The sequence below is a fragment of the Mycobacterium shunyiense genome, from assembly GCF_058270035.1.
On the sequence record NZ_JBZDPT010000047.1, the window covers coordinates 56,425 to 284,839 of the forward strand.

A 228,415-nucleotide genomic window follows, 5' to 3' on the forward strand; every position below is an offset into this window, starting at 1 on the left:
AGGCGATGATGCCGCGATGCGTGTGGAACTCACCGCCGGGGTTGAGCACCATCGTGTAGCGCCGGCCCTTGGCGTCGGTGAGTTGTACCCGGTCGCCAACGGCAAATGGTCCGGTCGGTCTCTTCCCTGCCACGGACGTCCAGCCTGCCAGTACACCCGCCGGGACGGTTGCCCGGGGTTGCGCAACTTTGTCGGAGCACCGTCCTAGGCTTACGGATGTGAGTGAAGAACCGGCCCCGACGCCGCGCCGCCCGGCGCTGTCGCCGTCGCGGGCCGGCGATTTCAAGCAGTGCCCGCTGCTCTACCGGTTCCGCGCCATCGATCGGCTCCCCGAGCCCCGGTCCACGGCGCAGTTGCGCGGTTCGCTGGTGCACGCCGCGTTGGAGCAGCTCTACGGGCTGCCCGCGGCCGAGCGGGTGCATGACACCGCGCTGACGCTGGTCGAGCCTGCGTGGAAGCAGGTCGTCGCCGCCGAGCCCGAGCTGGCCGACACCGAGTATCCGGCCACGTTGCTCGCCGAGGCCAGGGCTCTGTTGTCGGGGTACTACCGCCTGGAAGATCCGACCCGGTTCGATCCGCAGTGCTGCGAGCACCGCCTAGAGGTCGAACTGGCCGACGGCACGCTGCTGCGCGGTTTCGTCGACCGGATCGATGTCGCCCCGTCGGGCGAATTGCGCGTCGTCGACTACAAGACCGGCAAGGCCCCACCGGAGGCGCGGGCCCAGGCCGAGTTCAAGGCGATGTTCCAGATGAAGTTCTACGCCGTGGCGTTGCTGCGTTCGCGTGGAGTGATGCCGTCGCGGCTGCGGCTGCTGTATCTGGCCGACGGCCAGGTGCTCGACTACTCCCCCACGCACGACGAGCTGCTGCGGTTCGAGCGCACGTTGATGGCGATCTGGAAGGCAATCCAGGTTGCCGGGGCCACCGGAGACTTCCGGCCCAACCCGTCGCGGTTGTGCTCGTGGTGTGCGCATCAGAGTTTGTGTCCGGCGTTCGGCGGCACCCCGCCGCCGTATCCCGGGTGGCCAGAATCAGGAGCTGCATGATCGGGTGTCACTACCATCGGCTCGGCGTCGATGGTGAGTACCAGTTGTTCGAATCCACCGCCGACACCCGAAGTAACTGGGATCCGGCCATTCAGCACGGCTCCCCGCCGCTGGCGCTGTTGACCAAGGTGATCGAGGAACTGACCGCCGGGTCCGGACTGCGGGTGGGACGGTTGACTCTCGACATCCTCGGCGCCATTCCCGTTGCGCCGGTGCGGGTCCGGGCCTGGGTGGAGCGGCCCGGCTCACGCATCTCGATGGTCGCCTCGGAGATGGAGGCGGCCCGGCCCGACGGCACGTGGCGCGCGGTGGCGCGGGTTACGGCGTGGCTGCTGGCTCCCAGCGACACCAGTGACGTGGCCACCGACCGCTTTGAACCGTTGGTGGAAGGTGAGGCCGCCGACGTCGCACACAACTGGGAAGGCGCACCGGGCTATCTGGAAAGTGTGTCCTGGCGCAGGCAGCGCACCGTCGAGGGCGAGGCCGCCGTGGCCTGGATGAGCCCGTTGACACCGGTGGTCGACGACGAGGAGACGACGGCCCTGCAGCGCCTGGCGCTCGTGGTGGATTCCGCCAACGGTATTGGCGCAGCGTTGGATCCGGAGAAGTTCATCTTCATGAATACCGACACCGCGGTGCATCTCCACCGGCTTCCCGAAGGCTCGGACTTCGCGCTGCGAGCCCGCGGTTCCATCGGACCGGACGGTGTCGGTGCGACGACCGCGGAAATCTTTGACCGCAAAGGGTTTATCGGAACCTCGGCGCAGACACTGCTGGTGATGCGGGCGCCGTGATCACCGAGCTGCGCCGTCAGTTCGACCTGGCCTGGGCGCTGGCCGACCTGCACCTCTCCGCCCTGTCCGACGAGGATCACCTATGGGAGCCCGGTCCCCTGGTGTGGACGGTGCACGAGGATTCCTCGGGTCGGTGGTGGCCGGACTTCGCCGACGTCGAGCCCGACCCGATTCCGGTTCCGACCATCGGCTGGCTCACCTGGCACATGATCTTCTGGTGGTCGACCGCCCTGGACCACGTCGACGGCCGACCCCCAACGCCGCGTGCCGAGATCGACTGGCCCGGCCCTGAGGCCGCCGTGCAGCGGATCCGGGTGCTCAGTGCCCGCTGGAGCGGCCTGCTGGAATCGCTGACCGACACGGATCTTGCTGTCCCAGCGGCATTTCCGTGGGGGCCGGACGCCGGCCGGTCACTCGCCGACATGGCGTTGTGGCTGAACGTCGAGCTGGCGAAGAACGCCGCCGAGATCGGCCAGCTGCGGACGCTGCGCGCCGCGACCCGATCCCGCGGCTGAGCGGGGCCGCTCGACAACCGCGCCGGACGTCGAAAGGCGTCAGCTATTTCGCTGAGCGGAAATACGGTTCGACGGTGCCACTGAGCTTGACGACCATAGGATTTCCGCGACGATCCTTCGCAGTAGGGACTTCAACACGTACCCAACCCTCGGCCACGTCGTATTCGTGAACATTGGTTTTCTCGACGCCGTTGAACCGGATACCCACGTCGCGGAGGAGCACCTCTTCGTTGTAGAAGGCGCTCCGCGGGTCGATGGAGAGGTGATTCGGTGGAACGTCTGCGTTCTGATCCTCGGACATGATGGCCTTCGTTGAATGCTGCGTTAGGTGCTCGGATTGATCCTCAGAGAATCTACGCGACCCTGCAGTACCGGGTTGCGCTCAGGTCGTGGCGGGCCGAACTGGGGCGGACGGCGCTGAGATTTCTTGGTTGTATTCGCTTGTATCTATATAGATGTAATGCAATACTCGATGCATGGACGTGTTCGAGGCAGTCGCCGAACCAAGTCGCCGCGCATTGCTCGACGCCCTCGTCGAGGGTGAGCGCACCGCGGGTGAGCTCGTGGCAACCCTGCCGGAGCTGACTCAACCCACCGTGTCGCGGCATCTGCGGGTGCTGCGCGAGGTCGGTCTGGTCGAGGTACGGCCCGATGCTCAACGCCGCATCTACGCGCTGCGTCCCGACGGACTGATGCAGATCGACGAGTGGATCGAGCGGTACCGCCGCTACTGGTCCGATCATCTCGATGCCCTGGAGCGTCATCTCAAAGCGACCCACAAGGAGACGAAATGACCAGCCGTGAAGGAAAGCTCACCGTCGACGGCGATCAGGCCGCACTGAGTTTCGAGCGGCGCCTCCCCTATCCCGTCGACGCGGTGTGGGCCGCCATCACCGATCCCGAACAGCGCAATCAATGGATGGGCGAAACGACGATCGACGCCCGTGAAGGCGGCACGATCGAGATGATCCCCCATTCGCCTCCGATCCCGCCGCAGCAGAAGAAGATGACCGGACGGATCCGGGTGTGGGACCCGCCAAGGATTTTCGAGCACGAATGGAGCCAGTCCGTGTTGTCTGCTCCCGAGCCCGGTGTCGTGCGCTACGAACTGACCCCCGACGGCGACGGCACCCTGCTGCGGTTCAGCCACCGCGGCCTGACGGTCTCGGACGGCCAGGGCTTCCACCCGGGCACTCACGCCTATCTGGACCGGCTCGAGGCGCATCTCGGCGGACAGCCATTGCCCGACTGGGCCCGGCGCTATCAGGACGTCGCCAAGAAGCTCGGCACCTAGTGGACCCGATAGAAGGAAACAACATGCCACACAATGGAACTGACATTGCCGCACCCACGATCGCCGTGGTCTACCACTCCGGATTCGGCCACACGTCAACCCTGGCCGATGCTGTCGCGGCGGGCGCTCGTGACGGCGGCGCCGACGTCACCGTCATCCACGTCGACACCATGTCCGACGAGCATTGGGACCTGCTGGACAACATCGACGCCATGATCTTCGGCTGCCCCACCTACATGGGCAACGTCTCGGCAGGATTTCAGACATTCGCCGAGAAAACCGGCCGGCGGTGCATGGACGGCACTTGGCGAGACAAGGTGGCCGCCGGCTTCACGAACTCCGGAGGCAAGAGCGGCGACAAGCTCAACACACTCAGTTCATTGGTGGTCTTCGCCGCCCAACACCACATGCATTGGGTCAACCTGGGTTTGAGCACCGGCTGGAACCACTCGTTCAGCAGCGAGGACGATCTCAACCGGCTCGGCTTCTTCCTGGGCGCCGGCGCTCAGACCAACGTGGACGCCAACCCCGACCAGGTGCATCCCTCCGATGTGCGCACCTGCCACCACCTCGGGCAGCGGGTCGCGCTGGTGACGCGCCAGCTCAACATCGGCCGCACGTTCAGTCCAGCGGCTTCAGCTCCTGCAGCATCGTAGGAACCAATTCGCTGACGGTGGGATGGATGTGCATGGTCCGCGATATCGCGGTGTAGGGCAGTTTCGCGGTCATGACGTCGAGAATGGAATGCACCACCTCGTCACCGCCGACCCCGAAGATGGCTGCCCCCAGAATCTCTTCGGTGTCGGCATCCACCACCACCTTCATGAAGCCCTGGGTTTCACCCTTCTCCACTGCGCGGCCGACCCGGGTCATCGGGCGCTTGCCCACCAACGCTTTTCGGCCCGATTGCCGCACCTGGTCGACGGTCATGCCGGCCCGGCCCAGCGGTGGATCGATGTAGAGCGCGTAGGTGGTGATGCGATCGCTCACCCGCCGCGGGTCGTCATCGAGCAGATTGGCGGCGACGATCTCGAAGTCGTTGTAGGACGTGTGGGTGAACGCGCCCTTGCCGTTGCAGTCCCCCATTGCCCAGATGTGCCCGGCCGTAGTGCGCAGCTGATCATCGACCACGACGTAGCCGCGACCGTCGAGCTCCACGCCGGCGTGCTCCAACCCGAGGTCGTCGGTGTTGGGTGTGCGCCCCACCGCGAGCAGCAGGTGTGTCCCGACGATCGGATCGGCGCCGTCGCGCGGGATCACCGCAAAACCACCGTCCTGCTTGCTGAACCGGATGTCGGTGGCGTTCAGCACCACACCGATGCCCTCGGCCCGCAGGACCTCGGCGATCGTGGCCGACACGTCCTCGTCCTCACGGGAGGTGAGCCGCGGCCCCTTCTCGATCACCGTCACCCGCGCACCGAACCGCCGGTACATCTGCGCGAATTCCAGAGCGATGTAACTGCCGCCCACGATCACGAGGTGCTCGGGCAGAACGTCCAGGTCCAGGATGCCGACATTGGTCAGGTAGTCGATGCCGTCCAAGCCGGGAAAATCCGGGACCACCGCGCGGCCACCGACATTGAGGAAGATCCGCTCGGCCCGCAGCAGTTCACCGTCGACGTCGACGGTGTGCGGGTCCACGAAACGGGCATGTCCGCGGATCAGCTCCGCACCGTCCATGCCCTGCAGCCAGTCCTCGACCCCGTGCCGGTCGGACAGCATGATCGCATCCTTGCGGGCCTTGACCTTGCCCATGTCGACGGCGACTTCGCCTGTGCCGATGCCGAAATCAGCTCCGCGACGTGCCAGGTGGGCGGCGTGCGCGCTGGCCACGAGGGTCTTGGTGGGGATGCAGCCGTAGTTGACACACGTACCGCCGACCAGCTTGCGTTCGATCACCGCGACGGTCTGGCCCGCGGCGGTCAGCCGGCCCGCCAGCGGCGGCCCGGCCTGACCCGCGCCGATGACGATCGCGTCGAAACTCCGCGCGGGCGCCACGCGCTAGACGATCGCGGTCAGGGCGGCGATCGCGAAACCGCCGAGCACGGCGACCGCATCCTCGACGAGAGCGACCGGCAGATCATGCCCATCGTTGCGGGCGACCAGGCGGCTGCGTGCCTCGTATCCGCCCAAGGTTCCCAGCACCGCGCCGACGAGACCCGCGCCCAGACCACCGAAGGTGTACCCCCACGCCGTACCGATCACCGCACCGGCGAAGGCGCCGGTGAGCAGGCGAGCGACGAACTGCACGGGCGTCTTACGACTCGGTGTGCGCGGAAGCTGGTCGGTAACCAGCTCCACCACAGCGAGAACGGTCAACACGGTGACCGTGACGGGGTGCGCCAACCACTCGGCCCAGGTGCCGTCGAGGTTGATCCAGCTCAGTGCAGCGGCCCAGGCCACCGCGGCCGGGGCAGTGAACGCCCGCAATCCGGCCACCACGCCGATGAGCAGAGCCAACAACAGAACCAGAAAATGCGTCACGGCAACCTCCGAGGCCTGGATTTGTCACCCGGACGCTAACACGCAAGACGTCGCGGCACGCGCCGATCAGAGACGGCGGTGTGTGCCGATCAGAAGCGGCAGAACCGAATATCCGATGCGAGTATCGCTTTGGCACCGATCGCGGCGATCTCATCCATGATCGCGTTGACGTCGCGGCGAGGCACCAGCGCCCGTACGGCCACCCAGTCCGGATCCGCCAGCGGCGCGATCGTCGGTGACTCCAGGCCCGGCGTCACCGCGGTGGCCTGCTCCAAAACCGCACGCGGGCAGTCGTAATCCAACATCAGGTACTGCTGGCCGAACACCACGCCCTGCACGCGTGCCGTCAGCTGATCGCGCGCCGAAGCATTGTCGTCACCGTCGGCACCGTCGCGTTCGATCAGGACGGCCTCCGACTCGCACAGCGGCGCACCGAATGCCACCAGATCGTGCAGGCCCAGGGTGCGGCCCGAGCCCACCACGTCGGCGATCACGTCGGCGACCCCGAGCTGGATCGAGATCTCCACGGCACCGTCCAACCGGATGACCGAGGCCTCGATGCCCTGCGCCGCAAGGTCCTTGCGAACCAGATTCGGAAATGAAGTGGCGATCCGCTTGCCCGCCAGGTCCTTCGGGCTCCACTCCCGGCCCGCGGGTCCGGCGTAGCGGAAGGTGGAGTTGCCGAAGCCGAGCGACAGGCGCTCACGCACCGGGGCGTCGGAGTCGGCGGCCAGGTCTCGTCCGGTGATGCCCAGATCGAGCTGACCCGAACCCACGTAGATCGCGATGTCCTTGGGACGCAGAAAGAAGAACTCGACGTTGTTGACCGGGTCGACGACGGTCAGGTCCTTGGGGTCGCGCCGGCGACGGTATCCGGCCTCGGCGAGGATCTCACCGGCTGCCTCGCTGAGCGAGCCCTTGTTGGGCACCGCGACGCGCAACATCTGATCGGCCACGGTTCACAACTTCCGGTAGATGTCGTCGAGGGTCAGGCCCCGGGCGAGCATCAGCACCTGGGTCCAGTACAGCAACTGGCTGACCTCTTCGGCGAGCGACTCGTCGCTCTCGTGCTCGGCGGCCAGCCACACCTCGCCTGCCTCTTCCAGGATCTTCTTGCCGAGCCCATGGATGCCGGCGTCAAGGGCGGCGACCGTGCCGCTACCGGCAGGTCTGGTGCGCGCTTTGTCGCTGAGTTCGGCAAACAGGGCCTCGAAGGTCTTCACAGGCATGAATTGTTTCATGCTCGGAGGGGGTCCATTTGTGGGGTTCCATAGAAGGGTGAGCGAATCTGTCGGCGACCCGCTGCCGACCTACACCGCCCGGGTCTCGGCAATCGGCACGATCCTGGCCAAACACCTGCCGGTCACGGACCTGGTCCAGAACAATCGCCGCGCCAACCCGATCCTGCCGCTCGACTGTCTGTCGGCGTCCTGGGGCCCTGACCCGACCTCGTCCGCAACCCTGACACTGTCGATTCATCCCGTGCCGGACTTCGCCGCCGAGGTCGAGGAGCTGCGCTACGGCGCCGACCCAGCCCAGGGGGCCTACGAGGCACACCGCGCCGATCCCGGCGAGTTCGCCCTGGTGCAGCCACACTTGTCCAGCGTCTGGGTGGTCGCCGGGCACTGCGAGGTCCATCTGGCCCACCAGGGTTGCTCGCCCGAGAAGCTGGTCGAGGCGGCTGTCGAGATCGCCCGCAGCATCGGTTGGTCGCCGTATACCGACGATTTCGAGCCACCACTGCTGCCGCCGGGCTGGGACCCGCCGGTTGACCGCTAGGCACTCAAGGCATTGGCGTGCATGTCTTCGAGGTTCTTGCCCTTGGTCTCCTCGACCCAGCGCCACACGAACAGGAACGACAGCACCGCGCACAGCGCATAGAAGCCGTACGCCGCGCCCAGGACGTTGCGAAGTTCCGGGAACGACACGGTGATCAGCCAGTTCGCTGCCCACTGCCCGGCTGCGGCCAAGCCGAGCGCGGCCGCCCGGATGCGGTTGGGGAACATCTCGCCGAGCAGCACCCACACCACCGGCCCCCAGGACATGCCGAAGGCCACCACGAACAGGTTGGCCGCGACCAGGGCGATCGGCCCGGTGATGCCGCCGAGGTACGGTTGCAGCTCCATCAGACCGGTCGACTTGTTGAGCACCTCATGTGTCTGGGCAGTCCCGAAGATGACTGCCATCGTGCCCAGTGTCACCGCCATCCCCACCGAACCGATCAACAGCAGCGGCTTACGACCGATCTTGTCGATCAATGCGATCGCGATCAGCGTGGTGACGATGTTGGTCACCGAGGTGATCACCGTGATGATGAACGACGAGCTCTCGTCGAAACCGACGGCCTGCCACAACACATTCGAGTAGTAGAAGATCACGTTGATGCCGACGAACTGCTGAAACACCGACAGCCCGAGGCCCACCCACACGATGCCGTAGACACCGCCTGTCGGCTTTCGCAGATCGCGCCAGGCCGCCGGTTTCTCCTGCTGAAGGGTGTCCTGGATCCGGCCGAGGGTGATCTCCAGGTTCTTCTCCCCCAGCAGCCGCGACAGCACCTTGCGTGCCTCGGGAATCCGGTGTGTGGCAACGAGATACCGCGGTGATTCGGGAATGGTGAAGGTCAGCAGGCCGTACACGACGGCGGGCACCGTCATCAACAGGAACATCCACCGCCAGGCCTCCATGTTGAGCCAGAGTTCCTTGCCGGCTTCCCCCGCGATGTGGGCCAACAGCGCGTCGATACTCAAGGCCAGGAAGATGCCGCAGACGATCGCCAGCTGCTGCAGCGACCCCAACCGGCCGCGAATCCGCGGTGGCGAGGTCTCGGCGATGTAGGCCGGGGCGATCACCGAGGCGATACCGACGCCGATACCGCCGACGACACGGAACAACACCACGACCCACACGCTGGGAGCCAGCCCGGTGCCGATCGCGCTGATGAAGAAGAGCACCGCGGCGATCTTCATCACCGCGATCCGGCCGATCCGGTCGGCTATCCGGCCCGCCGTGAGCGCACCGACGGCCGCACCGAGCAGCGCAGAGGCGACTGCGAATCCCAGGATCTTGTTGTCGATGTCGAAGTGCTTCTGGATGGCGTCCACCGCACCGTTGATGACCGCACTGTCGTAGCCGAACAGCAACCCGCCCAATGCAGCGACCGAGGCGATACGCACAGCGCTGCGTCCGGACGAGTAATAGTCATCGTCGTGGACTGCGGGAGCGCCGCCATCTACCGGGCCGTGTGACATACCGTGTCCCCTCCGCACCATTGCGTGACTGGTCACAATCACCTTGGCACAGCGGACCGGCAGCTAGGGCCATATCCGGCAGCTGGATTCGACGCGGGTCAGGCGCTGCGCACGTCCGTGACCGACGCCAGCTCGGCATGGATCATCCGCAGGTCCGAGACATCGAGGGCACCGAGCGTTTCGGCATGCCTGCGCCGCGCCCCCACGGGAACCTCGACGTCGTTGGGTATCACCAACACCGGGCAACCGGCGGCTTCGGCCGACGCCGTCCCGGTGACCGAATCCTCCACGGCCAGACAGTGCTCCACGGGCACCCCGAGCAGGTGCGCGGCCCGCAGGTAGGGATCCGGCGCCGGCTTGGCCTCGTCCACTTCGTCACCGCAGACGCTCACCGTGAAGTAATGGCTGCCAATGCTTTTCAGGGCCCGCTCGGTGAGCCCGCGGCGGGTGTTGGTCACCAGCGCCATCGGGACCCCGGCGGCGGTCAGACCGTCGAGCATCTCCTTGGCCCCGGGCCGCCATGGCAATCCCTGTTCGAACAGCTCACCGGTGTAGTCATGCAGCCAGTCCGCCGATTCGGCCATGGCGGCAGGATCGGGGTCAAGGCCGAGATCGTCGTAGACGATACGCATGACGGTCTCGGCCGAGCCGCCGACGGTCGATTCCCGGACCTCGGGCGTCAGCACTGCGCCCGACCGCGCATACAGCGCGTGCATGGCGATGTCCCACAGCTTTTCGGAGTCGACGAGCGTGCCGTCCATATCCCAGAGCACCGCACGCATGCCATCCATTCTCGCATTGTCGGACGGTGTCGATAGCGTGGGAGGATGACGATATTGGTGACGGGAGCCACAGGCAACATCGGCAGGCGCGTCGTGGACGAACTAATTCGTTTGGGCGGCAGCGATATCGGGGACATCCGCGCATTGACCGCAAACCCGGCGAAGGCGGCGCTGCCGGAATCTGTGACAACAATCACCGGATACCTGGGAAAGCCAGAGACGCTGCGGGCCGCATTTGAGGGCGTCGAGCGCGTGTATCTGGCGCCATTCCCCGCCACCGTCGGACCCACGCTCGAGATGCTGGTGCAAGCGGGTGTGCAGTACGTGGTGGCGCTGTCCGGCGGTGCACATTGGACGGAGCACGCCGAGGCCATCACCGGCTCAGGGTTGGCACACACCCAGCTGGGGCCCGGCGAGTTCTGCGAGAACTTCGCGATGTGGGCCCCGCAGATCAAGACCGGCACCATCCACGACGTCGCCCCCGATCACGTCGAAGCCCCGGTGTCGATGGACGACATCGCCCGGGTGGCCGCGCACCTGTTGGCCGGCCCGCAGGACGCGCATCTGAGCGCGATGTACGAACTCACCGGCCCCGTCGCGTTGTCACGCGCCGACATTGCCCGCCAGATAGGTGCGGGCATCGGCCTGCCCGTCGACGCGCAGCAGTGCACCCGCGCCGAGGCCGAAGAACTGCTGCGCCCCGTCATGGGCGACGGCGCGCACTGGTATCTCGACCTCTTCGACGGCGATCTGGAGCCCCAGGCCGCCAACGACAACGTCGAGCGGCTGACGGGCACCCCGGCCGAATCGATCGCGCAGTGGGCGGCGCGCAACCGGAGCCTGTTCACCTAGCGGGCGCAAAGGGTTTCGGTCAGTCCTCCGGGTTGTAGGCCAGGTTGGAGCTGAGCCAACGCTCGGCCTCCTGGAGGGTCCAACCTTTGCGCTTCGCGTAGTCCGCGACCTGGTCCTGCGCCATCCGGCCGACCACGAAGTACTGCGACTGCGGGTGTGAGTAGTACCAGCCGCTGACGGCAGCACCGGGCCACATCGCCATCGACTCGGTCAGCTCGATACCGGTCCGTTCCTTGACCTGCATCAACTTCCAGAGCGTGACCTTCTCGGTGTGCTCTGGGCAGGCCGGGTAGCCCGGAGCAGGCCGGATGCCCACGTACTTCTCGCCGATGAGCGCCTCGTTGTCGAGGTGCTCATCGGGCTGGTACCCCCAGAACTCCTCGCGGACCCGTTGGTGCATCCGCTCGGCGAACGCCTCCGCCAACCGGTCGGCCAGCGACTCCAGCAGGATCGCGCTGTAGTCGTCGATGGCAGCCTTGAACTCCATGATCTTTTCCTGGCTGCCCAGGCCCGCGGTGACTGCGAAGGCGCCGACGTAGTCGGCCAGACCCGTGGACTTCGGTGCGATGAAGTCACCCAGCGACCGGTTCGGGATGCCGTCGCGGTGCTCGCCCTGCTGGCGCAGGTTGTGCAACGTGGTCAGCACCTCGGTACGGGTCTCGTCGGTGTAGACCTCGATGTCGTCTCCGACCGCGTTCGCCGGGAAGAACCCGATCACCCCGTTGGCGCGCAGCCACTTCTCCTTGATCAGGGTGTCGAGCATCTCCTGGGCGTCGTCGTACAGCTTGCGGGCAGCCTCGCCCGACGCCGGGTTGTTCAGGATGTCGGGGAAGCGGCCCTTCATCTCCCAGGCGTTGAAGAACGGCTGCCAGTCGATGTACTCACGCAGCTCGGCCAGGTCGTAATCGTGAAAATCCCGGACTCCCACACCCTGAGCCGGCACCGGCGGGGTGTAGCCCTCCCACTCGATCGGCGTCCGGTTCGCGCGGGCCTTCTCCAGCGTCAGCATCGGCCGCTCGTTCTTCTGGGCGTGCCGTTCGCGCAGAGACGCATAGTCGGCCTCGGTGGACTCCAGCAAGGCCGGCCGCTGCTTGTCGTCCAGGAGCGCGGCGGCGACCGGCACCGAGCGGGAAGCGTCCTTGACCCAGACCACCGGACCCTTGCGACGCGGCGATATCTTCACGGCCGTGTGGGCGCGCGAGGTGGTCGCCCCACCGATCAGCAGCGGGATCTCCAACCCCTGGCGTTCCATCTCGACGGCGAAGTTGACCATCTCGTCCAGGGACGGGGTGATCAGGCCGGACAGCCCGATGATGTCGGCGTTGTGTTCGTTCGCCGCGTCCAGGATCTTCTGGGCAGGCACCATCACGCCGAGGTCGATCACCTCGAAGTTGTTGCACTGCAACACGACCCCGACGATGTTCTTGCCGATGTCGTGGACGTCGCCCTTCACGGTCGCCATCACGATCGTGCCGTTGGTGTCCTTCGAATCGGCGGTGCCGTTCTCAGCCTTCTCCGCCTCGATGTACGGCAACAGGTAGGCGACAGCCTTCTTCATCACCCTGGCCGACTTCACCACCTGGGGCAGGAACATCTTGCCCGCGCCGAAGAGGTCGCCGACGACGTTCATGCCGTCCATCAGCGGGCCCTCGATCACCTCGATCGGACGGCCGCCGGCGGCGGCGATCTCGGCACGCAATTCCTCGGTATCGGCGTCGACGTGAGCGTCGATGCCCTTGACGAGGGCGTGGGTGATCCGCTCCCGCACCGGGAGGCCGCGCCACTCGGCCGCGGCCGGATCCTCGGATTTCTCCGACTTGTTGAACCGTTCGGCGATCTCCAGTAGCCGCTCGGCCGCATCCTCGCGACGGTTCAGGACGACGTCCTCGATCCGCTCCCGCAGCTCAGGATCGATCGAGTCGTACGGCACCAGCGCACCGGCGTTGACGATGCCCATGTCCAGGCCTGCCTTGATGGCGTGGAACAGGAACACCGCGTGGATCGCCTCGCGCACGGGGTTGTTGCCCCGGAACGAGAACGACACGTTCGAGATACCGCCGGAGATGTGCACCCCGGGGAGGTTCTCCTTGATCCAGGCGCAGGCCTGGATGAAGTCGATCCCGTAGGTCGCGTGCTCCTCGATACCGGTCGCCAGCGCGAAGCAGTTCGGGTCGAAGATGATGTCCTCTGCCGGGAAGCCGACCTCTTCGGTCAGGATCCGGTAGGCGCGCCCGCAGATCTCTTTGCGGCGCTCCAGGTTGTCGGCCTGCCCCTGCTCGTCGAAGGCCATCACCACGACGGCGGCGCCGTACTTGCGGCACAACCGCGCCTCGCGGACGAACTTCTCCTCGCCCTCCTTCATGGAGATCGAGTTGACGATCGGCTTGCCCTGCACGTTCTTCAGGCCGGTTTCGATGACCTCCCACTTGGAGGAGTCGATCATCACCGGGACGCGGCTGATGTCGGGCTCGGCCGCGATCAGCTTGGTGAACCGGTCCATCGCGGCGACGCCGTCGATCATGCCCTCGTCCATGTTGATGTCGATGACCTGCGCACCGACCTCGACCTGCTGCAGGGCGACCGACAGCGCGGTGTCGTAGTCCTCGGCCTTGATCAGGTTGCGGAACCGGGCCGAGCCGGTGATGTTGGTGCGCTCACCGATGTTGACGAACAGGGAGTCCTCGGTGATGTTGAGCGGCTCCAGGCCCGACAGGCGGGTGGCCACCGGGATCTGCGGCACCTCACGCGGCGCCTTACCCTCGACGACCTTGGCGATCTTCGCGATGTGCGCCGGAGTCGTTCCGCAGCAACCACCGGCCAGGTTGATCAGACCGGCTTCGGCGAACTCGGCGATGTAGGACGCCTGGCTGTCCGGGGATTCGTCGTACTCGGCGAAGGCGTTGGGTAGGCCCGCGTTGGGGTAGCAGGAGACGAAGGTGTCCGCGATCCGCGACATCTCGGCGATGTAGGGCCTCATCTCCGGCGCGCCGAGGGCGCAGTTGAGCCCCACCGCGATCGGGTTGGCGTGCCTGATCGAGTTCCAGAACGCCTCGGTGACCTGGCCGGACAGGGTGCGTCCGGACGCATCGGTGATGGTGCCCGAGATGATCACGGGCCAGCGGCGTCCGCGGTCCTCGAACAGCGTCTCGAGGGCGAACACCGCGGCCTTCGCGTTCAGCGTGTCGAAGATCGTCTCGATGATGATGAGGTCGGCGCCGCCGTCGATCAGCCCGTTGGCGGCTTCGAGGTAGGCGGCAGCCAGCTGGTCGTAGGAGACGTTGCGGGCTCCGGGGTCGTTGACGTCCGGCGAGATCGAGGCGGTCCGTGTGGTCGGGCCAAGCGCTCCGGCAACGTAGCGGGGCTTGTCCTCCGTGCTGAACTCGTCGCAGGCCTTACGGGCAAGAGCAGCGCCGGCGTAGTTCAGCTCATAACTCAGGTCCGCCATGTCGTAGTCGGACAGCGAGACCGCGTTCGCGTTGAACGTGTTGGTCTCCAGGATGTCGGCGTCCGCCTCGAGGTATTCGCGGTGGATCGCCTCGATGATGTGCGGCTGCGTGAGGTTGAGCAGGTCGTTGTTGCCCTGGAGGTCGCTCGGCCAGTCCTTGAACCGCTCGCCCCGGTAGCCGGCCTCATCCGGCCGGTCGCGCTGGATCGCCGTGCCCATCGCGCCGTCGATCACCATGATCCGCCGGCGCAGGGTGTCCGTCAGTGCCTCGGTGCAGTCGGGGCGGATGTTGGGCTCAAGCTTGTTCGGCTCGGGGGCGTTCACAGTGCACTCCTTCCGTAACGGAAGGCGTCCTTGACTCTGCCGAGCGTGGCGGATACCGAAGGAGACCCAGTCCCCCCAGATAGCCGTTGCAACGCCTCTCGACCAGAAGAGTCTACGTCGTCACCTGATCGACGTCTGGACGCCCAACTCGTCGCTGCGATCGACCCGACCCGCGTGGCGACGCGTGCCTTGACCAGATTGCAGCCGAACGTATTTGGTCTCGACTGCGCCGACACCCACCACCACGCGCTGCGACAAGGTGTCGAGCAGATCAGCGTCGTGGGCAGACTTGTCAGCGGCAGCCACCCAAACAGGATAGTCGGTCTATCGAATACGGCTGTTCGGCGCCGCCGCGACCCGCGCGGACAACGGGCTCATCGGCACCGTCCAAGGCTTAGGCTGAAGGTGTGACACCGTCGTATCCGAACGCCGGCCGGCGTATGAACCTGCCCGAATTGAAGGACGCCACCGTCGTGGCGGCTTTCGAGGGCTGGAATGACGCCGGCGACGCGGCCAGTGACGCGCTGGACCACCTGGATGCGATCTGGGAAGCCCAACCGATCGTCGAGATCGACGACGAGTCGTACTACGACTATCAGGTGAACCGTCCGGTGATCCGCCAGGTCGACGGCGTCACCCGGGAACTGGTGTGGCCGTCCATGCGGATCTCGCACTGCCGTCCGCCCGGCAGCAACCGTGACGTGGTGTTGATGCACGGCGTCGAGCCCAACATGCGCTGGCGCACCTTCTGTGCCGAGTTGCTGGCCATCGCCGACAAACTCAACGTGCAGACCGTGGTGATCCTGGGCGCGCTGCTCGCCGACACCCCGCACACCAGGCCGGTGCCGGTGTCGGGTTCGGCGTATTCGGCCGAGTCGGCGAAATTCTTCGGCCTGGAAGAGACCCGTTACGAAGGCCCGACCGGGATCGCCGGAGTGTTCCAGGACGCCTGCGTGCAGGCCGGAATCCCGGCCGTGACCTTCTGGGCCGCGGTTCCGCACTACGTGTCGCAGCCGCCCAGTCCCAAGGCCACGGTGGCGCTGCTGCACCGGGTCGAGGACGTGCTGGACGTCGAGGTGCCGTTGGCCGATCTGCCCGCCGCCGCCGAGGAGTGGGAGCAGGCCGTCACCGAGATGACCGCCGAGGACGAGGAGATCGCCGAATATGTCGCCTCCCTGGAGCAGCGCGGCGACGCCGAGGTCGACATGAACGAGGCGCTCGGCAAGATCGACGGCGACGCGCTGGCGGCCGAGTTCGAGCGCTACCTGCGACGCCGGGGGCGCTGACCAGGCAGCGTGTCACAACCGGCCACTGAGCCGTGAGCGTTACTTGTCTTCCAGGGCCTCGATACGGGCGCTGGTCGAGCGGCCGAGTGCGGCGGCCTCGGCGTCGAGTTTCGGCAGCAGCGTCGGGGTGAACTTGCGGATGTCGCGCTCGGCCAGTGGCGTGGTGACGAACGGCCGGATCCACCGGAACGCCCCGACCCATTCCGGGCTGTAGATCCGCTTCTTGCGGCCCTCGATGCCCTTGACGAAGGCGGCGCCGCAGGCGTCGACGGTGGTCGTCCGGTTCAGGGGCGGCGGCAGCTTGGAGAGCATCTCCCGGAAGGCCGACAGGTCCGACTTGGCGTCCTGCACCAGCGGGGTGTCGATCCAGCTCATGTGTGCCGAGCCGACGTCGACGCCGAGGTGGGCCACCTCGAGACGCAACGTGTTGGCGAAGTACTCGGCACCGGCCTTGGAAGCGTGATACGCGGCCAGGCCGGGGGCCGAGGTGAAGGCCGCGAGGGAGGACACCACCAGCACATACCCGCGGCGCTTGACGACCGACGGCAGCGTGGCCCGCACGGTGTTGAACACACCCGTCACGTTGATGTCGATGACCCGTTTGAACGCCTCGGGATCGACCTGCATGACCGAACCGAAGCTGGCGATGCCGGCGTTGGCCATCACGATGTCGATGCCGCCGAACCGCTCGACGGCGGCATCGGCGGCCTTCTGCATGGCGGCCAGGTCACGCACGTCGGCCAACGCGGTCAGCACATGCTCCTCGCCGAGCTCGGCGGCCAGTGCGCTCAACGGCGCCTCATCGAGGTCGGTGAGCACCAACTTGGCGCCCCGGCGCCGCAGCCGGCGGGCCACCTCGGCGCCGATGCCGCGCGCACCGCCGGTGATGAAGACGACTTTCCCGTTCACAGAACCCATTGCCGCAACGTACCCCACCGGGGCGCGCGCGACGAGGCCTAGAGCTCGACGCCCAGCAGCGCATCCACGGTGGCGGCGACCTGTCGTGGCGCAGCGGTGTCATGTCCGCCGTAGGCCAGCGCATCGGTACACCAACCATCCAGTGCGGCAAGCGCTTTCGGGGTGTCCAGATCGTCGGCGAGATACTGGCGCACCCGGGCCACCACGTCGGTGGCATCCGGACCGGCGGGCAGGGCCGTGGCCGTGCGCCACTGCTTCAGTCGGGCGTTGGCCTCGTCGAGCACGGCGTCGCTCCAGAACCGGTCACTGCGGTAATGGCCGGCGAACAGCCCGAGCCGGATCGCCGAAGGGTCCACTCCCTGCGCACGCAGCCGGGACACCAGCACCAGGTTGCCGCGACTCTTGCTCATCTTGTGCCCGTCCCAGCCGATCATGCCGGCGTGCACGTAGTGGCGGGCGAACCTCCGCTCCCCCGTGACGGATTCGGCGTGTGCGGCGGAGAACTCGTGGTGCGGGAAGATCAGGTCGCTGCCGCCACCCTGGATGTCCAGCCCGGAGCCGATGCGGGTGAGCGCGATCGCCGAGCACTCCACGTGCCAGCCCGGCCGGCCCGCCCCGAACGGTGACGGCCAGCTGGGCTCACCGGGCCGTTCGGCACGCCACAGCAGGGCGTCGAGCTCATCGCTCTTGCCCGGGCGGCCGGGATCGCCGCCCCGCTCGCCGAACAGCCGCAACATGGTCTCGCGGTCGTAGCCCGACTCGTAGCCGAACTGCGTGGTGGCATCGGCGCGGTAGTACACGTCGGGGTACTGGGCGTCGTCGACGACGTAGGCCGCGCCGGAGGCCAGCATCTTCTCCACCAGCTCCACCACCTCGGAGATGGTCTCGGTGGCGGCCACGTAGTCGTGCGGGGGCAGCACGCGCAGTGCCGTCATGTCCTCGCGGAAGAGCTGGGTTTCGCGGTCACCGAGGTCACGCCAGTCGATACCGTCGCGATCGGCCCGCTCGAACAGCGGATCGTCCACATCGGTGACGTTCTGCACGTAGTGCACGGTGTGCCCGGCGTCCAACCACAGCCGGTGCACCAGGTCGAAGGTCAGGTAGGTCGCCGCGTGGCCCAGATGGGTGGCGTCATAGGGGGTGATGCCGCACACGTACATGGTGGCCGTCGGTCCCGGCGTGACGGGCCGTACCTGCCGATCGGCGCTGTCGTACAGCCGCAGTTGCGGACCACGCCCTTCCAGCACCGGAATTGACGGTGCCGACCACGATTGCATGGCTTCGACTCTAAGGTGCTCGCTCAGGACGGCCTCCTACCGGTCGGTCCCGCACAGTTCAGCAAGTCAGACAACGCCGCGGGAAGTTTCATTCCCGCATCTCCCGCATCGTTGTGCGCATTTCTCATCGGGCCATCCCGATCGCTTCCAACAGGATCGGTGCCAGCTCTTTGCGGCACATCACGAAATCCGGCAGGTACGGGTCGGCGCGGTTGTAGCGCAGCTCCGAGCCGTCGAGGCGCGAGGCATGCAGGCCCGCGGCCAGCACCACGCCCGCAGGCGCGGCCGAATCCCACTCCCACTGCCCGCCGGCGTGGATGTAGGCGTCGACGTCACCACGCACCACCGCCATGGCCTTCGCCCCCGCCGAGCCGATGCGCACCATCCGGAAGTCGAGCTGTTCGCGCATCCGCCACAGCACCGCCGGGGGCCGGTTCGAGCTCGCGGTGATCAACAGCGGACCGTCACGGCGCGGGCGGGGCGGACTGACCGTGTCACTGCGGTACACCTCACCGCGGGCGGGCAGGGCCACCACAGCGTCCGACAGACCTCCGTCGACGCCGACGGAGCGCTGCCACAGGGCGATGTGCACCGCCCAGTCCTCGCGGCCGGGCAGGGAGAACTCATGCGTGCCGTCGACGGGGTCGACGATCCAGACCCGGTCGGCGTCGACGCGGGACAGGTCGTCGACCGCCTCCTCGCTGAGCACGGAATCGCCGGGACGGGCCTGGGCCAGCCGGTCCAGGATCAAGGCGTTGGAGCGCCGGTCCCCCTCGTCACCGAGGTAGTACGGGTCGTAGAAACCGATCTCTTCACGCACGGCCAGCAACAACTCACCGGCCTCCTTGGCCACTGCGGCAGCCAGGTCGGCATCGGTCGAGTGCATCGGACCAGTATCGGTGGCACGCCCGGTTGATGTGCTGGCGGGGCCGGTTGTGCCGTTAAGGTCGGGCGATGACCGAGCAGACCCCCGTCGATAACCTGTCCGACTCGTGGCGTTGGAAGTTCGACTTCTTCCACACCTACGGCCTGCCGAGCTCCAGCCCCGAGGCGAAGGCCGCGTACCGCAACCTCAGCTTCATGGCCAAGCTGCGGCTCACGTCGAACATCCTGGCGTTTCTGTTCGGGCCGATCTACTTCTTCGTCAAAGGCATGTGGCGCAAGGGATTGGCGCTGCTGGCTTTGACCATCGCAGTGGCGGCGGTGCTGATTGTGCTCGACGTCAGCGACTCGATCGGCCGGGCCATCAGCATCGGCGTCGGGGCATTGGCGATGTCCACCGCGAACTACGCCTACTACCTGCACGTCGTGCGCGGCAGTCAGTCCTGGAATCCGTTCGAAGGGTTCGGGCGCGCCCGCTAGCGGCGCGCTAGAACGCCGGCCACGGGATCGGGCGATGCCGATCCGGTGTCGGCATGACCGGATTGCGCAGTAGCCCAACGATTCTGGACCGCAGTGCGGCAGTCTCGGCGTCGGTGATGTGTGCGCACAACTGCGCTGCCAGGTCGCCGAACCCGTCACGCAGCGCGGTGACGTCGGCCAGAATCTCGTCGTCGACGGGCTTGCCGGCCCAGCCCCACAGCACGGTCCGCAGCTTGTCCTCGACGTGCAGGCTCACCCCGTGGTCGACGCCGTAGACCGCGCCGTCGAGACCGGCCAGGATGTGCCCGCCCTTACGGTCGGCGTTGTTGATCAGCACGTCGAACACGGCCATCCGGAACAGTCGCGGATCGTCCGCGTGCACCAGCGTCACCTCGTCGCCGGCGTAGTCGTAGGCCTGCAGGATCGGCAGGAAGCCCGGCGGCAGGTGTCCGGCCGGGAGCAGGTCCACCAGGTCCGGGCCAGAATCCGGCTCGTCCCCCACCTGATCACCTGGCTGGTCCACCCACAGCTGCAGCATGCCCGGACCGGCCGGCCCGTCACGAATAATGGTGCGGGGAACGACATTCCAACCCAATGCGGCCGATACCAGGTAGGCGCCCAGCTCACGGCCGGCCAAGGTGCCATCGGGGAAATCCCAGAGCGGCGCCTCACCCCGGATCGGCTTGTACACGCAGTGCACCTGCCGCGTACCCAGGTTGGCCTCACACAGGAAGGTGGCGTTGCTGGCCGACCGGATGCGGCCGATCACCGTCAACTCACCGTCGGCCAGGACCGCGTCGTCGTTGGGGTCGGGATCGGGGCTAGGAATCTGCGTCATCGTCGGACCCGGCCACCTCACCGCGCCGATAGCCGTTGGTACGCACACAGATGTGGCCGTCGGGATCCAGTGGCTCATCGCACAGCGGGCAGGGCGGGCGTCCGGCCGAGATCACCCGATTGGATCGGGTGGCGAACTCCCGGGCCGACTCCGGGCTGAGGAACACCCGCACCGCGTCGGGACCGTCCTCCGCGTCGTCGAGGACCACCGAGGCATCGAACTCGCCTTCAGAGACCGCCAGCAGCTCGACCACCACGGTCTGTGCTTCCGAATCCCAGCCCAGCCCCATCGTGCCGACCCGGAACTCGGCGTCGACCGGCGTGACCAAGGGCAGCAGATCGCTGACTTCACCGGTGTCGGGCGGGATCGGTGTGCCGAAGCGGCGGTTGATCTCGGTCAACAGGGCGGCGATGCGTTCGGCCAGCACCGCGACCTGCTGCTTCTCCAAGATCACCGAGATCACCCGTTTGTCGTGGACAGCTTGCAGGTAGAAAGTTCGGTTACCGGGTTGGCCGACGGTCCCGGCCACGAAACGGTCGGGAGTGCGGAAGACGTGAATTGCGCGGGCCATGGCACCTTCCAAAATACCGGTATCGGTACCGCGGGTCAGTTGGTGGACCCACCCACCACGGCGTCGGTGGCGGGTTTGGCGGCAAGGCCGGCGCTCAATTGCGTCCCGGTGTGGTTGATGTGCATCACGAATGGGCGCAGTTCGGTGTAGCGGATCACGCTCATCGATGCCGGATCGGCGGTGATGCGCTGGAACCCGTCCAGGTGCACACCCAACGCGTCGGCAAGCACCGCCTTGATCACGTCGCCGTGCGTGCAGGCCAGCCACAGCACGTCGGCACCGTGTTCCTCGGCCAAGGCGCGGTCACGTTCGCGTACCGCGGCGACCGCCCGGGCCTGAACCTGGGCCAGCCCCTCACCCTCGGGGAACACCGCCGCGCTGGGCTGCTGCTGGACCACTGACCACAGGGGTTCCTTCACCAGTTCGCCGATGGCGCGCCCGGTCCAGCTGCCGTAGTCCACCTCGGTCAGCCGTTCGTCGACGACCGGCTCCAGGGACAGCGCCTCAGCCAGCGGCGCAACGGTGCGCACGCAACGCAGCAGCGGAGAGTGCACGATCGCGGTCACCGGCAGCTCCCCGATGCGCGCGACGAGGCCGGCGGCCTGTTCGGTACCGCGCTCGTCGAGGTCGACGCCCTCGCTCCGGCCCGCCAGGGTGTGCGCGGTGTTCGAGGTCGAGCGGCCGTGCCTCAGCAGGATCACGGTCATATCGGCTCCTTGCGCCAGCGCTCGTCGGTCACAGTTCAGCTTGCACGGTCGGGATCACTGCGCTGCGACCACCCCGGTGCCCAGCAGGGCCAGCACCACCACACCCAGCACCACCCGGTAGCCGACGAACCAGTACATGCTGTGCGACACCAGGAATTTCAGGAACCAGGCGATCGCCGCGAAGCCGACGACGAACGCGATCACGGTGGCCACCAGTAGCTGGGCGCCGCTGGCGCTCATTCCGTCTCCGGCCGGGTGGAAGGCATCGGGCAGCGAGAAGATGCCGGAGGCGAACACCGCGGGGATCGCGAGCAGGAAGCCGAACCGGGCAGCCAGCTCGCGCTCCATGCCGAGGAAGAGCCCGGCGCTGATGGTCGCGCCCGAGCGGGAGACCCCCGGCACCAGGGCCAGGCACTGGGCCAGGCCGACAATGATGCTGTCGCGCCAGGTCAGCTGCTCGACGCGGCGAACCTGCCTGCCGTAGTACTCGGCCGCGGCGATCACCGCCGAGAACACGATCAGCGCCGACGCCACCAGCCACAGATTCCGTGCGCCGGTACGGATTTCATCCTTGAACAGCAGGCCGAACACTCCGATCGGAATGCTGCCGATGATCACCCACCAGCCCAGCCAGTAGTCGGAGGACCGGTATGCCGCATCGAGCAGCCCCGCGAACCAGGCCTTGATGATCCGGCCGATATCCCGGGCGAAGTACACCAGCACCGCGAGCTCGGTGCCCAGCTGGGTGACCGCCGTGAACGACGCGCCCGCGTCGTCGTCGAAGAACACCCGCGAGGTGATCGCGAGGTGCCCCGAGGACGAGACCGGCAGAAACTCGGTGAGCCCCTGGACAATCGACAACACAACCACTTGCAGCCAGGACATGGCACCGACGTCAGTCACGCCGACGACCGTACCGTGACGCGGGCAGTGCGATGCGTCAGCGAGTGGCGCGCGAAACCCGTTGCGCGTCGGCTACCGCGTCTCGGACGGTTGCCGAGAGGCTGCGTTCGTCAGACAGGTCGATATCGGTCAGTTTGCGGGTGGCCATGGCCACCACATCGTCCTCGACCGGAACGGGGCCGGACAGCCGCGGACGGTAGACCTCGATCACGAGTTGCTGACGTTCGATGTGGAAAGAAAAACTCCGGCCATCGCCAACTTGGCCAAACCCACTGGCGTGTACACCAGTGGAAATATCCTCCATAGCAAACTCTCGGTTACCCAGTTCCCGGTCTGCGGCGAGGGTCATGATCGAACCATACCTCTACTTATGCCGCGATGGTTGCAGACGCGACCATTTCAGATCCAGCGCCATGCCTAGACTGGATTCCTGCACGTCACCGACCATCCGATTCCGACCGAGAGCCCTCCGTTGCGCCCAATTCTTGCAGGTCAGCCAGTTCGCGCCGGCCTCGTTGCGCTGGCCCTGCTGCTCACCGCGGGCTGCACGTCCAACCCCGCCGACACCCCGCCGCCCACCATCGAGCCCGCTCAGGCTGCGGTTTCGCCTCCTGTCACCGCCGCGCCGGACGGCCAGATCCGACAATTACGCGGACATGCTGTGAGTGCGGTATTCGACCCAGCAACCGGCACACTGGCCGTTCTGTCCCCCGCCTCCGAAGGTCAGTCGACGCTGAGTCTGTTGGCCACCGGCCGGGCATCGCGCGAGGTGACGCTGATGCCCGCGGCCACCGCGCTCAGCGTCGACGGCAAGGGTGATGTCCTGGCGTCCACCCGTGGCGGGTACTTCCGGGTCGACCTGGCCGATGCCAAGGCCAGCAAAATCGACGTGGACGGCGCACAGGGCGTCGACTTCACGGCGATCGCACTGCGCGCCGACGGCAATCCGGTGCTGGGCAGCGCAGACGGAGCGGTCTACACATTGGGCAGCGACCACGCAGTGGCTGCCCAGCTCAAGATCTTCGCACGGGTCGATTCGCTTGTCACACAAGGAAACACCGCGGTGGTTCTGGACCGCGGCCAGACCTCGGTGACGGCCGTCAACCCCAGCGGGACCAAGGCCGCGCAGGCACTGCGGGCCGGCGAAGGCGCCACCACGCTGGCCGCCGACGCGCGCGGCCGGGTCCTCGTCGCCGACACCCGCGGCGACGAGCTACTGGTGTTCGGCGCCGACCCGTTGATCATGCGGCAGCGTTACCCGGTGCCCGCCGCCCCCTACGGCCTGGCCGGATCCGACAAGCTGGCCTGGGTGTCGCAAACGGCGACCAATAACGTGATTGGTTACGATCTCTCCACCGGCATACCGGTGGAAAAGGTGCGTTATCGAACCGTGCAGCAACCGAACTCCCTGGCCTACGACGACAGGACCGACACCCTCTACGTGGTGTCGGGGTCCGGAGCCGGGGTTCAGGTGATCGGTAGCGCGTCGGGTCACCCATGACCACCATCCAGCAGGGTCGCATGCCCCCGGGATGGGACAAGGTCGTCGCCGAGGACCATTCCGAGGAATACGACTGGATTCCGCTGCGGCTACCGCCGGACGTCACGAGGATCAGCGCCTCGATCCGCTTGTCGATCGAGGCTGAGTACCGCGGCTGGGAACTGACCCGGGTGCGGGCCTACACAGATGGGAGCCGACGGGTGCTGTTGCGCCGCAAGAAATCCGCGTCATCCATGCCGGGCACACCCCAGGCGCCTTCGCTGTGATCTACGCGGCCCTGCGGCGGGCGCTGTTCCTGGTGCCGCCGGAACGGATCCACCTGTGGGTGTTCACCCTGCTGCGCACCGTCACCGGTCCCGCCTTCCTGCGTCGGGCGCTGGAGCGACGGTTGGCGCCCACCGATCCCGTACTGGCCAGCACGGTGTTCGGAGTGCGGTTCCCCGGCCCGATGGGGCTGGCCGCCGGGTTCGACAAGGACGGCCGTGGCCTGCAGACGTGGGGCGCGCTGGGCTTCGGGTACGCCGAGGTCGGCACCGTCACGGCGCAACCACAACCGGGCAACCCCGAGCCGCGGCTGTTCCGGCTGCCCGACGACCACGCGCTGCTCAACCGGATGGGCTTCAACAACGAGGGCGCCGGGGCGTTGGCCATCCGACTGGCCCGGCACACCCCCGAGGTGCCGATCGGGGTGAACATCGGCAAGACCAAGGTGACGCCACCCGAGGACGCGGTGGCCGACTACGCCGAGAGCACCCGACTGGTGAGCGCACTGGCCGCCTATGTCGTCGTCAACGTCAGCTCCCCCAACACCCCCGGATTGCGGGATCTGCAGGCGGTGGAATCGCTGCGCCCGATCCTGGCAGCGGTCAAGGCCGAGACGCACAAGCCCGTGTTGGTCAAGATCGCCCCCGACCTCTCCGATGCCGATATCGACGAAATCGCGGATCTGGCAGTCGAATTGGACCTCGCCGGGATTGTCGCCACCAACACCACCATCTCGCGGGACGGGCTGGCCACGCCTGGTGTCGCCGACCTCGGCACCGGCGGAATCTCGGGACGCCCCGTGGCGCACCGATCGCTGCAGGTGCTGCGCCAGTTGTACCGGCGGGTGGGCGACAAGCTCGTGCTGATCAGCGTCGGCGGCATCGAAACCGCCGACGACGCGTGGGAGCGGATCACGTCCGGGGCGACGCTTCTCCAGGGCTACACGGGATTCATCTACGGCGGCGGATTGTGGGCCAAGCAGATCCACGACGGCGTCGCCGAGCGGTTGCACGCCGGTGGGTTCACGTCGCTGAGCGACGCCGTGGGTTCTGCTGCACGCTGAGTCCCGCCGCCCTACTCCAGACCGGCAGTACCGTCAGGCTTGACGGTGACCTTGGCGCCCGCGATGTCCTCACGGATGCTGGCCTCGACCTGGGACAGATCGGAGACAACCGCGAGCGCGCGGCTACCGCTGGGGGTTCGGACGGCGACGAACACCTTCTCGGGCTCGCCGTCCCGGTTGAACGGCGTGGTCCAGGTCTCCACCGTCCCGGTGCCCGACCAGCCGTCCTCGGCCACCACCGTCGGCTCCGCATCGACCTCGGATTGCACATCTTCCCAACGGAATTGTTCTTGGGGAGGTTCGGTGCTGTAGATGCCGAAACTGTGCTTGCTCAGGTAGCCGCCGTTGGCGGTGATCAGGCCCAACTGACCGGGGTCGGCCGTCAGCCGTTCGGCCATCGTGGCGATGGAATGCGACACGTAGTTGTTCCACGGTCCGCCGGCGAAGGTCAGGCCGCCGGTCACCGTCAGCGGACGCTGCGGATCGTCCAGCGGCAGCCCCAGTTCCTTGGCAGCCACCTGGACCGCCGACGGGAAGCACGAGTACACGTCCACCGCCGCCAGATCGTCGACACCCACACCGGCGAGCTCCAATACCCGACGACCGGCGACCCGGATCGCCGGCGACCCGGCGAAACTCGCCCGCTGCCCGATCAGGTCGGTGTCGTGCGCGTCCGTGCCCGCATATGGGAAAACCCAACGCTCCCTGGGGATCTGCAACTCCGTCGCCTTCTCCACCGACGTGAGGATCAGCACGGCACCCTGGTCGACCATGTTGTTGGAGTTCATCAGCTTGGTGTAGGGCCAGCTGATCATCCGGTTCGACGGACCCGGCTGCCAGATCTCGTCGGCCGGGACCGCCTCCCGGCTCCAGGCATGCGGATTGCCCTCGGCGACGTGGCTGAAGCGCGACCACAGCTCACCGATCCGGCGGCGGTGGTCGTCAGGCTGCTCCCCCGCCGCGATCCGCAGGGCCTGCTCGAACATCGGGTAGACGTGCGACGGCGCCACCAGGCCGATCCGGATCTCGGCCGGCCCGGCCATCTCGAACTCCGGATCGCTGGGCGCCATCGGCACCGACTCGTCCTGTTCGGTTCCGGCCAGCCGCTCACCGCGGGACTTCAATCTGCTTCGGGTACGCCAGGTTTCGCCACCGGCGATCAGAACCACATCGTTGCGGCCCTGCTGGATGTCCAGGCAGGCCTGGTTGACCAGTGACTGCGGCACATTGCCGCCGACCGGGGTGTACCGGGTCGCGGCATCGGGTGCGCCGATCCGCTGGGCCAGCAGCAGGCCCGGATCCCGGTAGCGCAACGACAGCAGGTTGACCACCCGTACGGAGTCGACCGCTCCGAGCACCGCGGTATCGGCGGCAGCCCGGGCGGCGGCCTCCATCAGGTCGATCGGCTCGCTGTCGGGGTTCTCGTCGTGCTGGTTGACCTGGCCGTAGCCGACCAATACCGGGGTTCTGGGATCAAGTGCCACTTTCGAATTCCTATTCTGCCGCCGGGCCGACCCGGTAGATCGACTTCAGACTCTGGTACGCGGCCAATCCCTCCGGGCCGAGCTCTCGGCCCAGCCCGCTGGCCTTGACGCCGCCGAACGGTGCGGCGATGTCCAGTTGGTAGTCGTTGATGCCCACGGTGCCGGTATGGATCGCACGGGCGATGTCGGTGGCGCGTTCGGGATCGGCGGACCAGACCGTTCCGCCCAACCCGTACTCGCTGTCGTTGGCCAGTTCGACGGCCTGCTGTTCGGTCTCGTACGGGATGACCGCGAGCACCGGGCCGAAGATCTCCTCCTGGGCGATCCGCGCCGAATTGTCGACGTCGGCGAACACCGTCGGTGACACGAACCAGCCGTCCGGCTGGTCGGCCGGAATCCCACCGCCGGCGACGAGCCTCGCGCCGTCGGCTTTGCCGGCTTCGATGTAACCCAGTACCCGGTCACGCTGACGGGAGCTGACCAGCGGCCCCACCTCGGTCGACTTGTCCAGTGGGTCACCCACTTTCAACCCGGTCGTCAGGGCGGCCAGGGCGTCGACCACCTCGGCGTAGCGCGACCTCGGTGCGAGAATCCGCGAATTCAGGTGGCAGGTCTGTCCGTTGTTGACGAACGACGCGTTCTTCAGACCCTTGATGGTGGCATCCAGGTCGGCGTCCTCGAGGATGACCGCCGCCGACTTCCCGCCCAATTCCAGGGTGACCGGCCGCAGCAGCCGGCCGCACTCCTGCGCGATGAGGCGCCCCACAGCGGTCGACCCGGTGAACGACACCTTGTCGACACCGGGATGCGACACCAGGTGGGCGCCCGCGTCAGGGCCGCCGGCGATGACGTTGAGTACTCCCGCGGGCAGTCCGACGGCCAGCGCGGCCTCGGCGAAAATCAATGCGTCCAAAGCGGTTTCCGGGGAAGCCTTGAGCACAACGGTGCAGCCGGCCGCCAGCGCGGGGGCCAGCTTGAACGCGGCCAGGGCCTGCGGGTAGTTCCACGGCACGATCGCCCCGACCACGCCGACGGGTTCACGGCGCACGATGGTGTGCCCGATCGCGGCGGGCCGAATCTCCTCGGCGGCGGTCTTCTCGATCAACCCGGCGTAATACCGCAGTAGTCCCGCCGGGAACAGGCCGTTGGCGCCACGCGACAAGCGGATCGGCATGCCGTTCTCCCGCGTGCACAGCTGATCCGTCGACGATGCCCGGGCCAGCAATTCATCAGCCAGCCGGCCCATGGCGGCCGCCCGGTCAGCGGGCGACGTCGAAGCCCAGCCTGGCAGCGCGGCCCGCGCTGCTGCGACTGCCGCGTCGACCTCGGCCTCGCCGGCGGCGGCGCCGTCGCCGAGCCGCGCACCGGTGGCGGCTTCCAGCACCGGCGTGGATACCGCGGCGGCCTGGAACCGGCCTCCGATGAAGACCCGCGCACCATCATCGACAACGGTCATGCCGGGCTCCTTCGACGCTCCAGTAAGGCGGCCCATCGCCATGTCATGGCGACGCCGTGATGGGTCCACCTTCGCGCGAGCGGGCCCGCGCTGTAAACGACCAGCAAGGAAACACCGGCGTGAGCGATCGGGACATCTGTTGGTGGGCTCGGTGCGCCGAGCGTGAGCTCCTACCGCTACTTCTGCTCGTAGGTCCCGTGGATGACGGCACGGGCGATCGCCTGACCGAAGAGGTTGAAGCCCAGGTAGGCCGGGGTGGCGCCCTCGGGCAGCTCCAACGATTCCACCGGCAGCGCATGGACCGCGATGTAGTAGCGGTGCGGGCCGTGACCGGCGGGAGGTGCCGCACCGAGGTAGCGCCGCAGGCTCGCGTCATTGGTGAGCGTGACGGCGCCACCGGGCAGGTCGCCGCCGTCACCGGCGCCGGCCGGCAGTTCGGTGACCGTGGCGGGCAGATCGGCCACCGCCCAGTGCCAGAAGCCCGAGGCGGTCGGCGCGTCGGGGTCGTACACCGTGACGGCGAAGCTCTTGGTCTCCGCCGGGAAGCCCGACCAGCTCAGCTGCGGCGACACGTCTGCACCGCCGGCTCCCATGATCCCGCTGACCTGGTCGTTGGCCAGCGGCTGACCGTCGGTGACCGATTCGGAGGTCAGGGTGAACGTCTTCAGCTTCGGCAGGTTGTCGTACGGAGATGCGGTCATGGTTCCCTCTCGTAGTCAGTTCGTGTAGCCAGCTCATGTCGCAGTGCGGTCAGCAGTTCTGCAGAAAGTGTTCCAGAACGCCGGCCCCGAACTGCAGTGCGTCCACGGGTACCCGCTCGTCGACGCCGTGGAACAGCGCAGCGAAGTCCAGCTCGGGCGGCAGGCGCAGCGGTGCGAACCCGAAGCAGCGAATCCCCAACCGCTGGAACGACTTCGCATCGGTTCCGCCCGACAGCATGTAGGGCACGGTGCGCGCTTCGGGGTCCAACGCCAGGATCGCCGCGTTCATCGCGTCGACCAGGTCACCGTCGAACGTGGTCTCGTACGACGGCAGGTCCCGCTCCCAGCTGCGGGTGACATCGGGCCCGATCAACTCGTCGACCTCGCGCTCGAACGCCTCCTTGCGGCCCGGCAGCACCCGGCAGTCGATCACGGCCTCCGCCGACGCGGGGATGACGTTGGCCTTGTAGCCGGCCTTCAGCATGGTCGGGTTGGCGGTGTCGCGCAGGGTGGCCGAGACGATCCGGGCCACGCCACCGAGTTTGGCGATGGTGCCGTCCAAGTCCGGCGAATTGACGTCGAAGTCGTAGCCGGTCTCCTCGGCGACCGCGGCGAGGAACTGCTCCACGGCCGGATTGAGCACCAGCGGGAACTGGTGTCGGCCCAGCCGGTCCACCGCACCGGCAATGGCAGTGACAGCGTTGTCGTCGTGCACCATCGAGCCGTGCCCGGCTCGCCCCCGCGCCGTCAGCCGCATCCAGGACAGGCCCTTTTCGGCGGTCTCGATCAGGTAGAGCCGACGCTCCCCGCCGTCCTTGCGGGGCACGGTCAAGGAGAAGCCACCCACCTCGCCGATCGCCTCGGTCACGCCGTCGAACAGGTCGGGCCGGTTGTCGACCAGCCAGTTGGCGCCGTAGGTGCCGCCGTGTTCCTCGTCGGAGACGAACGCGAACACCAGGTCGCGGGGCGGGACGATGCCCGATCGCTTGAAGTGCCGGGCCACCGCGATGGCCATCCCGACCATGTCCTTCATGTCGACCGCACCGCGGCCCCAGACATAGCCGTCCTTCACCGCACCCGAGAACGGGTGCACGCTCCAGTCGGCGGGCTCGGCCGGCACGACGTCGAGGTGTCCATGGATCATCAGGGCGCCGCGGGACCGGTCGGCACCGGGCAACCGGGCAAAGACGTTGCCGCGGCCGGGCGCCCCGGCCTCGACGTATTCGGTCGTGTAGCCGACCTCGCGGAGCCGGTCGGCGACCCATTCCGCACAGTCGGCTTCGGGCTTGGTGGTGGCCGGATCACCGGTGTTGGAGGTGTCGAATCGGATGAGCTTGCTGACGAGGTCGACCACCTCGTCTGCGCTGGAGGCGGGGACAGTCACAGTCACATTCGTACCACCGAGACGCCGGTTTGGGTCTAGGGCACTCAATCCGATAACCTTAGGCGCCCGACCCCGAGTGGTCGGTCGAGTCCGAGTGGCGGAATGGCAGACGCGCTAGCTTGAGGTGCTAGTGCCCTATTAACGGGCGTGGGGGTTCAAGTCCCCCCTCGGACACAGTGTGAGGCGAGCGAGACGAACGCTCGCCTCTTTTCATGGCCAATGGAATGCGTTGAGCGGAGCACGACGGCGCAATACAGCTGTCAAACCCTCAACGGCCACACCAGATTCCACCGCCGCTCGCGCCCCGGCCTCAATCACAGATCGGTCCGGCCATCGCGGTGAGCAGTTTCTCTACTGTCATCGAGGCCAGGAAGCGGCCGCTGACAGATCTGACACGCTTCCTCGGCAGGCAGTCCGAACAGTCGTAATACGTCTTCGGTAACCCGATCTGCGGCCGCCGCGTCGTCGCGTTCGGGCTCTAGTTGCAGGAGTTTGCCCAGCCCAAGAAGTGCCCCGGCAGCGACGGCCAGGGCCAATTTGGGATCGTCAACGTCGAATCGGCCGGCGGCGACGCCGGCCGCGATGTCCCGTAATGCGCGTGGGCCCAGACCGCGGTCTGAACCCAAGAGACTGAGGCCGTTGACCAGCAGGATCTGACTCTCCTGCGGGCGGCGCCGAAACAGTCGACCGGTCATCCGAAAGCTGCAGGCAAATTTTTCGGCCGGGTCGTCGATCGACTCGGTGAGTCGATCGAGCAGCGCGCCGTGGTTGTCGAGCACATCGGCCACGGCCGCCTCGAACAGCGCTTCCTTGCTGTCGAAGTGATTGTAGAACGAACCCATTCCGACGTCGGCTGCCTGCGTGATTTCCAGGACCGGAACGTTGAGTCTGCCCTCGGCGATCAGCGCCTGCGCCGCCTGGATCAGGGCCGCACGGGTGCGCTGTTTGCGCCGTTCCAGGCGGTTGACCGGCTCATCCTGCACTGCGCTCACCGGCTCAGAATAGCAGCGTCGATCAGTTTTGAGGATTTCGTCAGAACCTATTGACTGAGCGTCGCGTCGTATGTGACGATTTCGTCAGAATGAAAGGTGTCAGGGATGAACGACCTGGTCGGCGCGCACAACGAGCTCCACAGCGAGCAGGGCGCCAGGAAAGGCGAGCATTGCGGGCGCTCCCGCAACCCCGTGATCAAGGTGGCTGACATCGCCTGGCTGGAATTCGAGAAACCGGACCTTCAGCGGGCCGAGGCGTTCGCGGCCGCATTCGGTTTCGCCACGTCGCTACGAACCGACGAGGAACTGCATCTACGCGGCAGCGATTCGGCCGCGCCGTGCGTGATCGTGCGCCGCGGCACCCGGAGCAGGTTCCTCGGGGTCGCGTTCGCCGCCGCCGACGAAGCGGACCTACTGCGACTGGCCACCGCGACCGGCGCACGAACCAGGTCGCTACCCGCAGCCATCGGCGGCATGGCGGTCGATCTGATCGACCCCAGCGGGGTGCCGGTGCACGTGGTGTCGGGGATGCACTCCCTCGACCCGTTGCCGTCACAGACTCCGCATCGCTACAACATGGGGCACGACATTCACCGCGTCAACGCCACCCAACGCCCGCGTCGGGAGCCGACCACGGTGCAACGGCTCGGTCACCTCGTCATGCAGTCGACGAAATACCTTGAGACGCTGGACTGGTATCTCGACACCCTCGGCATGATCGTCAGCGACTTCCTCTACTTCTCGGGTCAGCGCAGCCGGGGACCGGCCATGAGCTTCATTCGATGCGACAGAGGCGCGACGCCCGCTGATCACCACACGCTGGCGCTGGCCCTCGGACCACAGAACCGCTACGTGCACTCCGCCTATCAGGTATGCGATCTCGATGCGCTGGCCGCCGGCGGCGAATACCTCACGGAGCGTGGATATTTCCGGTCCTGGGGAATCGGGCGACACATCCAGGGCAGTCAGCTCTTCGACTACTGGCGTGATCCTGATGGCTTCATGGTCGAGCACTTCACCGATGGCGACTTGTTCGACTCAACCCTTGAACCGGGTTGGGCCCCGTTCACCGCCTCGGGCCTGGCCCAGTGGGGACCACCGGCGAGCAAGGACTTCCTCGGCACAAATCCGAAATCCCTACCACACGAAGCACAGTCGATCTTCGCAGCCCTGCGAGGCGACAACGAATTCGATATCAACCGCCTCATCGGCCTGCTGAAAGTAGCGAAGTCATGACCATCTCAATCCTGCGCACCGCCGACGCCTGGTGGGTCCAGACCGCCACCGGCGCCGTGCGAATCGACACCTCGGCCACGACCACCGGAGAGCTGCTCGCCGATCGGACCGCCATAGACGCCGCGACGCGTGGCGGGGAGGCGGTGCCTGTCGACAGCCTCGATCTGCTCTCCCCTGTGACCGCTCCCTGCCGGGTGGTTGCCCAGATGACCAACTTCGCCTCGCATGTCAAAGACGCCGGTATGGACCCAAAGACCATCCCGCTCACCTTTTTTCGCAAGACGTCGGGTTCCATCAGTGGCCCGTTCGACGACATCGTCAAGCCGCAGCACGTCAAGTTTCTCGACTACGAGGTGGAGATCGGTCTGGTCATCGGACGCGAGCTGCCCGTCGGCACCGAGGTGACCGAGTCGAACCTCCCCGACCATGTCGCCGGCCTGGTCGTCACCAACGATGTCTCCGCCCGGGATATTCAGCTTCCGCAAACGCAGTTCTATGAAGCCAAGTCGTACCCGACATTCACGCCGGTCGGTCCGGCGCTGGTCTTGTTGACGGCTGACGAGCTCAAGCGGTTCGGCGACCTGCGACTGGAGCTGCGGGTGAGCGGTGAGGTCCGCCAGAACAGGCTGGTCGATGGCGACATGATCTACAAACCCCTACAGGCACTGCAGTCATTGGCCCGGTTCCAACACCTCAGTCCCGGTGACCTCGTCTTGACCGGCACGCCTGCGGGTACGGCCTTGAGCGCGCCGCCCAAGCCTGTCGAGATCATCGGATCGCTGCTGCCTCCGGCCATGAAGTGGAAGGCGTTCTTCTCGCGTCAAGCCGGCAATCCCAAGTATCTGCAGCACGGGGACGTCGTGGAACTGTCGGTGACTACCGACGACGGTGCCATCGACCTCGGCACCCAGCGCACCTCGGTGCGGTACACGTGAACGCGGACCTGTTGTGGCCGCGCCATGCCACACCGGGCGACGTCGGCGCCATCGAGCGCGTCCCACTGGCCGACCGGGGCCTGCCGAACTCGACATATGCGGTGCTGCAGCGGGCAGCCACGTTGTGGCCCGACCGCGCCGCGATCAGCGCCATGCCCGATGCCGATCGATGGCGACAGGCAAGCACGCGGACGTTCAGCGAACTGTTGGCGGACGTGCACCGAGCCGCAAACATGCTGCGTCAGAAGGGCGTTCAGCGGCACACCCCGGTCGCACTGATCAGCCCCAACTGTGATGAGCTGATCACGGCCACGCTGGCCGCGCAGCTGGCGGGCATCGCCGCGCCGGTCAACGGCGCTCTGTCGAGCGACCACATCGCGCATCTGGTCGAACGCTCGGGCGCACGAACGCTGGTGCCCGCCGGTCCCGAACTGGACGAAGCCAGCTGGCGGGCCGCCGAGCATCTGGTGGCTGCAGGGGTGATCGACACCGTTCTCTTGCTGCGCCCCAACGGAGGTCGCGATGCGTCGGCGCCCGTTCCGGCGATCGAAGGCGCAACAGTGCACTACTTCAGCGACTTCCGACCCGGAGATGACGGTTCGACCTTCGACGGTGAAGCCCCGTCGTCCACCGATCTGGCCGCCCTGTTCCACACCGGCGGAACAACCGGCAAGCCGAAACCGGCGGCCCATACCCATGCCAACGAGGTCACCGACGCCTGGATGATCGCCGCCAACACTGTGCTCGACCAGGACTCCACCTTGTTCGCGGGCCTACCGCTGTTCCATGTGAACGCGCTCGTGGTGACATTGCTGGCGCCCATGCTGCGCGGCCAGCACGCGGTGTGGGCCGGCCCGCTCGGATACCGGGACCCGGCTCTGTACCCGAACTTCTGGAAGATCGTGGCGCACCACGGCATCAGCGCCATGAGCGCGGTGCCGACCGTATATGCGGTGCTGTCGAAATGCCCCGTGGACGCCGACATCTCCAGCCTGCGCTACGCGTTGGTGGGTGCCTCAGCGCTGCCGGCAGCGGTTCGCTCCGATTTCGAATCACACACCGGGGTGCCTCTGATCGAAGGCTACGGGCTGACCGAAGGAACGTGTGTCAGCGCGCGCAGTTTCCCCGACCACCCTCGCCCCGGCTCGGTAGGCCAGCGGCTGCCCTACCAGCTCGTCAAAACGGTCAGGATCGATGACGACGGCCAATGGCACGACCTGCCGGCCGGCGAGACGGGAAACCTTGCGATCAGCGGACCCACCGTTTTTCCCGGTTACGTCACCGCCCGCACCAACAACGGCTACGTGCTCGACGGGCTCGGAAAACTGAACGGCGGCTGGCTGGACACCGGCGACCTGGCCTGGGTTGACGGCGACGGGTTTGTCCATCTGACCGGTCGGGCCAAAGACCTCATCATCCGCGGCGGGCACAACATCGACCCGGCGATGATCGAAGATGCGCTCCTGGACCATCCGGACGTCACGGACGCCGCGGCAGTCGGACGTCCCGACGTCCATTCCGGCGAGGTGCCAGTGGCGTATGTGACACTTCGCCCCGACGCTACCGTCACTCCGGAATCGTTGCGGCAGTGGGCCGTCGAGCACGTCAGTGAGAGTGCGGCCGCGCCGAAATCGGTGATCATCATCGATACCATCCCGGTCACCGCCGTCGGCAAGCCCTACAAGCCCCCGCTGCGCGCCGACGCCACTCGCAGCGCAATCCGTGACGCGCTGGTCACTGTGCCCGGCGTCGTCGACGTCGAGGTAGCCGTCGACGACGGAGCCATCGTGGTGACCGTGGTCGTCGACGCCGGCGCCGACACCGAGGCCATTGCCGCGCCCCTGGGTCGCTACGCGCTCGCGTGGGACATCAAGGAACAACCATGACCGATCCCTCCGCGAGCTGTTCAACGAAATCCGTGCCCGTTGTCGTCGTCGGAGCGGGGCCGACCGGCATCACCGCGGCGACGTTGCTCGCGGACTACGGCGTACCCACGCTGGTTCTCGACCGCTGGGAATCGGTCTATCCCCAGCCACGCGCGGTCCACCTCGATGACGAGATTCATCGCATCCTCGCCCGCCTCGGCGTGGCCGAAGAGTTCGCCGCGATATCCCGACCAGCGCTCGGGCTGCGTCTGCTCGACCAGAACCACCACGCGCTGGCACAGTTCGACCGCGACCCGGCCCGCAGCCGGCACGGCTTCCCGCAGGCCAACATGTTCGACCAACCCGAGCTGGAGAAGCTGCTGCGCGCCAACCTGGCCAAGCGTCCAAATGTGAAGCTGCGCGGCAATTCCGAGGTCATCGACGTCACCCAGCACGAATCCGGCCGCGTGCGGGTGACCTACGCCGACCGTGCCACCGGAACGGAGCATGTCGTCGAAGCCGGCTACGTGTTGGGCTGCGACGGGGCCAACAGCATCGTGCGAGCCGCCATCGGTGCGGCCATGGAAGACCTGCGCTTCGAGCAGCGCTGGCTGGTGGCCGATGTGGTCACCGGGGCCGAGCTCGATCAGTGGGATGGTGTGCATCAGGTATGCGATCCCGTTCGGGCTGCGACCTACATGCGGATCGGGCCAGACCGCTACCGCTGGGAATTTCGGCTGCTGTCTTCGGAAACTGCGGCCGACTTCAGCACGATGGCGACCCTGCGGCCCCTGGTCGCCCCATGGGTCGGCGATCTCGTCGACGATGAACTCGAGGTCGTACGCGTAACCGAGTACACCTTTCGCGCACAGATCGCCGACAAATGGCGGGAACAGAACGTGCTCATCCTCGGCGACGCGGCCCACCTCACACCGCCTTTCATCGGGCAAGGTATGGGAGCAGGCCTGCGCGACGCGATGAACGTGGCATGGAAGGTAGCCGGTGTGATCAACGGAGATCTACCCGAGGCCCTGCTGTCGACCTACGAGCAGGAACGGAAACCCCACGCGCGCAGCATGATCGGTCTGGCATTGGCCATGGGGTGGGCAATGACAGCCGGTGGTCATGCGGGAAACATGGTGCGGCGCACCGTCGCACCCCGGCTGCAGTTGATACCCGGCCTCCGCGACAAACTCACCGATGGCACCACCCCCCGCCTGCACGAGTCGGCATTGGTCATCAGAAGCCGCGGCCCCCGCCACCTCGCCGGGACTTTGTGTCCCAACCCGGTTCTGGCCGATGGACAGCGCCTGGACACGCTGCTGGGCAACAGCTTTGCGCTCGTCACCACCACACGCCCGCTCGCGTTCCAATGCACCACACTCGAAGAACACGGCATCGTCGTGCACGTCGCCGAACCCGGGGGCGAGCTGGAACGGTGGCTACGCGACGGGCATGCCACCGCCGCTGTCGTCCGGCCTGACCGCACGGTCATGTGCTCGGGCCGTGCCGTAGGGAAACTGTGTGCGGCCATACCGGGGTTCATGTCGTCCACACCGGAAGCTCGGGAACGCAGCGCCCACCCACCCATCCAGACCAGTTAGGCGATCGCTCATGCCATCCACTCCCCTGGTGGACGTCCACGCGCACTTCCTCACCGACGAATACGTCGCCGCCGCGATCGCTGCAGGCATCGAACATTCTGGCGGCATGCCGCAATGGCCCTGCTGGAGCGCAGAACAGCACCTTTCACTGATGCAGGACAACGCAATCCGGCACGCCATCCTGTCGCTCTCCTCTCCCGGCGTGTCGTTTGCCGGTGCGGCCGACGCACCCGCACTGGCGCGGCACGTCAACGACGTCGCAGCCCGCACGGTCGCCGCGCATCCTGAGCGCTTCTCCTTCTTCGCCTCGCTTCCACTCCCCGACGTGGATGCCGCCATCAGCGAAGCCATACGAGCAACGGATATTCATGGGGCGGCGGGTGTCGTGCTTCTGAGCAACAACGGCGGACGCTACCTCGGCGACGAATCGCTGGAACCGTTGTGGGAATGCCTGACAACCGATGCCCAGCTGCAGCGCATGTGGTTGGACACGGCCGGGCATCCACTGCCGACGCAAGCCGGAGTGCTTCGGGACGTAGTCGGGTCCAACCGCATTCTTTACGGCAGCGACTACTGCTGGACGCCGGCGTTTGCCGTAGGCCAGCAGATCGCCGCCCTTGACTCCGACCCCGAAACCGACTGGCGGGCGGTGACATCCGCGAACGCACACGAGTTCCTTCAATGCCGAGCGTGAGCAACAGCGATCCTTCGCCGTCCTACCGGACGCTCCGCGCGTAATCGTCCACCGCCAAAGTCATGAGAGGACCATCAATGCGACGCCCACCTGCCGGCCTCCCCATCTACGAACCCGACATCTACTCTGTCGACGCCATCACCGACCCCTACCCCCACTACCAGCGAATGCGTGACCTCGGTCCGGTGGTGTGGCTGGCGAAGCAACGGGCGTATGCGGTGCCGCGTTATGCCGAGTGCAAATCGGCGCTACGCGACGACAAGACCTTTCTCTCGGGCCACGGTGTGGCACTGAATCCGATCACCAACCGAATGTCGCACGGCACCACGCTCAACAGCGATGGTGTCGAGCATGAACAACGCCGCAAGCGCGTCGCGCACCGCATGCTGCCACGTGCTCTGCGTGCCATCAGCGACACCGTCGATGACACGGCCCGTAGCGTCGTTGAAACTGCGCTCCACAAGCGCGAGATCGACGGTGTCAACGACCTCGCGGCCGCGCTGCCGCTGGCCGTCGTGCCCGACCTCATCGGTTGGCCCCGCGATCAACGCGATCACCTGGTTGCCTGGGCCGGAGCGACGTTCGACGTACTCGGTCCGCTCAACTGGCAGGCGATCAAGGCGGTACCCAAAACTATAAGTATGCTGCGGTTCGCCCGGCGCGTGGTTCGCGAGCGCAACGTCATCGAGGGCAGCATGGCGGATGAGCTGCTTGCCGCCGCGGACGAAGGCAAACTGGCGCACCACGAGTGCCCGCCGTTGCTCGTCGACTACATCGCCCCGTCGATCGATACCACGATGAGCGCTATCGCCAATGCGCTGAATCTTTTCGCCAACCACCCCGACCAGTGGCAACTGCTCAAAGACGAACCCGACCTCTTGCCAAACGCCGTCAATGAAACCATCCGCTACGAGCCACCGCTGCGCGCCTTTGCGCGGAGCACCGCGCAGCCCACTGAAATCGCTGGAGTGCCAATCGCCTGGGGCGCGCGAGTCCTGGTGATCTATGCCTCGGCCAATCGTGACGAACGCGAGTGGGAAAACCCAGCGGACTTCGACATCCGACGTGACGCCGGCCGTCACGTCGGTTTCGGACACGGTGCCCACGCCTGCGCCGGACAGGGCTTGGCGCGCTTGGAAACAACCGCGATGTTGCGGGCGCTGCTCGAGCGTGTGGACCGGATCGAGCTAGCGGGTACGCCCAAATGGGCGGTCAACAACATCATCCGCCGCCACGAGCACTTGCCTCTCAAGCTGATTGCCGCATAGGCGCACGTAACAGAGGGCGAGCTCAAGCCCGAATCAATTTCCCGGCAGTCGCAGCAACCCAACTGAGTTCCTTGTGGAAGATGTCGCTGTGCGCACCCGATGGGCCGTCCTCCTTGGCCACCACGTCCGACGAATCCAGACTCAGGATCTGACCGGGCTGGAACGGGTACGTCGTGCCCTCATCGTCCAGGGGCAGTATGTCGGTCCGAAACGCCCCGAGCGCCCCCATGGCCCGCCAGCGCGCCAAGGGATCCTCGATGCCAGCGGCATCCTCGCCGGCCGTCAGTGACGCCAGCGGGTAGAACGTCCCCAATGCCTTGTCGTGGCTGGAGAAGCAGACGGCCATCGGACCGTCTATCCGGGCCAGCCGCCCGACCAGGGCGCCATCCCCGTCCCGGAACGGCAGCCCCTTGGTGAAGGTGAACCGGGAGAACGCACCCTGAAGCAGAGTCACCGATTTCACCGGTGACGGTGTCCGATCGGCGATCCCGTCGAGCGCGAACGACACCAGCCGGGCACCGAAGCTGTGGCCGACCAGATGAATCCGCAGATTCGGGTGGGCGCCGACCAGGTCATCGATTGCCGGGCCCAGCCCGTCCTTGCCGACGACACCGGCACGGTTCTTCATCTTCCAGTAGCTCAGCTGGCGCAGGACTTCCTTGGCACCGTGCCAGATCTTGCTGCCCAGATCGCCGAGACCGGCCTCACCGCCCCCGCCGTCGCCGAACTGCACGCCGGCGTCGGCCAACCGGTCGGCGAATTTGTTGAAGACGTCGACAGGGGGGCGCTGTTCGTCGAGCATGCCCGGGACCTGCACCGGCTTGTCCTCCTCGCCGTCGTCGAAGCCGGTTTTGGTGGCCGCGTTGAACTTCCGCAACTCCTCGAACATCTTTCCGGCCCGCTCAGCGGTGGGCGGTTGTTCCAACAGGGCAGCGATGGCATCCAGATGTTCGCTGCCGTCGGGGAACATGTCCTTGAGATCCCTCAGCTCGGCGGGATCGATGGTGGCCGGCCCGGCCACCGTCACCGCCCGCTCGTCCAGCGCCGCGGCGCCCCCGCCGTCCGCTGCCGGGCCATCGTCGAAGTCCGGAATCGGTTCGTCGCGCCACAGCTGCGACGGCCAGCGGATACCGACGAACCCGACCTTGCGGTCCGGATCGAGCTGGTCGGCGAGCAGCCCGAACCAGCGGGCATACAACGACTCCGCCGCCGCCTCGTCGTTGTTCCAGCCGTGCGAGAAGAGCACCAGATCGGTGATCCCCTCCGCACCGATACCGTCGCGCAGTTCGGACAGCGTTGCCTCATCGACATCACCGTCGGCGTCGAATACCAACCGCCACAACGGCCTGCCTTTGATGGATTCGGTCATGTCGACTCCTTGAGACTCGTGAATGAACTCGTCAGACGGACTGCAACGCACGCATCAGATCCAGCAGACCGCCGCCCTGGAATGCCGGATCCCGGCCGAGGGAGGTAGCCGATTCGGTGAAGATGCGTTTGATCTCCTCCGGGTTCCCGATGAGCTCGCGCTGGACGGACAGAAACGCCGCAACCGCACCGGATACGTGCGGTGCGGCCATGCTCGTCCCGGTGGCCTCGATGTAGATCGCCGCGCTCTGCGGCGGGGCGTCGGTCTGCCGCAGCACATCGCTGCGGAATTTGCCTGCCGCGACCGACGTGATGCGCTCACCGGGAGCCAACAGATCTGGTTTGCACCGACCATCGCCGGTCGGCCCCTTGGACGAGAAGTAGGAGACTCCGGAAGTGTGCGGCGCGTCGCGGTGCGTCGACCCCACGGTGATCGCCCGCTGGGCGTTGCCGGGGTCGTTGATCGTCATGCCCGCGCTGAATTTCGTGACGTCGGTGGTGAACAGCGGATTGAGCGACACGTATCCGCTGTTGCCTGCCGCGGCGACCACGACCACCCCCGACCGCACGGTCTTGTCGACCTCGATACACAGCGGACTCTGCCCGCACGCGAACCATTCCGCCGCGAACTCGTATCCCAGACTCAGGTTCACACCGTGGATGCGGGGCATCCGCTCGCTCGCCGCATTGACTTCCCGGACATAGGCGAGGGCGCGCATCACCCGGCTCACCCGCGAGGCCTTCTCGCCGGGACCCAACACCTTGAGACTGACCAGCTTGGCGTCCGGAGCCATCCCCGCCAGCCGACTGGGATCGCTGACCACCCGCTTCTGCAGTATGGGTATATCGCCTTCGGGTGCACCGACATTGAAACGCTTCTCGGCCACATACACAGCGTCGGCGGTCTTGCCTACCAGCCCTCCGGCGATGATGCCCGCCACGTGGGATCCGTGCCCGTCGGCATCCTGCAGGGCGGTCGGTGCGAATGCCTTCTCGCCACCGGACACGGTGAAATCCCGGTGCAGGTCGTGCACCGTGGGATCACTCACGGTGGCGTGGTCGGTGAAGTGCGGATGCGTCTCGTCAATTCCGGAATCGACCACCGCCCAGACGATTCCCGACCCATAGCAGGCAAAGGCCCGCTGCGCCGGGACCGCCTTGACGGTGTTGCCGGAGGAATCGATCTGGGGGTGGGCGTCGAAGTCTGGCCAGATCCGGTAGACCGCCCGCTCTGGCCAGCTCTGCGGCACGGAATCCGCCGACACCAGGCCCTCGATCTGCCTGGTCGTCAACTCGCCGACCATGAACTGGTCGGCCACCTCGAGCGGTTCGCCTGGTCCGTCCAACAGTCGCCACAGCTCACGCACGCGGGCGACCGCTGCCGCCACGCCTTCGGCGTAGCGCAGGTTCAGCTCGATCATGATCGGCCACAACGTTTCCCGAGCCTTCTCCGGATCCTCGCCGGGGCCCACCACGAACTTCTCCCGCAGCGGCGGGGTGATCACCCCGGCCACCAACAGGTCGCGGTGCGGCGGCTGCTCGGCCGGGGCCGGTGCCACGGTGCGGGCCCGCTCGGGGGGCGTCATCGCCTGTGAGCACGCCTGCTCGGCGGCGGTCCGACCGGCCGGGGTCAACCGCACGATCGGCTGCGCCGCATCAGCCCCGGCCTTCTTCGCCGGCCTGCGCCGCGTCGCCAGTTTCTGGTGCACCAGTTGATCGACGGCAGCGTCCACACTGCGATGCCACCGGGGCGCCCCGTCTACGCCGAGGCGATCATCGGGGTCGAAACGTGAGGCAAACCGGGCGGCCACCGCCTCAAGCAGCTTTTGCGGACTGGCGTCGATCTCCTTGGCCGCCAGGTCCGACAGGGCGCACTGCACCCGAACGGCCCAGAGTTCACTGTCAGCAGGACTCACCACGACACCTCGGAACTGTGCTCGATCCAGTAGAAGGTATTCAATACAGGATCGGACATTGTGGAGGCGGTCGTGTGCCAAATCGACATGCTGACGATCCTGGCTCGATTCGGGCCACGCGGCACGAGTAGCCGACTACCCGAATCACTCATGGCATCCCCTCGTCGACCGGTCCCCGGAATCGGAGCGCACCCACTGCTTACGCGCGTCGGTTCCGTCGCGGCCGCACATCGGAAAACTCACGTAGTCGATTACTCGGTACCGCGGGTCGGCGGGTTCCTTACCATCGGTTGACACGCCAGTCACTCGGGGCAGTAGGGGAAGTGCCATGAATACGCTTGAGTCGAATTTTCAAGTGGCCCCGAACTTCCTGCTGTACAGGCAGATCTGACCCGGCGAACACATCATGCGACACCACGTCTTCGCCATCGTCGCGGTACGGGCATGGACCGAACTGCTCTCCGAATGGATCCAACGCATCCCAGAATTCGAGATGGTGGGGACCGCGACCGATGCCACAGCCGCACTGGGCGACCTGGCGCGGATCGACCCGCCCGTCGACATCGTGGTGATCGAGGTCAGTACCCGCTTGGCGCTGGAGTCCGCAGCAGCGCTACGCCGCTGCGACCCGCCGCGAAAACTGATCGCGGTCGCACTCGATGACGATCCCGGTCAGGCGATGGCCTGGGCAAGCGCGGGCGCGGCAGGACTGGTCGGACGCAACGCCTCCGTCGACCAGCTGTGTCACGCCCTGGTCAATGTGTCCCGGGGTGCGGCGCACTGCTCCGACGAGATCTCGGGCGCCCTACTTCGCGGCATCGAGGCCAACGGCGGCCGACGCGCGGGCGGGCAGAGCAACTGCCTCACCGAGCGGGAGCAGGAAGTGGCCTGGCTGTTGGCACACGGGCTGACCAACAAGGAGATCGCCGACTACCTGCACATCTCCCCCGGCACGGTGAAAAGCCATGTCCACAACGTGATCTGCAAACTCGGTGTGCGGCGCCGGGCCTACGTGGCCCGCAAGCTCAGCCACGGCGCGGACGCGCCGAGAATCAGGGATTCTGCGCCGGCGCAGGCCGGACATATGGGCGCAACGGAGGGGGGCAGGTATTCCACCGGCGCTGCTCTCGAAGGATGGCCGACTCACCGCCCGAGTTGAGGTCGAGCTCGCGGATCAGCCTGCGATGCTCGGCCCGTAGTCCGTCCTGACGTTCCTTGACCGCGAACAGATCCTGACGCATCTGCTCGATGCTTCTCTTGCTCCGCTTTGATGCCATGTCTTTCGTGTTACTGCCGCGCCGTCGGCAATGTCAATGCCGACGATGGGAAATCGACCGAAAGATATAGGCCGAGTTCGCCGCTCGGTACATCCGCCACCCCCACAGGGGGCACGGGCAAGATCCATCCGAAGGCCAATTGTGGGACGCCCTGCTGCCGCGCACGATTGCGCTATGAACCAGGTGCAGGCTACCGAGCCACCGCAGACCGTGCGGGCGGCCGACACCGACTACATCCTCGGTGAGCTGAAGTCACTGCGGGACAGCATAATTCCCGACCCCGAGGTGTGCATCGCGATTCTGGACGGGCCGGTCGATCTTGCCCACCCGTGCTTTGCCGACGCCCGGATCACCCGTACGGATTCGCTCGTCCTCGACGAGGCCGGCCCCGGCGCGATGTCGGGCCACGGCACCCACGTGGCCAGCATCATTTTCGGGCAACCGGCCACCGGAGCACTGGGCCTGGCCGCCGGATGTCGCGGCGTGGTGGTCCCGATCTTCACCGACACCAGTGGACACCTCTCACAACTCGACCTCGCCCGGGCCATCGAACGCGCCATGATGAGCGGGGCAGATGTGATCAATATCAGCGGTGGCGAACTCGTCGAGCTCGGAGAAGCGGATCCCCTGCTCGCCCGCACCGTCGAGGCGTGCGAGCGCAACGGCGTGCTCATCGTTGCCGCAGCCGGCAATGACGGGTGTGATTGCCTGCACGTTCCTGCCGCTCTGCCCAACGTGCTGGCCGTCGGCGCACTGGGACGAAACGGAGTTGCGTTGCCGTCGAGCAACTTTGGTGACCGGTATGCACGGGGCGGCGTGCTGGCGCCGGGCGAGGCGATTCCCGGCGCCATACCGGGCGGCACGATCGCCGAACTCACCGGTTCAAGTTTCGCCACCCCGATCGTGAGCGCCCTGGCCGCGCTGCTCCTCTCCGCTCAGCGGCGGCGAGACGGCAGCACCGACGTTGCCGAGGTGCGACGGGCAGTGATCGCCAGCGCGCTGGCCTGTGCCCGAGATTCAGACCCCCGCTGCCTGGCGGGAATTCTCAACGTTCACGGCGCACACGCGCTGATCACACAAGGAGACAAAGTGACCGACATGGCAACCACACCGATCCCCCACGTCGCGAGTTCAGGAATCGACGCGACACCAACCGATTCCGGGCTGATGAATCCCGGGCCGCCGCCGATACCACCCGATGCCGTTCCGGTCCCGACCGGAGTCGCGCCGTCGTGCGGTGGGGCCCCTTGCTCATGCGGATCCACGGCATCCCAGGAGGCCACGACCGCATCGGCCGCGCACGAGGCGCCCACCCCGCCACAGTCAGCCCACCCGATACCGGTGTCAAACGTGTTCGCACTGGGCAATATCGGGTTCGACTTCGGTACCGAAGCCCGCCGCGACGGTTTCCGCCAACTCATGCCGATGGCAGAGAGCTCCGACGAGACACCGATCGTGACCGAACCAAACCCGTACGACGCGGTCCAGCTCGCCAACTACCTCGACAAGCACCCGTGGGAATCGACCAAGCTCATCTGGACGATGAACCTGAACCTCACCCCGATCTATGCGATCGAGGCCGAAGTCACCTACCACGAAGCCGTCTACGAGATGCTGCGCTATGCGTTGCGCTGTCAGGTGCTCCCGGCCGAGGACGACGACTTCGTCTCTCGGGTATCGCTTCCCGGTGTCCTCACCAACCGCACGGTGACAACGTTCGCCGGGCAACGCCTTCCGGTGATCGTCGTGCAGCGCCGAGGGCTGTACACCTGGAACGAGAACAACCTCGTCAAGGCGGTGCTGGGTGCGATCGACTTCGACAAGCTGACCAACCAGCTCGGCATCGACCGGTCCAAGGCCGAGTCCCGCACCGAACTCAAACTGCGGCAGATGCTCGACAAGGTGTACTACGAGCTTCGCAATCTCGGCTCGTCGTCGGCGGATCGCGCGATCAATTACACAGCCACCAACGCCTTCATCTTCTCGGACGTGATGGCCAAGGGACTGTTGGCCGGCGAGTTGGTCGACGGCGATGTCACCAGCCTGTACTCACTGGAGAGCATCAGTGCGGTCAAGAGTCCGTTCGGTCGGCTCGACTGCGATTGCTGGGACGTCAAGATCACGTTCTTCTCGCCGGAGAACGAACGACGGGCCCGGGTGGTCTATCAGGCCACCGTCGACGTCAGCGACCCGTGGCCGGTGCAGCTGGCTCCCATCCATCAGTACCTGATATCAGGAGGTTAGCAAACATGAAAAACACTACTCGTCGTACCGCTTCGGCCGCATTGCCCCCGCAGAGGCCCGGCATCGCGCGTCTGGACGACGATGCCCGCGGCGGCATCGGAACAGGCTCCGTACAGGCGTCGGTCAGCTGCGGAGACCTTCCCGGACTGGCTCGTTCGATGTGCTACGCATCGAAAGGGATCAAGTACTGAACGCGTTCACCCCCGAAAGGAGCGAATCGAGAATCAATCAGCAGATCAGGTTTTCAGTCAGATCAACACACAACAAACAAGGAGAAATCCATGAGTACAGCAAATGAAATGCTGCCGCCCCAGGCTTCGCCGATCGATCGCACGCCGGCAGGGGCCGCAGCATTCACCAACCAGGCGGGCGTCGGAGCCTCATTCGACTTCCCGTGGGAGCAAGTCGCCACCACCGGAATCGGAATCCTGGGCGGCCTGCTCTGAACCTGTTGCGGCGCATCGGCTGACGCGATGTCACCGATGCGCCGCACTCCCGGTTACCACCTCTGACAGACGGAGTCACCCATGTCCGAATCCCCCAGCATCCGAGCGTTCTCGCTTCGCATGCAGCAGGCACCGATCGTCCGGGACAGACCCACCGCGTTGATCACACCGACCACCGAGCAGCTGCCGCCCCGGGTGATCCGGTACGTCCAGCGACCGCCGGGGCGGCCCTTCCTCCCGGTGCAGGGAGCGGTGGACCGGCGAAACCTGCACGAGTTGCGGATGACACCGGGCCCGGACCAGAAATTCGACGACGACGGTGTCACGAAGATCGCCCGGTTCTCGCGGTTCGGGTTGTTCGGCCCCGATCCGGCCGACCCTGCGCCTTTCGTGCTGTCGGCACCGTTCGGCGTTGCGATATGCCCGACCCTCGCACCGTACGCGGCCGCGCGCTGCGCACGGACCTGACGGCGGAACTGGCCGGGCGCGCTGCGGAACTGTACGCCGCCGACCGGCAGTTCCGCAGTTGCGTTCCGCTTCCCGAGGTGTCCGCCGCAGTCCGTGAGGACGGTCTCGGACTGGCCGGCATCATCGCGGCGGTCATGACCGGCTATGCAGACCGGCCGGCACTCGGCCGGTGCACGGGGTCCGCGCCGCACACGATCAGCTACCGGGAGCTCTGGCAGCGGATCAACACGATCGCCACGGATTGGCGTGCCCACCAAGCATTCCCGATCTCATCAGGCGAGTTCGTCTGCACATTGGGGTTCGCGAGCGCCGACTACATCACCGTGGACCTGGCCTGCGCCCTGACCGGTGCCGTGACGGTCCCGGTCCAGTACGGTGCGCAAACCGGGCAGCTGACCAGAGTGCTGGCGGAAACCCGGGCGTCGGCCCTCGCCGTCAGCTCGGATCAACTGCCTACTGCGGTCGAAGCCGCACTCAGCGCTCCGCGACTGCGCCGCCTCATCGTCTTCGACCATCGAGCCGACATCGACGATTTTGGTGACACTTTCGAGCAGGCCCAACTGCGGTTGACGAAGTCCCGGCACCCGATTCTGTTCGAAACGCTCGACGAGGTCATCCGGCGCGGCCTCCGACGGCCACCCGCAGCATCGCCACGCCCACCGCTGCCGCCTGCCGACCCGGACCGGCTCGTCGGCCTGTCCTACACGTCGGGCAGCACCGGGACCCCCAAGGCCGCGATGTACACCGAACGCATGGTCGCCGGAACCTGGCGCAATTCCGTTGCCATACCGGTGATTTCCTACAACTACATGCCGATGAGTCACTACGGCGGGAAGGCGCTGGTGCTCACCACGCTGGCCAGTGGCGGCACGGCCTATTTCGCTGCCGCACCGGACATGTCGAGTTTGTTCGACGACATCGCCGCGGTGCGTCCCACGGTGCTTCCGCTGATCCCCCGGGTGTGCGAGATGATCTACAGCAGGTACCAGAGCGAATGCAGCCAGCGTTCGGCGCCGACTTCGGACCCTGCAACTGTACGCGCGCAGGTGATGACCCACCTGCGCGAGAACGTGCTCGGCGGGCGCATGCTCCTGGCGGCGTCCGGAAGCGCACCGCTGTCGGCGGAGCTCACCACGTTCATCGAAACGTGCCTGCGTATCCACCTCGCAATCGGTTACGGCACTACCGAAACCGGCAATGTGCTCAACGACGGTCGGGTGGTTCGTCCCCCGGTGATCGACTACAAGCTGGTCGACATTCCCGAGCTGGGGTACTTCGGCACCGACCGGCCGTATCCCCGCGGCGAACTACTCGTGAAATCCGAGGTCCTCACCCCCGGGTACTACCACCGTCCGGACGCCACGGACACGGCCTTCGACGACGAGGGCTACTACCGTACGGGTGACGTCATGGCCGAGATCGGGCCGGATCACCTGGCATTCGTGGATCGCCGCAGCAACGTGGTCAAGCTGTCCCAAGGCGAGTTCGTCGCGCTCTCCCACCTGGAGTCGGTGTTCGTCACCAGTCCGTACATCCGGCAGATCTTCGTGTACGGCAGCAGTCGTCGCGCGTTCGTCCTGGCAGTGGTCGTGCCTGAGACGCCACCCGGTCTCCCCGCCGCCACCAAGGCGACCATCCTCGCATCGCTGCGGACGATTGCCCGCGACAACGCTCTGCGTCCCTATGAGGTGCCCCGCGACATCCTGATCGATCCCCGGCCGTTCAGCGTCGACAACGGACTGCTCACCGCCACCGCCAAGCCGGCCCGACCGGCGCTGAACATTCACTACCGTGAGCAGCTCGAACAGACCTACGCCGACATCGCCGATCGCCAGGCGGTCGAACTCGCCACACTTCGGCAGGGCGCCGCCGACAGGCCGGTGCTGGAGACCGTGCGCCTGGCCGCCGCTGCCTCCCTGGGGATCACCACCATCGATGCCGACACGGTCCTGAGTGACATCGGCATCGATTCCCTGACCGCACTGACGTTGGCAACGCTGCTGACCGAGATCTTCGGTGCCCGGGTGCCTGCCACCGCCGTCATCGATCCCACCCGCAACCTGAGCGGGATCGCCTCGCTGATCGAAGCACAGCGTCGCGCCATCCCCCGCCCGGCCGGCACGGGTGTTCACGGCCAGTGCACCGACCGCGTGTACGCCCGCGATCTGACCCTGGACCGGTTCATCGAGGCGCGCACGATCGACCGGGACCGGCCCGTGGCCCCGAACCCCGGCCCGCCCCGGACGGTCCTGCTGACGGGCGCCAACGGCTTTCTCGGACAACTACTCTGCGCAGAGTGGCTACGCCGGCTGGCACCCATCGGTGGCACGGTGATCTGCCTCGTCCGGGGCGCCGACAACGCCGATGCCCACCGCCGGTTGAAAGCCGAGTTCGGCCCGCCCGCGGAATCCCGGCTGGAGGTCCTCGCGGGCGATCTCACCGACGAGCACCTCGGACTGGATGGTGCCACGTGGTCGCGGCTGGCAGCCACGGTCGACCTGATCGGGCATTCGGGTGCCCTGGTCAATCACCTGTTGCCCTACCCGGAACTGTTCGGTCCCAACGTCGTTGGTACCGCGGGCCTGATCCGATTGGCGATCACCGGCAAATCGAAGCGATTCGCCTTCGTTTCCACCGCGGCGGCAGGCACCACCGATGACGGCCGGCCGCTTCCCGAGGACGCCGATGTCCGGGTCGGTTGCCCGGCCCGCACCCGCAACACAGCACCCGCGAACGGTTATGTGATCAGCAAGTGGGCCGCAGAGGTACTGCTGCGCCGGGCCCACGACGCCCACGGGCTATCAGTCACGGTGTTTCGCCCGGGAATGATCATGGCGCACAGCCGATTCACTGATCACCTCAATGTGGGCGACGTGTTCACCCGGCTGGTGTTGAGCCTGGCCGCGACCGGCATCGCGCCGCCCTCGTTCTACCGGCAGCCGGCCTACCGCCCGCATTACGACGGCCTGCCGGTCGACTTCGTCGCCGCAGCCATCGTGGAACTGGCAGCCGGGCCAGGACCCTTCGGCGGATTCGCGACCTACAACGTGGTCAACGACCACGACGATGCCATCTCGCTCGACGAGATCGTGGACTGGCTGGTCGAGGCCGGGCATCCGATCACTCGCCTCCAATCCCACCGGGAGTGGGCAGCCCGGTTCGAGACGGCCATGCGCGCGCTACCGGTGCGGCAACGTCGGCACTGCCTGCTCCCGCTCATGGCTGCGTTCGCCGAGCCCGCCGAAGCCGTTGCGGGATCGGCCTTTCCCACACAGCGATTCCGCGAGAGCCTCCGGTCGAGTGGCGCGCCGCGCCCGGTCCCCCATCTGACACCGGATCTCATCCACGGCTATCTCACCGCACTGCGTCACCGCGGCCTGCTGTGAGTACTAGGGCGCTCGCCGGTTCAAAACAGCCCGTCGCGCCGTAGACCCTCGACGGATTGCGTGATCGCCCCGCAAACCGCATCCATCACCTCGGTGTCGTGTGCGGCGGTGAACAGCGGGTACAGGAACTCGGGAAGGTGCACCCCGGCCGCGCGCAGATAGTACGTCCACATGTATTCGGCCACCGCATGGCGCTGTGGGTGCACCAGGTCGACGAACTCCTCGGTCCCCATGGTGCCGAACAGTGGACGGACGAGCGTCTCGTAACGCCGGATCGCAATCGGAAGGCCTGCTTCATCGCGGAGGCGCAGCAGGTGCCCGGCGAATCGATCGGCCGCTGCCCGGGTGGTCGCGTACACGGCATCGCCGTGGTCTCGCAGATAGGCGAGCTGGGCCAGGCCGGCCGTGCAGGACAGGACGTTGCCGCAGAACGTTCCGAGAACCCGGGTCCGGGTCTGCATGTCGCGAAGGTGTTCCCCTGTGGTGACACCCATCTCAATGATGTCCGCGCGCCCCACGGTGGCTCCGATGGGCAGGCCGCCGCCGATGATCTTGCCGAAACTCGCCAGGTCGGGTGTGGGGCCGGCGTCGAGCGCGCTTCCGAACCGGAACCGGAAGCCGGTCAGCACCTCATCGAACACGAGCAGGACACCGTTTCGTGATGTCACCTCACGCAACCCGGACAGGAATTCACGGTCCAACTGCGGCCAGCCGGAGCGGATCGGCTCGACGATCACACAGGCGAGTTCGGCGGCGCGCGCCTCGATCACCTCGAATGCACTGCGGCCATAAGGCAGCACGATCGTCGACGATGCCACCGACGGTGGGACGCCGGGCATCGACGGCGTCACCGTCCCGTCGGGCAACCGTGCGGCCAGAACGTCGGTGTGGTGGCCGTGATAGCACTGGTCGAACATCGCGATCAGCGGGCGCCGGGTGTAGGCACGGGCCAGCTTGAGCGCGTGCATCGTCGCTTCGGTGCCGGAACTGCTGAAGAATCCGCCGTCGGCCCACCCCACGGCGGCCAGCAGCAGACTCATCAGGGCGGTCTCCGTCTCGTGTCCCGCCGCAAACGACAGGCCGTCGCCGAGGGCGCACCGCAGCGCGTCGGTCACGACCGGGGCCGCATGGCCGAGGATGTTGGCCCCACGCCCGTTGTCGAGGTCGATGAACTCGTTGCCGTCGAGGTCGGCCACGTGCGCGCCGCGCGCCCATGCCACGATCATCGGCAGGACCCGGGGCATACCGTCCACGTAGTGGTTGTGAACACCGGTACGCGCGCGGTGGGCAACGGCACCAATGGTTTTCGGTTGCCTACGGGTGAGTTCGCCGATACATTCGAGTTCGCTCAATCGCCGGTTCAGCCCGGCCGGATCGAGCATGAGCGCCCGGGTGGTGAAGGGCACCTGCGGGTTCACGGTGCCCGTCGTCGGGTTCATCCGGCACCGCTAGTCCGGTCGGCCGACCCCGTCGGCCCACAACCCCGGCCAGTTGCCGGCCACTTGCTTCGGATAGCCGTTGTCCACCCGCGAGGTTGCGATGTCGTAGCGGATGTACTGCGATCCCTTGAAGAAATAGGCCTTGCCGTTGTTCCTGATCACCGCATGGTCGATGCCGCTCTCATATTCGGTCGGCAGGTTCGGCGCCCAGTTGTCCTTGATCGGCTTGGGATAGCCCGCATCCACCTGGTCGGTGGCGATGTCATAGCGCAGGTACTCCGAGCCCTTGAAGAAATAGGCCTTGCTGTTGGGCCACACCACTACCGCGTCGAAGCCATCCGGCCACACCCCCGGCCAACTCGCCGAGATGTCCATCGGATAGCCGGGATCCACCTTGTCGGTCGGCAGATCGAAGCGGATGTATCGACTGCCCTTGAAGAAATAGGCCTTGCCGTTCGTCCACAGGACGTCCGCGTCGATGCCATCGGCGAAGTCGGCCGGGAACCCGGTCCAGAATCCGGCGATCGGCAGCGGATAGCCGGGGTCGGTCTTGCCTTTCGCGTCGTCGAACCGCGCGTACTGCGACCCGTTGAAGAAGTACAACTTGCCGTTGGGCCACACCGAGCTCGGGGAAACCGGGCCCGGGTACAGGCTGGCCGCGAACTGGGCGTCCAGGTTGTCGATGTCGGTTCCGCCCGGCACGGCGATCCCATCGGTCATGATCGACCCGGGCAGGTCGTAGCACATGATCGAGTTCTCGTCGGTCTCGTTGGTCGCGGTCAACGCCGAGACGTCGAACGGAGTCAGTACCTGCTCGATCACCTCCTCACGCGACCACCCCTGGGTCGCCATGAACAGGGTGATGGCCTTCTCGCGGTCGATGCGGTCGACGATCGCCTTGCGCCGGTGCTCATGTGGGAAGCCGAGGGTGTGGCCCGTCTCGTGCCGCACCACCCGGTGGAACTCCGACTCGGGCGTGTTCATCGTGAAGCCCTCGAGGTTCATGGTCTGCTCGTTCGCCGCGGCAAGCAGGATGTCGGTACCGAGGTACGACCAGTAGCCGTCGTCGGCAACGCGCGCGATCCGCACCTGAGGGTCCACGGCGGACGCCACGAACCTGACGTTGGCCCAGGCTCCCCACGCGTTCATATGGGCCAGAATTCGGCGCTGCAAGTCGGCCGGCGGGGAGTCGAGAAAACCGACCGTGAGGCGGACACCACCGGCGCTCCAGCGCTTGTTGGTCATGACCGCCAGATGCTCCCGCGACGGTAGGTCGTCCGCGGACAGCCCGGTGATGTTGGGCGCGTTCGCCGGATTGACCTCGACGGCCGCCTCCGCGGAGGCGACCACTTTCTCGGCCGGCAACCCCTTGATCGTGCACGGTATGAATGTCATCGTCGTCCCTCCTTCGGTTCCGGACGTGATCGGTGTGCCAACGCCGAACCTAGGACGGAGCAGCGCGCGACCACACGAGTGGAGCGCTACCTGTATTCGGGGCGTCCTGAACCGGGACGCACCCCGTGACCTGCCGGTGACTGCGCGCGGGCCGCCTCGTGCGCCGCACGGGTTCGAGTAGCCGACTACTCATGTCATTTCTGCTTCCGTGAACAACAATCGAGGCCGACAGGCTCGATATTTCGGCCGGAGGGAAACGACGGATGGTGACCACGGCGAGACAGACATCAGCGTTCGTCGCCGCTGTCTGGTCCCGGTCGCGATCGCTGACGGCCACCCTCGCGGCCCGGGTCGCCCAGTACATCGATCAGACGGTGGGCTGGCCCCGCCTACCCAAGGCGATCGGGCTGGCCGTCCTGATCGGACTGCGCCATCAGCTGCGAACGTCGAATCTGTATGCCGCCGAACCGGGCCCGATCCCGCCGGGCAGTCCCGCCGAGGCCGGCAACTATCTGGGCGCCCGCACCCGCGACGGGTCCTACAACGACCTCAAAGACCCGGGCATGGGCTCCGTAGGTTGCCGGTTCGGCCGCAACGTCCCGCCCGAACACTCCTATCCGGAATCCGACCAGCGGCTGCTCGACCCCAATCCCCGGCTGATCAGCCGCACCCTGCTGACCCGCGACAGTTTTCAGCCCGCGACCACGCTGAACCTGCTGGCCGCCGCGTGGATTCAGTTCGAGGTGCACGACTGGTTCGCCCACGGCTCGGTCGCCACCCGACCCTGGGTGGTGCCGCTACGCGACGACGACCCATGGCCACAGCGGCCGATGCGCGTCGAACGCACACCGCCGGACCCTCATCCCGGTCCGGCCGGCCCGCCCGCCTTCGTCACCCAGGAGTCGCACTGGTGGGACGCCTCCCAGATCTACGGAACCACACCGGCATTCGCCGGCGCCCTGCGTGCACCCGACGGCGGCAAACTTCGCATCGACGAGTCCGGCCTACCGCCCGCCGAGGTCGAGGCCACCGCCGATCTCACCGGCACCGCGGGGAACTTCTGGGTGGGCCTGGCCCTGCTCCACTCGCTGTTCATGCGTGAGCACAACGCCATCTGCGACCACCTGGCGCAGAAGTACCCGTACCTCACCGGCCAACAGCTCTACGACAAGGCGCGGCTCGTCAATTCCGCATTGATGGCGAAGATCCACACCGTGGACTGGACGCCTGCCATCATCGCGCACCCGACAACGGTGACGGCCATGCGGGTCAACTGGTTCGGACTGCTGGGCGAGAAGCTGGGCCCCCGGTTCAGGCGAAGCTTCGGGCGCGTCAGCAGCAGTCCCCTGCTGCACGGCATCCCCGGCTCGCCCACCACCCATCACGGGGTGCCGTACTCGTTGACCGAGGAATTCGTGGCGGTGTATCGGATGCACCCGTTGATCCCCGACGAGTTCACGTTCCGCGCGCTGGCCGACGACCATGTCACCGCCCGGCACGAGCTACCCGAGCTGTCGGTGCTCAATGTGCGTGCCCGACTGACCGAAACCCCGATGTCCGACCTCTTCTATTCCTTCGGCCGAGCACATCCGGGCGCACTGTCGCTGCACAACTTCCCCAGGCATCTGCAGCACATGCACCGGGTGGACGGCACCCTGATCGACCTTGCCACCATCGATCTGATCCGCTGCCGGGAACGAGGCGTGCCGCGGTACAACGAGTTCCGGAAGCTGTTCCGACTCAAGCCGGTGACCACGTTCGAGGAGCTGACCGGTGACACTGCGCTGGCGGCCGAACTACGCGAGATCTACGACGACGACGTGGACCTCGTGGACCTGGTGATCGGCCTGTACGCCGAGCCCAAACCACCCGGATTCGGCTTCAGCGACACCGCATTCCGGGTCTTCATCCTGATGGCCACCCGCCGGCTGGAAAGCGACCGCTTCTTCACCACCGACTTCCGTGACGAGACCTACACCGTCGCCGGCATGAAGTGGGTGCGGGACAACAACATGCGCTCGGTGTTGTTGCGCCACTTTCCCGAACTTGCCCCCGCCCTGGCCGGTGTGGCCAACCCGTTCGCTCCCTGGACCTGTGTCTCACCCATCAGAAAGGCGTCCGCATGACCTCATCGACGACCCCAGCCATGACCGCCGCCGACGTACGTCGGATCGTCGAAAGCCTGAGCCCGGTTCCCTACCGCGAGAATCTCGAGCAGCCCAGAGCGGACGAGGCCGAGGACATCGAGAAGATCATCGGGTCTTTGCACAAGAACAACGAGCGGGCCTACAAGAAGTTCAAGCACGGGCTTCGTGACGCACATGCCAAGAGCCACGCCATCCTGCGCGGCGAACTCATCGTCAACCCGGATCTGCCGGACATCCTCGCCCAGGGCATGTTCGCCGAAGCACGCAGCTACCCGGTGATCGCCCGTATCTCGACCACCTCCGGGGTGCTGCGCAGCGACCGCAACCGCGGGGTGCGCGGACTCGGTGTCAAGGCAATCGGGGTGCAGGGCGAGCGCGCCATGAAAGACCCGCAGGACGAATCGAATGTCACGCAGGACTTCGTGCTCGTCACCCACGAAGAATTCCTGTTCGCCGATGCGCACGCCTACCGCAAACTGGGGATGCTGAGCGCGACCCTGCTCGCCCGGTTGTCCGACGGCGCGCTGTGGGCAGGCAGCGAACTGCTCAGCGCGCTCAAGAAGATCGGCCTGCCGATACCGCCGAATCTGGCGGTGTTCATCGCCCCGAACCGTCCCATCCTGGGCGAGACGTTCTACTCCTCCGCCCCGATCCGGTACGGCGACTACGTGGCACGTTTCAAGTACGAGCCGACCTCACCGGAGGTGAAAGCGCTTGCCGACCAGACCCTTCCGCGCAATCCAGGACAGGACGAGCACCGCGATCTGATCATGGCGTTCTTCGAAAAGCACCCCGCCGAGTACACGTTCAGCGTGCAACTGTGTCTGGACGAGAAACAGATGCCGATCGAGGACGCCACGAAACCCTGGAAATCCCCATATCTTCCGGTGGCCAAGGTGGTGTTTCCCCAGCAGAACCCGTACAGCGCGCTGCGCCGCGCCTACGGCGACGACGTGCTCTCGTTCAACTCGTGGCGCGGCCTTGAGGCACATCGCCCACTGGGATCCATCAATCGGCTGAAGCGCAAGGTATATGAGGCATCGAGCGACTTCCGGCACAAGATGAATCGCATCGACCGGCACGAGCCCTTCGACATCGCCGAACTGCCGGACTGACCCCCAGCGAACGGGAAATACTTGCAATGGGAAGAACATTCGCCCCTACGACCGATATCCGAAGCCCCGTCGACCCTCTGTTCGGCAGCGATCCGGGCCCGGTGGCCCTAGACTCAGGATTCATGCCTGGTCAGTGGCAGCTTTTGGACCGGCCCGCCGAGCACGAGGCCATTCGGGCCGCCCTCAGCGGGACGGACAGCTGCGGAGTCGTGCTTGTCGGAGCCGCAGGAGTCGGCAAGACCACCTTGGCGCGCACCGTCACCGCATCGTTGAGCCGGAAGGTGCACTGGACCGCGTGCACCGAATCGTCGCGCAGCATCCCCCTCGGCGCGTTCGCCCACTGGGTGTCGTCGTCGGGGTCACGCGACCCCATCGCCCTCATCGGGTCGGCACGCGAATCGCTTGTGGCCGACGGCGACACCATCGTGGGAATCGACGACGCGCATCTGCTGGACCAGTTGTCGGCGACACTGTTGCATCAGATCGCCGTGGAGCGGTCGGGCCACGTCGTGGCCACCGTGCGCAGCGGTGAGCCGGTACCCGATGCGGTCACCTCACTGTGGAAGGACGGCTACCTCCAGCGCTTCGAACTCAACCCGTTCACCAAGCAGCAGAGCATCGCCCTCATCGAAACCGTCCTCGGCGGCACGCTGGAGGGGCTCAGCGCCGACGTGATGTGGGAGACCTCGGGTGGCAACCCACTGTTCCTGCGCAACATGGTCGAGGGTGCGGTCGACGCCGGCACCCTGACCAAGGTCAACGGGGTGTGGCAGTTCCGCGGCCCCACCGTCATTCCCTCCGGGCTCGTCGAACTGCTCGACGAACGCCTGGCGCACGCCGGCGAGGATGTGCTGCACGCGCTGAAGTTGCTGTCGCTGTGCGAGCCACTGGATATCGATGCGCTGGCAGAACTGGCCGGCGAGGACGCGGTGGACACGGCCGAGATGCGCGGCCTGATCCGGATCGTCGCCGACGACGGCCAGATCAACGTTCGCTTCAGCCACCCGCTGTTCGGTGAGGCGGTGCGCCGCCGGGTCGGCACTGCGTCGGCCCGGAAGTTGCGGGGTCGCATCGCCAAGATCCTGCACGAACGCAACCTCGACTCGCCTGCGAGCCGAATCAAGTTGGCAGAGTTGGCCATCGAGAGCGACCAGGGCACCGACATCGAACTGCTCATCACCGCCGCCAAGGACGCGGTCTTCCTGTCCAACCTCCCGCTCGGGGAGAAACTGGCCCGAGCCGCCTTCGACCACGGCGGCGGACTCGGCGCGGCCGCACTGCTGTCCCGCGCGTTGTTGTGGCAGGGTCAGCCGGCACAGGCCGACAGCATCCTCGAGCAGTTCTCGCCCGCAGACCTCAACGAGATGGAACTTGTGCAGTGGGGCATTCCACGGGTGTCCAACCTGTTCTGGTCCCAGGGCGACGTGACGCGGGCCGCTCAGGTGCAGGCCCTCCTGCAGGACCGGGTCACCCATCCGACCCTGCGACTGATCGTCGACGCCACCGGCGCCGGTATGGCCGTACACCAGAACAAGATTCCCGAAGGCCTCGAGATCGCCGAACGGGTCCTGGCGAACCCCGAGGCACCCCGGCAGGCCGTGGATTTCGCGGCGTTCGCCGCAGGCCTGTCGATGCCGCTCGTGGGCCGGGGCAACGATTTCCTGCCCATCGCGTCGCGGTGCCGCGCTCAGCGCAAGACCACCGATGGCATGGTCCGGATCATGGTGTTCTACGGCGAGGTGCTGGCCCTGGCCTACACCGGTCAGCTCGAACTGGCCCAGCAACGCGCCACGGAATACACCGAGTTCTCCTCGGCCGGCCAGTTCGCCGGCTGGGCGATCGCCAAGATCATGGACGGCGTGGCCGCGACCCACAGCGGCCGATTCCGCGATGCGATCCGGGCCATCGAGCAGGCCCTGGCCGCGCTCAACGCCGAGAGCTCCCTGCCCTGGCAACTGCCCGGCCGGCTACTGCTGGCCCGCGCCTACGCCGGGGTGGGCAACCCCGCCGACGCGGAACGGGTACTCGAGGACGCCGAGGAACACTCGGGCGAGTTCATGGCGCTGCACGAGCCGCTCCGGATGGTCGCCAAGGCCTGGCTGGCCGCCGCCAAGGGCGGGCACCGCTCGGCGATCGACCTCGCGCGGACAGCCGCCGATGCGGCGCATTCCTCCGGCCAGTTCGCGGTCGAGGCCGAGGCATTGCACAGCGCGGCACGCTTCGGTGACCGCAGTGTGACCCGTCGCCTGCAGGACCTGGTGGACCGGGTCGACGGCCCGCTGCCGGCCCTCTACGCGCGGCATGCCGCCGCGGTGGCCACCGCCGACGCCGCCGAGCTGGACAAGGTGGCCGCCGCGTTCGAGGAGGCCAGCCTGCTGCTGTCGGCGGCCGACGCCGCGGCCCAGGCGGTACCGCTGCACGACAAGGCCGGTCACCGCCGAAACAGCACCGAATCTGCCGCGCACGCACTGCAATTGGCGTCCAAGTGCGGCGGTGCGGCCACCCCGGCGATTCGATCGGCCGCCCGGCCCCTACCGGTGACCGGACGCGAACGCGAGGTGGCCGGTCTGGTCGCCCAGGGAATGTCGAACCGCGACATCGCCGAACGACTGACCGTCTCGGTCCGCACCGTGGAGGGCCATATCTACCGCGCCTGCATCAAGCTCGGGGTTGCCGACCGCGACGAACTCGCCAAGATCGTGTGGAACGACCTGGCTCAATGAAGCGAGCCCGATAGCCCGCCTCAATAGACGTCGCGGACATACCGCTTCTGGGCAACCAGTTCCCGCTTGTAGTCGCGCGCGGCATCTTCGGTCATCCCGCCGTGAGTGCGCAGGATCGTCGTCAGCGTGGCGTCGACATCCTTGGCCATCCGGGCGGCGTCACCGCAGACGTAGAAGTGGGCGCCGTCGTCCAGCCACCGCCACACCTCGGCCCCGCGGTCCAGCATCTTGTGCTGCACATACACCCGGTCGGCCTGATCGCGGGAGAACGCCAGGTCCAGCCGGCTCAAGAAGCCGTCATCGACCATGTCCTCCAGGTCATCCCGATAGTAGAAGTTCTCCCGGCGGTGCTGATCGCCGAAGAACAACCAGTTGCGACCACCGTGACCCAGCGCCCGGCGCTCCTGCAAGAAGCCCCGGAACGGCGCCACACCGGTACCCGGGCCGACCATGATCATGGGCGTGTCCGCGTCCTCGGGCGGACGGAAATGCGGCGAGCGCTGGAGGAACACCGGCGCCGCGGCTGCCCGGTCGGCGAGAAAAGTGGAACACACCCCGCCCCGAGCAGCGCCGCCCGGCCCGCGGTAGCGCACCATCGACACGGTCAATTGCACCTCGTGCGGGCTCACCAGCGGACTCGACGAGATCGAGTAGCTGCGTGGGGTCAGCCGGACCAGAACCTCCTGCCACTGCTCGGGTTCGGCGTGCACCGCGAACTCGGTCACGAGGTCGAGACCGTTGCGGTTACGCAACCAGTTACTGCGCCGCTCACCGGAATTGCGCAGAATCTTGGCCGCGGAGCGGTCCGGGCTGGAATCGGCGACGAACCGCAACAAGTCCGGGGTCACGCGGCAGATGTCATACGACGAGATGAGGGCATCCCGCAGTGACTGCTCGACACCGTCGACCTCGATCTCCGAGTGCGGATTCAGCGCGGTGGCCGCCAGCCAGGAGTCGACCACGGCCGGATCGTTACTGGCGTAGACGCCCAGGGAGTCACCGACCGAATAGCTCACGTCGTACTCGGAGATGTCGAAGCCGAACTGGCGCACCTCTTTCGCCGCGCTCGGCGTCGTCAACAGCTGGTTGCGCGCCAGGGCAGCCAGAATCGGTTTGGCCCTGGTGAACTCGTCGGGCTCGGTGGGGATGACAGTTCGGATACCGCCGCCGACGACCGCCGGGGCGGGCGTCGCGCCGGTGAGCGCCGTCGTGACCGAATCGGCCCAGCGCCGCATCGGCTCGTCATCGTAGGACTCGCAGTCGGCGCGCTCGAGCAGCTTGGTGGCACCCAGATCGGCGAGCCGCCGGTCGAGCGATTTGGCGTGTCCGCAGAAGTTGTCGTACGCCTTGTCGCCGAGGCCGAGCACCGCATAGCGAACCCCGTGCAACGGAGGCGCATCCGGGGCCTGTAGCCGGCTCCAGAAGTCGGCACCGTTGTCCGGTGGGCCACCGTCACCGAATGTACTGGTGACCACCAGGATGTCGCGAGCGGCGGCCAGGTCGGCCAGTGCGAGGTCGTTCATGTTGACCAACGACGCCCCGTCGATGCGGCCCGCCAACCCGGCCGCGAATTCCTCGGCGGTGCCCGTCTGCGAGGCCCACAACACCAGCGGCCCACCGGGTGCCGGCCGGTCGCTCGGCACACCGTCTCCGGCCCGTGAGTAGCGCCCGGCCAGCACTCCGTCCACCCACAGCCGCACCCTGGCGCTCAGCGGCGCCGCCGCCGGAAGTACCGGAACGCCCACGGGGGCTTCCGGCAGCCCGGTGAAAAACCCTGCCAGGTAGATCTTTTCATCCTGGCTCAGGGCCGGCTTGTGCACCGCACCCAGACCCATCTCCGCGGCGAGCGGATGCACCGCCGGGGTGCCGTCGACCGACCGGACCGGACGCAGGCTGACCGCGCACACCTTGAACTCCGGCTGCAGCGAGTCCGGGTCGACGGCGTCGTTGGTCACGGCGTTCACCGTCAGGTACTCGCCGTGTTCGTCGTTCCAGTGAAACGGTGCGAAGCAGTTGCCCGGCCGCACCCGGTCCGACAGCACTGCGGGCAGCACCGCGCGGCCACGCCGGGACGTCAACTCGACCGGCTGCCCCTCCACGATGTCGAGTTCCAAAGCGTCCAGCGGGTGGATTTCGACGAACGGCGCGGGATTGAGCTTGTTGAGCTTGTCCACCTTGCCGGTCTTGGTCATGGTGTGCCATTGGTGTTGCAGCCGGCCGGTGTTGAGCACCATCGGATAGTCGTCATCGGGTAGTTCCGCGGCATCCATGTGCGGACGGGGGTGAAAGACGGCCCGCCGCGACGGCGTCGCGAAGGCCAGCCGTGGGCGGTGACCGTCGGCGTCGACGAACAGGTCCTGGCTCACGCCGTCGTTGAGGTAGCGGATCGGGTGCCGGTCCTCCGCACCGCCGGGCCCGTCGACCGGAGGAACCGGCCACTGCAGCGGGGTCTCGCGCAACCTTGCGTAGCCCGCACCCCGCAGGTCGTATCCGGTCTTCGGGTTCGCGAACCCGCGGATCTCGGCGAAGATCTCTTCGGCCGATTGGTAATCGAAGTGTTCGGCGAAGCCAAGGTGCGCAGCCACCTGGCAGATCAGCTGCCAGTCCGGCCGGGCCTGCCCCAGCGGGGCGACCGACGGGGACAGCAGGGTGAGGTTGCGTTCCGAGTTGACCATGACGCCTTCGGATTCCGCCCACAACGCCGCGGGCAGCAGGATGTCGGCGTAGTGATTGGTGGCGGTGGACCGGTAGGCGTCCTGGACGACGACGAGCTCGGCGGCCTCCAAGCCGTTGATCACGGTCTTCCGGTTGGCCACGCTGGCAACGGGATTGGTACAGATGATCCAGCAGGCCTTGATCAGGCCCTGCTCCATCTGCTCGAACATGCCGATGGTGCCCGGGCCCACCTCGGAACGGATGGTGCCGGGGTCGACGCCCCACTGCGTCTCGACAAACGTCCGGTCATCGGCCGCGAGTACCGAGCGCTGCCCGGGCAGACCCGGTCCCATATAGCCCATCTCCCGGCCGCCCATGGCATTGGGCTGACCGGTCAGTGACATCGGGCCACTGCCCGGGCGGCAGATCGCGCCGGTGGCCAGGTGCAGGTTGCAGATGGCGTTGGTGTTCCACGTACCGTGCGTGCTCTGGTTGAGGCCCATGGTCCAGCAGCTCATCCACTCCCCGGCCTCGGCGATCATCGCTGCAGCGGTGCGGATGTCGGCTTCGGGGATACCGGTGATCTCGGCGACCCGGGCCGGTGGGTAGTCGGCCAGAAATTCCGGCATCGCCTCCCACCCCGTGGTGTGTTCGGCGATGAAGTCGTGGTCGATGGCACCGTCTGCTACCAGCAGGTGCAACAGGCCGTTCAGCAGGGCCAGATCGGTTCCCGGCTTGATCTGCAAGAACAGATCGGCGCGTTCGGCGGTCGCGGTCCGCCGTGGGTCCACGACGATGAGCTTGGCGCCGGCCTTGAGCCGATCAGACATGCGCAGGAACAGAATCGGATGGCAATCGGCCATGTTCGCGCCGGTGACGAAGAACAGGTCGGCCCGGTCGAAGTCGGTGTAGGAACCCGGCGGCCCATCTGCGCCCAGCGATTGCTTGAACCCGGTGCCCGCGCTGGCCATGCACAACCGGGAATTCGATTCGATGTGCACGGTACGCAGGAAGCCCTTGGCGAGCTTGGTGGCCAGGTACTGCGCCTCCAGCGTCATCTGGCCGGACACATAGAGGGCGACGGCGTCGGGACCGTGCTCGGCGACGATGGCCCGCAGTCGGCGTCCCGCCTCGGCTACCGCGTCGTCCACCGGCGTCGGCAGCAGTTCATCCGAACGGGAGGGCCGCAGCAAAGCAGACGTGAGCCGGTCTTCGTCGGCGGCCATCAGCTCGGCGTGCATCGCCCCCTTGGTGCACAGCCGGCCGAAATTCGTGGGATGCAGCTTGTCGCCACTGACTCGGGCGATCACAGTCCGGCCGTCATCGACCCTGGTGGTGACCTCGATACCGCAGCCGACGCCACAGTACGAACACGCAGTCCGCTGTTGCTTGCCCGGGATCGAACCCGGTCCCGCGTCGTCCGCCATGCCCCCATCGTGCGGTGAAGGTGTTGTCGGATCTTTCCGGCGACGTTATCCCCACGAAAACTGATCCTCACCACGCACAGATGCCCGCGGTGAGGACCATTCCCCCAGTTCAAACCCCTCGCGAGCAGACGCGGAGGTACCCAATTCCGCGCCGATCGGGGTGCGTTCGCGTCTGCTCGGCCGGGATTGATTACTCAGGTTTGACCGCGAGAACCGGTTTGGGGCATTCCAGCAGCAGTTGTTGCGACACGCTGCCCAGCAACAACTTGCCCACCGGACTGCGGTGCCGGATACCGATCACCAGCAACTCGGCGTCGTCAGCGTCCATCGCATCGAGCAGTTCAGTGGCCGCGTCGACCCCCACCGGCTGGCGTAACTCGAACCGCACGCCGCTCTCCCGCAGGCGTTCCTCGACGTCGTGGACCTGACCCGAACGGGCGAACCGGGAATCCACATAGGCCTCACCCGAGGTCGCGTTGATCACCAGCACGCTGGTGCCGCGTAACTGGGCTTCGGCGATGCCGTGCTCGACAGCGGCAATGCCGAAGGCGTCCGCGGTGTAGCCGATGACAATCATTGATGCTCCTCGCGCAAGCGCTCGTCGGTCATTGCCGGGCCGCCTTCTGCTGCTGATCCGCGTCGTCCTCGACGATCAACAACGTCTCCTCACTGCGGTGCATCAGCTTGAGCACCAACGGCATCAACAGCAGGACCGCCATGAGTACGTAGGTGACGATCGCGACCGGCTCGGTGAACAGACTGGTCCAGTCCCCGCCGCCGAGTTGCAGGCCCTGGCGCAGTTGTCGTTCGATGCGTGGACCCAGGATCACCCCGATGATCAACGGCAGCACCGGCAATCCGAACCTGCGCATCATCAACCCCAGCAGCCCGAAGACGAGCAGCAGCGCCAGGTCCAGCGGTTGCACGTTGACCGCGAGCGCTCCCAGCGTGGCGAAGAACAGGATGCCGGCGTACAGGTAGGGCCGCGGGGTGCGCAGCAGCTTGGCCCACAGCGGCGCCAGCGGCAGGTTGAGCACGAGTAGTAGGAAGTTGCCGATGAACAGGCTGGCGATCAGTGTCCAGATCAGCAGCGGTTCCTTCTCGAAAAGCGTTGGCCCGGGCTGAATCCCGTAGGACACGAACGCGGTCAGCATCACCGCGGCGGTGGCATTGGTGGGCAGGCCCAACGACAGCATCGGCACCAGGGTGCCCGCGGCCGAGGCGTTGTTGGCCGCCTCCGGACCGGCGACGCCCTCGATGGCACCCTTGCCGAACTCCTCGGGGTGCCTGGAGAGGCGCTTTTCGGTGATGTAGGACAGGAACGTCGGCAACTCGGCGCCGCCGGCGGGCAGCGCGCCGAACGGGAATCCGTAGGCGGTACCGCGCAGCCACGGTTTCCACGACCGCGCGAAGTCCTGGCGGCTCATCCACGGCCGCCCCACCGGAATCACGTCCGCCGGCCGGCGGCGCAGGTGCGCCGCCACCCAGAGTGCCTCGCCGAGAGCGAAGATCGCCACCGCGATCACCACGATGTCGATGCCGTCGGACAGCTGCGGCAGGCCGAAGGTCGCACGGGGCTGGCCGGTCAGGAAGTCGATGCCGACGACGCCGATCGCCAGGCCGAGGAACAGCGAGATCGCACCGCGCAGCTTGGACGAACCCAGCACCGCGGTGACCGCGACCAGTGCGAACAGCATGATCGCCAGGTACGAGGGGGCGCCGAGGGTCACCGCGAACCGCGAGATGGGCGGCGCGAACGCGGCCAACAGCGCGGTGCCGATGGCGCCGGCGACGAACGAGCCGATGGCGGCGGTGGCCAGGGCCTGGGCGGCCCGGCCGGCCTTGGCCATCTTGTTGCCCTCGATCGCCGTGATCACCGACGAGGATTCACCGGGGGTGTTCAGCAGGATCGAGGTGGTCGATCCGCCGTACATCCCGCCGTAGAAGATTCCGGCGAACATGATGAACGCCGCGCTCGGGCTGACGTTGTAGGTCACCGGCAGCAGGAGGGCCACCGTCATGGCCGGGCCGATGCCCGGGAGCACCCCCACGGCGGTGCCCAGCAGCACCCCGATCACGGCGTACAGCAGGTTCATCGGGGTCGCCGCCTCGGCGAATCCCTGAAGCAACCATTCGAAGTTGTTCATCTACAGAATCCCGTCCAGAATGCCTGCGGGCAGCGGGATTCCGAGCCCGGAGTAGAACGCGTAGAAGCTCGCCACCGACAGCACCGTGCCGATCGCAAGATTGCGGACGTAATGACGATTGCCGAGAATCGTTGCCGCCCCGGCGAACAACAGGGCACCGGTGATGGCCCAGCCCAGCGGTTTGACCAGGAGGATCACCAACACGAACAGTCCGACCAGCAGCCCCACCGTGCGCCAGTCCCCCGGCATGTTCGGGTCGACGTCCTCGCCCGCGTCGGCCTCACCGACCGAGCCACGCGGGATCGCAACCGCCAGAACCAGGGCGAGCGCGATCAGGATGATCCCGATCCCCAGCGGAAAGGCACGCGGCCCAACGGGATCGACCTTGGCGAATCCCCCGGTCAGCGTCAGCGCGTCGTAGATCAGGAATGCGCCCACCGCCACCAGGACCAGGCAGACCAGATACTGCGCCTTGTCGACCTTCACAACAGCCCCAATTCACTCAGCGTCGTCGAGACGCGGTTGTCTTGATCACGCAGGAACTGTTCGAAGTCGGCTCCCGTGCTGAAGGCGTCACTCCAGCCGTTCTTGACCAGCGCGTCGCGCCACTGCTCGGTGCCGTGGAGGTCGGTCAGCGCCCGCACCATCGCATCCTTGGCCTCACCCGAAATGCCTGGCGGCGCCAGTATTCCGCGCCAGTTGGTGAACGTCAGATCGATGCCCGCCTCGGTCAGGGTCGGCGCGTCGATCCCCTCGACCCGCTTGGCACCCGAGACCGCCAGCACCCGGACCTGCCCCGCCTCGATCTGGTCGACGAACTCGCCGAGGCCGGTGGTACCCGCCGCGATCTTCTTGCCCAGCAGGGCCGTCAGCAGATCACCGCCGCCGTCGTAGGTGATGTAGTTGACCTTGCGCGGGTCGACTCCGACCGCTCGTGCGGTCTCCATCGGGAACAGGTGGTCGGGCCCGCCCGGTGAGGATCCGCCGCCGATCGTGACCTTGGCCGGATCGGCCTTCCACGCCGCCACGAGATCACCGATGGTGCGGAACGGCGAATCCCCCGGCACCAGAATGCCTTCCTGTTCCTCGACCATCTTGGCCAGCGCGGTGGCGTCCGACGCGCGAGCAGAGGAACCGTTGGTGTAGACGGCACCCACCACGCCGAGCCCCATCATCATCATGAGGTCGTCGTTGCCCTTCTCGTTCATCAGCCGCGCCATCGCCACGGTGCCGCCGGCGCCGATGACGTTGAACACCTCGATACGGCCGGTGATGTCGGTGTCCTCCATGATCTTCACCGCGGTACGGGCAGTCAGGTCGTAACCACCTCCTGGGCTGTTCGGCACCATCATGCGCAGCCGATGCAAGCCCCTGGATTCGTCGCCGCGGGTAACTCCGCAGGCTGTGACCAGCATCAGCGCGACCACGGCCACCATCAGACCGGCACCTAGTCGTCGAAAGCTCATGGTCAGCAATACTGGACCCATGACGTGACGCAGGTCACCTATTCGGACGCAAAGGAAGTTTTGTTCGTTGAGTTCACCAGCCCCGCGGACACCGCGCGCACGCACCCGGTTCTTGCCCAATGGCAGCCTGGCCGCACGCTTTCTGGTGTTTCAGCTTCTGGTGGTCGCGGTCGTGCTGGTCGCGGTGGCCGCGGTGTCGGTGGCGCAATCCACGCGGGAGTTCCGTGATGTCCGCGGGCAGCGGATGATCGCGGTCGCCGAGAACGTAGCGTCAACACCCGTCGTCCGGGATCGCTACGACGACCCGTTCGCCGCTTCGGTGCTGGCGCCCGAGGTCGAGCGTGCGGTGGCCCTGTCGGGCGCCGAGCGGGCCGAGATCACCGATCCCGCCGGGACGGTGCGGGTGTCGTCGGATCCGGACCGCATCGGCGGACGGCTCGACCTGAGCAGCAGCCGGGCCGACGAGGGCCGAGCCTGGTCCGGCGACAGCGATGCCGACGGCTCGCACCGCCTGGTGGGACAGGTCCCCGTCCTGGCTGCCGACGGCGCGGTGCTGGCGATCGTGTCGGTCAGCGAGCGCTACCCGTCGCTGTGGGAGTTGTTGGGCGGGGCCGGTGAACGTCTGCTGATCTATCTCGGACTGGGTGCGTCGCTCGGGATGCTGGCCTCGTGGTTCTTGTCGCGGCGAATCAACCGTCACACCCGTGGCCTGGACATCGCGGAGATCGCCACCCTGGCCGATCACCGGGAAGCGCTGCTGCACAGCATCCGTGAGGGTGTGGTGGCGGTGAGCAACGACGGGGTCATCACACTGATCAACGACAGCGCGTCCGAACTGCTGCGAATTGGTGCCGACGCGGTGGGCCGCCGCGTCGATGCGGTCGGTCTGGAACCGGCAGTGGAGGCATTCCTGTTGTCCGGCGAGGGAACTCACGCCGAAGAATCCGACGTGGTGATCACCACGCAGACCCGGGTGTTGGCACTCAACCGCCGCGCCGCCCGCAGTCAGGGCAGGAGGATCGGTACCGTGACCACCATGCGCGACAGCACCGAGCTCGCCGCACTGCAGGCTCAGCTGTCCTCACACCGCAGTGTGACCGACACACTGCGGGCCCAGACCCACGAGTTCTCGAATCAGCTGCACACCATCTCCGGTTTGACCCAATTGGGCGAGTTCGACGCGGTCCGCACTCTGGTCGGCACCCTGACCCGACGCCGGGCCGAAATCAACGAGGCTGTCACCCAACATGTTTCAGATCCAGCGGTGGCCGCGCTCCTGATCGCCAAGACATCACTGGCCGCCGAGAGCGGGGTCACCCTCGGCCTGACCGACGACAGCCACCTGGACGCACTCGACCCGGCTCTGGCCACCGACGTGATCACGTTGCTGGGCAATCTGATCGACAATGCCGTCGACGTGTCGGTGGGCTCGGCGGCCGCACGGGTGGACGTGCGCATCGACGATGCGGCCGGCCTGGTGCTGGCGGTCTCGGACTCCGGACCGGGGGTGCCCGAACACCTTCGGGAGTCCATCTTCTCCCGCGGCGTCACCTCCAAGGCCGAGGTGCCCGGCGGGAGGGGGATCGGCCTGGCCCTGGTTCGGTTGGTGACGGCCCAGCACGGGGGTGCCGTCGAGGTCACCGACGCGCCGGGTGGCGGCGCCCTGTTCGTGGTGAGACTGCATGCGTGACGTCCTGGTGGTCGACGACGACTTCATGGTGGCCGAGATCCACCGCCGCTTCGTCGAACGCGTCGACGGGTTCCGCCCGGTCGGCGTGGCGCGCACCGGGGCCGACGCGCTGGCGTCGGCAGCCGAGCTGCGTCCCGATCTGATCCTGCTCGACGTCTATCTGCCCGACATGACCGGGCTCGAGGTGCTCCAGCGGTTGCGCGCCGAGGGCAACCGGGTCGGCGTCATCATGGTCACCGCGGCCCGCGAACTCGACACGGTCCGGGGCGCGTTGGACGGCGGCGCCGCCGATTATCTGGTCAAACCGTTCGACTTCGATCAGTTGCAGACGAAGTTGGCGGCGTTCGCCACCCGCGCCGAGGCACTCGCGGGCGCCGGAGGTGCCGATCAGTCGACCATCGACGCGCTGTTCGGCGGCTCGGCGGTGGTGCTGCCCAAGGGGCTCGGCGCCGAAACCGGTCGCCTCGTCATGGCCGCAGTACGCACCGCCGGTGAGGTATCAGCCATGGAATGTGCTCAGCTGGTGGGGATTTCGCGTGTCAGCGCCCGACGCTATCTGGAGCACTACCTGAGCACGGGAGCTTTGGAACTGCGATTGCAGTACGGAACCGGTAGGCCCGAACGGCGTTACCGGGCGAAGTGAGGTAGCCCGCTACTCACGACTCGCGGCGTCGGGAAGACCAGCATCACCATCAGCAGGTTCTTGCCCGATCACGCGGAGGCTGTCATGACGCTGGTAACCGATGCCGACCTTCCCCCGCTCGACTACGAGCACGAGACCGATCCCGAGGCTGTACACCGGCTGATCGCACAGGCCCGCGCCCACTCCCCGATCGCGATGGGGCCCCACGGTCCGGAGCTGTTGAGCTACGACCTGGTCCGCACGACCCTGCGCGATGCGCGCTTCGAGATTCCCAAAGGCGTGTTCCTGGCCGCGCAGGGCATCACGTCCGGCCCGCTGTGGGACCGCGCGAACAGCAGCCTGCTGGGTGTCGATACCGAATCGCACACCCGGTTGCGCCGACTCGTCGCCAAGGCGTTCGCACCCCGCAGCGCCGACCGGCTCCGCGAAACCTGCGTCGACATCGTCACCGAACTCACGGACCCCTACCTGCCCGAGGGGCACTGCGACGTGGTTGCCGACATCGCCGTGCAGTATCCGATCCCGGTGATCTGCGCGCTGCTGGGCGCCCCGCGCCAGGACTGGCATCTGTTCTCCCAGTGGGCCGATGACATCTTCAAGATGTTCAGCTGGAACCTCGGCGCCCATGCCGACACGGTCGAGGCGGCCTGGCTACAGCTCGACGAATACGTCGATGCCATGGTGGAGCGACGGAACTCCAGCCTCTCCGATGATCTGCTCTCCGATCTGGTCCGGGCGGAGGTCGACGGTGACCGCCTCACGCATTCCGAGCTGCTGATGCTGGCCGGCGGCGTCATACTGGCGGGCACCGATACCACCCGCAATCAACTCGCGGCGGCCGTCCAGGTGCTGTGCGACTATCCTGAACAGTGGCTAATGCTGGCCGAAAACCCTGATATGGCACCGCTTTTCGTCGATGAACTACTGCGCCACACGCCGATCGCACTGAGCAGTGTGCGGATCGCACGCGAGGATACCGAACTGGGCGGCCTCACGTTCCCGGCCGGAACCCAGGTGGTGGTGAACTTCGCTGCGGCCAACCGGGATCCACAGGTGTACGACGAGCCCGAGCGATTCGACGTCAACCGCATCGGACCCCCGGCCATGATGACGTTCGGCGGCGGTTTGCACTACTGCCTGGGGGTCCATCTGGCCAGGGTCGAGCTCACCGAGGCATTGCGCGTACTCACCCGGAAGCTGCGCAACCCCCGGTGCGAGGGACGTGCGCCCTGGAAGCCGATGACGGGTATCACCGGTCCCGCGTCACTGCCGCTGAACTTCGAGGCAGCCTGAAGGTCTAATAATTGGACCTGAAATTCGGCACGCATCGCATAATGGCGGCGTGACATCGAAGGTTCTGTTCCTGCGAAACGACCACACAGCCACCGAGGCCATGCTGGCCGATGTCTTCGCCGAATACGGCTTTGACATCGACACGTTCCAGGTCGTTGCGCCCGAGCAAGAGGACGCGCCCGCGGGTGAGGTGACCTTCCCCGATCCGACGGACTATGACGTGATCGTTCCGCTGGGCGCCCGCTGGGCGGTCTACGACGAATCCCTGCTCGACAGCTGGGTCGGAGCCGAGATGGCCATGGTGCGCGCGGCGGTGGAGGCCGGGGTCGGTGTACTCGGGGTGTGCTTCGGCGGACAGCTCGTCGCCCAGGCCCTCGGCGGATCGGTCAACAGGTCGCCGGCACCCGAAGTGGGCTGGTACGACGTGGTCACCGACGACGAGCAGTTGGTTCCCGGCGGTCCATGGTTCCAGTGGCATTTCGACCGCTGGACACTGCCGCCCGGGGCCACCGAGATCGCCCGCACACCGGCCGCCTCGCAGGCCTTCGTGCTGGGCACGGCGCTGGCCTTGCAGTTCCACCCGGAGCTCGATTCCGGGCTGTTGGAAGTCTGGTTGGCCCACGACCGCGACGGCGAGGTGGCCGGAATCGGTGGCAGCCACGATGAATTACGCTTGCAAACAAGAGAATTCGTCGATGATGCGGCCGCCCGCTTACGCGCCCTGGTCCGGGCGTTCCTCAGCCGGGTGGTCCGGCACCGACCATCGACGTAGGCTGACATGAGCCGGCGGAATTCTCCTTCAGCGCCGGCCACAGTGCCGATGAACACTTGGAGTCTTCGAGCGAGCAGGGACCGCACCTACCAGGACCGCCACGAGGCGGGCCGGGTCCTGGCCGAGCAGCTGGTGTCCTATCGAGACCGACCCGAGGTACTAGTTCTCGGCCTGGCCCGGGGCGGAGTACCGATCGCCGCCGAGGTCGCCTCGTTCCTGCATGCTCCGCTGGATGTGTTCGTGGTCCGCAAGCTGGGCGTGCCGCAGTGGCAGGAACTCGCCATGGGTGCGGTGGCCTCGGGCGGCGGGCTGGTGCTCAACGACGAGCTGGTGAACCGCCTCGGCATCGACGACGACACCATCGCCGAGACGATCCGGCACGAGACCGCCGAGATCCAGCGTCGGGAGCAGGCCTATCGCGGGGGTGCGCCACCCCCCGACCTCACCGGCCGGACCGTGATCCTGGTGGACGACGGTATCGCCACCGGGGCCACGATGCTGGCCGCGGTCCGTGCCGTACGCGCGGCGCGACGGGTCGTGGTGGCGGTCCCGGTCGGACCACCGACGGTGAGCGGTCAACTCATGGAGGAGGCCGACGAGGTGGTGTGCGCCAGCACTCCATCCCAGTTCGAAGCGGTGGGCCAGGCCTTCGCAGACTTCCACCAGGTCAGCGACGACGAGGTACGCCGCTTACTGGCACAGCCCGGCGAGGGCTAGCTCTTGTTGTACTTCTCGGCGGAATCGTCGACCTCGACGTCCGCATCGGCGGCGTCGGGCTCCACCGCGACATCCGACTCCGGCTCGGCGACCAGCTCGTCGGGATAGTCCACCGGCGCGTCGACCGCTTCGAAGGTCTCGGTCGTCTCGGTGGCGTTGGCCTCGTCGGCCGCCGCGGTGTCAGCGTCTTCGGCAGCACCGGCCTTGGTTCCGCGCGAGCGTTCCCGCAATGCGTCGACGATCAGCAGCAGCACGCCGATCACGCTGGCGCCGATACAGACCCAGGCGATCAACTCATTGCTGGTTACCACCGCGGTCACCAGCGCGGCCAGGCCGATGACGGCAAGCACGAGCGCAATGATCAACATCGTTCAACCCTAAGTGTGGTGGCCCGTGATCGGGCCGGTTCACGACAGTGTGAGGAAGTCGGGCTTTCCGGTCAGTTGTTGCCGCGGTTGAACTGGCTGAAACCACCCGCCGAGTCGTTGTTGGCGCTGGAGTCCACCGGGGCGGCCGAACCGCGCTGACCCAGCTCTTCCAGCTGAGACTCCAGGTAGGTCTTCAGACGGGTCCGGTACTCACGCTCGAACGTGCGCAGCTGCTCCAGGCGGCCCTCCAGGACCGTGCGCTGCTGATTGATCGTGCCCATGATCTCGGAGTGCTTGCGCTCGGCGTCAGCCTGCAGCGCGTCGGCCTTCTCCTGAGCCTGGCGAAGCTGGGTCTCCGAGCGGGTCTGCGCATCGGCCAGCATCGCGTCGGCACGGGTACGGGCCTCCGAGACCGTGGTCTCGGCGGTCTTGCGGGCATCGCTGACCATGGCGTCGGCCTGGGCCCGCGCGTCCGAGAGCAGCTTCTCCGACTCGGCCTTGGCCGTGGAGGTCAGGCGATCTGCGGTGTCCTGCGCCAGGCTGAGCACCCGGGCGGCACGCACAGCGGTGTCCTCGCTCTGCGGAGCGGGAGGGGCGACCGGCGCCGCCGGGGCCTCGTAGACCGGCTGGGGCGGCGGGGTGGGCTCGGGCTCCGGCTCGTAGAGCGGGATGGACTGGGTGGACTGAGCGCCACCCGCTCCGGACCGCGCCGACGCCAGCTCAGAATCGAGCTCGGACACGCGCTGCCGAAGATCGGCGTTCTCCTCGATGAGCCGAGTCAGCTCGTTCTCAACCAGATCGAGAAAGGCATCGACCTCGTCCTCGTTGTAGCCACGTTTGCCGATGGGCGGCTTGCTGAACGCGACGTTATGGACGTCCGCTGGTGTGAGCGGCATTGTCTGCCCCCTTGAAGTCTTGGACCGTCAACCGATCTCAAAGTGTAAAGCCTTGCTTGATCGCAACTGGAGTCCATCCTGTCACACCAGACCCGGCGGTTGCAGTGGAGGCCTATTTTTAAGAACGAATTTCAATCTTCTTACGCATTTGTGGACCATTCGGCAAACGCCGAGAGCGGGTCTCCCCCACCCACTCGCGCCGACGTTCTACATCGACGCATTGAACGCCAATTGCATCCCGATGAACGCCGCGAGAAGCAGCACCATGATCGACAGGTCGAAGCGCACGGCGCCTATCGTGAGCTGGGGAATGAGCCGCCGCAGCAGTTTCACCGGCGGATCGGTCACGGTCATGATGAGCTCCAGGATCACGACGGTCAGCCCCTTGGGATGCCAGTCGCGACTGAAGGACCGGATGAACTCGACGACGACGCGCGCGATGAGCAGCAGCCAGAACACGAACAGCGCGAATCCGAGAATTTCGAAGAACAGCGACAACTGAGCCGACCTCACTACAGCAGGATGTGTGACATTGGATACAGGTCGCCGTAGGCCGGACACATCTCACACAGATGACGTGGTCAGCCGATAGTGCGACGCCGCCAGCCTACCCGGGGCCCTCTCGGACCTCAGGCATGCGCGGCGGCGCCACAGCGCCGCGACTCACGTCGCGGCTCTACTGATAGGCGTAGAAGCCGGCCTCGGCGATCCTGCGCCGCTGCTCGGCGCTGACGTCGACGTCGGCCGGCGACAGCAGGAACACCTTCGTCGCCACCTTGTCGAACGATCCGCGCAGTGCGAACGCAAGCCCTGCGGCGAAGTCGACCAGGCGCTTTGCGTCGGCGTTGTCCATCGACACCAGGTCCATGATCACCGGGGTGCCGTCCCGGAACCGCTCGCCGATCGTGCGTGCCTCGCTGTAGTCCTTGGGTCGCAGGGTGGTGATCTTCGCCAGCGGGCTGCCTGCTTCGAACAGCTCGGCCATCCGGCGGGGATCCATCGCCAGCGCTCCCCGGGTGGACCCGGACAGTGCGCCCAGACGCGGTGCCGCACGGTCGAATTCGCGGGGGGCGCGCATCCGGGCATCGAACCGCTGCTCGTCGGCGAAACCGCCGGGGTACCCACCCCGGTAAGCCGGGCCCTCGTCGTACTCGGGAGCCTCGTAGCCGTAGCTGTCCTCTTCGAACCGCTCGTCACGGGGTCGCCGGGCGTAGCTACGGGCCGCACCGCGATCGTCGTCCTCGTAGTACTCGTCGTCATAGTCCTCCATCGGCGCCATGCCGAAGTAGGCCTTGACCTTGTGCAGTGTGCTCATCTCGGCGACCCTTCTGCTGACGATGGGGGTGGTGGTGTCTGTGATGAAGATGTGACTGGTGTGACTACTTCCGGTGACGTTAGCGGGCGTTGCCCCATCAGCGCGGTTCCGACACGCACACACGTCGATCCGTGTTTGACGGCGCTTTCGAGATCTCCGGACATTCCCGCCGACAGCTCGAGCCGGTGCTGGTAGTCGCGCTGCACCCGGTCCCGCTCGGCGGCCAGCCGCGCAAAAGCGTCGTCGGGATCCCACGCCAGTGGCGGGATTCCCATCAGACCGACGAACTCCAACGCCTCGGCGGAGTTCGCTGACCCACAGATTTCGTCGACGAGATCGGGGGCGTCCACATCGACACCGCCCCGTTCGGTGTCCCCGTCGAGACTGATCTGGATGTACACGCGCAGCGGTTCGGTCCGCGCGCCCGCGGCCAAGGCCTCGCCCACGGCCCGGTCCAGTGCGGTCAGCAGACGGATGCTGTCGACGGAGTGCGCAGTGTGTGCCCAGCCCGCGACAGCCCGCGCCTTCTTCCGCTGGATGCGCCCCACCATGTGCCAGCGAATCGGAACATCCGTTAATTCCGCGCGAACAGTTTCGACTTTTTCGGCCGCCTCTTGTTCGCGGGATTCACCAAATGCGAGGCACCCTAATTGATTGAGAATAATGACATCGGTGGCCGGGAAGTATTTCGTGATCGGAAGTAATTCGATTTCATTTACATTTCGCCCGACCGATTCCGCGGCGCGTGCCAAACGGGCCCGCGCGGCACCGAGCGCGGCGGTCAACTCGGCCGTCCGATCGGCGTCACGCCCGCGCTGCACGGTGCTCATCTCAGGCTCACTCCAGGCTCGTCAGGGGGTCGTTCAACGGGGCTGCTCCATCCACACCACGCTCGCCAGGCGTCCGGTCGGTGCGTCGCGGCGATGGCTGAACAGCGCGCGGTCGGCGACCGTGCACCGCGGGTCCACGTCGATCGCGGTGACGCCCAAAGCCGTTAGTTGCCGGGCTATTCCGGCCCGGAGATCCAAGCCGGGGGTGCCACGGGAGGTGGTGGTGCGCGAGCCGGGCAGGTCCGCCTCCACCTCGGCGGCCATCTGCTCGGGTACCTCGTAATTGGCGCCGCTGACCGCAGGGCCCAGCAGTACCGAGATATCCCCGAGATGTGCGCCGACGGCCAGCATGGCCTCGAGAGTCCTGGGCACGATGCCCTTTTGTGCGCCGACCCGTCCGGCATGGACGGCGGCGATCACCCCGGCGCGGGCATCGCCCATTAATACCGGGACGCAATCGGCGGTCACCACAACCAATGCCAAACGCGGGGTCGTCGTCACCAATGCGTCGGCATTATCGACCGCAGTGTCGCGCGGCCCGTCCACCGTGACGACGTGATCACTGTGCACCTGATTCATCCAGACCAGCGCGTCGGCCCCGACAGCGGCCGCCAGGCGACGCCGGTTCTGGGCCACCGCGGCCGGATTGTCGCCGACATGATCGCCGAGGTTGAACGAATCGAAGGGCGGTGCCGAGACGCCGCCGGCGCGGGTTGTCGTGACCCGCCGAATACGAACACTCACGATCCCAGTATCCGAACCCGCTGCCGGGCCCCGCTCAGTGCCGCATGAACGGTGGGACGTCGACATCGTCGTCGGCGATCCCGCCGTCTCCGTCGCCACCGACACTCACGGTGGCGCCATTGGTGTGTGCCGGGACGCTGACCGCATCCGTCGGTTCGAACAGTGAGGTGGTCACCTTGCCGGAACGCGCCGAGGCGATCGGCTGGGTCGGCGCCGAGCTCGGGCTGACCACGGGCTTGCGACTGGGCCCGGCCATATCGAAGCCGGCCGCGATGACCGTGACCCGCACCTCGTCACCGAGCGAGTCGTCGATCACCGTGCCGAAGATGATGTTGGCCTCGGGATGGGCGGCATCCTGCACGAGCGAGGCGGCCTCGTTGATCTCGAACAGGCCCAGATCACTGCCGCCGGCCACCGACAGCAGCACGCCTTGCGCGCCTTCCATCGAGGCTTCCAGCAGCGGGGAGTTGATCGCGATCTCGGCGGCCTTGAGCGCCCTGCCGTCGCCGCGCGCCGAGCCGATGCCCATCAACGCCGTGCCCGCACCGCTCATCACGCCCTTGACGTCGGCGAAGTCGACGTTGATCAGACCGGGCGTGGTGATCAGGTCGGTGATGCCCTGGACGCCGTTGAGCAGCACCTCGTCTGCGCTGCGGAACGCGTCCATCAGCGACACCGCGGCGTCGCCCATCTGCAGCAGCCTGTCGTTGGGGATGACGATCAGGGTGTCGCAGCTCTCGCGCAGCGTCTGAATGCCGTTCTCGGCCTGGTTGCTTCGGCGCTTGCCCTCGAACGAGAACGGCCGGGTGACGACGCCGACGGTGAGCGCGCCGAGCTTGCGCGCGATCGACGCGACGACGGGTGCGCCACCGGTTCCGGTGCCGCCGCCCTCACCGGCGGTGACGAACACCATGTCGGCGCCGCGCAGCAGCTCCTCGATGTCGTCCTTGGCGTCCTCGGCAGCCTTGCGGCCCACTTCGGGGTCCGCGCCTGCGCCGAGCCCACGGGTCGAGTCTCGGCCGACGTCGAGCTTGACGTCGGCGTCGCTCATCAGCAGTGCCTGTGCGTCGGTGTTGATGGCGATGAACTCGACGCCCTTGAGGCCCTGTTCGATCATCCGGTTGACGGCGTTGACACCGCCGCCGCCGATACCAACCACCTTGATTACCGCTAGGTAGTTATGCGGGGGGGTCATGGATCGTCTTCCTCCCAGGTTGGGTGTTCACAGTGCTTCTGACGCCGAATCCTCCTGGGCAAACTCTCAACCTCAACCATAGGCTTAGAGTTATGTCAAGTAGTTCCGCGCAAACAGAACGGTAGGGGGCCAACGCCGGTGATCGCGGCAGGCGCGCCGACGCGCCGCGCGGCAATTTTGCCTCGAACTACTTGACAGTCGGCAGATCTGGGCTGGAGACGTCGTAGGTATGGCCCGGCTGGGTCAGCAGTGCCGCCAGCTTCAATGCCTTCTCGTCGGTCCGATCGTTGGTCCCCCACACCACAACCCGCCCGTCGGCCAGCGTCAGCGCGATCGAGGCCACCGACGGGGCGGCGATCCGGCCCACCTGTGCGACCACATCCGGTGGCAGCGCCAGCATCACTTCGAGCGCAGCCTTGGTGGCCGGATCCGCTGGACCCGGATTGTCGGTGTCCAGATACGGCAATGTCGGCGGTGGCGGTTCGGTGGCGAAATCGACTCCGTCGCGGTCGAACAGATGGGGACCGTCGGGATAGTCCTTGACCACCACCGGCACCCGCTCGACCACCGTGATCCGCAGGGTCGACGGATACTCGCGCTGCACCCGTGCGGTGGCGACCCGACGGATCGTGGCCACCCGTTCGGCGACCGCATCCGTGTTGATCTGCAGCAGCGGCGTACCGGGCGCCACCGCAGCGGCGGCCAGCACCTGCTCCTGCGGGATTGCCGCCACACCGTTGACCACCACATTGCGCGCCGCCATTGCCGGCGTGAAGTAGAGAACCAGGCCCAACGCCACCGCGATTACGCTGACCAACGCCGACCAGAGCAGGACCTTCAGACCACGAATAGTGCTGCGGGCCACCGTGTTCAGGCTGTCCGAAGGCTGCCCGTTCACCTTGCGCTTGGCCTCGCGGCGAGCATGCTCGATCGCCACCGCCCGGTCGCGCGCGGCCCGGCGCTCCTCGCGTTCGCGGCGGGCGCGGCGGCGGGGTCCCTCGTAGTCGGGTTCTGCCGCGGGCGGCACATCGGGCCCGGCCGCGGGCGGCACATCGGGCCCGGCCGCGGGCGGCACATCAGATCCTGCCGAAGGCTCGGCGGACTCAGCCGCGGGATCGGCGGACTCGCCCGTGGGTGAGTCGCCGGGCTCGCCGGGGCCGGATTCCTCTTGAACCGGGCCGGATTCCACCGCAGCGGTTTCCTCGGTCGCCTCGTCGGGACCGCCGGGACCCGTTTCGGTCACGGCGATTCCGTCGAGGATCGGCCCGGCGCGCTGCGATTTGCCTTGATCCCGAGCTCGGTCACGATTTCCTTGCCCAGCATGGTCACGTCACCGGCCCCCATGGTGAGCACCACGTCACCCGCCTGGGCTGCGGCGGCGACCGCCGCGGCGACCGCCGAGAAGTCGGGAACATAGGTGACCGGCGCGCTGACATGCTCGGCGACCGTGGCGCCGCTGATACCGGGCAGCGGCTGCTCCCGCGCGCCGTACACGTCGAGCACGAAGACCTCGTCGGCAGCGCTGAGGGCCGACCCGAACTGGGTCGCGAAAGTCGCTGTGCGTGAGTACAAGTGCGGTTGGAACGCGACGATGACCCGGCCACCGGTCTGATCCACGACCGTGCGGGCGGCCTCGAGAGTGGCCCGGACCTCGGTGGGATGGTGCGCATAGTCGTCGAAGACCCGGACACCACCCAGTGACCCGACCAGCTCGAAACGCCGTCGCACCCCCTCGAATCCGGCCAGTCCGTCGAGCACGGCCTCGGCCGGCGCACCCACCTCGATGGCAGCCAGCAGCGCAGCGAGTGCGTTGAGCGCCATGTGCCGGCCGGGCACCGCGAGCCGGATCGCGCGCGGATGCGGCTCACCGGCGAGTTGGATGTGGGCGACCGCCCCGGTCCCCTGCTGTTCCCAGCTCAGCAGGGTGCCGGCCAGATCACCGGCGGGCGTGCTGCCGTACCGCAGCACCCGGATGCCCAGCGAGTCGGTGTGTTCGGCGAGCGCAGCCGCCCCCGGGTCATCGGTGCACACCACGAGCGCGCCACCCGGCGCGATGCGGTCGACGAATGCGGAGAACACCGCGGTGTAGGCCTGCTCGCTACCGAAGAAATCCAGGTGGTCGGCTTCGATGTTGGTGACCACCGCGACATTCGGGGTGTACTCGAGCAGTGAGCCGTCACTCTCGTCGGCCTCGGCGACAAAGCACTTCCCGCTGCCGTGATGGGCGTTGGTGCCCGCCTCGCCCAGTTCCCCGCCCACCGCGAACGACGGGTCGAAACCGCTGTGCTGCAACGCCACGATGAGCATCGAGGTGGTGGTGGTCTTGCCGTGGGTGCCCGTCACCATGAGCGTGGTGTAGCCGGCCATCAGCTTGGCCAGCACCACCGGACGCAGGATGACCGGGATTCCGCGGCGCCTGGCCTCGACCAGTTCCGGATTGGTCTTGGGGATCGCGGCGTGGGTGGTCACCACCGCGGTCGGCCCACCGGGCAACAGGTCCAGCGACGACGCGTCGTGACCGATCCTGACCTCGGCGCCGCGGGCCCGCAGGGCCACGACACCGCGTGACTCCTTGGCGTCCGATCCGGACACCTGGCCACCGCGGTCCAGCAGAATCCGGGCCACGCCCGACATCCCGGCGCCCCCGATCCCGACCATGTGCACTCGCTGCAGTTCAGCCGGAAGTGAATTAGCGTTCACTGCAGCCTCTTTCGTCGGTCGCGGGCGACATCGAGGGCGACCTGCGCCACCCGCCGCGCGGCGTCGGGGTGGCCCGACAACGAGGCGGCGGCCGTCATCGAGGCCAACCGGGCGTCGTCGGTCATCAGGCCGGCGACCGTATCCGCCACGAATCCCCCGTCGAGCTGGGCATCGTCGACGACGATGCCGCCACCGGCCGAAACCACCGGCAGGGCATTGAGCCGCTGCTCGCCGTTACCGATCGGCAACGGGACGTACACCGCGGGCAGGCCCACTGCGGTCACCTCGGCAACCGTCATCGCCCCCGACCGGCAGATCGCCAGATCGGCTGCGGCATAGGCCAGGTCCATCCGGTCCAGATAAGGCACCGCGACGTACGGTGGTGCCCCCGCCGCAGCCGGCGGCAGCTCGAGGGTGTTCTTCGGCCCATGCGCATGCAGTACCGAAACACCGGCAGCACCAAGAGCTTCGGCAGCCGCGGACACCGCGCGGTTGAGCGACTGCGCGCCCTGCGAACCACCGAACACCAACAGCACCTTGGCATCCGGCGCGAAACCGAAGAACGCCCTGGCCTCGGCGCGTAGCGCGGCGCGGTCCAGTGACGTGATCGACGCGCGCACCGGCACGCCCACCACCTCGACCTTGCGCAGCCCAGGTTCCGGCACCGCCGAGAGCACCCGGCGGGCCGACACTGCGCCGACCCGGTTGGCCAGGCCGGCACTGGCATTGGCCTCGTGGACCACCACCGGAACCGCGCGCCGACGCCCGTGCACACCGAAGCCACCGCGAGCCGCGAGGTAGGCCGGCAGCGCGACATAGCCACCGAACCCGATCACCACATCGGCCTCCACGCCGGCCAATACCGAACGGGTCTGACGGATCGCGGTCCGCACGCGCAGCGGCAACCGCACCAGATCTCCTGACGGCTTGCGCGGCAGCGGCACCGGGGTGATCAGCTCGAGGTCGTAGCCGCGCTGCGGCACCAGCCGGGTTTCCAGACCGCGGGCGGTTCCGAGGGCCGTGATCCGGACCTGCGGATCGAGTTCCCGCAGCGCATCCGCCACCGCCATCGCCGGTTCGACGTGACCTGCCGTGCCACCACCGGCCAGAACGACAGATATCCCCCGGTCGCTTCGCTCGTGGCCCCCAGGACCAGATATCCGCCGGCCCGTCTTACCCTCACTCACCCGTAACGCTGACCTTCCAAAGTCCGGGCCCGATGACCCTGTTTCCGCTGGCCTGCAGGATATCGGACCGAGGACTTACCGCCCCCCGCCGGCTGCTGACCAGCAGCGCGCCCGGAACGGCGCACCGGCCGGTCCCCGCTGCGCGGCGTGCGACGTGGCACCGCTTGTCTGGCGTCCGCTTGTCGGGCCCGGGTCTGCTTGCCCGCCTGCTTGCCGGCAGTCTTGGCACCCGCCTTACCTGCGGGCTTGGCGCCGGCCTTGCCTGCCGGCTTGCCCGCACCGCGTGAGGGCGACTTCCGACGATCGTGCAGCCGGTTGCGGGCGACCTCAAGGCGGGTGGGGATATAGGGCTCGGGCAACGGCAGCCGCAACAGCCGGGTCACCCGGTCATCGCGGCCGGCCCGCAGCGCGGCCACGGCCTCCGGCTCGTGCCGGGCCGCATTGGTGACCAGACCCATCATCAGAAGTGTTGTGGCTTGCGATGATCCACCGGCCGATATCAGTGGCAGCTGCAGCCCGGTGACCGGCAGCAGGCCCACCACATAGCCGACGTTGATGAACATCTGACCGACCACCCACAGCGTGGTGGTGGCCGTCAGCAGGCGCAGGAACGGATCGGCCGAACGGCGGGCGATGCGCATCCCGGTGTAGGCGAACAGACCGAACAGGGCCAGCAGACCCAGCGCGCCGACGAATCCCAACTCCTCGCCGATGATGGCGAAGATGAAGTCGTTGTGGGCGTTGGGCAGGTAGTTCCACTTCGCCGTGCCTTGGCCGAGGCCGTCACCGAAGATGCCTCCGTTGGCCAGGGCGAACCGGGCCTGGCGGGACTGATAACCGATGCCCTGACCGTCGGCTGCCGGGTCGAGCCAGGACTGCACCCGGTCGGACCGGTAACCCGCGGAGACTGCCAGCACCGCGGCGGCCACGACCGCGGCAAGCAGCGAGGACAGGAACACCCGCAGCGGCAGACCGGCGTACCACAGCAGACCGAGCAGGATGATGCTCAGCGAGACGGTCTGCCCGAGGTCGGGCTGGGCGACGATCAGTGCCAGCGCGATCACCGCGGCAGGCACCAGCGGGATCAGCATCTCGCGCAGCGAGGCCCGCTCCATGCGCCGCGCCGCCAGCAGGTGCGCGCCCCAGATGGCGAAGGCGATCTTGGCCAGCTCCGACGGCTGCATCGAGAACCCGGCGACCACGAACCAGCCGCGAGAACCGTTGGCCACCTTGCCGATTCCTGGGATGAGCACGAGGATCAGCAGCAGGATCGTGAAGGCGAAACCGGGGAAAGCTATCCGGCGCAGGGTGCGGACCGGCATCCGCAGGGCGATGTAGAACGCGATCAGCCCGACGCCCGTCCACATGACCTGGCGGCCGAACACCGCCCAGGGCGACCCGTCGAAGTCATAGGAATACACGCCCGACGCCGAGAGCACCATGATCAGGCCGAGCGTCGTGAGCAGAGCGGTGACCGCGATGATCAGATGGAACGAGGTCATCGGACGGCCCAGCCAGGCGCCGAAGCGGGTCCGCGGGGCCGCCGACGATCCGGCCGCGGCGTTCGAGCTGGGTGCAGCCTCGGAAGTTCCGGCGGCTGAATCGGCGGTTTCGCCGGCTGCGGCACCGTCACGGCGGCGCAGCCGGGCCAGGATGCCGGCCACCGCGCCTACCCGATCGCGGCGCGGACGGCGCCGGCGAATGCATCGCCACGCTGGCCGTAGCCGCTGAACTGATCGAAGGACGCGCCTGCCGGGGCCAGCAACACGGTGTCACCCGCGCCGGCCAACCCGCGGGCGGCATCCACGACCGCCGCCATGACCGCATCGGAGACCGGACGGTCCCCGACGTCGATCACACGAGTCACATGATCACCAATAGACTCATTTGTCTCAAGCACCCCAGAATCCTCCCCCGCCACAACCTCGACGACGGGGACATCCGGGGCGTGTCGCGATAACGCATCGGCAACCATTTGCCGATCCCGCCCGATCAGCACCACAGCAACCAGGCGATTCGCCACGTGACGCACCAAATCGTCGACCGAAGCGCCCTTCAGCAAGCCCCCGGCGATCCACACCACCCGATCGAACGCGGTGATCGAGGCCTGCGCGGCATGTGGGTTGGTGGCCTTGGAATCGTCGACGTAGCGCACCCCGTCGGCCTCCCCGACCAGCTCGGCACGATGCCTGCCAACCTGGAACGACGCCAACGCGGTGGCAATCGAAGCCGGCGCCACCTCGACGGCACGCGCCAGGGCCGCGGCGGCCAGCGCATCGAGCACACCGACCGGACCCGCCACCCTGATCGTCGCGGCATCAGCCAACTCGACGTCGTCGCCGAACGCACGGTCGACGAGCTTGCCGTCCCGGACCCCGAGCTCACCGGCGGCCGGTTCGCCCAGCCGGAACCCGACCCGAACGGGCGCCCCGGCGGACGGCAGCAGACCGGCGGCCACCGGGTCGTCGAGACCCACCACGGCCACCCGCCCGGCCAGTGCCCTGGCCTTGTCGGCGGCATAGCCGGCCATCGAACCGTGCCAGTCCAGGTGATCCTCGGCCACGTTGAGCACCACACCGGCGTCCGGGCGCAGCGAGGGTGCCCAGTGCAACTGAAAACTGGACAGCTCGACCGCCAGCAACTCCGCCGGCTGGTCCAGCACAGCCAGGACCGGGTCACCGATGTTGCCGCACAACAGGCTTCGGCGCCCATCGGCAAGCAGCATCTCGTGCAGCATCGAGGTCGTGGTGGTCTTGCCATTGGTACCGGTGACCACCAACCAACGCCGCGGCGGACCGTAGTGCCCCGCAGCGTCCAACCGCCAGGCCAGCTCCACGTCGCCCCAGATCGGTACCCCGGCCTCGGCGGCAGCAGCCGGCACGGGAGCCGTGGGCGGGAATCCCGGGCTGGTCACCACCAGCGCGTAGTCGGAGATGGACGCGATGGCCCCGGCCGGATCGATCACGGCGGTGCCCTGCTCCGCGAGAACACGCAGCGCCTCGGCGTTGTCGTCACACAGCGTCGCGGCCACGTTCAGCGGCGCCAACGCCGCCAGGACGGCACGTCCGGTCACCCCCGCACCGGTCACCAGCACCGGGGCACCCGGGGTCAGCAGCGACAGATCGTCGTCACCGCCGCGCCCGCCGGATGGGCCGGCCACGTCAGGCCCCGACAGCGGTGAGCCACTCGCTGTAGAACAGGGCCACACCCAGACCACAGGCGATCGCCGTCAGCAGCCAGAACCGGATGATGACCGTGGTCTCCGCCCAGCCCACCAACTCGAAATGGTGGTGGAACGGTGCCATCCGGAACACGCGGCGGCCCGTCGTGCGGAACGCCAAGATCTGCACCACCACCGAGGTCACCTCGGCCACGAACAGCGCACCCAGCACGACCGCGAGGATCTCGGTGCGGCTGGTCACCGACAGCCCGGCGATGATGCCGCCCAGTGCCAGCGAGCCGGTGTCGCCCATGAAGATCTTGGCCGGTGCGGCGTTCCACCACAGGAAGCCGATACAGGCGCCCGCGGTCGCCGCCGCGACGATCGCCAGGTCCAGCGGGTCGCGCACGTTGTAGCAGCCCAGACCGGGCGCCGTGGCGCAGGCATTGCGGTACTGCCAGAACGTGATCAGGACGTAGGCCGCGGTCACCATCGCCATCGCGCCTGCCGCCAACCCGTCCAGGCCGTCGGTGAAGTTCACCGCGTTGGACCAGGCGCTGACGATCACGACGCAGAACAACACGAACACCCAGCCCGCCAGCGTCACCGTGGCGATCTCGCGAACATAGGACAGCTCAGGGCTGCCCGGAGTCAGGCCGTCACCGTTGCGGAACTGCAGGGCCAGCACGCCGAACAGCACCGCGGCGGTCAGCTGGCCGACGGTCTTCGCGGTCTTGTTCAGGCCCAGGTTGCGCGAGCGCCGCAGCTTGATCAGGTCGTCGACGAAGCCGACGAGGCCGAGCATCGTGGCCAGCCCCAGCACCAACAGCCCCGAGGCCGACGGACCGTCACCGCCCAGGGCCACCCCGACCAGATGGGTGCCCAGGTAGCCCGCCCAGATGCCGGCCACGATCGCCACGCCGCCCATCGACGGCGTCCCGCGCTTCTTGGCGTGGCTGGCCGGGCCGTCCTCACGGATCTCATGTCCCAGCCCACGCTTGGTGAACAGCCGGATCAGTGCCGGGGTGAGCAGGATCGAAACCGTCAGGGCGATACCGACGGCGATCAGGATGAGCTTCATCGGTCGGCATTCCCCACTTCTGCCGCGACCAGCGCGTCGGCCAGCGCACCCAGCCCCACCGAGTTGGATGCCTTCACCAGCACCACATCCCCGGGCTGCAGCTCAGCCTGCAGCAAGGCCAGCGCAGCATCGGCGTCGTCGACCATCGTGGACTCAGATCCCCACGAACCCTCCATCACCGCGCCGTGGTGCATGGCGTTCATAGTCCTCCCGGTTCCGACGACGATTAACCGAGACACATCTAAGCGCACCGCGAACCGTCCGATGGCGTCGTGCTCGGTTATCGCGTCGTCACCGAGTTCGGCCATCTCACCGAGCACCGCCCAGCTGCGGCGCTTTCCGTGCAGGTCAGCCTCGGATTCACCCGCGTGGTCACCGGGGCCCTGCCGGGCCATCCAGGCCAGCGCCTTCAGGCCGGCGCGCATCGAATCCGGATTGGCGTTGTAGGCGTCGTTGATCACCGTCACACCGTCGGCGCGGGTACCGACCTGCATCCGGTTGCGCGAGACGGGGCCGGCGCCCGCCAGCGCCGTGGCCACCTGTTCCAGACCGGCCCCACACTGCAGCGCGACCGCGGCCGCGCACAACGCGTTGCCGACCTGGTGATCGCCGTGCACCGCGAGCGCCACCTCGACTTGCCCGCCGCCGGCGTGCAGCGTGAACCGCGGGCGCGCCAGACCATCGAGGGCGACCGGACCGGCCCACACGTCGACCTCGGAACCGGGCACACGCGAGACCCGCACCACACGGGCCGCGGTCTTGCCGGCCATGGCCGCCACCGCGGTGTCGTCGACGTTGAGGATCACCACGCCCGAGGCCGGAACAGCTTGCGGCAACTCGGCTTTCGTGTTGGCGATGGCCTCGCGCGAACCGAACTCGCCGAGGTGGGCGGTGCCGACGTTGAGCACCACCGCGATCTGCGGCGGGGCGATCGCAGCCAGGGCGGCGATGTTGCCAGGATGCCGGGCCGACATCTCCAGGATCAGGTAATCGGTCTCGGGCGTGGCGCGCAACACCGTCCAGGGATGGCCCAGTTCGTTGTTGAACGAGCCCGGCGGCGCGATGACCTGCCCCAGCGGGTCCAACACCGCGGCCAGCAGATCCTTGGTCGAGGTCTTGCCCGAGGATCCTGTGACCCCGATGATCGTCAGCCCACCGGCGACGAGCTCGGCCGCCACCGCCGCCGCAAGTTTGGCCAGGGCGGCCAGCACCGCCGCGCCGGAGCCGTCGGTGTCGAATTCCAAAGCGCCAGACGCGGCGTCGGCTGCCCCAGGCTCGGGCTTGACGATGATGGCGGGCACCCCGACGGGGCGCGCGGCCAGCACCGCCACGGCCCCGGCCGCCACCGCCGTCGCCGCGAAGTCATGGCCGTCGGAGCGGGCACCGGGCAGGGCCAGGAACAAGCCGCCGGGAGCCATCGCGCGGGAGTCGAATTCGACGGTGCCGGTGACCGCGGTGGCGGCCGCCTCTTCGGCGGTGATGTCGGCCAACTCACCGCCGACGATCTCGGCGATCCTGGCGACAGTCATCTCGATCACGTGCCCGACTCCCCTTCCTTCAGTGCCTCCAACGCCGCCGCCAACTCGTCACGATCGTCGAACGGCCTGGTGTGGCCGCCTCCGGTCTGGCCGCTCTCGTGGCCCTTACCGGCGATCAGCACCGTGTCGCCGGGCCCGGCCCAGGCCACCGCACGCTCGATCGCCGCTCGCCGGTCGGCGACCTCCACGACCTCCGCATACGTCTGCGCCTCGGCGGCGCCGGCCATGATCGCAGCCCGGATCAGCGCGGGGTCCTCGTCGCGCGGATTGTCATCGGTGACGACGACGAGGTCGGCCAGTTCGGCCGCCACTCGTCCCATCGGCGCACGCTTGCCCGTATCCCGATTGCCGCCGGCCCCGAACACCACCCCGATGCGGCCCGGACCCGACGCCCGCAGCGTCTCCAGCACCGCCTGCAGCGCACCAGGCTTGTGCGCGTAGTCGACCAGCGCCAGGAACTCCTGTCCGCGGTCGATCGGCTGCAGCCGCCCCGGCACGGTCGCCGCACGCAGCCCCGGCTCCGCCTGCTCGGGTGTCACGCCGGCCCCGTCCAGCAGCGCGACCGCCAGAGCCGCATTGGCGATGTTGTAGGCACCGGTCAGCCCGATCCGCATCCGGTGGGCCACCCCGGCCGGGTCGACGAGGGTGAACTCCTGAGACCCGACGCCGACCGCCGAGACATCGCGCACCTGCCAGTCTGCAGCCGCGCCTGCGGCACTCACCGTCGTCACCTTCTCGGCCCGACGGGCCATCGCCACACCCGCATCGTCGTCGACGCACACGACCGCCGCGCGGGCATGGTTGGGCGACTCGGGGTCGAACAGGCCGGCCTTGGCCTCGAAGTAGTCCTGCATCGTCGGATGGAAATCCAGGTGGTCGCGCGACAGATTGGTGAACCCGCCGAGCGCGAAGACGATTCCGTCGACGCGGCCCAGCGTCAGCGCATGGCTCGACACCTCCATCACCACGGTGTCGACACCGCTTTCGACCATCAGCGCCAGCAGCGCCTGCAGATCCGGCGCCTCGGGCGTGGTCAGCGCGCTCGGTAGATCGCGGCCGGCGATGCGCACCCCCACCGTGCCGATCAGCCCGGCCACCCGCCCGGCGGCCCGCAGACCGGCCTCGGCCAGATACGTCGTGGTGGTCTTGCCCGAGGTGCCGGTCACCCCGATGACGGTCAGCCGCTCCGACGGACGTCCGTACACCTCGGCGGCCACCTCGCCGAGCACCGAACGAGGGTCGGGATGCACCAGGATCGGGACCTCGAGCGCGTTCAGTTCGGCGGCCCCGGCGGCGTCGGTGAGCACCGCCACCGCGCCGGCGGCAACCGCGTCGGCCGCATAGCGCGCACCGTGCACCGCCGAGCCCGGCAGCGCCGCGAACAGGTCCCCGGGCCGGGCGTCCTGGCCGCGCAGGGTCACTCCCGTCACCCGAAGTTCGGGCAACGGATTTCCGGTGGCGGATGCCGCTTGGACCTGTTCGGCGAGCGGCACGAGGTATTGGCCGGCGGGACGGCTGGGACGCAGCTTCATGGCCATGCCACAGTACCCATCTGCGGTCCGCCGACCGCACCACCCACGACTATCGCGGTCAGGTCGCCTGCAGCGTCAACCGCGGCCCCGGATCGGCCGACAACGGGACGTTGTGACGCTGCAGCAGCCACGAGGCGATGTTGTGGAACAGCGGCGCCGCCGAGGATCCCGGTGAGCCGTCCGCGGCGCGGTGCGGGGCGTCCATCATGATGCCGACGACGTAGCGAGGATCGTCCGCGGGCGCCATGCCGGCGAAGGTGATCCAGTAGACGTCGTCGTAGTAGCAGCCGCACGCCGGGTTGATCTGCTGCGCCGTACCGGTCTTGCCCGCGATCTGATAGCCCTCGACCGCGGCCTGCGGGCCGGTGCCCTGCTGGTAGCCCATCGGATCGCGCTGCACGATGGCACGGAACATGTTGCGCACCGTACGGGCGGTCTCCGGTGTCACCACCCGAACCCCTTCGGGCCGTGGCTCATCGGTCCGGGTGCCGTCCGGCGCGATCGTGGACTTGATGATCCGCGGCGGGATGCGCACCCCGTCGTTGGCGATGGTCTGATACATCCCCGCCATCTGCAGCAGCGTCATCGAAAGACCCTGCCCGATGGGCAGGTTGGAGAACGAACTGCCCGACCACTGATCGATGGGCGGCACCAGCCCCGAGCTCTCACCCGGCAGGCCGACGCCGGTGCGCTGCCCGAGCCCGAACCGGCGCACCATGTCGTAGAACCGATCCGGGCCGACGCGCTGGGCCAGCATCAGGGTGCCGACGTTCGACGACTTCCCGAACACGCCGGTCATCGTGTACGGCATCACGCCGTGGTTCCACGCGTCGCGGACCGTGACCCCACCCATGTCGATCGAGCCGGGCACCTGCAGCACCTCGTCCGGGTTGGCCAGACCGTACTCGATCGCCGCCGAGGCGGTGATGATCTTGTTCACCGAACCCGGCTCGAACGGCGAGGAGACCGGCAGGTTACCCATCTGCCGGCTGTCCTGCCGCCCCAGATCCTGGCTCGGGTCGAAAGTGTTGTCGTTCGACATCGCCAGTACCTCACCGGACTTCGCGTCGAGCACGACAGCCGAGACATTCTTGGCACCCGAGGCGTCCTTGGCCTGCTGCACCTGCTGCTGGACGTAGTACTGGATGTCGTCGTCGAGGGTCAGCTGCACCGTGGACCCGTTCACCGCGTCGTGCCGGTTGCGGTAGCTGCCCGGGATCACCACGCCGTCCGAGCCGCGGTCGTAGGTGACCGAACCGTCGGAACCTGCCAACACCGCGTCGAGCGAATCCTCAAGTCCCAGTAGGCCGTGGCCGTCCCAGTCGATGCCGCCGACGATGTTGGCCGCCAGCGATCCACCCGGGTACTGGCGCAGGTCCTGGCGCTCGGCACCGACCTCGGGGAACTTGTCCATGATCGCGCTCGCGATCGCGGGGTCCACCGCGCGGGCCAGGTAGACGAAAGTCTCGTTGCTCCGCAGCTTCTTGAGCACGGTCTTGAAATCGGGCCGGTTGTCGAGCCGGGCGGCGATCTCCTTGGCGATGTCGACGAGCCGGCGATCCGGATCCGGCGCCTCACTGGATTTGGCCTTGGCCTCGGCGAGCTGCTTGCGGACCCGGACCGGCTGGAACGTCAGCGCCTTGGCCTCGATGGTGAAAGCCAGCTTGTCGTCGTTGCGGTCGACGATGCTGCCCCGCATCGCCGGGTTCACATCGGTGACCTTGAGCTGACTGGCCGCCTCGGCACGCAGACCAGCCGCCCTGGGCACCTGGAGCGTGAACAACTGCACCGCCGCGATCACCAGCACCGCCAGCATGACCAGGTTGCCTGCGCGATGCCGGAACACGAAAGACGAGCTGCGCAAACCTGTTTCGGGAGCGGCAACCCTGGTGCGGCGAGCTCCCGCCTCGTGCCCGGGTCCAGGCGAGGCCTTCTTGGCCCGCTGCTGCTTGGGCGTCTGGCCGCCGCGGCCCGGGCCGCGGCTCATGCGGCCGGTGCCTGAGCGTTCACGGCAGCAGCCGGGATGTGCGCCGCCGGCGCCACCGGCGGGCTGAACTGCTCCACCGGGGTGACCGGGCCCGGAGCTGCCAGCGCCTGCGCGACAGGCGCAGGCACGACAGGCGTAGGCGCGACAGGTGCGGGCGCGGCCAGTGCAGGCGCGGCCGGTCCGGGTGCGGTCGGCACACCCGGCACGTGCGTCGGCTCGGGGACCGGTTGCGGTGCGAGCTGTGCGGGGTCAACCGGCGCGGGCGCGGCCAACGGGGCAGGCGCCGGAGCGGCCAGCACCTCCGGTGCCGGTCCCGGCAGGACCGGCCCGGGCACCGGAGGAACGGCACCCGGCGCCCCATGGGGCGCATCGACCTGAGGGACCGGAATGCCCGGTACGCCAAGAGCACCCGGACGCGGCGCCCGCACCGTCAGCTCGCGCGGATCGACGACCCGCGGGGCCGGGGGCGCGGGCGGAGCCGGCGGGGCCTCCTCGGGCAGCGGCGTGTTCAACGGGGGCGGCGGCACGCCTTCGGCAGGCTTGGGAGTGCCGACGACGGTCCAGTTGCCTGCGGCATCCTGCACCAGGTGTGCGGTATCGCGCGATGGGATCATGCCCAGATTGCGGGCGGATTCGGCCAGCGCCGGAGCCGCCTGCGCTTCGAGCACATCGCGCTCCAGCGCCTCTTTCTGTTGCATCAGACCCTCATTGACCTGGCGGGCGTGACCCAACTGGTAGGACCGCTCAGCCGAACCGGTCGACAGCCACAGCGTGACCGCGAGCCCCAGACCCAGCGCCGCGATCACCAGCACGACGAACGGGACCCGGGAGATCAGGACACGTGGATTCAGCTCGATCGAGGCCAGCCGGACCAGCAGACGCTCCCGCAGGCGGACCCGCAGTGGCGGACGGACAACCTTGGGAGCCTTCGCCTTACGAGCCTTCGCCCGGGCCTTTGCCTGGCTGGCGCTCTTGGGGCGGGCCGGACGCGTACCCGGCCGTTGAATCGGGCCGGCACTCGACGCCGGACGCGCGGGCCGCTGTTCGGAACCCGGCCGACGCTTGCGCGGCGGGGCCTGCTCGGTGCGCCGCCCGCCACCTCGCGCGGGTTGACGCACCGGACGCCTGCGGTCTGCCTCGCGCAGCTGCTCGGGTCGCTTGACCTTCATGAGTTGCCCCCTTCCCCAACCTTCTCCAGTGCCCGCAGCCGCACCGGAGCGCTACGCGGATTGCGATCGATCTCGACTTGGCGGGCCTTCTCGGCGCCGCGGGTCAGCGTGACGAATTCGGGTTCATGGCCGGGTAATTCGATGGGCAGGCCAGGAGGGGTCCGCGAGGCGGTGGCCGCGGCAAACGCCTGCTTGACGATCCGGTCCTCGAGCGACTGATAGGACATGACCACGATCCGTCCGCCGTCGGTCAGCGCGGCAAGCGCAGCAGGCAGGGCGGCGCGCAACGAATCCAATTCGCCGTTGACCGCCACCCGCAGCGCCTGGAATGTCCGCTTTCCCGGATGCCCCCCGGTACGACGAGCCGGCGCCGGGATCGCCTCGTAGAGCAGCTCGACCAGTTCACCGGTTGTCGAAAACGGTTGCTGCGCCCGGCGTTTGACGACCTTGTCGGCTATCCGGCCGGCGAAGCGCTCTTCGCCGAAGTCCCGCAGAATGCGTGCGATCGACTTGGCGTCGTAGGTGTTGAGGATGTCCGCGGCCGTCAACGGGGCGTCGGGATCCATTCGCATGTCCAGCGGCGCATCGGCCGAGTAGGAGAAGCCGCGTTCGGTCTGATCGAGCTGCATGGAGGACACACCGAGGTCGAACAGCACGCCGTCGATCTGGGTGAATCCGGAATCCGCGATCGCCCCGGCGATTCCGTCATAGCGGGTCCGCACGGGCCGCATCCGGTCACCGAACGGAGCCAGTCGGGCACCGGCGATGCCGAGCGCGTTGGGGTCACGGTCCAGGCCGATCACCTGCAGACCCGGAAAGTCGGTGAGAAAGCGCTCGGAGTGGCCGCCCGCGCCGAGCGTGGCGTCCACCAGCACAGCGCCCGTGCCGTCGTCGTGGTGACGGGTGAGCGCGGGGGCCAGCAGCTCGACGCAGCGGTCGAGCAGAACCGGAATGTGACCGTGGCCCTCGGAGTCGGACTGATCTGGGGAATCTGGCACCGCTGAAACACCTCCGCTCGGAATGGCCCCTGCACCGGGGTCTCTGTCCGAATTCACGGACCTGGCGTTGGGGAAGTACGCCAGGGCCAATTCGGGCAGAGGCCTCGTTGCACGGGCTAAGTCCAGACCGGCCGCCGGTTGACCGGCTGTGTCAGCGGCACCATCACAGAACGTCGCGAGTGTCATCAGTGGCCGCGGAGAAGTTTTCTTCGTGGGTCTGCTGGTACTCCTGCCACGCGTCGGCGTCCCAGATCTCCAGGTAGTCGACCGACCCGATCACCACGCATTCCTTGGACAGGTTTGCGTAGCGACGATGATCCGCCGACAGGGTGATCCGACCCTGGCCGTCCGGACGCTGCTCGTCCGCGGCCGCGGCGAAAACCCGCAACTGCGCACGACGCTCCGGATGCGCCTTGGCCTCTTCGACCGCTTTGCGTGCACGTTCCTCGAACTCGTCCCGCGGGTACACGGCCAGGCTGTGATCTTGACTCTTCGTGACCATCAACCCTCCTGCCAGTACGTCGCGGAACTTGGCGGGCAGTGTGAGCCGCCCCTTGTCGTCGAGCTTGGGCGTGTAGGTACCCAGAAACATCTGGACACCTCCCGCCACCGGAGTTCGGATCCCGAGGCGCTTGTGAGATCCAGGCCAGGCCTTCTGCCCTCCGAACGGGGTTCCGTTTCCCCGTTGGCCGCCACTTTACCCCACGATCCCCCACTTTGCTCCATTTAGTTGGGCAAGTTTGGGCCTTCTCCCCACCTGATTCCCTCAGAACTGCCCACTGAGCACAGCTCGGCGCCCCACCGAAGCCCACAGAAACAGAGAAACCGCAGGTGAAGACCTGCGGCGCGAAGGTGGGGGGTTGTGGGGCGGAATTCCCTGAGAATCTGCCGATCTCCCCCACACCGCCCCACCACCGGGAGCGGGGCACCTACTCCGGCGTGTCGCTGGGCCGCCGTCTGCACCCGACGGGGAGGCAGGAAAAGCACACAAAAAAGGGGGCAACCCCTTACGGGCTGCCCCCTGACTCAGTCAGACGGTTCAGTCGTCGAACCGGCGCCGGAACCGGTCTTCCATCCGAGTGGTGAACGAGCCGCCGCCGCGCTGACGACGCTGTCGCGGCGCACTGCCGGAACCCTGGGCCGCACGCCCGGGACCGCCGGTCACGCGCGGGCCGGTGACGGCGAACACGACGCCGGCGAACATCGCGACGAAGCCGAACACCGACAACACCGGGAAACCACCGAGCCACAGCGATTTCACCGCGACACCGACTACCAACAACGCCAGGCCGAGGACGAACAACAACGCGCCCTGAAGCCTGCGCCGAGCCGATGGCGCGCGCAAGGTCCCACCACGAACGCTCGAGGCGAACTTGGGATCCTCGGCATACAGCGCGCTCTCGATCTGATCGAGCATGCGCTGCTCATGATCGGAGAGTGGCATTCGTCCCTCCTTGCCGACGCCGCCGTCGCTCTTCAAGATTTCACGTGCCCGCAATCACGGGCACCTAACCCTAATGATACGAGGTCGATCCGAGCCGTACCACCTTGTTCGTCGTCGATTGTAGGTCGTCGCGAGATAGCTCGGGTCGACGGGACCGACCGTCTGTCAACCGGATAATGCTGAAGATAATGAGTTAGGCAGGACACCGGACGGGCGAAAGGCGAAAGCATTGGCGACGTATCTCATCGATCTGTCGCCGGACGATATGAAGCGCCGGCTTCCCGAGGCTCTGCGCGTGTACGTCGACGCCATGCGCTACCCGCGCGGAACCGAGGAACAGCGCGCCGCCCTGTGGCTCGAACACACGCGGCGCGCAGGCTGGAAATGCGTGGCTGCCGTCGAGGCCCCCGAATCCACCAGGCCCGACAGCGCGGAACTGCTCGACGCTCCCCTGCTGGGAATCGCATACGGCTACAGCGGCGCGCCGGATCAGTGGTGGCAGCAACAAGTCATCTCCGGTCTGCAGCGGATGGGCACCAAGCCGGTGCACATCGCCGACCTGATGGCCAGCTACTTCGAACTCACCGAGCTGCACATCGAACCGCGCACCCAGGGGCAGGGCCTCGGCGAGGCTCTGACCAGGCGACTGTTGGCCGGGCGGGATGAATCTCACGTGCTGTTGTCCACCCCTGAGATCAACGGCGAGGCCAATCGGGCGTGGCGGTTGTACCGGCGGCTGGGATTCACCGACGTGATTCGCGGTTACCACTTCGCCGGCGACCCCCGGCCGTTCGCCATCCTCGGTCGCCCACTGCCGTTGTGAGATCTGGCACGATGACCAGCGTGCACGTCCGACCACCCAGCCGCCTGCCCAGACGTAGCCGACGAACCCGTCTGCTGACCCTGGTGATGTTGTTGCTGATCCTTCCCATGGCGGTGGGCTGCGTCCGGGTCCGCACGTCGATCACGGTCTCCCCCGACGACAGGGTGTCCGGTCAGATCATCGCCGCGGCCAAGCCGCGCGACTCCGACGACAAGGGCCCGCAGCTGCTGAACAACCTTCCGTTCGCCCCGAAGGTCGCCGTCTCGGAGTACAGCCGCGACGACTACGTCGGTTCCCAGGCCGTCTTCTCCGACCTCACGTTCGCCGAACTGCCCCAACTGGCCGGCATGAGCCGGGATGCCGCCGGCGTCGACATCTCCCTGCGCCGCGCGGGTGACCTGGTGATCCTGGAAGGCCGGGTGGACCTCACCTCTCTCAACGATCCGCAGGCCGACGTCCTGCTGACAGTGTCGTTCCCCGGCGAAGTGACATCCACCAACGGTGATCAGGTGAGTTCCTCGATCGTGGAATGGAAACTGCGACCGGGAATCGTCAGCACCATGAGCGCCCAGGCCCGCTACACCGATCCCAGTGCCCGGTCCTTCACCACCGCGACCATCTGGCTCATCGTCGGCGCGTTCCTGGTGGCCGGCGTGATCGGGAGCCTGGCCTGGATGAGCCGGGACACCTCCCCGAAACCGGGTGACCCGGTCACCGGCGGCGACTGACCGCCGTCCTCGCCCAGCAATCACCAGGCGGGCCTCACTTGGTACAAAACGCGTGACACGCTCTACGCTGAGTGCACTCTCCGGACACACCGTTGAACACAGAAAGGGGCGGGCGCTGAGCGTGCAAACATCGGCTCCGTCAACCGTCGAGCTGGCCGCAGCCGTCACCGACCAACTGCGCGACTATCTCCGTGAGCGCCGCCGCGACTGCGAGTACATCGGAACCGACTACGCCGAGCTGACCGAGGCCCTCGAAGAATTCGTGCTGCGCGGCGGCAAACGGATGCGCCCGGCCTTCGCCTACTGGGGCTGGCGCGCGGTGATCGACCCGGCCGACCGCCCCGCTGATCCCTATGTGCTGAGGTTGTTCGCCGCACTGGAACTGCTGCAGGCCTGCGCCCTGGTGCACGACGACGTCATCGACGATTCGGCCACCCGCCGTGGCCTGCCGACCGTGCACCGGGTGTTCGCCGACCGGCACCGCGAGCGCAATTGGCACGGCTCGTCGCGACAGTTCGGTTTGTCGGCGGCCATCCTGGCCGGCGACCTGGCGCTGTCCTGGGCCGACGACATCGTCGCGGCGGCCCCGATCCCCGCCGACGCACAGCAGCGCGTCCAGCAGGTCTGGCGTCACATCCGCACCGAAGTCCTCGGCGGTCAGTACCTCGACATCGTCGCGGAGGCCAGCCGCGCCGAATCGGTGGCCTCGGCGATGAACGTCAACACCTACAAGACCGCGTCCTACACCGTGGCCCGTCCGCTGCAGCTGGGTGCCGCCGCGGCCGCCGACCGGCCCGACGTGCAGCAGATCTTCCACCAGGTCGGCAACGATCTGGGGGTCGCCTTCCAGCTCCGCGACGACGTGCTCGGGGTGTTCGGCGACCCGGCGGTAACCGGAAAGCCCTCCGGTGACGACCTGCGATCCGGCAAGCGCACGGTGCTATTGGCCGAGGCACTCGAGCTCGCCGACAAGTCCGACCCCGCAGCCGCAGAGCTGCTGCGCACCTCGGTGGGCACCGAGCTGTCCGACGCCCAGGTGGGCGAACTGTGCCGGGCCATCGAATCAGTGGGCGCCCTCACCGCCGTCGAGGCGCACATCGAGCTGCTGACCAACCGCGCGCTGGACACCCTGGCCGCCGCCCCCATCCATCCCCAGGCAAAGACCGGCCTGGCCGAGATCGCCCGATTCTCGGCGAGCCGGTCGGCGTAGGAGCACGTCACAACGACATGACGACTCCCTCATGACAACTATGCCGACCGAGACCCCGAGAACCGGGGTTGCGCAACACATCTCACGCCTGGCTGCATTCGCGGTGTCCGCCGATGCCCGCCCGGCCCGGCTGGGTTTCCTGGGCGCGGCCGTACTGACCATCGGCGGCCTGGGCTCGGGCAGCACCCGGATACACGACCCGCTCCTTGAGTCGCTGCATCTGTCCTGGCTGCGATTCGGGCACGGCCTCGTGCTGTCCTCGATCCTGCTGTGGGTCGGCGTCGCCATGATGCTGATCGCCTGGCTCTGGCTGGGCCGGCGCGTGATCGACCGCACCGCCACCGTCTACACCATGGTGGCCACGACGGGTTTCTGGCTCGCGCCATTGCTGCTGAGTGTGCCGCTGTTCAGCCGTGACACCTACTCATACCTCGCCCAGGGCGCACTGTTGCGCGACGGCTTCGACCCGTACGTGGTGGGGCCGGTGGAGAATCCGAACGTCCTGCTGGACAACGTGAGCCCGATCTGGACAACGACCACCGCACCCTACGGACCGGCCTTCATCCTGGTCGCCAAGTTCGTCACGATGCTGGTCCGCGACGACGTCGTGGCCGGCACCATGTTGCTGCGGCTGTGCATGCTGCCCGGTCTGGTGTTGCTGATCTGGGCGACCCAGCGCGTCGCGCGGCACATCGGCGCGAGCCCCGCCGCTGCACTGTGGGTTTGCGTGCTCAACCCGCTGGTGATCATCCACCTGATGGGCGGCGTGCACAACGAGATGCTGATGGTCGGGCTCATGATGGCCGGCATCGCACTGACGTTCCGACAACACCCGGTCTGGGGTGTCGGCCTGATCGCCATGGCCGTCGCAGTCAAAGCAACCGCGGGACTTGCACTTCCGTTCATCGTTTGGGTGTGGGCACGGCAACTGCGCGACCGCCACGACCACTCACCGGTGCGGGCATTCGTCCTGGCCACCGCCGCCTCCATGGCGATCCTCGCCGCGGTGTTCGCGGTGATGTCGTGGCTCGCCGGTGTCGGCCTCGGCTGGCTCTCGGCCCTTGCTGCCGGCAACGTCAAGATCATCAACTGGCTCACGGTCCCCACGGCCGCCGCCAACCTGATCAACGCCGTCGGCGGCCTGATCTTCCCGGTCAACTTCTACGCCGTGCTCGAGGTCACCCGCATCATCGGCATCCTGACGATCGTGATCGCGCTGCCGCTGTTGTGGTGGCGCTACCGGCACACCGACCGTGAAGCCCTCACCGGAACCGCCCTGGCCATGGCTGTGGTCGTGTTGTTCGTCCCCGCTGCACTGCCCTGGTACTACACGTGGCCGCTGGCCGTGGCGGCCGCCCTGATCCAGACCCGACCGGCCATCGCGGTGGTTGCCGGGCTGTCCACCTGGATCATGGTGATGTGGAAACCCGATGGGGCCCACGGCATGTACTCGTGGGCACACGTCCTGCTGACCACGGCATGCGCAGTCGTGGCGTGGTATTCGCTGTACCGCGCACCCGAGCGGCCCACGGCTGAGCCGGCGGCCGAAAAAGAACCGTCAGTAACCTAACGCCTGCGCGCGACGCAGCACCTCGCGTGCCTGGTGGGAATGCAGGGCGTCGACCGGGCGGGCATTGGACACCTGCTCGGTGCGTCCGTCGGCGGTGATCGTCAGCGACTCGTCCGGGGTGAACAACCAGCGCACGATCTCGGTGTCGCGGTAACCACCGTCGCGCAGCACCACCAGAAGGCCGGGCAGATGCTTGACCACGTGGCCCTTGTCATCGAAGAAGATCTGCGGCACCACCATGACGCGGTCACGGCGCACGGCGATCAACTGGCCGTCGCGCAATTGTTGATGCACCTTGGTGACCGGGATGCCGAGCAAACCCGACACCGTCGGTAGGTCGTAGACGGGCTCGTCAGGGTCCAAGACATCATCGGCGACCGGAATGCTGCTCACCGCACTGATTCTAGGACCATGGCCGCAACTCGTAACATGTGTCCGGTGGAGCAGCAATCGGATCCACTCGTCGGCACCATGCTCGACGGGCGCTATCGCGTGGAGACCACCATCGCCACCGGTGGTATGTCCACGGTCTATCGCGGCCTCGACGTCCGCCTGGACCGCCCCGTGGCGCTGAAGGTGATGGACTCCCGCTACAGCGGCGACAGCCACTTCCTGACCAGGTTCGGGCGCGAGGCCAAGGCCGTGGCCCGGTTGAAGGATCCTGGGCTGGTCGCGGTCTACGACCAGGGCGGCGGAGGCTCCGGAACGTCCCACCAACCACCTTTCCTCGTCATGGAACTCATCGAGGGCGGCACGCTGCGCGAGCTGCTGGCCGAACGTGGCCCGATGCCCCCGCACGCGGTCGCCGCGGTGCTGGCTCCGGTGCTCGGCGGGCTCGCAGTCGCACACCGCGCCGGCCTCGTGCACCGCGACATCAAGCCCGAGAACGTCCTGATCTCCGACGACGGCGAGGTCAAGATCGCCGATTTCGGTCTGGTGCGCGCCGTCGCCGAGGCCAAGATCACCTCGACCAGCGTGATCCTGGGCACTGCGGCCTACCTGTCCCCCGAGCAGGTCAGTACCGGCGACGCCGATCCGCGCAGCGACGTGTACGCCGTCGGCATCCTCACCTACGAACTGCTCACGGGAGTCACCCCGTTCACTGGAGACTCGGCGCTCACCGTGGCCTACCAGCGCATGGACAACGATGTACCGGCGCCGAGCGGGGTGATCGCAGGGGTACCAACGCAATTCGACCAGTTCGTGCGCCGCGCCACGGCACGCGATCCGGGGCAGCGCTTCGCCGACGCCGACGAGATGCGGGCGGAATTGACCGAGCTCGTCGATGACCTCGGGCTGCCGGCATTCCGGGTGCCCGCACCGCAACATTCGGCGCAGCACCTGGCCGCCACCCGCGTGCATGATCTCGGTGACGCCCACGCCGGTCGGGCGGAGAGCGCCACCGTCGTGACGGCCGCACCGCCGCCCCCGCCGCTGGCCCCACCGGTCGCCCCTGCACCGCGCCAGCCCACCCGGGAGATCACCCGCGACCAGCACGACTGGGCACCGATCCCGGCCGGCCCCGAAGACGCCGAATACTCTTTCGAAGCAGGGCAGTTCGCCGGCATCGAGATGAGCGAGTTCCAGTGGGCCCGGCAGCGCGCCAAACGGGCCCTGGCGTTCTGGGTGATCGCGGTCCTCACCCTGACGGGACTCGTGGCCGCCGCAGCATGGACGCTGGGCAGCCACGTCGGCGTCTTGTTATAGCCGGTCGACAGCCCGTATTCGCTAGCCGCGCAGCATCTCCGCGACCAGGAACGCCAACTCCAGACTCTGCTGGGTGTTGAGTCTCGGATCGCACGCGGTCTCGTAGCGGCCGGCCAGATCCGAATCGGAGATGTCCTGCGCCCCACCGAGGCACTCGGTGACGTTCTCACCGGTGATCTCGACGTGGATGCCTCCGGGGTGGGTGCCCAGGGTGTGGTGCACCTCGAAGAACCCCTGCACCTCGTCGACGATGCGGTCGAAGTGGCGGGTCTTGTACCCGGTCGACGACTCGTGGGTGTTGCCGTGCATCGGGTCGCACTGCCAAATGACCTGATGGCCCGTGGCCTGGACCTTCTCGATGATCGGCGGCAGCAGATCGCGCACCTTGTTGTTGCCCATGCGCGTCACCAGGGTCAGTCGGCCTGCCTCGTTGTTCGGATCCAGGCGCTCGACGTACTCGACAGCCATCTCCGGCGTGGTCGTCGGCCCCAGCTTGATCCCGATCGGGTTGGCGATCACCTCGGCCAGTGCCACATGGGCCCCGTCGAGCTGACGCGTGCGCTCACCGATCCAGAGGTAGTGCGCGGACTGGTTGTACAGCTTGCGCGGCCCGTCCGGGTTCTCCGCAGGATCGGCCAGCCGCAGCATCGCGCGCTCATAGTCGATCACCAGCGCCTCGTGGCTGGCGAAGATGTCGGCAGTCTGCAGGTTACGGTCGGCCACCCCGCAGGCAGACATGAACTTCAGGCCCCGGTCGATCTCCCCGGCCAACGCCTCGTACCGGGCGCCGGCGGGCGAGGTCCGGACGAACTCGCGGTTCCAGTTGTGCACCAGGTCCAACGACGCCAGCCCGGACGAGGTCAGCGCGCGCACCAGGTTCATCGCGGCGCTCGCATTGGCGTAGGCCCGCACCAACCGCGACGGATCATGCTCGCGCACCGCGGCATCCGGCGCGAAGCCGTTGATCATGTCACCTCGGTAGGACCTCAGGCCGAGCGCGTCCAGATCCGCCGACCGCGGCTTGGCGTACTGGCCGGCGATACGGGCCACCTTGACCACCGGCATGCTGGCGCCGTAGGTCAGCACCACCGCCATCTGCAGCAGGGTGCGGATGTTGGCCCGGATGTGAGGCTCGGTGTTGTCGACGAACGTCTCGGCGCAGTCGCCGCCCTGCAGCAGGAAGGCCTCGCCGCGGGCGACGTCGGCCAACAGGCCCTTGAGCTTCTCGATCTCCGAGGGCACGGTGACCGGAGGCACGCTCTCCAGCACGGTACGCATGGCCTTGGCCGCGTCCGGGTCCCAGCTGGGCTGCTGCACGGCCGGCTTGGCCAGCGCCGCATCGAGCCGTTGACGCAGCTCGTCGGTCAGCGGAGGCAGTGGTGGCAGCTGGTCGATGGGGATGTCGACGGTCCAGTTCACCCGTTCATGGTAGCCGCCGGTGAACGGCCGTTTTCAGGGCTTTGTCAGCCGGGTTGCCGCGCCGGCCTGAGCCCCTCACCCGTCATCAGCTGGAAACGGTGCAGATTGTGCCGTGCGTCGACGAGCGCGTCATGCGCATCGGTCGGTCGCGCCGGCATCCGCGGTGACCCACGCTCCTCCCAGAACTGCCGCAGCTCACGGGTGAACCGCGGCATCGCCGGAGGCAGGTCGGTCATCGGCCCCCACAGCTGACACAGCACCACGTGGTCATAGGCGCCCACCCAGGCCCACAGCTCGATCGGTTCATCACCGTCGATGTCGAAGAAATCCTCCAGCTCCGACCGGATCTGCCGCCGTGACCGCCACAGCTTCGACGACGGCGACGGCAGCTTGGGCAATACGTGTTTGCGCACCCACCGACCGGCCCGGTCCGGATTGAATTCCGTCGAGATCGCGTAGTACTCACGGCCGTCCTCGGCTGCCACGCCGATCGAGATCAGGTCGATGGTGTGACCGTCGTCGATGAACTCGGTGTCGTAGAAGTAGCGCATCAACCAATCCGTCCTGCCCGCTCGTCCGTCTTCGCCGCCGCGGTCGACACCGGTGCGGGGGCCGCGTGGATCTCGCGATCCAGTTGCGCATCGACGGTGGCATCGTCGGGGAACTTCGGCATCCCGGTGATCGCGTCCTGCAACCACAGCTTTGCCTGCACCACTGGCCGGCGCAGCCAGCGCTCCCGCTCCAGTGCACGGTGCATCTTGCGCGGATGTCCGGTGTAGCGCCAGCGCGCCCACGGTGCATGCGGCCGCGACAGCCGAACCGCCCCCACGAACAACAACGGGGTAATGAACATGCCCACCAATCCAGTCCACACCTTGCCTTTGAGCAGAACCACCACCGCCAGCAGCAGGGTCAGCACCGCCACCCCGACCACGAGCACGCGCATGGCCGCCGACTGGTCCTCGCGCCAGATACCGATATCAAAGAATGACAGCGGATTGAAACCTAGGATCAACAACCCGGCCACCGCGACCGCGGCGAACACCGCATCCACCGACGTGCGGCCGTCCTCGGCCCAGTACACGTCAGACAGATGCAGGATCAGTGCGAACTCGTCGAGTACCAGGGCCGCCCCGATTCCGAAGAACACCGCAGCCACCGTGAACTCGGGTACACCGCCGTTGACCGCGAGCGTCACCATCGTCACGCCCGACACCAGCACCAGCACGACGCCGATCACCATGTGGTGGATGTGTACCGAACCGTGTCCCATGTTGCGGGGCTGCCACCACCTGGGCGGCCGTTCGCTGCCGGCATTGCGGCGGATGTAACGCACCACGATGCGGGTCACGAAGAACGTCAGAATGAACGCCACCAGGCAGCACAGCAGCGGCAGGCGATCGCGCGTGAGGAATTCGAGGTGAACGGTCGCGTGCACGGACAGAGAACTTACGCCGACCTGCGCGCGTCGCGAGTGCGGATGCGCCCTCTTCGGGTTGCCCCCGATAGTCTGTTGAGGACATGAGTAAGCGGCAGTCGCCCGGCGGGGCTGGTTGGGCACCGACGATCGGGTGGCGGCTTTTTCAGTTGCTCACAGCAGCCGGGTTGATCCTGGTCGGCTGGAAGCTTCTGGGGCACGTGCCCTATCGCATCGACATCGACGTATATCGGATGGGCGGGCGGGCGTGGCTGGACAACCAGCCGCTGTACGCCGACGGCGCCATTTTCCACACGCAGGGCGGCCTCGACCTGCCGTTCACCTATCCCCCGCTCGCGGCGATCATGTTCGCCCCGTTCGCCTGGCTCTCGTTACCGGCGGCGAGCGTGGCGATCACAGCCACCACACTGGTGCTGCTGATCGTCTCGATGGTGATCGTGCTGACCCGGCTGAACGTCTGGCCCGACACGGCCATCACCTCCGAGCCAGCCTGGCTGCGGCGCTGCTGGCTGGCCGCCGCGCTCGTGGCGCCCGCGGTCATCTGGCTGGAGCCGATCCGGTCGAACTTCGAGTTCGGGCAGATCAACGTGGTGCTGATGACGCTCGTCGTCGCCGACTGCGTTCCGCGCCGCACGCCGTGGCCCCGCGGTGTGCTGCTGGGCTTGGCGATCGCGCTCAAACTCACCCCCGCGGTGTTCCTGCTGTACTTCCTGTTGCGCCGCGACGTCCACACGCTGCTGCGGACCGCCGCGGCTGCGGTGGTGGCGACGCTGGCCGGGTTTGTCCTGGCCTGGACGGACTCGATCGAGTACTGGACCGAGACGGTGCGCAACACCGACCGGATCGGTACGGCCACGCTCAACACCAACCAGAACATCGCAGGCACGCTGGCCCGGCTCGGCCTGTCCGAGGGTCCGCGGTTCGCCCTGTGGGTCGCGGCCTGCTTCGCGGTGTTGGCGCTGACGGTGTGGGCGGCCCGACGGGTCCTGCGCTCGGGCGCCGATGAGGCCCCGGTGGTCGCACTGATCTGCGTCGCCATGTTCGGGCTGGTGGTGTCGCCGGTGTCGTGGTCGCATCACTGGGTCTGGACCCTGCCGACCCTGTTGGTGACCGGTGTGCTCGCCTTCCGGATGCGCAAGATCCCCCTGGCCGCGCTGTCGCTGGCCCTGGTGACCCTGATCGGCCTCGCCCTGATGGTGTGGACGCCCATCGCATTGTTGACGCCCCACCACGAGACCGCCGCGTCGTTGATTCGGCAGCTGGCCGGTGACGCCTACCTGTGGTGGGCACTCGCGGTCATCGCGGTCATCGGCTTGGCCTGCACCGCCCGGGCGGGTCAGACCAGCGCCGAGCCCGCCGCCCCGCTGGTCCGGTTGACCGGGGGCGAAGCGGCCTAACCCGCTGCGGCGTGCGGAAGTCGCGACGCCGGCTTGGTGGTGTCGACCGGCTGACCGTTGGTCTGCTGAGCGCGCTCCTTGATGGCGGCGGCGTAGATGTCGACATACTCCTGACCGGAGAGGTCCATCAGGTCGTACATGACCTCGTCGATCACGGCGCGCTCGATGAAGCGGTTGCCTGCCAGGCCGTCGAACCGGCTGAAGTCCATGGGCTTGCCGAACCTGACCTCGACCCGGCCGAACCGCAGCCCTTTCGATCCCGGCGGGTTCACCACGTCGGTACCGACCATGGCCACCGGGATCACCGGCACGCCGGTCTCGAGGGCCAGCCGGGCCAGTCCGGTCTTGCCCTTGTACAGGCGGCCGTCGGGTGAGCGGGTGCCCTCGGGATACATGCCGAGCAGCTTGCCCTCGCCGAGGATCCGCGCGCCGGTGTTCAGTGCGGCCTGCGCCGAATCCGCGTCGGTGCGGTCGATCGGCACCTGGCCGACGACGGTGTAGAACCAGGCCAGGAACCGGCCCTTGATCCCGGTGCCGGTGAAGTACTCCTGCTTGGCCAGGAACGTGATGCGGCGGCTGACCACGAGCGGCAGGTAGAAGCTGTCCATCACCGCCAGGTGGTTACTGGCCAGGATGGCCGGACCGTCGGTCGGAACATGTTCCAGCCCAGTGATTTTCGGCCGGCCGAGGAGGGCCAGCAAGGGGCCCAACAGGATGTACTTGAACAGCCAATACCACATGGACCCTCCACCTTGTGCGCACCGCGCAATGCTCTGCGACAACTGTACCCAGGCCATGTTGTGGCTACCACATCAAGCCCTGAACGCCGGCTGAGTCTCAGCGGTACAGCAAACTGCTCAGTTTGCTCAATCTTCTACGGTGACCGGGATGTGCTGGTAGCGGCCCGGAGGCGGCGGGGGCGGGTTATCGTCGGGCGGCGGCGCGTCCGGCCCTCCGTCGGGTGACGGGCTACCTCCCTCGGCACCCCTATCTCCGTCGTCGTCGCGTTCATCATCGAGGACCGCCCGGATCACCGTCAGCAGCGCCACGCTGTGCTCGGCGATGACCGTCAGCAGCGGATGCTGCTCGCCGTTGACGACCGCAGCGAGCGCACACACCGGGCACCACACCTGCTGGCACTTGCCCGGGGCGCTGTCGGCCGACGCCGCGAAGTTGGCCGCTGCCAACCGCACCGCCGGATCCAGCCGGTCGAGGATTTCCTGCGCCAATTGCCGCAGCTCCGTACCCAGCTCGGGATGAGACCCCGTCATGCCGGCCACACCTCCGGGTTCGGACGAAAACGTACGGTCAGCTCGCCACCGCGCAGTTGGGCATCCGTCACGATGCACCGACGCAGGACGGAGGCCAACCGCACGCGGCGGCGCATGCCTGCGACGCCGATGATCAAGTCGTCATCGACGCGGCCCAGCGTGAGGCCGGCCGAATCGATCTGCGGCAACTCTAGCCGCAATCGGTACACCGCTTCGAGTCCAGACCCCGACTCCCGATCAACTATGGGCCGCAGCGGTCCCGGCGGCGGTGATCCGTCGCGCCGTCGCGCGCTGTCGATCAGCTCCCCCAGCGCCTTGGGACCGATCGGTTCGCCCGGCACGTGCGGTACGAGCACCAGTTGCACGTCGCCGATCGTGGCGTCGAGTTCGTCGAGCACGGTCTGCTGCTCGGCGATCCGCTCGCTGTACCAGTCGAAGGCGGGGTGTGCCGGAAGGTTCTGGTACTCGAACGAATCATCTTGTACCAAAATCTGATTGACGATGATCTCGCCCACCTCGACGCCCATCAGGGCAAGCGACCCCAGGGTCCGGGAGGCTTCGGCGGCCACCACCCGCTCCGGGGTGAGCACCAGATGCGCGCTCACCCGTGAACCGTCGGTGAGCAAGGTGCCGAGCCGGCGGATACCGGCATCCACCTGTTCGATCATGGCCACGACGGCCGCACTGACCGCGTCCGGTGAACCGGACAGCCTGCGGTGCCGCGGCCAGGCCCGCTCCAGATATAGGCCGAACGTCTCGGGCAGCGTCAGCATCCGCAGTGCATCAGCGGTCGAGGCGCAGTCCACGACCACATGATCCCAACGACCGGATTCGGCGAGCTCACCCACCTCGTGCAACCCGAGCACTTCCTGGATTCCCGGTAGCGCCGAAAGTTCCTCTGGGGCAACATCTCCCAGGTCCGACTCGGGGAACCGGGCCGCCAACGGACCGGCCGTAGAGGCCCAGCGCGCACCCAGCAGGGCCAGCGTGTCCAACGCGAGGGCGTCCAGTACACCGCCCACGCCGGTCAGTCCCGTGTCCAGATCACTGAGCACCCGGGTGGGCGCGCGCTCCCCGGTGGGAGCCAGCGCGATCCCGAGGACATCGCCGGTCGAATGCGCCTGGTCGGTGGACACGATCAGTACCCGCCGGCCGGCAGCGGCGTCGCGAACCGCGGTGGCTGTTGCCAGCGTCGACTTACCTACGCCGCCCTTGCCGACGAACAGGCTGATCCTCGCAGGAGAAGGTGTGCTCCCATCCGGCGAATTCACTCAGCCTCGGCTCGTTTCTTGAGGTCCTTGAGCGCCGTGTCGGTGAGCCTGCGCTCAGCCTTGCGCTTGAGCAACCCGATCATCGGGATGATGAGGTCGACCGACAACTCGTAGGTGACCTCCGTGCCGGATCCCTTGGGCGCCAAGCGGTATGCCCCCTCGAGCGACCGCAGTAACGAACTGGACACCAAGGACCAGGTCACCGAGGTGCGATCAGCGGGCCACACGTAGGCCAGCACCATCGTGTCCTTGAGCACCGCAGCGTCGAGCACCAATCTGGCGGTCTTGGGATTGCCCTGCGCGTCGGTCTCCAGGACCTCGGCTTCCTTGTACTCGGCGACCCATTGCGGATACGAGCCGATATCGGCGATGACGTCCATCACCGTCACCGGATCGGCGTCGATGTAGATGGTCTGTGTCGTCTTGTCGGCCACCGCATCGCCCTATCTCCCCGCACGCGGGGTTCCCCTACTTCCCCCGCCCCGCGGGGGTGCTCTGGCTCTCGCCGAGAAATCTACCCTCCCGCAGATAGACCCGGTCAAACACGCCAGACGTCAGGCCAGTCGGGACACCCCGACCGGGCGCGCCGACTCCAGCCGCTGCTTGATCCCGAAGGCCATCGCCTTGCCCGCCACGCGGCGCTGGTGGTTCATCTTTGCCAGATCCATATCGGCCAACTGCTTTGCCGTGGCGCCGGACGGTTCGGCGTGCAAGAAGTAATGCAGCACCACACCGTCCATCACCTCCTCCAGCCAGACCTCCATGGTGCCGGTCAACGCACCGGTCACATTCCAGCGGTGGCCCTTCTCGGCGCGGTCCTCGACGACCTTGAGCACCAGGTCGGGCCACCACCGCCGCCAGCTGGCGGGGTCGGCGACCGCGGCGCCCACGGCGACCGGATCGGCGCAGACGAATGTCTCGTCGGCGATCTGAATGCTGTTCATCGCGGACAAGCTTCACACATGCGTGATCGTCTGCCTACCGCGGCCGACTAGGCTGACGCGCAAAGCCGGTACCACAAGCCTGGAGGGCAAAGATCGTGCGTGAGTCAATGCGGGAGTACAGCGTGCCCGCGTCTTTCACCGTCGCCGAGCACGACAGCATCGTCGCTTCGGTATCCGCGCACGCGGCTGAGAGCCCTGACCACGTCATCTTCCGGCGCCTGGTCGACGGCGCGTGGACCGACGTGACCTGCGCCGAAGCAGCCGAACAGATCCGCTCGGTCGCCTTGGGCCTGATCGCCGAGGGTATCCAGGCCGGCGATCGCGTGGCGATCATCTCGGCCACCCGCTACGAGTGGCCGATCATCGACTTCGCGATTCTGTCGGTCGGTGCGGTCACCGTGCCGATCTACGAGACCTCCTCGGCCGAGCAGGTGCGGTTCGTCCTCGACAATTCCGCGGCCAAGATCATCTTCGCCGAGACCGATGCACACGCCGAGACCGTCGAACAGCTCCACGGCCAGCTGCCCGAGCTGCGCAAGGTGCTGCGGATCGACGGCACCGGCACCCCCGCGCTGGAGGCCATGGCCGAGGCCGGTAAGTCGGCCGACGCCGCCGAGCTCGACAAGCGACTGGCCGGCATCCGCTCGGCCGATCCGGCCACCCTGATCTACACCTCGGGCACCACCGGCCAGCCCAAGGGCTGCCAGCTGACCCACTCGAACCTGCTCTACGAGATCCGGGGCGCCAAGGCGTGCTTCCCCACCGAGCTGGCCCCGGGTGAGCGGATGCTCGTGTTCCTGCCGCTGGCACACGTGCTGGCCCGGGCCATCACCATCGCGGCCTTCACCAACAAGGTCACCCTCGGCTTCACCAGTGACATCAAGAACCTGGTCCCGACCTTCGGCGTGTTCAAGCCGACGCTCGTCGTCTCGGTGCCCCGCGTGTTCGAGAAGGTCTACAACACTGCCGAGCAGAACGCCCGCAACGACGGCAAGGGCAAGATCTTCGCGATTGCCGCCGACACCGCGATCGAGTGGAGCAAGGCCCAGGACGAAAAGGGCACAGCTGGTGCGTCCTTGTTCCTCCGCGCCAAGCATGCCCTGTTCGACAAGCTGGTCTACGGCAAGCTGCGGGCGGCCCTCGGCGGTGAATGCCGGGCGGCGATCTCCGGCGGCGCACCGCTGGGCGCTCGGCTGGGTCACTTCTATCGCGGTGTGGGGCTGAGCATCTACGAGGGCTACGGCCTCACCGAGACCAGCGCGGCCATCACCGTGAACCGGGTCAACGAACTCAAGGTCGGCTCGGTCGGCAAGCTGATGCCCGGCAACAGCATGCGTATCGCCGAGGACGGTGAGCTCCTGGTCAAGGGCGGCGTGGTGTTCAGCGGCTACTGGGGCAACGAAACCGAGACCAACGCCGTTTTTACCGACGGCTGGTTCCACACCGGCGACCTCGGCGCCATCGACGACGACGGCTTCCTGACCATCGTCGGGCGCAAGAAGGAAATCATCGTCACCGCCGGCGGCAAGAACGTCGCTCCCGCGCTGCTCGAGGACCGTCTGCGGGCCCATCCGTTGATCAGCCAGGCCATGGCCGTCGGCGATCAACAGCCGTTCATCGCCGCGCTCATCACCATCGACCCGGAGGCGTTCCCGGGTTGGAAGCAGCGCAACGGCAAGGACGCCGGCGCCTCGGTCGGCGATCTCGCCGACGATCCGGACCTGCTGGCCGAGATCGACCTGGCGGTCAAGGACGCCAATCAGGCGGTGTCGCATGCCGAGTCGATCCGCAAGTTCCGGATCTTGCCCGTCGACTTCACCGAGGACACCGGTGAGCTGACGCCGACGCTGAAGGTCAAGCGCAAGGTGGTGGCCGAGAAGTTCGCCACCGACATCGCGGCGCTGTACGGCTGAGGCGGGCTAAGGCTGAACCCGGTTCAGCCCGACAGCAGCCCGGTCAGCCGGGCGCCCTGCGAGCGCCACTGCCAGTTGTCGACGGCCCAGTGCCGCCCCGCCACACCCATCGCGGCGGCGCGGCCCGGGTCGGCCAGTAGGTCGGAAACGGCGGACGCCACGGCTCCAACATCATTGCCGTCCACGACGGTGCCCGTCTGGCCGTCCAGCACGGTTTCCGGTGCCCCGCCGGAGGTTCCGGCGACCACCGGCACGCCGCACGCCGAGGCCTCCAGGTAGACGATGCCCAGCCCCTCGACGTCCAGTCCCGCTCCGCGAGTACGGCACGGCATGGCGAAGACGTCGGCCATCGCATGGTGCGCGGGCAGTTCCGCACCCGGCACGGCACCGGTGAAGAGGACGTCGGCGGCCACATCGTGCGTGTGCACGAGTTGTCTGAGGGTCGGCAGATACGGTCCCCCGCCGACGATGACCAGGGCGGCGTCGGGGATGCGACGCCGGATCGCGGGCCAGGCGCGGATGAGCATGTCCTGGCCCTTCCGTGGCACCAGGCGGGACAGGCAGACCACCACCGGTCGTTGGCCCAGCCCGTACCGCGCGCGCAGCTCGGCCCGGGCCACCGGGTCGGGTACGAAGCGGTCGGTGTCGACTCCGGGCGACAGACGTTCCAACGCTGCGTGGGGACCGAACGCCGAGGCGAACCTGCTGCGGGTGTAGCGGCTGATGAACGTCACGACGTCGGCGTCATCTCCGATGCGGCGCAGGGCGCTCCGCGCCACCGGCAGCATCGACCAGCCGACCTCGTGGCCGTGGGTGCTTGCGACCACTCTGGTGGCTCCGGCGCGCCGGGCCAGCGGGCCCAGCAGCGCCAAGGGGGCGGCCGCCCCGAACCACACCGTCTCGATATCGTGCTCGGCGATCAACCGCTGCATGCGCGTCGCCACCATCGGCTCGGGAATCATCAGGGTGGTCGGGTGCCGCACCACCCGGTACCCGGCGGCCGCGTCGTAATCTGCGCAGCCCTTCCACTTCGGCGCATACACCGTCAGCTGGTGCGAACCGTCGCGGATCAACTCCCCGACGAAAGCCTCCAGGTATGACTGGATCCCGCCGCGTCGCGGTGGAAAGTCGTTGGTGACCAGCAAAACCCGCGTCATCGCGCTATCCCCGCCCGTTTGCCGTCCATCGGCGACAGGCTATCCGGTCAGCCAACGGTGCCAACCGGCAACTACGGCATCGAGGTCGGCGCCAAGGGTTTCCCGGAGCGCAGTGGCCACATCCGGGTGGCCGGGTTCGCAGGCACGCAGGTACAGCTCACGCAGCTTGCCGATGCCGTAGGCGTCCGCGACATAACGGCTGAACCACCATGCCCGGTCGTAGGCCAGACTGCGGGCAGCGCCGGGTGTGTCGAGATCGGCATCGGTGGGCAGCTGGGCAAGCTCGCCGGCTCGGGATGGACCGGGTACCGGCGCGGGTGGCCTTCCGACGTAGTCGGCCACTCCCTCGGTGAGCCAGCGAGGCGCGTCGGCCGCGGTCCGCGAGCGCGCCGCGTAATGGAACAGCTCATGGCGCAACACGATTCGTAACGCAGCCGGGCTCATGCCGGCAGCCCCGGGGGCGAACATGATCCGCTGCCTGGTGGTGGTCGCGGCGATGTCGGCGGCTCCGTCGGCCAGCACCCGGAACTGTTCATCGGAGCCTGCGACTGCGATCTCGATGTCGCGCGGCCAGTCCGGGCCCCAGAACGCCGTCACCGCATCAGCGGCCGCACCGAGTTCGGGGCCGAGACGGTCCAGCAGGGCCGAAGATTGCGGCCCCCCGAGGGCCAGCAGCAGAGCGGTGCGCCCGTCGGGCAGCACCATCGAGGTGACGGGCTCCGGCGGTACCGAGGCAGCAGGAGGCGGCGCAGCCGGCAGCGGCGGCGAGGGTGACGCGGACTGCCAGAGCAGCGCGGTCGCCAAAGCCAGCTCCACCAGCAGGACCGCTACCAGCAGACGCCTGCGGGCGTTCAGGGTGAAACCGCTGTCGGAATTCTCAGTACCGACGGACGTTGTAGATCGGCGCATTGTTGACCGGGGCGACCCTGACCGGGGTGCCATAGGTCGACGCGTGCACCATCATTCCGTCGCCGATGTAGATGCCCACGTGGGAGGCGTCGGAGTAGTAGGTCACCACATCACCCGGCTGCATCGAATCTGACGAGACGGGCTGACCGCCGCGGGCCATGGCCTGGCTCGAATGCGGCAGGGAAATGCCGGCGTGCTGGAACGCCCACATCACCAGACCAGAGCAGTCGAAGGAGCTGGGTCCGGCCGCGCCCCAGGAGTACGGCGAGCCGATGCGGCTCAGTGCCGCCTGGATGACAGTGCCGGAATGTCCGTCGCCGCCACCCGGGAGTGCGCCTTCCGGCGGGGCCACGTCACCGGGCGGAATGCCGTTCGGCGGATCGGCCAACACGGCGGGATCCTGCGCCGGCGGCAACGCCTCGGGGGCGGGCACCGGCGGGGCCGGCGGCAGGGCGTTCATCGCTTCCCGCTGGGCCGGGCTCAGGGCCTGGTACTGCGACTTCACGATCGCGATCTGTACCTGCAGCTGGCTTTGCTTGGATTGCAGGTCGGCGCGCACAGCGGCAGCCTGCTCGGCGGCGGTCTTGGCGTCGGCGGCCGATTTCGCCGATTCACGCTCGGCCACCGCGGCCTTCTCGCCCACCGAACGGAAGTTCTTCATCTGCGCCGACATCTCGGTCGCCATCACCCGCTGCACGGCGAGCTGCTCGATCAGCTGCTGCGGCGAGCCCGCCGTCAGGATCGCGTCGACGCCGGAGGTGCGGCCGCCCATGTACTGAGCCGCAGCTACTTTGTTGACCGAAGTCTGAAAGGTTGCCAGCTGCGACTTGGCCTCGTCGACGGTCGCGGCGTCTTCGGCGTGCTTGCGCTCCGCAGTCTCTTGCGCGGCAACCTTGTTGTTCAGGTCAAGCTGCGCCGAGTGCATGGCCTCGGTGGTCTGCTCCGCCTGACGGGACAACTCGTTGAGCTTTGCCATCGCATCGTCGGCGGGATCGGCCTGCGAACTCGCGGCCATCAATCCGGATATCAAGGCCAAGCTCGCTATGACACCTACAACGGGTCGCTTGAAACGACTTGTGGGCCGGTGCGCGCGCTCGTGCCTCAAGTTTTTGTCCTCACAACTGGCGATGGCGAGCCGCCTCGAACTGCTCTTAGGTCTCAGATAGGTTACGAAACGGCATCGGCCTTGTCCAACAGAAGCTGCAAATTTAACAGCCCACCCGGAATATTTTCCTGTGCACGAAGCGCTGCGTGTCGTCACGCGACTCCAGATCTGCCGTTCCGGTGAATGGGCACGAGCCGCAGCCGCGGCGCAAGGCCCACGTCAGCGAGCACTTCCAGCGCCTGACGCTCGTCATCCAGCAAAGTTTCGGGAACCCCGAGCAGAACACTGACGACGCAGTCCTGGCAGCCGGGCCCGCGTACCGCGCAATCGTCGCAGTCGATGGTCACGCTGCCGATGTCGGGCTCATGGGGGTAGGGCTCGTCGGCGTAGAACCAGTTGTCCTGGCGCACTCCGCTCATCTTGACCGTCCTCTCGATCGGTGTTGGGCGCACGCTATCGGGACGGACCGACAAGTAGCGGCGCGCCGATACGGGGCGACACGCGGACAGCCGGCCTCAGATTGTCGGGGGCAGTGCCTACCGTCATCGACATGGGCCAGCGCAAGATCGCCGATGCCGAGCAGCTGGCCTTCGGCTTCGGCTCTGACGGCGCCATGGACGCTCTCTCCCTCGCCGACACCACCTTCGTGGTGGTGGACCTGGAGACCACCGGGGGCCGGGCCACCGCGAAGACACCGGGCGCCGGCTACGACGCCATCACCGAGATCGGCGCGGTCAAGATCCGCGGCGGCGAGGTGCTCGGCGAGTTGGCGACGCTCGTCGATCCCGGCCGCGCCATCCCACCGCAGATCGTCGAGCTCACCGGGATCACCACGGCGATGGTGCGCGACGCACCGAAGATCGACAGCGTCCTCCCCATGTTTCTGGAGTTCTCCCGAGGTGCGGTGCTGGTCGCCCACAACGCCGGCTTCGACGTCGGTTTCCTGCGGGCGGCCGCCCAACGGGCGGAGCTCGGCTGGCCGCGGCCTCCGGTGCTGTGCACGGTCAAACTCGCCCGCCGCGTACTCACCCGGGACGAGGCGCCCAGCGTGAAACTGTCGGCCCTGGCCCGCCTGTTCGGGGCGTCCACGACACCCACCCACCGCGCCCTCGACGACGCCCGTGCCACCGTCGACGTCTTGCACGGGCTGATCGAGCGGGTCGGCAACCAGGGCATCCACACCTTCGCCGACCTGAAGAACTATCTGCCCGACGTCACACCGGCCCAGCGGCGCAATCGCTCACTGGCCGACCGGCTGCCCAACCGTCCCGGCGTGTACCTGTTCCGCGGGCCCTCCGACGAGGTGCTCTATGTGGGCACCGCAGTCGATCTGCGACGCCGGGTCCGCCAGTACTTCACCGGTGCTGACCCGCGGACCCGAATGAAGGAGATGGCCTCGCTGGCGCGCGCCGTCGACCATGTCGAATGCGCCCACGATCTGGAGGCCGGGGTCCGCGAGCTCCGATTGCTCGCGGCGCACGCACCGCCGTACAACCGGCGCTCCAAGTACCCACAGCGGTGGTGGTGGGTGGCCCTCACCGACGAGGCTTTCCCACGACTGTCGGCGGTGCGAAACCCTGGGCACCGCACCGCTTTCGGACCGTTCTCGGCCCGGTCCGACGCCATCCAGTCAGCGGCACTGCTGGCCCGGTTCACCGGGGTGCGGACCTGCACGGCCCGCTTCGGCGCGGCAGCCACGCACCGTTGTCCCGAGGTCGAACTCTCCCCGTGCCCGGCACCGCAGGACGCCGGCGCCGCGCAGTACGCGGCGGCGGTGCAACGTGCCACCGACCTGATCGACGGCACCGACCACAGCGCGCTGGCGGCCACGCTCACCCATATCGGCGAGGTCGCGACAGCCCGCCGGTACGAGACCGCGGGCCGGTTGCGCGATCACGCAGCGGTCGCCATCGAGGCACTGTGGCGGGGGCAGCGGTTGCGCGCCCTGGCCGATCTCCCCGAACTCGTTGCCGCCCGCGCCGACGGCAACGGTGGCTGGAATTTCGCGGTGATCCGCCATGGGCAACTGGCCGGGGCGGGCACAGCCGTGCGCGGGGTTCCACCGATGCCGGTGGTCGACGCGATCTGTGCTGCCGCGCAGGTGATCCTGCCCACCGCAACACCTTTGGGTGGCGCGCTCGTGGAGGAGACGGCGCTCATCGCCCGCTGGCTGGCCGCACCCGGGGTCCGCATCGTGCGTGCCGACACCGGCTACGCCACGCCGATCGGGGCGGCGGGTCGCTACGCACCGTGGGCCGCCACCGCCCGCTCGGCCCGACTCGCCGCAGCCCAGCAGCAGAACTCAGAACTGCAGGCTGAACCGCACCCAACGCGCGAGCAGTTGTTCGGCCGCGCCCGAGTCGATCGCCGCGACGGCCCGCTCCAGACCGGCCTCCCACGCCGGCACCCACTTGGCGTCGCTGGCTAGCCCGGCATGGGCGACCATGGCGCCGGCCGCATTGAGCACCACCGCATCACGCACCGGTCCCTTGGCGCCGCCCAGCACGGCGCGCGCCTCGGCGGCGTTGGCCGTGGCGTCACCGCCCACCAACTCCCTGATGTCCGCGCGCTTGAAGCCGAAGGCCGCCGGGTCGAACTTCAGCCGGTCCACCGTCCCGGCCTGGACGCGCCAGATGGTGCTGGTGGTCGTCGTGGTGAGCTCGTCGAGACCGTCGTCGCCGTGCACCACCAGCACGCTGGAACCTCGGGCGGCGTAGACCCCGGCCATCACCTCGGCCAGGTCATCGAATGCGCAGCCGATCAGCCCGGCGCGCGGCCCGGCCGGATTGGTGAGCGGCCCAAGCAGATTGAAGACCGTGGGAACCCCGATCTCCCGGCGCACCACCGAGGCGTGGCGATATGACGGGTGGAACTGCGGCGCGAAGGCGAACCCGATGCCCACCTCGGCGACACTTCGCGCCACCTCGTCGGGGCCCAGGTCGATCCGCACCCCGAGCGCCTCCAGGGTGTCCGCGCCACCCGACAGTGACGACGCCGCCCGGTTGCCGTGCTTGATCACCGGCACGCCGCAGGCCGCCACCACGATGGCCGCCATGGTCGACAGGTTCACCGTGTTGGCCCCGTCGCCGCCGGTCCCCACGATGTCGACGGTCTCGTGACCGATCTGATCGGTGGGCACCCGACGCGCGTGCGACAGCATGATGTCGGCCAACTCCCCGACCTCCGCCGAGGTAGGCCGCTTCATCTTCATCGCCACCGCGAACCCGGCGATCTGAGCCGGGGTCGCGACCCCGGTCATGATCTGGTCCATGGCCCAACCCGCATAACCGTTCGGCAGGCTCTGCTCGGTGGTCAGGCGCCCGAGAATGAGCGGCCACGACGGTGCCGCCACAGAGCCGGACGACGATGCGGATAGCGGTGAAGATGCAGGAGCCACCGCCGAATGCTATCGCTGGGCGGGACTCGTCTCCGGGGCGAGGGGAACCCAACGCGACACGAATCCGACCAATTGCTCGACCCGGGTGGAGTTCGACAACTACAAAGCGTCATACTTGCGGATGTGACGAGCGCTGTAGGTACCTCGGGAACGGCAATAACGTCGCGCGTTCATTCGCTGAACAGACCGAACATGGTCAGTGTCGGCACCATCGTGTGGCTTTCCAGTGAACTCATGTTCTTTGCTGGACTCTTCGCGATGTATTTCACCGCGCGCGCCCAAGCCGGTGGCGACTGGCCGCCCGAGCCGACCGAACTCAATTTGGCCCTTGCTGTTCCGGTGACGCTGGTTCTGATCGCGTCATCCTTCACCTGCCAGATGGGCGTGTTCGCCGCCGAGCGCGGCGACGTGTTCGGGCTGCGCCGGTGGTATGTGATCACGTTCCTGATGGGCCTGTTCTTCGTACTGGGCCAGGGATACGAGTACATCCACCTGGTCGAGCACGGCACCACCATCCCGGGCAGCGCCTACGGATCGGTCTTCTATCTCGCGACCGGTTTCCACGGCCTGCACGTCATCGGCGGACTTGTTGCGTTCATCTTGCTGCTGGCCCGCACCAAGATGAGTAAATTCACGCCCGCGCAGGCCACCGCGGCGATCGTCGTCTCGTACTACTGGCACTTCGTCGACATCGTCTGGATTGCGCTGTTCGCCACCATCTACTTCGTCCGCTGATCGGCCGGCCGATGTTCGATTCGATGAGAAGGGGTTCGATGACCAGCAAGTCGCGCCGACGACTGCGCCGACGACTGTCAGCAGGTCTCCTGCTGTTGGTCGGCCTGTCAGTCGCAGGTGGTGTTGCGGCCACGCTGACACCCACACCGCAGGTCGCAGTCGCCGACGAATCTCAGTCGGCTCTGCTGCGCACCGGTAAGCAACTGTTCGACACGTCGTGCGTTTCGTGCCACGGCGCCAACCTGCAGGGTGTGCCCGACCGTGGGCCCAGCCTGATCGGCACCGGCGAGGCCGCGGTGTACTTCCAGGTGTCGACCGGTCGTATGCCCGCGATGCGCGGTGAGGCCCAGGCACCGTCCAAGCCCGAGCACTTCGACGAGAACCAGATCGACGCTCTCGGCGCCTTCGTTCAGGCCAACGGCGGCGGCCCGACCGTGATCCGCGACGAGCACGGCGGCGTGGCCCAGGAATCGCTGATCGGGTCCGACGTGGCCCGCGGCGGCGACCTGTTCCGGCTGAACTGCGCGTCCTGCCACAACTTCACCGGCAAGGGTGGCGCGCTGTCTTCCGGTAAGTACGCGCCGGACCTCGGTGAGACCGAGCCGGCACAGATCTACACCGCGATGCAGACCGGGCCGCAGAACATGCCCAAGTTCTCCGACCGGCAGCTGTCGCCGGAGGAGAAGCGCGACATCGTCGCCTACGTCCGTGAGTCGGCTCAGACGCCCAGCTACGGCGGATACGGGCTCGGCGGCTTCGGCCCCGCCCCCGAGGGCATGGCGATGTGGATTATCGGAATGGTCGCCGCTATCGGCGTGGCAATGTGGATCGGGGCACGAGCATGACCGACAACACCCCGAAGATTCCGTCCGACGCCGAACTGGCCGAGATGTCGCGTGAGGAGCTCGTCGAGCTCGGCGGCAAGATCGACGGTGTCGAGACCATCTTCAAGGAGCCCCGGTGGCCGGTCCCCGGCACCAAGGCCGAGAAGCGCACCGAGCGGCTGGTCGCGTACTGGCTTCTGCTCGGCGGCATTTCGGGCCTGGCACTGCTGCTGATCTTCCTGTTCTGGCCGTGGGAGTACCAGCCCTTCGGTTCGGAGGGCGAGTTCCTCTACTCACTGGCCACCCCGCTGTACGGTCTGACCTTCGGCCTGTCGATCCTGGCGATCGGCATCGGCGCGGTGCTGTTCCAGAAGAAGTTCATCCCCGAGGAGATCTCGGTCCAGGACCGCCACGACGGGCGTTCCCCCGAGCTCGCCCGCAAGACCATCGCGGCCAACCTGACCGACGCCCTGGAGGGCTCGACCGTCAAGCGCCGCAAGCTCATCGGCTTGTCGCTGGGCATCGGCCTCGGCGCATTCGGGGCCGGCACCCTGGTGGCCTTCATCGGCGGTTTGATCAAGAACCCGTGGAAGCCCGTGGTGCCCACCGCGGAAGGCAAGAAGGCCGTGTTGTGGACCTCGGGGTGGACGCCCCGATTCCACGGCGAGACCATCTACCTGGCTCGCGCGACCGGACGTCCCGGTTCGTCGCCGTTCGTCAAGATGCGGCCGGAGGATCTCGACGCCGGTGGCATGGAGACGGTCTTCCCCTGGCGCGAGTCTGACGGCGACGGCACCACCGTCGAGTCCGAGCACCACCTCACCGAGATCTCGATGGGTGTGCGTAACCCGGTCATGTTGATCCGCATCAAGCCGGCCGACATGCCCCGCGTGGTCAAGCGAAAAGGCCAGGAGAGCTTCAACTTTGGTGAGCTGTTCGCCTACACCAAGGTCTGCTCGCACCTGGGCTGCCCCTCGTCGCTGTACGAGCAGCAGACCTACCGCATCCTGTGCCCGTGCCACCAGTCGCAGTTCGACGCGTTGCACTTCGCCAAGCCCATATTCGGTCCGGCTGCGCGCGCGTTGGCGCAGCTGCCCATCACCATCGACAAAGACGGCTACCTGGTCGCCAACGGCGACTTCGTCGAACCCGTCGGACCGGCATTCTGGGAGCGCAAATCATGAGCCCTGACCTTGCCAAGATCGCTGCCGCACAGGGCGATGCGATCGATTCCCGTTACCACCCCTCGGCGGCGGTGCGCCGGCAGCTGAACAAGGTGTTCCCCACCCACTGGTCCTTCCTGCTGGGTGAGATCGCGCTGTACAGCTTCATCGTGCTGCTGATCACCGGTGTCTGGCTGACGCTGTTCTTCGATCCGTCGATGGCACACGTCACCTACGACGGTGTGTACCAACCGCTTCGGGGCGTTCAGATGTCGCGGGCCTACGAGTCCGCACTCGACATCAGCTTCGAGGTGCGCGGCGGTCTGTTCGTCCGTCAGATCCACCACTGGGCCGCACTGATGTTCGCCGCGTCGATCATGGTGCACATGGCGCGCATCTTCTTCACCGGTGCGTTCCGCCGCCCGCGTGAGGCCAACTGGGTGATCGGCTCGCTGCTGCTGATCCTGGCGATGTTCGAGGGCTACTTCGGTTACTCGCTGCCCGACGATCTGCTGTCCGGTATCGGTCTGCGCGCCGCGCTGTCGTCGATCACCCTGGGCATGCCGATCATCGGAACCTGGCTGCACTGGGCGCTGTTCGGCGGGGACTTCCCCGGCGAGATCCTGATCCCGCGCCTGTACGCACTGCACATCCTGCTGATCCCGGGCATCATCCTGGCCCTGATCGGCGCGCACATGGCGCTGGTCTGGTTCCAGAAGCACACCCAGTTCCCGGGCCCCGGCCGCACCGAGCACAACGTGGTCGGCGTGCGCGTCATGCCGGTGTTCGCGGTGAAGTCGGGTGCGTTCTTCGCGATGATCACCGGCGTGCTCGGCCTCATGGGCGGTCTGCTGACGATCAACCCGATCTGGAATCTTGGGCCCTACAAGCCGTCTCAGATCTCGGCGGGTAGCCAGCCCGACTTCTACATGATGTGGACCGAAGGCCTGGCGCGTATCTGGCCGGCCTGGGAGTTCTACCCGTTCGGTCACACCATCCCCGCGGTGGTCTGGGTCGCGTTGATCATGGGCGGTGTGTTCGGTCTGTTGATCGCCTACCCGTTCATCGAGCGGAAGGTCACCGGCGACGACGCCCACCACAACCTGCTGCAGCGTCCGCGTGACGTGCCGGTGCGTACCGCGATCGGCGCCATGGCGATCGCGTTCTACATGGTGCTGACCCTGGCCGCGATGAACGACATCATCGCGCTCAAGTTCCACATCTCGCTGAACGCGACCACGTGGATCGGCCGTATCGGCATGGTGGTGCTGCCGGGCATCGTGTACTTCATCGCCTACCGGTGGGCCATCTCGTTGCAGCGCAGCGACCGTGCGGTGCTGGAGCACGGCATCGAGACCGGCATCATCAAGCGCCTGCCGCACGGTGCCTACGTCGAGCTGCACCAGCCGCTGGGACCGGTGGACGACCACGGTCACCCGATTCCGCTGGAGTACCAGGGCGCTGCCCTGCCGAAGCGGATGAACAAGCTCGGTTCGGCAGGTTCACCGGGCACCGGCAGTTTCCTGTTCGCCGATCCGGCGGTCGAGCACGATGCGCTCACCGAGGCTGCGCATGCCTCCGAGCACAAGGCCCTGACCGCTCTGCGCGAACAGCAGGAGCGAAATGGCAACGGGGAGACCAACGGTCACCACTGACCACTCCCCTACCCCAAACAATCGCCGCAGCCTCTCGAAAGAGGTTGCGGCGATTGTTTTGTGTGCGGAGGTACCGAGCAGGCGACGACGAGCGCTACGGCCAGGTGCCCTTGGGCCCTGACCTGGGCGCCGGCCCGGCGGCCGGGTGTGTCGTCTGCAATGCCGCTCCCGGGACCGGGGTGTTCTGCAGCGCACCGAGGCACAGGCCCAGACGCCCAGGGAGACAAGGGATGTTGCCCGAGCCGCCCAAGCTGTTGCTCGGGCTGTTCTCCGACCAACAGATCCCGGTGGTCGGGTCCAGAGTGCTACCTCCCGGACAGGGCGCCGACGTCGCCGACGGAGCCGCCGCCAGAACCGCGGAGGCCAGCATCGTGCTGCACAGAGTCGCCAACAGGAGCTCGGGTGCCCTGGTTCTGATCAACATGTCATGGTCTCCGCTACGGGGTGATCTTGGTCTGCTCGTCGATGACCTTGGCTGCGTCGATCACCACATCCTTCTGCCCCTCGGGGGCCTCGGCGTTGAGTTGCAACACGAACAGGGCGTCGTTGCCGGGGATGACCACGGTCTTCTGGGCGATCACGCGCGCTTCGCCGTTGTGCGTGTAGGTGCCGGCTGACCGGACCGCCTCGAAGCCGCCCAGCGTGGCCTTCTCGGGGTCCATGACCGACTTGTAGCCCGGCAGGTTCTGCGACATCCCTGGCGCGTACTCAAGGACCTCAGCTGCATCCACGTCGCCGGTCAGCTTCGATGCGATGGCGATGATGGCCGGTGGATCGGCGGGATCCACCGGCTTGTCGTAGACGATGGCGCCGTAGGCCCAGGCGGGCGTCTTGTCCCCCGCGCTGCTCCAGTCCGGAGGGAACGGGAAGTCGAAATCCGGTGTGCCGGGCTCGTCGGGTTTGAACGGCGTCTCGGCGATCTTGTTCTCGGTGATGTAGTCGTTGATCGTCTTGTTCGGACCGGTGATGTTGGGCCGCTCCGCCGCGGCACTCGTGGTCGTCGCCGCCGAGGTGGCACCGGAGGAGGTTGTGGGCTCGGTCTTGGTGTCGGTCCCACAACCGACAAGCGAAATGCCCACGCCGACCGCCACCAAGCCCGCCAAGAGCTTTTTCATGCGCGGCCTCGCCTTCCGTGTCGTTGGCCCCTGTCCGCACCTGGACACCGAGGCTACGCACCGGCCGGCATGTTTCGCAGCAAAACCCGAGATGCTCTGGGCCTCGGGTGAGTTCAGGAGGGCAACGCGTCGAACTGGCGCACCGCCACGATCGGCAGCGCGACGATGCCGACGATGACCACACCGGCCAGGCCATAGAGGCACCACGCCGCCACCTCGCTGCCCGTCGCCATCAGATAGGTGGCCAGCCCGATGGCCGCTGCTCCCAGCCCGATGGCGCAGACGAGCGCGAGGATGCATCGCAGCCACAGCGCCTCGGCCGCCGCGGCAACGCCGTTGCCCGCGGTGTAGCGGCTCATCTCGACCGGCGCAGCACGGTAGCTGCCCCCGATCGGGCGTGGTGAGCGGGCCGGCGGCTGGGGCCGGCGTCCGGGCTGGCGGTTGTCGGCCTGAGCTCGGGCCCGCAACAGTAGCGGCACGGCCCCGGCGATCACCAGCACCGACAGACCGATCACGGTGTACAGCACCCAGGGGACGTCAGCATTCTCGGAGCCCTGTGGATGGCTGCGGCCCAGGTCCACCAGGGCGACCACGGCCGCCACTCCGGCACCCAGCGCCGCGAGCCACACCGCGGCGCAGGCGCCCAGCAAAACCCGGTCGGTGGTCTCGAGTTCGCTGATGGGCCCGGACATCAGCAGGCAGTCTGAGCGGAGTTGTTGGCGTTGGACGAGAGCACCGTGCCGTCGCTCGCCGTGATCGAGCAGTTCAGTCTGCTGACCAGGAACAGGCTGGAGGCCTCGACCGAGCCGACGTCCGAGTTGGAGATGGGGGTCATCGTGAAGGTCCACGGGATGTAGACGTTGCGCAGGGTGCGCCGGTTTCCGTTCCCGTCGACGTAGGTGATCGTGATGATGTCACCCGGCGCCTTGGTCCCCGTCACCGAATAGGTCACCTGACGCGGTCCGGCATGCGTGGTGGTGGTGGTCGGCGGGGCCGACGATGTACCCGGGGCCGGCGGAGGTGCCTCGGTGGGCGCAGGCGCCGGCGGGGGTGGCTCGGTCACCGTCACGGTCTCCGGAGGCGGCGGGGGCGGCAGTTCCTCGGACGTGGGAGGTGGCGGGGGTGGCGGAGGCGGAGTCGTCGTGGTGATCTCGTCCTGCACCGGCGGCGCCGACGTGGTGGTGCTCGGCTTCGGGGTGGCCAGGTTGGCCGTGTCCTCATCCCGGGTGACCAGGACGGCCACCGAGGCCACGAGGGCGACCGCGGCGATGATCGCGGTGACACCGACCACCCACGGCCAGCGCGGCGGTGGGGCCGTGTCGACCAGTTCGGTCGCCGGGTCGTAGTCGTCGTAGTCGTAGAGCGCCACATCGGCGGGCACGTAAGGCCCACTGGTGAACTGCTCCGACTCGGGCGCGGAGTATGCCTGCGAGTAGAACTCGGTCTCGCCGCCATCCGCGTCAGCGCCCGACACCGGAGTCCGATCCTCGGGTGCGGAATGTTTTCCGGGTTGATCCGGCAAATCAGAACCGGAGGCACCCGGTTCCGGGGGATTCGGCCCGCTCATCTACGCCTATCCTTCTCGACAACTTCACTGCCACCTGGATCGACCGAAACCGTTCGCAAGTGACAGTGCCCCGGCAACATTACCGAACGACGTGAAGCCGGCGAGTCCGGCGCTGCCGGTGGCGGATGAAGTGACGGCCCGATTGTGACCTTGGCCAGGCCACAACCGGCACGTCCGGACGGGTCAGTGCTTCTCAGGACCCCAGTAGTACTCGAAGACCAGGCCGCTGACTGCCATCAGCACGAAGCAGATACCGGCCACGATCAGCCAGGGAAGCCACAGGGCGGCACCCACGGCGGCGACCGAGAAGGACAGCGCGATCAGGATCGGCCACCAGCTGTGCGGCGAGTAAAAGCCAAGTTCGCCTGCGCCGTCGCTGATCTCGGCATCTTCGTAGTCCTCGGGGCGGGTGTCGAGACGTCGCGCCACAAAGCGGAAAAAGGTGCCGGTGATCAAGGTCAGGCCGGTGGTGAGCACCAGCGCTGTGGTGCCGGCCCACTCGACGCCGCCGGTGGCGAACATCGCCGTCAACACGCCGTAGACCACCGCCGACAGCGCGAAGAACGCCGTGAGGATCTCGAACAGTCGAGCTTCAATATGCATTGCGTGTAGCCCCTACTTGCTCGCCTGCGGTGCCTGCTCACCGCGTCGGGTATCGAACGGGTGCGTGGTGGTGGCCAGCGGCGGCTGGTTGATGGCCGCCAACGCCTGGGCATTGGTCTTGCCCGCGTTGCGCTGGTCGATGTAGGCCTTGAAGTCATTGGGTTCGACGACCCGGACCTCGAAGTTCATCATCGAGTGGTAGGTGCCGCACATCTCGGTGCAGCGCCCGACGAAGGCGCCGGTCTGCTCGATCTTGCTGACCTGGAAGATGTGGTCCGAGTGGTTGGCCACCGGCTCGGGCATCACGTCGCGCTTGAAGAGGAATTCCGGCACCCAGAAACCGTGGATCACATCCGCGGAGTTGAGCTGGAACTCGATGCGCTTGCCCACGGGGAGCACCAGCACCGGGATCTCGGTGGAGGTACCCAGGGTCTCGATCTTGTCGAAGTTCAGGTAGGTGCGGTCCTCCGGGTTGAGACCCCGGATCGCGCCGACCCGCTCTTCACCGTGGGCGTCCTTGCCCTCGGGCTTGGACGTCATCGCGCCCTTGCGCTCAGCGTCGACACCGTCGTAATCGAACGTGCCGTCGGCGTAGTCGATCTTCTGGTAGCCGAACTTCCAGTTCCACTGGAAGGCGGTCACGTCGATGACGACCTCGGGGTTCGGGTCCTTGTGCAGCATGCGCTCCTGGACCACCACGGTGAAGTAGAAGAGCACCGAGATGATGAGGAACGGGACGACCGTCAGCACCAGCTCCAGCGGCATGTTGTAGCCGAACTGGCGCGGCAGCTCGGTGTCGCCCTTCTTCTTCCGGTGGAATGCACTCGACCAGAAGATCAGAGCCCACACGATGGCGCCCACCACGAAGGACGCAATCACGGAGCCGATCCACAGCTCTCGGTTGAGTTTGCCCTCCGGAGTGATTCCGGTCGGCCAACCGAGCGCGAGTGCGTCCTGCCAGCTGCAGCCGCTCAGCAAGAGCGCTGAGCCACCCAGGACAATGGTCAACAACGCCGCTCGGGCCACCTTCTTAAGCCCGCGAGGTGTCACGTTGGCGCCTCCTAGATCGGTATTTCGCGACCGCGACCGGTCGTTGTTTTGCGAATACTACGCAGCGTAGACCACGCCGGTCCACGGGAGCGAAGCGACTCGGGAATGGGATCGCAACGCGAGCTGAGCAGCCGACGCAGCCACGCGGGTGGTGGTCTCGGGGAGCCGCCGGATCAGACATACTGACGCGGTGTGTGGACTGCTCGCCTTGGTAACTGACCCAGCCCAATCCACCCAGGGTGACGCCTCCCCCGACGCCGGATCGCAGCTGGTCGACGCGGTGGCCGGCGCCTCCCACCTGATGCGTCACCGCGGGCCCGACGAGCCCGGTACGTGGGCCGACACCAGCGGCGACGCCACTGTGGTGCTCGGTTTCAACCGGCTGTCGATCATCGACATCGCGCACAGTCACCAGCCGTTGCGCTGGGGACCCGCCGACGAGCCGGACCGCTACGCACTCGTCTTCAACGGTGAGATCTACAACTACCTGGAACTGCGTGAAGAGCTACGCGGCGCCGGTGCCGTATTTCACACGGACGGCGACGGCGAGGCCATCGTCGCCGCGTACCACCACTGGGGCGCAGACGCGCTGAATCGGCTGCGCGGCATGTTCGCATTCGCCGTGTGGGACACCGTCGAGCGGGAATTGTTCTGTGCCAGGGACCCGTTCGGCATCAAACCGCTGTTCATGGCCACCGGGCCGGGCGGCACCGCGGTGGGCAGCGAGAAGAAGTGCCTGCTCGGCCTGGCCGACATTCTCGGGCTGGACCTGAGCATCGACGAGCGGGCGGTGCAGCACTACACCGTGCTGCAGTACGTACCCGAACCCGAGACGCTGCACCGCGGCATCCGCCGCCTGGAGTCGGGCAGCTACGCGCGCCTGAAGCCCGGCGGCCGTCCCGAGGTGACCCGCTACTTCTACCCGAAATTCAATGCGGTGCCGTTCGTCAAGGGCGCCGAGCAGTCCCGCTACGACGAGATCACCGCCGCCCTGGAGGATTCCGTCGCCAAGCACATGCGTGCCGATGTGACGGTCGGCGCGTTCCTGTCGGGCGGCATCGATTCGACGGCCACCGCGGCGCTGGCGATGCGCCACAACCCCCGGCTGATCACCTTCACGACCGGATTCGAGCGGGAGGGCTTCTCCGAGGTGGACGTGGCCGTCGCGTCCGCCGAGGCCATCGGCGCCCGGCATGTCACCAAGGTGGTCAGCCAGGCAGAGTTCGTCGAGGCGCTGCCCGAGATCGTCTGGTACCTGGACGAACCGGTGGCCGACCCGGCCCTGGTACCGCTGTTCTTCATTGCCCGCGAGGCCCGCAAGCACGTGAAGGTGGTGCTGTCCGGCGAGGGTGCCGACGAGTTGTTCGGTGGCTACACGATCTACCGGGAGCCGTTGTCGCTGCGGCCTTTCGACTATCTGCCGCGTCCGGTGCGCAAATCGCTGGGCAAGGCGTCCAAACCACTGCCTGAGGGCATGCGCGGCAAGAGCCTGCTGCACCGCGGTTCGCTGACGCTCGAGGAGCGCTATTACGGCAATGCCCGCAGCTTCTCCGATGAGCAGCTGCGGGCGGTGCTTCCGGGCTTCCGGCCGGAATGGACGCACACCGACGTCACTGCCCCGATATACGCCGAATCGCGGGGCTGGGATCCGGTGGCCCGCATGCAGCACATCGATCTGTTCACCTGGCTGCGCGGCGACATCCTGGTCAAGGCGGACAAGATCACCATGGCCAACTCACTGGAACTGCGGGTGCCCTTCCTGGACCCCGAGGTGTTCGCGGTCGCGTCCCGGCTGCCCGTCGATCAGAAGATCACCCGCTCGACCACCAAATACGCGCTGCGCCGGGCACTGGAACCGATCATTCCGGCCCATGTGCTCAATCGGCCCAAGCTGGGCTTCCCGGTGCCGATCCGGCACTGGCTGCGCGCCGGAGAGCTGATGGACTGGGCCTACGCGATGACGGCGTCGTCGCAGGCCGGGGCGTATGTCGACCTCGCTGCCGTGCGCACCATGCTCGACGAGCACCGCAGCGGCGTCAGCGATCACAGCCGCCGGTTGTGGACCGTACTGATCTTCATGCTGTGGCACGCCATCTTCGTCGAGCACAGCGTGACCCCGCAGATCAAGGAACCGCACTACCCGGTACAGCTCTAGGCGCGATCAGTCCCCCGCAAGCGGGCGGTGCCCCCAGCAAAACTGCCCCGAAACCGATGGTTTCGGGGCAGTTTGCGTCTGTTCGGCAGGCTAGTTGCCGAGCGCCTTGCCGATCTCGGCACCGGCCTCGGCACCGTAGGCATCGGTCAGGCGCTGCACTGCTTCGGCCGCATCCCAGGTCCACTCCTGGGGACCGGTCGCTTCGAGCACCAGCACCGCGACCAGGGAGGCCAGCTGCGCGGAGCGCTCCAGGCTCAATCCGGCGCTGCGCCCGGTCAGGAAGCCGGCCCGGAAGGCGTCGCCGATACCGGTCGGGTCGGCCTGATGCTTCTCCGGCACGACGCCGACGTGTACGAACGTGCCGTCGGAGCTGACCAGATCGACGCCCTTGGCACCGAGGGTGGTGACGCGCATGCCGATCTGGCTCATCACCTGCGCCTCGCTCCAGCCCGATTTCTGGAGCAGCAGGTCCCACTCGTAGTCGTTGGTGAACAGATAGGTGGCGCCGTTGATCAGCTTGCGGATCTCGTCACCGGAGAGCCGGGCCAGCTGCTGGGACGGGTCGGCGGCGAAGGCCAGGCCGAGCTTGCGGCACTCCTCGGTGTGCAGGAACATCGCCTCGGGGTCGTTGGCACCGACGATCACCAGCTCGGGCTTGCCGACGCGGTCCACCAGATCGGCCAGGGAGATGTTGCGCGCCTCGGACATCGCACCCGGGTAGAACGAGGCGATCTGGGCCATGTCCTCGTCGGTGGTGCAGACGAAGCGGGCGGTGTAAGCGCTGTCGGAGATCAGCACGTTGCCGCAGTCGACGTTGGCGCCTTCCAGCCAGGTCCGGTACTCGGCGAAATCCTGGCCTGCGGCGCCCACCAGCGCGACATCGCCGCCGAGGGCGCCGATCGCGAAGGCCATGTTGCCCGCGACTCCCCCACGGTGGATCACCAGATCGTCGACCAGGAAGCTCAGCGACACCTTCTGCAGGTGGTCGGCCAGCAGTTGCTCGGAGAATTTGCCCGGGAACCGCATCAGGTGGTCGGTCGCGATGGATCCGGTAACTGCGATGGTCACGTAGTGTCACCCCTCATTTCGTTAAGTCGGCTACATAACAGTACCCGCGTGGGCCTTCCGGCGATCTGCGCGCACAGTCGCACCTCGTGGGTTGCGCTAACCTGCGTATAACCGTATTCCCGGTCACCGTAGACGGCTGACCCACCTCCAGATCACGCGGGGAGCGTCATTTGATGACTGGTTCTTACCAGTGCCCCGAGCACATTCCGCCCCAGCCCTATCCCGAGCCGGTGCCGACCGAACCGTCGGCATATCCCGGGACGCTCCCGCCGCCGGTGCCCTACCCCACACGACGGCGCTGGCCCAAGATTCTGGCGGCGCTGCTGGTGGTGGCGGCACTGGGAGGGGTGCTGACGGCGGTGCTGGTCGCGGGCCGGCGTGGACCCGCGGCACCGGTGGTGGTCTCCGACGCGCGGGCACAGGCCGCGATCCAGGAGTACCTCGACGCGCTGCTCGACGGGGACGACGAAACCATTGCGCGGCACACGCTGTGCGGGCTGTACGACGGGGTCAAAGATCGCAAGGCAGACCTCGCAGTGGCCGGCCTGGCCAGCGACGCATTTCAGAAGCAGTTCAGCCACGTCGAGGTGACAGGCATCGACGCGAATGTGCCGTGGTCCACCACGCAGGCCCAGGTGCTGTTCACCATGCGGGTCGCACCGGCCAGCGGGTCGACCCGAGGCCAAAGCTCCAGCGGCCAGGAACAGCAGGGCGTGGCACAGCTACTGGTGCAGAAAGACGGGAAGAACGAGCACGTTCTGGTGTGCTCGTATGTACTGCGCACCAGCGGTCAGTACTGACCGCTGGGCGTCAGCTCACGTCAGTTGAAGGAGTCGCCGCAGGCGCAGGAGCCGGTGGCGTTCGGGTTGTCGATCGTGAAGCCCTGCTTCTCGATGGAGTCGACGAAGTCGATGGTGGCGCCCTGGACGTACGGCGCGCTCATCCGGTCGACGACCAGCCTCACGCCGCCAAACTCGGCATTGAGGTCACCGTCGAGGGTGCGGTCATCGAAGAACAGGTTGTAGCGCAGGCCGGCGCAGCCGCCCGGCTGAACCGCGATACGCAGCGCGAGGTCGTCGCGGCCTTCCTGGTCCAGCAGCGCCTTCGCCTTCGTCGCCGCAGCGTCGGACAGGGTCACACCGTGGGTTTCGGTGGAGGTGGCGTCCTGAACAGTCATAGCTCTCCCTAAACATCCCTGGGCATCAAGGAAACGCGAGGACGTACCGCGCGTCTACTACCTCAACGGTACCTTGTTCCGACGCTATTCCCGACTTATCCACAGGCCGGGGCATGTGGCCGGGTCACCTGCGGCGGGCAGTAACCTGGCAGTCGTGAAGCTGCTGGGCCGCAAGAAGGACAACGAAGGCGAATCCGCCGGAACCGACCAGGTCGTCAACGGGTCGGCCGCACCGACCGCCGAATCAACGGCCGGTGCTGCGACCTCAGGCACCGCCCCCAAGGGCAGGCCGACACCCAAACGCAACGAGGCGAGCAAGCGGCGCGGCCCGGTCGCACCGGCACCGCTGACCTCCGCCGAGGCGCGGCAGCGCCGCAAGGAGCTGCGCGGGCCCAAGCTGTCCAAGGAAGAACGCAAGATCGAGCGGCTCACCCGCCGGGCCGACATGTCCGATCGCCGCGAGAAGATGATGGCCGGCGAGGAGTCCTACCTGCTGCCCCGCGACAAGGGCCCGGTTCGCCGTTATGTCCGCAACATCGTCGACTCCCGCCGCAATGTGCTGGGCCTGTTCATGCCCGCCGCCCTGGCGATGATCTTCTTCATGCTTGCGCTGCCGTCGCTGAAGTTCCAGCAGATTCTGTCCTACGCGATGCTGATCCTGGTCGTCATCATGCTCATCGACGGGTTCATCGTCGGCCGCAAGGTGAATCACATGGTGGACGAGAAGTTCCCCGACAACACCGAAAGTGGTTGGAAGCTCGGGCTTTACGCAGCCAGCCGGGCGTCGCAGCTGCGCCGCATGCGCGCGCCGCGGCCGGCGGTCGAACGCGGCGACAAGATCTCTTGATGCCATTCCAGGCGGCCTGAGGAGTGCGCACCCTGGTGCTCGGCGGTATCCGCTCGGGTAAATCGCAGTGGGCCGAGGCGGCGATCGCCCGTACTGCCGGGGAGGCACCGGTGTGCTACCTGGCCACCGGGCCCGGCGGCGACGGTGATCCCGCCTGGGCCGACCGCGTGAGCGCACACCAGGTGCGTCGGCCCGCGCACTGGCACACCGTGGAGACCTCTGATCTGTCCGGGGCTCTGAACTCCGGCGCGGGCGAGATTCCGGGCACCGCAACACTCGTCGACGACATCGGTGGCTGGCTGACCGCGACCATGGACCGCCTCGGCGCCTGGACCGGATCACCCGTGGACCGCGAAGTCGACGTCCTTGTGCAGGCGGTGGACGCGTTCACCGCTCCCCTGGTCCTGGTCAGCCCCGAGGTCGGGCTCACGGTGGTGCCTGCCACCGAGGCGGGACGCCGGTTCGCCGATGAACTGGGCACGGTCAACCAGCGTCTGGCCGCTGTGTGCGACCGCGTGGTGCTGGTGGTGGCCGGCCAACCGCTCACGGTGAAGGAGCCGTCATGACGCAATTGGACGAGGCCTTCGCCGCGGTCTCTGCACCAGATGCCGAGGCGGCCGCGGCGGCACGAGCCCGCCAGGCCCGGCTCACCAAACCGCCCGGCTCCCTCGGTCGGCTGGAAGACCTCGCGGTCTGGGCGGCCTCGTGTCAGGGCGTGTGCCCGCCGCGGGCGCTCACCCGGGCCCGCGTGGTGGTGTTCGCGGCCGACCACGGGGTCACCGCCGCAGGCGTTTCGGCTTTTCCGGCCGCGGTGACCGGACAGATGGTGGCCAACTTCGACGCGGGCGGCGCCGCGATCAACGTACTGGCCGAGGTGGCCGGGGCCACGGTCCGTGTCGCCGACATGGCCGTCGACTGTGACGAGCCGCTGTCCCCCGCGGTCGGCGCCCACAAGATCCGCCGCGGCTCGGGCAACATCGCGGTCGAGGATGCCCTCACCGAAGAGGAAGCGGTCGCGGCAATCTCGGCAGGGCGCCAAATCGCCGACGAAGAGATCGATGCCGGGGCCGATCTGCTGATCGCCGGCGATATGGGAATCGGAAACACCACGGCAGCAACAACTTTGGTGGCAGCACTGACTGGAACCGAACCTGTCGTGGTCGTCGGCCGAGGCACCGGTATCGACGACCAAGGCTGGATGCGCAAGACCGGCGCGGTACGCGACGCGCTGTACCGGGCCCGATCGGTGACCAGCGATCCGGTGGGTCTGTTGCGGGTGTGCGGCGGTGCCGACCTGGCCGCGATGGCCGGGTTCCTGACCCAGGCCGCGGTGCGACGCACCCCGGTGCTCCTGGACGGCATGGTGGTGACGGCCGCGGCGCTTGTGGCCGAGAAGCTGGCACCGGGTGCGCAGGCGTGGTGGCAGGCGGGCCATCGGTCGACCGAACCGGCTCACAGCCTGGCGCTGTCACAGCTGGGACTGGAGCCGATCGTCGACCTCGGCATGCGTCTGGGCGAAGGTACCGGCGCCGCGGTGGCGCTGCCGATCGTGCGGGCTGCGATCGCCACCCTGGCCTCGATGGCCACCTTCGACGAGGCCGCAGTGGCCGGATCGCTCGAATCAACATCATGATTTCCGCGCTCGGCGGGGCGTTCGCATTCGGCACGGTGCTACCGGTGCGAACTTCGGCCGGCATCGGTCGAGGCGCCCTCACCGCGCTGCCCGTGGCCGGCCTCATGCTGGGCGCGCTCGCGGCCGCGGTGGTGGCCGGCGGCCAGTGGGCCTTCGGCACCGGTGGTGCACTACCCGGCCTCCTGGCGGTGGCGGTGCTCCTGCTGGCCACCCGCGGGCTGCACATCGACGGGTTCTGCGACACCGTCGACGGTCTTGGGTGCTACGGCCCGCCGGAACGGGCACTGGCGGTCATGCGTGACGGTTCGGCGGGGCCGTTCGGCGTCGCCGCGGTCATCGTGGTGATCGGTTGTCAGGCAATGGCATTCGCTCAACTCAGCGCGGTCGCCGTCGTCGTCGCCGTCACCGCCGGACGCGTCGCGGCGGTCGTCGCCTGCCGCCGTTCGGTGCCCGCCGCGGCGGGCAGCTCACTGGGTGGCGCGGTGGCCGGCACCCAGCCGGTGGCCGTAGGGGCGGCCTGGGTGGGCGCCGTTGCTGTCCTGGCCGCATGGGCGGGTCCCCGGATGTGGCAGGGCCCGGCCGTGGTGCTGGTGACCGTGGGCTGTTCGGCGCTGCTGGTCGCCCACTGCGTGCGACGGTTCGGTGGCATCACCGGTGACGTGCTGGGCGCCGCCGTCGAGGTGACGACGACGCTGACCGCGCTCGGGCTGGCGATCGGCTAGTTCAGCCGCGCCATCCAGCCGTGCGTATCGGCGAAGGTGCCGCGCTGGATCCCGGTCAGGGTGTCACGCAGGGCCATGGTGATCTCGCCCGGTTGTCCGTCGGCGATGGTGAACTCGCCGTCGGCGTGTTTCACGTGGGAAACCGGGGTGATCACCGCGGCCGTACCGCAGGCGAACACCTCGGTGATCTCACCCGCGGCGGCCTTCTTCTGCCACTCGTCGACATCGATCTTGCGTTCCTCGACCGCGAATCCGGCATCGGTTGCCAACTGCAGCAACGAGTCTCGCGTGATACCCGGCAGCAACGAGCCGGACAGCTCCGGGGTGACGAGCCGGGCCGAACCACCACTGCCGAAGACGAAGAACAGGTTCATCCCGCCCATCTCTTCGACGTAACGGCGCTCGATCGCGTCCAACCACACCACCTGGTCGCACCCGTTGTCGGCGGCCTGCGCCTGCGCGAGCAGCGAGGCCGCGTAGTTGCCGCCGAACTTGGCCGCACCGGTGCCACCGGGTGACGCGCGCACGTACTCGTGCGACAGCCACACGCTGACCGGCTTGATACCGCCCTTGAAGTACGCGCCGGCCGGCGAGCCGATCACCAGGTAGCGGTACTCGTTGGCCGGGCGCACGCCCAGGCCCGGCTCGGTGGCGATCACGAACGGCCGCAGGTACAGCGACTCCTCACCGCCGGCCGCGGGCACCCACGCCTCGTCGACCGCGATGAGCCGGCGCAGCGACTCGATGAACACGTCCTCGGGAAGTTCCGGGATGGCCAGCCGCCGCGAAGACGCCTGCAGCCGCGCGGCGTTGGACTCCGGCCGGAAGGACACGATCGAGCCGTCCGCCCAGCGGTAGGCCTTGAGCCCTTCGAACACTTCCTGCGCGTAGTGCAGCACGATGGCCGAGGGGTCGAGCTCGATCGGCCCGTACGGGACCACCCGCGGGTCGTGCCAGCCCTGTCCGGCGGTGTAGTCGATGGCCACCATGTGGTCGGTGTGGTATTTGCCGAAGCCTGGGTTGGCCAGGATGGAGTCGCGTACCGCATCGGTCGCCGGATTCGCGTTGGCTGAAACCGTGAACTCGAGATGGCCGCTAGTCATGCAGCGATTGTATCGCCCGGTCGCTAGCCCATTTCCCCGCGGGAGCAGGAGCTCAGCGGGTGTGCGGGGCCACGAACGGCGGCTTGACCACTTCGCATTCGACGGCGCGGCCACGCACGTCCACACTCACCAGCTGCCCGTCGGCGATGTCGTTGGCGGTGTCGATGAGCGCCAGCGCGATACCGACTTTCAGTGACGGCGAGAACGTTCCCGATGTCGTGGTCCCGATCCGGGTGTCCCCGTCGAGCACCGCGAGATCGGCGCGCAGCACTCCGCGGCCGACGGCCTTGAGGCCGCGCAGCACACGAGCCGGCCCGGCCTCCTTCTCGGCCAGCAGCGCGTCGCGGCCCCAGAACGCGTCCTTCTTCCATCCGATCGCCCAGCCGCAGCGGGCCTGCAGCGGCGAGATGTCCAGCGACAGTTCGTGTCCGTGCAGCGGATAGCCCATCTCGGTGCGCAGGGTGTCGCGGGCACCCAGGCCCGCGGGCTCGCCGCCGGCTGCGCGCACGGCCGCCACCAGTGCGTCGAACACCACGCCGGCGCGGTCCCAGGCCGGCAGCAGTTCGTAGCCGTGCTCGCCGGTGTAGCCGGTGCGGCACACCCGGACGAACACGCCGTCGTATTCGGCATCGGCGTAGCCCATGTAGTCCATGTCGGTGGGCAACCCGAGCGCGTCGAGCACCTCGGCGGACTTCGGCCCCTGCACGGCCAGCACGGCGTAGGAGCGGTGCTCGTCGGTGATGGTCAGCCCGTCGGGGGCGTTCTTGCGCAGTTCGGCGACGACAGCCGCGGTGTTCGCGGCATTGGGCACGAGGAAGATCTCGTCGTCGGAGACGTAGTAGGCGATCAGGTCGTCAATCACGCCGCCCGACTCGGTGCAGCACAGGGTGTACTGCGCTTTACCCGGTCCGATCCGGTTCAGGTCGTTGGTGAGGGCCGCGTTGACGTAGGCCGCCGCACCCGGCCCCTTGACCAGTGCCTTGCCGAGGTGGCTGACGTCGAACAGGCCGACGGACTCACGCGTGGCGTTGTGCTCGGAGACGGTCCCGGCGTAGGACACCGGCATCAGCCATCCGCCGAACTCGGCGAAACTGGCCCCCAGTTCGCGGTGGCGGTCTTCCAACGGTCCGTGCAGCAGGTCGTCACTCACGAGTTCACCCTAAACCGCACGCCTGATCCCACCACCAAACTGCACACTTACCTGGTGGTCGATTTCGATGCGCTGGAATCCGGCGGGATCGCCGACGCCCGCAGGCGCGCCCCGCTCATCGAGTATCTGGACGGTCTCGGGTTCACCGCCGAGGAGATGATCGAGGCCGAATCCCGCGGCCGGCTGTTCGGCCTGGCCGGCGATGTCCTGCAGTGGTCGGGGCCGCCGGAGTACTGCCTGGCCGATGTGGCCGCGATGATCGGGGTTCCGCTGGCCGACGTGGAACGCGCGTGGGCAGCGCTCGGCCTGACCGTCGCCGGATGCGACGTAAAGACTCTGAGCACGGCCGACGTGGAGGCGCTGCGCACCTGGGCCGAGATGCGCGTGCTGGTGGGAGACGTCGAGGCCACCGGGTTGCTTCGAGTGGTGGGTTCGGGCATGGCGAGGTTGTCCGAGGCCATCTCGTCGATGAGCCGGGCCGGCACCCCCGACATCCAGCTCGAGCATTCCCATGACGAGCTCACCACCGCCAAGGCCTACCGGGCCGCGGCCCGGTTCATTCCCCGCATCGGCTCGATGATCGACGCCGTGCACCGTCACCATCTGATGAGCACACGGCGTTACTTCGAGCACGTCCTGCAGGAGGGATCCTCAGGCGTGTTGTGTGGCATCGGTTTTGCCGATCTTTCCGGTTTCACCGCACTCACCCAGATGCTGACCACCACCGAACTGTCGGCCCTGCTCAACGAGTTCAGCTCGACGAGTTCCGACATCGTCCACGCCCGCGACTGCCGGGTGGTGAAGTTCATCGGCGACGCCGTGATGTGGGTGGGTTACGAACCCGAACAGCTGGCTCAGGTGGCCGTCGACCTGGTCACGCACCCGCGGGTACGTGAGACGGGCCTGCACGTGCGGGCAGGAGTGGACTTCGGTCCCGCGCTAGCCATCGGCGGCGACTACTTCGGCAACACCGTCAATCGCGCGGCGCGGCTGGTGGGCATCGCGCCACCCAGCCAGATCCTGGTGTCGGAGTCCCTGCACGATCTCCTGCCGCGCCGACAGTTCGCCGCGGCGCAGGCGCTGACCCTGAAAGGGTTCGACGCACCGGTCACGGCGTATCCGCTCGCCGGACTCTAGGGTGAACGGGGTGAGCAGCGCACCCGGCTACCAGGCCCCCACCGTCACTGTCAGCTCGTCGTTGCCCCGCAAGGGGGTCGCCGAGGCCGTCCTCGTCATCGGCGTCGTCAGCGACGACGCCGGGCCCAAGGTCCTGGCCGTGGGGCCCTACCTCGATGACGACGCGGTCGCCGCCGTGGAATCCAGCCTGCAGGCGCTGGGAGCCACCGGCGGCGAGGGCCAGACGCACCGCCTGGTGGTCGCGTCGCTTCCGGTTGCCAGCGTGCTGACCGTCGGCCTGGGTAAGCCGCGCGACGAGTGGTCGGCCGACACGATTCGCCGGGCCGCCGGCACCGCAGCACGCGCGTTGGACAAGGTCGCCACGGTGGTGACGTCGCTGTCGGCGATCGACCTGGAGGCGGCCGTCGAGGGATTGATCCTGGGCGCCTACCGATTCAGTGACTTCCGCAGCGCCAAGACCGCACCCACCGATGCCGGGTTGACCGCGATCACCGCGCTGGCCGCCGACACCAAGGCCGCCACCAAGGCGGAAGCGCAGCGCGCGGTGGACATCGCTTCGGCGGTCGCGACGGCCCGGGATTTCGTCAACACCCCGCCGAGCCACCTTTTTCCGGACGAATTCGCCAAGCGCGCAAAGGCTTTGGGTGAGGACGCCGGGCTTGAGGTCGAGGTGCTCGACGACAAGGCTCTGGCCAAGGCCGGCTACGGCGGCATCGTGGGTGTCGGCAAGGGATCGTCGCGCCCGCCGCGCCTGGTGCGGTTGACCCACCGGGGCGCAAAGGGCAAGAAGGCCAAGCGCGTCGCGCTCGTCGGTAAGGGCATCACGTTCGACACCGGCGGCATCTCGATCAAGCCGGCCGCCAACATGCATCACATGACCTCGGACATGGGTGGCGCCGCCGCGGTCATCGCGACCGTGGTGCTGGCCGCCAGGCAGAACCTGCCGATCGAGGTGATCGCTACCGTGCCGATGGCCGAGAACATGCCGTCGTCGACCGCGCAACGCCCGGGCGATGTGCTGACCCAGTACGGCGGGATCACCGTCGAGGTGCTCAACACCGACGCCGAAGGTCGTCTGATCCTGGCCGACGCGATCGTGCGTGCGTGCGAGGACGAGCCGGATTACCTGATCGAGACCTCCACCCTGACGGGCGCGCAGACCGTGGCCCTTGGTTCCCGCACGCCGGGCGTGATGGGTAGCGACGAATTCCGCGACCGGGTGGCGACGCTGTCGCAGTCCGTCGGCGAGAACGGCTGGGCCATGCCGTTGCCCGAGGAACTCAAGGACGACCTCAAGTCCTCGGTGGCGGACCTGGCCAATGTCAGCGGGTCCCGCTACGCCGGGATGCTGGTGGCGGGCACGTATCTCCGCGAGTTCGTCGCCGACGGGGTCCAGTGGTCGCACATCGACATCGCCGCCCCGGCTTACAACACCGGCGGCCCTTGGGGTTACACACCCAAGGGCGGCACCGGAGTGCCGACGCGGACGATGTTCGCGGTCCTGGAGGATATCGCCGACAACGGCTGATCATGTTCCCGCCCAACGTGAACAAGATGGCGAGATTTCTTCGGAGCCTCGCGATCTTCTTCACGTTGGGCGCAGCTCTCGCCGGCTGTTCGGGAACGTCGAACCCGCCGCCGGGGGCCTCCACGAGTGCGGCCGCACCGTCGACGCACCCGGCCGCGCCGGCGACCCCCGCCGGAGCGCAGCCCCGCCTGGCGCCGGATCCGGCTCGGCTGGCGCAGGATCTCATCGCCGACGAGCGTGCCCTCCGTGCTCCGTCGACGCCGGAGACGACGCTGACACAGGCGGCCCGGCGTCAGCAGGTCGCCTACCGCGCGATCGGCCGCCACCCCGAATGGGACGCGATCATCCGGCCCCGCATCCCCGCGGAACTGGTCGCGTTCTACGACCACAACGTCGATGCGCGTCGGCAACTCGCCACGCTGGCCGAACCCAAGGACACGCTGCCTGCGTGGCGCATCAACCCGCCGGCTCCGGCTGAGCTGCTCCTGGACGCGTACCGCGAGGCCGAGGCGGCCTCCGGCGTGGGCTGGAATTACCTCGCGGCGATCAACCTGATCGAGACACACTTCGGCAGCGTCACCGGCGACAGCTCGGCCGGCGCGCAGGGGCCGATGCAGTTCATGCCCTCCACGTTCGCCGCGTACGGCCTGGGCGGCGACATCCACTCACCCCGCGACAGCATCATGGCCGCCGGAAATTACTTGGCCGCCAACGGTTTTTCCCACGACCCCGACCACGCCCTGTTCCGGTACAACAACGCCGACGAGTACGTGCGAGCGGTCACCGACTACGCCGCCGCGATGGCCGCCGATCCGGCGGCTTTCGGCGCGTTCTACCGCTGGGATGTGTATTACGTCTCCACCGCAGGGGACGTGCTGCTGCCCATCGGGTACGCCGCCGAGTCTCGGATATCCGTCGGCGAGTATCTGACGGCCCACCCGCAGTAGCGGTCTACAGCGACCCCGACCGCGCCACCCGGCGCAGCGCCGAGGGCACCAGCCGTGCCACGCCGTAGGCGGCATAGGCCTCCGGGGTGACGGGGCGGATCGCCTTGTCCTTGCGGACCGCGGCGACGATGGCCTTGGCCACCTTGTCCGGCCCGTAGCGCCGCGCGGCGAAGGCCTTCTTGGTCGCCGCGCGCAACTGCTCCACCTGGTCCTGCTTTTCGGCAGGGACGTCGAAGCGGGTGGTGTCGATGATGTTGGTGTCGATCATGCCCGGGCAGATCGTCGTCAAACCGACTCCCGCCGCGTCCAATTCGGCGCGCAGGCAGTCGGAGAACATGAACACCGCGGCCTTGCTGGTCGAGTAGGCGTTCATCGAAGCCGACGGCGAATAGGCGGCCATCGAGGCCACGTTGACGATGTGGCCACCGGTACCCCGGTCGACGAGGCGTCGGGCGAATGACCTGCAGCAGTTGACGACTCCCCCGAGGTTCACATCGAGCACCCGGTCGAACTGCTCGGCCGGGGTGTCGAGGAACTTGCCGCCGTGGCCGATTCCGGCGTTGTTGACCACCACGTCGGGCACGCCGTGGGTGCTGCAGACCTGCTCGACGAAGCTTTCCACGGCCTCGGCGTCGGACACGTCGAGTCCGTAGGCGTGGGCCACGCCACCGCGCGCGGCGATCTCGTTGGCGGTGGCCTTGGCCGAAGCCTCGTCGATATCGCTGACCACCAGTTCGGCGCCCTGTGCGGCGAAGGCCAGGGCGGTGGCACGGCCGATGCCGCTGCCCGCACCGGTCACCGAAACCAGTGTGTCGCTGAAGGGATCACGCGAGCGGTCGACCTGAGCACGCCGCAAGGCGCGGGAGGCCGGGGCACCCTCGATGTGATCGATCAGATCGGCTGTCGCGTTGGCGATGGCCCGCCAGTGTGAGAACGGCGCCCAGTGGCCGGCTTTCAGGTCACGGCGCCACAGCAGCGGCACCCACTTAGACGACTCGTCGTAGCCGTGTCCACGCACCACGGGATCGTGGTCGTTGCAGATCAACTGCACGGGCACCGTCACATAGTGATCGCTCCGCAGAGTCGTGAACGAGCGAATCGCATTGGCGCGGTAGATCTTCAGGCCGTTCGCCGCATCGGTGTCAAGCGCCTCGGACTGGAATTTGGGGCCCGCGGTGTCGATGGCCTGCAGTCGACGCGCGGCACCGCGCCGCATCAGGACCGGCGCGACGACGGGGACCGAGAAGGGGATCCAGTAGCTGAACCGCGAGGCCAGGTTCACCGCCTTGGCGAACCGGATGGGCCGGTACGGGCGGGCGAGCCGGCCGCGCACGAACGACCCGTAGTGGTCGGTGCTGGGTCCCGACACCGACGTGAAGGACGCCACCTTCTCAGAGGCCTCGGGCCGGCTCAGGTACTCCCATACGCCGACCGAACCCCAGTCGTGGGCCAGCACGTGCACGGGGCGGCCGGGGCTCACCGCGTCGATCACCGCAGACAGGTCGTCGGCGAATCGGTCCATCCGGTAGGCCCTGACCGCCTTGGGGACATCCGAGGCCCCGGCGCCGCGGTTGTCGTACCGCACGATGTGGAAGCGGTCCTCGAGTTCGCCCGTGACGCCGTTCCACAGCACGTGCGAGTCCGGCCAGCCGTGGGCCATCACCAGCGTGGGGCGCTGCCGGTCCCCTTGTTCGTAAACCGCGATACGGGTTCCGTCCGAACTGTCGACGAAGCGCTGCATAGTCCATCCTCCACGAGGTACCTGTGACGAACAGTATCCAATACCGGAGGTACCGGTTGCCTCGACTCTAACGGTCGTCGAGTTCGCGGTACACGGCGCGCTGCCGTTCGATGCGTCGACGCGCATCGTAGTCCCGCATCCGTTGCGGATATCCGACCTTCTGCACGTCGTACACGGGGATCTGCAAACGCTCGCTGAGCTTCCGCGCACCCGCCTCGCCACCCGTGCGCCGCCGCGTCCATTCCCCGTCCGCAGCAACGAGCACGACCGTCACCTCCGTGACGGTGGTGCGGGGTTCGACGAATGCCTCGACTCCGACATGCTCGGCCACCCAACGTTGCAGATACTGCAGGTCCCCGGCCTGGTCGCTGCCGGATCCGCGCGCCGACCGGTTTCGGCGAAACGTATCGAACAGGCCCAACGGACGGATCTCCTCAGCTCTGGGGAAGTTCGACGAACCGCCCTGCAAACCCTCACTCGATAGTGCCAGAGGATCGGCAACCCTGAGTGAGTGCGAATGTTGCTGCAGTGACAGGATGGTTCCGACAATCCACCTAGGTGCCGTACCCAGTGCACCTAGCTGTGGTAAGCCAGAGTTCGAGTCGTCACAAGTGACCGTCCGAGGAGTCAATACATGGCCATCTCCGTCCAGATGCCCGCGCTAGGTGAGAGCGTCACCGAGGGGACCGTCACCCGCTGGCTGAAACAAGAGGGCGACACCGTCGAACTCGACGAGCCACTGCTGGAGGTGTCCACGGACAAGGTCGACACCGAGATCCCGTCGCCCGCCGCGGGTGTGCTGACGAAGATCGTCGCCCAGGAGGACGACACCGTCGAGATCGGTGGCGAGCTCGCGGTCATCGGCGAGGCCGGCGAACAAGCCTCGGCAGCGCCCGCCTCGGAGCCAGAAGCCAAGCCGGAACCCGAGCCGCAGCCCCAGGCCACCGAGCCCTCGGCCGCGCCGGCCGAGACTGCTGCCCCGGAGCCCGCCGCCCCGGCACAGCCTGCCCCGTCCGCCCCGGCTCCTGCCGCCTCCGGGTCGGCCACCACCGTCGTGATGCCTGAGTTGGGCGAGTCGGTCACCGAGGGCACCGTCACCCGCTGGCTCAAGAAGATCGGCGACTCGGTCGGCGTCGACGAGCCGCTCGTCGAGGTGTCCACGGACAAGGTCGACACCGAGATCCCGTCCCCGGTGGCCGGCACCCTGCTGGAGATCACCGCCGAAGAGGACGACACAGTGGCCGTCGGCGGCGAGCTGGCGAAGATCGGTGACGCCTCCGCGGCGCCGGCCGCTGCTCCTGCTCCCGAAGCACCCGCTCCCGAAGCGAAGCCTGAACCGAAACCGGAGCCCAAGCCCGAACCGAAACCAGAGCCGAAGCCCGAGCCCAAGGCCGAGCCCAAGGCCGAGCCAGCCCCTGCCGCGCAGGCGCCCGCGGCCCCGGCGGCAGCCGGAGACGGCTCGCCGTACGTCACCCCGCTGGTGCGAAAGTTGGCCGCGGAGAACGGTGTCGACCTGGCATCGGTGAAGGGCACCGGTGTCGGCGGACGCGTCCGCAAGCAGGATGTGCTCGCCGCGGCCGAGGCCAAAAAGGCTCCCCCGGCTCCGGCCGCACCGGCGGCCCCTGCCGCGGCCGCACCCGCCGCCGCGTCGGCGGCCCCGTCCCCGGCGTTGGCGCACCTGCGCGGAACGACGCAGAAGGCCAACCGGATTCGCCAGATCACCGCGAAGAAGACGCGGGAATCGTTGCAGGCGACTGCGCAGTTGACCCAGACCCACGAGGTCGACATGACCAAGATCGTGGCGTTGCGGGCCCGGGCGAAGGCAGATTTCGCCGAGCGCGAGGGTGTCAACCTCACCTATCTGCCGTTCATCGCCCGCGCCGTCATCGATGCGTTGAAGATCCACCCGAACATCAACGCGAGCTACAACGAGGACACCAAGGAGATCACCTACTACGACGCCGAGCACCTCGGCTTCGCGGTCGATACCGATCAGGGTCTGCTCTCTCCGGTGATCCACAACGCTGGTGATCTGTCGCTGGGCGGGTTGGCGCGTGCCATCTCCGACATCGCGGCTCGGGCCCGGTCGGGCAACCTCAAGCCAGACGAGTTGTCCGGTGGCACGTTCACCATCACCAACATCGGCAGCCAGGGCGCGCTGTTCGACACCCCGATCCTGGTGCCGCCGCAGGCGGCGATGCTGGGCACCGGGGCGATCGTCAAGCGTCCGCGGGTGATCTCCGACGAGTACGGCAATGAGTCGATCGGTGTGCGCTCGGTGTGCTACCTGCCGCTGACCTACGACCACCGGCTGATCGACGGCGCAGATGCCGGCCGGTTCGTGACCACCATCAAGCGCAGGCTCGAAGAAGGTGCTTTCGAGGCCGACCTCGGGCTGTAAACGCCGTTAGGAGGGGCTCCCCACTGTGGCGGACGCCGTCATCGCGATAGCGGGATCATCCGGTCTGATCGGTTCGGCGCTGGTGTCAGCGCTGCGCGCTGCCGATCGCCGGGTGCTCCGGATCGTACGCAGGGCACCATCGAACGGCGACGAGCTGTTCTGGAATCCCGACACCGGCGAGTTCGACGCCGGCGCGCTGAATGGCGTGGACGCGGTGGTGAACCTCTGCGGCGTCGGCGTCGGCGACAAACGGTGGTCGGGCGCCTTTAAGCAGAGCCTGCGCGACAGCCGGATCGGCCCCACCGAGGTGCTGGCCGGGGCGGTGGCCGATGCCGGGGTGCCGGTGCTGATCAATGCCAGCGCGGTCGGCTACTACGGCGACACCCGGGACCGGGTGACCGACGAGTCCGCGCCCGAAGGGCGCGGTTTCCTTGCCGGGCTGTGCGCAGACTGGGAAGCGGCGACCGCGCCGGCCGTCGCCGCCGGCTGTCGGGTGGTGCTGCTGCGTACCGGGCTGGTCATGTCCCCGTCGGGCGGCATGGTGAACCGGCTCAAGCCGCTGTTCTCTCTCGGCCTGGGCGCCAGGCTGGGCAACGGCAGGCAGTACATCCCGTGGATCAGCCTTGAGGACGAGGTCCGCGCGGTGCTGTTCGCGATGACGACCGAAAGCCTGTCCGGACCGGTCAATCTCACCGGTCCGGCCCCGGTGACCAATGCCGAGTTCACCGCCGCACTGGGCCGGGCGCTCAACCGGCCCACCCCGGTGATGGTCCCGGGATTCGCGCTGCGCACGCTGCTCGGCGAGATTGCCGACGAGGGACTGCTCATCGGCCAGCGCGCGATCCCCGCCGCCCTGGAGCGGGCCGGCTTCAGCTTCCACCACAACACCGTCGGCGAGGCATTGACATATGCCACCGCCGCACCCGAGGATTAGCGAGCCGACGTAGCCCGGTAGTCCTCGATCACCGTCATCGCCTCGTCGAAGCCGCGGTTCATATGAGTCAGCGAAATCGCGATGTCACCGCCGGCCAACCGTCGGTTGGCCCCGCCCAAACGACCGGCCAACCGTCGGTTGGCCCCGCCCAAACGACCGGCCAACGTCGTCGACGGGAACCGTTTCGGGTCTGCCAGACGCAGCATGATGAATTTCTGATAGCGGTCCTTGAACACCGACACATCGACGATCTCGTCCCACGGGATGACCGTCTCCGACCACCGCTTGTAGTAGATGCCGTCGGAGGCGACCCGGACCTGCTCGCTGCGGTCGAATAGCCCGACCACCGCGATGACCGTCAGGATCAGGGAGATCAGGCAACTGGCCCCACCGAGTACCCGGTACAGCAGCGAAAGCTCGGCGTTGAGGGTCATCCAGGCCGAAATCGCTGCGAAAAGCGGTGTGAACAGCAGCAGCATCAAGAGTCGCCAGAGCGAATTGCGGGCGGAAAACGTCGGCACTGTCCGACGATATCGGGCGCAAACCCCTGCGCCGGGCAGCAATTTTGCGCGCGAGTAGCGTGGACGATCATGGCAGCATCCATCCGCTCGGCGACTGCTCCGGTGGCGGTGCGGCAGCTGGGGACGATCGATTACGAAGCCGCCTGGGAACTACAGCGCGAGATCGCCGATGCCAGGGTGGCCGGTGGGCCCGACACTCTGCTGCTGCTGCAACACCCGGCTGTCTACACCGCCGGCAAGCGCACCGAGCCACACGAACGTCCGGTGGACGGCACTCCCGTCGTCGACACGGACCGCGGAGGCAAGATCACCTGGCACGGCCCCGGACAGTTGGTGGGCTACCCCATCATCGGGCTGACCGAGCCGCTCGACGTGGTGAATTTCGTTCGGCGCCTTGAGGAAGCACTCATCACCGTGTGCGCGGATCTCGATCTGCAGACGGGCCGGGTCGAGGGACGGTCGGGCGTGTGGGTCGCCGGTGACGGGCTGCGCCCGGCCCGCAAGGTCGGCGCGATCGGCATCCGGGTGTCCCGGGCGACGACGCTGCACGGGTTCGCGCTGAACTGTGACTGCGACCTGTCGGCGTTCTCGTCGATCGTGCCGTGCGGAATCGCGGATGCCGGTGTGACATCGCTGACGGCAGAACTCGGTCGTCGCATCACCGTCGAGGACGTCACCGACCGCGTCGCCGCCGCCGTGTCCGACGCGCTCGACGGACGCCTGGAAGTAGCGCTGAACGTAGGATGAACCAGTGACTGTGGTGCCTGAAGGTCGGAAGCTGCTGCGTCTGGAAGTGCGCAACGCGCAGACGCCCATCGAACGCAAGCCACCGTGGATCAAGACCAGGGCCAAGATGGGTCCGGAGTACACCGAGCTCAAGGGTCTGGTTCGCCGCGAAGGTCTGCACACGGTGTGCGAGGAGGCGGGTTGCCCCAACATCTTCGAATGCTGGGAGGACCGGGAAGCCACGTTCCTGATCGGCGGCGAGCAGTGCACCCGCCGCTGTGACTTCTGCCAGATCGACACCGGCAAGCCGGCCGATCTGGACCGCGACGAGCCGCGCCGGGTCGCCGAGAGCGTGCAGGCGATGGGGCTGAAATACTCGACCGTGACCGGGGTGGCCCGTGATGATCTGCCCGACGGCGGGGCGTGGCTGTACGCGGAGACGGTCCGTCAGATCCATGCCCTGAACCCGAACACCGGCGTGGAGTTGTTGGCCCCGGACTTCAACGGAGAGCCCGCACAGCTTGAAGAGGTTTTCGAGTCGCGCCCAGAAGTGTTCGCGCACAACGTCGAAACCGTGCCGCGCATCTTCAAGCGCATTCGTCCGGCGTTCCGCTACGACCGCAGCCTTGCGGTCATCACCTCTGCCCGCGACTTCGGTCTGGTCACCAAATCGAACCTGATCCTCGGGATGGGCGAGACGATCGACGAGGTGCACACCGCACTGCGCGACCTGCACGACGCGGGCTGCGACATCGTCACCATCACCCAGTACCTGCGGCCCTCCCCCCGCCACCACCCGGTCGAACGCTGGGTCCACCCTGACGAGTTCGTCGAGCTGTCGAGCTATGCCGAGGGCCTGGGATTCGCCGGTGTGCTGGCCGGACCACTGGTCCGTTCGTCCTACCGCGCGGGCCGGCTCTATGCCCAGGCCGCGCGGGTTCGGTTCGCGGATCAACCCCCCGTATCCTGAGTTAATGGCGAAAACCCGCAATGCCGCAGAAACCAAGGCGGCAAAGGCCGAGGCGAAGGCTGCCCGCAAGGCGGCCTCGAAACAGCGGCGCAGTCAGCTGTGGCAGGCATTCCAGATCCAGCGCAAAGAGGACAAGCGCCTGCTGCCGTACATGATCGGCGCGTTCGTGCTGATCGTCGCTGCCGCTGTGGTCGCCGGCCTGCTCATCGGCGGGTTCACCATGTACACGATGGTCCCGCTCGGTGTGGTGCTCGGCGCGCTCGTCGCGTTCATCATCTTCGGCCGCCGGGCCCAGAAGTCGGTGTACAAGAAGGCCGAGGGCCAGACGGGTGCCGCGGCCTGGGCACTGGACAACCTGCGTGGCAAGTGGCGGGTCACCCCCGGCGTCGCCGCGACGGGTCATTTCGACGCAGTGCACCGGGTGATCGGTCGTCCCGGTGTGATCTTCGTCGGTGAGGGTTCGGCCACCCGGGTCAAGCCACTGCTGGCGCAGGAGAAGAAGCGCACCGCTCGCCTGGTCGGCGAGATCCCGATCTACGACATCGTCGTCGGCAACGGCGAGGGCGAGGTGCCGCTGTCGAAGCTGGAGCGCCACCTGAACAAGCTGCCGGCCAACATCACCGTCAAGCAGATGGACTCGATCGAGTCCCGGCTCGCCGCACTGGGCACCAAGTCCGGTCCGGCCGGGATGCCCAAGGGTCCGATGCCCGCCGGCGCGAAGATGCGTGGCGTGCAGCGCACGGTGCGTCGGCGCTAGGTTCTAGCGCCGCACCACCGCGGTCTTCGATGCCAGGTCATGGAGACCTCGGTGGTCCTCGTCGGTGAACAGCGCCGGGATGACCAGCACGATCAACAGGTTGCGGGTGAGCGCCCGGCCCAACCCGACGTGGTCGCGGCCGTCGAGCGGGATCACCGCCAGACCCAGCAGGTACTGGCCGGGGGTGAAGCCGAACAAGCGCACCGCGGCGACCCCGATGACCAACCACACCAGCAGCGCGATGTTCCGGAAGTCCAGCGAGTACAGCAGTTGGTCGCGACTCATGAGCCCGAACGACACCGCCAGCACCGCCGTCAGGCCCAGCGAGATCAGCCAGTCGGCCAGGATGGCACCGACGCGTCGGCCGAATCGGGCGATCGACCCGGGCCCCTGCTGGGGAAGTCCGAGCCGCTCTCCCGGATATCCACTGGCGGGTTCGGAGGAAGGTCCGGACAGCCAAGTTCCCATCGTGCGCGCCATAGGGCCAGAATAGGCGTGGCCGGTTTGGTTGCGGCGAGTAGCTCATGTCACAGAGAACGGTCATCGCGTAACTTGCGCGCAACATATGGTTGACGACTGCGCAACATCGTGTCCTTAGCGTCAACCCGCGGGTTACCAGTAAAGGAGAACACTGAAGTGGCAGAAAAGACGTCCGACGACATCTTCAAGCTGATCAAAGACGAGAACGTCGAGTACGTCGACATTCGCTTCTGCGATCTGCCAGGCGTCGTCCAGCACTTCTCGATCCCGGCGTCGGCGTTCGACGCGAGCGTGTTCGAGGACGGTCTCGCATTCGACGGCTCGTCGGTCCGCGGGTTCCAGTCGATCCACGAATCCGACATGATGCTGCTGCCGGACCCCGACACCGCCCGCATCGACCCGTTCCGCGCCGCCAAGACGCTGAACCTGAACTTCTTCGTGCACGACCCGTTCACCCGCGAGGCCTACTCCCGTGACCCGCGCAACGTGGCCCGCAAGGCGGAGAACTACCTGGCCAGCACCGGTATCGCCGATACCTGTTTCTTCGGTGCCGAGGCCGAGTTCTACATCTTCGACTCCGTGAGCTTCGACTCCCGGATGAACGGCACCTTCTACGAGGTGGACTCCGAGTCCGCGTGGTGGAACACCGGCGAGCCCTCCGAGGCCGACGGCCGCCCCAACCTCGGTTACAAGGTCCGCCCCAAGGGTGGCTACTTCCCCGTGGCGCCGTACGACCACTACGTCGACCTGCGCGACGAGATGTCGACCAACCTGATCAACGCCGGGTTCACCCTGGAGCGCGGCCACCACGAGGTGGGCACCGCCGGTCAGGCCGAGATCAACTACAAGTTCAACACGCTGCTGCACGCGGCCGACGACGTGCTGCTGTTCAAGTACATCATCAAGAACACCGCGTGGCAGAACGGCAAGACCGTCACCTTCATGCCCAAGCCGCTGTTCGGTGACAACGGTTCCGGTATGCACGCCCACCAGTCGCTGTGGAAGGACGGCAAGCCGCTGTTCCACGACGAGTCCGGCTACGCGGGCCTGTCCGACATCGCCCGCCACTACATCGGCGGCATCCTGCACCACGCCCCGTCGCTGCTGGCGTTCACCAACCCGACGGTGAACTCCTACAAGCGTCTGGTGCCGGGCTACGAGGCCCCGATCAACCTGGTCTACAGCCAGCGCAACCGCTCGGCCTGCGTCCGTATCCCGATCACCGGCAACAACCCGAAGGCCAAGCGCCTCGAGTTCCGCTGCCCGGACAGCTCGGGTAACCCGTACCTGGCGTTCGCGGCCATGCTGATGGCCGGCATCGACGGCATCAAGAAGAAGATCGAGCCGCTCGCCCCGGTCGACAAGGACCTCTACGAGCTGCCGCCGGACGAGGCCGCCAACATCCCGCAGGCCCCGACCTCGCTGGCCGCTGTCATCGACAAGCTCGAAGAGGATCACGAGTACCTCACCGAGGGCGGCGTGTTCACCGAGGACCTGATCGAGACCTGGATCTCCTACAAGCGGGAGAACGAGATCATGCCGATCCAGATCCGGCCTCACCCGTACGAGTTCAGCCTGTACTACGACGTGTAAGTCGGCACCGCCGACGCGACGTTTAAGTCGGCACCGCCGACGCGACGTCCAAGTCGCTCAGACTGTGGCCCCCGGTTCTTGCCGGGGGCCACAGTTTTAGGCTAACCTAACCAACGCGAGCGCAATCGCTTGCGGTGCTGACAACCTCACAGGTCAACGGAGAGATTCGTTGGCCTTTTCGTTTCTCTCCGGTCGTATTCACAGATGAGAGAACGAGGTTCACAATGTTCACGGTTTTCATGTTGGTCAAGACCAATCCGGAATGGCTCGGATTCCCGGTGGCCAAACGCTTCGATGAACTGGCCCGGCACCTGCAACCGATACTCGATCGACACCCAGCAGTGAATTTCCGTTGGTACGACACGGAGTTCTACACCGCCAGGGTCACCGACCTCCTGCTGTGGGAGACCACCGATCCGCACGAGTACGAGCTCGCGGTCGAGGAACTTCGCGAAACACCACTGTGGGACCGCTATTTCACCATCGTCGAGATCCTGCCTGGCGTGGCGAACGCGTACGCGGACAACTACGGCAGATCCGCCCTCGGGTAGGCACCCGACCGGCGGCCGGCTCAGCGCCGAAAGCACAATGGACCGATGCGGGTTCTGGTGCAGCGGGTGACATCGGCCAATGTTGCGGTCGACGGCGAAATCGTCGGCGCGATCGAGCCGAACCCGCAGGGGCTGGTCGCCCTGGTCGGGGCGACCCATGACGATGACGCCGCCAAGGCCCGGCGGATGGCCGAAAAGCTCTGGCAGTTGCGGATACTCGACGGTGAGAAGTCCGCGGCGGACGTTGGCGCACCCATCCTGGTGATCAGCCAGTTCACGCTGTACGCCAATACCGAGAAGGGCAGGCGCCCGTCATGGAACGCGGCCGCACCCGGTGCCGTTGCTGAACCTCTGGTGGCAGAGTTCGCGGGCGCACTCAAGGAATTGGGTGCGGTTGTGCAAACAGGAGTTTTCGGGGCGCACATGAAGGTGGAACTAGTCAATGACGGGCCGGTAACGGTGTTGCTGGAGCTGTGAGTTTTCTGCGGACGGCGAGTATTGTCGGCACATGACGACCAACTTGGACAGCCGACTGAGCTCAATTTCTCCTGCTGTCATCAGCTTGTTCCGCGTCGTGTTCGGTCTGCTGTTCGCCATCCACGGTGCATCCAAACTCTTTGCCTGGCCCGTCGATTCGGGCAGCGGCGCTGTCCCGGTGGGCACCTGGCCGTATTGGTACGCCGGTGTACTCGAGTTGGTCCTCGGCCTGCTGATCGCAGTCGGGCTGTTCACCCGGATCGCCGCAATCATCGCCGCGGGCCAGATGGCCTTTGCCTACTTCACCGAGCACCAGCCCAAGGGCCTGTGGCCGATCGAGAACGGCGGCGAACTCGCCGTGCTGTACTGCTTCGGCTTCCTGCTGCTCGCCGCAATCGGTGGTGGCGCTTACGCGTTGGACGCCACGCGCCGCAAGCGGCTTGCCGCCTAGTCCAGCGCGAGGTCTTTGCGGAAGCGCTTCAGTCCGTCGATCTTCTCGGCCAGGGTCGCCGAGGGCCCGGAGTAGAACATCCACGGCATGGTGATGATGCCCTGAATCCCACCAGCCTCCGCACGCGCGTAGTGCTCGGGAGTGAAGGCGTCGGTCAGCGGCGTGATGATGGTGAAATCATCCATCGTCAAACCCTTTTCGGCACGTAGCTCGCGCAACCGATCGACTCGCTGCAGGGCGTCATCGGTGGAGATCAGATCGCCGATCCAGCCGTCGTGGCGCGCCGCGCGCCGCAGCGCGATGTCGGACAGACCACCGACGTAGATCGGGATCCGCGGCGGGGTGGGCTCCATCTCGAGCCGGGGCGTGGAATAGAACTCGCCGGAGAACTCGGTCCAGCCGGGCTCCCACAGCTTCTTCATCAGCTCGAGCATCTCGTCGGTGCGCTTGCCGCGTCGCGCGAACTGCTGCCCCAGCAGGTCGAACTCTTCCTCACACCAGCCGACGCCGATGCCGAGTTCCAGCCGCCCGTCGGCCAGATAGGCCGCGGTGCCGATGGCTTTCGCGGCGGAGTACGGGTCACGCATCGCGGGCAGGTAGACAGTCGTGACGAACTTGCACCTGGTGGTGACGAGCGCCAGGGCGCCGATCATCACCCATGGGTCCGGCCAGTCGGTGAATGCCTCCCAGCGCCGCTTGCCGTCCTTGGTGTACGGATACGGTGTCGACAGCGTCTCCAGGTTCACCACGTGATCCGGGATGCCCATCCCGTCGTACCCGAGATCGTCTGCGGCCCTGGCCACTTCGACGGCCTCCCGGGTGTCCATGAAGGCCATGCTCACGTAGAACTTCATCCGGCGTCCCGCGCCCACGCCGGGGTGATGAAGACGCCTTCCGCCTCGACGGTGATCCCGTCGCCGTCGCTGATGTGGCCCCGCGCAAAGGTTTTGACACCTTCGGTCCGATCGATGTGGGCCTCGGCGCGCAGCGGCCCCAATGGAGTGCCGCGGTTGTACCGGCACGTGATGGTCCCCGTGTAGCGCGGCTCGTTCAGTCCCCCACTGGCCACCTCGCCGAGAATATGGTCGAGCACCAGCGCACAGATGCCGCCGTGCACCCAGCCCAGCGGCCCCTCGTAGGCGGCGCCCAGCACGAATTCACTCCAGCAGCTGCCGTCCTCGGCATGCTCGATCACCAGCGGCGGGGCCAGAGCGTTGCGCAGTCCGACGACCGGGTTGGCCCACACCACCGGGCGGTTGGTCTCGGCATGAAGCAAGGCGTGTGGCCCGTCGCGCTGTTCGCGGCGCAGCGAGGCGGTGACGGCCTCGACGGCCGCGGTTGCCTCGGCGATGGACTGTGGGTCCACCTGGGTTCGCACGCCGGCGTCGACGAGTTCGCGCATCGCCCGGGCAAAGGGTTCGTAGAGCGCCTCGAGCCGTTCGTGCTCGGCCGCGCTGATGACGTCGAACGTGTGCTGCATCCGGACTCCCAGTGAATTGGTTATATGCCCTTATTAACACCAGCCACTGGGACGTCCTGCACGCGGGGCCCAATTCGGCCTCGGCTACTCCCCGCCGAAAATTTTCCGGACCACGCCCTTCGCCCGCCGCGTCACCCTCAGGTAGTTGTCCAGGAACTCCCCGCCGTCGTCGCTGCCCCACCCGGCCGCCAACGCGACCGCGTTGAGCTGGCGGCCCGGCCCGGGCAGCTGATCGGTGGGTTTGCCGCGCACCAGGACCAGTGCGTTGCGCGCCCGCGTGGCCGTCAGCCAGGCCTCGCGCAACAATTCGACGTCACTCTCGGCGACCAGCTCGGCCGCACCGATCGCGTCGAGGGTCTGCAAGGTCGAAGTGTTGTGCAGCGCAGGCAGATTGTGCGCGTAACGCAGCTGGAGCAGCTGTACGGTCCACTCGACGTCGGCCAGTCCGCCACGGCCCAGCTTGGTGTGGGTGTTGGGGTCCGCGCCGCGGGGCAGCCGTTCGGCGTCCACACGTGCCTTGATCCGGCGGATCTCCTGGACCGCTTCGGCCGACACCCCACCGGCGGGGTAACGCGTCTTGTCGGCGATGAGCAGAAATCGTTCGCCGAGCTCGAGATCACCGGCCACCCGGTGAGCGCGCAGCAGGGCCTGGATCTCCCACGCCTGCGCCCACTGCTCGTAATAGGTCGCATATGACGCCAGCGTGCGCACCAGGGGCCCGTTACGGCCCTCCGGGCGCAGTCCGGTGTCGACCTCCAACGGCGGGTCCGCACTGGGTGTCCCCAGCAGGGCCCTGACCTGTTCGGCGATACTCACCGACCAGCGCACGGCCGCCGATTCCTCGACACCCGAGTTGGGTTCGCACACGAACATCACGTCGGCGTCGGAGCCGTAGCCGAGTTCGCCGCCACCGAGGCGACCCATACCGATCACGGCGATGCGTGCGGGCGCGCCGGATTCGGGGGTGTTGGCCCGGATCACCGCGTCGAGTGCGGCCTGCAACACGGCAACCCATACCGAGGTCAGTGCCTTGCACACGTCGGTCACGTCGAGCAGGCCCAGTACGTCCGCGGAGGCGATGCGGGCCAGTTCGCGACGGCGCAGGGTGCGGGCGGCGGCGATGCCGCGCACCGGGTCAGGGTGACGGCCGGCCGAGGCAACCAGGGCACGGGCCAGGCTGTCGGGATCGCCGTCGAGCAGTTTGGGGCCGTTGGGCCCGTCGGCGTACAGCTGGATCACCTCAGGAGCCCGCATGAGCAGTTCGGGGATGTAGGCCGAGGTGCCCAGCACCCGCATCAGCCGCTTGGCCACTGCGCCCTCGTCGCGCAGGGTCGACAGGTACCAGCGCTGCTCGGACAGTTCCTCGCTGATCCGGCGGTAGGCCAGTAGGCCCGCGTCCGGGTCGGGGGTGTCCGACAGCCAGTCCAACAGGGTCGGCAGCAACACCTGCTGCACCGTGCCCCGACGCCCACTCTGGCCCGTGAGCGCGGCCAGGTGGGTCAATGCACTCTGGGGCCCCTCGTAACCCAGTGCGGCAAGCTGACGTTCGGCCGCCTCGGTGCTCATGCCTGCGCCGATACCCAGCGCCGGCTGGCCCACCGTTTCGAGCAGAGGCTGGTAGAAGAGCTTTGCGTGCAGTCGCGACACCCGCATGCTCTGCCGCTTGAGTTCCTCGCGCAGCACGCCCTGGGCGTCGTGCCGGCCGTCGGGTCGCACGTGCGCCGCCCGGGCCAGCCATCGGTACGCCTCGACGTCGGTGTCGTCGGGCAGCATGTGGGTGCGTTTGAGCCGCTGCAGCTGCAGCCGGTGCTCGAGCAGTCGCAGAAATTCGTAGGAGGCCGTCATGTTGGCGGTGTCGTCGCGGCCGATGTAACCGCCCTCGCCGAGGGCCGCCAACGCGTCGACGGTGGACGCCACATGCAGTGAGTCGTCGTTGCGTCCGTGCACCAATTGCAGGAGCTGGACAGCGAATTCGACGTCGCGCAGGCCGCCGGTGCCCAGCTTGAGCTCGCGGGCCCGTACTCCGGCCGGGACGAGTTCCTCGACGCGGCGGCGCATGGCCTGAACCTCGGGAACGAAATCCTCACGCTCGCACGCGGTCCACACCATCGGCATCAGAGCCTCGATGTAGGCCTTGCCCAGTTCGGCGTCGCCTGCGGCGGGACGCGCCTTGAGCAGGGCCTGGAATTCCCAGGTTTTCGCCCAGCGCTGGTAGTAGGCGACGTGGGATTCCAGAGTCCGGACCAGTTGTCCGCGTTTACCTTCGGGGCGCAACGCGGCGTCGACCTCGAAGAACGCATCGGCGGCGAACTGCATCATCTCGCCGGCCACCCGGGTCGCGGTGGCCAGGTTGTCGTCGCCGTCGCCGTCCGGGACCGATTCCCCGACGAAGATGACGTCGACGTCGCTGACGTAATTCAGTTCGCGCGCACCGCATTTACCCATGGCGATGACTGCCAGCCGGGGCTGCACACCGTCGTCGCACACGACGCGCGTGGCCACTGTCAGCGCGGCGCCCAGCGCGGCGTCGGCCAGGTCGGACAGATGGGCGGCCACCTCGACGAAGGGCAGCACCGGCTCGTTCTCGACGGTCGAGGCGACGTCGAGCGCGCCCAGGACCAGCAGTCGGTCCCGGTAGAGATCCCGCAGCGCGGGCACGGCACTGCTTGCGCCCCTGTCGATCTCGGCTGCCCGGGCCGCAGCGGTGAAGACACTGTGCAGTTCGTCGGGGCCGGGGAGGTCGACCGCACCGGCCAACAACCGCCACGATTCCGGATGGGCGACGAGGTGATCACCGAGAGCCAGAGACGATCCGAGTACCCCGAACAGCCGGCCCCGCAGCGCCTTGTCGGTCAGGAGCCGCCGGTTGAGTTCGTCGGCGTCCGCACCGAGCGCGTCGGTCAACCGCACCATTGCCAGCAGCGCGACGTCGGCGTCCGGTGCACGCGACAGCGACCACAGCAGTTCGACGTGTGACTCGGTGTTCCAGCCGAGCTGTTCCAAGTGGGCCGCTGCCTGGGGATGGACCAGACCGAGCCGACCGACGCTGGGCAGTTTCGGGCGATCGGTTGCAGGCTTGGGCACGTTCACGACGGTAGCGCACGCTCGCAGGAAACGACCGGCACCGGCGCCACCCGTCTCAGAGCGACAAGTAGGTCTTCAGCTCGTAGGGCGTGACGTGGCTGCGGTAGTTCTCCCACTCTGCGCGCTTGTTGCGCAGGAAGTAGTCGAATACGTGCTCCCCCAACGCTTCCGCGACGAGCTCGGAGTTCTCCATGGCCTCCAGCGCGTTGCCCAGGCTGGTGGGCAGCTCGCGGTAGCCCATGGCGCGCCGCTCTTCGGGTGTCAGGCTCCAGACGTTGTCCTCGGCCTGCGGGCCCAACACGTAGCCCTTCTCCACGCCACGCAGACCGGCGGCCAGCAGCACCGCGAAGGTCAGGTAGGGGTTGCATGCCGAGTCGGGGCTGCGGACCTCGACGCGCCGCGACGACGCCTTGCGCGGGGTGTACATCGGAACCCGCACCAGCGCCGAGCGGTTGGCCGCGCCCCACGACGCCGCCGTCGGGGCTTCACCGCCGTGCACCAGGCGCTTGTAGGAGTTCACCCACTGGTTGGTGACGGCGCTGATCTCGCTGGCGTGCTCAAGGATGCCCGCGATGAAGGACTTGGCCACGTCGGACAGCTGCAGCGGGTCGTCGGGGCTGTGGAAGGCGTTGGTATCGCCTTCGAACAGGCTCATGTGGGTGTGCATGGCCGAGCCGGGATGCTCGCCGAACGGCTTGGGCATGAACGACGCCCGCACACCGTCGGCCAGCGCGACCTCCTTGACCAGATACCGGAAGGTCATCACGTTGTCGGCCATCGACAGGGCATCGGCGTAGCGCAGATCGATCTCCTGCTGGCCCGGTGCGCCCTCGTGGTGGCTGAACTCCACCGAGATGCCCATCTGCTCCAGCGCCTCGATGGCGTGCCGGCGGAAGTTGGGGGCCGAATCGTGCACGGCCTGGTCGAAGTAACCGCTGTTGTCCGCCGGCACCGGCACCGACCCGTCGTCCGGGCCGGGCTGCAGCAGGAAGAACTCGATCTCGGGGTGCACGTAGCAGGTGAAGCCCAGGTCGCTGGCCTTGGCGAGCTGCCGACGCAGCACGTGTCGCGAGTCTGCCCACGACGGTGAGCCGTCCGGCATGGTGATGTCGCAGAACATGCGCGCCGAGTAGTGCTTGCCGGCGCTGGTGGTCCAGGGCAGCACCTGGAAGGTGGACGGATCAGGCCGTGCCACGGTGTCGGACTCCGAGACACGGGCGAAGCCCTCGATCGAAGAGCCGTCGAAACCGATGCCCTCCTCGAAGGCGCCTTCGAGTTCGGCGGGCGCGATCGCTACCGATTTGAGGTAGCCGAGGACGTCGGTGAACCACAACCGAACGAACCGGATATCGCGTTCCTCCAGGGTGCGCAGCACGAATTCCTTCTGGCGGTCCATGAGCGCAGCGTAGGCATCGGCTGTTAATTCTGTGTTACGGGCCTGCAAGGAGTTAGCAGGAGAGGTTGCCCGGGGAGCCCTGGGTGACGAAGAAGTTCAGCACCGCGGTGTCGACACAGGCGTTCCCGTTGAACACCACGGTGTGTTGGGTGCCCTTGAACGAGATGAGCGCCGCGTCCATTTGCCGGGCCAGTTCCACCCCGGCCTGATACGGCGTGGCCGGGTCGCCGGTGGTGGACACCACGACGACCTTGCCCGGCCCGGGCCCGGTGACCGGGTGGGGTGACGACGTCGCGGGCACCGGCCACAGCGCGCAGATGTCCCGCGGCGCGTATCCGGTGAACTCGCCGTAGGACATGAACGGGGCGGCGGCACGGGTCCGCTGGTCCGCCTCGGCCCACACCGCTGGGTCGGTGGGGAAAGGCGTGTCGACGCACCGGATCGCGGTGAACGCGTCCTGCATGTTCTGGTAGTGCCCGGTTTCGTCGCGGCGCCAGTAGTCGTCGGCGAGCAACAGCAGGTCGCCGGCGTCGGTGCCACGCGTCAACCCGAGCAGCCCACTGGTCAGGTACGGCCAGTACCGCGCCGAATACAGGGCGTTGCCGGTGCCGGTGATCGCGTCGGCGTAGCCGAGTCCACGCGGGTCCGCTGTGGGGTGCGGCGTCGTCACCAGTGGATCCACGAGCCCTTGGTACCGGCTGACGAACTGGGCAGGGTCGGTGCCCAGGGGGCAGTCGGCCGCCGTCGCGCATTCCGCGGCGTAGGTGTCGAAGGCCTTCTGGAAGCCGGCGAGTTGGCGGACGTTCTTGGTGATCGGATCCAGGCTGGGATCTATCGCGCCGTCGAGCACCATCGTGCGTACCCGGTCCCCGAACTGTTCGGCGTACGCGCTGCCCAGTTCGGTGCCGTAGGAGAAGCCCAGATAGTTGATCTGTCCCTCCCCCAGCGCGGCCCGCACCGCATCCATGTCCCGTACCGCGGAGGCGGTGCCGACATTGGCCAGGAACGGCGCGCCCATGCGGTCGAGGCACTGCTGGGCGAACTGACGGTAGACATCTTCGATGTGGGCGACCCCGGCAGGGCTGTAATCGGCCATCGGCTCGCGGCGGTAGGCGTCGATCTCGGCGTCGGTGCGGCAGCGCAGCTCCGGGGTCGAATGCCCGACGCCACGCGGATCGAAGCCGACCAGGTCGAAATGATCGGTGAGTGGGGAGCCGGCCAGCGCGGCACCCATGCCGGCGACGGTGTCCACCGCTGAGGCGCCGGGGCCGCCCGGGTTGATGAACAGGGCGCCGATCCGCTGACCGCTGGCAGGTATCCGGATGACGGCCAATTGCGCTTGTGCGCCTTGGGGGTCCGGGGAATTCCAATCGATCGGAACAGCGACCGTGCTGCACTGCGCCGTCGGAATCCGTGCCGGATCTTGCACCCATTGAGCGCAACTTCCCCACTCCGGCCCGGATTCCGGCGCAGCAGCCGCGACGGGGACGGCGACCGGACACACCACGGCGGATGCGCTGAGCAGAGTCACCGCAAGGGCACTCGCCGCCCGCCTGCCCGCCCACCACACGGCAGTCATGGTCGCACGGCGGCCACCGCCGGGTCTGCGCCTGACGCCGACCAGAGATCCGCCGGAGACCAACCGGTGACCTTGACGGCCGGATCGGTCAGCAACGGGTTCCGGGCGGGGGCACCGTCACGTCGACGAGGTAGGTCGCGGCGATGTCGTCGATGCACTTGTTGCCCTGGAACACCACGGTGTGCTGGGTGCCCTCGAAGGTCACCAGGGTGCCGCCGAGTTGGCGGGCCAGGTCGACGCCCGCCTGGTAGGGCGTGGCCGGGTCGTTGGTGGTCGAGACCACCAGGGTCGGAGGCAGCCCCTTCACCGAGATCTCGTGCGGCTTGCTGGTGGGCGGCACCGGCCAGAATGCGCAGGTGCCCATGGGCGCATGCCCGGTGAATTCGCCGTAGCTCATGAACGGGGCCACCTCCCGGGCCCGCCGGTCCTCTTCGACGACGGTGGCCCGGTCGGTGATCGCGGGCTTGTCCACGCAGTTGACCGCGACGCGCACGTCGGTCGAATTGTTGTAGTGGCCCTTGGCATCTCGGCCCATGTAGAGGTCAGCCAACGCGAGCATGACGTCACCGTTGCCGTTCTTGAGTCCGGTCAGGCCCTCGGTGAGGTGCCGCCACAGGTTCGGCGAATACAGGGGCAGGATCGTGCCCACGGTGGCGTCGCTGTAGCCCAGCCCGCGCTGATCGCGGGTCTTGGCGGGGTGTTCCACCAGCGGGTCGATCAGGCTCTTGTACACCTCGACGGCCTTGGCCGGGTCGGTGCCAAGCGGGCAGTCGGGGTTCTTGGTGGTGCAGTCGGTGGCGTAGTCGTCGAAGGCCTTCTGGAACGCCGCGGCCTGACGGATGTCTTCTTCCACCGGATCGGCGTTGGGGTCGACGGCACCGTCGAGGATCATCGCGCGGACCTTCTGCGGGAACTGCTCGGCGTAGGTGGCGCCGATGCGGGTGCCGTACGAGTAGCCGAGGTAGGTCAGCTTGTCGTCGCCGAGGGCAACCCGGATGGCATCCAGATCCTTGGCGACGTTCTCGGTGCCGACGTTTTCGAGGAACTCCTTGCCCATCTTGTCGACGCAGCGCTGAACGAACTTCTTGGTCTCGTTCTCCAGATGCTCGACGCCTTCGGGGGTGTATTCCACCGTCGGGTCGGCGCGCAGCCGGTCGTTGTCCTCATCGGAGTTGCACCACACCGCGGGTGTCGAGGATCCGACACCGCGCGGATCGAACCCGACGATGTCGAAGCGGTCCTTGACCGACTGCGGCAGACCCGACAACAGGGAGACGGCCGATTCCACGCCGGATTCGCCGGGGCCGCCGGGGTTGATCACCAGCGAGCCGATCTTCTGGCCCGCCGCCGGGAACCGGATCATCGCCAGGCGGGCGACGTCGCCGTCAGGCTTCGAGTAGTCGACCGGCACCGACAGCATCCCGCATTCCGCATTGTCGGGGATCTGCACGTGGTCACCGGAGCCGGCGTTGCACGGCAGCCATTGCACCGGCGTGCCGGGCCGCGGAACGGCGATCTTGGCCTGGCCATCGACCACCTGGGTGCAGCCCGCCGCGGCCACCGCCGTCATCGCCAGCAGCGCGCCGAACCTCATCCTGAACTTCATGGCTGACCATGCTGCCATGGCACGACATTGCCGCAGGCCGGGCCTGGTCACGAGGTGCCGCGACGCTATCGGGTAGCGGCAAGGAGTTCGTCGAGCGCGACGTGGAAATCGTCGGCCATATCCCACAGGTCAGGCAGCAGATCCGGGCAGGACATGATGCCGACGTCGAGCTTGCCGGTCAGCGACATCACGGTGATGTTGAGCCCGGATCCGTGGAAGATCGGGCCGAGCGGGTACATGGCCTTGACCTCACACCCCAGTAGGTACAGCGGGTCCTGTGGCCCGGGAACGTTCGAGATGACCAGATTGTGGACGGGTTTGGCCCCGGACAGGCGGCTGGCCGCGTACACCCGCATCGCGGCGCCGAACACCGCCGGTGCCGCGAACTGGGTCCAATCCTGGAGAAGCGTCGCACCGATGGCGGAACTGTGTTGCTTGGCAACGGAATTCGACTCGGCGATGGCCCTCAGCCGCTCGGCCGGGTCCTCGATGTTGGTTTCGAGCTTGGAGAACATCCCCGACACCTGATTGCGGCCGGGCCGGTTGGAGCGGTCGTGCACCGATACCGGCACCATCGCGACCAGCGAGCTTTCCGGCAGTTCACCGCGGTCGTGCAGGAAGGTGCGCAGCACGCCGGACACCAGCGCCATCACCACGTCGTTGACCTTGACGTCGAAGTGGTTCTTGACGGTCTTGATGTCCTCAAGGTCCAACTGGGCGAACGCCACGCTGCGCTGACCGGTGATGTTGGTGTTGAACGCGGTCTTCGGCGCGTTGAAGGGGGCCGCCATCGCCTGCCCGTTGATTGCCCGGCGCACCGTGTCGATGACCGTGCTCGCCGTGGTGGGCAGCACGTTGGCCAGCTTCAGTGGCCGGGTCACGAACCTGAGTGCACCGCTGATGGCGATCTCGGCGCCGGTGGCGCCGCCCACCCCGTCGACCGGGTCCGGGGGCGGGGCATCCGCCACGGTGGTGCACAGCTGCGACATCAGGTTTGCGCCGGTCACCCCGTCGACGCCGGAGTGGTGCACCTTCGTCATCAGCGCCAATCGACCTCCGGCGTGGGCATCGGTGCCCGCCATGTTCTCGATGACCCACATCTCCCACAACGGCCGGGTCCGGTCCAACGGAAGCGACGCGATGTGTCCGCAGATCTCGGACAGCTCGGCCCGACCACCGGGACCGGGTAGGCCGATCCGGTGCAGGTGCCGGTTGACGTCAAAGTCCTTGTCCTCCACCCACACCGGGTGGTCGAGATTGAACCGGCTGTCGGCCAGCTTCTCCCGGAATTGCGGCATCGCCTTGATGGTCAGGGTGAGCGCGTCACGCATCCGGTCGAAGGTGTAGCCGCCCGGCATGGTCGAGGTGTCCAGTTCCAGCACCGAGCACACGTGCATGGGCTGCGCGGCAGTTTCGAGATACAGGAAGCTGGCGTCGAGTCCGCTGAGCCGTTGCATGCCGCTGATGTTAGGGCTCCGCGCACGAACTGTGAGGAAATCCACTCGAACGTCGCTTTGGCCTTCATTACGTGCAGTGGCAGACTTGCACTTGTCAGCCGAACCCGGGGACCGCAGAGCGGCCTCGAGGATCGAACCGACCATCACAAGGGACGACGATGTCTGAACAGTCTGTTTATGGTGCTTCCGATTCTGTCGAAGCCAAGCCGCGCACCAAGGTCCGCACGCTCACACTGCAGAAGTGGAAGTCCGAAGGCCACAAGTGGGCGATGCTCACGTGTTACGACTACTCCAGCGCACGGGTATTCGACGAGGCCGAGATTCCGGTACTGCTGGTCGGTGACTCGGCCGCAAACGTGGTCTACGGCTACGACACCACCGTGCCGATCTCCATCGATGAGCTGATCCCGTTGGCCCGCGCGGTCGTCAAGGGCGCCCCGCACGCCCTGGTGATCGCCGACCTGCCGTTCGGCAGCTATGAGAGCAGCCCCACCCAGGCCCTCGCGACCGCCACCCGCTTCATGAAGGAGACCGGCGCGCAGGCCATCAAGCTCGAGGGTGGTGAGCGGATGGCCGATCAGATCGCGACGCTGTCCGCCGCGGGCATCCCGGTGGTCGCGCACATCGGCTTCACGCCGCAGAGCGTGAACGGGCTGGGCGGGTTCCGCGTCCAGGGTCGCGGCGACGCCGCCGAGCAGACCATCCACGACGCGATCGCCGTGCAGGAAGCCGGCGCCATCGCGGTAGTGCTGGAGATGGTGCCCGCCGAGTTGGCCACGCAGATCACCGGCAAGTTGACCATCCCCACCGTCGGCATCGGGGCCGGCCCCAACTGCGATGCTCAGGTGCTCGTCTGGCAGGACATGGCCGGGCTCACCAGTGGCAAGACCGCCAAGTTCGTGAAGCGCTTCGGCGACGTGGGCGGCGAACTGCACCGTGCGGCAACGCGGTACGCCCACGATGTGGCGTCCGGGGTCTTCCCGGCCGAAGAGCACTCTTACTGATCTCCCCCGCCGAGATCAACGAAAACGTCGCTGGAGAACGGATTCAGCGACGTTTTTGTTGATCTGGCGGTGCGCCGATCCGTGTGACGATTGGGCGTGTGAACAGCGACCAGGACAAGCCCTCTGACGACACCGCACCGAGTCGAATTGCGTCATTCTCTGCCGGCGCCGCCATTGTCCTGCTGTTGTCGGCGATTGCACTGGCAGTCTGGAGTCGTCTCGACGCCAAGTTCGGTGTGGTCGGCGATGCCGCTCCCCCTTCGGGCGTCGACGAGCATCCGTGGAACTCGGCCACCTTCCTTTCTGTGGCGGCAGCCGTCGTCGCCGTACTGCTTCTGATCGCCCTTCAGCGCGCCATGCGGTCTCGGGCTGCGGCCCTGCCACCCCGCTGGGCCTCCGTGGGCGTAGTGGCGGTCTGCGCGCTCGTGTTCCTCGCCGCGTTCAGCACCGGTGTGCTGGGCTACTTCCGCCATGTCATGGGTGAAGGCCCCATCACGGCGGCGCTGCCAGCGGCGATCGGTGCCTGGGTGCTTGCCATCGCAGGTGCGGTCGCCACGGTGTTCGCGGGCTTCGGGCTGCCCTGGTGGACTCGACGCGTGAAGTCGGCGCTGGTGGTCGGTGTCGTCGTCGCGGTCGTGGTGTCCGGGGCGGTGGCCGTCGCCGCGGGGTTCGCCGGTAACGACGCCAGATTCATCGACGCGACCACGGCGGATCGAGTCGACGTTCCGCCGTACCCGACAGCGCTCGGCCAGCACAAATTCAGCGTGAAACTACCTGCCGCGCTCGGCACGTCCGCCGATCCCCAATACGAAATCTGGCCGGCAGGAGCGGGTTTTGTGGTCACTCACGCGGGAGCCGTCACCGCCTATGGTGCCGACGGCAACGAGCGGTGGCACTATCGCAGAACCGGACCGGGAAAGACCGTCATGTCGGCGCGGGTCTACGACCAGAGGGCCACCGTGGTCATAGCGGACTTCGGTGCCGCACCGTCCCTCGCCCGGGACCGGAAATATGTTCTGCTGGGCCTGGACGCCGTTACCGGGCAACGGCTGTGGACCCGCCGCGACGCGCGGTTGACATCGGCGTTCCTCGGCGAATCGGGTCTGTATGACCCCGATCCGTTTCTCATCGACCGCACCGACGAGACCTGGACCCGTTTCGATGCCCGCACCGGTGAACCGATGTGGTCGGTGGCCAATCCCCGTGGCGACTGCAAGGAGCAACGCGCGGCCGATACCGGCAACCGCCTCACGTCCCTGTTGTGGTGCGAACGCGAGAACGACGGGCGGCGCGTGGTGAACCAGAGAATCCTCGCAGCCGATCCGCTGAACGGTGAGAAGCTCTGGGAGCACACCTACTTGCCGGACGTATCCCTCGATGACGATTCCTGGCGCGACTATTCGGTCTACCCGTTCCCGACCGGCTCGTCCGGCCTGTACCTACGGGTCGATGCGAACGACCCGCAGCGCGCGAGCGATTTCTACGTCGATCCGGGTAGGCAACTCGTCGTGCCGCTGCCGGTGGATGTCGGCGCGCAGACGACGCCGGCGCCGGCGGAGGACTTCCTGGTCCGCCACCACTACAACGGACGCAGGTGGGACGTGCTGTCGGTGTACGGCAACGACGGAAAACCGAAATGCGCCACCACAACACCGCTAGAGGCCGCGGGCTCTCTGTTGCCGGACCGCAGGCAGTCCGAAGCGGGTTACGTGGCGTTGCGCGATGGCTTCGTGGTGTACGACTACGGCCCGAACTTCAGGTACGACGAACATTCGTTCTTGCGGATGTTCAGCAATACGACCTGTCAGCCGGTGTCCGAAGTCCCCTTCAGTGCGATCCTCGGACTGGTGGCCGCGCCCGGCGTCGTGTTGGCACTACGCCAGGACGTTCCCGACATGGAGACCGTCGTGATCGAGGGCTATGCGTGAGCGCCTAGGCGAAGTCGGGCTTGCGCTTGGCCAGGAAAGCATCGACGCCCTCGCGGCCGTCGGCGGAGTTGGCCCGCTCGGCGATGAACCGCCCTTCGGCAGCCATCTGCTCTTCGAGGCTGTTCTTGAACGAGGACACCAGCAGCGACTTGACCGCGCCGTTGGATCCGCCGGACCCGGTGGCCACCTGCTCGGCCAGTTTGGCGGCACGCGCGGCCAGTTCGTCGCCGGCGACCACCTCGGTGACCAGTCCCCACTCCTGCGCCTCGGTGGCCGAGAGCGTGCGGTTGGTGAGGATGAGTTCCTGCGCCCGGCGCAAGCCGACGAGTCGCGGCAGGTGATAGGACGCGCTGCCGTCGGGGCTCAGGCCCACCTTGGTGTAGGCCATGGTGAAGGTGGCGGATTCGGCGGCCAGGACCAGGTCACCGGTCACCGCGAGGCTGAACCCGGCGCCGGCCGCGGTGCCGTTGACCGCGGTGATCAGCACGGCGTCCATCCGGGCGAACGACGAGATGGCCTGGTGCAGGTCGTCGGCGACGCCCTTGATGAACTGGCCCCGGTCGGGTGCGGTGGCGAACGATTTCAGGTCGCCACCCGCGCAGAAGAACCGGCCCGCACCGGTCAGCACCACGACCTTGGTCGCAGGCGTGTCGCAGCGCCGCGCGGCGTCGGCCAGTTCGCGAGTCATGGTGTCGTTCATGCCATTCGCGGCATCCGGGCGGTTCAGCGTGATGTATGCGACGGCTCCGGACTGTTCGAACGAGATGGCTTCATAGGTGGGCTCGGTCACGGCCCGAACTCTAGCGGGCCGGGGTTTGCGGCGGTCGCACCCCCAGTCGAGCCGCGGTGGCAGTCACCAGCGGACTGAAGTCGCCGTCGAACCCGAGGATCCGCAGCGCCGCCTCCGCGATCACCCAGGGCTGCGCGGGCGTGCCCTCGACCTCGTCGGAGCGGGTGTTGACCACCGATTCCACCAATCGGAACGGCAGGTCGGCGGCCGGGGGTGGACCACCGCACTCGGCGATCACCGCGTCTGACAATCTGCGGTACACCTCGCGAAGCTCGGCGCGTCGTTGCCGGAACGGCGCGAACCGGTCGGTCCGGAGCTCCGGAAGCAGATAGAGGGCACCCAGATTCCACCGTCCCGCACACAACTGGCGCGCATCGGCGACGGCGAGGATGTGCAGGCGTTGTGCCGCCGTACCCGCGCCGTCGAGCAGTTCGGCGCCCAGGCGGAGGGCCTCGTCGACGGTGCCGGCCAGCAGGGCGTCGAGGATGTCGTCCTTGGTGGCGAAATGGTGATACAGCGAGGCTTGTCGCACCCCGACCTCGTCGGCGATCCGCCGGGTCGAGGTGCTGGCGTAGCCGTGGTTGGTGAACAGTTCGGCGGCGGCGTCAAGGATCTGTTCCCGGGCAGTCGTGCCCGGTCGCCGCGGCCGCTCCAGCCGCGGGCGTCCGCGCCCGGCACTGGCGCTCGCCGGTGTCGTCTCAGCCCCCATGCCAGCAACAGTAAGAGACGTCTGCGGACATGACCGTCAGCGCGGTCGGGACAGCGCCAAGTCTTGATGTTGCTGTGACCGGACACCGGTCGTGGCACCCACCCGAATATGGCACGCTGGTGCCATCCGATCTCCCGCCTCCGGTGCACAGCGAAGGTGACTATGGCTCCCGGCAAATCCAAGACCGCGAGATACACCGAAATCGAGCGGAAGTTCGCCGTCACCGAGGACACCGTCTCGCCCTCGTTCGAGGGTTTGTCGGCCGTCACCGAGGTGGAACACACCCCGACCCAGCATCTGGATGCGGTGTACTTCGACACCCCTGATCGCGACCTGGCAGCGCACCGCATCACGTTGCGGCGCCGCACCGGCGGCAACGACGCGGGCTGGCACCTGAAGCTCCCGGCCGGGGTCGACACCCGCACCGAGGTTCGCGCGCCTCTGGGCGCGGGCACCGACACGGTGCCCGAGGATCTGCGCGACATCGTGCTGGCGATCGTCCGGGATCGTCCGCTGGCCCCGGTGGCCCGGATCAGCACCGAACGCCACGTCGAGGTACTGCACGGAGCGGACGGCGTCGCACTCGCCGAATTCTGTGATGACCGGGTGACCGCTTCGGCCACCGAAGGCGAAGAACAGAGCTGGCGCGAGTGGGAGCTGGAACTGCTCACCGCCGACGTGCCCGACGACCTGATGGACCGCCTGTCGAACCGGCTCGCGGATGCCGGCGCGGAACCGGCCGGGCACGGTTCGAAGCTGGCCAAGGTCCTCGGTACCGACCAGGCCCCGGCCCCGACGCTCCCGGCTGATCCGGTGCACCGGGCCATCGCCGAGCAGATCGACGCGCTGCTGGAGTGGGACCGGGCCGTACGCGCGGACGCCTACGACTCGGTACATCAGATGCGGGTGACGACCCGCAAGATCCGCAGTCTGCTGCAGGAGTCCAAGGACTCCTTCGGGCTGGATGACGACGGCTGGGTGCTCGACGAGTTGCGGGCGCTGGCCGCTGTCCTGGGTGTGGCCCGCGATGCCGAGGTATTGGGCGAGCGTTATCAGCGCGCACTCGACGAGATGCCCGCCGAGCTGGTCCGCGGCCCGGTACGCCAGCGTCTGGTCGAGGGTGCCAACCGCCGCTACACCGCGGGTTGGCGACGTTCGCTGTTGGCGATGCGGTCACAACGCTACTTCCGGTTGCTGGACTCACTGGAAGAGTTGGTCGGTGCCGAGAAGCCCGAATCTGCGGACGGCTCTGCGCCATCGGTGACCATCGACGCCGCGTACAAGCGGGTACGTAAGGCGGCCAAGACCGCCGCGGCGGTGGCTGCCGAAGATGCCAGCGCCGACGAGAAGGATGAGGCGCTACACCGGATCCGCAAGGGCGCCAAACGGCTTCGTTATACCGCGGCTGCCACCGGGGCGGACAAGGTGTCCGATCGGGCAAAGAGCATCCAGTCCCTGCTGGGCGACCACCAGGACAGCGTGGTGAGCAAGGCACACCTGAGCACCCAAGCCGATGCCGCACATGCCGCCGGCGAGGACACCTTCACCTACGGGCTGCTCTACCAACAGGAGCACGACGCCGCCCAGCAGTCCCGGGCGTTGTTGGACGACGCGCTGAAGAAGTTGGCCAAAGCGGTGCGCAAGGCCCACTAGGGGGCTGAGGGCGAACGAGTTGGCCTGTAAGCCGGATTCTGTGCCGGCCCTCCCGTTGCCAGGAGGGTCAGTGGCGACCATCCATCTGGACACACCGTCGCCGGGTGCCTCGAGCGGCCTACCCGCAGGCTCGGGCGAGCAGCCCTCGAACGCCTGCGCGGCCGCAACCAGGTTGCGGCCTTCTTGGCCTTGCTTCGGGTGGGGTTTGCCTAGCCACCCCGGTCACCCGGGGTGCTGGTGCGCTCTTACCGCACCGTTTCACCCTTACCCCCTCGCCGCAAGGGCTCAGGTGGCGGTCTGTTTTCTGTGGCACTTTCCCGCGAGTCGCCTCGGATTGCCGTTAGCAATCACCCTGCTCTGTGAAGTCCGGACTTTCCTCGACACCCGAAGGTGCCGCGGCCGCCCAGCCAACTCGTTCGCGCTGGTCAGACTACCCTCAAAATCATGGCTCAGGTGCCACCGGCACGATATTTGCTCCGCGCGAAGGATCTGGCGGACGCCCGCTACGCGGATCCGATCACCGTCGACGACCTTGCCGCGGCGGCCGGCTTGTCCCGGGCGCATTTCAGCCGCATGTTCACCCGCACCTTCGGTGAGTCTCCGCGCGCCTATCTGCAGAGCCGACGGCTGGAACGGGCTGCGGCGCTGCTGCGCAACACCGACCGCTCGGTGGCGGACATCTGCGTGATGGTCGGCCTACACAGCGTGGGGTCGTTCACCACCAGTTTCGCTCGCGTGTACGGCAAGCCTCCCGCGGCCTATCGCGCCGGCCTGCCGCCTGCGATGCTGCGCGCCCCGGTGCCCAGTTGCATTCTGGCGCGCGATACCCGGCGGCCCCACACCGGCCGAGCCAAGACAGCACAAACGGAGAAGACGGCCGGGCCAGAGCGGACGTAGCGTCTGCTCATGATGAAAATCGCTTACACGCATCTGTGGGTTCACGATCAGGAAGTCGCGTTGAAGTTCTGGACCGAAAATGTGGGAATGGAAGTGCGCGAAGATGTTTCGTTTCCGGAGGAGATGGGCAACTTCCGGTGGGTCACGGTCGGCCCGCCGGGACAGGAGGACGTCGGCATCGTGCTGATGGCTGTACCCGGCGAGCCCGTGATGGATGAATCGACCCGCAAGCAGGTCCAGGATCTGACCGCAAAGGGCTTCGCCGGCACGGTGTTTCTGACCACCGACGACTGCCAGAAGAGCTACGAGGAGCTCACCGCCCGCGGCGTCGAGTTCACCGAGCCTCCCAATCAGATGCCCTACGGCATCGACTCCGGGTTCCGTGACCCATCGGGCAACAGCATCCGGCTGACCCAACGCACGGACTAACCCGCGTTACCAAGCCGCGGTGACTAAGCCGCGGCCGGGCAGCGCGCGAACTCGATCGCGACCCGCAGCTCGGTCACGCTCTCGTACCTCTCGACTGGCCCGGGTGGCGGCGGGGCGGCGGACCGATAGGCCACCCCCGTCGGAGTGACGAATTCGGCTGTATGGAAGCCATTCTCGTCACTGGTCGTCACCCTCCACCCGGGTGACTCTTTGACGTAGTTGCACCGTTCGCATTCGCCGAGACCGTTGCGCGCACTGGTGGGACCACCGCCGGCATGCGGTTGGGCGTGGTCGTGATGGCGGATCGGCGCATCGCAGTACGGGGTTCTGCAGGTCTGGTCCCGCAATCCGATGAATTGGGCCAGCGCCTTGGGAAACAGCCGCGACCGCGACTCCATCGCCGCCAATGCACCGGACACCGGATGCCGGTAGAGCCGCCGCAGCGTCGCGCGTGACCGTTCGTCGGCCACCGCGTCACTCACGAGGGAACGGGCCACCGACGCCGGCACCGGCCCGTATCCCTCGACCACGGCCGGGTTCTCGTCGCCCGCCAACAGGGTCTGGTCGGAGAGCAACAAATTGACCGCTACCGGCTCAGGCACCGTGACAGGGCGGCCGGTCACCCGCTCTGCCACGGTGTCGGCCATCACCTGCCCGCGGGTCCGACCGTCGAACGTCGTATCAGCGCTGCGTTTGAGCGCCGCATACACGCCGACGCCCTTCTGCACCGGCAACAACACCGTCAGCCGCGCCATGCAGTCCGGCGCCGGCCGGATCCAGACATTCCGGTCCTCTGCCGCCTTCGCCGCCCGGTCGACGACAGCCTGCGGATCCAGGCGGTACGCGATCTTCTTGGCGTCCGCCTCAATTCGCTTGTCACCCATACCGTCGAGCTTCGTGACGTCGGCACACATCTCGGCGTCCAATTCACGCCGATCCTCGACCGACAGGCACGCCGACTCCCGCACGATCAACGTGGCCCGCCATTCTGACAACACGCCGGACTCCAGCGCCGCCAACGTATGCGGCATCTCGTACACCAGCGCCTTGGCGAACCCGAGATGCCGACTCCCCCGGTTCGGCGAATCATGACGAGCCAGCGCAACCTCCGAAGCCACCCCGCGGCCCAGTTTGGCGCGCGACACTCCCGCCGCCGCCTCGGCGGCCCGGCGCTTCGCGTCCAACAGGGCCGCACACCGGGCCTGCCCGGCAGCCGCGGCCGACTTGGCCCGCTCGAGTTCCTCGATGCGCCGATGCAGCGTCGCCTCGTCATCATGCGGGTTGACCTGCGACAACCTGGATATTTCGAACATATTTTCGACTATGCCACAGCGGTATGACAAGTCGATTCAGCCCAATCGACGTAACACCATCACGTTGTCGATCAGGACGCCGCGCTGCCCGTCCGGTCCCGTCGCCTCCCGCTCATCGGCGTCCACCCGGACGCGTTCCCAGTGCGCTTCGTCGAGGTTCAGTGAGTCGACCACCTCGTCGGCGCTGGGGAACGGAAATTTCCGGACATGCTCGGGAGCCCAAGGCGGGGCGGCCCCGTGATCGACGACGACCAGCAGGCCGCCGTCGGCCACCGTCCCGGCGGCGCGACGCAGCATCGCGGCGCGATCCATGCCGATCGGAGACTGCAGGAACTGGGCCGAGACCAGGTCGAAGCGACCGTCCGGAAGGCTCTCGGACAGGTCATGGCGTTCGAACGTGATCCGTTCCGCCACACCACGTTCCCGCGCCTCGGCCGCGGCCCGGGCGAGCGCGGTGTCGGAGACGTCGACTCCCGTGACCTCCCAGCCGTGTTCGGCGAGCCAGACGGCGTCGCCGCCCTCACCGCAGCCCAGATCGAGTGCCCGGCCTGCGGGCAGGTCCTGGGCGATCCTGGCCAGCTGGGCGTTGACCCGGCCGCTCCAGATGCGGCCGCGCTGCCCGTAATGCCGTTCCCAGTACTGGGCGGTGACAGCCGTCTGTGCGGGCCACGGCGCCACCGGCAGTCCGACGTCTTCGCCGAGCAGGTGCTGTACGACGGCGGCGCCGGCCTGGCTGCCCGATGCGACCGCCGCGGCCACCTGGGGCATCTGGGCGCTCAGGTCACCCGCGGCGAACAAGCCGGGCACCGAGGTGCGTGCGAACCCGTCGACGAGCAGCGCATCAGCGGCAATCGGTCCGGGCGCCGAGACCGCCCCGAGTTGTGCGGCCAGCGGCGAGCGCTGGTGCAGTGTGGCGGCGACGAGCGCGCCGCGCCTTGCCAGCCGCGTGCCATCGGCGAATTCGACCGCCTCCAGTTCACCGTCGCGGGCGATGAGGCCGGCGATCGGACGCTCGTCGACACTGATTCCGGCCGCGTCCAGCGGTTTGACCTGCGCGTCGTCCAGTCCGCTGTCCCCGTCGGTGAGTACCACCAGGTCTTCGGTCCAGCCGCGCATCATCAACGCCGAGTGCACCGCACGGTCACCCTGGGCGATCACGGCGACCGGCGCGTCGCGCATCTCCCAGCCATGGCAGAACGGGCAGTGGAAAACCGAACCACCCCAGAGACCGTCGAGCCCCGCGATGTTCGGTGCGCGGTACTCCATGCCGGTGGCCAGCAGCACCGTCCTGGCCTGCTCGCGGCTTCCGTCGGCCAGCTCGAGGGCGAATCCAGGCTCACCGCGTACGACTTCGCCGGTGCGCACCTCCACCGTGGGGTAGGCGGCCAGCTCGGCGCGGCCGGCCGCATAGAGGTCGGCGGGCGGACGGCCGTCACTGCCCAGCAGACCACCGATTCCGTGTGCGGCCAGGTTGCTCTGATTCGCCGCGTCGACGAGCAGTACGCGCCGACGGGCCCGGCCCAGCACCAGCGCCGCACTCAGTCCGGCCGCCCCGCCACCGACGATTACGCAGTCCCAAACATTCTCCATGCCTTCGAGCTTGCCCAATCACATGGCAAAGTGCCAAGCTAATTTGCCATGAAGGCAAACGCAGCCGAGCCGGCCGACATCGACGCACTGGTCCGCAGCCGGCTTCGCGAGTTGCGGGCCCAACGCGGGCTCACCCTGGAAGACGTTGCGCGCCGCGCCCAGATCGACGTCTCGACGCTGAGCCGGCTGGAATCGGGCAAGCGCCGACTGGCCCTGGATCACCTGCCCCGCCTGGCCGCCGCGCTGTCGGTCAGCACCGACGAGTTACTGCGCGCGCCGCAGGCCGAGGACCCCCGGGTCACCGGCAGCTCACACACCCACCACGACATCACGTACTGGCCGTTGACCCGGCAGGGCCCGGCGGCCGGGCTGCACGCCTACAAGATCCGGATCAGTGCCAAGCGCCACAAGCCACCGGCGGAATTCCCGGTCCACGAAGGACGCGACTGGATGTACGTGTTGTCGGGCCAACTGCGACTGATCCTCGGCGAACAGGACTTCGTCGTCAATCCCGGTGAGGCCGTGGAGTTCTCAACCTGGACCCCGCACTGGTTCGGGGTCGTCGACGGAGCGGTCGAGGCGATCACGATCTTCGGCCCGCACGGCGAACAATTACACCTGCACGCGTGACCTACAGGTATGCGGTCTGGTTCACCAACCGCACCGAAGATCCACCGTCGCCGTAGAACTCGGCGATCGACAGCGAAGCCAGATCCAAATGCAGCCGGTACAGGATGCCCTCCCCCGCATCGAGAGCCAGCCGCAGAATCGTCTTGATCGGGGTCACGTGCGATACCACCAGAACCGTTGCCGCGCCATGCTCGGCGATGATCCGGTCGCGGGCCCGACGGACACGGTGCGCCACCGCGTCGAAGCTCTCGCCACCGGGCGGCTCGACGCTGGTGTCACGCAGCCAGCGTCGGTGCAGTTCCGGATCCCGTTGCGCGGCTTCGGCGAACGTCAGTCCTTCCCACGCACCGAAGTCCGTCTCGATCAGGTCATCATCGACTCGGACGTCGACACCGAGCGCCTTGGCCGCCTCCGCGGCGGTCTCATAGGCCCGCTCCAGGGGTGAGCTGACCACCGCCGCAACACCCCCGCGTGCACCCAGATACCGCGCAGCAGCGTCGGCCTGCCTGCGGCCTTCCTCGGTCAATACCGGGTTGCCGCGGCCCGAATAGCGCCGGGCGATGGACAATTCGGTCTGACCGTGGCGCAGCAGCAACAGCCGAGTGGGGGCGCCGGTGGCACCGGTCCACCCCGGCGCGGACAGCGCGGCCTTCTCGGCCTGTACGGGCTCCTTGGCCGGCTCGGGCGCAGGCTGGTCGCTGAGGATGCCCGCTGCAGCGTCCATGGCTTCGTTGGCCAGCCCGTCGGCGTGGCTGTTGCGCTCCCGCGGAATCCACGTATAGCTGGCCCGATCGAAGCCCTTGGCCAGCTCAGCCGCCCGGCGCTGCAGCGGAATCAGGTCAGGATGCTTGACCTTCCAGCGCCCCGACATCTGTTCGACGACGAGCTTGGAATCCATCGACACCGCCACTTCGGCCGCGCCCAACTCGGTGGCGGCCTCCAAACCGGCGATCAGGCCGCGGTATTCGGCGACGTTGTTGGTGGCGCGGCCGATCGATTCCTTACGTTCAGCCAGTATTGCGGTGTGTTCGGCGTCGAACACCACCGCGCCGTAGCCCGCCGGTCCGGGGTTGCCCCGGGACCCGCCGTCTGCTTCGACGAGAACCTTCACTGCTTGAACCTCAAGAGGATTGCCCCGCACTCGGGGCACCGCACCACGTCATCGTCGGCTGCCGCGGCGATCCGGGCGCTCTCGCCGCGGTCGATCTCGATCCGGCAGGCGCCACAGCGGCGACCTTGAAGCAACCCGGCCCCGGCCCCGCCGCGGGACCGCAGGCGTTCGTAGAGATCGATGAGTTCACCGTCGATGAGGTTCACCAGACCGTCGCGGCGAGTGCGTGCCTGCTGGCGGGACTGCTCGATCTCCGCCAGAGCGGCATCGCGGGCCTGCTGTGCCGATGACAGCGCGGCCTGCAGGTCATCGATGCGTTGCATCGCCTCGGCCTGCTGCGCCGCCAGTTCCTCGCGGCGTTCCATGAGCTCCAGCAGGGAGTCCTCCAGGCTCGATTGCCTGCGCTGCAGGGTTTCCAGCTCATGCTGGATCTCGGCGACCTGCTTGGCGGCCACCGTGCCGCCGTCGATCAGCTTGCGGTCACGGTCCTCCCGCTGACGGACCGAGTCGATCTCGCTTTCGAGCTTGGTCACCTGGGCTTCCAGGTCTTCCAGGGCGATGCCCAAAACGCCCACCCCGTCGCCGGCGGCGGCGTGCGCAGCCTGCGCCTCATCCACCTTCTGCTGTTCGGCCAGGTGCTTGGTGCGGTGCTCGATGCGCCCGAGTTCGGCATCGACCTCCGTCAGCGCTAGAAGCGAACGTTGTTGTTTTACTTCGGCTTTCATGCCCTGACTTTCATGTTGTTGGTAGCGATCAGCACTCGACGTTCCACGGGTCGGTGCGCAACGAGGACACCCGCACCTTCAGCGCGTCACCGAACTGCCCGCGCAGCACTCCGGCGGCCTGGGCACACCAGGGGAACTCGGAGGCCCAGTGCGCCACATCGATGAGCGCGACCGGTGACACGCGTCGGTGCTCATCGGCGGGATGGTGCCGCAAATCCGAGGTCACATAGGCCTGCACGTCAGCCCGGGCCACTGTGCCCAGCAGTGAGTCGCCCGCTCCCCCGCACACCGCGACCCGCGACACCATGGCGTCGGGATCCCCTGAGGTCCGCACCCCCCACGAGGTGGCCGGCAGCGCAGCCCGGACGCGGGATGCGAACGCCGACAAGGGCTCTGGCCGGTCCAGCTCGCCGATCCGGCCGATGCCCACGTCCCCGGGGATCGGCGCCAGCGCAATGATGTCGAAGGCAGGTTCCTCGTAGGGATGAGCGGTCCGCAGGGCAGACAGGATGGTCGCGCGCAGCCTCGACGGCGCGATCACCTCTACCCGGTCCTCGGCCACCTGCTCGACGGTGCCCACCTCACCGATGGCCGGGGCCGCCCCGTCGTGCGGCAGGAACTGGCCGGTTCCGGCCACACCCCAACTGCAGTGCGAATAGTCGCCGATGCGCCCGGCGCCCGCGTCGAACAACGCCTCACGCACCTTCGCTGCGTCCGCCGCGGGTACGAACACCACCCACTTGTCCAGATTGGGACCGGATGCCGCAGGCGACAACACCGCGTCGACCCGTAGGCCCAACGCCTCGGCCAACGCATCGGACACGCCGGGTGAGGCCGCGTCGGCATTGGTGTGGGCGGAGAACAGGGCCCGGCCGGTGCGGATCAACCGGTGGACCAACGCGCCCTTGGCGGTGTCGGCCGCGACGGTGTCCACGCCGCGCAGCAGCAGCGGGTGGTGGGCCAGCAGCAGCCCGCGTTCCGGGACCTCGTCGACCACAGCCTCGGTCGCATCCACTGCGATCGTGACCGATTCGACCGGCTCGTCGGGATCGCCGCACACCAACCCGACCGAGTCCCAGTCGTGGGCCAGGTGCGGCGGGTACGCCGCGTCCAGGGTAGCGATCACGTCAGCCAACGGCACCCCGGCCGGTCGCGCACTCATTGCAGTACCTCCGTCATGGCGTCGACGAGTGCGGGCCATTCCGGCCGCACCGCAGCACGCAGGTAGTTTTCCGGCAGGCCCACGAAAGTATCGCAACGCCGCACCGCGATGCCTTTGCTTTCCAGATGTTTCCGCATCAGCTCCGCGTCGGGCACAGTGAACAGCACGAATGGCGCGTCGCCCGCCACTACGCCCAATCCGAGCTCCTCGAGCCCGGCCACCATCGAGGCCCGCAACCCGGCGACCTGCCGGGCTGAGGCATCGGCCTCGGCCACGGCTTCAGGACTGCCGGTCGCGGCGATGGCCTCCAGTTGCAGGGTGCCCAGGGGCCAGTGCGGACGCGGCGCGGTGAGCCGGGCCAGCACCTCGGGCGCGCCGAGGGCGTATCCCACCCGCAGCCCGGCCAGTGCCCAGGTCTTGGTCAGGCTGCGCAGCACCAGCACGTCGGGCAACGATTCGCCGGCCAGCGTCTGGGCCTCACCAGGGATGCCGTCGGCGAACGCCTCGTCCACCACCACCAGCCGACCCGGCCGACGCAGCGCCAGGATGTCGTCGGCGCGGTGCAGCACCCCGGTCGGATTGGTCGGGTTGCCGACGACCACGAGGTCCGCTTCCTCCGGCACGACAGCGCCGGTCAGCGTGAACGGGAACGGCAGCACCACGTGCTGGATCGGCACGCCGGCCGCGGCCAGGACGGCTTCAGGTTCGGTGAACGACGGGGCGACCAGCGCAGCCAACCGTGGCCGCAGCCCGGCCAGCAGGGCGAAGCCCTCCGCTCCGCCGGCCAGCAGGGCCACCTCGTCGGCGGCGCGGCCGTGCCGCCGCGCCACGGCGTGCACCGCGCGGCGTTGATCGGCCTGGCTCGGGTAGCTGCCCAGGTCGGGCAGCCGAGCGGCCAAGCGGTCGGTCAGCCAGACCGGCGGGCCACCGGGGCGGACGTTGACCGCGAAGTCCAGCATTCCCGGCAATGCGGCCTGGTCGCCGTGGTAGCGGGCGCCTGCGCGGGGTGGGTTTGGCACAGCACGACACTAGTGGTCGGAGAGCTGCCCGCGGCATACGGGAGAATGGGCACGTGACTGACACGCTGGAACTCACCCGACCGCAGCTGGTGCTCTTCGATCTCGACGGCACCCTGACCGATTCGGCGGCCGGGATCGTGTCGAGTTTCCGCCATGCCCTGACCCATGTCGGCGCCGGCATTCCGGACGGTGACCTGGTCGGACGCATCGTCGGCCCACCCATGCACGAGACGTTGCAGGCGTTGAGCCTGGGTGCGACGAGTTTCGACGCCGACGCCGCGATCGCGGCCTACCGCGCCGATTACACGAGCCGCGGCTGGGCGATGAACAGCCTGTTCGACGGCGTCGAGGCGCTGCTGGCAGACCTGCAGGCCGCAGGGGTGCGGTTGGCGGTGGCCACGTCGAAGGCCGAGCCCACCGCGCGGCGCATCCTGGCGCATTTCGGCCTGGATGGTTACTTCGAGGTGATCGCCGGAGCCAGTCCCGACGGCGTCCGGGCGGCCAAGGCCGATGTGGTCGCCTACGCGCTGGCCCAGTTGCAGCCGCTGCCCCAGCGCGTCCTGATGGTCGGTGACCGCATGCACGACGTCGAGGGCGCGGCGCAGCACGGTATCGACACCGTGGTGGTCGGCTGGGGTTACGGTGCCACCGATTTCACGGGTCCCACCGCCGTGGCCGCACACGCCCACGTCGATACCGTCGCCGCGCTTCGGGGGGTGCTCGGTGTCTGACGTTTCCACTGAACCGGTCCTGCACGTCACGTTCGTGTGCTCGGGCAACATCTGCCGGTCCCCGATGGCCGAGAAGATGTTCGCCCACCAGATCCGCGAGCGCGGCCTGGCCGATGTGGTTCGGGTGAGCAGCGGAGGCACGGGCGGTTGGCATGCCGGTGACGGCGCCGACAGCCGTGCCTGCCTGGTGTTGGCTGAGCGCGGTTATCCCAGCGAGCACGTGGCCGCCCAGGTCTGCGATGACCATCTCGGCGCCGACATGGTGGTCGCGTTGGGCCGCAATCACCTGCGCATCCTGACCGATCTGGGCGTGGTTCCCGACCGCTTGCGGATGCTGCGCTCATTCGACCCGCGCTCGGGAGCACACGCCCTCGACGTGGAGGATCCGTACTACGGCGGCAAGGCCGATTTCGAGGATGTGTTCACCGTGATCGAGTCGTCCCTGCCCGGGCTGCACACCTGGGTCGACGCGGCGCTGGCCGACCGGGGAATCCGGGGAACGGCAGTCTGATGCGCCGCCTGACCTTCCTGCTGCGACCGCAATGGGTGGCGTTGTTCATCGTGGTGGCCGCCTTCGCCTACCTGTGTTTCACGGTGCTGGCGCCGTGGCAGCTGGGCAAGAACACGAAAACCTCGCGTGAGAACAACCAGATCAGCCATTCACTGCAGGCCGATCCGGTTCCGGTGACCACTGTTCTGCCGCACCAGGATTCGGTCGCGCCCGATGCCCAGTGGCAGCGGGTCACGGCGACCGGGCACTACCTGCCGAAGTCGGAGGTGCTGGTCCGGCTTCGGGTGGTCGACGGCGAACCGGCCTTCGAGGTCCTCACCCCGTTCGCCGTGGACGGCGGGCCGACGGTACTGGTCAATCGCGGCTTCATCACCCCGATCGACGGAAACAAGGTCCCCCAGTTCGCGCCGGCACCGACCGACCGGGTGACCGTGACCGCCCGGGTCCGGGATGCAGAAGCGCGTCTGCCGGGTAAGGAGCCGTTCCGCGGCGACGACGGCGCCCAACAGGTGTATTCGATCAACCCCGACCAGATCGCGTCGCTCACCGGCGTGCCGCTGACGGGGTCGTATCTGCAGCTGGTGGCGAACCAACCGGGCGGCCTCGGGGAGTTGTCCCTGCCGCACCTCGACGCCGGACCGTTCCTGTCCTACGGCATCCAGTGGATCGCATTCGGCATCGTCGCCCCGCTCGGCGTGGGCTACTTCGTCTATGCCGAGGTGCAGCAGCGCAGGCGCGAACGGGCCGTCGCCCAGGCGGCCGCAAAGGAACCGCCCCGCGAACTCACCGGCGAGGAGAAGATCGCCGACCGCTACGGCAAGCGGCGCTGACGACCACAAGCAGTACCGACACAGCCGCCGCCGAAGCCTGGACCGCGCGCGAGAGTCGCACCGCGCGGGCCACATCCGCCACTTCGGGTATGCGGCCGTCGCCCAGGGTGGGCCGGATCTCCAGTTGATGCGCGTACTGCGTCGGGCCGCCCAGCCGCACCCCGAGCGCCCCGGCGAAGGACGCCTCGGCCACCCCGGCATTGGGGCTGGGGTGGCGGGCCGCGTCGCGCCGCCACGCCCGCAAGGCCGGCCGTGGTGACCCGCCGACCACCGGTGCACACAGGACCGTCAGAATCCCCGTCAGCCGGGCCGGTAGATAGTTCAGCACGTCGTCGAATCTGGCTGCGGCCCAACCGAAGTTGAGGTACCGCGGCGAACGGTGCCCGATCATCGCGTCCAGCGTGTTGGCGCCCCGGTACACCAGCACCCCGGGCACCCCGCCGATCGCCGCCCACACCAGCGGCGCCACCTGGGCATCAGAGGTGTTCTCGGCCAGCGATTCCACCGTGGCCCGGGTCAGACCCGAGGTATCCAGTGCGGCCGGATCCCGCCCGCACAACGACGGCAGCAGGGCGCGGGCCCCGTCGAGGTCGGCCGTCTCCAGCAGCGCCGACATCTGCCCACCCACCCGGTTGAGCGAGGTGCCGCCGAGCGCGACGTAGGTGGCCGCCGCGGTCACCCAGATACTGTCGCCGCGTCCCGCCGCCCAGCCCAGCCCGGCCAGTCCACCGAGCAGCAGCCCGGTGTGCAGTGCACCTGTCCCGCGGTTGTCGGTATAGGTCAGCTTCTCCAACCGTGCAGCGCCAGTGCCGAACCCGGCCACCGGATGCCCGCGGCGCGGATCGCCCAGCAGCAGGTCGGCCAGGAAACCGACGGCAATACCGGCGGCCCGACGGTGGCTTCTGCGCGCAAACACCCCGGCAGCGTCTCACAAGGTGGTCTACTCGAAGTCATGAGGCTGGGTCCGCCACGACGCCCGCGCCGGGTCACCGATCTGCTCAACCCGGCAGCGGCGCTGCTACCTGCGGCCAACGTCATCATGCAGCTGTCCTCCCCCGGCGTGGGCTACGGGGTCCTTGAGAGCCCGGTGGACAGCGGCAACGTCTACAAGCATCCGTTCAAACGGGCCCGCACCACCGGCACCTATCTGGCTGCGGCCACCATGGGCACCGATGCCGACCGCGCGCTGCTGCGCACCCAGATCGACAAGGTGCATGCCCTGGTCCGTTCGCGGGCCTCAAGCCCGGTGTCCTACAACGCTTTCGACCCCCGGCTACAGCTCTGGGTGGCGGCCTGTCTGTACCGCTACTACGTCGACATGCATGAGTTCCTCTACGGGCGGCTCGACGAGGAATCGGCCGACGCGATCTACGCCGACGCCCGCGCGCTGGGCACCACCTTGCAGGTGCGCGACGAGATGTGGCCGGAAGACCGCGACGCTTTCGACGCGTACTGGAAGCACTCGCTGCAGGATCTGCGGATCGACCCGCCGGTACGCGAGCATCTGCACGGAGTGGCGGCGATGGCGTTCCTGCCCGCCCCGCTGCGCCTGCTGGCCGGCCGGTTCAACCTGTTCGCCACCACCGGATTCCTGCCCGCGGAGTTCCGCAGCCACATGGAGTTGGGCTGGACGGCCGATCAGCAGCGGCGCTTCGAGTGGCTGTTGAGCGGACTGCGGGTCGCCGATCGCGTGATCCCGCGTGAGGTGTGGCTGTTGGGTTATCAGATCTACCTGTGGGACATGCGGATCCGTGACCGACTCGGCAAGCGAGTGGTCTGACTCGGGAGGCGAATCATGGCGTTTCCGGCACTGGCTCACGTGGCGGTCACCGTTCGCGATCTGGCGATCAGCGGGCCGTGGTACCGAGCCCTGTTCGGCGCCGAACCGGTGCTCGACGAGGACACCGACGCCGGCTTCCATCACCTGGTGTGGCTGCTGGACGGCGGCACGCTGTTCGGCGTCCACCAGCACCGGACCCCGGCCCCCGATGGAGGTTTCAGTGAGTTCCGGGTGGGCCTGGACCACGTCGGCTTCGGCTGCGCCTCGCGTGCGGAGCTGCAGGCCTGGGCGGACCGGCTCGACGGCCTGGGCATCGCCCATGGCGGGATCGTCGACGCACCGTACGGGTCGGGGCTCAGTTTCCGCGATCCCGACGGCATCGCGCTGGAGTTCTTCGCCGGAGCTTGAATTCGGGTCGTACGGCAGGGTATCGCCGGGCCCGTGGATATGATCCCACGCGGAGGAACCCTTGAAAGAGCTCATTGCCCCGGTTGCCGCTTCCCTGGCAATCGGTTTCGCGATCGGCGGCCTCCAGTCATCCGGCCCGCCGGCCGCCGCCCCGCAGGCACCGGTTCCGCCGCTGCCTCGGCCGGGCCTCTACACCGTCACCGAGACCTCGACCGACCGGGCACCGGAGCCCTACAACTGGACGTTGTCAGGGTGCGGCCCGCAGTGCCTGCACGTGCTCTCACCCGCGCCGGAGGGCACCTGGCAGCTGGACCTGGCCTGGGACCCCGCCGCCGATCGGCACCAGGGCGCGTGGGTCGGTGAGCGCGTCAACCCCGGCATGCAGTGCCGGCCCGGCAACCCCGAGTACAAGACGGGCCCGGTTCCGTTCAAATACGTCATCCGGGCCGATCTCACGGGATTCGTGAACATGAAGTTCACCCGGGACAGCCCGTCGTGCCGGGGCGAGACCGCCATGCGCGGGCAACGACTCGCGCTGCAGCGCGCGAAGCCGGTGTGGTCGTAGGACCGAAATTCGGCAAGTGCCTTGGCCGCAATGCATGGGGCGAAGCATTTATCGCGCCGACATTCGGCCCCGGCGACGATCGGTAGCGATCTGGAACTATTCCGTGTGGACGTAGCCATCGGCGGCGACAGGAGCCCACCGTCCGCCGAGCGGTGATCGACCATCTCTGTTTGAGTTGCAGCCGAACATCTTTGGACCGGTTGGCGTGGATCGCCTGGAGCCAGCCCAACTGCGGTGCGCGGCTACGACCGCACCGCGCGCAAATTACTTCGATATGAAGGTATCTACCGGTGAACTGTTCGAATATGAATTTGGCATGAACCATGTGACAGTCATCTATGCCTCCGGACAATGGTGTTATGGCGGCGATGTCGGTGTCACCACGTGGACAAGTACCCCGGCAGGCGATGCTGGGTCAGCTACCCCGGATGCATCGTGCCGATGGGTCACCGATCCGGGTGTTGCTGGTCGACGATGAACCGGCGCTGACCAACCTGGTCACGATGGCGCTGCGTTACGAAGGCTGGACCGTGGACGTCGCCCACAACGGCAGCGACGCAATGGCCTTGTTCACCGACAGCGAGCCCGACGTAGTTGTGCTGGACATCATGCTGCCCGACGTCGATGGGTTGCAGATCTTGCAGCAAGTGCGGGCAGCCGAAACATACACCCCGACCTTGTTTCTCACTGCACGTGATTCGGTGGTGGATCGGGTATCGGGGTTGACCGCCGGCGCTGACGACTACATGACCAAGCCGTTCAGCCTGGAGGAGCTCGTCGCTCGGCTCAGGGGTTTGCTGCGCCGGTCCAGCCATATTGCACCGCCGGTCGACGAGGTGCTGCGGGTCGGCGACATCGTGCTCGACGGAGCCAGCCACGAGGTGTCCCGCGACGGTGCGACGTTGGCGCTGACCGTGACCGAGTTCGAGCTGTTGCGGTATCTGATGCGTAATCCGCGGCGGGCTCTGAGCCGCGCCGAGATACTCGATCAGGTGTGGAACTACGGGTTCGGCGGCAAATCTGGCATTGTCGACCTCTACATCTCATACCTGCGCAGGAAGGTCGACACAGGCCACGAGCCGATGATCCACACCGTGCGCGGTGTCGGATATATGTTGCGCCCCAACGATTGACGAGACATGGCACGACGGTCCGGGTTCGCCCCTACGACCGCGCGTGTCCCAGCTCGAATGCGCCCACCTCGGTCAGCGTCACCCGGAGCACCGCCGCGCTCGGGATGTCATAGAACAGCCCGAGAATGTCGAGCCGCCCCTGCTGATAATGCTCGCGCAGCAGCGGATGCTCGGTCAGCGTCTGCACCTGCAACGCCACGTTCACCATGCTCAGCTGATCAACGGCGTCGAACCCTTCGGCGGCTGCCGACTGCGCGATCGGATGGCGGCCACCGTCGAAGGCAGCCAGGGTCGGCCGTGCGTACTCCAGCCAGGTGTCCAGCACTTCGTCACCAGTGGATTGGCCTGGGCCATCGCAAAATACCGCGTTCATGGCACCGCAGCTGGAATGCCCGCACACCACGATCGACGACACGTCGAGGGCCTTCACCGCGAATGCGATCGCAGCGTCCACCGACACGTCCTGCCGTCCGGTCGGGATGAAGTTACCAACGTTGCGGACGGTGAACAGGTCGCCGGGTCCGCTGCTGGTGATCACGTTGGGCACGATCCGCGAGTCGGCGCATGTGATGAACAGCGTCTCGGGACGCTGTGCGTGCTGCAACTCCTGCATGTGCGGCCGGATGTACGGCGCGGTGCGGCGGTGATAGACCGCCAGCCCGTGCAGCACCGACGGGCGCAGCCGCGGCTGCCAGGAACTCCAGGGCGCGACGCCGGTGCGTTTGTCGATGGGGGTGAATCCACGCATCGGCGGCCCAGCGACGGCGCTGTCCATCTCCACCGCGCCGACATCGTGGATGTCGACGCTGCCGCCCGACGCGACCTGCTGTCGCTGCCAGGAGTCGATGGTCTCGTAACCGGCGTGGTCGATGAAGTCGACCGACAGCTCGACGGTGACATGCGATCCCTCCGGCACCGATGCCAGCACGCTGTTGAGCCTTGGGAGCGACAGGAAAGTCACCGAACCGTCGATGACGACGCGCCACTCACCGTCGCCGGTCGGATCGGCGGTGATCTTGACCCGAACCACCCGCCAGACGGTCAGCGAGATGGCAAGTGCCAGGCCGATCAGCACGCCCTCGAGCAGATTGAGGAACACCACACCGATGATCGTGACGAGGTAGACCGCAAGGTCGCCGGTGCGCCAAGCCGTCTTGATGTGAGCCCATTTGACCAGTTGTATGCCGATCACGATGAGTAGACCGGCCAGCGCCGACGTCGGGATCATCTTGGCCAGACCCGCGAACGGCACCGCGAACGCCAGCACCCACACACCGTGCAGGATCGCCGACGCGCGGGTCTGGGCGCCGGCGGCAACGTTGGTGGAGCTGCGCACGATCACACCGGTCACCGGCAGGCCGCCGATGGAGCCCGACGCAATGTTGGCCACCCCCTGACCGATCAGCTCACGGTCGAAATTGGTGCGCGGAGCGCGACTTTGCATGCGGTCTACCGACACCGCGGACAACAGGCTTTCGACGCTGGCGATCAATGCCACCGTCAGGACCCCCGTGGCGAACGCACCCCAGTTGCCGTCGGGCAGGTTCGGGAGTTGCAGGGCATCTGCCAGCGAGCCGTCGATCTTGATCCGCGAGACATCGAATGGTGCGACGAGCGAGAGCACAGTCACGCCGAGGACCGCCACCAGCGGGCCGGGCACCACCTTCACCCGCGCCGGCATCCAGCGCCATCCGACGAGGATGCCGATGACGAGCAGGCCGAGGAAGGTCGCGGGCCCGTGCGCATCGACTACCTGCCCGGGTAGTCCGGTGACGTTGCGCCAGGCGGAGCTTGCGGAGTCACCGCCGAGCAGCACGTGAGTCTGCTGTAAGGCGATCGTGACTCCGATGCCGGCCAGCATCGCGTGTACGACGACCGGCGAGATCGCCAGCGCCGCGCGGGCAATCCGGCTGAGCCCCAGCAAGACCTGGAGTACGCCGGCGCAGATGGTGATCGCGCAAGTGACAGCCCAACCGAACTCCGCGACGAGGCCGGCGACGATGACCGTCAGCCCGGCGGCCGGCCCACTCACCTGCAGCGGTGAGCCACCCAGAATGCCCACCACGATGCCGCCGACGATCGCGGCGATTATTCCGGCGAGCACAGGTGCATCGGAGGCAACGGCGATACCCAACGACAACGGCAGCGCGACGAGGAAGACGACGAGCGACGCCGGCAGGTCATAGCGCAGCAGTGAATGCAGACGCGACTGCTCCGACGAGCCAACGGGCCCGTCGGCGGGCCGTTGTGCGGCCGGCGTCAATCGCTGCTGAATGGCAGGCTCCTTCGGTCGATGGTCGGCGCCGGATCAGACCCGAAACGGCAACGTCGGCGAGGCAGCTTTTCGTCGCCGCTGTCGACACCAAAAGAAAGCTGTGCAATATTCACGAACAAATTCACCCGCGGGTAGGCGATCAACGCTTACCCGTTTTCCACTACCAGGCTATTAATCGTCGGAAAGTAACGTCAAGCAATGCGGACTGACGCATAGAGAACCCAAATATTTGCGTGTCGAATGCAGTTCGAAGCGTCATTCAACGTACCGCGAGCTGCGCACATTAGGAGTCGATATGACCTCGGTGACAGCGATAGCAGTCGCCAGGAAAATGGAATCATGACGTCGGTGTCTGTCACAGGTGTGCAGCGACCCCAGGGGGCCGTCCTCGGTCAGCAGCCGCGCATTCACCGTGCCGACGGTTCACCCATTCGAGTTCTGCTGGTGGATGACGAGCCTGCGCTGGCCAACCTGGTGAAGATGGCCCTGCACTACGAGGGCTGGGTCATGGAGGTCGCTCGCAACGGCCAGGAAGCCGTCAGAAGTTTCGACGAGACCGACCCGGATGTCGTGGTGCTCGACGTCATGCTGCCCGATATCGATGGCCTGGAGGTTCTGCGACGCGTCCGCGAGTCCGCCAGCTATACGCCAACCCTGCTCCTCACTGCGCGCGATTCGGTAATGGACCGCGCACCGGGGCTGGCGGCGGGAGCCGATGACTACATGACCAAGCCGTTCAGCCTCGAGGAGCTGATGGCGCGGCTACGGGGCCTGCTGGGCAGGTCCGGTGACGTGGCATCACCGGAGGTCGAGACGCTACAGGTGGGCGATCTGATGCTTGACGACGCCAGTCGTGAAGTATTGCGCGACGGGGTCCCCGTGTCGTTGTCCGCCACCGAATTCGAGCTGCTGCGCTACTTGATGCGCAACCCGCGCCGTGCACTCAGCCGCGCCGAGATTCTGGACCGGGTGTGGAACTACGGATATGGCGGCCGGTCGAGCATCGTCGACCTCTACATCTCATATCTGCGGAAGAAGATCGACACCGGCCGTTCGCCGATCATCCACACCGTTCGTGGAGTCGGATACATGCTGCGGCCAGGGGAATGACTCTCTAGAGCGCAATTCACCTTACGACCGCCGATGGCGAACCCTATGACGGTGGCCATCATTTCCACTGAATCCCCTGTGAGTTACCCATTCGATTCATATGAATTCTCCATGGGAAACCGCCCCGTGAAATCATGTGATTTCGATATGAGGTGGTCGTTGTCACCTCTATTCGAACTTAGACTGAAGGATATTTCACCTACTGGAAAGGTGGTGTTTCCAATCATGAAAGGATCACTATATAGCCGAATTATCGGTGTTGTGGCGATCATCGGAGGCGCAGCGGCCCTAAGCCTTACAACGGCCGCTCCCGCCGTCGCCGCACCGTCGAACCCGTCCGCGCAGGAGACCATCGACAAGTTGAAGGCCGACGGCTACAACGTCATCGTCGCCAAGGTCGGCAACAACTCGGTGGATCAGTGCACCGTCAGTGCGGTGCGCGACGGCCACGACGTCAAGAACAACTGGATCATCCGGGGACCGGCCGGCCAGGTCGGCACCCAAACGCGCTACACCACGGTCTACGTCGACCTGCACTGCAAGGATGACGAACCGACGGGCTGATGATGATCTTTGGTGGGCGCGGACGGTATCGAACCGCCGACCGCTGGTGTGTAAAACCAGAGCTCTACCACTGAGCTACGCGCCCCGTCGCAGGCACGGTACACGCCGCAGGGGCGTGACCGGAAATTCAAGCCTGCTCAAGCCTGCAATGCCGCCAGTGCCTCCCGCCACACCGCCTGATCCCGCGCCTGGCCCGGGTCCATCATCTCGGCGAACCGGACCTTCCCGGCCTTGTCGACGACGAACGTGCCGCGGTTCGGATACCCGGCTTCGTCGTTGAACACGCCGTAGGCCTGGGCGACCGCGCCGTGCGGCCAGAAATCGGCGAGCACCGGAAACGTGAATCCACTTTCGATGGACCAGATCTTGTGCGTCGGGGGTGGGCCGACCGAGATGGCCAGGGTCGCGGTGTGGTCGTTCTCGTACTGCGGCAGCTTGTCGCGGATCTCTCCGAGTTCGCCCTCACACACGCCGGTGAACGCCAGCGGAAAGAACACCAGCAGCACGTCCTTGGCGCCGCGGTAGGCGCTGAGGGTGACGGGCCTGCCGTTCTGGTCCCGGAGCGTGAAATCGGGCGCCGGGGCACCGACAGCGAGCATCACCGTCTGTTCTTCGCGCGAGTGCTCATCACGGCCCCCGCTTGCCCGCCGATTTCGACTTGGGTTGCACCAACCGGCTCGCCGTCCAATCCCCCAACTTGGCCGACGAGGTCTGCATCAGACCGGCCGTCGGCGCCGACTCGGCGATCTCCGCGGGCTGCACGTGCCCGGGTTTACCGGTCTTGGGAGTCACCACCCAGATCACGCCGTCCTCGGCGAGTGGGGTGATGGCATCCATCAGCCGGTCGACGAGATCCCCGTCGTCGTCCCTCCACCAGAGCAATACGACATCGACTACTTCGTCCGAATCCTCATCGACCAGCTCAGATCCGCACGCTTCTTCGATATCGGCCCGGATGTCGTCGTCGCTATCCTCGTCCCAACCCAGTTCCTGGACTATCTGATCCTTCTGGATGCCCAGTATGTGGGCGTAGTTCGGGCTTGAGTCCGTCCCCGCCGCGACCACCGTCGGTCCTCCTTAACCTCTTCTCGAGCCTCTCTCAAGACTTGACCATCACTTGTTCATTCGCGTGCGCGATGCGTGTTGCGATCTATCGTCGCACGACGAGGCATCAGTGCGGGTGTCCGGCGGGCGAGTTTGTCCGCTCACCTGTCAGTAGGCCTTGTCGCATCTGGTCAGTGCGTTCTCTCGCGCGGCGTTCGAGCGCTCAGATGCCGCGTTGAACTGATCCGCGCCGACATGCCCGGAAATGGCGGTGACGAGGGCTCTCGCCGAGTCGATCCACTCGGTCAGCGCGGCGTGCAGATCCGGGGACAGCGCGTCGGACAGGCCGGAACCGACCAGATCGGCGCTGCGGTTGAGCCCGTCGATCGCGGGGCCGGCCTTGGCCGCGGTGTCACCCCCGTTGTTGACCGCCTCGACGTAGCCGTTGACCGCATTGACCGCGTCGACGACGGAGGTGCTGAGGTCCTCGCACACGGTGTGCACGGCGCGCGTGGTCAGCGAGGCCTGGCGTTCGGATTCGCGGGCCACCGAGCTCAACGAGGACTCTTCGATCGAGGCCGTCACCGATGCCCGGTATTCGGGGGCCGCGGCGGAATCGACCTCTGCGGTACCGCCGGTAATGGACGTGCAACCCACTACGACCATGGCGATCACCGCGGCCCCGCCGAGTGCGCGCGCGGCAATCCCCGCCTTTGCCCCAAATCGCCCATCAACCGGCACGATCTGCAGACGTTACCGGTTCACAAAGCAACTCATGGGTAACTTACGCACCCCCACCCCCAGCGGCACGGAGGCGGCAAGATGGGGGGACGATAGAAGGTGCCACAAGCACTGTCAGTTGTTACCGCCTAACAAGGAGCGGAAGTTGACCACCGAGTTCGTGCGCCAGGATCTGGCCCAAAACTCCTCTACTGCAGCCGAACCCGACCGGGTGAGGGTCATTCGGGAGGGGGTTGCCTCCTACCTTCCGGATATCGATACCGACGAGACCGCGGAATGGCTCGAGTCGTTCGACGAGTTGCTGGAGCGATCCGGTCCGGCGCGGGCCCGGTACCTGATGTTGCGACTGCTCGAGCGCTCACGCGAGAAGCGCGTCGCCATCCCGGCCCTGACGTCGACCGATTACGTCAACACCATCCCGACCGAACTGGAGCCCTGGTTCCCCGGCGACGAGGACGTCGAGCGACGTTACCGCGCCTGGATCCGGTGGAACGCGGCCATCATGGTGCACCGCGCTCAGCGTCCGGGAGTCGGTGTGGGCGGCCATATTTCGACGTACGCGTCGTCGGCGTCGCTGTATGAGGTCGGTTTCAACCACTTCTTTCGCGGCAAATCCCACCCGGGCGGCGGCGACCAGGTCTTCATCCAGGGTCACGCCTCCCCCGGCATCTACGCCCGGGCCTTCCTGGAAGGCCGGCTGACGACCGACCAACTGGATGGTTTCCGTCAGGAGCACAGCCACCCCGGCGGCGGCCTGCCGTCGTACCCGCACCCGCGACTCATGCCGGATTTCTGGGAATTCCCGACGGTGTCGATGGGCCTGGGCCCGATGAATGCGATCTACCAGGCCCGGTTCAACCACTACCTGCACGACCGCGGCATCAAGGACACCTCCGATCAGCACGTGTGGGCGTTCCTCGGCGACGGTGAGATGGACGAGCCGGAGAGCCGCGGCCTGATCCAGGTGGCCGCCAACGAAGCGCTCGACAACCTGACCTTCGTGGTGAACTGCAACCTGCAGCGCCTGGATGGTCCGGTACGCGGCAACGGCAAGATCATCCAGGAGCTGGAGTCGTTCTTCCGCGGCGCGGGCTGGAACGTCATCAAGGTGGTGTGGGGCCGCGAGTGGGATGCGCTGCTGCACGCGGACCGCGACGGCGCGCTGGTCAACCTGATGAACACCACGCCCGACGGGGACTACCAGACCTACAAGGCCAACGACGGCGCCTACGTGCGCGATCACTTCTTCGGTCGCGATCCCCGCACCAAGGCCCTGGTCGAGCCGATGACCGATCAGGAGATCTGGAACCTCAAGCGCGGCGGTCACGACTACCGCAAGGTTTATGCCGCCTACCGCGCCGCGATGGAGCACAAGGGCCAGCCGACGATCATCCTGGCCAAGACCATCAAGGGCTACACCCTGGGCAGCCACTTCGAGGGGCGCAACGCGACGCATCAGATGAAAAAGCTTGCGCTGCAAGACCTCAAGGATTTCCGCGACGTCACCCGGGTGCCGATTTCCGATGCCCAGCTCGAGGAAGACCCCTACCTGCCGCCGTACTACCACCCGGGACCGGAGACCCCCGAGATCCGGTACCTGCTGGACCGTCGCCGCGCCCTGGGCGGGTTCGTACCGGCCCGGCGCAACAAGACGACGCCGCTGGCACTACCGGCGGCCGACACCTACGCGGCGCTGAAGAAGGGCTCGGGCAACCAGTCCGTCGCCACCACGATGGCGACGGTGCGCACGTTCAAGGAACTGTTGCGGGACAAGAACATCGGTCCGCGCCTGGTGCCGATCATCCCCGACGAGGCCCGCACCTTCGGCATGGACTCGTGGTTCCCCAGCCTGAAGATCTACAACCGCAACGGGCAGCTGTACACGTCGGTGGACTCCGCACTCATGCTGGCTTACAAGGAATCCGAGGTCGGCCAGATCCTGCACGAGGGCATCAACGAGGCCGGGTCGACGGCGTCGTTCACCGCGGTGGGCACGTCGTACTCCACCCACAACGAGCCGATGATCCCGATCTACATCTTCTATTCGATGTTCGGGTTCCAGCGCACCGGCGACGGTCTTTGGGCGGCCGCCGATCAGATGGCCAAGGGCTTCGTGCTCGGCGCGACGGCCGGGCGCACCACGCTGACCGGTGAGGGCCTGCAGCACGCCGACGGTCATTCGCTGCTGTTGGCGTCCACCAATCCGGCCGCGGTGACCTATGACCCGGCGTTCGCCTACGAGATCGCCCACATCATCGAGAGCGGCCTGCAGCGGATGTACGGCGAGCACGCCGAGAACGTGTTCTTCTACATCACCATCTACAACGAGCCCTACGTGCAGCCCGCCGAGCCGGCCGGTCTGGACACCGAGGCCCTGTTGCGCGGCATGTACCGCTACCGGCAGGCGCCCGAGAAGCGCACGAACACCGCTCAGATCCTGGCGTCGGGCGTGTCGATGCCCGAGGCGCTGCGCGCCGCGGACATGCTGGCGGCGGAGTGGGATGTGGCCGCCGACGTGTGGTCGGTGACCAGCTGGGGCGAGCTCAATCGTGAAGGCGTGGAGATCGAGCGGCACCGGCTGCGCCATCCGGATCAGCCCGCCCGCACCCCGCACGTCACCAGCGCGCTGGCCGATGCCGCCGGCCCGGTGGTGGCGGTGTCGGACTGGATGCGTGCGGTGCCCGAGCAGATCCGGCCGTGGGTTCCCGGTACCTACATCACCCTGGGTACCGACGGCTTCGGCTTCTCGGACACCCGCCCGGCGGCGCGGCGCTTCTTCAACACCGACGCCGAGTCGGTCGTGGTGGCAGCGCTGGAGGGCCTGGCCCGTGACGGGGAGATCGATCCTTCGGTGCCCATCGCGGCGGCCAAGCAGTACAAGATCGACGACGTGTTCGCCGCAGCGGTGTCCTACGTCGACACCGGCAGCGCCTAGTCGAGGGCTCCGAGGGCTGTCTCTCTTAAGGGAGCGACAGCCCTCGGAGCGGCGCTCTTGGAGGAATCCACCAGAATCTTGGCGTAGCTTTTAGGGATGGCTGACAAGCGGTTCGTGCCGCCCAAATCGACCGTCGAGGTCCTTGAGAGCGTGCCCGAGTCGACGCTGCGCCGGTTGAAGCAGTATTCCGGCAGGCTGGCCACCGAGGCGGTCCACGCCATGGCCGAGCGCCTCGACTTCTTCTCCGATCTCGACGCATCGCAGCGCGCGAGCGTGCAGTTAGTCGTGCAAACCGCCGTCGTGAACTTCGTCGAGTGGATGCGCGACCCGGAAAGCGACGTCTCTTACACCGCGCAGGCCTTCGAGGTGGTGCCACAGGACCTGCGGCGCCGGATCGCCCTACGCCAATCGGTCGAGATGGTCCGGACCTCGATGGAGTTCTTCGAAGAGGTGGTGCCGATGCTGGCCCGATCCGAAGAGCAGCTCAACGCGCTGACCGCGGGCATCCTGCGCTACAGCCGGGACCTGGCGTTCGCGGCGGCCAGCGCGTATGCCGACCAGGCCGAGGCCCGCGGGGCCTGGGATCTGCGGATGGAGGCCAACGTCGTCGACGCCGTGGTGCGCGGGGACACCGGACCCGAGTTGCAGTCCCAGGCGGCGGCACTGAACTGGGACGCGACCGCTCCGGCCACGGTAATCGTGGGTCTGCCGCGTCCGGACCGGCTGGATCTTGCCCGCGACGACATCCACGACGTCGTGAAGCGCCATGACCGGGCGGCACTGTCCGACGTGCACGGGACCTGGCTGGTAACGATTGTGTCGGGCCCCCTGTCAGCAACCGACCGCTTCCTCGTCGACCTGCTGTCGGTGTTCGCCGACGGCCCGGTGGTAGTCGGGCCGACGTCCCCAGCCCTGACGGCTGCGTATCGCAGCGCCACCGAGGCGATCTCCGGCATGAACGCGGTGGCCGGCTGGCCCGGCGCACCCCGCCCGGTGTCAGCACGCGAGCTTCTGCCCGAGCGGGCCCTGTTGGGAGACGAGACTGCGATCGCCGCACTGGAAACCGAGGTCATGCGCCCATTGGCCGACGCCGGCCCGGCGCTGACGGAGACGCTCGACGCGTTCCTCGATTCCGGGGGCGCCATAGAAGCTTGTGCACGCAAATTGTTCGTTCATCCAAACACGGTGCGCTACCGGCTCAAACGGATCGGCGACTTCACCGGCCGCGATCCGGTCGTTCCCCGGGACGCCTACGTGCTGCGGGTTGCGTCGACGGTCGGCAGATTGAGCAAACAGGCATACCAGCCGAGCACGCCATATGGTGGTAGCGCCGCCATCTCGGCGATTCGCCCGGCTCATTCCACTCGGCAGCGGGCCTGATCTTGAATCACTTGCCGCCGAAGAGGCCTGTGCCAGATTGCGCTGCGATATAGGGAACGTCGCATAACATGCACTTTTGTGGGGAACCTACAAAAACATAAGACAAGGTTCATAATCTCTTACACCCCACAAAACCGTCTTCACAGTGTTCTCTTAATGACGTGCCTCAACCCGTGCTCGCATTGCTTGCCCCCGGACAGGGATCGCAGACGCCCGGCATGCTCTCCGCTTGGCTGGAGCTGCCCGGTGCGGCCGATCGCCTCGCCACGTGGTCGCAGATCAGCGGCCTGGACCTGGCGCGGCTTGGAACCACCGCCACCGCCGAGGAGATCACCGACACCGCGGTGACCCAGCCGCTGGTCGTGGCCGCCACCCTGCTGGCGTATGAGGAACTGACCAAGCGGGGCCTCCCCCAGACCGCTGAGACCATCGTCGCGGGCCATTCCGTCGGCGAGATCGCGGCCTACGCGATCGCCGGCGTCATCTCCGCCGATGATGCGGTCAAGCTGGCCGCCACCCGTGGCGCCGAGATGGCCAAGGCCTGCGCGGTCGAGCCGACCGGTATGTCCGCGGTGCTCGGCGGCGACGAGGCCGAGGTGCTGGCCAGGCTGGAGTCACTCGACCTGGTCCCCGCCAACCGCAACGCCGCGGGCCAGATCGTGGCCGCCGGAGCGGTCGCCGCGCTGGAGAAGCTCGCCGAGGATCCGCCGGCCAAGGCCCGCGTCCGTCAGCTGGCCACCGCAGGCGCATTCCACACCCAGTACATGGCCTCCGCGCTGGAGGGCTACGCCGCCGCCGCCGAGTCTGTAACGACCACAGAGCCCACTGCGACACTGTTGTCGAACGCGGACGGCCAGCCGGTCGCCTCGGCCGCCGACGCGATGGAGAAGCTGGTGTCCCAGCTGACCAAGCCGGTGCGCTGGGACCTGTGCACCGCCACCTTGCGGGATCGCTTCCAGGGCGCCGAGCGCGCCGGGATCGTCGAGTTCCCGCCGGCGGGCACCCTGGTCGGCATCGCCAAGCGTGAACTGAAGGGCACACCGACGCGCGCGGTCAAGACCCCAGCAGACCTGGATGGGCTGGACGAGCTGTAAGTCCTGCGACAACTGAATAGCAGCATCAACCGAACGTCCCATATGTCCTCCGCACCCGGAGGGCTGTCAACAACAAGAAGGAGCCATTGTGGCCGCCAGTCAAGAAGAAATCATCGCCGGTCTCGCCGAGATCATCGAAGAGGTCACCGGCATCGAGCCGTCTGAGGTGACCCCCGAGAAGAGCTTCGTCGACGACCTGGACATCGACTCGCTGTCGATGGTCGAGATCGCCGTGCAGACCGAGGACAAGTACGGCGTGAAGATCCCCGACGAGGATCTGGCCGGCCTGCGCACCGTCGGTGACGTGGTCTCCTACATCCAGAAGCTCGAAGAAGAGAACCCCGAGGCCGCCGCCGCCCTGCGCGAGAAGTTTGGCTCGGAATGACAAAACCTTCCACTGCTAACGGAGGCTTCCCGAACGTCGTGGTGACTGCCGTGGAGGCCACCACGGCGCTCGCTGCTGACATCGAGAGCACGTGGAAGGGCCTCCTGGCCGGAGAAAGCGGCATCCGTGAGTTGACCGACGACTTCGTCACCAAGTGGGACCTTCCGGTGCGTATCGGTGGTCACCTCGTCGACGACATCGACAGTCACCTCACCCGCATCGAGTTGCGCCGTAATTCCTACGTGCAGCGCATGTCTCTGGTGCTGGCCCGCCGGCTATGGAAGAACGCTGGTGCGCCCGAGGTCGATGCTGATCGTTTCGCGGTCGTGATCGGCACCGGTCTCGGCGGCGGCGAGAAGATCGTCGAGACCTACGACGCGATGAACGAGGGCGGGATCCGCAAGGTCAGCCCGCTCGCCGTTCAGATGATCATGCCCAACGGTGCGGCCGCGGTCGCCGGCCTGGAGCTGGGCGCCCGTGCCGGGGTCATCACCCCGGTGTCGGCGTGCTCGTCGGGCTCTGAGGCCATCGCCCACGGCTGGCGTCAGATCGTGATGGGTGACGCGGACTTCGCCGTGGTCGGCGGCGTGGAAGGCGGTATCGAGGCCCTGCCGATCGCAGCGTTCTCGATGATGCGCGCCATGTCGACCCGCAACGACGATCCCGCGGGTGCGTCCAGGCCGTTCGACAAGGATCGCGATGGCTTCGTGTTCGGCGAGGCCGGCGCGATGATGATCATCGAGACCGAGGAGCATGCCCTGGCTCGTGGCGCCAAGCCGCTGGCCCGCCTGATGGGTGCCGGCATCACCTCGGACGCCTTCCACATGGTCGCTCCGGCGGACAACGGCGTTCGCGCCGGTGCCGCGATGAAGCGGGCTCTGGAAACGGCCGGGCTGGATGCCAAGGACATCGACCACGTCAATGCCCACGGCACGGCCACCCCGATCGGTGATACTGCCGAAGCCAATGCCATCCGGGTTGCCGGATGTCAGAACGCTGCGGTGTACGCGCCGAAGTCGGCCCTCGGTCACTCGATCGGTGCCGTCGGTGCCCTCGAGTCGGTGTTGACGGTGCTCGCCTTGCGGGACGGGGTGATCCCCCCGACGCTGAACTACGAGACACCGGATCCCGAGATCGATCTCGATGTGGTTGCGGGCGAGCCTCGTTATGGCGACTACAAGTACGCCATCAACAACTCGTTCGGGTTCGGTGGCCACAATGTGGCTCTGGCCTTTGGGAAGTACTGAGGACGGGCAGACGTCCGGTAGGTAACCCCGAGGGTAAAACCGAGGGAATGCACGGAAGGAAGAACTCCGTAAATATGGCGGGATTGTCCACCGGGAATGGTTTTCCCAATGTGGTTGTCACCGGCGTAGCCATGTCAACGGCGCTGGCAACCGATGCTGAAAGCACTTGGAAGAAGCTGCTCGACGGGCAGAGTGGCATCCGCACTCTCACCGATTCGTTCGTCGAGGAGTACGACCTACCGGTTCGCATCGGTGGTCATCTCCTGGAGGACTTCGATCACGAGTTGTCGCGGGTAGAACTGCGCCGACTGTCATATTTGCAGAAGATGTCGACGGTGATCGGCCGCCGGGTCTGGGCCAACGCTGGCTCCCCGGAGGTCGATACCCGACGGCTCATGGTGTCGATCGGCACGGGCATGGGCTCCTCCGAGGAGCTGGTGTTCGCCTACGACGGCATGCGGACCAAGGGATTGCGCGCTGTGTCGCCGTTGGTGGTGCAGATGTACATGCCCAATGGTGCGGCGGCGGCCGTCGGGCTGGATCGCAAGGCCAAGGCCGGGGTGTCCACCTCGATCTCGGCCTGCGCTTCGGGGTCCGAGGCGATCGCCAACGCCTGGCGCCAGATCGTGCTCGGCGAAGCCGATATTGCGATCTGCGGTGGTGTCGAGACCAAGATCGAAGCAGTGCCGATCGCCGGCTTCGCGCAGATGCGCATCGTGCTGTCCAATACCAACGATGATCCGGCAGGTGCCTGTCGGCCGTTCGACAAGGACCGCAACGGCTTTGTGTTCGGCGAGGGCGGCGCCCTCATGGTCATCGAGACCGAGGAGCACGCCAAAGCGCGTGGCGCCAACATCCTCGGCCGCCTCATGGGGGCGAGCGTGACCTCCGACGGCTACCACATCGTGGCGCCGGACCCCAACGGTGAGCAGGCCGGTTATGCCATGACCCGGGCCATCCAGTTGGCGGGTCTGCAGCCCTCAGACATCGACCACATCAACGCGCATGCCACCGGCACCAGCGTCGGCGATGTGGCCGAGGGGAAAGCAATCAACAATGCGATGGGCGGCCACGTGCCCGCGGTCTACGCGCCCAAGTCCGCGCTCGGCCATTCGGTCGGTGCGGTCGGTGCGGTGGAGTCCATCCTGACGGTTTTGGCGCTGCGAGACGGCGTCATTCCTCCGACGCTCAACTTGCGCAACCTCGATCCGGAGATCGATCTGGACGTGGTGGCCGGTGAGCCGCGGCAAGGCGACTTCAAGTACGCCATCAACAATTCGTTCGGATTCGGTGGGCACAACGTCGCGCTCGCCTTCGGAAAGTACTGAGAACCCGAACTACGGCGCCCCAGAGCTTTCCACTAAAGGAGACCTACATGACGATCATGGCCCCCGAAACCGCCGCCGAGTCGCTCGACCCCCGCGACCCGCTGCTGCGCTTGCAGACCTTCTTCGATGACGGCAGCGTCGAGCTGCTGCACGAGCGGGACCGCTCGGGCGTGCTGGCGGCGGCCGGCACGGTCAACGGTGTTCGCACGGTGGCGTTCTGCACCGATGGCACCGTGATGGGCGGCGCCATGGGCATCGAGGGCTGTGCCCACATCGTCAACGCCTACGACACCGCGATCGAGGAGCAGAGCCCGATCGTCGGCATCTGGCACTCGGGTGGTGCGCGGCTGGCCGAGGGCGTCAAGGCGCTGCACGCGGTCGGCCTGGTCTTCGAGGCGATGATCCGGGCGTCGGGTTACATCCCGCAGATCTCTGTGGTCGTCGGATTCGCCGCGGGCGGTGCGGCTTACGGTCCCGCCCTGACCGACGTGATCATCATGGCCCCGGACAGCAAGGTGTTCGTCACCGGTCCGGACGTGGTGCGCAGTGTCACCGGCGAGGACGTCGACATGGTGTCGCTCGGCGGACCCGACGCCCACCACAAGAAGTCCGGTGTGTGCCACATCGTCGCCGACGACGAGCTCGATGCCTACGAGCGCGGCCGCCGTCTGGTCGGATTGTTCAGCCAGCAGGGTCATTTCGATCGCAACAAGGCCGAGGCCGGCGACACCGACCTGGCCGCGCTGATGCCCGAGTCGGCTCGCCGCGCCTACGACGTGCACCCGATCATCGAGGCTCTGCTCGACGAGGGTGTGCCGTTCGAGGAGTTCCAGGCCAAGTGGGCCCCGTCGATCGTGGTCGGCCTCGGTCGCCTGGCCGGCCGGTCTGTCGGCGTCATCGCCAACAACCCGCTGCGTCTCGGCGGCTGCCTGAACTCTGAAAGCGCCGAGAAGTCGGCCCGTTTCGTGCGGCTCTGCGATGCCTTCGGCATTCCGCTGGTGGTCGTCGTCGACGTTCCGGGCTACCTGCCCGGCGTGGATCAGGAATGGGGCGGCGTGGTCCGTCGCGGCGCCAAGTTGCTGCACGCCTTCGGCGAGTCCTCGGTCCCCCGCGTCACCCTGGTGACCCGCAAGATCTACGGCGGCGCCTACATCGCGATGAACTCGCGGTCGCTCAACGCCACCAAGGTGTTCGCCTGGCCGGACGCCGAGGTGGCCGTGATGGGCGCCAAGGCCGCCGTCGGCATCCTGCACAAGCGCAAGCTGGCGGCAGTCGAGGATGCCGCGGAGCGGGATGCCCTGCACGAGGAGCTCGCCATCGAGCATGAGCGCATCGCCGGCGGTGTGGATTCGGCGATCGAGATCGGCGTGGTCGACGAGAAGATCGATCCGGCTCACACTCGAAGCAAGCTGACGCAGGCGCTGGCCGAGGCCCCGCACCGGCGCGGCCGCCACAAGAACATCCCGCTGTAACTCTTCAGCTGGCGCGAATGGCCAGTTATTGCACATTTCAGGCCAATAGCCGTGCAATAACCGGCCATTCGGCGTTTCAGCGGGTGGTGTAACCGCCGTTGGCGAAGATGGTCTGCCCGTTGATCCAGTGGCCCTCGTCGGCCAGGAACACGACCAGCGGGGCGATGTCGGTGATCTCGGTCAGCCGGTTGCCCATCGCCTGCGACTTGTGGAATTCGACCCGCTCCGGGGTCTCCTGCGGGTAGAAGAACGGCGTGTCCATCGGGCCGGGGGCGACGTTGTTGACGTTGATGCCGCGGACGCCGAATTCCTTGGAGGCGGCCCGGGTGAAGTGTTCGACGGGACTCTTGGAGCCCGCGTAGGTCGAGTACCCGTCGGTGTAGGCCGCCAGCAACGCGGTGACGATGGTGACCACCGAACCGTTGTCGTTCAGCCGCTTGCCTGCCTGTTGCAGAAAGAAGTAGGCCGCCTTGGCGTTGATGTCGAACATCGAATCATATTCGGCCTCAGTGGTTTCCACGAACGGCTTCCGCAGTACCTTACCGACGGTGTTGATCGCGATGTCCACACTGCCGAAGGCGTCGATGGCCGTGTCGAAGAGTTTCTCAACATTGGCCGGCACCGTCAGGTCGCCCTGCACCTTGACCGCCTTCACCCCGGCGGCCTGTACTGCCGCCACCGTCTTGTCGGCGTCGGCCTCGCTGGAGGCACTGTTGTAGTGAACCGCGACGTTGACACCCCTCGAAGCCAACGTCGCACTGATCAGACCACCCAGGTTTTTCGCACCCGCGGCAACAATTGCAGACTTTCCCTCTAGTTTGCTCATGGCCTCGACGCTAGTCAGACCATCAACAAATGAAAAACGCAAAATTCCGACGTTTTCACAAGCATTGCTTGTCGATAGAGTGGGGTGGTGTCAGCACATCTCCCCGATCTGCGCCGGCTTCGCCACTTCGTCGCAGTCGCCGAGGCAGGCAGCTTCACCTCCGCGGCAGCAACACTGCACCTGAGCCAGCAAGCTTTGAGCAGCTCGGTACAGCAGCTGGAAAAGGAGTTGGCAGCAGCACTTTTCGTGCGTGTCGGCCGCCGTGTCGCCCTGACCAGGGCGGGCGATCTGTTGCTCGAGGAGGGACGTACGTTGCTGGCCGCGGCACGCACTCTGGCCCAGCACGTCGAACGGACGGCCACCGGCGCCGAGGAGAACTACGTCGTCGGCCACACGCCCGCTCTGAGCGGAAGCGAGGTGTACGAAATCATGGAATCCGCCATCGAAGAGTTCGCCGAGACGTCGTTCACGTTCCGTCAGCTCTACCCCGACCAGTTGACCGACGGCGTGCTCGACGGCACCGTTCAACTCGGGTTGCGCCGCGGCGTGGTGCCCACCAACGTGCTGTCGACCGCGGTGGTCGGGTATCACCGGGTACGGCTGGCTGTGCCGGCCACCCACCGGCTGGCCACGCGCGACGTGGTCGACATCCGGGATCTCGCTCACGAACGGCTGGCGCTGTGGGCGCCGCCCGGCAGCTCCTACTACAGCGACTTCCTGTTGAGCGCCTGCCGCCGCGCCGGGTTCGAACCGGACTACGTGGTCAGCCGGGTGCAGGGCTCGGCCACGGTTACCGCTCCCCTGACCACGGGCGCGATCGCATTCGTCACCGCCCCTGCCGGTTCCGTGATGGGCGGCCGCGTGGCGGTGATCGATCTGGAACCGGAGCTCCTGGTGGGTGCCCAGGCGATGTGGCAACGCCACACGAGTTCAGCGGTGCGCGATGCGCTGCTGGCCCAGTCGTAGCCAGACCAGAGTCCTCAGCGCCGACTACTCGACTTCCCCGAATTCAGCGATCATCTCGGCGGCCACGCCGGCGGCACGGTCCCCGTCGGCGCTGACCAGCCCGATACGCGTGCGCCGGTCCAGGATGTCGTCGGCACTCAGCGCGCCCTCGTGGGTGACGGCGTACTCGAATTCGGCACGGATGACGTCGATTCCCTCGGCCACCGGTTCGGTGGGTCGGGCGCACCGCGCCCGTGCGATCACGTTGGGCGCCTCGGCCCCGTACCGGGCGACCAGCGAGGACGGCAATGCGTGTTCGGATCGCAGGGTGGACACCGGATTGGCCGGTGCGCCGACGAGCGGCAGGTTGGCGGTGCGGCAACCCGAGGCGGTGAGCCCGCGCAGCGTTAAGGCCCGGTCGAGCACATCCTGGGCCATGTAGCGGTATTCGGTGAGCTTCCCGCCGATGATGCTGATCACCCCGCTCGCCGACTCCACCACCGCGTGCTCGCGGGACACGTCGGCCGTATTGCCCTGCCCGGTATCGATCAGCGGCCGCAGCCCGGCATACGCGCCCCGCACGTCCTCGGTGGTCAGGTCGGTGGCCAGCGCGGTGTTGACGGTGTCCAACAGGAAACGAATCTCAGCCGGAGTGGGTTGCGGCACATCGGGTATGGGCCCCGGGGCATCTTCGTCCGTGAGCCCCAGGTAGACCCGGCCGAGCTGTTCAGGCATGGCGAAGACGAACCGGTTCAACTCCCCCGGTATCGGAATGGTCAGGGCCGCGGTGGGATTGCCGAACGCGGCGGCATCGAACACCAGATGTGTTCCGCGACTGGGCCGCAGCGTGAGCGCCTGGTCGAGATCGCCGGCCCATACACCGGCGGCGTTGATCACCATCCGCGCGGTCGCGTCGAAGGAATCGCCGGTCAGTTCGTCGGTCAGGCGTACCGAGGTCGCGCCGGCGGCGCCTGCCGACACCCTCGTCAGGATGCGGGCCCCGTGCTGCGCGGCGGTGCGGGCGACCGCGGTCACCAGGCGGGCGTCGTCGATGAGCTGGCCGTCATACGCCAGGTAGCCGCCGTCGAGGCCCTCGGTACGCACGGTCGGCGCCAGTTCGGCGGCCCGGCGGGCGTCCACCCGGCGTGAGCGTGGCAGGGTCGACGCGCTGGTCCCGGCGAGCCTGCGCAGGCCGTCGCCGGCCACGAATCCGGTGCGCACCAACGCACGTGACCCGCGACCCATCGACGGCAGCAGCGGCACCAGCTGCGGCATGGCCTTGACGAGATGAGGTGCGTTGCGGGTCATCAGGATTCCGCGTTCGATGGCACTGCGGCGGGCGATCCCGATGTTGCCGGTGGCCAGGTAGCGCAGTCCGCCGTGCACGAGTTTCGAGCTCCACCGACTGGTCCCGAAGGCCAGATCGTGCTTTTCGACCAATACCACGCTCAGACCCCGCGTGGCGGCGTCCAGGGCGATGCCCGCACCGGTGATCCCACCACCGATCACGATGACGTCGACCTGCTCGCCGTCGGCGAGTGCTGCCAATTCGGTTGTGCGCCTTGCGTGGTTGAGCGCCGTCGGGCCGGTCATCATGCCAGGTATCCATTCAGTGCGTGGGTGAGCTCCACCGCCAGGGCGTCGGCGTCGAGGATGGGCTCGACCATCTGTGCGGACTGGATCGCCGACTGGGTGATCAGCAGGCACATGGTCGCCAGCTGACGGGGATCACCTGCCCGGACCCGGTTGGGTACCGAGCTCACCTCCTGGGCGAGCTTGAGTTCCCCGGCCAGTGCATCGATCAGGATCTGCTGGCTGGTGCCCAGCCGCTCGGCGATGTAGACCATGGCAACCTCCGGCGCCGAGTGCAGCACCGCCATGATCACCTCGTCGTGACGCAGCCGCGTGGCCACCGTCACGATGCGGTCGACCAGCGCCGCCCGGCCGGGGCCGCCCACCTCGGTCGTATCGAGGACTCCGACGACCCGCGCGGTGAGCAGCGCAGCCAGGATTGACTGGGTGTCGGGGAAACGCCGGTACACGGTCGGGCGGGAGACCCCGGCCCGGCGGGCGATCTCGGCCAGGGTCACCCGGTCCACGCCGAAGGCCAGCACGCAGCTCGCGGCGGCATCCAAGATCTGGTCGCTCAGCGATCCCTCGTTACTGATTGACATCATGTGTAATACTGTAACGCATGACTCAGCCGGCCGAACAGTTTCTGCCTCCGATGAAATGGAATGCCTGGGGCGATCCGGACGCGGCCAAGCCGCTGTCCGAAGGGATCCGCTCCCTGCTGCAACAGGCGCTGGGCGTCGACGCGGCTCCGGCGGCAGAGCCGACACCCGAGCAGGCGCAGTTGCAGCCGTCGGCCCTGTCCGATGGCGATCGTGAGGCCCTCGCCGCCATCGTCGGCTTACCACACTGCGGCACCGACACCATGTCACGGCTACTGCACGCCGGAGGCAAGTCGACGTTGGACCTGTTGCGCCGCAATGGTTCCGGTGTCCAGGATGCGCCCGACGCGGTCCTGCTGCCGGGTACTGACGACGAGGTCGCCGCGATCCTGACCTACTGTTCCGAACACAGCATCGCGGTCGTCCCGTTCGGCGGGGGGACCAGCGTGGTGGGCGGCCTCGATCCGTTGCGCGGCGACTTCGCCGCGGTCGTGGCGCTCGATCTGCGCCGGTTCGACGCGCTGCACAGCCTCGACGAGGTGAGCGGCGAGGCCGAACTGGGTGCAGGCGTCACCGGACCGCAGGCCGAGGCCCTGCTCGGCGCACACGGCTTCTCGCTGGGCCACTTTCCGCAGAGCTTTCAGTTCGCCACCATCGGCGGGTTCGCCGCCACCCGGTCCTCCGGCCAGGATTCAGCCGGCTACGGACGTTTCGACGACATGGTCCGCGGCCTCCGCGCGGTGACCCCGGCAGGGACGCTCGAGCTCGGCCGCGCCCCGGCCTCGGCGGCCGGCCCGGATCTGCGCCAGCTGATCCTCGGTTCGGAAGGGGTGTTCGGTGTCATCACCCGGGTCCGGGTTCGCGTGCACCCGGTACCCGAGACCACGCGCTACGAAGCCTGGTCCTTCCCGGATTTCGCGACCGGCGCCGAGGCGCTGCGAGCGGTCATCCAGACCGGCACCGGACCGACAGTGATCCGGCTGTCCGATGAGGCCGAGACCGGGGTGAACCTGGCCACCACCGACAGCATCGGCGAGCAGAGCATCACCGGGGGCTGCTTGGCCATCACGCTGTTCGAGGGCACCGCGGCGCACACCGAGAGCCGCCACGAGGAGACCCGCGCAGTCCTGGAAGCCCAGGGCGGCACGTCGCTGGGCGAGGCCCCGGCGCGAGGCTGGGAGCACGGCCGGTTCAACGCACCGTATCTGCGTGATTCACTGCTGGCCGCCGGTGCATTGTGCGAAACACTGGAGACCGCCACCACGTGGTCCAACCTGGGCACGCTGAAGGCCGCGGTCACCGAGGCCCTCACCACCGCGCTCGCCGAATCCGGCACGCCGGCACTGGTGATGTGCCACATTTCGCATGTGTACCCCACTGGCGCCTCGCTCTACTTCACGGTCGTCGCCGCCCAGCGCGGCAACCCGATCGAGCAGTGGCAGGCCGCGAAGACCGCGGCCTCCGAAGCGATGGTGCGCAACGGCGGCACCATCACCCACCACCATGCCGTCGGCGCGGACCACCGCCCGTGGATGCGGGACGAGATCGGAGACCTCGGCGCCCAGGTATTGCGCGCTGTCAAGGCCACATTGGATCCGGCAGGAATCCTCAACCCGGGCAAGCTGATTCCGTGAATCGGGTCACGGTTCTGACCAATCCCCTGTCGGGACATGGCAATGCGCCGCATGCGGCCGAGCGGGCGGTAGCGCAGCTCCAGCGGCGCGGCATCGACGTGTGCGCCATCGTCGGGACCGACGCCGCGCACGCCCGCCGCCTGGTCGACGAGGCACTCGACCGCGGCACCGACGCCCTCGTGGTCGTCGGAGGCGACGGGGTGATCTCGCTGGCCCTGCAGGCGCTGGCCACCGGCGATATCCCACTGGGCATCGTCCCGGCCGGGACGGGTAATGACCACGCACGCGAATATCGTTTGCCGACAGGCGATCCCGAGGCCGCGGCCGACGTCATCGCCGACGGCCACACCGAGACGGTCGACCTCGGTCACATCGAGGATTCCGCCGGCACGGTCAAGTGGTTCGGCACCGTGATGGCCGCCGGGTTCGATTCGCTGGTCAGCGACCGAACCAACCGGATGCGGTGGCCGCACGGCCGGATGCGCTACAACGTGGCGATGGTCGCGGAGATCTCGAAGCTACGGTTGCTGCCGTTCCGGCTCACGTTCGACGACGGCCCGGAGATCCGCACCGACCTCACCCTGGCGGCGTTCGGCAACACCCGCAGTTACGGCGGCGGCATGTTGATCTGCCCGGGGGCCGACCATTCGGACGGACTGCTCGACGTCACGATGATCACGTCGGCATCCCGCACCAGATTGATCCGCTTGTTCCCCACGGTTTTCAAGGGCACCCACGTCGATCTCGACGAGGTGACCACCAAGCGGGCCAAGATGATCCACGTGGAATGCCCAGGGATAAACGCTTACGCCGACGGGGATTACGCAGCCCCGTTGCCGGTCACGGTGTCCGCGGTGCCGGCCGCACTGCGCTTACTGGCGCCCAAGCAATCCTGAATGAACTCGACCATGCAGTCGCGGGCCTCCCGGCTCTCCGGCAGAAACGGCAGGAACGCCGGGAAAGCGTGGAGCTGACCGGGCCAGACCTTGAGCGCGCACGACCGCCCCGCATCGGTCAGCACTTCATGCATGCGTTCGGCATCGCAACGCAGTGCCTCCGATTCCGCCGCGATGATCAGGCTGGGCGGGAAATCGGTGAGCACTCCGTTGACCGGTGACAGGGCATGACCGTCCGACTCCTTGGGGCCGACGCATTCGACGATCATCGGCAGGGCAAGTCCGATTCCCATCCTGTCCTCGGCGAAGTTGGGATGGCCGGAGCGGCGTTCTCCGTCGAGTTCGAGCAGCGGGCTGACCCCGATGACGCCCGCGGGCGTACCGACGTTGTGCGCCTGGGCAGCGAGAACGGTTGCGAATGCGAGGAATCCACCTGCCGAGTCACCTGCCACGATGGTGTTGGCCGGCTCCGCGCCCTGGTCCAACATCCAGCGGTAGACGCGCAGGCAGTCCGTGACGGACTCGTCGACGGTCACATCAGGGTGCTGCCGATACTCGACGTGCACCACGGGAAGTTGGGTTCGCCGGGCAAGTGCGACCACGACGTGCTGGTGGGTGTCGAAGCCGCCGAGAAAGAATCCTCCGCCGTGCAGATAGAGGATGGCGCCGTCAGACAGGGGGCGGTGAGCAGCTTCGGCGGTGCGGATGGTCTCCACGGTGACGCGCCCCAGCGTGATCCGGCTGACCCGCAGCCCTCGCTTCGGGCGCAGTCGCTGGAGCCGCGCGAACGCATTGATGCGACGACCGATTGCCGCGAGACGATCCTCGGCAGATCGACTCCCTTGATAGGCGACGGATCGACGTACCTGGACGAGGAGGGTTCGGCGGGCGATGCCGTAGCACGCCCGGGATCTGCGACTCGGGCGTCGGGTCGACAGTGCGGCGGCCGGTAATACCATCCAAACTCCTTCGGGTTACTTCGGCGATCCCAGGGCGGCAAGCAGTTTCACCAGGTGTCCGAATGCGTCGGTGAACGGCCGTGCCGGCACCGAGGGATCGATGGCCCGCTGGATACCGAGGCCGATCCCGGCGCTGAGCAGCAGACTGCCGAGATCCTCGAGGCTCGCTGCCACGTCGCTGTTCACCAATTGCGTTTCGGTGAGGCCCAACTCGGCAGACATCGACCTGACTACGTCGATGACCATCTGCGCGGCCTCGTTGCGCAACGCCGTGATCATCTGGGCCAGCTCGGCATTGTTCCGCGACAGGACCGCGAATTCGAGTTCGAGCATGGTCCAGCCGACGTCGCCTGCGGTGCGCTCCAGCCAGGCGCTCAACGCCTCCACGCGGGTGTCCAACTCGGCATCTGATATCGCGAGCTCGGCCATCTCGGCGAACTTCTCGCGATGGATCAGCTCGAGGACGTCGCGGCAGAGGTTGGGTTTACTGCCGAAGTTGGAGTACACGGCGCCCTTGGAGAAGCCCGCGTCGTCGGCGATGTCTTCGAGGCTCGTGGCGGCATACCCGTGGCTCAGGAAGCGCTTTTTGGCGGCCTGCAACAGCTCGGCCCGCGTCTGTTCCTGGCGTTGAGCCCTGGTCAGCCGCGGCATGCGCTGATGATAGAGCGCAGGAGACTTCGGGTATTGATTTAACTCAAAGTATTCAGATACCGTCAGTATCCGAACGGTCGTGAAGCGACTTCAGGGGAGGCATGACGTGCGGTTTTCACAGCGGCAAGCGCCGGTGGACGGCGCGGTGGTGATCATCACCGGTGGGGCGCGGGGCATCGGCGCCAAGACAGCAGAGCTGTTCTCGGCCCGTGGCGCCACGGTATGGATCGGAGATGTCGATGGCGATGTGGCCGCGACGACCGTGGCCGGTATCCCCGGCTGCCGGGCGGCCTACCTCGACGTCACGCAGCGGTCGTCGTGGGAGGGTTTCGTCTCCGACGTCATCAGGGAATCGGGCCGCGTCGACATCCTGGTCAACAACGCCGGGGTCATGCCCCTCGGAGCCTTCGATGCCGAACCGGAGTCCACCACTGACCTGATCCTCGACGTCAACGTTCGTGGCGTCCTCAACGGCATGCGCGCCGTGGTCCCGTCGATGGTGGCCCGCGGTCGCGGTCACGTCGTCAATGTCGCGTCGATGGCGGGCATGATCCCGATCCCCGGCATGGTGACCTACAACGCCAGCAAGTTCGCCGCACTCGGCGCGTCATTGGCCGCACGGCGCGAGTACGCGGGCACCGGGGTCACCGTGTCGGCAGTGCTGCCGTCGGCGGTTCGAACCGAACTCACCTCGGGCGTACAGCTCGGCAACGGCCTTCCCACAGTGGATCCCGATGACGTCGCGCGCACGATCCTCAAGACTGTCCGCACTCACGCCGCCCGCACGTCGGTGCCGGGTTGGGTCGCTCCCGGATGGGCCCTGGTGGACGCGTTGGTACCCGAAGCGCTCCAGAGCGCGGTGCGTGCCAGGATCGACGACCGTCGCGCTCTGACCGCCCTCGACGCGCGCGGCCGATCCAGCTACCAGCAGCGTCTCGACCGGCAGTCGAAAGCACATGCCGCACAGTCCGATTCCGAGGTGACACCATGACCAAGGCACTGGCGATCGGCTGCGGTGGGACCATCGGAGGGGCGTGGACAGTCGCGGCGCTGCATGCACTGGCCGAAGCAACCGGATGGGATCCGCGCGACGCTGCCGTGCTGCAGGGCACCTCGGCAGGAGCCGAGCTTGTCACGATGCTCGGCGGCGGTGCCACGGTGGACGATCTGATCTCGATGCAGCGCGGCACCTCTACCGATGAGCGCCTGCGTCGCCACATCGCGGACACACCACCCAGCCTGCCGCCGATTCCTGTGCCCCGCCTGCTCAACCCCCGGCTGCTCGTCAGCCAAAAGGGTCTCGCCGCCGCCACCGGTATCGCCCCTGTCGGTCGAGGCAACACCGACTGGTTGCAGCGCCTTGCCGACGGATTCTCCGAGGGCACAGGTTGGATGCGACACCCCGGTGCCCGGATGGTCGCGTTCGACTACCAGCGCGGCGAGCGGGTCGTCTTCGGAGCGCCAGGTGCGCCGCAGGCCACCGCAGGGGAAGCCCTACGCGCATCCTGGGCGGTCCCCGGCTGGATGCCACCGGTCTCGATCGACGGCAGGAACTTCGTCGACGGTGGCGCCGCCTCGACGGCATCGGTCGATCTGATCGGCCCCGAGGAAGCCGAGATCATCTGCGTGATCACTCCCATGGCCTCCGAACCGGGAACGCGCGCACCGGGACTCGGCGGAAGGCTGGAGCGCGGTCTGCTGCGCCGGCCGATGTCGGTGGGCCTGGACCGCGAAGTGGCGGCAGTGCGGGCGCGTGGCACGCAGGTCGTCCTCGTCCGGCCCGATGCGGCAGATCTCGCAGGCCTGGGTGCCCACTTCATGCGCCGTGACCGGCGGCAGTCGGCGTTCGAGGCATCGATGCTCACCGCACCCACCACCGTCCGGCGGGCGCTCGCCGTCAGCGAGGAGGCTCGATGAGCCGCGAAGTCCGCATCGTCATCATCGGCGCGGGGATGGCCGGAATCGCCACCGCCTACACACTTCAGCAAGCCGGATTCACGAATTTCACCATCCTGGAAAAAGGTTCGGACGTCGGCGGCGTCTGGCACTGGAACCGCTATCCGGGACTCACCTGTGACGTACCGTCGCAGATCTACCAGTTCTCGTTCGCACCGAAACCGGATTGGAGCCACATCTGGGCCACCGGTGAGGACATTCAGCGCTATCACCGCGATGTCATGGAACGGTTCGGACTCGACGCCCATCTGCGGTGCGACACCGAAGTCACCGAGGCGCGTTACGACAGCACCGCCACGGCATGGACACTCACGACGGCCGACGGCGACACCCTGACGGCCGACTTCGTCATCTGCGCCACCGGGGTGCTGCATCATCCGTCGATACCCGACATTCCCGGCATGGACACCTTCGGCGGGCAGATCGTGCACACCGCCCGGTGGGATCCGGAAGTGGAGACCGACGGTCGACGCATCGCCGTCATCGGTACGGGATCGACCGGCGTGCAGGTGGTTTCGGCGCTGCAACCCAAGGCCCGCACACTGTTGCACTTCGCCCGATCCCCGCAGTGGATCCTGTGGGCACCGATGTCGCTACGGCAGTCGTCGGTGCTCGCCAAGGTCCTGCATCGGCGGCCGGGATGGCACGACTTTCTCTTCCGACGTCTGCAGTGGGGATCCAACATCCTCGCCGACGTCGTCACCACGCCCTCGTGGCGGCGCAAGCTGGTGCAGTCCTACGCCCGGTGGAGCCTGGCCGCCCAGGTCCGTGACCGTACGCTCCGGGCCAAACTCACTCCGGACTATGAACCGCTGTGTAAACGGCAAGTGGTCTCGGGCACGTACTACCGCGCCATCAAGCGCCCCAACGCCAGCCTGGTCGACGATCCCATCCAGGAATTCACCCCGACGGGTATCCGCACCGCCGACGGCACGCACCACGACGTCGATGTCGCGGTGCTGGCCACAGGTTTCCAGGCACACAACTACATGCGACCGATGACCGTCGTGGGCCGCGACGGGATCACCATCGACGAGGCATGGGTCAAGGGCCCACGGGCGTACCGCATGACGACGATTCCCGGGTTTCCGAACCTGTTCACCGTGCTGGGCCCGAACTCACCGACGGGGTCGATCCCGCTGCAGTACTCGGCCGAGTGCACGGCCGGCTACATCGTGGCCTGGCTCAAGCGGTTTGAGAACGGCGAACTCTGCGAGGTCGAGGTCACCGAAGAGGCCACCGACGAGTTCAACGCCGCCGTCGCCGATGCGCTCGGGCCGACGGTCTGGAACACCGGATGCAATTCGTGGTACTTCACCGACGCCGGAACCATCGACCTGTGGCCGTTCGACCGGGCTACCCTCACGCGCATGTTGTCCGCGCCGGACCCCGCCCACTACCGGATCAGGTGACGGCGGGACTTCGCAGTGCCGCCCCACTCTCGGCGAATCGGCGTGTTTGCCCGACACCGTGAACGGCACGCGGTACGTTTCGTCTGGGTCGGGGTTCTGAGTGGAGTGGACTGGTACGGAGCGTCATGGAATCGACCAAATACATCGGCCGCGTCGGCGCGCTGGCCGTTGCTCTCGGCATCGGCACAGCATTGACTTCCGGGACCGGAATCGCCTGGGCCGACGGCGGGTCCGGTGATCCCGGCAAATCGACGACGGGCAGCTCCGACGGTTCCACCCCAAGCTCGGGGACAAAGAAGAACCCGAGCAAACCATCGACGATCAAGAAGCCGGCCACGACTCCGTCCGGCGCACTGTCGAAGATCGGCGAGCGGATCCGCAAGGACGTCGAGTCGGGACTGAATGATGTCAGCGACACGATCAAGCAAACGCAGAGCCGCCTGGACACCGCTCGCAGCCCGCTGAAAAACCGGACCACCAAGGCCCGGAGCAAGATTCAGGGCACACTCACCAATGTGCCCGAGACCGGCAACAAGGCCGACATCAGCACGAAGACAGACAGCACGCGGACCGCCGCGGACGCGGCGACGTCTGCACCGACGCTGAAGCGCGCGCAACGCCCCAACACCAACACGGTGGTGGTACGTCTGAACGAGGTTGCCGAGAACATCAACCAGCGCAATCACGACGTCGTCTCCGCCTTGGGCACCGACGTCGCGAAGTTCGACATCCCCGCTATCCCCGACATCGTGCCGGAGAAGACCGTCGTCCCGGCTGCGCCGGCCACCGCATCCAAGGTCAGCGCACCTCCGGTTGTCTCGGCCCTGCTGAGCGTCGCGGGGCTGTCGCCGTTCGGTGCGGGTAGCAGCCCCGTCGCACCTGGTCAGTCCCCCGCTTTGTGGGCCATGATGGCTTGGACACGAAGGGAATTCGAGCGGTCGATCAATCCGGTCGCTTCGCGCGTGGTGTCGGCCAACGACGCCGCATCGGTGGTCGCCGAGGGCGAGATCCAGCCGATGGCGGCCGCCGCCCCCAATGCCGCGGTGCAGACCGATGACCTGACGCCCAAACCCCAGGTCCCGTCGTCATTGGCGAATTACACCTCCAAGCTCGGGTGGGTCACCGGCCCCGGCGTCACCGACCACTGGTACGTCGCGGGGACCGACCTGGGCATCATGTGGAACAGCGGCTACACCGACCCGGTGACCGGGAAACCGGTCATCTACACGCTGTTCGGCGATACCTACAGCGAGCCCGGCATGGCCGGCGACTGGCGCAACAACGTACTGTTTCGCACGATCGACACCGATCTGTCCGATGGTCTGCAATTCAACGGTGCGGTGATCAATGCCGGGGCGCAGTATCCAGGCGACCCCGGCGGGACTCATCAGTGGTACGGCACCGGGGGCGCCCCGGCCGGCGCCACGCAGATCATCTACGACCCGGGCGGCCTCAACGGACTGTTCGGCCAGACCTACACGATGATCCCGACGTCGGCCATCGCGATCGAAAACCCCGGCGCCGAGGGCGGTTACCGGCAGTACGCCACGGTGATGTCGGTCCGCACCTGGGACAACCCGGGCAGCTGGACCACGAACTACTCCGCGATCGCCTACTCCGACGACGGCGGCAAGACCTGGACCGTCGACCGCGACACCGTGCGCTCGTCGGGCTGGTTCCGAGCCGGACCGGCCTACGTCCCGGGCGACGAGCATTTCCAGCAGAATGCGCTGGTGATGTCGGACGACCCGACCGACCCGTACGTCTACGTGTACGGGACTCCTTCGGGCAGGCAGGGTTCGGCGTACGTGGCCCGGGTGCAGAAGGATCAGATCGGCAACCTGGATGCCTACGAGTACTTCTCGGGTGAGGATTCCAGCGGCGCCGGGCAGTGGGTGACGGGTGATCCGTCGGCGGCGGCTCCGGTGTTCGGCTCCAGCAGCACCGATTTCCTGCCGACGCTCTACAAGGTGGCGGACTTCTTCACCCTCGGGTTGTTCACCAAGATCGCCAACGGCATCTGGGTCGGCGGGCTGCCCACGGGCGGCAATGTCAGCGAGATGTCGGTGCAGTACAACGAGTATCTGGGCAAGTACGTCGTGCTCTACACCGATGGCGGCAACAACGTCGTGATGCGGGTGTCGGATTCACCGCAGGGTGAATGGTCGGATACGACGACGCTGGTGAACAACAACCTGACGTCCAACACCGGCATGTATGCGCCCATGGTCCACCCGATGTCGGGCACCGATTACTTCAACAAGGTCGACGCCAACGGCAATGTCGTGGAGGACAACTCGCAGTACCTGTACTACAACCTTTCCTACTGGGGTGACTACAACGTCCGGTTGATGCAGACCGACCTGTCCACGATGAAGACGGTCTCGGTGTAGCCGGATGTCTCGAACGTTCGCGTTGTGTGCGGCGGCCCTCACCGTGGTTGCCGCACTCAGCACGAGTGCCTGTGCGCACGCCGACCCCGAGCCGGTGCCGCAGGGACCGTCCGAAACCACGGCGCCTCAACCAGACTCGTCGTGCGCCGAGAACCTGGACGGGGCACTGACCCCTGCCGATCCCGCACAGACCGGCAACAACCGGCGTCTGTTGCAGTGCACGGCCGGGAGCTGGCAGACGTTCGGCGGCCCCTATCCCTCGTCGGATCGCTGGCTGACCGCCGGGCCCGAGGTGATCCTGCACGGGCAGGGCAGGCGAAACCCGGAAGCCCGGGCGGGCACCTGGACAGGGACCCCGCAGACTGCCGAGGCCCATTGTGGCGCCGAAGTTGTGGATGTCCTGGGCGCAGGCAGGACGTCGGAGCCGCAGACGTTCAGCGCAGACCCGGGCCAGTCGCTGACGATCGAGGTCAGCGACCACATGTTCACGACGAAGCTCAGCGGCTACTGCCTTTGGGCGCGTAGCTGACGAGCTACCCCACGCCCCTGTTCAGCCAGGACACCTCGGCGCCGTCGCCGCCGTTGCGGTAGGGCTCGAGCGACTCGTCCCATGCGGTACCCAGCACGGTGTCGAGTTCGGCTGCCAGCATGTCGGCGCCGCCGGCCATGAGGGAACGCAGCCGCATCTCACCGACCATCACATCACCGTTGGCACTCATCGCACCGCTCCACAGACCGAGGTGGGGGGTGTGGCACCAGCGGTGCCCGTCCACCCCGGCACTGGGGTCCTCGGTCACCTCGAAGCGCAGCACTGACCAGGAGCGCAGGGCATTGGCCAACTGCGCCCCGGTGCCGACGGGCCCAACCCAGTTGGTCACCGCGCGCAACTGGCCGGGCATGGCCGGTTGCGGCGTCCACTTGAGGTTCGCCCGCGCCGACAGGGTCGACGACAACGCCCACTCAACATGCGGGCATACCGCCGCGGGTGAGGCATGGACATACACCACGCCCGTCGCCGCGTCGGCGAACTGGTTCGACGCACGCATCTGCTACTCCTTCGGATACGAGGGACGTCTTCCCCAACGGCCTGGTATTCCGATCGAGCATGCAGTTGTGTGTGCCGCGCGTGTCTATTGTGCCCTGTGTGGCCAGTGTTGCGCTAGTGTGTCCCGTTTTCTCTCAGCACTCCATCAGATATCGCAGGCCACAGCGGGTAGGTCCAGTCGCCGAAGTCGCGGTCGGTGAGCACCACCAAGGCCAGGTCAGCGGCCGGATCGACCCATAGGAACGTCCCCGACTGGCCGAAATGCCCGAACGTGCGCGCGGAGTTCGCCGACCCCGTCCAGTGCGGCGATTTTCCGTTCCGGAGCTCGAAGCCCAGCCCCCAGTCGTTCGGCCGTTGCACCCCGAAGCCCGGCAACACCCCGTCGATCCCGGGAAACTGCACTGTCACCGCGTCGTCGTGCAGCTGCTGCGACACCAACGCCGGGCGGAGCAACTCCCGGGCGAATGCCGCCAGATCCCCGACGGTCGATACACCGCCGAACCCGGCGGCCTGCGTCCCGCCCAACAGAGTGGACTTGGTCATCTGCAGCGGCGCGAAGACCGCCTCGGTCAGATAGCTGGCGAACTCGATGTCGGCGGCATCCTCGACAGCACGCGCCAGCAGTTCGAATCCATAGTTCGAATAGATCCGACGCTGCCCCGGCCTGGCGAGCACCTCGGCCGAGCGCATCGACACGCCCGAGGCGTGAGCCAACAGGTGCCGGATCGTCGAACCGGGCGGGCCCGCCGGAGTGTCGAGTTCGACCGCGCCCTCTTCGATCGCGATCTGCGCGGCACGGGCGACGAGCGGTTTGGTCACCGAGGCCAACGTGAAGGGTTTGTCCAGATCGCCATGGCCGGCCATCACACCCGAGGGGCCGACCACTGCAGCAGCCGCTGTCTCGACGGGCCAGGTATCGATAACGCGGAGGACTTCGGCGGCGCTCATCGACACCAAATCTATCGGGCACGCCCCAGACTCCGGGACAGCAACTCCTCGACCATGCTCGCCGCCACCGCATCCACGTCGGCGACCAGGCGACGCAGTCCGACCACCCGCCGGACCAACTCCCCCGGATCGGGGTTCGCAACCGCCGAGAGCCGGTGCACGTCGAGGACCGCGCGGTAAGCCGACTCCGATGAGTCCGGTTCGGTGGCCTCACACCACTGCTGCATCGACTGCGTCCACGACGTCAACCGATCACCTGCGCCCTGGCGGTGCGCCAGGCTCAACGCCCGGCGGTACACATCTGCCGCCCATTCCACCGGCACCGGCTCATCGAGCACCGGCAGCAGCACCTGATCGAGCGCCTGGTAACCGGCCGGATCGCCTGCAGCGGCGGCCGCCACCCCGCCGAGCGCCCGCGCCAGTGTGGCCAAGGCGGCGTCGTCCAAGTTCTCTGCAAGGACGGACAACCGCCGCGTCTCAGCGCCGAATCGGTCGTTGTCGCCGGTATCGACCGCCGTCGCCGCGAGTAGGTATGCCAGGTAACCGTGCGCGGTGGTCTCCGGGACGCCGTCCAGCAGCATCTGCGCCCGCTGCCCCCAACTGCCGGCCAGCGACACGTGACCGCGAGCCAACCAGGCCAGGCCGAGTTCGGCCGCCTTCATCGCGGCCTGCACCTGGTCGGTGCGCAGCAGCCGGGTGTGTACCTGTTCGTTGATCCGCACCGATTCGCGGCCATGACCCTGCCGCCAGGCCGCCGCGGCGTACACGGCAAGATCGTCGGTGTCGAGGGACAGCACGCCGTCGACTCGGCTGAAGGATTCGTAGCTGGTACGCCAGTCATTTCGCTGATACGCAGAGCGTGCGACCACGAGCAGTTGGGTTCGATCGTCGACCACAACCCACGGTAACGCGCGGACGCTCCACCGGGCCGAGATTCAGTGGACGACGAGATCCGGCCACTAATTGGACACCTGTCCGGTTTGCATTAGGTTATAGGCATGAGCCAGACGGTGCGTGGTGTGATTTCTCGGTCCAAAGGTCAGCCGGTCGAACTGGTCGACATCGTCATCCCCGATCCGGGTCCCGGTGAGGTGGTGGTCGACATCATCGCCTGCGGCGTGTGTCATACCGACCTGACCTACCGCGAGGGCGGCATCAACGACGAATACCCGTTCCTGCTCGGCCACGAAGCCGCCGGCACCGTCGAATCCGTCGGTGAAGGTGTGACCCATGTCGAGCCCGGCGACTTCGTGATCCTGAACTGGCGCGCGGTGTGTGGGGAATGCCGCGCCTGTAAACGTGGCCGCCCGCACCTGTGCTTCGACACCCACAACGCTGCGCAGAAGATGACGTTGACCGACGGCACCGAACTCACCCCGGCGCTGGGTATCGGCGCGTTCGCCGACAAGACCCTCGTCCACAAAGGCCAGTGCACCAAGGTCGATTCCGAGGCCGACCCGGCCGTGGCCGGCCTGCTGGGCTGCGGTGTGATGGCCGGCATCGGCGCGGCGATCAACACCGGTGCGGTCACCCGAGACGACACCGTCGCCGTCATCGGCTGCGGCGGTGTGGGAGACGCGGCGATCGCCGGTGCCGCTCTGGTCGGCGCGAAGAAGATCATCGCCGTCGACACCGACAACAAGAAGCTGAACTGGGCCCGCGATTTCGGGGCCACTCACACCATCAACGCCCGTGAACTCGACGCAGTCGAGACCATCCAGGATCTGACCGACGGGTTCGGCGCCGATGTCGTGATCGACGCGGTCGGACGCCCCGAGACCTGGAAGCAGGCGTTCTACGCGCGCGATCTGGCCGGCACCGTGGTGCTGGTCGGTGTGCCGACCCCGGACATGACCCTGGAGATGCCGTTGGTCGACTTCTTCTCCCGCGGAGGGTCGTTGAAGTCCTCCTGGTACGGCGACTGCCTGCCCGAACGCGACTTCCCCACCCTGATCTCGCTGTACCTGCAGGGCCGGCTGCCGTTGGAGAAGTTCGTCTCCGAGCGCATCGGGCTGGATGCGATCGAGGATGCGTTCCACAAGATGCACGCCGGCGAGGTGCTGCGCTCGGTGGTGGTGTTGAAGAAATGAGCGGACCTTCGCAGATCCAGCGGGTAGTCACCAGCGGCAAGTTCGAACTGGACGGCGGCAGTTGGGACGTCGACAACAACATCTGGCTCGTCGGGGATGACAGTGACGTCATCGTGTTCGACGCCGCCCACACCGCCGCCCCGATCATCGAGGCCGTGGGCGGCCGCAACGTCGTCGCAGTGGTCTGCACCCACGGCCACAACGACCACATCACCGTTGCACCCGAACTGGGCAAGGCATTGGACGCACCGGTGCTGCTGCACCCCGCCGACGAGATGTTGTGGCGAGTCATGCACCCCGACAACGACTTCCGCACGGTCGAGGACGGTCTCGTGCTGAAGGCCGGCGGCCTCGAACTGCACGCCCTGCACACCCCCGGACACTCCCCCGGCTCGGTGTGCTGGTCCATCCCCGAACTGGGCGCGGTGGTCTCGGGCGACACCCTGTTCCAGGGCGGCCCGGGTGCCACCGGTCGGTCGTTCTCCGACTTCCCCACGATCCTGGACTCCATCTCCAAGCGACTGGGCATGCTGCCCGGAGAAACCGTCGTCTACACCGGGCACGGAGACACCACCACCATCGGCGACGAGATCATCCATTACGACGAATGGGTTGCCCGCGGGCATTAGCCCTTGCGGCGGGAAGCGAGTCGATAACCTGACTCAATGGTCGACAGGCCAGTTCGCACCGCGGTGCTGCTTTGCGTGGCACTGCTGGTCTCGATGGCCTGTTCGCCTTCGCCGCCCGAGCCGATGCCGCCACTGCCCGGCACGACTGCCCAGCCCACCACCGGCCAGGCAGCCATTCCGCGGCTTGGTGTCTCGGGAACGTCGCTCACCATCGATGGCAAACCGGTGTGGCCGATCGGCATCAACGCCTACCAGCTGGCCACCAACTGGTCTGTCAATGCTGGATGCGGCGCACAGGTTGATCTCGACTCGTACTTCGGCAGCCTGCCGGCGCATTCGGTGACGCGGTTCAACGCCTACTCCAGCTTCGCGGTGAACAAATACACCGGGCAACTCGATTTCACCGCGCTGGACGCAGTGTTCCGCGCAGCCGAGCGTCACGGCCAGCTCCTGATCGCTGTGCTCACCAGTGACGACGGCGGTTGCGAGAACGACTATTTCAAGGATTACGACTGGTACGCGGGCGGCTGGCGCACCGAAGTCTCGCACGGTCTACCGATGACGTTCACCGCGTGGCTGGACACCGCCGTCAAGCGCTGGGGCGGCTCGCCATCGGTTGCCGGGTGGACTGCAGTGGGTGAACCCGAGCCGTCCTACTGCCTGGACCACACCTGCCATTGGACCAAGCGCAGTTGCCATGCCACCGCTCCGGAAACACTGCGCACGTTCCTGGACATCTCCGGGGCCCGGATTCGCGAATTGGACCCTGGCGCCATCATCTTCAGCGGTCACGCCGGCGGTGGGCAGTGCGGGTCGGCGGGAGACGAGTTCGAGATGGTGGCCGCCTCCCCCGGCGTCGATGTGCTCGAGTACCACTACTACGAGCAGATGGACTATCTGCCCGGAGACCCTTACGACGGGCTACAACGCCGCGTCGCGCAAACCCGTGCCGTAGGTAAGCCGTTGTTTGCCGCCGAGATCGGCATGGAGGCAGGTTCCTGTGCATCGCTGCGTGAGCGGAAACAGGTCCTCGGCGGGGCCATCGAAAAGATGCACGCATTCGGGGCCGCAGGAGCGATGTTCTGGGCTTTCGTGCCAGATCCACGGCCCAGCGAATGCACCCTCGACATCGGTCCCGCCGACCCCTTGCTGTCTATGATCGGCAACACCCCCGGGTAGAGAGGTTGCGATCACGCTGAGCCAGTTCCTTACCGGCAGGCGTCGACCCGCCCATAGTGGCACCCATGACGAGTTCAGATGGGCGGACCGCAGCGGTGATCGGTGCGGGACAAACCGGCGTGACGGCCGCCCTCGGGCTGCTGGACAACGGATTTGCGGTCACCCTCTACAACGACCGCGATCAACGCAGTTTGCGTGATGACGTTCCGGCCACCGGCACCGCGCTGATCTTCGGGGAGGCCCAGCGGGCCGAGGAGTCGCTGGGTCTGAACACCTATCTGGCCACCGCCCCGACCTTGACCGGGGAAAGTGTGCGCGTGGTGGACGGTTCCGGTCCGGACCGGTCGGAGGAGATCGCCTTTGACGTCGACTTCGACGGCTTCGTCGGGCTCGCGGTGGACACCCGGCTCAAGGCCGATGATCGGCTCACCTTGTTCCAGCAGCGCGGCGGAACGTTCGTGGTCGAGGCTGTAGACCCGGTGCGCCTGGACGAGATCGCCGCGAGTGTCGACCTCACGCTGGTTGCGACCGGCCGCGGTGGGTTGTCGTCCCTGTTTCCTGTCGACGCCGAGCGCTCCGCCTACGATCGGCCGCAGCGCAGCCTGTTGACGGTGACATTGACCGGTTTACCCTACGGTCCTGAGGTTTTCGCCCACCGCAGCGGCGCAGGGGGCCGCCACAGCGCCTTGACTGTGGTCTCCGATCAGGGCGAGGCTTGGTGGGGTGGGTACCTGCACAAGGATGCCGGACCGACCTGGGCGTTCCTGGGCTGGGCCCGCCCCGGTAGCGAGTGGGAGCACCGGTTCGCCGGCGCCCACGACGCGCAATCCGCGCTCGACATCGTCACCGCCCTGCACCGCGACTTCATCGACTGGGACCTGCCCGAAGTCGGTGAGCTCAGGACCATCGAGGCCGATCCGCACTCGTGGCTCAAAGGCGCCGTCACCCAGGTGGTGCGTGGCGGGGTGGGCCGCACCGCCAGTGGTCATCCAGTGGCCGCGCTGGGCGATACCGCGGTGTCTTACGATCCGATCGCCGGTCAGGGCGCACAAGGCGGCCTGATACAGGCCGCAGTACTGGTGCGCAAGGCAGCCCAACATGACGGACCGTTCGACGAGGCTTGGCTGCGCAACGCATTCGAGGATTTCTATGCGGACCGGGCACGGGCCGCGCAACTGGTCACCCGGTTGTTCCTGTCCGATCCCGAGCTGGCCGAGTACGGCAACCTGTTCTTCGCGGCGGCGCAGGGCAGCCCGCGGTTCGCCTCGAAACTCTATGGGCTGCTGAATGATCCGAGGCCGGTCGAACGTCTCGACTCGGTGGCCGCCGCCAAGCAGCTGATCACCGAGTTCTCCGGTGAGCCGGCTGACGCGTTACTGGAGCGGTTCGTGCCGGTCGGATCCTTCCAGCGCTCCGGCCTGGTGACGCGGGCCGCCTAGCCTCAGCTCCCCAGGATCCGGCGCTTCTCCGCTTCGAACTCGACCTCGGTCAGTGCACCGGTATCACGCAGGGCAGCAATGGTTTTGAGCTGTTCGAGCCGGACGGCCTGATCGTCGGGAACCTGGGATCCGGAATATGTCGGGGTGTACGTCGGGGTGCCGGTCGGTGCGTACGTCGGCGGGTAGCTGGGTGGCGGAGTCGGCCGCTTCCCCGAACGGAGGCTCCACATGATCGACAGGCCGAGCGCGACAGCGGCCAGCACCGTCATCCCGATGAAAGGCCACATCACCCAGTAGTAGGGACTGCTGTGCCCGAATGTCAGCCTGGGATTCTGAGACTCGAAGACCGAGGCCTTGGCGTCGATACGGTAGGTCCCTGCCTCCTTGATGTGGGCGGTGAAGACCCGCACCGTGATTTCCCGGTTGGTCTTCGATGAACTGCTCATCGAGTCGGTGATGAGCGGTGTGGCCACTCCGGCCGGCGGGGTGATGGCCAGTTGGATCGGAGGCACCATCACCCCCTTGCCGCCCACGGTGAGGGTCGTGGCGCGGTAGGCGATGTCCACGTCGCCGGCGGGCAACTCCAAACTCGCCGAGCCCGGGATCGGCACCTCGCCGTAGGCATCGTCATCTGCGATGACGAACGCGTTCACCATCACCGACGCGATGATGCCGAGAACACCGATCACCAAGGCGACGACGGACACGATGATCGCCGTCCGCGGGGCGCCCCCTCCGTTACTCATCGCCGAAGTGTGTCATAGCCGGTCGGTAGCGGGTTACCGTCGGGGTATGCCTCGCGACGACACGCAGAGCACCGAGACCGCCCGACCGGCACGCCGGTTGGCGCTGCGCTATTGGGTGGCGTTGATCTTGGTCGCCCTGGCCGCGATCTTCGTCGCGCAGAACCGTGATCGGGTGGGTGTACACGTGCTCTGGGTGACCGTCGAGTCGCCGATGTGGTTCATCTTGGTCATCATTTTCGTCATGGGCGTACTCATCGGACTGCTGCTGCGTCGGCGACGGCGAACCTGATCATGGCCAGGCCGCGCCGAGCCACACCCCGCCCGCACACCGCCGGAATGAGTTCGGCGATCAAGCTTCTCGAGCTCGCGGCGCACACGGTACCGATCCCGGCAGCGCCTCAACCCGTCGTCATCGCCGACTACGGAGCCGGCACCGCGCACAATTCGATGCAACCGATCAACGCCGCCATCGCGGCGGTGCGCAGCCGCACCCGACCCGAGCACTCGATTCTGGTGACGCACACCGATGTCGCCGACAACGACTTCTCCACGATGTTCCGGATTCTGGAGGAGGATCCGGAGTCCTATCGGTACAGGGATTCGGCCACCTTCAGTTCGGCGATCGGCCGGTCGTTCTACAGCCAGATCCTGCCGTCGAACAGCGTGCACCTGGGCTGGTCGGCCTGGGCGGTAGCACGACTGAGCAAGGTGCCGATGCCGGTCGCCGACCACGTCATCGCGGCCTACAGCAACGACGAGCAGGTGCGCGCCGCCTATGCCAGGCAGGCAGCTCACGATTGGCACGAGTTCATCGCCTTCCGCGGCCGCGAACTGTGTCCGGGTGGTCGCCTGGTGGTGTTGACGACGGCAGTGGACGACGACGGTGATTTGGGCTACCGCCCGCTGTTCCGCGCCGTCGTCGGTGCGCTGACCGAGCTGATTGCCACCGGTGTGGTGAGCGCCGAGGAGGCGACGCGGATGTCGTTGCCGATCGCGGGACGGCGTGCCGTGGATTTCACCGCACCGTTCGCCCCGTCGGGGCGGTTCGAGCGGCTTGAGATCCAGCACGTCGAACTGATCGAGGCGGAGGACCGAATCTTCAATGCTTACCGCAGCGACAGGGACGCAGGCGCTTTCGGCACTCGCTGGGCCGACTTCCTCAAGTTCACGGCATTCGCCGATCTGGGGGCGACGCTCGAGGGTGGCCTCGACCGGTTGCCGGTGTTCTACGACCGGCTGCATGCGGGCATCGCGGCGCGGCTGTCCGCCGAGCCCGAGGAGATGCGCATCCCGATCGCCGCGGTGGTGTTGGAGAAGCGCCGGCCGAGCCAGTGATCAAACCGGCGACCAGGCCGGCAGGGCCGCGTCGATCAGATGCGGTCCCGGCTCCGCCAGCGCCGCGCGGAACTGGTCGGCAAGCTCATCGGCCGTGGTGGCCCGGGTGGCCGGAACTCCGAATCCCTGTGCTATCGAGGCGAAGTCGATGTCCGGACGACTCAGGTCGAGCAGTGAACGCGACCGTTCCCCGTTGGCCTGAGTCCCCACCCGCAACAACTCGAGCTGCAGGATGGCATACGCGTGGTTGTTCAGGATCACCACGGTGACGTCGAGCTGTTCGCGGGCCATCGTCCACAGGGCCGAAATGGTGTATGCGGCACTGCCATCGGACTGCAGGGCGATGACCGGTCGGTCCGGCGCGGCGATTGCGGCTCCCACCGCGACCGGCAGGCCCTGTCCGATGGCGCCGCCGGTCAGGGTCAGGACATCGTGGCGCGGAGCGGTTGCAGTGGCCGCCGGCAGAAACACGCCGCTGGTGTTGGCCTCGTCGGAGATGATCGCGTTCTCCGGCAGTAGCGCCGCGATCACCTGCGCCAGGTTCTGTGGATTGAGCGGGCCGGTGGGCAACTCGGTCGGGACGGGCGGCGGCGGGGCGGGTAGTTCACCGCCCAATTCGTCTGCCAGTGCGGCCAATTCATGCACCGACAGAGCACAGACCTCGGCACCTTCGGGCACCAACACACTCGGCTTGCCCGGATAGGCGAAGAACGACACCGGCGATTTCGCGCCGACCAACACCAGATGCGTTGCCCCGAAGAGTTGTTGGGTGGCCTGCTCAGCCAGGTAGCCGAGCCGCTCGATGGGCGGTACGCCCCGTCCGCGGGCCAGCCGGGCCGGAAAAGTCTCGACCAGCACGCGCGCCCCGGTTGCCGCGCCGATCCGCGCCGCGGCCCGTAGACCCTCCGTGTGGGTCGCGGCACCGCCCAGCAACACCACCGCGCGCTCCCCCTGGGTGCGCAGCAACTCGGCCGCACCGGCGACATCCAGGAGGCCGGCCGGTCCGTCGTCAACTGGATATTCGATGCCTGTGTCGGGCAAGGGGTTCTGCGGCGCACTACCCCAGGAATAGTCGGCGGGCAGGACCAGGGTGGCGACACGTCCGGGCGTGCCAGTCGCGCTCTGCACCGCACCGTGCACGGCGGCATCGAGGTCGGCGGCTGATTCGGGCCGGTGCACCGAACCGCCCGTCCAGTACCCGAGCGCATCGATGTCGGACTCCAGCGGCGCGTCGAGCGGTTGATGGTAGGTCGCATGATCGCCGACGACGTTGACCACCGAAGTGAACGCGCGCCGGGCGTTGTGCAGGTTGGCCAGACCGTTGGCCATCCCTGGGCCGAGGTGTAGCAGGGTCGCCGCGGGAGTGCCGGCGATGCGGGCGTATCCGTCGGCGGCTCCGGTGGCGACGCCTTCGAACAGACACAGCACCGGACGCATGGCCGGAGCGGCATCCAGCGCGGCCACGAAATGCATCTCCGAGGTGCCCGGGTTGGCGAAACACACGTCGACGCCCTCGGCCAGCAGCCGGTTCACCACCACTTCGGCGCCGGTGCTCACGAGACGCTCCCCGCGCCGTTTTCAGTTTTCTGCCAGCCGTTGTGCACCCGTCCATCTTGGTCGGCAGCCGTTCGGGATGCCACTACCAGACCTTGACTGATTATCAGTCAGTCTGGCACCGTGGGTCTACATCGTCCACATCGGGTCGACATCCCCACGGGCTGAGCGGAGCCAGACCATGCGACACCGCGGAATCCACCTTTCCGGCACGAAGGCTGTGATCACCGGCGCATCGAGCGGGATCGGACGCGAGCTGGCGCTGGCCCTGGCGCAGCGGGGCGCGACGCTGGCGCTCGCGGCCCGCCGCAAGGATCTGCTCGACGACCTCGCCGACGAGATTGCGGGCACGGGAGTGCCCCGCCCCGCCGTACTCCCCGTCGATCTGGCCATCCCCGGTTCCGCAGTCGAACTCGGCCGCCGGGCCCTGGATGCGCTCGGCGGGGTGGACATCGCGGTCAACAATGCCGGCACCAACTTGACCGGAGCGCAATCGCTCGTGGCTGACTCGGCCGCCGCCCGCGCCGTCTTCGAGGTCAATGTCTGGTCCCCGCTGGCGCTCACCTCCGCACTGCTGCCGGCCATGCGCGCGGCCGATTCCGGTGTGATCGTCAACGTCACCTCTACCGTTCAGGCCGTGCCACTCCCCCTGCTCGGTTATTACTCCGCATCCAAAGCCGCTCTGGCCCAGGCGACGAAGTCGCTGCGGCTAGAGCTGGCCGGGACCGGCATCCGGGTGGTGGAGGTGGTGCCCGGTGCGACCGACACAGCGCTGCGCGACATCGACGAGCTGCCGTGGAAGACCACCCCGCCACCGACGTTGCCGCCGGTGGCGCCCGCGTCCACCGCAGCGGCCATCGTCCGCGGGCTCGAGCGCGGCGCCCGCCGGGTCGTCCATCCACGCTATTCGCTTATCCCCCTGGAGGTTCCAGCCTTGGGTCGGATGCTCGCCACAGTGGGCGGCCGGCGGGTCGATACCCGCGGCGCACTGGCCGGGCCAATTCGGTGAACACGCAAGCCAAGTCGACCGATCGGCATCAGCTCATCATCGATGCGGCCCGGAGACTTTTCGCGACACGGCCCTACGATCAGGTCACCACGGCACAGGTCGCCAAGGACGCCGGTGTGGCCTACGGCTTGATCGCCCACCACTTCACCAACAAGCGTGGCCTGTATCTGGCGGTGATGAACGAGATCGCCGAGGAGATCGCTGCGGTTCAGACCGCCGCCGCACCGCCGGGTGCGAGCCTGGCAGATCAGTTACGCCATGCCCTGCGCAGCCATATCACCCACATCGATTCGTACTCGGGCAGTTTCGTCGCGCTGCTGCGTGGGGCGCTGGGCGCCGATCCCGAACATCAGTCGGCCGTCGAACACCTCCGATGGTCGGGAGCTCAACGCATCCTGTCGGCCCTGGGTATCGCCGAGCCCGTCGCGCCTGGCCTGCGCATCGCCATGCACGGTTGGATCGGTTTCCTCGACGAGATGATGATCGACCGCATCACCCACCGCGACGTGGACATCGAGGTCCTCGTCGACCTCGCCGCTGCCGCGTTGGCCGTTACGTTGCGCACCGCGGCCACACTCGACCGCTCCATCACTTACACCTCCGAGGCGACGGCGGCCATCGACGCGCTCACGCGAGGCTGATCCGGGCGACGCCACTCGCGCTCGGTCGATAGGCGTCCGGTCGGCAAGTCTTGCCGGGCGCAACTGATGAGATTTCCCGGCAAACGCACCCTCCGACGGGCTCGCACATTCTACGATGCGCTTACTTACGATACCGTCAATTCAAGATCACAAGGGAGTTCCCATGTTTCGCGCCTTTCTCCTCGCAGCAGCCTTGATCGGCGGCGCCATCGGTGTGGCCCCCATGGCACAGGCCGACCCGCCGTATCGTTACTGCAAAGACGCCTACGCGGACGGCAAGTCCAACATGACGACGGACGATCCCGGCTATGCCTCCCACCTCGACAGCGACGGTGACGGCATCGCCTGCGAGAAGAAGTCCTAGCGGGTCATGGCATCGACAAGCGCGATCCGCGTTGTCGGTGTCGTAGTGTGCCTGTTCGCCCTCATCACCCCTCTGCCCGCCTCGGCCGACCCCATCGCCACGACAGCAGTGGTGCTGCGAGTGGTCGACGGCGACACCATCGACATTCGCGACGATGTGCGGGGCCGACTTCGCGTGCGAATCCTGGGTATCGACACGCCTGAGACCAAGAAGCCCGGCTACACCGTCGGCTGCTGGGGCCCGGAGGCGACGGAGTTCGCGAGGTCGAACATGGTCGGACAGCGGGTGGCACTTCAGCCCGATCCGACTCAAGACAGAACCGATCGATATGGGCGCACCCTGGCGTACCTGGTCCGCGCCGACGGTTGGGATTACTCAGTGGAGGCCGCGCGGGCCGGGATGGCCCACGCCTACGTGTATGGTCACCGCCCCGTCACCCGCTATGACGCCATCTCGGCGGCCGAAAACGAAGCGCGACAAGCGCATCGCGGCCTGTGGGGTCCACCGTGTGACGGCAATACCGAGTCGGTTCCGCGCTGAGCCTCAGCCGCCGGTGTGACCGCCACCGGGTGCCGGCACCCATGGCAGGCCAGGGATCGTCGGATACGGGGCGGTCGGACTCCACGGTGCGTGCGTCGTGGTGGGCGCCTGCGTGGTGGTCGGCGGTTGCGTGGTGGTGACGGGCGCTTCGGTGGTCGTCGGCGGCGCTTCCGTGGTCGTCGGCGGGGGCGGTGTCTCGGCGGGCGGCGGGTTTTCCGTCACCGGCGGCGCCTCGGGGGCCGGCTGCTCCACCGTCTGCGTCACGGTGTGCGGGGCCGGCGCCTCGCGGATGACGGTCTGCGGCGCCTGGTCATTGTCCGGTTGGTCGACCGGCGTTGCGGGCGCCTGCTCATCGGGGGCTGCGGTGCTCGACGTCACCGCCTTGGAGGTGGACGCCGGACGGGTGGGCTCGTCACTCCCCATGATGCTCACCAACACCGCGACAACACCGACCAACACCGCGGCAGCGCCGGCACCCAGGATCACGGGCGGCCGCCGATACCAGGGCCGGGCTGCGATCTCGTCGCGTTCGGTCAGCTCCCGCTCACCGAACTCGAGTTGCGGTCGCGCCGTGGTCCGTCCGCCACCCGCAGCGTCCAAACCGGTATCGAAGTCGGCCCCGTAGTCGTCGCCGTACTCTTCGACCCGGTAGTCATCGACCGGCGCGACGTCGGGCACGTTCTCGGCGTCGGACCAGGCCAACGCCTGTGGCGCGGCGGGAGGTTCGGGCGCCACCAGGGCCGCGGCCTGCGTCGGCGGGGCCGCTGCGATGGAGGCCGGGGCCATGGCCGTCTTCCCGTCCTCCACGGTGCCGCGCACCGCGATGAGACCACCGCCGATGGCCGGGGTCAGCTCCGGCTGGGCCGCCGTGATGACCGGTACGCGCAGATGTTCGGACAGCGTCGTCGTGATCGCCGGGATCCGGGCGCCGCCGCCCGTGGACGCCACCGCGACGAGTTCGCCTGGGCGCAGCCCAGTGCGTTCAATCGCGCCCTGCAGGACCGACATGAACTCACGCAGTGGTTGGGCAATCACGTCATCGAGTTCGTTGCGGTTCAGCCGCACGTCGCTGCGATGGCCCGGGAGTTCGGCGACCAGTGCCGTGACGGATTCGGTGGACAGGCGCTCCTTGGCCCGCCGGCACTCGGCGCGCAGGCGGCCCAGGGACCCGATGGCCGATGTGCTGGCCAGGTCGATCGTTCCGGCCGCCGACAGGTCGTTCACCACGTGGGTGAGCAGTCCCTGGTCGATCAGGTCGCCGGACAGGTCGGGGTGCCGGATCGTCGGTGCGATCGGCTGAAAGCCGCGGTCGGCGTCGGCGAGGGTGATGCTGGTGCCGCTGCCCCCGAAGTCGCACACCGCGATCACACCGCGCGTGGGCACCCCGGGGTTGTCCTGCAGTGCGACCAGCGCCGCCTTCGCGTCGGGCACCAGGGCCGGATCTCCGAAGCCGCCGACGGCGGCGAGTTCGGCGCGCAACGCCTCGACCTGGTTGGGCCGCCAATGCGCGGGGTGGGTGACCGCGATCGGATCGGCCGGCGGGCGTCCTCCGGTCAGCGTGCGCAGCAGCGCCGCCAGGGCGTCTGCCAGCGCGGCCTCGCCCCGGTGTGACGAGCCGTCAGGGGCCAGCATCCCGACCGGGTCGCCCACCCGCTCGACGAAGTCGGTGAGAATCAGACCGCGTTCGTTCAGGTTGGGGTTCTCGCTGGGTACCCCCACTTCGGGAGCCCGGTGAGGGAAGAGCGTCAGCACCGGCGACCGCGTCACCGCGGCGCGGCCCACCACTACCGCTGTGAGGTTCGTCGATCCGATCGACAACCCGATCCCGTCAGCCATGTCACCCCGTTTCGAGAAGGACCCTATCCGGTATTCCATCTCGTTTGACGCGGCGGGCGTTACCTAGCGAATGGTGCCAAACCCAGGAATCAGAGGTAGATCCAGTGGAGTCACCCAGCCGGGCAAATGTTCATTCACCGCAGGCACGGCATTGAGCGCGCGCAGTCCGGTGGCCAGGCAGCCCGCGGCAGCGGCATCGCGACCGGAACCGTCGGTGAACCGGAACGCGGTCTCCTGGGAGATGCTCGGGGTGCCCTCGATGTCGACGCGGTAGACGTCGTTGTCGTTTCCGGATGGCCAGTCCGGCGCGGCGTCCAGGCCGATCCGGTTGACATGTTCGAGCTGGATCCGGGTCTCGCCGCGGTACACGCCGTTGATCGTGAACCGCACCGCGGCGACGTTGCCGGCCGGGATGATGCCCTTGGCGGACTTGCGTTCGTCGGGGGTGATCCACTTGTCCCACGTGGTGGTGATCTCGTCGAGTTCGATCCCCGCGGCGTGCGCGATCATCGGAACCGTTGCGCCCCAAGCGAAGATGAGGATGTCCGGAGTTTCGAGCAGCGCCCGCTTCTCCGGCGGTCTGCCGATGCCCATCTCGAATTCGTAGTCGCCGGTGTAGTTGGTGTAGTCGAGCAGCTCCGAGGCCCGCACCTGGCGTACCTCCGAACACAGGCCCATCAGGGTCATCGGGAACAGGTCGTTGGCGAAGCCGGGATCGATTCCGGTGGTGAAGCACGACGCCCCGCCTGCCTCGCACGCCTCGGTGATGGGCTCGATCCAGTTGGGCGGGTTGAGGTGCATCTTGGGCCACACCCACGGCGTCATCGCGGTGGAGCAGACATCGATACCGGCCCGCAGGAACCGGGTGATGACGTCGATGTTGACGTCGGCGTGGGCCGCGGTGGGACCGTAGTGCACCAGCGCATCTGGCTTCAGCGCGATCAGCGCGTCGATGTCGTCGGTGGCGGTGACGCCGACCGGAGCGCCCAGACCACAGATCTCGCCGACATCGCGGCCCACCTTCTCCGGATTGCTGACACCGACGCCCACCAGCTCGAACAGCGGATGCCGCATGATCTCGGCAATCACCATGCTGCCCACAAAACCGGTGCCCCAGACCACAACTCGTTTCGTCACGGCGTTCACCTTAGGTGTACTACCTACCTCCCCGTGGCGGTTCCGGCCAGCCCGTCGACAGATGTGCGCGCCGTGATACCAGTCACACCGGGCATCGATGTCGCCCGGCCGCATGTCCTTAGTAATCGATCGGTTTCGCACAGCTTCGAACTCACGACGAGAGGGACTCCGATGAGCACAAACACACTGGCCGGACGACGCGCACTGGTGACCGGCGGATCCCGTGGAATCGGCGCGGGAATCGTGCGACGGCTCGCCGCCGACGGTGCCGCGGTGGCCTTCACCTATGGGGCCTCAGCCGCCGAGGCCGACAAACTGGTCGGCGAGTTGAGTGCGGACGGCGCGAAGGTCGTCGCGATCCAGGCCGACAGCGCCGATCCGGCGCAGGTGTCCAGTGCCGTCGAGGAGGCGGTGGGTGCGCTCGGCGGATTGGACGTATTGGTCAACAACGCCGGAACCGCGTACATGGCACCGATCGAGGAGTTTCCGCAGGAGCAGTTCGACCGGCTGGTCGCCATCAATATCGGTGGGGTGTACTCGGCCATCCGCAGTGCGGTCAGCCACCTCGGTGAGGGATCGCGGATCATCAACATCGGCAGCATCAACGCCGACCGGGTCCCCACCGGCGGCACCGCGGTGTATGCGATGACCAAGGGTGCGGTGTCCTCGCTGACCCGCGCACTGGCCCGCGATCTCGGACCCCGAGGTATCACCGTCAACAATGTGCAACCCGGTCCGATCGCGACCGATCTGAATCCCGACGAAGGTGAATTCGCCGATGTCGTAAGGCAAACCACCGCGCTGGGCCGCTACGGGCACACCAGCGACATCGCCGCCGTGGTGAGCTTCCTGGCCGGCCCGGAGTCGAGCTACGTCACCGGGGCGAACTGGAACGTCGACGGCGGCTTCACCGCCTGATCGCTCACAGGTTGATCGGGTCGGGCCGTTGCGGTTTCCTGGATGTGTCC

At 67.2% G+C, this 228,415-nt stretch carries 215 protein-coding genes, 2 tRNA genes, 1 other RNA gene and 1 pseudogene (2 of these 219 running past the window's edge); 104 read left to right on the forward strand and 115 right to left on the reverse strand.

Going from position 1 to position 228,415, the window contains the following annotated elements; genetic code table 11:
- A protein-coding gene (locus tag AC4ELS_RS27490) for a tRNA (adenine-N1)-methyltransferase (protein ID WP_064887168.1) crosses the window boundary here: on the reverse strand, positions 1-133 show its beginning. 752 nt of this gene lie to the left of the window's left edge; only the first 133 of its 885 coding nucleotides appear in the window; it begins with the start codon at positions 131-133; the stop codon falls past the left edge of the window.
- A gap of 85 nt (positions 134-218) precedes the next feature.
- Here AC4ELS_RS27490 and AC4ELS_RS27495 point away from each other — a divergent pair, with 85 nt between their 5' ends.
- Genes AC4ELS_RS27495 through AC4ELS_RS27505 form a run of 3 tightly spaced genes read left to right on the forward strand, consistent with a single transcriptional unit; the run spans position 219 to position 2,355 of the window.
- Complete coding sequence (locus AC4ELS_RS27495; RefSeq protein WP_499050192.1) at positions 219-1,046, forward strand: RecB family exonuclease; 828 nt, start codon at positions 219-221, stop codon at positions 1,044-1,046.
- Positions 1,043-1,840, forward strand: a complete 798-nt coding sequence (locus AC4ELS_RS27500) for a thioesterase family protein (protein ID WP_498888462.1) — start codon at positions 1,043-1,045, stop codon at positions 1,838-1,840. Before AC4ELS_RS27495 ends, AC4ELS_RS27500 begins: the two co-directional genes overlap by 4 nt.
- On the forward strand, positions 1,837-2,355 hold the full coding sequence (locus AC4ELS_RS27505) for a DinB family protein (protein ID WP_448443092.1): 519 nt from the start codon (positions 1,837-1,839) through the stop codon (positions 2,353-2,355). Before AC4ELS_RS27500 ends, AC4ELS_RS27505 begins: the two co-directional genes overlap by 4 nt.
- 43 nt (positions 2,356-2,398) lie before the next feature.
- Here the strand turns inward: AC4ELS_RS27505 and AC4ELS_RS27510 are convergent, their stop codons facing one another.
- A complete protein-coding gene (locus AC4ELS_RS27510) occupies positions 2,399-2,656 on the reverse strand; it encodes a DUF3297 family protein (protein WP_064887164.1) in 258 nt (85 codons plus the stop codon).
- A gap of 175 nt (positions 2,657-2,831) precedes the next feature.
- Here AC4ELS_RS27510 and AC4ELS_RS27515 point away from each other — a divergent pair, with 175 nt between their 5' ends.
- The 3 genes from AC4ELS_RS27515 to AC4ELS_RS27525 are packed head-to-tail and all read left to right on the forward strand — an operon-like array spanning position 2,832 to position 4,305.
- Positions 2,832-3,149 carry an ArsR/SmtB family transcription factor gene (locus AC4ELS_RS27515; RefSeq protein WP_064887160.1) on the forward strand — a complete coding sequence of 106 codons (318 nt, stop codon included), beginning with the start codon at positions 2,832-2,834 and terminating at the stop codon, positions 3,147-3,149.
- Complete coding sequence (locus tag AC4ELS_RS27520; RefSeq protein ID WP_499050195.1) at positions 3,146-3,649, forward strand: SRPBCC family protein; 504 nt, start codon at positions 3,146-3,148, stop codon at positions 3,647-3,649. Before AC4ELS_RS27515 ends, AC4ELS_RS27520 begins: the two co-directional genes overlap by 4 nt.
- A gap of 23 nt (positions 3,650-3,672) precedes the next feature.
- Entirely contained in the window at positions 3,673-4,305 is a 633-nt protein-coding gene (locus tag AC4ELS_RS27525; RefSeq protein WP_491840643.1) for a flavodoxin family protein, read from the forward strand.
- Here the strand turns inward: AC4ELS_RS27525 and AC4ELS_RS27530 are convergent.
- The 4 genes from AC4ELS_RS27530 to AC4ELS_RS27545 all read right to left on the reverse strand — a co-directional run bounded on the left by AC4ELS_RS27530 (position 4,271) and on the right by AC4ELS_RS27545 (position 7,374).
- On the reverse strand, positions 4,271-5,647 hold the full coding sequence (locus AC4ELS_RS27530) for an FAD-containing oxidoreductase (protein WP_491840642.1): 1,377 nt from the start codon (positions 5,645-5,647) through the stop codon (positions 4,271-4,273). The two genes, AC4ELS_RS27525 and AC4ELS_RS27530, sit on opposite strands and share 35 nt — an antisense overlap.
- Before the next feature lie 3 nt (positions 5,648-5,650).
- Positions 5,651-6,133, reverse strand: a complete 483-nt coding sequence (locus tag AC4ELS_RS27535) for a DUF4126 family protein (RefSeq protein ID WP_064887157.1) — start codon at positions 6,131-6,133, stop codon at positions 5,651-5,653.
- Positions 6,134-6,222: 89 nt separating this feature from the next.
- Positions 6,223-7,077 (reverse strand): ATP phosphoribosyltransferase, encoded by an 855-nt coding sequence (hisG, locus tag AC4ELS_RS27540; protein WP_055120319.1) that lies wholly within the window; start codon positions 7,075-7,077, stop codon positions 6,223-6,225.
- Between the two features lie 15 nt (positions 7,078-7,092).
- Positions 7,093-7,374 (reverse strand): phosphoribosyl-ATP diphosphatase, encoded by a 282-nt coding sequence (locus AC4ELS_RS27545; protein WP_064960596.1) that lies wholly within the window; start codon positions 7,372-7,374, stop codon positions 7,093-7,095.
- A gap of 37 nt (positions 7,375-7,411) precedes the next feature.
- Here AC4ELS_RS27545 and AC4ELS_RS27550 point away from each other — a divergent pair, with 37 nt between their 5' ends.
- Positions 7,412-7,912 (forward strand): DUF7956 family protein, encoded by a 501-nt coding sequence (locus AC4ELS_RS27550; RefSeq protein ID WP_064887156.1) that lies wholly within the window; start codon positions 7,412-7,414, stop codon positions 7,910-7,912.
- Here the strand turns inward: AC4ELS_RS27550 and AC4ELS_RS27555 are convergent.
- Both AC4ELS_RS27555 and AC4ELS_RS27560 read right to left on the reverse strand, forming a co-directional pair.
- Positions 7,909-9,384 (reverse strand): sugar porter family MFS transporter, encoded by a 1,476-nt coding sequence (locus tag AC4ELS_RS27555; RefSeq protein ID WP_064887155.1) that lies wholly within the window; start codon positions 9,382-9,384, stop codon positions 7,909-7,911. The genes AC4ELS_RS27550 and AC4ELS_RS27555 overlap by 4 nt on opposite strands.
- Positions 9,385-9,482: 98 nt before the next feature.
- Positions 9,483-10,166: an HAD family hydrolase gene (locus tag AC4ELS_RS27560; protein ID WP_448443512.1), complete on the reverse strand. Its 684-nt coding sequence runs from the start codon at positions 10,164-10,166 to the stop codon at positions 9,483-9,485.
- A 45-nt stretch (positions 10,167-10,211) separates the two neighbouring features.
- Between AC4ELS_RS27560 and AC4ELS_RS27565 the strand changes: the two genes are divergently transcribed.
- Positions 10,212-11,018 carry an NAD(P)H-binding protein gene (locus tag AC4ELS_RS27565; RefSeq protein ID WP_448443104.1) on the forward strand — a complete coding sequence of 269 codons (807 nt, stop codon included), beginning with the start codon at positions 10,212-10,214 and terminating at the stop codon, positions 11,016-11,018.
- Between the two features lie 19 nt (positions 11,019-11,037).
- Here the strand turns inward: AC4ELS_RS27565 and metH are convergent, their stop codons facing one another.
- The gene (gene metH, locus AC4ELS_RS27570; RefSeq protein ID WP_499050200.1) at positions 11,038-14,787 is read right to left on the reverse strand and encodes a methionine synthase; all 3,750 of its coding nucleotides are present in this window, start codon (positions 14,785-14,787) and stop codon (positions 11,038-11,040) included.
- Between the two features lie 120 nt (positions 14,788-14,907).
- Complete coding sequence (locus tag AC4ELS_RS27575; protein ID WP_064887152.1) at positions 14,908-15,093, reverse strand: hypothetical protein; 186 nt, start codon at positions 15,091-15,093, stop codon at positions 14,908-14,910.
- Positions 15,094-15,194: 101 nt separating this feature from the next.
- Here AC4ELS_RS27575 and AC4ELS_RS27580 point away from each other — a divergent pair, with 101 nt between their 5' ends.
- The gene (locus tag AC4ELS_RS27580) at positions 15,195-16,073 is read left to right on the forward strand and encodes a PAC2 family protein (RefSeq protein WP_064887151.1); all 879 of its coding nucleotides are present in this window, start codon (positions 15,195-15,197) and stop codon (positions 16,071-16,073) included.
- Positions 16,074-16,112: 39 nt separating this feature from the next.
- On the opposite strand, the gene AC4ELS_RS27585 is transcribed toward AC4ELS_RS27580, so the two are convergent.
- The 3 genes from AC4ELS_RS27585 to AC4ELS_RS27595 form a co-directional block, all read right to left on the reverse strand.
- On the reverse strand, positions 16,113-16,991 hold the full coding sequence (locus AC4ELS_RS27585; RefSeq protein ID WP_135360695.1) for an SDR family oxidoreductase: 879 nt from the start codon (positions 16,989-16,991) through the stop codon (positions 16,113-16,115).
- A 38-nt stretch (positions 16,992-17,029) separates the two neighbouring features.
- Complete coding sequence (gene mshC / locus AC4ELS_RS27590) at positions 17,030-18,268, reverse strand: cysteine--1-D-myo-inosityl 2-amino-2-deoxy-alpha-D-glucopyranoside ligase (RefSeq protein ID WP_448443108.1); 1,239 nt, start codon at positions 18,266-18,268, stop codon at positions 17,030-17,032.
- Positions 18,269-18,392: 124 nt separating this feature from the next.
- The gene (locus AC4ELS_RS27595; protein WP_064887148.1) at positions 18,393-19,154 is read right to left on the reverse strand and encodes a 3'(2'),5'-bisphosphate nucleotidase CysQ; all 762 of its coding nucleotides are present in this window, start codon (positions 19,152-19,154) and stop codon (positions 18,393-18,395) included.
- 68 nt (positions 19,155-19,222) lie between these two features.
- Here AC4ELS_RS27595 and AC4ELS_RS27600 point away from each other — a divergent pair, with 68 nt between their 5' ends.
- Positions 19,223-19,630, forward strand: a complete 408-nt coding sequence (locus AC4ELS_RS27600; RefSeq protein WP_064960590.1) for a DUF2628 domain-containing protein — start codon at positions 19,223-19,225, stop codon at positions 19,628-19,630.
- Positions 19,631-19,637: 7 nt separating this feature from the next.
- Here the strand turns inward: AC4ELS_RS27600 and AC4ELS_RS27605 are convergent, their stop codons facing one another.
- From AC4ELS_RS27605 to AC4ELS_RS27625, 5 genes are read right to left on the reverse strand one after another with little or no spacing between them, the layout of a single operon-like run.
- Positions 19,638-20,468 carry an Rv2133c family protein gene (locus AC4ELS_RS27605; RefSeq protein WP_499050204.1) on the reverse strand — a complete coding sequence of 277 codons (831 nt, stop codon included), beginning with the start codon at positions 20,466-20,468 and terminating at the stop codon, positions 19,638-19,640.
- A complete protein-coding gene (locus AC4ELS_RS27610) occupies positions 20,452-21,039 on the reverse strand; it encodes an Rv2134c family protein (protein WP_448443114.1) in 588 nt (195 codons plus the stop codon). The genes AC4ELS_RS27605 and AC4ELS_RS27610 overlap by 17 nt, the downstream gene beginning before the upstream one ends.
- Before the next feature lie 35 nt (positions 21,040-21,074).
- Positions 21,075-21,746: a histidine phosphatase family protein gene (locus AC4ELS_RS27615; RefSeq protein WP_064887145.1), complete on the reverse strand. Its 672-nt coding sequence runs from the start codon at positions 21,744-21,746 to the stop codon at positions 21,075-21,077.
- Between the two features lie 54 nt (positions 21,747-21,800).
- Positions 21,801-22,631: an undecaprenyl-diphosphate phosphatase gene (locus AC4ELS_RS27620; protein ID WP_448443514.1), complete on the reverse strand. Its 831-nt coding sequence runs from the start codon at positions 22,629-22,631 to the stop codon at positions 21,801-21,803.
- Between the two features lie 55 nt (positions 22,632-22,686).
- Complete coding sequence (locus AC4ELS_RS27625; protein WP_055114951.1) at positions 22,687-22,998, reverse strand: hypothetical protein; 312 nt, start codon at positions 22,996-22,998, stop codon at positions 22,687-22,689.
- A gap of 123 nt (positions 22,999-23,121) precedes the next feature.
- On the opposite strand from AC4ELS_RS27625, the gene AC4ELS_RS27630 reads away from it, so the two are divergent.
- Genes AC4ELS_RS27630 through AC4ELS_RS27640 form a run of 3 tightly spaced genes read left to right on the forward strand, consistent with a single transcriptional unit; the run spans position 23,122 to position 25,477 of the window.
- Positions 23,122-24,150 (forward strand): YncE family protein, encoded by a 1,029-nt coding sequence (locus AC4ELS_RS27630; protein ID WP_463791235.1) that lies wholly within the window; start codon positions 23,122-23,124, stop codon positions 24,148-24,150.
- Positions 24,147-24,416, forward strand: coding sequence for a DUF5703 family protein (locus AC4ELS_RS27635; protein ID WP_055114955.1), 270 nt, complete (start codon positions 24,147-24,149; stop codon positions 24,414-24,416). Before AC4ELS_RS27630 ends, AC4ELS_RS27635 begins: the two co-directional genes overlap by 4 nt.
- Positions 24,416-25,477, forward strand: coding sequence for a quinone-dependent dihydroorotate dehydrogenase (locus tag AC4ELS_RS27640; RefSeq protein WP_174554315.1), 1,062 nt, complete (start codon positions 24,416-24,418; stop codon positions 25,475-25,477). Before AC4ELS_RS27635 ends, AC4ELS_RS27640 begins: the two co-directional genes overlap by 1 nt.
- An 11-nt stretch (positions 25,478-25,488) precedes the next feature.
- Here AC4ELS_RS27640 and AC4ELS_RS27645 read toward each other — a convergent pair whose 3' ends face one another.
- The 4 genes from AC4ELS_RS27645 to AC4ELS_RS27660 form a co-directional block, all read right to left on the reverse strand.
- The gene (locus AC4ELS_RS27645) at positions 25,489-26,961 is read right to left on the reverse strand and encodes an acetyl-CoA acetyltransferase (protein ID WP_448443119.1); all 1,473 of its coding nucleotides are present in this window, start codon (positions 26,959-26,961) and stop codon (positions 25,489-25,491) included.
- Positions 26,962-26,971: 10 nt separating this feature from the next.
- The gene (locus tag AC4ELS_RS27650; RefSeq protein ID WP_448443121.1) at positions 26,972-28,417 is read right to left on the reverse strand and encodes an aldehyde dehydrogenase; all 1,446 of its coding nucleotides are present in this window, start codon (positions 28,415-28,417) and stop codon (positions 26,972-26,974) included.
- A 176-nt stretch (positions 28,418-28,593) separates the two neighbouring features.
- Positions 28,594-29,118, reverse strand: coding sequence for a YbhB/YbcL family Raf kinase inhibitor-like protein (locus AC4ELS_RS27655; protein ID WP_499050209.1), 525 nt, complete (start codon positions 29,116-29,118; stop codon positions 28,594-28,596).
- A gap of 49 nt (positions 29,119-29,167) precedes the next feature.
- Complete coding sequence (locus AC4ELS_RS27660) at positions 29,168-30,502, reverse strand: M20/M25/M40 family metallo-hydrolase (protein WP_064960585.1); 1,335 nt, start codon at positions 30,500-30,502, stop codon at positions 29,168-29,170.
- A gap of 88 nt (positions 30,503-30,590) precedes the next feature.
- Between AC4ELS_RS27660 and AC4ELS_RS27665 the strand changes: the two genes are divergently transcribed.
- A tRNA-Leu gene (locus AC4ELS_RS27665) sits at positions 30,591-30,676 on the forward strand.
- A 140-nt stretch (positions 30,677-30,816) separates the two neighbouring features.
- Here AC4ELS_RS27665 and AC4ELS_RS27670 read toward each other — a convergent pair.
- Complete coding sequence (locus tag AC4ELS_RS27670; protein ID WP_448443123.1) at positions 30,817-31,494, reverse strand: TetR/AcrR family transcriptional regulator; 678 nt, start codon at positions 31,492-31,494, stop codon at positions 30,817-30,819.
- Positions 31,495-31,599: 105 nt separating this feature from the next.
- On the opposite strand from AC4ELS_RS27670, the gene AC4ELS_RS27675 reads away from it, so the two are divergent.
- The 6 genes from AC4ELS_RS27675 (at position 31,600) to AC4ELS_RS27700 (ending at position 39,096) form a co-directional block, all read left to right on the forward strand.
- Entirely contained in the window at positions 31,600-32,730 is a 1,131-nt protein-coding gene (locus tag AC4ELS_RS27675; protein ID WP_448443125.1) for a VOC family protein, read from the forward strand.
- Positions 32,727-33,665: a fumarylacetoacetate hydrolase family protein gene (locus AC4ELS_RS27680; protein ID WP_448443127.1), complete on the forward strand. Its 939-nt coding sequence runs from the start codon at positions 32,727-32,729 to the stop codon at positions 33,663-33,665. Before AC4ELS_RS27675 ends, AC4ELS_RS27680 begins: the two co-directional genes overlap by 4 nt.
- Positions 33,662-35,551 (forward strand): acyl-CoA synthetase, encoded by a 1,890-nt coding sequence (locus AC4ELS_RS27685; protein ID WP_498888449.1) that lies wholly within the window; start codon positions 33,662-33,664, stop codon positions 35,549-35,551. Before AC4ELS_RS27680 ends, AC4ELS_RS27685 begins: the two co-directional genes overlap by 4 nt.
- Positions 35,548-37,134, forward strand: a complete 1,587-nt coding sequence (locus AC4ELS_RS27690; protein ID WP_448443131.1) for a bifunctional 3-(3-hydroxy-phenyl)propionate/3-hydroxycinnamic acid hydroxylase MhpA — start codon at positions 35,548-35,550, stop codon at positions 37,132-37,134. The genes AC4ELS_RS27685 and AC4ELS_RS27690 overlap by 4 nt, the downstream gene beginning before the upstream one ends.
- A gap of 28 nt (positions 37,135-37,162) precedes the next feature.
- Positions 37,163-37,828: an amidohydrolase family protein gene (locus AC4ELS_RS27695; RefSeq protein WP_499050212.1), complete on the forward strand. Its 666-nt coding sequence runs from the start codon at positions 37,163-37,165 to the stop codon at positions 37,826-37,828.
- Positions 37,829-37,905: 77 nt separating this feature from the next.
- Positions 37,906-39,096, forward strand: a complete 1,191-nt coding sequence (locus tag AC4ELS_RS27700) for a cytochrome P450 (RefSeq protein WP_448443135.1) — start codon at positions 37,906-37,908, stop codon at positions 39,094-39,096.
- Between the two features lie 22 nt (positions 39,097-39,118).
- On the opposite strand, the gene AC4ELS_RS27705 is transcribed toward AC4ELS_RS27700, so the two are convergent.
- Entirely contained in the window at positions 39,119-40,465 is a 1,347-nt protein-coding gene (locus AC4ELS_RS27705; protein ID WP_448443137.1) for an alpha/beta fold hydrolase, read from the reverse strand.
- Between the two features lie 31 nt (positions 40,466-40,496).
- On the reverse strand, positions 40,497-42,380 hold the full coding sequence (locus AC4ELS_RS27710; RefSeq protein WP_448443139.1) for a S8 family peptidase: 1,884 nt from the start codon (positions 42,378-42,380) through the stop codon (positions 40,497-40,499).
- A 406-nt stretch (positions 42,381-42,786) separates the two neighbouring features.
- Between AC4ELS_RS27710 and AC4ELS_RS27715 the strand changes: the two genes are divergently transcribed.
- The 5 genes from AC4ELS_RS27715 to car all read left to right on the forward strand — a co-directional run bounded on the left by AC4ELS_RS27715 (position 42,787) and on the right by car (position 50,201).
- Entirely contained in the window at positions 42,787-43,539 is a 753-nt protein-coding gene (locus tag AC4ELS_RS27715) for a response regulator transcription factor (protein ID WP_498888445.1), read from the forward strand.
- 292 nt (positions 43,540-43,831) lie between these two features.
- Entirely contained in the window at positions 43,832-45,901 is a 2,070-nt protein-coding gene (locus AC4ELS_RS27720; RefSeq protein WP_498886386.1) for a PatA/PatG family cyanobactin maturation protease, read from the forward strand.
- A 281-nt stretch (positions 45,902-46,182) separates the two neighbouring features.
- Positions 46,183-46,347 carry a hypothetical protein gene (locus AC4ELS_RS27725; protein WP_157923398.1) on the forward strand — a complete coding sequence of 55 codons (165 nt, stop codon included), beginning with the start codon at positions 46,183-46,185 and terminating at the stop codon, positions 46,345-46,347.
- An 81-nt stretch (positions 46,348-46,428) separates the two neighbouring features.
- Complete coding sequence (locus tag AC4ELS_RS27730) at positions 46,429-46,815, forward strand: hypothetical protein (protein WP_064960022.1); 387 nt, start codon at positions 46,429-46,431, stop codon at positions 46,813-46,815.
- The gene (car, locus tag AC4ELS_RS27735) at positions 46,767-50,201 is read left to right on the forward strand and encodes a carboxylic acid reductase (RefSeq protein ID WP_499050216.1); all 3,435 of its coding nucleotides are present in this window, start codon (positions 46,767-46,769) and stop codon (positions 50,199-50,201) included. The genes AC4ELS_RS27730 and car overlap by 49 nt, the downstream gene beginning before the upstream one ends.
- A gap of 20 nt (positions 50,202-50,221) precedes the next feature.
- Here car and AC4ELS_RS27740 read toward each other — a convergent pair whose 3' ends face one another.
- Positions 50,222-51,640: an aminotransferase class III-fold pyridoxal phosphate-dependent enzyme gene (locus AC4ELS_RS27740; RefSeq protein WP_448443147.1), complete on the reverse strand. Its 1,419-nt coding sequence runs from the start codon at positions 51,638-51,640 to the stop codon at positions 50,222-50,224.
- Between the two features lie 9 nt (positions 51,641-51,649).
- Entirely contained in the window at positions 51,650-53,035 is a 1,386-nt protein-coding gene (locus tag AC4ELS_RS27745; RefSeq protein WP_064883044.1) for a hemopexin repeat-containing protein, read from the reverse strand.
- Between the two features lie 263 nt (positions 53,036-53,298).
- On the opposite strand from AC4ELS_RS27745, the gene AC4ELS_RS27750 reads away from it, so the two are divergent.
- The 3 genes from AC4ELS_RS27750 (at position 53,299) to AC4ELS_RS27760 (ending at position 59,020) form a co-directional block, all read left to right on the forward strand.
- A complete protein-coding gene (locus AC4ELS_RS27750) occupies positions 53,299-55,161 on the forward strand; it encodes a peroxidase family protein (protein ID WP_448443149.1) in 1,863 nt (620 codons plus the stop codon).
- A 20-nt stretch (positions 55,162-55,181) separates the two neighbouring features.
- Positions 55,182-56,297, forward strand: a complete 1,116-nt coding sequence (locus AC4ELS_RS27755; RefSeq protein ID WP_448443517.1) for a catalase family protein — start codon at positions 55,182-55,184, stop codon at positions 56,295-56,297.
- Positions 56,298-56,419: 122 nt separating this feature from the next.
- On the forward strand, positions 56,420-59,020 hold the full coding sequence (locus AC4ELS_RS27760; RefSeq protein WP_499050220.1) for a LuxR C-terminal-related transcriptional regulator: 2,601 nt from the start codon (positions 56,420-56,422) through the stop codon (positions 59,018-59,020).
- A gap of 20 nt (positions 59,021-59,040) precedes the next feature.
- On the opposite strand, the gene AC4ELS_RS27765 is transcribed toward AC4ELS_RS27760, so the two are convergent.
- From AC4ELS_RS27765 to AC4ELS_RS27785, 5 genes are all read right to left on the reverse strand, one after another.
- Positions 59,041-63,102, reverse strand: a complete 4,062-nt coding sequence (locus AC4ELS_RS27765; RefSeq protein WP_499050223.1) for a bifunctional nitrate reductase/sulfite reductase flavoprotein subunit alpha — start codon at positions 63,100-63,102, stop codon at positions 59,041-59,043.
- Positions 63,103-63,292: 190 nt separating this feature from the next.
- Positions 63,293-63,679, reverse strand: coding sequence for a universal stress protein (locus AC4ELS_RS27770; RefSeq protein ID WP_064960016.1), 387 nt, complete (start codon positions 63,677-63,679; stop codon positions 63,293-63,295).
- A 28-nt stretch (positions 63,680-63,707) separates the two neighbouring features.
- Complete coding sequence (locus AC4ELS_RS27775; RefSeq protein WP_499050226.1) at positions 63,708-65,249, reverse strand: tripartite tricarboxylate transporter permease; 1,542 nt, start codon at positions 65,247-65,249, stop codon at positions 63,708-63,710.
- Entirely contained in the window at positions 65,250-65,735 is a 486-nt protein-coding gene (locus tag AC4ELS_RS27780) for a tripartite tricarboxylate transporter TctB family protein (protein WP_418022145.1), read from the reverse strand.
- Positions 65,732-66,715, reverse strand: a complete 984-nt coding sequence (locus AC4ELS_RS27785; RefSeq protein ID WP_448443158.1) for a Bug family tripartite tricarboxylate transporter substrate binding protein — start codon at positions 66,713-66,715, stop codon at positions 65,732-65,734. Before AC4ELS_RS27785 ends, AC4ELS_RS27780 begins: the two co-directional genes overlap by 4 nt.
- A 67-nt stretch (positions 66,716-66,782) precedes the next feature.
- On the opposite strand from AC4ELS_RS27785, the gene AC4ELS_RS27790 reads away from it, so the two are divergent.
- The 5 genes from AC4ELS_RS27790 (at position 66,783) to AC4ELS_RS27810 (ending at position 71,830) form a co-directional block, all read left to right on the forward strand.
- Entirely contained in the window at positions 66,783-68,405 is a 1,623-nt protein-coding gene (locus AC4ELS_RS27790; RefSeq protein ID WP_498886373.1) for a sensor histidine kinase, read from the forward strand.
- Positions 68,398-69,048 carry a response regulator gene (locus tag AC4ELS_RS27795; protein WP_064883063.1) on the forward strand — a complete coding sequence of 217 codons (651 nt, stop codon included), beginning with the start codon at positions 68,398-68,400 and terminating at the stop codon, positions 69,046-69,048. The genes AC4ELS_RS27790 and AC4ELS_RS27795 overlap by 8 nt, the downstream gene beginning before the upstream one ends.
- A gap of 84 nt (positions 69,049-69,132) precedes the next feature.
- The gene (locus AC4ELS_RS27800) at positions 69,133-70,341 is read left to right on the forward strand and encodes a cytochrome P450 (protein WP_448443162.1); all 1,209 of its coding nucleotides are present in this window, start codon (positions 69,133-69,135) and stop codon (positions 70,339-70,341) included.
- 49 nt (positions 70,342-70,390) lie between these two features.
- Entirely contained in the window at positions 70,391-71,113 is a 723-nt protein-coding gene (locus AC4ELS_RS27805) for a type 1 glutamine amidotransferase (protein ID WP_110777329.1), read from the forward strand.
- A 48-nt stretch (positions 71,114-71,161) separates the two neighbouring features.
- On the forward strand, positions 71,162-71,830 hold the full coding sequence (locus AC4ELS_RS27810) for a phosphoribosyltransferase (RefSeq protein ID WP_498886370.1): 669 nt from the start codon (positions 71,162-71,164) through the stop codon (positions 71,828-71,830).
- On the opposite strand, the gene AC4ELS_RS27815 is transcribed toward AC4ELS_RS27810, so the two are convergent.
- The 20 genes from AC4ELS_RS27815 to AC4ELS_RS27910 all read right to left on the reverse strand — a co-directional run bounded on the left by AC4ELS_RS27815 (position 71,827) and on the right by AC4ELS_RS27910 (position 93,974).
- Positions 71,827-72,198 carry a hypothetical protein gene (locus tag AC4ELS_RS27815; protein ID WP_064883070.1) on the reverse strand — a complete coding sequence of 124 codons (372 nt, stop codon included), beginning with the start codon at positions 72,196-72,198 and terminating at the stop codon, positions 71,827-71,829. The two genes, AC4ELS_RS27810 and AC4ELS_RS27815, sit on opposite strands and share 4 nt — an antisense overlap.
- A 71-nt stretch (positions 72,199-72,269) precedes the next feature.
- Positions 72,270-73,094: a DivIVA-like cell division protein Wag31 gene (gene wag31 / locus AC4ELS_RS27820; protein ID WP_055115009.1), complete on the reverse strand. Its 825-nt coding sequence runs from the start codon at positions 73,092-73,094 to the stop codon at positions 72,270-72,272.
- 207 nt (positions 73,095-73,301) lie between these two features.
- Positions 73,302-73,592 (reverse strand): YggT family protein, encoded by a 291-nt coding sequence (locus AC4ELS_RS27825; RefSeq protein WP_055115011.1) that lies wholly within the window; start codon positions 73,590-73,592, stop codon positions 73,302-73,304.
- A gap of 178 nt (positions 73,593-73,770) precedes the next feature.
- The gene (locus AC4ELS_RS27830; protein WP_064883072.1) at positions 73,771-74,409 is read right to left on the reverse strand and encodes a cell division protein SepF; all 639 of its coding nucleotides are present in this window, start codon (positions 74,407-74,409) and stop codon (positions 73,771-73,773) included.
- Positions 74,406-75,239 carry a YggS family pyridoxal phosphate-dependent enzyme gene (locus AC4ELS_RS27835; RefSeq protein ID WP_448443167.1) on the reverse strand — a complete coding sequence of 278 codons (834 nt, stop codon included), beginning with the start codon at positions 75,237-75,239 and terminating at the stop codon, positions 74,406-74,408. The genes AC4ELS_RS27830 and AC4ELS_RS27835 overlap by 4 nt, the downstream gene beginning before the upstream one ends.
- 33 nt (positions 75,240-75,272) lie before the next feature.
- Complete coding sequence (gene pgeF, locus AC4ELS_RS27840) at positions 75,273-75,983, reverse strand: peptidoglycan editing factor PgeF (RefSeq protein ID WP_064960009.1); 711 nt, start codon at positions 75,981-75,983, stop codon at positions 75,273-75,275.
- A gap of 34 nt (positions 75,984-76,017) precedes the next feature.
- On the reverse strand, positions 76,018-77,178 hold the full coding sequence (gene ftsZ, locus AC4ELS_RS27845; RefSeq protein WP_055115017.1) for a cell division protein FtsZ: 1,161 nt from the start codon (positions 77,176-77,178) through the stop codon (positions 76,018-76,020).
- Positions 77,179-77,365: 187 nt separating this feature from the next.
- A complete protein-coding gene (locus tag AC4ELS_RS27850; protein ID WP_499050800.1) occupies positions 77,366-78,367 on the reverse strand; it encodes a cell division protein FtsQ/DivIB in 1,002 nt (333 codons plus the stop codon).
- Between the two features lie 50 nt (positions 78,368-78,417).
- Positions 78,418-79,836, reverse strand: coding sequence for a UDP-N-acetylmuramate--L-alanine ligase (murC, locus tag AC4ELS_RS27855; RefSeq protein ID WP_498886400.1), 1,419 nt, complete (start codon positions 79,834-79,836; stop codon positions 78,418-78,420).
- A 38-nt stretch (positions 79,837-79,874) separates the two neighbouring features.
- Positions 79,875-81,038 carry an undecaprenyldiphospho-muramoylpentapeptide beta-N-acetylglucosaminyltransferase gene (murG, locus tag AC4ELS_RS27860; RefSeq protein WP_498886399.1) on the reverse strand — a complete coding sequence of 388 codons (1,164 nt, stop codon included), beginning with the start codon at positions 81,036-81,038 and terminating at the stop codon, positions 79,875-79,877.
- A gap of 23 nt (positions 81,039-81,061) precedes the next feature.
- Complete coding sequence (ftsW, locus tag AC4ELS_RS27865; RefSeq protein ID WP_448443173.1) at positions 81,062-82,729, reverse strand: putative lipid II flippase FtsW; 1,668 nt, start codon at positions 82,727-82,729, stop codon at positions 81,062-81,064.
- Positions 82,730-82,734: 5 nt separating this feature from the next.
- The gene (gene murD, locus AC4ELS_RS27870) at positions 82,735-84,225 is read right to left on the reverse strand and encodes a UDP-N-acetylmuramoyl-L-alanine--D-glutamate ligase (RefSeq protein WP_448443175.1); all 1,491 of its coding nucleotides are present in this window, start codon (positions 84,223-84,225) and stop codon (positions 82,735-82,737) included.
- Between the two features lies 1 nt (position 84,226).
- Positions 84,227-85,306 (reverse strand): phospho-N-acetylmuramoyl-pentapeptide-transferase, encoded by a 1,080-nt coding sequence (gene mraY, locus AC4ELS_RS27875; RefSeq protein WP_448443177.1) that lies wholly within the window; start codon positions 85,304-85,306, stop codon positions 84,227-84,229.
- Positions 85,303-86,844 (reverse strand): UDP-N-acetylmuramoyl-tripeptide--D-alanyl-D-alanine ligase, encoded by a 1,542-nt coding sequence (locus tag AC4ELS_RS27880; protein WP_499050228.1) that lies wholly within the window; start codon positions 86,842-86,844, stop codon positions 85,303-85,305. The genes mraY and AC4ELS_RS27880 overlap by 4 nt, the downstream gene beginning before the upstream one ends.
- The gene (locus tag AC4ELS_RS27885; RefSeq protein ID WP_064883090.1) at positions 86,841-88,382 is read right to left on the reverse strand and encodes a UDP-N-acetylmuramoyl-L-alanyl-D-glutamate--2,6-diaminopimelate ligase; all 1,542 of its coding nucleotides are present in this window, start codon (positions 88,380-88,382) and stop codon (positions 86,841-86,843) included. The genes AC4ELS_RS27880 and AC4ELS_RS27885 overlap by 4 nt, the downstream gene beginning before the upstream one ends.
- A 52-nt stretch (positions 88,383-88,434) precedes the next feature.
- Positions 88,435-90,363: a peptidoglycan D,D-transpeptidase FtsI family protein gene (locus AC4ELS_RS27890; protein WP_064883092.1), complete on the reverse strand. Its 1,929-nt coding sequence runs from the start codon at positions 90,361-90,363 to the stop codon at positions 88,435-88,437.
- Positions 90,360-91,532 (reverse strand): cell division protein FtsL, encoded by a 1,173-nt coding sequence (gene ftsL, locus AC4ELS_RS27895; RefSeq protein ID WP_498886366.1) that lies wholly within the window; start codon positions 91,530-91,532, stop codon positions 90,360-90,362. Before ftsL ends, AC4ELS_RS27890 begins: the two co-directional genes overlap by 4 nt.
- Positions 91,529-92,530, reverse strand: a complete 1,002-nt coding sequence (gene rsmH / locus AC4ELS_RS27900) for a 16S rRNA (cytosine(1402)-N(4))-methyltransferase RsmH (RefSeq protein WP_448443183.1) — start codon at positions 92,528-92,530, stop codon at positions 91,529-91,531. The genes ftsL and rsmH overlap by 4 nt, the downstream gene beginning before the upstream one ends.
- A gap of 163 nt (positions 92,531-92,693) precedes the next feature.
- A complete protein-coding gene (gene mraZ / locus AC4ELS_RS27905; RefSeq protein WP_055115035.1) occupies positions 92,694-93,122 on the reverse strand; it encodes a division/cell wall cluster transcriptional repressor MraZ in 429 nt (142 codons plus the stop codon).
- 447 nt (positions 93,123-93,569) lie between these two features.
- Positions 93,570-93,974 carry an SCO2097 family morphological protein gene (locus tag AC4ELS_RS27910; protein ID WP_064883151.1) on the reverse strand — a complete coding sequence of 135 codons (405 nt, stop codon included), beginning with the start codon at positions 93,972-93,974 and terminating at the stop codon, positions 93,570-93,572.
- A 229-nt stretch (positions 93,975-94,203) separates the two neighbouring features.
- Between AC4ELS_RS27910 and AC4ELS_RS27915 the strand changes: the two genes are divergently transcribed.
- The 4 genes from AC4ELS_RS27915 (at position 94,204) to AC4ELS_RS27930 (ending at position 98,305) form a co-directional block, all read left to right on the forward strand.
- Positions 94,204-94,797: a GNAT family N-acetyltransferase gene (locus tag AC4ELS_RS27915; protein WP_448443185.1), complete on the forward strand. Its 594-nt coding sequence runs from the start codon at positions 94,204-94,206 to the stop codon at positions 94,795-94,797.
- Positions 94,798-94,808: 11 nt separating this feature from the next.
- Positions 94,809-95,525: an LppM family (lipo)protein gene (locus AC4ELS_RS27920; protein WP_064959999.1), complete on the forward strand. Its 717-nt coding sequence runs from the start codon at positions 94,809-94,811 to the stop codon at positions 95,523-95,525.
- Positions 95,526-95,646: 121 nt separating this feature from the next.
- Positions 95,647-96,735 carry a bifunctional (2E,6E)-farnesyl/geranyl diphosphate synthase gene (gene idsA2 / locus AC4ELS_RS27925; RefSeq protein ID WP_064959998.1) on the forward strand — a complete coding sequence of 363 codons (1,089 nt, stop codon included), beginning with the start codon at positions 95,647-95,649 and terminating at the stop codon, positions 96,733-96,735.
- A gap of 31 nt (positions 96,736-96,766) precedes the next feature.
- Complete coding sequence (locus tag AC4ELS_RS27930; RefSeq protein WP_448443188.1) at positions 96,767-98,305, forward strand: alpha-(1->6)-mannopyranosyltransferase A; 1,539 nt, start codon at positions 96,767-96,769, stop codon at positions 98,303-98,305.
- Here the strand turns inward: AC4ELS_RS27930 and AC4ELS_RS27935 are convergent.
- Entirely contained in the window at positions 98,294-98,698 is a 405-nt protein-coding gene (locus AC4ELS_RS27935) for an Rv2175c family DNA-binding protein (RefSeq protein ID WP_448443190.1), read from the reverse strand. The two genes, AC4ELS_RS27930 and AC4ELS_RS27935, sit on opposite strands and share 12 nt — an antisense overlap.
- 36 nt (positions 98,699-98,734) lie before the next feature.
- Between AC4ELS_RS27935 and AC4ELS_RS27940 the strand changes: the two genes are divergently transcribed.
- Positions 98,735-100,012 (forward strand): protein kinase domain-containing protein, encoded by a 1,278-nt coding sequence (locus tag AC4ELS_RS27940; RefSeq protein ID WP_499050803.1) that lies wholly within the window; start codon positions 98,735-98,737, stop codon positions 100,010-100,012.
- A 21-nt stretch (positions 100,013-100,033) separates the two neighbouring features.
- Here the strand turns inward: AC4ELS_RS27940 and AC4ELS_RS27945 are convergent, their stop codons facing one another.
- Genes AC4ELS_RS27945 through AC4ELS_RS27955 form a run of 3 tightly spaced genes read right to left on the reverse strand, consistent with a single transcriptional unit; the run spans position 100,034 to position 102,869 of the window.
- Positions 100,034-101,431 carry a class II 3-deoxy-7-phosphoheptulonate synthase gene (locus AC4ELS_RS27945; RefSeq protein WP_064883110.1) on the reverse strand — a complete coding sequence of 466 codons (1,398 nt, stop codon included), beginning with the start codon at positions 101,429-101,431 and terminating at the stop codon, positions 100,034-100,036.
- A 44-nt stretch (positions 101,432-101,475) separates the two neighbouring features.
- Positions 101,476-101,982, reverse strand: coding sequence for a polyadenylate-specific 3'-exoribonuclease AS (locus tag AC4ELS_RS27950; RefSeq protein WP_055115050.1), 507 nt, complete (start codon positions 101,980-101,982; stop codon positions 101,476-101,478).
- Positions 101,982-102,869, reverse strand: a complete 888-nt coding sequence (locus AC4ELS_RS27955) for a hypothetical protein (RefSeq protein WP_064883112.1) — start codon at positions 102,867-102,869, stop codon at positions 101,982-101,984. The genes AC4ELS_RS27950 and AC4ELS_RS27955 overlap by 1 nt, the downstream gene beginning before the upstream one ends.
- 83 nt (positions 102,870-102,952) lie before the next feature.
- Here AC4ELS_RS27955 and AC4ELS_RS27960 point away from each other — a divergent pair, with 83 nt between their 5' ends.
- Positions 102,953-104,266 (forward strand): glycosyltransferase 87 family protein, encoded by a 1,314-nt coding sequence (locus AC4ELS_RS27960; RefSeq protein ID WP_448443192.1) that lies wholly within the window; start codon positions 102,953-102,955, stop codon positions 104,264-104,266.
- Here the strand turns inward: AC4ELS_RS27960 and AC4ELS_RS27965 are convergent.
- From AC4ELS_RS27965 to AC4ELS_RS27985, 5 genes are all read right to left on the reverse strand, one after another.
- Positions 104,263-105,006: a lysophospholipid acyltransferase family protein gene (locus AC4ELS_RS27965; RefSeq protein WP_064883115.1), complete on the reverse strand. Its 744-nt coding sequence runs from the start codon at positions 105,004-105,006 to the stop codon at positions 104,263-104,265. The genes AC4ELS_RS27960 and AC4ELS_RS27965 overlap by 4 nt on opposite strands.
- Positions 105,007-105,132: 126 nt before the next feature.
- Entirely contained in the window at positions 105,133-105,537 is a 405-nt protein-coding gene (locus AC4ELS_RS27970) for a hypothetical protein (RefSeq protein ID WP_499050232.1), read from the reverse strand.
- Entirely contained in the window at positions 105,534-106,808 is a 1,275-nt protein-coding gene (locus AC4ELS_RS27975) for an ArsA family ATPase (RefSeq protein ID WP_498886358.1), read from the reverse strand. Before AC4ELS_RS27975 ends, AC4ELS_RS27970 begins: the two co-directional genes overlap by 4 nt.
- On the reverse strand, positions 106,805-107,242 hold the full coding sequence (locus AC4ELS_RS27980) for an SRPBCC family protein (protein WP_064883117.1): 438 nt from the start codon (positions 107,240-107,242) through the stop codon (positions 106,805-106,807). Before AC4ELS_RS27980 ends, AC4ELS_RS27975 begins: the two co-directional genes overlap by 4 nt.
- Positions 107,243-107,362: 120 nt before the next feature.
- The gene (locus AC4ELS_RS27985) at positions 107,363-107,752 is read right to left on the reverse strand and encodes a hypothetical protein (protein ID WP_064883120.1); all 390 of its coding nucleotides are present in this window, start codon (positions 107,750-107,752) and stop codon (positions 107,363-107,365) included.
- 107 nt (positions 107,753-107,859) lie between these two features.
- Between AC4ELS_RS27985 and AC4ELS_RS27990 the strand changes: the two genes are divergently transcribed.
- Positions 107,860-109,665: an AMP-dependent synthetase/ligase gene (locus AC4ELS_RS27990; protein WP_064883122.1), complete on the forward strand. Its 1,806-nt coding sequence runs from the start codon at positions 107,860-107,862 to the stop codon at positions 109,663-109,665.
- Positions 109,666-109,688: 23 nt separating this feature from the next.
- On the opposite strand, the gene pimB is transcribed toward AC4ELS_RS27990, so the two are convergent.
- The 4 genes from pimB to AC4ELS_RS28010 form a co-directional block, all read right to left on the reverse strand.
- Entirely contained in the window at positions 109,689-110,822 is a 1,134-nt protein-coding gene (gene pimB / locus AC4ELS_RS27995; RefSeq protein WP_448443201.1) for a GDP-mannose-dependent alpha-(1-6)-phosphatidylinositol monomannoside mannosyltransferase, read from the reverse strand.
- A 39-nt stretch (positions 110,823-110,861) separates the two neighbouring features.
- Entirely contained in the window at positions 110,862-111,731 is an 870-nt protein-coding gene (locus AC4ELS_RS28000) for a peptidase (protein WP_448443203.1), read from the reverse strand.
- A complete protein-coding gene (gene ripC, locus AC4ELS_RS28005; RefSeq protein ID WP_064883128.1) occupies positions 111,700-112,836 on the reverse strand; it encodes a peptidoglycan hydrolase RipC in 1,137 nt (378 codons plus the stop codon). Before ripC ends, AC4ELS_RS28000 begins: the two co-directional genes overlap by 32 nt.
- Positions 112,837-112,988: 152 nt before the next feature.
- Complete coding sequence (locus AC4ELS_RS28010; RefSeq protein WP_064883131.1) at positions 112,989-113,255, reverse strand: hypothetical protein; 267 nt, start codon at positions 113,253-113,255, stop codon at positions 112,989-112,991.
- Positions 113,256-113,449: 194 nt separating this feature from the next.
- Between AC4ELS_RS28010 and AC4ELS_RS28015 the strand changes: the two are divergent.
- Positions 113,450-115,201: pseudogene (locus AC4ELS_RS28015) on the forward strand (DEDD exonuclease domain-containing protein); the annotation flags it as partial.
- Here the strand turns inward: AC4ELS_RS28015 and trpD are convergent.
- On the reverse strand, positions 115,139-116,233 hold the full coding sequence (gene trpD, locus AC4ELS_RS28020; protein WP_082941690.1) for an anthranilate phosphoribosyltransferase: 1,095 nt from the start codon (positions 116,231-116,233) through the stop codon (positions 115,139-115,141). The pseudogene AC4ELS_RS28015 and the gene trpD sit on opposite strands and share 63 nt — an antisense overlap.
- A 123-nt stretch (positions 116,234-116,356) precedes the next feature.
- On the opposite strand from trpD, the gene ctaE reads away from it, so the two are divergent.
- From ctaE to qcrB, 4 genes are read left to right on the forward strand one after another with little or no spacing between them, the layout of a single operon-like run.
- Positions 116,357-116,968 carry an aa3-type cytochrome oxidase subunit III gene (gene ctaE, locus AC4ELS_RS28025; protein WP_003885537.1) on the forward strand — a complete coding sequence of 204 codons (612 nt, stop codon included), beginning with the start codon at positions 116,357-116,359 and terminating at the stop codon, positions 116,966-116,968.
- Between the two features lie 11 nt (positions 116,969-116,979).
- Positions 116,980-117,813 (forward strand): cytochrome bc1 complex diheme cytochrome c subunit, encoded by an 834-nt coding sequence (gene qcrC, locus AC4ELS_RS28030; protein WP_064883137.1) that lies wholly within the window; start codon positions 116,980-116,982, stop codon positions 117,811-117,813.
- Complete coding sequence (qcrA, locus tag AC4ELS_RS28035) at positions 117,810-118,976, forward strand: cytochrome bc1 complex Rieske iron-sulfur subunit (RefSeq protein WP_064883139.1); 1,167 nt, start codon at positions 117,810-117,812, stop codon at positions 118,974-118,976. Before qcrC ends, qcrA begins: the two co-directional genes overlap by 4 nt.
- On the forward strand, positions 118,973-120,610 hold the full coding sequence (qcrB, locus tag AC4ELS_RS28040; RefSeq protein WP_044523629.1) for a cytochrome bc1 complex cytochrome b subunit: 1,638 nt from the start codon (positions 118,973-118,975) through the stop codon (positions 120,608-120,610). The genes qcrA and qcrB overlap by 4 nt, the downstream gene beginning before the upstream one ends.
- Positions 120,611-120,704: 94 nt before the next feature.
- Here the strand turns inward: qcrB and AC4ELS_RS28045 are convergent, their stop codons facing one another.
- The 6 genes from AC4ELS_RS28045 to ctaC form a co-directional block, all read right to left on the reverse strand.
- Positions 120,705-121,034, reverse strand: coding sequence for a hypothetical protein (locus AC4ELS_RS28045; RefSeq protein WP_131812725.1), 330 nt, complete (start codon positions 121,032-121,034; stop codon positions 120,705-120,707).
- 13 nt (positions 121,035-121,047) lie between these two features.
- Positions 121,048-121,725, reverse strand: a complete 678-nt coding sequence (gene lpqN / locus AC4ELS_RS28050) for an envelope biogenesis lipoprotein LpqN (protein ID WP_448443207.1) — start codon at positions 121,723-121,725, stop codon at positions 121,048-121,050.
- 113 nt (positions 121,726-121,838) lie between these two features.
- Complete coding sequence (locus AC4ELS_RS28055) at positions 121,839-122,417, reverse strand: DUF2561 family protein (protein WP_448443209.1); 579 nt, start codon at positions 122,415-122,417, stop codon at positions 121,839-121,841.
- Complete coding sequence (locus tag AC4ELS_RS28060; protein ID WP_448443211.1) at positions 122,417-123,292, reverse strand: MmpS family transport accessory protein; 876 nt, start codon at positions 123,290-123,292, stop codon at positions 122,417-122,419. Before AC4ELS_RS28060 ends, AC4ELS_RS28055 begins: the two co-directional genes overlap by 1 nt.
- 183 nt (positions 123,293-123,475) lie before the next feature.
- Positions 123,476-123,895 carry a cytochrome c oxidase subunit 4 gene (gene ctaF / locus AC4ELS_RS28065; protein WP_064884224.1) on the reverse strand — a complete coding sequence of 140 codons (420 nt, stop codon included), beginning with the start codon at positions 123,893-123,895 and terminating at the stop codon, positions 123,476-123,478.
- Positions 123,896-123,907: 12 nt separating this feature from the next.
- Positions 123,908-124,945 (reverse strand): aa3-type cytochrome oxidase subunit II, encoded by a 1,038-nt coding sequence (gene ctaC / locus AC4ELS_RS28070; RefSeq protein ID WP_064884222.1) that lies wholly within the window; start codon positions 124,943-124,945, stop codon positions 123,908-123,910.
- A gap of 190 nt (positions 124,946-125,135) precedes the next feature.
- Here ctaC and asnB point away from each other — a divergent pair, with 190 nt between their 5' ends.
- The gene (asnB, locus tag AC4ELS_RS28075; protein ID WP_064884219.1) at positions 125,136-127,100 is read left to right on the forward strand and encodes an asparagine synthase (glutamine-hydrolyzing); all 1,965 of its coding nucleotides are present in this window, start codon (positions 125,136-125,138) and stop codon (positions 127,098-127,100) included.
- Between the two features lie 90 nt (positions 127,101-127,190).
- On the opposite strand, the gene AC4ELS_RS28080 is transcribed toward asnB, so the two are convergent.
- Positions 127,191-128,168, reverse strand: coding sequence for a carbohydrate kinase family protein (locus tag AC4ELS_RS28080; RefSeq protein WP_055115086.1), 978 nt, complete (start codon positions 128,166-128,168; stop codon positions 127,191-127,193).
- A 173-nt stretch (positions 128,169-128,341) separates the two neighbouring features.
- On the opposite strand from AC4ELS_RS28080, the gene AC4ELS_RS28085 reads away from it, so the two are divergent.
- Complete coding sequence (locus AC4ELS_RS28085) at positions 128,342-128,968, forward strand: Rv0361 family membrane protein (RefSeq protein WP_499050237.1); 627 nt, start codon at positions 128,342-128,344, stop codon at positions 128,966-128,968.
- A 20-nt stretch (positions 128,969-128,988) separates the two neighbouring features.
- On the opposite strand, the gene AC4ELS_RS28090 is transcribed toward AC4ELS_RS28085, so the two are convergent.
- Positions 128,989-129,345 (reverse strand): HesB/IscA family protein, encoded by a 357-nt coding sequence (locus AC4ELS_RS28090; protein ID WP_064884215.1) that lies wholly within the window; start codon positions 129,343-129,345, stop codon positions 128,989-128,991.
- Between the two features lie 154 nt (positions 129,346-129,499).
- Here AC4ELS_RS28090 and AC4ELS_RS28095 point away from each other — a divergent pair, with 154 nt between their 5' ends.
- Genes AC4ELS_RS28095 through AC4ELS_RS28110 form a run of 4 tightly spaced genes read left to right on the forward strand, consistent with a single transcriptional unit; the run spans position 129,500 to position 132,547 of the window.
- Entirely contained in the window at positions 129,500-130,192 is a 693-nt protein-coding gene (locus AC4ELS_RS28095) for a DUF3043 domain-containing protein (RefSeq protein ID WP_064884235.1), read from the forward strand.
- A 23-nt stretch (positions 130,193-130,215) separates the two neighbouring features.
- Positions 130,216-130,758: a bifunctional adenosylcobinamide kinase/adenosylcobinamide-phosphate guanylyltransferase gene (locus tag AC4ELS_RS28100; RefSeq protein WP_064959983.1), complete on the forward strand. Its 543-nt coding sequence runs from the start codon at positions 130,216-130,218 to the stop codon at positions 130,756-130,758.
- Positions 130,755-131,825, forward strand: coding sequence for a nicotinate-nucleotide--dimethylbenzimidazole phosphoribosyltransferase (gene cobT / locus AC4ELS_RS28105; RefSeq protein ID WP_448443221.1), 1,071 nt, complete (start codon positions 130,755-130,757; stop codon positions 131,823-131,825). The genes AC4ELS_RS28100 and cobT overlap by 4 nt, the downstream gene beginning before the upstream one ends.
- On the forward strand, positions 131,822-132,547 hold the full coding sequence (locus AC4ELS_RS28110) for an adenosylcobinamide-GDP ribazoletransferase (RefSeq protein ID WP_448443222.1): 726 nt from the start codon (positions 131,822-131,824) through the stop codon (positions 132,545-132,547). The genes cobT and AC4ELS_RS28110 overlap by 4 nt, the downstream gene beginning before the upstream one ends.
- On the opposite strand, the gene AC4ELS_RS28115 is transcribed toward AC4ELS_RS28110, so the two are convergent.
- A complete protein-coding gene (locus AC4ELS_RS28115; RefSeq protein WP_064959980.1) occupies positions 132,544-133,650 on the reverse strand; it encodes a branched-chain amino acid aminotransferase in 1,107 nt (368 codons plus the stop codon). The two genes, AC4ELS_RS28110 and AC4ELS_RS28115, sit on opposite strands and share 4 nt — an antisense overlap.
- Before the next feature lie 52 nt (positions 133,651-133,702).
- Positions 133,703-134,800 (reverse strand): glycine cleavage system aminomethyltransferase GcvT, encoded by a 1,098-nt coding sequence (gene gcvT, locus AC4ELS_RS28120; RefSeq protein ID WP_448443224.1) that lies wholly within the window; start codon positions 134,798-134,800, stop codon positions 133,703-133,705.
- A 54-nt stretch (positions 134,801-134,854) separates the two neighbouring features.
- Here gcvT and AC4ELS_RS28125 point away from each other — a divergent pair, with 54 nt between their 5' ends.
- The 3 genes from AC4ELS_RS28125 to AC4ELS_RS28135 are packed head-to-tail and all read left to right on the forward strand — an operon-like array spanning position 134,855 to position 138,412.
- Positions 134,855-135,937: an adenylate/guanylate cyclase domain-containing protein gene (locus AC4ELS_RS28125; protein ID WP_055115105.1), complete on the forward strand. Its 1,083-nt coding sequence runs from the start codon at positions 134,855-134,857 to the stop codon at positions 135,935-135,937.
- Between the two features lie 10 nt (positions 135,938-135,947).
- On the forward strand, positions 135,948-137,465 hold the full coding sequence (locus AC4ELS_RS28130; protein ID WP_448443226.1) for a leucyl aminopeptidase: 1,518 nt from the start codon (positions 135,948-135,950) through the stop codon (positions 137,463-137,465).
- A 26-nt stretch (positions 137,466-137,491) separates the two neighbouring features.
- Positions 137,492-138,412 carry a lytic transglycosylase domain-containing protein gene (locus AC4ELS_RS28135; RefSeq protein ID WP_448443228.1) on the forward strand — a complete coding sequence of 307 codons (921 nt, stop codon included), beginning with the start codon at positions 137,492-137,494 and terminating at the stop codon, positions 138,410-138,412.
- 4 nt (positions 138,413-138,416) lie between these two features.
- Here AC4ELS_RS28135 and AC4ELS_RS28140 read toward each other — a convergent pair whose 3' ends face one another.
- A complete protein-coding gene (locus tag AC4ELS_RS28140) occupies positions 138,417-140,153 on the reverse strand; it encodes an SDR family oxidoreductase (protein ID WP_499050242.1) in 1,737 nt (578 codons plus the stop codon).
- A gap of 67 nt (positions 140,154-140,220) precedes the next feature.
- Positions 140,221-140,574 carry an oxidoreductase gene (locus tag AC4ELS_RS28145; protein ID WP_448443230.1) on the reverse strand — a complete coding sequence of 118 codons (354 nt, stop codon included), beginning with the start codon at positions 140,572-140,574 and terminating at the stop codon, positions 140,221-140,223.
- 213 nt (positions 140,575-140,787) lie between these two features.
- Between AC4ELS_RS28145 and sucB the strand changes: the two genes are divergently transcribed.
- The gene (gene sucB, locus AC4ELS_RS28150; RefSeq protein ID WP_499050245.1) at positions 140,788-142,554 is read left to right on the forward strand and encodes a 2-oxoglutarate dehydrogenase, E2 component, dihydrolipoamide succinyltransferase; all 1,767 of its coding nucleotides are present in this window, start codon (positions 140,788-140,790) and stop codon (positions 142,552-142,554) included.
- A gap of 25 nt (positions 142,555-142,579) precedes the next feature.
- Entirely contained in the window at positions 142,580-143,488 is a 909-nt protein-coding gene (locus AC4ELS_RS28155; RefSeq protein ID WP_498886338.1) for a TIGR01777 family oxidoreductase, read from the forward strand.
- Here the strand turns inward: AC4ELS_RS28155 and AC4ELS_RS28160 are convergent.
- Positions 143,485-144,009 carry an STM3941 family protein gene (locus tag AC4ELS_RS28160; protein WP_499050247.1) on the reverse strand — a complete coding sequence of 175 codons (525 nt, stop codon included), beginning with the start codon at positions 144,007-144,009 and terminating at the stop codon, positions 143,485-143,487. The two genes, AC4ELS_RS28155 and AC4ELS_RS28160, sit on opposite strands and share 4 nt — an antisense overlap.
- Positions 144,010-144,078: 69 nt before the next feature.
- Between AC4ELS_RS28160 and lipB the strand changes: the two genes are divergently transcribed.
- The 3 genes from lipB to AC4ELS_RS28175 are packed head-to-tail and all read left to right on the forward strand — an operon-like array spanning position 144,079 to position 146,462.
- Complete coding sequence (gene lipB, locus AC4ELS_RS28165; RefSeq protein WP_499050250.1) at positions 144,079-144,756, forward strand: lipoyl(octanoyl) transferase LipB; 678 nt, start codon at positions 144,079-144,081, stop codon at positions 144,754-144,756.
- A gap of 4 nt (positions 144,757-144,760) precedes the next feature.
- Positions 144,761-145,705 carry a lipoyl synthase gene (gene lipA / locus AC4ELS_RS28170; protein ID WP_064884192.1) on the forward strand — a complete coding sequence of 315 codons (945 nt, stop codon included), beginning with the start codon at positions 144,761-144,763 and terminating at the stop codon, positions 145,703-145,705.
- Positions 145,706-145,709: 4 nt separating this feature from the next.
- Positions 145,710-146,462, forward strand: coding sequence for a DUF4191 domain-containing protein (locus AC4ELS_RS28175; protein ID WP_064884190.1), 753 nt, complete (start codon positions 145,710-145,712; stop codon positions 146,460-146,462).
- Positions 146,463-146,465: 3 nt separating this feature from the next.
- Here AC4ELS_RS28175 and AC4ELS_RS28180 read toward each other — a convergent pair whose 3' ends face one another.
- The gene (locus tag AC4ELS_RS28180; RefSeq protein WP_064884188.1) at positions 146,466-146,942 is read right to left on the reverse strand and encodes an RDD family protein; all 477 of its coding nucleotides are present in this window, start codon (positions 146,940-146,942) and stop codon (positions 146,466-146,468) included.
- A gap of 156 nt (positions 146,943-147,098) precedes the next feature.
- On the opposite strand from AC4ELS_RS28180, the gene glnA (AC4ELS_RS28185) reads away from it, so the two are divergent.
- From glnA (AC4ELS_RS28185) to AC4ELS_RS28200, 4 genes are all read left to right on the forward strand, one after another.
- Complete coding sequence (gene glnA / locus AC4ELS_RS28185) at positions 147,099-148,535, forward strand: type I glutamate--ammonia ligase (protein WP_055115131.1); 1,437 nt, start codon at positions 147,099-147,101, stop codon at positions 148,533-148,535.
- A gap of 224 nt (positions 148,536-148,759) precedes the next feature.
- Complete coding sequence (locus AC4ELS_RS28190; protein ID WP_064884186.1) at positions 148,760-149,086, forward strand: darcynin family protein; 327 nt, start codon at positions 148,760-148,762, stop codon at positions 149,084-149,086.
- A 45-nt stretch (positions 149,087-149,131) separates the two neighbouring features.
- Positions 149,132-149,563, forward strand: a complete 432-nt coding sequence (gene dtd / locus AC4ELS_RS28195) for a D-aminoacyl-tRNA deacylase (protein ID WP_064884184.1) — start codon at positions 149,132-149,134, stop codon at positions 149,561-149,563.
- 31 nt (positions 149,564-149,594) lie between these two features.
- The gene (locus AC4ELS_RS28200) at positions 149,595-150,014 is read left to right on the forward strand and encodes a DoxX family protein (RefSeq protein ID WP_064884182.1); all 420 of its coding nucleotides are present in this window, start codon (positions 149,595-149,597) and stop codon (positions 150,012-150,014) included.
- Here AC4ELS_RS28200 and AC4ELS_RS28205 read toward each other — a convergent pair.
- The 7 genes from AC4ELS_RS28205 to AC4ELS_RS28235 form a co-directional block, all read right to left on the reverse strand.
- Positions 150,011-150,868: a TIGR03619 family F420-dependent LLM class oxidoreductase gene (locus AC4ELS_RS28205; RefSeq protein ID WP_055120343.1), complete on the reverse strand. Its 858-nt coding sequence runs from the start codon at positions 150,866-150,868 to the stop codon at positions 150,011-150,013. The two genes, AC4ELS_RS28200 and AC4ELS_RS28205, sit on opposite strands and share 4 nt — an antisense overlap.
- The gene (locus AC4ELS_RS28210) at positions 150,865-151,494 is read right to left on the reverse strand and encodes a PaaI family thioesterase (protein WP_064884180.1); all 630 of its coding nucleotides are present in this window, start codon (positions 151,492-151,494) and stop codon (positions 150,865-150,867) included. Before AC4ELS_RS28210 ends, AC4ELS_RS28205 begins: the two co-directional genes overlap by 4 nt.
- 84 nt (positions 151,495-151,578) lie before the next feature.
- Entirely contained in the window at positions 151,579-154,584 is a 3,006-nt protein-coding gene (locus tag AC4ELS_RS28215; RefSeq protein ID WP_448443247.1) for a bifunctional [glutamine synthetase] adenylyltransferase/[glutamine synthetase]-adenylyl-L-tyrosine phosphorylase, read from the reverse strand.
- 49 nt (positions 154,585-154,633) lie between these two features.
- Positions 154,634-155,974, reverse strand: a complete 1,341-nt coding sequence (gene glnA, locus AC4ELS_RS28220; RefSeq protein ID WP_064884178.1) for a type I glutamate--ammonia ligase — start codon at positions 155,972-155,974, stop codon at positions 154,634-154,636.
- A 52-nt stretch (positions 155,975-156,026) separates the two neighbouring features.
- The gene (locus tag AC4ELS_RS28225) at positions 156,027-157,553 is read right to left on the reverse strand and encodes an alpha/beta hydrolase (protein ID WP_499050256.1); all 1,527 of its coding nucleotides are present in this window, start codon (positions 157,551-157,553) and stop codon (positions 156,027-156,029) included.
- A gap of 88 nt (positions 157,554-157,641) precedes the next feature.
- Entirely contained in the window at positions 157,642-159,159 is a 1,518-nt protein-coding gene (locus tag AC4ELS_RS28230) for an alpha/beta hydrolase (protein ID WP_236732067.1), read from the reverse strand.
- A gap of 65 nt (positions 159,160-159,224) precedes the next feature.
- The gene (locus AC4ELS_RS28235) at positions 159,225-160,760 is read right to left on the reverse strand and encodes a WS/DGAT/MGAT family O-acyltransferase (protein WP_499050807.1); all 1,536 of its coding nucleotides are present in this window, start codon (positions 160,758-160,760) and stop codon (positions 159,225-159,227) included.
- A 14-nt stretch (positions 160,761-160,774) separates the two neighbouring features.
- Between AC4ELS_RS28235 and panB the strand changes: the two genes are divergently transcribed.
- Both panB and AC4ELS_RS28245 read left to right on the forward strand, forming a co-directional pair.
- Complete coding sequence (gene panB / locus AC4ELS_RS28240; protein WP_499050258.1) at positions 160,775-161,620, forward strand: 3-methyl-2-oxobutanoate hydroxymethyltransferase; 846 nt, start codon at positions 160,775-160,777, stop codon at positions 161,618-161,620.
- Between the two features lie 98 nt (positions 161,621-161,718).
- The gene (locus AC4ELS_RS28245) at positions 161,719-163,548 is read left to right on the forward strand and encodes a BamB-related PQQ repeat family beta-propellar protein (RefSeq protein ID WP_499050261.1); all 1,830 of its coding nucleotides are present in this window, start codon (positions 161,719-161,721) and stop codon (positions 163,546-163,548) included.
- A 4-nt stretch (positions 163,549-163,552) separates the two neighbouring features.
- On the opposite strand, the gene AC4ELS_RS28250 is transcribed toward AC4ELS_RS28245, so the two are convergent.
- Complete coding sequence (locus AC4ELS_RS28250) at positions 163,553-164,338, reverse strand: enoyl-CoA hydratase/isomerase family protein (protein ID WP_064959824.1); 786 nt, start codon at positions 164,336-164,338, stop codon at positions 163,553-163,555.
- Positions 164,339-164,348: 10 nt separating this feature from the next.
- Complete coding sequence (locus AC4ELS_RS28255; protein ID WP_448443257.1) at positions 164,349-165,047, reverse strand: TetR/AcrR family transcriptional regulator; 699 nt, start codon at positions 165,045-165,047, stop codon at positions 164,349-164,351.
- A 162-nt stretch (positions 165,048-165,209) separates the two neighbouring features.
- On the opposite strand from AC4ELS_RS28255, the gene AC4ELS_RS28260 reads away from it, so the two are divergent.
- A complete protein-coding gene (locus AC4ELS_RS28260) occupies positions 165,210-166,700 on the forward strand; it encodes a CYTH and CHAD domain-containing protein (protein WP_499050265.1) in 1,491 nt (496 codons plus the stop codon).
- 11 nt (positions 166,701-166,711) lie between these two features.
- Here the strand turns inward: AC4ELS_RS28260 and rnpB are convergent.
- Positions 166,712-167,115, reverse strand: an RNA gene (rnpB, locus tag AC4ELS_RS28265) — RNase P RNA component class A.
- Positions 167,116-167,144: 29 nt separating this feature from the next.
- Between rnpB and AC4ELS_RS28270 the strand changes: the two genes are divergently transcribed.
- Together AC4ELS_RS28270 and AC4ELS_RS28275 are read left to right on the forward strand one after the other, a co-directional pair.
- Complete coding sequence (locus AC4ELS_RS28270) at positions 167,145-167,597, forward strand: helix-turn-helix transcriptional regulator (protein WP_499050267.1); 453 nt, start codon at positions 167,145-167,147, stop codon at positions 167,595-167,597.
- A gap of 9 nt (positions 167,598-167,606) precedes the next feature.
- A complete protein-coding gene (locus AC4ELS_RS28275; protein WP_499050270.1) occupies positions 167,607-168,026 on the forward strand; it encodes a VOC family protein in 420 nt (139 codons plus the stop codon).
- Positions 168,027-168,049: 23 nt separating this feature from the next.
- On the opposite strand, the gene AC4ELS_RS28280 is transcribed toward AC4ELS_RS28275, so the two are convergent.
- Together AC4ELS_RS28280 and AC4ELS_RS28285 are read right to left on the reverse strand one after the other, a co-directional pair.
- The gene (locus tag AC4ELS_RS28280) at positions 168,050-169,339 is read right to left on the reverse strand and encodes a DUF222 domain-containing protein (RefSeq protein ID WP_499050273.1); all 1,290 of its coding nucleotides are present in this window, start codon (positions 169,337-169,339) and stop codon (positions 168,050-168,052) included.
- A gap of 36 nt (positions 169,340-169,375) precedes the next feature.
- Positions 169,376-170,929, reverse strand: coding sequence for an FAD-dependent oxidoreductase (locus AC4ELS_RS28285; protein WP_499050275.1), 1,554 nt, complete (start codon positions 170,927-170,929; stop codon positions 169,376-169,378).
- 48 nt (positions 170,930-170,977) lie between these two features.
- Between AC4ELS_RS28285 and relB the strand changes: the two genes are divergently transcribed.
- The gene (gene relB / locus AC4ELS_RS28290; protein ID WP_499050278.1) at positions 170,978-171,559 is read left to right on the forward strand and encodes a type II toxin-antitoxin system RelB family anti-toxin; all 582 of its coding nucleotides are present in this window, start codon (positions 170,978-170,980) and stop codon (positions 171,557-171,559) included.
- Between the two features lies 1 nt (position 171,560).
- On the opposite strand, the gene AC4ELS_RS28295 is transcribed toward relB, so the two are convergent.
- From AC4ELS_RS28295 to cobC, 4 genes are read right to left on the reverse strand one after another with little or no spacing between them, the layout of a single operon-like run.
- Positions 171,561-172,670, reverse strand: a complete 1,110-nt coding sequence (locus tag AC4ELS_RS28295) for a bifunctional RNase H/acid phosphatase (protein WP_499050281.1) — start codon at positions 172,668-172,670, stop codon at positions 171,561-171,563.
- Entirely contained in the window at positions 172,667-173,395 is a 729-nt protein-coding gene (locus AC4ELS_RS28300; protein ID WP_064881643.1) for a zinc ribbon domain-containing protein, read from the reverse strand. The genes AC4ELS_RS28295 and AC4ELS_RS28300 overlap by 4 nt, the downstream gene beginning before the upstream one ends.
- A gap of 28 nt (positions 173,396-173,423) precedes the next feature.
- Positions 173,424-174,557: a Nif3-like dinuclear metal center hexameric protein gene (locus AC4ELS_RS28305; protein WP_499050286.1), complete on the reverse strand. Its 1,134-nt coding sequence runs from the start codon at positions 174,555-174,557 to the stop codon at positions 173,424-173,426.
- A complete protein-coding gene (gene cobC / locus AC4ELS_RS28310) occupies positions 174,554-175,576 on the reverse strand; it encodes an Rv2231c family histidinol phosphate aminotransferase CobC (RefSeq protein ID WP_448443275.1) in 1,023 nt (340 codons plus the stop codon). Before cobC ends, AC4ELS_RS28305 begins: the two co-directional genes overlap by 4 nt.
- 53 nt (positions 175,577-175,629) lie before the next feature.
- Between cobC and AC4ELS_RS28315 the strand changes: the two genes are divergently transcribed.
- From AC4ELS_RS28315 to AC4ELS_RS28325, 3 genes are read left to right on the forward strand one after another with little or no spacing between them, the layout of a single operon-like run.
- Positions 175,630-176,307, forward strand: a complete 678-nt coding sequence (locus AC4ELS_RS28315) for an HAD-IA family hydrolase (protein ID WP_082941636.1) — start codon at positions 175,630-175,632, stop codon at positions 176,305-176,307.
- Entirely contained in the window at positions 176,300-176,818 is a 519-nt protein-coding gene (locus AC4ELS_RS28320) for a low molecular weight protein-tyrosine-phosphatase (protein WP_082941637.1), read from the forward strand. The genes AC4ELS_RS28315 and AC4ELS_RS28320 overlap by 8 nt, the downstream gene beginning before the upstream one ends.
- Entirely contained in the window at positions 176,818-177,648 is an 831-nt protein-coding gene (locus AC4ELS_RS28325; protein WP_064881651.1) for an SURF1 family cytochrome oxidase biogenesis protein, read from the forward strand. Before AC4ELS_RS28320 ends, AC4ELS_RS28325 begins: the two co-directional genes overlap by 1 nt.
- On the opposite strand, the gene AC4ELS_RS28330 is transcribed toward AC4ELS_RS28325, so the two are convergent.
- Complete coding sequence (locus AC4ELS_RS28330) at positions 177,602-178,564, reverse strand: cobalamin biosynthesis protein (protein ID WP_499050288.1); 963 nt, start codon at positions 178,562-178,564, stop codon at positions 177,602-177,604. The genes AC4ELS_RS28325 and AC4ELS_RS28330 overlap by 47 nt on opposite strands.
- A gap of 36 nt (positions 178,565-178,600) precedes the next feature.
- Between AC4ELS_RS28330 and AC4ELS_RS28335 the strand changes: the two genes are divergently transcribed.
- The 4 genes from AC4ELS_RS28335 to AC4ELS_RS28350 all read left to right on the forward strand — a co-directional run bounded on the left by AC4ELS_RS28335 (position 178,601) and on the right by AC4ELS_RS28350 (position 181,534).
- On the forward strand, positions 178,601-179,428 hold the full coding sequence (locus AC4ELS_RS28335) for an oxygenase MpaB family protein (protein ID WP_499050290.1): 828 nt from the start codon (positions 178,601-178,603) through the stop codon (positions 179,426-179,428).
- 15 nt (positions 179,429-179,443) lie between these two features.
- A complete protein-coding gene (locus AC4ELS_RS28340) occupies positions 179,444-179,836 on the forward strand; it encodes a VOC family protein (RefSeq protein WP_448443280.1) in 393 nt (130 codons plus the stop codon).
- Positions 179,837-179,897: 61 nt separating this feature from the next.
- Positions 179,898-180,401 (forward strand): hypothetical protein, encoded by a 504-nt coding sequence (locus AC4ELS_RS28345; protein ID WP_499050292.1) that lies wholly within the window; start codon positions 179,898-179,900, stop codon positions 180,399-180,401.
- A gap of 359 nt (positions 180,402-180,760) precedes the next feature.
- Positions 180,761-181,534 (forward strand): response regulator transcription factor, encoded by a 774-nt coding sequence (locus tag AC4ELS_RS28350; protein ID WP_499050295.1) that lies wholly within the window; start codon positions 180,761-180,763, stop codon positions 181,532-181,534.
- A gap of 31 nt (positions 181,535-181,565) precedes the next feature.
- Here the strand turns inward: AC4ELS_RS28350 and AC4ELS_RS28355 are convergent, their stop codons facing one another.
- Positions 181,566-183,797, reverse strand: a complete 2,232-nt coding sequence (locus AC4ELS_RS28355) for a SulP family inorganic anion transporter (RefSeq protein ID WP_499050298.1) — start codon at positions 183,795-183,797, stop codon at positions 181,566-181,568.
- 351 nt (positions 183,798-184,148) lie between these two features.
- On the opposite strand from AC4ELS_RS28355, the gene AC4ELS_RS28360 reads away from it, so the two are divergent.
- Positions 184,149-184,919 carry a response regulator transcription factor gene (locus tag AC4ELS_RS28360; protein WP_499050301.1) on the forward strand — a complete coding sequence of 257 codons (771 nt, stop codon included), beginning with the start codon at positions 184,149-184,151 and terminating at the stop codon, positions 184,917-184,919.
- Positions 184,920-185,180: 261 nt separating this feature from the next.
- The gene (locus tag AC4ELS_RS28365; protein WP_499050303.1) at positions 185,181-185,483 is read left to right on the forward strand and encodes a hypothetical protein; all 303 of its coding nucleotides are present in this window, start codon (positions 185,181-185,183) and stop codon (positions 185,481-185,483) included.
- A gap of 10 nt (positions 185,484-185,493) precedes the next feature.
- On the opposite strand, the gene AC4ELS_RS28370 is transcribed toward AC4ELS_RS28365, so the two are convergent.
- From AC4ELS_RS28370 to AC4ELS_RS28385, 4 genes are all read right to left on the reverse strand, one after another.
- Positions 185,494-185,568, reverse strand: a tRNA-Val gene (locus tag AC4ELS_RS28370).
- 52 nt (positions 185,569-185,620) lie between these two features.
- Entirely contained in the window at positions 185,621-186,082 is a 462-nt protein-coding gene (locus tag AC4ELS_RS28375) for a peroxiredoxin (protein WP_499050810.1), read from the reverse strand.
- A gap of 28 nt (positions 186,083-186,110) precedes the next feature.
- Complete coding sequence (locus AC4ELS_RS28380; protein ID WP_499050305.1) at positions 186,111-186,548, reverse strand: DUF3052 domain-containing protein; 438 nt, start codon at positions 186,546-186,548, stop codon at positions 186,111-186,113.
- Positions 186,549-186,695: 147 nt separating this feature from the next.
- Positions 186,696-187,268: an Rv2240c family protein gene (locus tag AC4ELS_RS28385; protein ID WP_236734730.1), complete on the reverse strand. Its 573-nt coding sequence runs from the start codon at positions 187,266-187,268 to the stop codon at positions 186,696-186,698.
- Positions 187,269-187,413: 145 nt separating this feature from the next.
- Here AC4ELS_RS28385 and aceE point away from each other — a divergent pair, with 145 nt between their 5' ends.
- The 7 genes from aceE (at position 187,414) to AC4ELS_RS28420 (ending at position 197,109) form a co-directional block, all read left to right on the forward strand.
- Positions 187,414-190,203, forward strand: a complete 2,790-nt coding sequence (gene aceE, locus AC4ELS_RS28390) for a pyruvate dehydrogenase (acetyl-transferring), homodimeric type (RefSeq protein ID WP_448443300.1) — start codon at positions 187,414-187,416, stop codon at positions 190,201-190,203.
- Between the two features lie 96 nt (positions 190,204-190,299).
- Positions 190,300-191,583: a PucR family transcriptional regulator gene (locus tag AC4ELS_RS28395; protein ID WP_463791318.1), complete on the forward strand. Its 1,284-nt coding sequence runs from the start codon at positions 190,300-190,302 to the stop codon at positions 191,581-191,583.
- Between the two features lie 173 nt (positions 191,584-191,756).
- Positions 191,757-192,677: an ACP S-malonyltransferase gene (locus AC4ELS_RS28400; RefSeq protein ID WP_499050813.1), complete on the forward strand. Its 921-nt coding sequence runs from the start codon at positions 191,757-191,759 to the stop codon at positions 192,675-192,677.
- A gap of 88 nt (positions 192,678-192,765) precedes the next feature.
- Positions 192,766-193,062, forward strand: a complete 297-nt coding sequence (gene acpM / locus AC4ELS_RS28405; protein ID WP_003884427.1) for a meromycolate extension acyl carrier protein AcpM — start codon at positions 192,766-192,768, stop codon at positions 193,060-193,062.
- Positions 193,059-194,309, forward strand: a complete 1,251-nt coding sequence (gene kasA, locus AC4ELS_RS28410; RefSeq protein WP_448443302.1) for a 3-oxoacyl-ACP synthase KasA — start codon at positions 193,059-193,061, stop codon at positions 194,307-194,309. Before acpM ends, kasA begins: the two co-directional genes overlap by 4 nt.
- Positions 194,310-194,383: 74 nt before the next feature.
- Positions 194,384-195,637, forward strand: a complete 1,254-nt coding sequence (gene kasB / locus AC4ELS_RS28415) for a 3-oxoacyl-ACP synthase KasB (protein WP_448443304.1) — start codon at positions 194,384-194,386, stop codon at positions 195,635-195,637.
- A 47-nt stretch (positions 195,638-195,684) separates the two neighbouring features.
- Positions 195,685-197,109: an acyl-CoA carboxylase subunit beta gene (locus tag AC4ELS_RS28420; protein WP_064878014.1), complete on the forward strand. Its 1,425-nt coding sequence runs from the start codon at positions 195,685-195,687 to the stop codon at positions 197,107-197,109.
- Positions 197,110-197,185: 76 nt separating this feature from the next.
- Here the strand turns inward: AC4ELS_RS28420 and AC4ELS_RS28425 are convergent, their stop codons facing one another.
- Entirely contained in the window at positions 197,186-197,935 is a 750-nt protein-coding gene (locus AC4ELS_RS28425; RefSeq protein WP_491840519.1) for an SDR family oxidoreductase, read from the reverse strand.
- 87 nt (positions 197,936-198,022) lie between these two features.
- Between AC4ELS_RS28425 and AC4ELS_RS28430 the strand changes: the two genes are divergently transcribed.
- On the forward strand, positions 198,023-198,901 hold the full coding sequence (locus tag AC4ELS_RS28430) for a LysR family transcriptional regulator (protein WP_498886295.1): 879 nt from the start codon (positions 198,023-198,025) through the stop codon (positions 198,899-198,901).
- Positions 198,902-198,925: 24 nt separating this feature from the next.
- On the opposite strand, the gene AC4ELS_RS28435 is transcribed toward AC4ELS_RS28430, so the two are convergent.
- On the reverse strand, positions 198,926-200,473 hold the full coding sequence (locus AC4ELS_RS28435; protein WP_498886391.1) for a glycerol-3-phosphate dehydrogenase/oxidase: 1,548 nt from the start codon (positions 200,471-200,473) through the stop codon (positions 198,926-198,928).
- Positions 200,473-201,057, reverse strand: a complete 585-nt coding sequence (locus AC4ELS_RS28440) for a TetR/AcrR family transcriptional regulator (protein ID WP_064878020.1) — start codon at positions 201,055-201,057, stop codon at positions 200,473-200,475. The genes AC4ELS_RS28435 and AC4ELS_RS28440 overlap by 1 nt, the downstream gene beginning before the upstream one ends.
- 50 nt (positions 201,058-201,107) lie before the next feature.
- Between AC4ELS_RS28440 and AC4ELS_RS28445 the strand changes: the two genes are divergently transcribed.
- Complete coding sequence (locus AC4ELS_RS28445) at positions 201,108-202,688, forward strand: FAD-binding oxidoreductase (RefSeq protein ID WP_499050815.1); 1,581 nt, start codon at positions 201,108-201,110, stop codon at positions 202,686-202,688.
- Positions 202,685-203,584, forward strand: a complete 900-nt coding sequence (locus AC4ELS_RS28450) for a diacylglycerol kinase (protein WP_463804927.1) — start codon at positions 202,685-202,687, stop codon at positions 203,582-203,584. Before AC4ELS_RS28445 ends, AC4ELS_RS28450 begins: the two co-directional genes overlap by 4 nt.
- Here the strand turns inward: AC4ELS_RS28450 and AC4ELS_RS28455 are convergent.
- Both AC4ELS_RS28455 and AC4ELS_RS28460 read right to left on the reverse strand, forming a co-directional pair.
- A complete protein-coding gene (locus tag AC4ELS_RS28455) occupies positions 203,509-204,543 on the reverse strand; it encodes an alpha/beta hydrolase (protein ID WP_498886293.1) in 1,035 nt (344 codons plus the stop codon). The genes AC4ELS_RS28450 and AC4ELS_RS28455 overlap by 76 nt on opposite strands.
- A 15-nt stretch (positions 204,544-204,558) precedes the next feature.
- Positions 204,559-205,194, reverse strand: a complete 636-nt coding sequence (locus AC4ELS_RS28460) for a TetR/AcrR family transcriptional regulator (RefSeq protein ID WP_064878028.1) — start codon at positions 205,192-205,194, stop codon at positions 204,559-204,561.
- Between the two features lie 106 nt (positions 205,195-205,300).
- On the opposite strand from AC4ELS_RS28460, the gene AC4ELS_RS28465 reads away from it, so the two are divergent.
- The 5 genes from AC4ELS_RS28465 (at position 205,301) to AC4ELS_RS28485 (ending at position 211,484) form a co-directional block, all read left to right on the forward strand.
- Entirely contained in the window at positions 205,301-206,185 is an 885-nt protein-coding gene (locus tag AC4ELS_RS28465; protein WP_448443318.1) for an SDR family oxidoreductase, read from the forward strand.
- Positions 206,182-207,111, forward strand: coding sequence for a patatin-like phospholipase family protein (locus AC4ELS_RS28470; RefSeq protein WP_448443320.1), 930 nt, complete (start codon positions 206,182-206,184; stop codon positions 207,109-207,111). The genes AC4ELS_RS28465 and AC4ELS_RS28470 overlap by 4 nt, the downstream gene beginning before the upstream one ends.
- The gene (locus AC4ELS_RS28475) at positions 207,108-208,562 is read left to right on the forward strand and encodes a flavin-containing monooxygenase (RefSeq protein WP_448443322.1); all 1,455 of its coding nucleotides are present in this window, start codon (positions 207,108-207,110) and stop codon (positions 208,560-208,562) included. The genes AC4ELS_RS28470 and AC4ELS_RS28475 overlap by 4 nt, the downstream gene beginning before the upstream one ends.
- Before the next feature lie 125 nt (positions 208,563-208,687).
- Positions 208,688-210,955: a glycoside hydrolase family 183 protein gene (locus tag AC4ELS_RS28480; RefSeq protein WP_499050310.1), complete on the forward strand. Its 2,268-nt coding sequence runs from the start codon at positions 208,688-208,690 to the stop codon at positions 210,953-210,955.
- A gap of 4 nt (positions 210,956-210,959) precedes the next feature.
- Positions 210,960-211,484, forward strand: coding sequence for a hypothetical protein (locus AC4ELS_RS28485; RefSeq protein ID WP_448443326.1), 525 nt, complete (start codon positions 210,960-210,962; stop codon positions 211,482-211,484).
- Between the two features lie 4 nt (positions 211,485-211,488).
- Here AC4ELS_RS28485 and AC4ELS_RS28490 read toward each other — a convergent pair whose 3' ends face one another.
- The 3 genes from AC4ELS_RS28490 to AC4ELS_RS28500 form a co-directional block, all read right to left on the reverse strand.
- On the reverse strand, positions 211,489-212,001 hold the full coding sequence (locus AC4ELS_RS28490; RefSeq protein WP_064931052.1) for a DUF3145 domain-containing protein: 513 nt from the start codon (positions 211,999-212,001) through the stop codon (positions 211,489-211,491).
- Between the two features lie 113 nt (positions 212,002-212,114).
- Positions 212,115-212,948 (reverse strand): serine hydrolase domain-containing protein, encoded by an 834-nt coding sequence (locus AC4ELS_RS28495; RefSeq protein ID WP_448443328.1) that lies wholly within the window; start codon positions 212,946-212,948, stop codon positions 212,115-212,117.
- An 11-nt stretch (positions 212,949-212,959) separates the two neighbouring features.
- Positions 212,960-213,844 (reverse strand): chemotaxis protein CheY, encoded by an 885-nt coding sequence (locus AC4ELS_RS28500; RefSeq protein WP_448443330.1) that lies wholly within the window; start codon positions 213,842-213,844, stop codon positions 212,960-212,962.
- Between the two features lie 102 nt (positions 213,845-213,946).
- Between AC4ELS_RS28500 and AC4ELS_RS28505 the strand changes: the two genes are divergently transcribed.
- The 4 genes from AC4ELS_RS28505 (at position 213,947) to AC4ELS_RS28520 (ending at position 218,285) form a co-directional block, all read left to right on the forward strand.
- Positions 213,947-215,038 carry an S-(hydroxymethyl)mycothiol dehydrogenase gene (locus tag AC4ELS_RS28505; RefSeq protein WP_499050314.1) on the forward strand — a complete coding sequence of 364 codons (1,092 nt, stop codon included), beginning with the start codon at positions 213,947-213,949 and terminating at the stop codon, positions 215,036-215,038.
- On the forward strand, positions 215,035-215,667 hold the full coding sequence (locus AC4ELS_RS28510; RefSeq protein ID WP_499050316.1) for an MBL fold metallo-hydrolase: 633 nt from the start codon (positions 215,035-215,037) through the stop codon (positions 215,665-215,667). The genes AC4ELS_RS28505 and AC4ELS_RS28510 overlap by 4 nt, the downstream gene beginning before the upstream one ends.
- A 36-nt stretch (positions 215,668-215,703) precedes the next feature.
- On the forward strand, positions 215,704-216,846 hold the full coding sequence (locus tag AC4ELS_RS28515) for a beta-mannosidase (protein ID WP_499050318.1): 1,143 nt from the start codon (positions 215,704-215,706) through the stop codon (positions 216,844-216,846).
- Between the two features lie 65 nt (positions 216,847-216,911).
- Entirely contained in the window at positions 216,912-218,285 is a 1,374-nt protein-coding gene (locus tag AC4ELS_RS28520) for a styrene monooxygenase/indole monooxygenase family protein (RefSeq protein WP_448443338.1), read from the forward strand.
- Positions 218,286-218,287: 2 nt separating this feature from the next.
- Here the strand turns inward: AC4ELS_RS28520 and AC4ELS_RS28525 are convergent, their stop codons facing one another.
- A complete protein-coding gene (locus AC4ELS_RS28525) occupies positions 218,288-219,031 on the reverse strand; it encodes an SHOCT domain-containing protein (protein WP_448443340.1) in 744 nt (247 codons plus the stop codon).
- A 46-nt stretch (positions 219,032-219,077) separates the two neighbouring features.
- On the opposite strand from AC4ELS_RS28525, the gene AC4ELS_RS28530 reads away from it, so the two are divergent.
- Together AC4ELS_RS28530 and AC4ELS_RS28535 are read left to right on the forward strand one after the other, a co-directional pair.
- Positions 219,078-219,320: an LPXTG cell wall anchor domain-containing protein gene (locus AC4ELS_RS28530; RefSeq protein ID WP_064878050.1), complete on the forward strand. Its 243-nt coding sequence runs from the start codon at positions 219,078-219,080 to the stop codon at positions 219,318-219,320.
- A gap of 47 nt (positions 219,321-219,367) precedes the next feature.
- A complete protein-coding gene (locus AC4ELS_RS28535) occupies positions 219,368-220,366 on the forward strand; it encodes a class I SAM-dependent methyltransferase (RefSeq protein WP_448443342.1) in 999 nt (332 codons plus the stop codon).
- Here AC4ELS_RS28535 and AC4ELS_RS28540 read toward each other — a convergent pair whose 3' ends face one another.
- Positions 220,367-221,923 (reverse strand): acetolactate synthase large subunit, encoded by a 1,557-nt coding sequence (locus AC4ELS_RS28540; protein WP_499050321.1) that lies wholly within the window; start codon positions 221,921-221,923, stop codon positions 220,367-220,369.
- A 178-nt stretch (positions 221,924-222,101) separates the two neighbouring features.
- Between AC4ELS_RS28540 and AC4ELS_RS28545 the strand changes: the two genes are divergently transcribed.
- From AC4ELS_RS28545 to AC4ELS_RS28560, 4 genes are all read left to right on the forward strand, one after another.
- Positions 222,102-222,929: an SDR family NAD(P)-dependent oxidoreductase gene (locus AC4ELS_RS28545; protein WP_498886281.1), complete on the forward strand. Its 828-nt coding sequence runs from the start codon at positions 222,102-222,104 to the stop codon at positions 222,927-222,929.
- On the forward strand, positions 222,926-223,570 hold the full coding sequence (locus tag AC4ELS_RS28550) for a TetR/AcrR family transcriptional regulator (RefSeq protein ID WP_448443348.1): 645 nt from the start codon (positions 222,926-222,928) through the stop codon (positions 223,568-223,570). The genes AC4ELS_RS28545 and AC4ELS_RS28550 overlap by 4 nt, the downstream gene beginning before the upstream one ends.
- A 163-nt stretch (positions 223,571-223,733) precedes the next feature.
- Positions 223,734-223,934, forward strand: coding sequence for an excalibur calcium-binding domain-containing protein (locus AC4ELS_RS28555; protein WP_448443350.1), 201 nt, complete (start codon positions 223,734-223,736; stop codon positions 223,932-223,934).
- Positions 223,935-223,940: 6 nt separating this feature from the next.
- A complete protein-coding gene (locus tag AC4ELS_RS28560; protein ID WP_448443352.1) occupies positions 223,941-224,474 on the forward strand; it encodes a thermonuclease family protein in 534 nt (177 codons plus the stop codon).
- 3 nt (positions 224,475-224,477) lie between these two features.
- Here AC4ELS_RS28560 and AC4ELS_RS28565 read toward each other — a convergent pair whose 3' ends face one another.
- Together AC4ELS_RS28565 and AC4ELS_RS28570 are read right to left on the reverse strand one after the other, a co-directional pair.
- Positions 224,478-226,310 carry an Hsp70 family protein gene (locus AC4ELS_RS28565; protein ID WP_448443354.1) on the reverse strand — a complete coding sequence of 611 codons (1,833 nt, stop codon included), beginning with the start codon at positions 226,308-226,310 and terminating at the stop codon, positions 224,478-224,480.
- A gap of 63 nt (positions 226,311-226,373) precedes the next feature.
- Entirely contained in the window at positions 226,374-227,456 is a 1,083-nt protein-coding gene (locus AC4ELS_RS28570; RefSeq protein ID WP_302050803.1) for an NAD(P)H-dependent amine dehydrogenase family protein, read from the reverse strand.
- Between the two features lie 162 nt (positions 227,457-227,618).
- Between AC4ELS_RS28570 and AC4ELS_RS28575 the strand changes: the two genes are divergently transcribed.
- Positions 227,619-228,365, forward strand: coding sequence for an SDR family NAD(P)-dependent oxidoreductase (locus AC4ELS_RS28575; protein ID WP_499050325.1), 747 nt, complete (start codon positions 227,619-227,621; stop codon positions 228,363-228,365).
- A 4-nt stretch (positions 228,366-228,369) separates the two neighbouring features.
- On the opposite strand, the gene AC4ELS_RS28580 is transcribed toward AC4ELS_RS28575, so the two are convergent.
- A protein-coding gene (locus AC4ELS_RS28580; RefSeq protein ID WP_064878068.1) for a glycoside hydrolase family 183 protein crosses the window boundary here: on the reverse strand, positions 228,370-228,415 show its end. 1,034 nt of this gene lie beyond the right edge of the window; 46 of the gene's 1,080 nt are visible here — the last part of the coding sequence; the start codon falls outside the window, past its right edge; it ends in the stop codon at positions 228,370-228,372.

Excerpts from the sequence above, each read along its gene's own strand:
- AC4ELS_RS28515 (WP_499050318.1), top strand. The coding sequence starts at position 215,704 with ATGGTCGACAGGCCAGTTCGCACCGCGGTGCTGCTTTGCGTGGCACTG.
- AC4ELS_RS28325 (WP_064881651.1), top strand. The coding sequence starts at position 176,818 with ATGCGCCGCCTGACCTTCCTGCTGCGACCGCAATGGGTGGCGTTGTTC.
- AC4ELS_RS28470 (WP_448443320.1), top strand. The coding sequence starts at position 206,182 with ATGACCAAGGCACTGGCGATCGGCTGCGGTGGGACCATCGGAGGGGCG.
- AC4ELS_RS27965 (WP_064883115.1), bottom strand. The coding sequence starts at position 105,006 with ATGTGGTATTGGCTGTTCAAGTACATCCTGTTGGGCCCCTTGCTGGCC.
- AC4ELS_RS27830 (WP_064883072.1), bottom strand. The coding sequence starts at position 74,409 with ATGAGCACACTGCACAAGGTCAAGGCCTACTTCGGCATGGCGCCGATG.
- AC4ELS_RS27655 (WP_499050209.1), bottom strand. The coding sequence starts at position 29,118 with ATGACCGCATCTCCGTACGACAACCTGCCGAAGCTGAAGACGTTCACC.
- wag31 (WP_055115009.1), bottom strand. The coding sequence starts at position 73,094 with ATGCCGCTCACACCAGCGGACGTCCATAACGTCGCGTTCAGCAAGCCG.
- AC4ELS_RS28180 (WP_064884188.1), bottom strand. The coding sequence starts at position 146,942 with ATGGCGCGCACGATGGGAACTTGGCTGTCCGGACCTTCCTCCGAACCC.
- lpqN (WP_448443207.1), bottom strand. The coding sequence starts at position 121,725 with ATGAAAAAGCTCTTGGCGGGCTTGGTGGCGGTCGGCGTGGGCATTTCG.
- AC4ELS_RS27930 (WP_448443188.1), top strand. The coding sequence starts at position 96,767 with ATGACAACTATGCCGACCGAGACCCCGAGAACCGGGGTTGCGCAACAC.
- AC4ELS_RS27650 (WP_448443121.1), bottom strand. The coding sequence starts at position 28,417 with ATGACCGTTGTCGATGATGGTGCGCGGGTCTTCATCGGAGGCCGGTTC.
- AC4ELS_RS28480 (WP_499050310.1), top strand. The coding sequence starts at position 208,688 with ATGGAATCGACCAAATACATCGGCCGCGTCGGCGCGCTGGCCGTTGCT.
- AC4ELS_RS27960 (WP_448443192.1), top strand. The coding sequence starts at position 102,953 with ATGAGTAAGCGGCAGTCGCCCGGCGGGGCTGGTTGGGCACCGACGATC.
- AC4ELS_RS27635 (WP_055114955.1), top strand. The coding sequence starts at position 24,147 with ATGACCACCATCCAGCAGGGTCGCATGCCCCCGGGATGGGACAAGGTC.
- ctaF (WP_064884224.1), bottom strand. The coding sequence starts at position 123,895 with ATGCATATTGAAGCTCGACTGTTCGAGATCCTCACGGCGTTCTTCGCG.
- AC4ELS_RS27920 (WP_064959999.1), top strand. The coding sequence starts at position 94,809 with ATGACCAGCGTGCACGTCCGACCACCCAGCCGCCTGCCCAGACGTAGC.
- AC4ELS_RS28205 (WP_055120343.1), bottom strand. The coding sequence starts at position 150,868 with ATGAAGTTCTACGTGAGCATGGCCTTCATGGACACCCGGGAGGCCGTC.
- AC4ELS_RS27940 (WP_499050803.1), top strand. The coding sequence starts at position 98,735 with ATGTGTCCGGTGGAGCAGCAATCGGATCCACTCGTCGGCACCATGCTC.
- AC4ELS_RS27890 (WP_064883092.1), bottom strand. The coding sequence starts at position 90,363 with ATGAGCCGCGGCCCGGGCCGCGGCGGCCAGACGCCCAAGCAGCAGCGG.
- AC4ELS_RS27770 (WP_064960016.1), bottom strand. The coding sequence starts at position 63,679 with ATGATTGTCATCGGCTACACCGCGGACGCCTTCGGCATTGCCGCTGTC.
- AC4ELS_RS27725 (WP_157923398.1), top strand. The coding sequence starts at position 46,183 with ATGAGTACAGCAAATGAAATGCTGCCGCCCCAGGCTTCGCCGATCGAT.
- AC4ELS_RS28375 (WP_499050810.1), bottom strand. The coding sequence starts at position 186,082 with ATGCTCGCTGTCGGTGCCCCGGCGCCCGATTTCACGCTCCGGGACCAG.
- AC4ELS_RS27595 (WP_064887148.1), bottom strand. The coding sequence starts at position 19,154 with ATGCACTCGACCGATGCCGACCTGGCTGCCGCAGTGGCCAAGGAGGCC.
- relB (WP_499050278.1), top strand. The coding sequence starts at position 170,978 with ATGAAGGCAAACGCAGCCGAGCCGGCCGACATCGACGCACTGGTCCGC.
- AC4ELS_RS27515 (WP_064887160.1), top strand. The coding sequence starts at position 2,832 with ATGGACGTGTTCGAGGCAGTCGCCGAACCAAGTCGCCGCGCATTGCTC.
- AC4ELS_RS28445 (WP_499050815.1), top strand. The coding sequence starts at position 201,108 with ATGAAATGGAATGCCTGGGGCGATCCGGACGCGGCCAAGCCGCTGTCC.
- AC4ELS_RS28335 (WP_499050290.1), top strand. The coding sequence starts at position 178,601 with ATGAGGCTGGGTCCGCCACGACGCCCGCGCCGGGTCACCGATCTGCTC.
- AC4ELS_RS27755 (WP_448443517.1), top strand. The coding sequence starts at position 55,182 with ATGACCGCCGCCGACGTACGTCGGATCGTCGAAAGCCTGAGCCCGGTT.
- AC4ELS_RS28455 (WP_498886293.1), bottom strand. The coding sequence starts at position 204,543 with ATGGTATTACCGGCCGCCGCACTGTCGACCCGACGCCCGAGTCGCAGA.
- AC4ELS_RS28045 (WP_131812725.1), bottom strand. The coding sequence starts at position 121,034 with ATGTTGATCAGAACCAGGGCACCCGAGCTCCTGTTGGCGACTCTGTGC.
- AC4ELS_RS27620 (WP_448443514.1), bottom strand. The coding sequence starts at position 22,631 with ATGTCCTGGCTGCAAGTGGTTGTGTTGTCGATTGTCCAGGGGCTCACC.
- AC4ELS_RS28485 (WP_448443326.1), top strand. The coding sequence starts at position 210,960 with ATGTCTCGAACGTTCGCGTTGTGTGCGGCGGCCCTCACCGTGGTTGCC.
- sucB (WP_499050245.1), top strand. The coding sequence starts at position 140,788 with ATGGCCATCTCCGTCCAGATGCCCGCGCTAGGTGAGAGCGTCACCGAG.
- AC4ELS_RS27700 (WP_448443135.1), top strand. The coding sequence starts at position 37,906 with ATGCGACGCCCACCTGCCGGCCTCCCCATCTACGAACCCGACATCTAC.
- AC4ELS_RS27730 (WP_064960022.1), top strand. The coding sequence starts at position 46,429 with ATGTCCGAATCCCCCAGCATCCGAGCGTTCTCGCTTCGCATGCAGCAG.
- qcrC (WP_064883137.1), top strand. The coding sequence starts at position 116,980 with ATGTTCGATTCGATGAGAAGGGGTTCGATGACCAGCAAGTCGCGCCGA.
- AC4ELS_RS27510 (WP_064887164.1), bottom strand. The coding sequence starts at position 2,656 with ATGTCCGAGGATCAGAACGCAGACGTTCCACCGAATCACCTCTCCATC.
- AC4ELS_RS27815 (WP_064883070.1), bottom strand. The coding sequence starts at position 72,198 with ATGTTGATCATTGCGCTCGTGCTTGCCGTCATCGGCCTGGCCGCGCTG.
- AC4ELS_RS27910 (WP_064883151.1), bottom strand. The coding sequence starts at position 93,974 with ATGCCACTCTCCGATCATGAGCAGCGCATGCTCGATCAGATCGAGAGC.
- AC4ELS_RS28285 (WP_499050275.1), bottom strand. The coding sequence starts at position 170,929 with ATGGAGAATGTTTGGGACTGCGTAATCGTCGGTGGCGGGGCGGCCGGA.
- AC4ELS_RS27740 (WP_448443147.1), bottom strand. The coding sequence starts at position 51,640 with ATGAACCCGACGACGGGCACCGTGAACCCGCAGGTGCCCTTCACCACC.
- AC4ELS_RS27555 (WP_064887155.1), bottom strand. The coding sequence starts at position 9,384 with ATGTCACACGGCCCGGTAGATGGCGGCGCTCCCGCAGTCCACGACGAT.
- AC4ELS_RS27615 (WP_064887145.1), bottom strand. The coding sequence starts at position 21,746 with ATGACCGTGATCCTGCTGAGGCACGGCCGCTCGACCTCGAACACCGCG.
- AC4ELS_RS28505 (WP_499050314.1), top strand. The coding sequence starts at position 213,947 with ATGAGCCAGACGGTGCGTGGTGTGATTTCTCGGTCCAAAGGTCAGCCG.
- AC4ELS_RS27885 (WP_064883090.1), bottom strand. The coding sequence starts at position 88,382 with ATGGCCATGAAGCTGCGTCCCAGCCGTCCCGCCGGCCAATACCTCGTG.
- dtd (WP_064884184.1), top strand. The coding sequence starts at position 149,132 with ATGCGGGTTCTGGTGCAGCGGGTGACATCGGCCAATGTTGCGGTCGAC.
- AC4ELS_RS28235 (WP_499050807.1), bottom strand. The coding sequence starts at position 160,760 with ATGGTCGGTTCGATCCTCGAGGCCGCTCTGCGGTCCCCGGGTTCGGCT.
- AC4ELS_RS28305 (WP_499050286.1), bottom strand. The coding sequence starts at position 174,557 with ATGAGTGCGCGACCGGCCGGGGTGCCGTTGGCTGACGTGATCGCTACC.
- car (WP_499050216.1), top strand. The coding sequence starts at position 46,767 with ATGCCCGACCCTCGCACCGTACGCGGCCGCGCGCTGCGCACGGACCTG.
- AC4ELS_RS27600 (WP_064960590.1), top strand. The coding sequence starts at position 19,223 with ATGACCGAGCAGACCCCCGTCGATAACCTGTCCGACTCGTGGCGTTGG.
- AC4ELS_RS28140 (WP_499050242.1), bottom strand. The coding sequence starts at position 140,153 with ATGCAGCGCTTCGTCGACAGTTCGGACGGAACCCGTATCGCGGTTTAC.
- AC4ELS_RS28340 (WP_448443280.1), top strand. The coding sequence starts at position 179,444 with ATGGCGTTTCCGGCACTGGCTCACGTGGCGGTCACCGTTCGCGATCTG.
- AC4ELS_RS28425 (WP_491840519.1), bottom strand. The coding sequence starts at position 197,935 with ATGAGCAAACTAGAGGGAAAGTCTGCAATTGTTGCCGCGGGTGCGAAA.
- AC4ELS_RS28260 (WP_499050265.1), top strand. The coding sequence starts at position 165,210 with ATGGCTCCCGGCAAATCCAAGACCGCGAGATACACCGAAATCGAGCGG.
- AC4ELS_RS27625 (WP_055114951.1), bottom strand. The coding sequence starts at position 22,998 with ATGACCCTCGCCGCAGACCGGGAACTGGGTAACCGAGAGTTTGCTATG.
- cobT (WP_448443221.1), top strand. The coding sequence starts at position 130,755 with ATGACGCAATTGGACGAGGCCTTCGCCGCGGTCTCTGCACCAGATGCC.
- AC4ELS_RS27800 (WP_448443162.1), top strand. The coding sequence starts at position 69,133 with ATGACGCTGGTAACCGATGCCGACCTTCCCCCGCTCGACTACGAGCAC.
- pimB (WP_448443201.1), bottom strand. The coding sequence starts at position 110,822 with ATGACGCGGGTTTTGCTGGTCACCAACGACTTTCCACCGCGACGCGGC.
- AC4ELS_RS28300 (WP_064881643.1), bottom strand. The coding sequence starts at position 173,395 with ATGAAAGCCGAAGTAAAACAACAACGTTCGCTTCTAGCGCTGACGGAG.
- AC4ELS_RS28565 (WP_448443354.1), bottom strand. The coding sequence starts at position 226,310 with ATGGCTGACGGGATCGGGTTGTCGATCGGATCGACGAACCTCACAGCG.
- AC4ELS_RS27705 (WP_448443137.1), bottom strand. The coding sequence starts at position 40,465 with ATGACCGAATCCATCAAAGGCAGGCCGTTGTGGCGGTTGGTATTCGAC.
- AC4ELS_RS28520 (WP_448443338.1), top strand. The coding sequence starts at position 216,912 with ATGACGAGTTCAGATGGGCGGACCGCAGCGGTGATCGGTGCGGGACAA.
- AC4ELS_RS27810 (WP_498886370.1), top strand. The coding sequence starts at position 71,162 with ATGAACACTTGGAGTCTTCGAGCGAGCAGGGACCGCACCTACCAGGAC.
- AC4ELS_RS28555 (WP_448443350.1), top strand. The coding sequence starts at position 223,734 with ATGTTTCGCGCCTTTCTCCTCGCAGCAGCCTTGATCGGCGGCGCCATC.
- AC4ELS_RS27675 (WP_448443125.1), top strand. The coding sequence starts at position 31,600 with ATGAACGACCTGGTCGGCGCGCACAACGAGCTCCACAGCGAGCAGGGC.
- AC4ELS_RS27750 (WP_448443149.1), top strand. The coding sequence starts at position 53,299 with ATGGTGACCACGGCGAGACAGACATCAGCGTTCGTCGCCGCTGTCTGG.
- AC4ELS_RS28395 (WP_463791318.1), top strand. The coding sequence starts at position 190,300 with ATGGCTGACAAGCGGTTCGTGCCGCCCAAATCGACCGTCGAGGTCCTT.
- AC4ELS_RS27760 (WP_499050220.1), top strand. The coding sequence starts at position 56,420 with ATGCCTGGTCAGTGGCAGCTTTTGGACCGGCCCGCCGAGCACGAGGCC.
- mshC (WP_448443108.1), bottom strand. The coding sequence starts at position 18,268 with ATGCAATCGTGGTCGGCACCGTCAATTCCGGTGCTGGAAGGGCGTGGT.
- AC4ELS_RS27565 (WP_448443104.1), top strand. The coding sequence starts at position 10,212 with ATGACGATATTGGTGACGGGAGCCACAGGCAACATCGGCAGGCGCGTC.
- AC4ELS_RS28280 (WP_499050273.1), bottom strand. The coding sequence starts at position 169,339 with ATGTTCGAAATATCCAGGTTGTCGCAGGTCAACCCGCATGATGACGAG.
- AC4ELS_RS27545 (WP_064960596.1), bottom strand. The coding sequence starts at position 7,374 with ATGAAACAATTCATGCCTGTGAAGACCTTCGAGGCCCTGTTTGCCGAA.
- AC4ELS_RS27610 (WP_448443114.1), bottom strand. The coding sequence starts at position 21,039 with ATGGCCCGCGCAATTCACGTCTTCCGCACTCCCGACCGTTTCGTGGCC.
- AC4ELS_RS28090 (WP_064884215.1), bottom strand. The coding sequence starts at position 129,345 with ATGACTGTTCAGGACGCCACCTCCACCGAAACCCACGGTGTGACCCTG.
- AC4ELS_RS27775 (WP_499050226.1), bottom strand. The coding sequence starts at position 65,249 with ATGAACAACTTCGAATGGTTGCTTCAGGGATTCGCCGAGGCGGCGACC.
- hisG (WP_055120319.1), bottom strand. The coding sequence starts at position 7,077 with ATGTTGCGCGTCGCGGTGCCCAACAAGGGCTCGCTCAGCGAGGCAGCC.
- AC4ELS_RS28440 (WP_064878020.1), bottom strand. The coding sequence starts at position 201,057 with ATGATGTCAATCAGTAACGAGGGATCGCTGAGCGACCAGATCTTGGAT.
- AC4ELS_RS28560 (WP_448443352.1), top strand. The coding sequence starts at position 223,941 with ATGGCATCGACAAGCGCGATCCGCGTTGTCGGTGTCGTAGTGTGCCTG.
- AC4ELS_RS28575 (WP_499050325.1), top strand. The coding sequence starts at position 227,619 with ATGAGCACAAACACACTGGCCGGACGACGCGCACTGGTGACCGGCGGA.
- AC4ELS_RS28360 (WP_499050301.1), top strand. The coding sequence starts at position 184,149 with ATGACGTCGGTGTCTGTCACAGGTGTGCAGCGACCCCAGGGGGCCGTC.
- AC4ELS_RS28190 (WP_064884186.1), top strand. The coding sequence starts at position 148,760 with ATGTTCACGGTTTTCATGTTGGTCAAGACCAATCCGGAATGGCTCGGA.
- murC (WP_498886400.1), bottom strand. The coding sequence starts at position 79,836 with ATGGTCGGGATCGGGGGCGCCGGGATGTCGGGCGTGGCCCGGATTCTG.
- AC4ELS_RS28270 (WP_499050267.1), top strand. The coding sequence starts at position 167,145 with ATGGCTCAGGTGCCACCGGCACGATATTTGCTCCGCGCGAAGGATCTG.
- AC4ELS_RS28545 (WP_498886281.1), top strand. The coding sequence starts at position 222,102 with ATGCGACACCGCGGAATCCACCTTTCCGGCACGAAGGCTGTGATCACC.
- AC4ELS_RS28060 (WP_448443211.1), bottom strand. The coding sequence starts at position 123,292 with ATGAGCGGGCCGAATCCCCCGGAACCGGGTGCCTCCGGTTCTGATTTG.
- AC4ELS_RS27795 (WP_064883063.1), top strand. The coding sequence starts at position 68,398 with ATGCGTGACGTCCTGGTGGTCGACGACGACTTCATGGTGGCCGAGATC.
- AC4ELS_RS28255 (WP_448443257.1), bottom strand. The coding sequence starts at position 165,047 with ATGGGGGCTGAGACGACACCGGCGAGCGCCAGTGCCGGGCGCGGACGC.
- AC4ELS_RS28115 (WP_064959980.1), bottom strand. The coding sequence starts at position 133,650 with ATGACTAGCGGCCATCTCGAGTTCACGGTTTCAGCCAACGCGAATCCG.
- AC4ELS_RS27715 (WP_498888445.1), top strand. The coding sequence starts at position 42,787 with ATGCGACACCACGTCTTCGCCATCGTCGCGGTACGGGCATGGACCGAA.
- AC4ELS_RS27785 (WP_448443158.1), bottom strand. The coding sequence starts at position 66,715 with ATGAGCTTTCGACGACTAGGTGCCGGTCTGATGGTGGCCGTGGTCGCG.
- AC4ELS_RS28460 (WP_064878028.1), bottom strand. The coding sequence starts at position 205,194 with ATGCCGCGGCTGACCAGGGCTCAACGCCAGGAACAGACGCGGGCCGAG.
- panB (WP_499050258.1), top strand. The coding sequence starts at position 160,775 with ATGTCTGAACAGTCTGTTTATGGTGCTTCCGATTCTGTCGAAGCCAAG.
- AC4ELS_RS27950 (WP_055115050.1), bottom strand. The coding sequence starts at position 101,982 with ATGCGCTACTTCTACGACACCGAGTTCATCGACGACGGTCACACCATC.
- AC4ELS_RS28200 (WP_064884182.1), top strand. The coding sequence starts at position 149,595 with ATGACGACCAACTTGGACAGCCGACTGAGCTCAATTTCTCCTGCTGTC.
- AC4ELS_RS27985 (WP_064883120.1), bottom strand. The coding sequence starts at position 107,752 with ATGAACAGCATTCAGATCGCCGACGAGACATTCGTCTGCGCCGATCCG.
- AC4ELS_RS28135 (WP_448443228.1), top strand. The coding sequence starts at position 137,492 with ATGGCGAGATTTCTTCGGAGCCTCGCGATCTTCTTCACGTTGGGCGCA.
- AC4ELS_RS27745 (WP_064883044.1), bottom strand. The coding sequence starts at position 53,035 with ATGACATTCATACCGTGCACGATCAAGGGGTTGCCGGCCGAGAAAGTG.
- AC4ELS_RS28475 (WP_448443322.1), top strand. The coding sequence starts at position 207,108 with ATGAGCCGCGAAGTCCGCATCGTCATCATCGGCGCGGGGATGGCCGGA.
- AC4ELS_RS28495 (WP_448443328.1), bottom strand. The coding sequence starts at position 212,948 with ATGAGCGCCGCCGAAGTCCTCCGCGTTATCGATACCTGGCCCGTCGAG.
- AC4ELS_RS28225 (WP_499050256.1), bottom strand. The coding sequence starts at position 157,553 with ATGACTGCCGTGTGGTGGGCGGGCAGGCGGGCGGCGAGTGCCCTTGCG.
- lipB (WP_499050250.1), top strand. The coding sequence starts at position 144,079 with ATGGCAGCATCCATCCGCTCGGCGACTGCTCCGGTGGCGGTGCGGCAG.
- AC4ELS_RS28275 (WP_499050270.1), top strand. The coding sequence starts at position 167,607 with ATGATGAAAATCGCTTACACGCATCTGTGGGTTCACGATCAGGAAGTC.
- ftsL (WP_498886366.1), bottom strand. The coding sequence starts at position 91,532 with ATGAAGGTCAAGCGACCCGAGCAGCTGCGCGAGGCAGACCGCAGGCGT.
- AC4ELS_RS28085 (WP_499050237.1), top strand. The coding sequence starts at position 128,342 with ATGACTGGTTCTTACCAGTGCCCCGAGCACATTCCGCCCCAGCCCTAT.
- AC4ELS_RS28110 (WP_448443222.1), top strand. The coding sequence starts at position 131,822 with ATGATTTCCGCGCTCGGCGGGGCGTTCGCATTCGGCACGGTGCTACCG.
- AC4ELS_RS27765 (WP_499050223.1), bottom strand. The coding sequence starts at position 63,102 with ATGGCGGACGACGCGGGACCGGGTTCGATCCCGGGCAAGCAACAGCGG.
- AC4ELS_RS27585 (WP_135360695.1), bottom strand. The coding sequence starts at position 16,991 with ATGGGTTCTGTGAACGGGAAAGTCGTCTTCATCACCGGCGGTGCGCGC.
- kasB (WP_448443304.1), top strand. The coding sequence starts at position 194,384 with ATGGCGGGATTGTCCACCGGGAATGGTTTTCCCAATGTGGTTGTCACC.
- AC4ELS_RS27605 (WP_499050204.1), bottom strand. The coding sequence starts at position 20,468 with ATGACGCAGATTCCTAGCCCCGATCCCGACCCCAACGACGACGCGGTC.
- ftsZ (WP_055115017.1), bottom strand. The coding sequence starts at position 77,178 with ATGACCCCCCCGCATAACTACCTAGCGGTAATCAAGGTGGTTGGTATC.
- AC4ELS_RS28535 (WP_448443342.1), top strand. The coding sequence starts at position 219,368 with ATGAGTTCGGCGATCAAGCTTCTCGAGCTCGCGGCGCACACGGTACCG.
- AC4ELS_RS28230 (WP_236732067.1), bottom strand. The coding sequence starts at position 159,159 with ATGAAGTTCAGGATGAGGTTCGGCGCGCTGCTGGCGATGACGGCGGTG.
- AC4ELS_RS28530 (WP_064878050.1), top strand. The coding sequence starts at position 219,078 with ATGCCTCGCGACGACACGCAGAGCACCGAGACCGCCCGACCGGCACGC.
- AC4ELS_RS27680 (WP_448443127.1), top strand. The coding sequence starts at position 32,727 with ATGACCATCTCAATCCTGCGCACCGCCGACGCCTGGTGGGTCCAGACC.
- AC4ELS_RS27560 (WP_448443512.1), bottom strand. The coding sequence starts at position 10,166 with ATGCGTGCGGTGCTCTGGGATATGGACGGCACGCTCGTCGACTCCGAA.
- AC4ELS_RS27970 (WP_499050232.1), bottom strand. The coding sequence starts at position 105,537 with ATGACGGGGTCTCATCCCGAGCTGGGTACGGAGCTGCGGCAATTGGCG.
- AC4ELS_RS28525 (WP_448443340.1), bottom strand. The coding sequence starts at position 219,031 with ATGAGTAACGGAGGGGGCGCCCCGCGGACGGCGATCATCGTGTCCGTC.
- qcrB (WP_044523629.1), top strand. The coding sequence starts at position 118,973 with ATGAGCCCTGACCTTGCCAAGATCGCTGCCGCACAGGGCGATGCGATC.
- AC4ELS_RS28350 (WP_499050295.1), top strand. The coding sequence starts at position 180,761 with ATGGCGGCGATGTCGGTGTCACCACGTGGACAAGTACCCCGGCAGGCG.
- qcrA (WP_064883139.1), top strand. The coding sequence starts at position 117,810 with ATGACCGACAACACCCCGAAGATTCCGTCCGACGCCGAACTGGCCGAG.
- AC4ELS_RS28435 (WP_498886391.1), bottom strand. The coding sequence starts at position 200,473 with ATGACCGGCCCGACGGCGCTCAACCACGCAAGGCGCACAACCGAATTG.
- AC4ELS_RS27500 (WP_498888462.1), top strand. The coding sequence starts at position 1,043 with ATGATCGGGTGTCACTACCATCGGCTCGGCGTCGATGGTGAGTACCAG.
- glnA (WP_064884178.1), bottom strand. The coding sequence starts at position 155,974 with ATGGACCGCCAGAAGGAATTCGTGCTGCGCACCCTGGAGGAACGCGAT.
- AC4ELS_RS27835 (WP_448443167.1), bottom strand. The coding sequence starts at position 75,239 with ATGAGCACCGTGCAGCGCGGGCGTGACGCCGATCGGACGGCCGAGTTG.
- AC4ELS_RS27525 (WP_491840643.1), top strand. The coding sequence starts at position 3,673 with ATGCCACACAATGGAACTGACATTGCCGCACCCACGATCGCCGTGGTC.
- mraZ (WP_055115035.1), bottom strand. The coding sequence starts at position 93,122 with ATGTTTCTGGGTACCTACACGCCCAAGCTCGACGACAAGGGGCGGCTC.
- AC4ELS_RS27520 (WP_499050195.1), top strand. The coding sequence starts at position 3,146 with ATGACCAGCCGTGAAGGAAAGCTCACCGTCGACGGCGATCAGGCCGCA.
- AC4ELS_RS27690 (WP_448443131.1), top strand. The coding sequence starts at position 35,548 with ATGACCGATCCCTCCGCGAGCTGTTCAACGAAATCCGTGCCCGTTGTC.
- AC4ELS_RS28000 (WP_448443203.1), bottom strand. The coding sequence starts at position 111,731 with ATGCGCCGATCTACAACGTCCGTCGGTACTGAGAATTCCGACAGCGGT.
- mraY (WP_448443177.1), bottom strand. The coding sequence starts at position 85,306 with ATGAAGCTCATCCTGATCGCCGTCGGTATCGCCCTGACGGTTTCGATC.
- AC4ELS_RS27990 (WP_064883122.1), top strand. The coding sequence starts at position 107,860 with ATGCGGGAGTACAGCGTGCCCGCGTCTTTCACCGTCGCCGAGCACGAC.
- kasA (WP_448443302.1), top strand. The coding sequence starts at position 193,059 with ATGACAAAACCTTCCACTGCTAACGGAGGCTTCCCGAACGTCGTGGTG.
- AC4ELS_RS28055 (WP_448443209.1), bottom strand. The coding sequence starts at position 122,417 with ATGTCCGGGCCCATCAGCGAACTCGAGACCACCGACCGGGTTTTGCTG.
- AC4ELS_RS27720 (WP_498886386.1), top strand. The coding sequence starts at position 43,832 with ATGAACCAGGTGCAGGCTACCGAGCCACCGCAGACCGTGCGGGCGGCC.
- AC4ELS_RS28490 (WP_064931052.1), bottom strand. The coding sequence starts at position 212,001 with ATGCGTGCGTCGAACCAGTTCGCCGACGCGGCGACGGGCGTGGTGTAT.
- AC4ELS_RS28420 (WP_064878014.1), top strand. The coding sequence starts at position 195,685 with ATGACGATCATGGCCCCCGAAACCGCCGCCGAGTCGCTCGACCCCCGC.
- AC4ELS_RS28510 (WP_499050316.1), top strand. The coding sequence starts at position 215,035 with ATGAGCGGACCTTCGCAGATCCAGCGGGTAGTCACCAGCGGCAAGTTC.
- AC4ELS_RS28175 (WP_064884190.1), top strand. The coding sequence starts at position 145,710 with ATGGCGAAAACCCGCAATGCCGCAGAAACCAAGGCGGCAAAGGCCGAG.
- AC4ELS_RS28210 (WP_064884180.1), bottom strand. The coding sequence starts at position 151,494 with ATGCAGCACACGTTCGACGTCATCAGCGCGGCCGAGCACGAACGGCTC.
- AC4ELS_RS28010 (WP_064883131.1), bottom strand. The coding sequence starts at position 113,255 with ATGAGCGGAGTGCGCCAGGACAACTGGTTCTACGCCGACGAGCCCTAC.